The sequence below is a fragment of the Burkholderia stabilis genome, assembly GCF_001742165.1.
Lineage (GTDB): Bacteria > Pseudomonadota > Gammaproteobacteria > Burkholderiales > Burkholderiaceae > Burkholderia > Burkholderia stabilis.
In genome coordinates this window covers 2941728-3172413 of sequence record NZ_CP016442.1, presented here as the reverse complement: position 1 = coordinate 3172413, position 230686 = coordinate 2941728, and the positions used below count along the sequence as shown (strand labels likewise).

The window sequence follows — 230686 nt, the reverse complement described above, 5'->3', positions numbered from 1 at the left end:
CGAACGATGCGATCGCCGCGGCCGTCGAGCGGCCGATACCCGGCAGTTCGGCCAGCGCGTCGGGCGTCGACGGAAACGCGCCGCCATGCTCGGCGACGACGACCTGCGCGCAGCGGTGCAGGTTGCGTGCACGGGAGTAGTAGCCGAGCCCTGCCCACAGCGCCATGACGTCGTCATTCGGCGCAGCCGCGAGCGCGGCGACGTCAGGGAAGCGTTCGAGAAAGCGCGCGTAATACGGGATGACGGTCGATACCTGCGTCTGTTGCAGCATGATTTCCGACAGCCAGATCCGGTAAGGATCGCGGGTGTTCTGCCACGGCAGGTCGTGGCGACCGTGCTCGCGCTGCCACGCGATCAGGCGCGTGGCGAACGTGCGGTGCAGCGGTGTGACGGGGAATGGAGCGGGAGCGGTGCGGGGCGGCTTCAAGTTTTCTGATCTTGGAAAAGAGGTTCAACGCTGGCAGGTCGGGCAGAAATAGGTCGACCGCTGGCCCTGCACGATCTGGCGGATCGGCGTGCCACATACGCGGCAAGGCTCGCCCGCGCGGTCGTAGACGAAGCAGTCGAGCTGGAAGTAGCCGCTTTCGCCGTTGCTGCCGACAAAATCGCGCAAGGTGCTGCCGCCGCGCTCGATCGCGTCGGCGAGCGTCGCGCGCACTGCTTCGGCCAGCCGCTCGTAGCGCGGCAGCGAGACCTTGCCGGCGGCCGTCGTCGGACGGATGCCGGCGCGAAACAGGCTCTCCGACGCATAGATGTTGCCGACGCCGACGACCATGTCGCCCGCGAGCAGCGCCTGCTTGACCGATACCGTGCGGCCGCGCGTGCGCGCATGCAGCAGCGCGCCGGTGAACGCGGGCGAGAACGGCTCGACGCCGAGGCTCGCGAGGAGCGGGTGCGCATGCACGTCGCCCGCTTCGCGCGGGTGCCACAGAACCGCGCCGAAGCGGCGCGGATCGCGGAACCGCAGCACGAACTCGTCGAAGATCCAGTCGATGTGGTCGTGCTTCGCGGCGACGGGCACGCCGGCCGCGGGCAGCACGCGCAGCGTGCCCGTCATGCCGAGATGCACGATGAACCAGCCCGCGTCGACCTCGAACAGCAGGTACTTGCCGCGACGCTCGACGGCGAGCACTTCGCGCGCGCGCAACTGCTCGGCGAGCCCCGCCGGCACGGGCCAACGCAGCATCGCGGTACGGACGTCGACACGCTCGACGCGGCGGCCTGCGACAAAGGGCTCGATACCCCGCCGCGTGACTTCGACTTCTGGCAACTCTGGCATGTTTTGCAGGTCTGAGACTGGATTCACGATCGTGCGTGTATTGTAGCGAGCGCGTTACAATCGGTTGAAACATCGAACGGATTTCCATGACTCTGCCCTCGAAGCTGCTTCAGAAGCGCCCCGCCGCCGTGCGCGGCGCGCGCGTCTTCCCGGTCCGCCGTGCACTTGGCGCCGCGCTGTTTGCCGCCTGGACCCTCACCGCCTTCCCGGCTCACGCGCAGGATCCGGCATCGGACGACGCGGAGTCGCAGGGCGCGTTCGAGCATGTGATGCCGGACGAGCAGAAGAATCTCCCGGGCGTCCCGCTGACGAGCCAGATCGTCTACCAGGTGCTCGCTGCCGAAGTTGCGCTCCAGCGCAACCAGCCCGCGCCGGCCTACCAGACCTACCTCGCGCTCGCCCGCGACACGCGCGATCCGCGCATGGCGCAGCGCGCGACCGAGATCGCGCTCGGCGCGCAGAGCCCGGCCGACGCGCTGTCCGCCGCGAACCTGTGGCGCCAGTACGCGCCGGACTCGAACCGGGCCTCGCAAGTCGACGCCGCGCTGCTGGTGCTCGCCGGCAAGCCGGCCGACGCGCAGCCGATGCTCGCGCGCGAGCTGGTCCGGGCGACCGGCGAGACGCGCGGCCCCGCGATCCTCGCGCTGCAGGCGCTGCTCGTGCGCGGCCCTGACCGCGTCGGCGGCCTCGCGGTGCTGAAGGACATGCTGAAGAACGACATGAACCGGCCCGAGGCGCAGCTCGCGATCGCGCGGCAGCAGCTCGCGGTCGACGACAAGGACGGCGCCGCGCAGTCGCTGAAGCAGGCGCTGCAGCTGCGCCCCGACTACCTGCCGGCGGCCCTGATGCTGTCGCAGATGGGGCCGGCGGAACGCGCGGCCGGCATCGCGTCGTTCGAGAAATATGTTCAGCAGAATCCGAAGTCGCGCGACGCGCGGCTCGCGCTGTCGCAGCTTTATCTCGCCGACGATCGCCTCGACGATGCGCAAAAGCAGTTCGAGACGATGCGCAAGCTCGACTCGAAGGATCCGACGCCGCTGATGGCGCTCGCGTTGATCAAGATCCAGCAGAAGAAGCTCGACGAAGCGACCGCCTACCTGAAGCAGTACGTGCAGCTCGGCGACAAGCAGCCGAACCTCGACGTCGGCCAAGGCTACATCTACCTCGCGCAGATCGCGATCGACCAGGACAACGACGCACAGGCGTCGCAATGGCTCGACAAGGTCGACCAGGCGAGCCAGCACTACCTCCCCGCGCAGATCACGCGCGCGCAGCTGCTGCAGAAACAGGGCAAGACCGACGAGGCACGCAAGGTGCTCGACGACCTGCCCATCTCGGATCCGCGCGACGCGGCCGTGGTCGCTCGCACCGACGCGTCGATCCTGTTCACCGCGAAACGCTATCCGGAAGCCGAGGCCCGGCTCGGACAGGCGGTCCAGGACTTCCCCGACGATCCCGACCTGCGCTACGACTACGCGATGGCGGCCGAAAAGACCGGCCACTACACGACGATGGAAAAGCAGTTGCGCGAGCTGATCCGCACGCAGCCCGACAACCCGCAGGCGTACAACGCGCTCGGCTATTCGCTCGCCGACCGCAACCAGCGCCTGCCCGAAGCCAGCAAGCTGATCGACAAGGCGATGTCGCTCGCGCCGAACGACGCCTACATCATGGACAGCCTCGGCTGGGTGAAGTACCGGATGGGCGACACGGCCGGCGCGGCGAAGGTGCTGCGGCGCGCGTACGACCTGCAGCCGAACGCCGAGATCGGCGCGCATCTGGGCGAAGTGCTGTGGAAGAGCGGCGCGCAGGACGACGCGCGTTCCGCGCTGCGTGCCGCGCAGAAGCTCGAACCCGACAACGAAACGCTCGTGCAGACGCTCAAACGCCTGCAGATCAACGGCCTTTGATGCAGATGTTCCCGAAGCTTTCCCTGTCCTCCCGCGCGCAGCGCACGCTGGCCGCAGCCGGCGCGGCGCTCGCGCTCGCCGGCTGCGCGAGCACGCCGCCATCGGCAAGCGCGCCGACCGGCACGGCCCTGCAGACCGCCTCGACACACGCTTACCACGGCCGCTTCGCGGTGCAGTACGACGACCGTCTCGGCAAGCAGCAGAACGTGTACGGCAACTTCGACTGGCAGGAGCATGGCGACGACGTGTCGCTCGAGCTGCGCAGCCCGCTCGGCCAGACGCTCGCCGTCGTGAAATCGACGCCGAGTGCGGCATCGCTCGAGTTGCCGAACCGTCCGACGCAATATGCGGCGGACGTCGGCGATCTGATGCAGAAAACGCTCGGCTTCGAGCTGCCGCTCGCGGGCCTGCGCTACTGGCTGCAGCCGACACCCGCGCCCGCGACGCCCGCGGAAACGGTACGCGATCCGGCTGACGGCACGCGCGTGAAGCAGATCCGCCAGGACGGCTGGACGATCGATTACCTTGCCTACGCGGATGCCCCGGCCACGGGCGTCAAGCGCGTCAACCTCGTGCGCGCGACGCCGCCGCTCGACATCAAGCTCGTGCTCGATCAGTGAGCACGCGCGCCTAGCCACGATACAAGCATGACCGATTCGACCCGCTCGCTGCGCAACTGCCTCGCGCCCGCGAAACTCAACCTGTTCCTGCACATCACCGGCCGCCGCCCGAACGGCTATCACGATCTGCAGAGCGTGTTCCAGCTGCTGAACTGGGGCGATACGCTGCACTTCACGCTGCGCGACGACGGCCGCGTCGCGCGCGTCACCGACGTGCCCGGCGTGCCCGAGGAAAGCGATCTCGTCGTACGCGCGGCCAACCTGCTGAAAGCGCACACGGGCACCCCGTCCGGCGTCGACATCGAGATCGACAAGTGTCTGCCGATGGGCGCCGGCCTCGGCGGCGGCAGTTCCGACGCAGCGACGACGCTGCTCGCACTGAACCGCCTGTGGGGACTCGACCTGCCGCGCGCAGAGCTCCAGTCGCTCGCGGTCAAACTCGGCGCAGACGTCCCGTTTTTTATTTTTGGAAAAAATGCGTTCGCAGAGGGTATCGGAGAAGAATTAGCTGAGGTAGAATTGCCGACTCGCTGGTTCTTGGTTGTGACGCCACGTGTTCATGTCCCGACCGCTGAAATTTTTTCAGATGAGTTGTTGACAAGAGATTCGAAGCCAGTCACAATTGCTGACTTTCTTGCACAGCAAAACAGCGATGCGGGATGGCCAGACAGCTTCGGCCGGAACGATATGCAGCAAGTTGTGACAAGTAAGTACGCGGAAGTTGCGCAGGTGGTCAAATGGTTGTATGATGTGACCCCCGCGAGGATGACCGGCTCCGGAGCAAGTGTGTTTGCAGCGTTTCGTAGCAAGCATGAGGCAGAAACGGCGAAAGCCAAGCTGCCCACCGGTTGGAACGGTGCAGTTGCCGAGAGCCTGAACGAGCATCCGCTCTTCGCTTTCGCGTCATGAAGTTTTACTTTGCCGGATGGCCTACACAAGTCCGGTGAAGTTATCAGTTAAGTGTAGGGGAGTCGCCAAGTTGGTCAAGGCACCGGATTTTGATTCCGGCATGCGAGGGTTCGAGTCCTTCCTCCCCTGCCAAAAATTTTCCCGCATTTCCCGCCTAAGCCTGAAGCAGGTGCACGATGAGCAGCCATGACGGCCTGATGGTTTTTACTGGCAACGCGAATCCCGCGCTCGCCCAGGAAGTCGTCAACATTCTTGGAATCCCCCTCGGCAAAGCAATGGTCAGCCGTTTCTCCGACGGCGAGATCCAGGTCGAGATCCAGGAAAACGTGCGCGGCAAGGACGTCTTCGTCCTGCAATCCACGTGCGCGCCGACGAACGACAACCTGATGGAACTGATGATCATGGTCGATGCGCTCAAGCGCGCATCCGCCGGCCGGATCACCGCTGCCATCCCCTACTTCGGCTACGCCCGTCAGGATCGCCGCCCGCGCTCGGCGCGCGTCGCGATCTCGGCGAAGGTCGTCGCGAACATGCTGGAAATCGCCGGCGTCGAGCGGATCATCACGATGGATCTGCACGCCGACCAGATTCAAGGCTTCTTCGACATCCCGGTCGACAACATCTACGCAACGCCGATCCTGCTGGGTGACCTGCGCAAGCAGAACTACTCGGATCTGCTCGTCGTGTCGCCGGACGTCGGCGGCGTGGTGCGTGCCCGGGCACTCGCGAAGCAGCTCAACTGCGATCTCGCGATCATCGACAAGCGTCGTCCGAAGGCGAACATCGCCGAAGTGATGAACATCATCGGTGAAGTCGAAGGCCGCACCTGCGTGATCATGGACGACATGGTCGATACGGCCGGCACGCTCTGCAAGGCCGCGCAAGTGCTGAAGGATCGCGGTGCGAAGCAGGTGTTCGCCTACGCGACGCACCCGGTGCTGTCGGGCGGCGCCGCTGACCGCATCGCCGCATCGGCACTCGACGAGCTGGTCGTCACTGATACGATCCCGCTGTCGGCCGAATCGCTGGCATGCTCGAAGATCCGCTCGCTGACGAGCGCGAGCCTGCTGGCAGAAACGTTCTCGCGGATCCGCCGCGGCGATTCGGTGATGTCGCTGTTCGCGGAATCCTGATCGCGAATCGACGAATCAAAAGTATGCGCAGAAAGCGAAGCGGCGACGCTTCGCTTTTTGCACAATCGGACGGGATAGACGAAACCCCGGCCGTTTCATCAGGGGCCGCCGTTTGACGGCCCCGTTTTACTGCCTGGTCGCGGGCAGCACATGGAGAATCACATGAAAGTCGTCGCTTTCGAGCGCCAACAGCAAGGTACGGGTGCGAGCCGCCGCCTGCGCAACGCCGGTAAGACCACGGGTATCGTTTACGGTGGCGAAGCAGCCCCGCAAAAGATCGAACTCGATCACAACGCTCTGTGGCACGCCCTGAAGAAGGAAGCTTTCCACTCGTCGATCCTCGACCTCGAAGTGGCCGGCCAGTCGCAACAGGTTCTGCTGCGCGACGTGCAATACCACCCGTTCAAGCAACTGGTGCTGCACGTTGACTTCCAGCGCGTTGACGCATCGAAGAAGCTGCACACGAAGGTGCCGCTGCACTTCCTGAACGCTGAAGCCAGCCCGGCAGTGAAGCTGTCGAGCGCGATCGTCTCGCACGTCGCGACGGAAATCGAAATCGAGTGCCTGCCGGCTGCCCTGCCGGAGTTCCTCGAAGTTGATCTGTCGAAGATCGAAGCCGGTCAATCGCTGCACGCGAAGGACATCACGCTGCCGAACGGTGTCGCGCTGGTCGCACACATCGACGCGGAAAACCCGGTTGTCGCATCGGCGACGGTCCCGGCTGGCGCCGTGTCGGACGCAGCAGGCGAAACGCCGGCTGCCTAAGCGGCTGCCTACGCGCCCAATCGATCCGTTTCACGAAACGGTCGACGCAACCCGCCGCGGCTTGCCCGGCGGGTTTTTCTTTTTCTGCGCCCAGGCGGCAGTCGCCGCCTTCGAAACGTCATGATCAAACTGATCGTCGGCCTCGGCAATCCCGGGGCGGAATACACCGCGACGCGCCACAATGCCGGCTTCTGGCTGATCGACCAGCTCGCCCGCGAAGCAGGCACGACGCTGCGCGACGAGCGTCGCTTCCACGGCTTCTACGCGAAAGCGCGCCTGCACGGCGAGGAAGTCCATCTGCTCGAGCCGCAGACCTACATGAACCGCTCCGGCCAGTCGGTCGTCGCGCTCGCGCAATTCTTCAAGATCCTGCCCGACCAGATCCTCGTCGCGCACGACGAGCTCGACCTGCCGCCCGGCACCGTGAAGCTGAAGCTCGGCGGCGGCAGTGGCGGCCACAACGGCCTCAAGGACATCTCCGCGCACCTGTCGTCGCAGCAGTACTGGCGGCTGCGGATCGGCATCGGCCATCCGCGCGACCTGATTCCGGAAAGCGCGCGCGCCGGCGCGAAACCCGACGTCGCGAACTTCGTGCTGAAGCCGCCGCGCCGCGAGGAGCAGGACGTGATCGACGCGTCGATCGAACGCGCACTGGCCGTGATGCCGATGGTCGTCAAGGGCGAACTCGACCGTGCGACGATGCAGTTGCATCGCAACTGACCGCATTGCACCGGGTTGTCCGGCCTCGCCGGACGGCCCCGCCCTCCCCACCGTCACGCGCACATGCTGTAATCTCGTCGTTTTGCCCGACAGGAGCCATGCGGTGAGCCGTTACTGGAGCGACGTCATTCAGCAACTCGTGCCTTACGTGCCGGGCGAGCAGCCCGCGCTCGCGCACCCGGTCAAGCTGAACACCAACGAGAATCCCTATCCGCCGTCGCCGCGCGTCGTCGCGGCGATCGCACGTGAACTCGGGGAGACCGGCGACACGCTGCGCCGTTATCCAGACCCGGTCGCACGCGCGCTGCGCGAGACGGTCGCGGCCCATCACCGCATCAGGCCCGAGCAGGTGTTCGTCGGCAACGGCTCCGACGAGGTGCTCGCGCACGCATTCCAGGCACTGCTCAAGCACGACCGGCCGCTGCGCTTTCCCGACATCACGTACAGCTTCTATCCGACCTATGCGCGCCTGTACGGCGTCGAGACCACGATCGTGCCGCTCGCGGACGACTTCTCGATCCGAGTCGACGATTATCTCGACGACGCCGGCGGCGTGCTGTTCCCGAACCCGAATGCACCGACCGGGCGCGCGCTGCCGCTCGAGGACGTCGAACGGATCGCAGCTGCGAATCCGTCGTCGGTCGTCGTGATCGACGAAGCGTACGTCGATTTCGGCGCGCAGTCCGCGATTATGCTGATCGACCGCCATCCGAACCTGCTGGTCGTGCACACGACGTCGAAAGCGCGCTCGCTCGCGGGCATGCGCGTCGGCTTCGCGTTCGGCGATGCGGCACTGATCGACGCGCTGAACCGCGTGAAGGACAGCTTCAACTCCTATCCGCTCGACCGGCTCGCGCAGGCTGCCGCGCAGGCCGCGTACGAGGACACCGACTATTTCGACGCGACCTGCCGACGCGTAATCGACAGCCGCACGCGGCTCACGCAGGCGCTCGACGCGCTCGGCTTCGACGTCGTGCCGTCGGCCGCGAATTTCGTGTTCGCACGTCATCCCGCGCACGATGCGGGCGCGATCGCAGCGAAGCTGAAGGAACGGGAGATTTTCGTGCGGCACTTCCGGCTGCCGCGGATCGACCAGCATCTGCGCATCACCGTCGGCACCGACGCCGAATGCGATGCGCTCGTCGCAGCGCTGCGCGAATTGCTGGGCTGAAGCGGATGAAGCGGCGCCAGGCGGCGCCGCTCGGGGGAGTCGTGGCGCAATGCCGCCTGACGGCCGCACGCGTCACCCCATGGTCACGACGCGTCGTCGCCCTTGTCGGCGACCAACGCGTGATACTTCTCCATCAATTGCGCGTGCGATTCGTCATGTTGCGGATCGCGCGGAATGCATTCGACCGGACACACCTGCTGGCACTGCGGCTCGTCGAAATGGCCGACACACTCGGTGCACTTCTTCGGGTCGATCACGTAGATGTCCGGGCCCATCGAAATCGCGCCGTTCGGGCACTCGGGCTCGCACACGTCGCAATTGATGCACTCGTCGGTAATCATCAAAGCCATACTGATCTCACTTCTTCAGGCCAGCGGCCGGCTTCTCGACGAAACCGGCCGGCGCCGCGTTACGCGGCAGGGCCTCCCATCGCGGCGACCTTCTCGGTCAGCCATTTCTCGACGGACGGGAACACGAACTTGCTGACATCGCCGCCCAACTGTGCGATTTCCCGCACGATCGTGCCCGAGATGAACTGGTACTGGTCCGACGGCGTCATGAACATCGTCTCGACGTCGGGCAGCAGGTAGCGGTTCATCCCCGCCATCTGGAACTCATATTCGAAATCGGACACGGCGCGCAGGCCGCGCACGATCACGCGTGCGTTGTTGGTGCGGACAAAGTCCTTCAGGAGGCCGGTGAAACTCATCACCTTCACGTTCGGATAATGGCCGAGCACCTCGTTCGCAATCGTCAGACGTTCTTCCAGCGAGAAGAACGGCTTTTTCGCGCGGCTGTCGGCAACTCCAACCACCAGCGTATCAAAAATGCTCGACGCACGCCGCACGAGGTCTTCGTGCCCGCGCGTCAGCGGATCGAACGTACCGGGATACACGGCGACTACCATGTCGCTCCTCCTGTCATCACGCAAACGGGATGGCAGCCGTGCCATGCGCACGCCACTGCCGAGATGGGCATGCGTCGCCTTTGCGGCGCGCCGCCTCGTATGGAACGCGCATTATTCATCATTTTCGCGCCGCAGCAAATGATAGTGAACCGCACCGGCCTTGCCGTGCTTCACGACCTGCCAGCCTGCGAGCGCGTCGTGCGCGGCCGGATCGAGTTCCTCGCCCGTCTCGACGTACAGCGCGCCGCCCGCCGCGACGAGCGGCGCCGACAGCGTGATCGCGCGCTCGAGCGCGGCCGTATCGCCGAAAGGCGGATCGAGAAACACGACGTCGAACGCACCCGGCGTGAGCCCGGCCGCGAGCCGCAGCGCATCGGCCTCCGCGACCTCGACCATGCGGGCGCCGAGTTTGTCCTTGATCGCGCGCAGCTGCTGCGCGGCACGCGGATGGCGCTCGACCATCACGACGCTCGACGCGCCGCGCGAAGCGGCCTCGAAGCCGAGCGCGCCGGTACCGGCGAACAGGTCGAGGCAGCGCCGGCCTTCGAGATCCTGGCCGAGCCAGTTGAACAGCGTCTCGCGCACGCGATCGGGTGTCGGCCGCAGGCCGTCGAGGTCGAGCACCGCGAGCGGCGTGCGTTTCCAGTCGCCGCCGATGATGCGGATCGTGTGCGGCTTGCCGCGGCTGGGCGGGGCCGCCGGGCGGCCGGAAGAGGAACGGGACATACGGAATAGTGACAACGGAGGGACCGGGCGCGCGCCAGGGCGCACCGCCAAACAGGCGCACGTTACCACAGCGGCGGCGCACACTGACGCGAGCGCCACGCCGCACTGATAAAATGCTCGGTTTCGGCCGCCGTGCGCCGCGCCCGCGCGAACGCAGAACGGCCCCTCCGGCGCCCCGCTCCTCGCGGCGGCCCGCCCTCTTCCCGACGTCAGACCATGTTCAGCTTCTTCAAACGATTCAAGAAAACGCAGGAGCCCGATCCGGCGGAATCGCAATCGGCCGACACACCGCAAACGGACGAGCCGTCCGACGCGCCCGCGGTCGAAGCCCCGCCGGTGGCCGACGTGCCGCAGGCGCCCGCCCAACCGGCCGCGCCGGCCGTCGTGATGACGGTCACGCCGACCAACGACGGCCGAGACGAAGTCGTCGAGACGGTCGAAATCGTCCCGCCGCCGACGCAGGACGCCTCCGCGAAGAAGTCGTGGCTGGCGCGCCTGAAAACGGGGCTCGCGAAGACTGGCTCGAACATCACCGGCGTCTTCGTCAACACCAAGATCGACGAGGATCTGTACGAGGAGCTCGAAACCGCGCTGCTGATGTCCGACGCAGGCGTCGACGCAACCGAGTACCTGCTCGGCGCGCTGCGCGAAAAGGTGCGCACGGGCCGGCTGACCGACCCGCAGCAGGTGAAGGCCGCGCTGCACGATTTGCTCGTCGAGCTGCTGACGCCGCTCGAGAAATCGCTGATGCTCGGCCGTGCGCAGCCGCTCGTGATGATGATCACCGGCGTAAACGGCGCGGGCAAGACGACCAGCATCGGCAAGCTCGCAAAACATCTGCAGAGCTTCGACCAGTCGGTGCTGCTGGCCGCAGGCGACACGTTCCGCGCGGCCGCGCGCGAACAGCTGGCGGTCTGGGGCGAGCGCAACAACGTGACGGTCGTGCAACAGGAAAGCGGCGATCCGGCCGCGGTGATCTTCGACGCGGTCAGCGCCGCGCGCGCGCGCAAGATCGACGTGATGATGGCCGACACGGCCGGCCGCCTGCCGACGCAGCTCCACCTGATGGAAGAGCTGAAGAAGGTGAAGCGCGTGATCTCGAAGGCGCACGACGGCTCGCCGCACGAGGTGCTGCTGGTGATCGACGCGAACACCGGCCAGAACGCGCTCACGCAGGTGAAGGCATTCGACGACGCGCTCGGCCTCACCGGGCTCATCGTCACGAAGCTCGACGGCACCGCGAAGGGCGGGATTCTCGCCGCGATCGCGCGGCAACGCCCGGTGCCCGTCTACTTCATCGGCGTCGGCGAGAAGGTCGAAGATTTGCAGCCGTTCAGCGCCGTGGAATTCGCGGACGCGCTGCTCGGCTGAACACCGCCGGCACGCATCACGCAGGGCGCCTTCGGGCGCCCTTTTTCATGCGCGCCCGAAACCGGGGCGCGCCGCGCTCATTCGGCGTCGGGCTGCGCGCCGGGCTCGGCGGCCTTGAAGGCATCGAGCGTCGACGCATGATCGACGATCCGCTGGATCGTCGGATAGCGCGAGGTGTCGATCGAGAAGCGGTTCGCGTTGAACACCTGCGGCACGAGGCACACGTCGGCGAGCGTCGGCGTATCGCCGAAGCACAGCTTGCCGGTGCGCGGATCGCTGGCGAGACGCGTCTCGAGCGTTTCGAAGCCCGCCTCGATCCAGTGCCGGTACCACGCGTTCTTCGCTTCCTCGGGCACCTGCAGCGTGTGCTTCAGGTACTTCAGCACGCGCAGGTTGTTGAGCGGATGGATTTCGCACGCGATCTGCAACGCGACCGCGCGCACATACGCGCGATCGACCGGCAGCTTCGGCAACAGCGCGGGTTCGGGATGGGTTTCCTCGAGATATTCGATGATCGCGAGCGACTGCTGCAGCGTCGCGTCGCCGTCGATCAGCGTCGGCACGACCGCATCCGGATTCAGCGTGCGGTACGCGTCCTTCAGCTGCTCGCCGCCGTCGCGCAGCATGTGCACGGGAACGTAGTCGAACGGCAGCTGCTTCAGGTTCAGGGCGATCCGCACGCGGTACGACGCGGAACTGCGGAAATAGCTGTAGAGCTTCATGGGATGTCTCTCGTAGTCGTATTCGGCCGGCGACGGCACCTGCGCGGCGCAGCCGGCGCGCGCACCGCCGGGAACCAGAGTGTAGCGCGCCGCGATGCGCGGCCGCGCCCGTGCGATACTCGGGGCATTCCTCACCCCGCCGCGCGGCCCGATGCCGGCCGAGCGCCCCACGCCCCGATGACCGCTTCCCACGATCCCGCAGCCGCTCCGTTCCCTTGCGCCCGCTTCATCAAGGAGATCGGCCGCGGCCCGCACGGCGCACGCGCGCTGTCCGCCGAGGACACGTTCGAACTCTATCGCGCGATGCTCGATGCGCGCGTGTCGGACGTCGAACTCGGCGCGATCCTGATCGCCTATCGGCTGAAAGGCGAAACCGCCGACGAACTGGCCGCGATGCTCGCCGCCGCGCAGGCGTCGTTCGAGCCCGTGCGCGTGCAGGATGGCGCGTTCCGCCCCGTGTCGATCCCGAGCTACAACGGCGCGCGCAAGCAGCCGAATCTCGTGCCGCTGCTCGCGCTGCTGCTCGCGCGCGAAGGCGTGCCGGTGCTCGTGCACGGTGTCGAGCGCGACCCCGGCCGCGTGACGAGCGCGGAAATCTTCTCGGCGCTGTCGCTCGCGCCGTCGACGTCGCACGATGCGATCGAAGACACGCTCGCCGAACGTCGTGTCGCATTCGCGCCGATCGAGGCACTGGCGCCGAGCATCGCGCGCCTGCTGTCGATGCGCAGCGTGCTCGGCGTGCGCAACTCGACGCATACGCTCGTGAAGATCCTGCAGCCGTTCGCGCCGGCCGGCCTGCGGCTCGTCAACTACACGCATCCGCCGTACCGCGACAGCCTCGCGCAGTTGTTCCGCGACCATCCGGACGCCGCGCTCGGCGGCGCGCTGCTCGCGCGCGGCACCGAAGGCGAAGCCGTCGCCGATACGCGGCGGCAGGTGCAGGTCGACTGGCTGCACGACGGCGTGTGCGACACGCTGATCGAGGCCGAACGCTCGTCGGCCGATGCGCCGCCCGTCACGCTGCCCGAATCGCGCGACGCGGCGACGACCGCCGCGTGGACGGACACCGTGTTGCGCGGCGAAATGCCGGTGCCCGACACGGTCGCGCGACAGGTCGCGACGATCGTGCAGATCGCCCGCATCGCGCGCTGATCGCACGGCGGCACCGCGCCCCCGCGCGCCGACCATTTGACAGGCGCCCGCATCCTGGCATAGAGTTGTCGCCATGCGTTCCTTTCCGAACACCCTCCGAATTACCTCCGGCCGCCTAGCGCGGCCGCTATCGCTACGACTAGCCTAAGGCTGTCGTAGCGCCGTGTGCTGTCCGCACGGTCCCTCCCAGCAGTTCCTCGCAGTACCCCTCTCGCAGTTTTTACAACCCGAAGTCGTCAGCATTCGTCCGTCTATCCGTCGGTCGATTCGCGAAGATCATCCGCATCCGCAGCGCGATCGCGCGCCGTGGTGCGAGGCAGCGCCAACCGTCGCCCATGCCGCCCGTCTTCGCTCGCGACTTGAGACCCGAGGTCCAGAAGATGAAGCGCAATCCGCAAGACAAGTACCGCCCGTTCGAGCCCGTCCGCATCAATGGCCGCCGCTGGCCGACCCGCACCATCGAGCGCGCGCCCGTGTGGATGAGCACCGACCTGCGCGACGGCAACCAGTCGCTGATCGAACCGATGAGCATCGAGCAGAAGCTCGAGTTCTTCGAGATGCTGGTCGCAATCGGTTTCAAGGAGATCGAAGTCGGTTTTCCGTCGGCGTCGCAAACCGACTTCGATTTCGTGCGCAAGCTGATCGACGAGCAACGCATTCCCGACGACGTGACGATCGAGGTGCTCGTGCAGTCGCGCGAAGACCTGATCGCCCGCACGTTCGACGCGCTCGAAGGCGTGCCGCGCGCGATCGTGCACCTGTACAACGCGGTCTGCCCGTCGTTCCGCCGCATCGTGTTCGGGATGTCGAAGCACGACGTGAAGGCGCTTGCGGTCGACGGCACGCGCATCATCAAGGAGCACGCCGCCGCGCGCCCCGACACGCACTGGACCTTCCAGTACTCGCCGGAAACCTTCAGCATGACCGAGCTGACGTTCGCCCGCGAGATCTGCGACGCGGTCGCGCAGACCTGGCGGCCGACCCGCGATCACAAGATGATCGTCAACCTGCCGGCCACCGTCGAAGCCGCGAGCCCGAACGTGTTCGCCGACCAGATCGAATGGATGGACCGCAACCTCGCGTATCGCGACAGCATCGTGCTGTCCGTGCATCCGCACAACGATCGCGGCACCGCGGTCGCGGCGGCCGAGCTCGCACTGCTCGCGGGCGCCGACCGCATCGAGGGCTGCCTGTTCGGCAACGGCGAGCGCACCGGCAACGTCGATCTCGTCACGCTCGCGCTGAACCTCTACACGCAGGGCATCGATCCGGGCCTCGATTTCTCCGACATCGACGCGGTGCGCCGCGTCGTCGAGCGCTGCAACCAGATTCCCGTGCATCCGCGCCATCCGTACGCGGGCGACCTCGTGTTCACCGCATTCTCGGGCTCGCACCAGGACGCGATCCGCAAGGGCTTCGCGCAGCAGCGCCCTGACGCAATCTGGGAAGTGCCGTACCTGCCGATCGACCCGGCCGACCTCGGCCGCAGCTATGACGCGGTGATTCGTGTGAACAGTCAGTCCGGCAAGGGCGGCGCGACGTTCCTGCTCGAACGCGGGATGGGCTTCACGCCGACGCGCCGTGTGCAGATCGAATTCAGCCACGCGGTGCAGACGCTTGCCGACGCATCCGGCGAAGAAGTGACCGGCGACGCGATCTGCACGCTGTTCGCGCGCGAATTCTTCGAAACCGACGGCCCGGCCGCGCGCCAGGGCAGCGGCGCGCGCTGGCGGAACCGCGAGATCGCGGGCGTGCCCGCGGCCGACGCGACGCCGGAGGACGCCGTGCGACGTTTGGCCGCGGTATTCGCGGCGGCGGCCGGCGCCGCGATCGACGTCGCGTCGTGCGAGCACACGCGCACGACGGACGGACGGATCGCGGTATCGGTCGGCTGCCGGGTCGGCGATGCGCCGCTGCGGCATGGCGTCGGCCTGCACGCCGATGCGGCGAGCGCCGCGCTCGACGCAATCGTCAGCGCGATCAACCGCTCCGCATGGCACTGCGCAGACCGCCGCGCGGCAGCCTGACGCTCAGAGTTCGACAGTCAGCGAGCGGGGCGTGACCGCCCGTGCTGCGCGCGATCCGCGCCGCACGAGGCAACAAAAAGCGGCCCAGAAGGCCGCTTCGTCGGGACATGAAAAGGAGCGCCACGCGTGCTCATGTCTCGGTCGCGCACCGCGTCGCCTGCCACGCGAGCAGGCACCAGCGGCCCTGCTCCTGGGTGTGGACGGATGTATAGGCAATCGGGAAGACCAGGCCGCCGTTGTTCGTTTCCATCTCGATCAGCGCGCGCCCGGTGACGACGCAGGTTTCGCTGCCGACGGGCAGCACGTCCTGCGACTGGATTTCGATCTGACGATAACGGCGGCGGCCGGCGACGATGGCGTCGATGAACTGCTGCTTGGTTTCACGTTTGCCGTTGGTGTGCACGAAAAATACCGTGTCCGACAGCAGCGCGCCGAGCGCCTCGCCGTCCCCGTCCACCATCGCCCGGAACCGATCGCGCTCGAGCGCGCGGATCGCATCGATCACCTTCGCCATCGCCAGACTCCTCGGCAACGCGCACACCGTGCGCGGGCATGCGGATCAGAAGTTGTACTGCACGTAGAACTGGTGGAAATTTATACCAGGATTCGGCTCTTTGATACCCGCGTTAGACACATGTTCAAAACGGTAGCCGACCTGATACTGTTGCCGTTGGCCGAACTGCACGCCGACACCCGCAGTCGGCGCGAACTGGAACGCGGTCCCCATCGAGAAACGATCCGAGATCGTCGGGTGCGTCAGCAGCCGAAGGCCGCCGCCGGCCTCGATGAACGGGCGGATCTCCCCGGCGCTCTTGATGAAGCGGAACATCGGCGTCACGCCGAATTCGCCGATGCTGCTGTGAACGTTGCCGCCCGTGTGCCAGTAGCCGGCATGCCCTTCCACGACGAACGCGAAGTGCCAGCCACCGATTTCCCACCAGTTCCAGCCCGGATCCCACACCACGCCGAGATCGGCCTTGTCGACCCCGTGGCGATCCGAAAAACCGCCGCCCGCCTGAATCCCCCATCGATCCGCGCATGCCGCACCCGATCCGCCCAGAAGTGACGCCGCGAGCATCGCATGCAGCGCAAGCCGGCTGCGGGGCCGGCGATTCTTCTTATTGTTCATCTGACACTCCAACTTTGTGGGTTGAATGGGGCCGGCCATCCCAGCCGTGCCCGAGCGAACTGAATGGTATGGTAAAGGACTTTTCGGATCGGCATCACGAAACGAAATGGCTTGCTTCCAAAACGACAAAAATCGAAATCGTCTACTGATTACCATCAGAAACAACAGCTTACGGAACTTCGATCCGCCGCTTTGGTCGCAGATTAGACTATCGACTCGACTATTTCGATAGAAAAACCGGGAACTCAGATGTCCACGCCCGCTCTAAGGAATTAGCACTCGGATTACGGGAGTGCTAAGATTGGCTCCGGTTTCTCATCCGAGACCCGGGGTTTGTCCCTGATTCCAAAGGAGTTTTTAGTGAGCCACGCCCTGACCCTCCCGAACACCCTGAGCCCGACGCCGGCCAAGGCCGAATCGGCAGGCTCGCTGGCGCTCGCAGCTCAATCGATGTTGCCGGGCCAGCTTGGCAACATCGATTCGTATATCCAGGCCGTCAATCGCATTCCGCTGCTGACCGCCGAAGAAGAACGCCAGTACGCAACCGAATTCCGCGAAGACAACAACCTCGACTCGGCACGCCGCCTCGTGCTGTCGCACCTGCGGCTCGTCGTGTCGATCGCGCGCAACTATCTCGGCTACGGCCTGCCGCACGGCGACCTGATCCAGGAAGGCAACATCGGCCTGATGAAGGCCGTGAAGCGCTTCGATCCGGCCCAGAACGTGCGTCTCGTGTCGTACGCGATCCACTGGATCAAGGCCGAGATCCACGAATACATCCTGCGCAACTGGCGCATGGTGAAGGTCGCGACCACGAAGGCGCAGCGCAAGCTGTTCTTCAACCTGCGCAGCCACAAGAAGAGCATGCAGGCGATGACGCCCGAGGAAATCGACGGCCTCGCGCAGGAGCTCAACGTCAAGCGCGAGGACGTGACCGAGATGGAAACGCGCCTGTCGGGCGGCGACATCGCGCTCGAAGGGCAGGTGGAGGACGGCGAGGAGTCGTACGCGCCGATCGCCTATCTGGCCGACTCGCACAACGAGCCGACCGCCGTGCTCGCCGCGCGTCAGCGCGACACGCTGCAGACGGACGGCATCGCGCAGGCACTCGACGCACTCGACGCGCGCAGCCGCCGCATCATCGAGGCGCGCTGGCTGCACGTCGACGACGACGGTTCGGGCGGCTCGACGCTGCACGATCTCGCCGCCGAGTTCGGCGTATCGGCGGAACGCATCCGCCAGATCGAAGCGAGCGCGATGAAAAAGATGCGCACCGCCCTCGCCGAATACGCGTAAATCCCTGCGATTTAGAGCGCCTCGTCGAAAACCGCTGCCCGACCGGCAGCGGTTTTTTTTCGCCTGTCTTTTTCACCGGTTTTTCGCCGGTTTTTCACCCGCCGCCCCGCCCGCTTCTCCGTCCGTTTCTGCGCCGATTAATTGACCTGTTTCATCGGGTATTGGGCGGTTTTCGGCCCCCTTCCGCATAACCTTGATCTGCCTCAATTTTTAGCCGCCGGTTCGCGACGGTCTGCCGCAGCGCAGCACTCGGCATCGGAAAGCCGTCCTTTTAAAATTGGCATGTCCGGCGCAAAAGGATTAAAACAGCTTCACGGCCGTCATAAATCCGACGTAAAGTCGCCCCAAAAACCGACCTAAATCGATTCAGGATAATCGCCTTGATCTCGATCAATAAAGAGCCTGCGCCGCCGCCCCCGCGGCCGGCCGGCACGATCGGCTGGCGCGCGCGCATCGTCGCGTGGGCACGCGGACCGACCCTCGCCCGCGACATCACCCTGGTGCTGATCGTCAAGCTGATCCTCCTGATGTCGCTCAAATACGCATTCTTCAATCATCCGCAGGCCGAGCACATGTCGCTGCCGCCTGCCGCCGTCGCCGAGAGGCTGCTTTCGGTGCCGGCGCCTGCATCTACCGAGGGAGACCACCATGATAAGTAGTGAAGTCGTCGATCTGTCACGTCTGCAGTTCGGCATCACGGCGCTCTACCACTTCCTGTTCGTGCCGCTGACGCTCGGCCTGTCCTGGCTGCTCGTCATCATGGAAGCCGTGTACGTGATGACCGGCAAGCAGGTCTACAAGGACATGACCCAGTTCTGGGGCAAGCTGTTCGGGATCAACTTCGCGATGGGCGTGACGACCGGCATCACGCTCGAATTCCAGTTCGGTACGAACTGGTCGTACTACTCGCACTATGTCGGCGACATCTTCGGCGTGCCGCTCGCGGTCGAAGGCCTGATGGCGTTCTTCCTCGAATCGACGTTCGTCGGCCTGTTCTTCTTCGGCTGGAACCGCCTGTCGAAGGTCAAGCACCTGATGGTCACGTTCCTCGTCGCGCTGGGCTCGAACCTGTCCGCGCTGTGGATCCTCGTCGCGAACGGCTGGATGAACAACCCGGTCGGCGCCGAGTTCAACTACCAGACGATGCGCATGGAGATGACCAGCCTGTTCGACGTGCTGTTCAACCCGGTCGCGCAGGTGAAGTTCGTGCACACGGTATCGGCCGGCTACGTGTCGGCGGCGATGTTCGTGCTCGGCGTGTCGTCGTGGTACCTGCTGAAGAAGCGCGACGTCGATTTCGCGCTGCGCTCGTTCGCGGTCGCGGCCGGCTTCGGCCTCGCGGCGACGCTCTGCGTGATCGTGCTCGGCGACGAATCGGGTTATACGACCGGCGAAGTGCAGAAGATGAAGCTCGCCGCGATCGAATCCGAATGGGAAACGCAGCCGGCGCCCGCAGCGTTCACGCTGATCGGCATTCCAAACCAGGAAGAACAGCGCACCGACTACGCGATCAAGATCCCGTACGCGCTCGGCCTGATCGCGACGCGCTCGCTCGACGAACCGGTGATCGGCCTGCGCGACCTCGCGAAGCACAGCGAAGAGCACATCCAGAGCGGGATGATCGCGTACGGCGCGCTGCAGAAGCTCAAGCAGGGCGACACGAGCGCGGCGACGCACGAGCTGTTCGACCAGCACAAGCAGTATCTCGGCTACGGGCTGATGCTCAAGCAGTTCACGCCGAACGTGGTCGATGCGACGCCCGAGCAGATCAAGGCCGCCGCGAAGAAGACGATCCCGCCGGTCGCGCCCGTGTTCTTCTCGTTCCGGATCATGGTGTTCCTCGGCTTCCTGTTCGTCGCGACGTTCGTTGCCGCGTTCTGGTTCTGCGCGCGCCGCGAACTGCTGCAGGACAACCGCCGCTGGTTCCTGCGCTACGCGGTGTGGGCGATCCCGCTGCCGTGGATCGCGATCGAATTCGGCTGGATCGTCGCCGAGCTCGGCCGCCAGCCGTGGACGATCGCCGGCGTGCTGCCGACGCACCTGTCCGCGTCGAGCCTCACGCCGACCGACCTGTACCTGAGTCTCGCGGGCTTCATCCTGTTCTATACCGCGCTGTTCGTCATCGAGATCAAGCTGATGTTCAAGTACGCGCGCCTCGGCCCGTCGTCGCTGCATACCGGCCGCTATCACCACGAACTCGCGGCCGCCAGCGAGCGCGCCCCGGCCTGAGCACGCACCTGAAACGGAACAAGGAATCGCTATGGACTATGCAACTCTCAAGCTGATCTGGTGGCTGCTCGTCGGCGTGCTGCTGATCGGCTTCGCCGTCACCGACGGCTTCGACATGGGCGCGACCGCGCTGCTGCCGTTCCTCGGCAAGACCGACGAGGAGCGCCGCATCATCGTCAACACGGTCGGCGCGACGTGGGAAGGCAACCAGGTGTGGCTGATCACGGCCGGCGGCGCGATGTTCGCCGCCTGGCCGCTCGTCTACGCGGCGTCGTTCTCTGGCTTCTACTTCGCGATGCTGCTCGTGCTGTTCGCGTTGTTCTTCCGGCCGGTGGGCTTCGACTACCGCAGCAAGCGGCCGGACCCGCGCTGGCGCGCTGGCTGGGACTGGGGCCTGTTCGTCGGCGGCTTCGTGCCGGCGCTGGTGTTCGGCGTCGCGTTCGGCAACCTGCTGCAGGGCGTGCCGTTCAAGTTCGACAGCGATCTGCGCGTGACCTACTACGGCAGCTTCTGGGCGCTGCTGAACCCGTTCGCGCTGCTGTGCGGGCTCGTCAGCCTCACGATGCTCGTCGCGCACGGCGCCGCGTTCATCAAGATGAAGACCGACGGCGCGATCGCGCGCCGCGCATCGATCGCACTGCGCGCGTCGGCGTTCCTCGCGGTCGTGCTGTTCGTGCTGGCCGGCGTGCTGGTCGCCTCCTATATCGGCGGCTTCCACATCACGAACGCCGCGCCGACCGACACGGTCGCGAACCCGCTGCTCAAGGAAGTCGCCGCCGGCTCGGGCCTGTGGCTCGCGAACTACGGCGAGTATCCGTGGATGATCGCGGCGCCCGTCGTCGGGATCGCGGGCGGCGTGCTCGCGCTGCTGCTCGCCGGCTCGAAGCAGGAAAAGACGGCGTTCTTCTGCACGGGCCTGATGATCGTCGGCGTGATCCTGACCGCGGGCTTCTCGATGTTCCCGTTCATCATGCCGTCGTCGCTCGACCCGCGCAGCAGCCTGACCGTGTGGGATTCGACGTCCAGCCACATGACGCTGCAGGTGATGCTGTTCGCGGTGATCGTGTTCCTGCCGATCATCCTGCTCTATACGAGCTGGGTGTATCGCGTGATGCGCGGCAAGGTCACGCACCAGACGCTCGAAGAGAACAAGCACTCGATGTATTGAACCGGGCCGGGGCGCGCAAGCGCCCTCGCCTACCGTTTCGCAAGGAGTCGGATCATGTGGTATTTCAGCTGGATTCTCGGTATCGGCGTCGCGCTGTCGTTCGGCATCGTCAACGCGATGTGGCTCGAAGCGCGGCAGAAGGCGCAGGAAGCGCCGGTACGCGCGCGGCGCGACTGACATCGCGCGCGGTGCAGCGCCGCGCCGCCGCCGTTCGGAAAGAACCTCGCCTCGCGCGAGGTTTTTTTTCGTCCCGGCCGCCCGGACAAGCCCGGCGCATCGATGCCAATTTAGCGCCAGATTGATACCACTTGAATACCAATAAAAGGTTTCATAAGATCTTTGGACACGGCCGCTGACAGGCCGATTCCATCTGGGTGGGGGAGACATGCGAATCCCGTATGTGGCGCGCGCATGCGCGCCGTATCGCCGTGCGCTTCTTGCGGCGGTGACCGGTTGCCGTCTGGAGGCGCCGGCCGTCGCCATCGCGCGCGGTCGGCCGAACGCAATCGGCCGCGGCCGCGATGCCGCCGCGGTCGTTGCTGCGCGCCACCGATGAGCACGCGTACGCCGCCCCGCCGATCCGATCGGCACGCCTGCCCGCCTCCCGTCCCGTAACGCACGCGCCCGCGTGCCGAATGTGCGCGGTGCAGCCACATCGCCCCGCGCGCAGGTATCTCCCGCAGCTCCGTTGAAAGACCCGATCGCAGCGACGTCACCCACGACGCCGCCACGCCCCCTTTTTTCTCAGGAGTTCGAATGACACGTACCTTGTCATCCCTGTTTGCCGGCCTGCTGATCGCGACGCTGCCGCCGGCCGCGATCGGCGCCCAGCCGGCGTCGACCGCCAGCATCGCGACCGCCGGCGCCACACCGGCGGCCGTGCAGCCGGCCAGTCTCGCAGCGGCGCTGTCGAACGGCCTCGCGTTGCGCGTCGCCGTCGACAACAACCACGCGGCCGCGGCCGGCGTGCCGTGCGCCGATCTCGGCGCCGACGGCGCGGCCTGCGCGACCGGCCGCCTGATCCTGCAGAACCGCGGCCACCAGGTGATCGCCGACGGCGGCTGGAAGCTCTATCTGCACAGCATCCGCCGCCTGCTGCGAATCGACCGCCCGGGCTTCGCGCTGCGGCGGCTCACGGGCGACCTGTACGAACTGACGCCGCAGCCGGGCTCGGTGCGGCTTGCGCCCGGCGAGCGCATCGAACTGCCGTTCGTCGCCGAATACTGGCTGCGGCGCTACAGCGACGTGATTCCGCGCCCGTATGTCGTCGTCGATGGCGCGCCGCCGGCCGTGCTCCGCTACAACGACACCGACAACGAGCTGCGCTACGTCGAATCGCTGCCGGCCGACGCGCAGAACAACTCGACCGGCAATGCGCCGCCGGTGGCCGCACGGCCCGACGCGAGCCGCGCGCTGCCGAGCGTGAAGCGCGAGCAGCCGCTGCCCGGCACGCTCGACCTGCGCGGTGTCGAACTCGCGCTGCCGGACCTGCCCGACGCGCAGGTCGCGGCGCTGCGCGAGCGCGCGACGACGCTCGGGCTCGACGGCGCACGCGTGCCGGTGTGGGGCGCGGTCACGCCGCGCCGGCTGCCGGCCGACATCGCGACGCCGGGCGGCTACCGGCTCGCGATCGGGCCGCGCGGCGTGCTCGTCGAGGGCTACGATCGCGCGGGCCTCTACTACGGCGTACAGACGCTCTTCTCGCTCGCGCCGGCCGGCGGCGGCCCGATCCCGGCGATGCTCGTCGAGGATGCGCCGCGCTTCACGCATCGCGGCATGCACGTCGATCTCGCGCGCAACTTCAAGCACCCGGCGACGCTGCGCCGCCTGATCGACCAGATGAGCGCGTACAAGCTCAACCGCCTGCATCTGCACCTGTCCGACGACGAAGGCTGGCGCATCGAGATTCCCGGCCTGCCCGAGCTGACCGAAATCGGCGGACGTCGCTGCCACGACCCGAGCGAGACGCGCTGCCTGCTGCCGCAGCTCGGCTCCGGCCCGGACAACCGCTCAGGCGGCGGCTACCTGACGCGCGACGACTACGTGGCGCTCGTGCGCTACGCGGCCACGCGTTTCGTCGAGATCATCCCCGAGATCGACATGCCCGCGCACGCGCGCGCGGCCGTCGTGACGATGGAAGCGCGTTACCGGCGGCTCCATGCGGCGGGCCGCGAGCAGGAAGCGAACGCGTACCGGCTGCTCGATCCGCAGGACACGTCGAATCTGCTGACCGTGCAGTTCTACGACCGGCGCAGCGACCTGAACCCGTGCGTGCCGGGCGCGCTCAACTTCGCGTCGAAGGTGATCCGCGAGATCGCGGCGATGCATGCCGACGCGCAGGCGCCGCTGCACACCTGGCACTACGGCGGCGACGAGGCGAAGAACATCCTGCTCGGCGCGGGCTTCCAGCCGCTGAACGGCACCGACCCGAACAAGGGGCGCATCGACCTCGCCGCGCAGGACAAGCCGTGGGCGCGTTCGCCCGCATGCACGGCGCTGCTCCAGCGCGGCGAGATCAAGTCGATCGACGAGCTGCCGACGCGTTTCGCGAAACAGGTGAGCGCGGCGGTGGGCGCGAACGGGATCGACACGATGGCCGCGTGGCAGGACGGCATCAAGCACGCGAACGGGCCGCAGGACTTCAGCACGCGCCACGTGATGGTGTCGCTGTGGGACACGATCTTCTGGGGCGCGTCGGACAGCGCGCGCGACCTGAGCAGCAAGGGCTACCTGACGGTGCTGGCGCTGCCCGACTACCTGTACTTCGACTTCCCGTACACGCTGAACCCGCGCGAGCGCGGCTACTACTGGGGTTCGCAGGCGACGGACGAGTACAAGGTGTTCTCACTCGCGCCCGAGAACCTGCCGCAGAACGCCGAAGTGATGGGCGACCGCGACGGCAACGCGTTCGAGGTGACGGGCACGGGCCCCGCGCCGCGCATCGAAGGCATGCAGGGGCAGGCCTGGGGCGAGGTGATGCGCAACGACACCTTCCTTGAATACATGGCCTATCCGCGACTGCTCGCGCTCGCCGAGCGCGCGTGGCACCGGGCCGACTGGGAGCTGCCGTATGCGGCCGGCGTGCGCTACAAGCGCGGCGACACGCATCACGTCGACACGGCCGCGCTGCAGCGCGACTGGGCCGGCTTCGCGACGCTGCTCACGCAACGCGAACTGCCGAAGCTCGAGCGGGCCGGCATCGGCTACCGGAAGCCGACCTTCACGCTGACGAACCCGTGAACGGTTGAACGGTTGCACGGTTGCACGGTTGAGCGGTTGAGCGGTTGAGCGGTTGAGCGGTTGAGCGGTTCTGCGGTTCTGCGGTTCTGCGGTTCTGCGGTTCTGCGGTTCTGCGGTTCTGCGGTTCTGCGGTTCTGCGGTTCTGCGGTTCTGCGGTTCTGCGGTTCTGCGGCAAGCATTGCGCGATGCGGGCAAACGCATCGCGCATCGCGTCATCACCCGCCCCAAAGAAAAACGGCTTGCGATGCACACATCGCAAGCCGTTTTCATTTTCCCCGCCGGCCCGGACCCACATCGCGGATCAGGCCGGCTTCGTCACCGCATCAGGCCGGCTGCGCAGCCGCCCCGCTGCCCGACGGCGGCAGGCGCGCGCCGAGCTGTTCGGCATAACGTGCCGCCGCGTTGCCGCAGACGATGTGGAACGTGTCGAGCGACACCCATGCAACGTCGAGCGCGCCGAGACGATCGCGGTCGACCGCCAACGGGTCGCGCACGACGACGCGCAGGCGCGTGGTCGCGACCGCAGCGAGCGACGCGACGTTGGTCGCCCCGCCGAACACCGCGAGCCAGCGGGCCGGTTCCGGATCGAGCGGGCCGGCGGCCGCGCCCGTGACGGGCTGCGCCGCGGCGGCCGTTGCCGTCGCTGCCGCGCCGGTCGCGCCGCTGCCGATCGCCGCACGCATTTCGTCGGCGATGATGTCGGCCTCCGGCCCGATGATCACCTGCACGCTGTTGCCGCCGCGCTTGAGCACGCCACGCGCGCCGATCGACTTCAGTTCCGGCTCCGACACCTTCTCCGCATCGACGACGGTCAGGCGCAGGCGCGTCGTGCATGCGTCGACGACCGTCAGGTTGCCCGCTCCGCCGAGTGCGGCGATGTAGCGCTGCGCACGCGGCGCAGCTGCAGCGGCGCCCGCAGCCGGCGCAACGAAGCCGCCCGATGCGTACGAATCGGCTGCCGCATCGGCCGATGCCGGCTCACGGCCCGGCGTCGCCATGTTGAACTTGCGGATGAAGAAGCGGAACAGCCCGTAGTACGCGGCGCCGTATGCGATGCCGAGCGGAATCGCGATCCAGCCCTTCGTCGACAGCCCGTAGTTCAGCACGTAGTCGATCGCGCCGGCCGAGAACGTGAAGCCGAGCTTCACGTCGAGGATCTGGCAGATCGCGAGCGACAGCCCCGTCAGCACCGCGTGGATCACGTACAGCACCGGCGCGAGGAACATGAAGCTGAATTCGATCGGCTCGGTCACGCCGGTCAGGAACGACGTGAGCGCCATCGAGAACAGCAGGCCGCCGACCATCGCGCGGCGCTCCTTCGGCGCTTCGTGCAGCATCGCCAGACACGCGGCCGGCAGGCCGAACATCATGATCGGGAAGAAGCCGGCCATGAAGGTGCCCGCGGTCGGGTCGCCCGCGAAGAAGCGGTGCAGGTCGCCGTGCACGATTTCGCCGCCGGCGGGCGGCGTGAAGTTGCCGAACACGAACCACGCGAGCGAGTTGATGATGTGGTGCAGGCCCGTCACGAGCAGCAGGCGGTTCAGGAAGCCGAATACGAACGCACCGATCGCGCCCGCCGTCGTCAGCCACTGGCCGGCCGCGTCGATCACGTGCTGGACCGGCTGCCAGACGTACCCGAACACGATGCCGAGTATCACGCACACCAGCCCCGTGATGATCGGCACGAACCGTTTGCCGCCGAAGAACGCAAGGTAGTCCGGCAGCTTGATGTCCTTGTAGCGGTTGTACAGCAGCCCCGCGACCACGCCCGCGATGATCCCGGACAGCACGCCCATGTTCAGCTTGGGATCGATGTCCTTCATGATCGCGGTTTCGATCAGGTAGCCGATCGCGCCCGCGAGCGCGGCGACGCCGTTATTGTCCTTCGCGAAGCCGACCGCCACGCCGATCGCGAACAGCAGCGGCAGGTTGTCGAAGATCGCACCGCCGGCGTCGGCGATCATCTTGATGTTGAACACGTCCGGCTGGCCGAGTCGCAGCAGGATGCCGGCAACCGGCAATACCGCGATCGGCAGCATTAGCGCCCGGCCCAGGCCCTGTATTTTCAGAAACGGATTCCCGTTCATTCAGTCCTCCAATCCTTGTCTCGTCGTTAATCGTCGTTGACCTAATTGCTCTCGTAGTGAAACGGGTCGCGAGCCCGCCGCCGACGTTCAGTCGAGCGGCCAGACCTCGCGGCTTGCTGCCCTTACCGCCTGTGCCGAATCGAGCGCGAGCAGATCCTGCGCGCGCTGACGACACAACTGGTAATCGAGACGGCGCACACGCGCCTTGATGCCCGGCACCGATACCGGGTCGACCGACAACTCGGTCACGCCAAGGCCGACGAGGATCGGCACCGCGAGCGGATCGCCGCCGAGCGCACCGCACACGCCGACCCACTTGCCGTGCGTTTCGGCGCCGCGCACCGCGATGTCGATCAGGCGCAGCACGGCCGGATGCAGGCCGTCGGACTGCGCGGCCAGATCGGCCTGGCAGCGGTCCATCGCGAGCGTGTACTGCGTCAGGTCGTTGGTGCCGATCGACAGGAAATCCGCGTGCTGCGCGAGCTGGTCGGCCAGCAGCGCCGCCGACGGCACCTCGATCATCACGCCGACCTCGATCGGCTCGGTGCGGCCCTGCGCGCGCGCGAATTCGTCGATGCGCTTCCTGAGCCGCACGAGCTCGCCCGCGTCGGTGACCATCGGCAGCAGGATGCGCACCGCGCCGAGCGGCTTCACCGCGAGCAGGCCCTGCAACTGATCGTCGAGCAGGTCGGGGCGCACCTGCGCGAGGCGGATGCCGCGCAGGCCGAGCGCCGGGTTCGGTTCGGGCGGCAGCGTCAGGTAGTCGACTTCCTTGTCGGCGCCGACGTCGAGCGTGCGGATGATCGCCGTGCGGCCTTGCAGTGCGTCGACGATCGACTGGTAGCTCTGCTGGTGTTCGACGACCGTCGGCGCGGCCTGGCGATGGATGAACATCAGCTCGGTGCGCAGCAGGCCGACCGCGTCAGCGCCGTTGTCGACCGCGGTGTTCGCGTCGTCGAGCGTCGCGATGTTCGCGGCAACCTCGATCGCGCGGCCGTCGGCCGTCTCGGCGGCAACGCCAGCCAACTGCCGGTTCGCTTCGCGCACGCCGTCCAGGCGCTGGCGCTCGTGCCGCGCGCGCTCGACGTCGAGTGCGGTCGGCGCGTGTTCGAGACGGCCCGCGCTCGCATCGACGACGACCTGCGTGCCGTCCGGAATCGCATACAGCGCATCGCCGACCGCGACCAGCGCCGGGATGCCGAGCTGCCGCGCGATGATCGCCGCGTGCGACGTCGCGCCGCCGCGCGCCATCACGAGCGCGGTTACGCGCTGGCGATCGAGCGACGACAGATCCGACGGCGTGAATTCCTCGGCGGCCAGCACGGCCTCGTCGGGCAGCGCGCGCGCCGCGCCGTTCGTGTGGCCGAGCGCGCGCAGCACGCGTTTCTCGATGTCGCGCAGATCGGCCGCGCGTTCGGCGAGCAGCGCATCGTCGAGCTTCGACAGCGTGTCGATCTGCGTGCGGATCGTCGCGCGCCACGCGAAGCCCGCGCTCTTGCCGAGGCTGATCAGGTCGCGCGCCGCGTCGATCAGCGTCGGGTCTTCCAGCAGCACGCGATGCACCGCGAAGATGCCCGCTTCGCCGACCGCGCCGCGCGCCGATGCGTTGCGCACCGTTTCGTCGAGTTCGGCGTCGACGGCCTTCAGCGCCTGGTCGAGCTGGCGGCTTTCCGCGGCGGGCGTGCCGGCTGCCTGCTCCGGCGGCACGATTTCCGCATCGTCGAGACGCACCAGCGTGCCGACCGCGATGCCGGGCGCCGCGCACACGCCCGCGAGCGTGTTCGGGTCCAGCGGTACGCCGGTGTTGCGCGCGACCATCTGCGGCGCGGGCGACTTCAGCCGCGCCGGCTTTTCCTCCACCTCGCCGTGCGCTTCGCGCAGCAGCTCGTGCTCGACCGCATCGACGGCCTGCTGCGCGTGCGCGCCGCGACCGACCAGCTCGACCGTCGCGCCTTCGCCGGCGCCGAGGCCGAGCAGGCCGACGACGCTCGCGATCGACGCCTTGCGGCCGTCGAACAGCACGTCGACGCTCGCGTCGAACCCGCGCACGGCTTCACGCGCACGCGCGGCCGGCCGCGCATGCAGGCCGCCCGGCTGCGCCAGCACGATCTCGCGGCGCACTTCGTTCATCGCCGATGCGCCGGCCTGCGCAGCCTGTGCGGCGGCTGCGCCCTTGCCGCGCAGCGCGAGCAACGGCGTCTCGCCGGCCGTCGCGAAACCGCTCGCGCGGTCGACGACTTCGAACGCATCGGAGTTCGCGATCGCGATCACCGACACGAGCGAATGCGCACTGCGCGCGACCGCGTCCTGGTCAAACTCGATCAGCAGATCGCCCGCTTCGACGCGTGCGCCGGCCTCGACGTGCGCGGCGAAGCCCTGCCCGTTCAGCTCGACGGTGTCGATGCCGATGTGCAGCAACACTTCCGCGCCTTGCGGCGTCGTGATCGTCAGCGCGTGGCCCGTGCGCGCGAGATGCGACACGATGCCCGCGCACGGCGCGACGAGTTTGCCCGCGAGCGGGTCGATGCCGATGCCGTCGCCAAACATCCCGCCGGAGAACACCGGATCGGGCACGTCGGCCAACGCGACGATCGGCCCCGTCAAGGGGCTAAGCAGGACGATCTGATCATGGGTGGGGCTCTTCAACTGGGACTCCTCGGCGCGTCTCATCGGCTTTCTCGGCTATCAGTGCGTTTCGGTGACTTTGTTCAGGTGGCGCGGCGTGTCGGGATTGCGGCCGCGCGCGACGGCGAGATCCGCCGCCATCACGTAGAACGAAAGAATGGCGGCGATCGGGTCGAGCGCCGAATGGGCGGACTGCGCAAGCGGCAGCACCGTGCCTGGCAGGCCGGGCGTGCTGGCGGGCGCCGCGAGCAGCACGGCGGCGCCGCGTGCGCGCATGTCTTCGGCGAGCTGCAGCAGGCCGGCCTGCTCGGGCCCCGGCGGTGCGAACACGAGCAGCGGGTAATCGCGGTCGATCAGCTCCATCGGGCCGTGACGCACTTCGGCGCTCGAGAACGCCTCGGCCTGGATGCCGGACGTTTCCTTCAGCTTCAGCGCGGCTTCCTGCGCGATGGCGAGGCCGAGGCCGCGGCCGATCACGATCATCCGCTCGACGCCCGTGAGCGCGGCCACGGCCGGCGACCAGTCGAGTTGGCCAGCTTGCGCGAGCACGTCGGGCAGGCCGCGCAACGCGCTCACCAGCGCGGCGTCGCGCTGCCAGTAGGCAACGATCTGCGCGGACAACGACAGCATCGCGATATAGCTCTTCGTCGCGGCGACCGACAGTTCGGGACCGGCGAGCAGCGGCAACTGGTGCTCGCATGCGTCGGCGAGCGGCGACGGCAGCACGTTCACGGCGGCGACGGTGCGCGCGCCGGCTTCGCGCAGCGCGGCCATCGTGTTGACGAGATCGGGGCTCTTGCCCGACTGGGAGAACGCGATCGCGAGTTGATCCTGCACCTTCAGCGGCGCCTGCTGCAGCGTTGCGACCGACATCGGCAGCGATGCGACCGGCACGCCGAGGCGGCTCATCGTCAGGCTCGCGAAATAGCTCGCGGCGTGATCCGAGCTGCCGCGCGCGACCGTCAGCGCGACGGCCGGCGGGTGATCGAGCAATTGGCCGGCGAGCGCTTCGACGCGCGTGGTATCGGCGATCTGCGCGGCGACGACCTGGGCGGACTCGCGCGCTTCCTTAAGCATATTCGACAATCGATTCTCCTTCGACGTAGGTCGCGGTGAGGTTCAGGTCGCGATCGAACACCGCGAGATCGGCCCATGCGCCGCGCTCGAGGCGGCCGCGATCGGCGATGCCGAGGTAGTCGGCCGCATAACGCGACATCCGGTTCGACACGTCGGCGATCGGCAGGCCGAGCGACACGAGGTTGCGCAGTGCCTGGTCCATCGTCAGCGTGCTGCCGGCGAGCGTGCCGTCGGCAAGGCGCACGCCACCGAGGCACTTCGTCACGTGCTGGCTGCCGAGCCGGTATTCGCCGTCGGGCATGCCGGTTGCGGACGTGCTGTCGGTCACGACGTACAGGCGCGGGATCGCGCGCAATGCAGCACGAATCGCACCCGGGTGCACGTGCAGCAGGTCGGGAATGATTTCCGCGTATTCGGCATGCGCAAGCGCCGCGCCCACCAGGCCCGGGTTGCGGTGATGCAGCGGCGACATCGCGTTGAACAGGTGCGTGAAGCCGCAGGCGCCGTGCTTGAGCGCGGCGACGGCATCGTCGTAGGTCGCGAGCGAGTGGCCGAGCTGCACGCGCACGCCGCGCGCGGCCATCTCGCCGATGATCTCGATGTGGCCGGCGATTTCCGGCGCGAGCGTGACAACGCGGATCGGCGCGATCGACAGGTACTTCAGCACTTCGTCGAGCACGGCCGACACGGCCGCGTCGGGCTGCGCGCCGAGCTTGCCGGGGTTGATGTACGGGCCTTCGAGGTGCACGCCGAGCACGCGCGCGCCGCCCGGCGTGCGGGTGCGCGCAACGCTGCCGAGGTTGCCGACGACTTTCATCAGTTCGTCGCGCGGCGCGGTCATCGTCGTCGCGAGCAGGCTCGTCGTGCCGAATTGCGCGTGCGTGCGGGCGATCGTCTCGATCGCGTCGCCGCCTTCCATCACGTCGGCGCCGCCGCCGCCATGCACGTGCAGGTCGATGAAGCCGGGCAGGATGTACGGCGCGTCGTTCTTCGCGGGATCGGCGGGCGTGCCGTCGAGCGTGGTGATGCGGCCGTTCTCGCTATCGAGCGAACCGTGAATCCAGCCGTCGGGGGTGAGGATGTTTCCAGTCAGCATGACGTTCTCTTGATGATCTGGTGACGCGGGCATCCGCGTCGTGATTTGCAAAATCCGTGTCGTTGCTTCACGCATGTCGCGCGCGGGCAGTCTCGCGCGTCAGCGTTTCAGTTCGGCGACGAAGTCGTAGTAGTCGTCGCGGCAATACGTTTCGGACACTTCGATCGCGCGCTGGTCGGCGCCGTAGCCGATGCGCGTGATCACGAGCAGCGCCGAGCCCGGTTTCACCGCCATCCATTTCGCGATCGCGTGCGTCGCGTTCGCCGCGCGAAAGTGCTGCAACGCGCGTACGACGGTCATCCCGCGCGCTTCGAGGTATTCGTACAACGACGCGCCGAGCGCCTGCGGATCGGGCACCACCGCGGCCGGCAGCGTCGAATGCTCGACCGCCATCACGATGCCGTCCGCGCGGCGCAGCCGTTCGAGCCGCGCCACCGTCGCGCCGGGCGCGAGACCGAGATGCGTGATCTCGTCGCGGGTGGCGGCGCGCAGCGTGCGCGACAGCCACACCGAATCGGGCACGAAGCCGCGCTGCTTCATCTTCGCGGTGAAACCGACCAGACGCGACAGCGGATCGGCGACACGCGGCGTGATGAAACTGCCCGCGCCGCGCGCCCGCTTGATCAGCCCCTGCTCGACCAGCAGCGCGAGTGCGCGACGGGCCGTGATCCGCGATACGCCGACCGACACCGACAGCAGCCGCTCCGACGGCAACGCCTCGCCGGCCTGCCACGCGCCGCCGTGTATCGCGCTTGCCAGATTGCGGGCGAGCTGCAGATAGAGCGGCGTGTCGTTGAGGGGATCGGGCGCCAGTGCGGACCAGCTGGTTTCCATGTGTCTCCGGGTGTCGGACGACGACCTCAGGCCGTCGAAAGTGAACGCATTATATAACCACCATAATACCAGTCAACGAACTGGTATTAGCGTCTTGAAAATCGCTGGAAGCCTTGCTGCACAAGCGTTTTAGTAGCGGTAAAGCCTTTGTTTACAACGAAGTACGGGATAGGGATTTACCCGGATTGGTATGCAAGGGGACAGTTCCAGTGTGCGTCCCGGCCGGGTTTTGGGTGCGAATATGAGACCGAAATAGAACCAGTTGAGCCAACTGGTATGCATCACGCAAGCCAGCACGACGCCGGCGCGTCAGTGGAATTCGCGGCTCGACGTGCGCAGGCCGCCGAGCAGCGGCGTCAGATCCTCGAAATGCTGCGCAATGAGGTGCCTCACGTCGCTCACGACCTGCCACACGCCGGACGCGGCGAGCAACCGCGAATCGAGTGTTTCCCGGCGCTGCCGCACGAGCAGCTCGGGCCGCACGATCACGTTCACGCAGCCCGTTTCGTCCTCGAGCGTCATGAACATCACGCCTTTCGCGGTGCCCGGCATCTGCCGTGCGGTCACGATTCCGCACGCGCGGGCGAGCCGGTCGTCCGGACGATCGCGCAGTTCGGCCGCGGACGACAGCCGCTTCGCGCGCAGCGCGAGCCGCAGCAGTGCAACGGGATGGCGGTTCAGCGTGAGGCCGGTGGTGTCGTAATCGGCGAGGATGTCGTCGGCTTCCGACGGCGCGCCGAGTGCGGGCTTCTCCGGCTCGTCGATCGGCGCGGCGGCGAGCAGGTCGCGCTCCGGCGCCGCGGCGACGGCCTGCCACAACGCATCGCGGCGATGGCCGGCGAGCGTCGCGAGCGCGTTCGCGGCGGCGAGCGCTTCGAGATCACGGCGTTCGAGCTGCGCGCGGCGCGCGAGTGCGTCGACGTTCTCGAACGGGCCGGCCGCGCGCGCGGTTTCGATCCGGCGGACGGCGGCTTCGCCCAGCCCGCTCACGAGCGACAACCCGAGCCGAACGGCCGGCTGGCCATGCGGAGGCGACTGGCCGGGCAGCGCTTCGAGCGATGCTTCCCAGTCGCTTTGCGTGACGTCGATCGGCAAAACCTGCACGCCGTGCCGCTTCGCGTCCTGCACGAGTTGCGACGGCGGATAGAAACCCATCGGCTGGCTGTTCAGCAACGCGGCGAGGAAGATCGCCGGTTCGTGGCATTTGAGCCAACTGCTGGCGTAGGCGAGTTTGGCGAAGCTGGCCGCGTGGCTTTCGGGGAAGCCGTAATCGCCGAAGCCCTTGATCTGCTCGAAGATCTGTTCGGCGAATTCGGGCGGATAGTCGCGCTCGCGCATCCCGTCGACGATCTTGCGGTGATATTGCTCCAGGTTGCCCTTGCGCTTCCACGCGGCCATTGCGCGACGCAGTTCATCAGCCTCGCCGGGCGTGAAGCCTGCCGCGATCATCGCGATCTGCATCACCTGCTCCTGGAAGATCGGCACGCCGTACGTCCGTTCGAGTGCAGGTTTCAGATCTTCCTTCGGGTAACTGACCTTTTCGATCCCCTGCCGACGCTTCAGATAGGGATGCACCGCGCCGCCCTGGATCGGCCCCGGCCGCACGATCGCGACCTCGATCACCAGATCGTAATAAGTACGCGGGCGCAAACGCGGCAGCATCGACATCTGCGCACGCGATTCGATCTGGAACACGCCGACCGTGTCGGCGCGGCAGATCATGTCGTAGGTCGCTACGTCATCCTGTGGAATGTGTTTCAGCGTGAACGGCTTGCCGTCCTGCTCCGACGGCCCGCGCCATGCAGTGCGCATGTCGAACGCGCGATGCAGTGCTGACAGCATCCCGAGCGCAAGCACGTCGACCTTCATCAGCTTGAGCGATTCGAGATCGTCCTTGTCCCACTGGATCACGCGCCGCCCGTCCATCGCCGCGTTTTCGACCGGCACGAGCCGCGTGAGCTTGCCGCGGCTGATCACGAAGCCGCCGGAGTGCTGCGACAGGTGACGCGGAAAATTGAGCAGCCGCGCGGCGAGTTCGGCCCATGCCTGGATCAGCGGCGTCTTAGGATCAAGCCCTACCGTCGCAAATTTCTGAAGCAGGTCGCGGCTGCCGTCGAACCAGCGATGCCCTTTCGCGACGCGATCGACCAGCATCGGATCGACGCCGAGCGCCTTGCCGGTTTCGCGCAGCACGCCGCGCGGGCGGTAAGTCGATACGGCGGCCGCGAGCGCGGCGCGGTCCTTGCCGTATTTTGTGTAGATATGCTGGATCACCTCCTCACGACGCTGATGTTCGAAGTCCACGTCGATATGGTACCCATGGTTACTCTACCGAAGAGCGATTGATTACCCGCAGCTTCGATTCATACGATTCGGCACCATTTCACGAACCTGCAGATCAGGCTAAAGAGCCTCGGCAGCAGCGTTTGGCATGCGTGGTGCGTTAGACGAGATACATTGCGCTGAGCACGTTCCGGATACTCGGCTGCAGGTATTCGTACCTGTACTCGACCGTTACCCCCTGGACATCTAATCTTTCTACAAATGATCTTCCAAGAGATCCAGTGTTTCCTTCAGTATTGATTCGCTGAGCGATATGAACTTCTGAAGTTGCGGCGAGGGCGGCGGAATCGTCGGTTTGATGCGAAGCGAGTGAAACACGACATCATGCTCGAAACGTCGAAAGACGATGTCTTGCGACGACAGGAAGTCATATGCAACAACAGGATGGACGAGACCGATGCCGACGTTTTCTTTGGCCATCGTGCAAATGTTCACTGCATACCTAACTTCCGCTACAACCTGTCGATTCAAATCCGCGTTGAGGAAAAAGCTGTCGATGCCCCATCGAACCATTGCGGCGGGTTCGTATGCGATCAGCGGTTGATCACGAAGGCTCGCTATTGTTACGACTTTCTTTTTGGCCAGCGGGTGGCACGCAGGAATGGCGCAGATTGCGGGCGTGCTGCAAAACAGCTCCGCATCGAGGTCCGATACGTCAACCCCGCCATTCACAAACCCTAACGACAATGTTCGTGAGGCAACCTGATCGCGAATGGTTTCCGACGGCGCAACGGACAGCGCAATCTTGGTCGAAGGCTCCTCTTTTCGAAATGCCGCGACGGTTCTCGCAAAAAGGCCAAGGCTGTAGGTCGTAACACTGCCTACGCGGATCACCGAGGATTCGGGATTGCGCAAGCCGACGGCGAACTCACGCAAACTCTCCAGGCCCGCATAGCGGCGTTCCACCTCTTCAAAAAACGATTGCGCTTCCGTCGTTGGTTCTAGTCTGCCGCGCTCTCTGTTGAACAAGGTCAGCCCCGTAGACCGCTCCAACTCCGCGATCAACCGGCTGATCCCTGGCTGAGAGGTACCGACCAGCGCAGCAGCTTTTGTCGCAGTGCGGGTAAGCATTAGCGCTCTGAAAGCGTCGATGTGACGGAAGTCCATTCGGAGAATTTCGAGTGTTGACATCGCCGATGCACCTGCCTGCGTGCTGCAGGATGGGCGATTGCAGGTGGATGATGCTAGCACAAAGGCTGTCCGCTCCAGGTCGCCCGAAACGCTCGATAGCCTTGCCTCACCACGAACATAGCCGCCGACAGGGCAAATGTCGGCAGCTAGGTCTGCTGTCAGAACTGGTGACGTATACCGACACGCCCGACAAACTGACTCGAGCCGCTTGCCGCCGTGATGTTGTTACTTGCCGCAACGGCGGTATGACCGGTCGAGTCGATGCCGCTCGCATGCAACCAGTCGCTGGCAAAATACAGGTAGGTTCTCTTGGACAGGAAGTACTTCGCTCCGACGTTGACTTGCTGGTAGCGTGCGCTCTCTGCCTTCGTAAACGTGTACCCGGCTGCGACATAGACAGTCGGACTGATCATCCAGCTCGCGTTTGCCTCGTAGTTATTGAAGATGAATGTCCCGGCCTTCGGCGTGCTGCTGGTCGCAACAACGTTCTTGAACTCCGTGTTCGAGTAGACGGCCGCAAGCACGACGCTCCCGATCGTATAGCTGGCTCCGGCCGTTGCGATCTGCAGGGCACCGGCCGACGCGTAGCCGCTGTAGATGGGCGAAGTCACCGGATTGGCGAACGTCTGCCCACTGACTGGCGAAGACGCTGCATTCCAGATCGTGATCGCCGGATCGTTCACCTTGAGATAGCCGACGGCGCCCGAAAAGTTGCCGTTCGAATACGACGCAACAAAGTTCGTCGTCTGCGATCGCGTGAAATCGCCGGCAGTATTGCCGAACCCATATAGCGCACCAAACGAAAAGCCGAAGAATGTCGGAGACGTGTACTTTACGGCATTCGAAATGTTGAAGTCCCCCCACAGATTGTCGACGTCTCCGGGGTGCGCGCCCAACCCACCGTCGAAGCGATTCGGAGCAGCATAGGCGCCGAGCGTCTCATAAGAGAGATCGTACTGTCGCCCGATGCGGACCGTACCGTAAGGGCTGCTCACCCCGACGAACGCCTTGCGCCCGAAGAGCGCGCCGTTGTTCCCGAACTTCCCCGTGTTTGGATCGAATCCGTTCTCGAGGTTGAAGACGGCTTTGTAACCGCCCCCCAAATCCTCCGTTCCCAACATCCCCCACTTACTGCTGCCGAGCCCCCCTTGCTGGAGGATGTAGGAGCGGTCTCCTTTCTGGTTGCTCGTAAACTGGAACCCATTGTCGATCGTGCCGTACAGCGTGACGGAGGACTGCGCGTGCGCCATGACGGACAACCCCAAACCCGCGAAGAAGACAATTCGATTCTTCATTTATTATGTATTCCTATTAATTATACGTATAAGTATCCAGCGACTCGTCAAGAGCCGATCTAGTTCTGCGAGATGATTTTTTGCAGCGGTGCGATAGCCAACCCTGCGAACACGTCGATTGCGGGCAAGTCTGCCTCGCTGTACCAATTTTCTTGATGAAGGAGATTCAACGTCCCGACCGTCTTTCCATCCCAACGAATGGGATAGTTGACCGCGCTCTCGCAGCCGAGAGAGCGAATGAGTTCATGGTCGAAGAAAGCCTTCTTCATGTCCTCGTAGTTCCGGCATATCCGCGGTTTTCCACCCACCACGACATCTCGGAAAAAGTCGTTGCTTCGAACGATCGGCTTGCTGCCCCCGACCGGATACGCTCCCGGCTGATTCGAGTAGTACCGTTGGTTCTTGTCGTGTGAAAGGTCAACCATCAGAACGGTGAACAGCTTGTGTCCGACCGTATTGGCCAGTCCCCGATCGATTGCCGCCAATCCTGGGTCTGGCTGATTAGGAAGTGCGAGCGCGGAAATCGTCGCTGCCTCATTCTTCTCGATGTTTCGGGGCGATATGTCCTTGTCAACGGAGCGCCGGGTATCACCGACAGTGATGCCTCCGGTGCAGCTTGCCAGGATGGTCGATCCCATGACAAGTAACATCTTTCTCTTACTCAGCTTGCTGTCCATCAAGAGCTCCCGTGAAATTGCTTTGATAAAGACGTCTGGCACTCGGAGGATCTTGCTTGTTGTTTTGATATAACGTCGAGCACGGCACGTGCGCAGGCCTTGAGGCATGCTCGAAGTCATTGATTACGAAATGAGTTCGGCGCGAAAAATCGACATCGGGACCATCTTGAACCGGCGCAGAAGAGGTCGCGACATCGCCGGGTGAGTCATCTCATAGACGACTCAGAACCGACTCATACGCGATGTCCGATGTTCGACCGACCGCCCGACGGTATTCCACCAATTTGGTAATAATCGTCCCGCAATCACGCATCATTGATCAATAAATTAGTTATCCATAATTAATGGAATGATATGTGATGTATTTTTTTGACGATAAGCGGTCGGTTCGCTGAAACCCCGTTACATCAGACGATAGTTGCGTAGTCGATCGTTCGCGGCGTGGTCGTCATAATCTCGGGCGTCGATCCGACGACGACCGAGTCGTCAAGACGGAAGCCTCCGAGACCAAACACATAGATGCCCGGTTCAGCGGAGTACACTTCGCCTGCCAGCAGCGGCCGATGGTTGAAGGCCATGTCGTCCGGGTACTCATGCCCCATGATCCCCATTCCGTGCCCGGTGCGATGTCGAATGTATTGCGCACAGCCAGCCTTCTCGATGACGGCCTGCGCAGCAGCATCGATTCCGGATACCGGGCGGCCGGTCACCGCCGCATCAGTCGCTGCTTCGTTCGCTGCTCGGGCCGCCTCAAAAAACCGCTGTTGGTCGGCATTCGGCCTGCCGCAGAACCAGGTTCGTTCATTCTCGATGACGAGACCGTTCAGTCGCGGAATCACGATATTCACGAGACCATCGCCGGCCTGGATCCTCGCGCCGCACGACGCGCCGTCACCATGCGGCGAAGCCGACGCCGGACCAGAAAGTGTCCAGCAACGCAGAACCTCGAGATTCTCCCCCGGGAAGCGACGTGCCCCTTCTTCGACCATGAGCGACGCCATCTGGAAGTCCAGCTCCTGAACGAGACGTCCCGGCCGAATGTTTTCCCGATAACGCTCCTGCACCCAATCCGACAGCGAAGACGCAGCGCGCATCACCTCCAGTTCCTCAGCGCCCTTAACCCACCGCAGTGAGCGCAGATCGCTGAGCATCGGAACGAAGCGAACGCCAGGGATGATCTGCCCCGCCTTCGACAGCACGGCCGGCGTTGCATCGACGCCAATCCGGCTCGATCCGAGGCCGGCCGAACGCAGCCGTTCGGCGATCATTTCCGACAGCGCGGGCAGCCGCGGCCTGTTGTCGACTGCACAGTGATGCTCGAGGTAATAGCTAATGTCGTTGACCCAGACCGTTTCGCGCTCCGTTGCGAATCGCATGTGGCTGGTCGACAGCTCGTTCATGATCGCGAAGGGCTCGCCGCTCGCGGGAATCACAACGAAGATGGGGCGCTCCCACGTCTGTACATCGACGTGGAAATTCGTTGCCCACTGAAAGAAGTCCGCCGTCGAGAACATCAGTGCGTCTACCTGGTGCTCCTTCATCATCGATCGCATCGAGATCAAACGCTGATCGTAAGTTTTTCTTGAGAGTTTCGGCATGTTCGGATTTTCCTGAGAAGAAACTGGTTGATGCGTTCCGTCAGGACTGCATAGTCTTGACGTGGTTACGCTGGATCACCAGATTTGAGAGGACTGCAGTCCCCAACGTGACAACCATCAGAATGAGCGCGAGAGCCGAACCAAACGGCCAGTTCGAGGCTTTCGAAATCTGTTCGTAGACGGTCGGTGCCATCATCGTCAGCCCTGTTCCGCCCAGGAGAACAGGAGTCGCGTAGGCGTTCATGCACAGAATCAGCACTAGCATCGTGCCGGCCGCGATCCCGGGGGTTGCCATCGGCAACACGATCCGGAAGAACGAGACAGCCGGGGAAGCGCCCAGGTTCCGCGCAGCTTCCTCCACGGACAGGTCGATCCCTTCGAGCACACTCTGCAACGTCAGGATCATGTACGGCAGCACAACTCCCGTCGTCCCGAGGACCACCGCAAGCGGCGTGTACATGAGGCGGATCGGACTGGAAACAATCCCGAAATGAATGAGCAGCGCGTTGACGAACCCTGCGTTTCCGAGGATGACCATCCACCCGGCTGCTCTGACCACGCTTCCGACCAGGAGCGGAAACACGATGAGAATGATCAGCAAGCTCTTGCGTTTCGACTGAGACTTGGCGAGCGAGTAAGCGACCGGGAAACCGAGCACCAGCGAAAGAACCGTGCATAAAATCGAGATCTTCAGCGTGCTCCAGAGAACCGACTGGTAGTACGGGTCGGTGAAGAACCGCCTGTAGTTTTCCGTGGTCAGCGCCGTCTGCATCAGATCGACAGGATCGAAATGATTCAAGCTGTAACGAACAAGCTGCAAGGCAGGAACAAGCACGATGAGCGCTACGATGGCGGTAGCGGGCGTGGCAAGCAGGTAACCCGTCTTTACATTCGACGAGCCTGATCCATGGGCTGTCTGGGTATTCGCGCTCATCACAGTCCAGCCTTGAATTCCTTCGTCCAGTAATCGAGGAACGCGGCGCGCTGATTCAGCATCGCTTCATAGTTCGGCTTGACGAAGAGACCGAGCTCGGCGTCCGTGAAGCCGACTTGTTGCTGAAGAGTTGAGGGCAGCGCCGCATTACGCACGGTCGGCGCATAGCCCATCTTTTCCGCGAATGCCTGTTGCGCTTTCGGGTCGAGCATTGCGTTCAGAAACTGGAATCCGCACGTATCACCTGGTGCATTCTTGGGAACGGCGGCCTCGAAGAATGCGGGTATCGCCCCTTCGCGCGGCACCGTAAAATCGATCGGCAATCCGGCCTTCTTCCATTGAATGGCGCGTGCCTTCCACATCCATGTCATCTCGATCTCGCCGCTCTTCAACGCGGCGGCGACCGCTTCATTTGACGGATAGACTTTCGGGCGATTTGCCTTGAGCTTGTTGAGAAAGTCCCGGCCGGCCATCATGCCACCCGACCGATCACCGGCGGCCAAACCAGCAGACGCACCGATCAGGCCGTAGAGGAGATCGGAAAAACCTACCTTGCCGCTGTATTTCGGGTTCAGCACATCCGAGAAGCTTTTCGGAGCCGTCCCCTTGCCGGAAGTGAAGACAAGCACGAATGCACTGAACATTTGCGCGACCGCGTAAGGCTTCTTGAACTGATCGATCGTGTTACCGAGATTCGGTACGAGCGCGGGTTGAATCGGCTGCAAGAGACCCGCGCGATTCATCTCGTACATGTCGATATCAGACAGGCACGTAACGTCGAGGGAGCCACGCCGTGACATTTTTTCCGCCCGCATTTTTGTCATGCGAGACGTCTGATCCGCGGTCGCGAAGACGACGCTGCCGCCCTGAGGCTTGATCAATGCAGCCGCGATATTGGTATCCAGAAGATTCTGGTAATCACCGCCCCAAGTCCCGACAATCGTGCTCGGACAAGTGGTGGATGCCCATCCTCTGGGTGAGAAGGCCGCGACAGCAGGTGCCAACGCGGCGCTTGCTGTCAGCTTGAGAAAGGTCCGGCGGTCAGTGGTGTTCATCGTTGTTACCTGCCTAGTCGAAGAAATGGCAATCACTTTCGGCAAAACTGAGGTTGCAGCGTTCGTCGGGGCCAAGTCGCAATCCGCTCGCCGCGATCGTGTTCGGCAAGTGCGACATGAAGACATCTCCAGACGGAGAAACGGCGCGCACCTCCAGCAACGAACCTTTGTAGATCGTCGCAGTCACCCGGACCGGGACGTTGATGAGACCGGAGACGGGGCGTTCGTTGATGGAGACGCGTTCGGGTCTGATTCCCAGTGTCCGGGTCCCCGGGCCGCCGTCGAAAATGGGAAGGCTCAGGCCTTTGCTGGTCAGGAAGCCATCCTTGCCGCCCGTACCGCTGAGAAAATTCATCACGCCCAGGAAGTCGGCGACGAACTTGTTGGACGGTCGTTCGTACAGGTCAGATGACGTACCGACCTGCTGCACACGTCCGTCGTGCATGATCGCGAGGCGGTCGGCAATCGTCAGGGCCTCCTCTTGATCGTGGGTAACGAAGATGGTCGTCAGGCCCAGCTCGCGTTGCAGCGCGCGAATCTCTTCACGCACTTCGACGCGAAGCTTCGCATCGAGATTCGACAGCGGCTCGTCGAGGAGAAAAACGTCCGGCTGAATGGCCAGCGCGCGGGCAATGGCGACGCGCTGCTGCTGGCCGCCTGACATCTGCCGGGGATATCGATCCTTTAGCGTGCTGAGGCGCACCATGTCCAAAGCGGCACGCACCCGCTCCTCGCGCTCGGTCCGAGACACCTTGCGCATTTCCAGGCCGAATGCCACGTTCTGGGCAACCGTCATGTGCGGAAAAAGCGCGTAGCGCTGGAACACCATCCCCGTATTGCGGGCATGGGGTGGCATGAACGTGATGTCGCGTCCGTTGACGACGATCTCACCGGAAGTCGGCTCAACGAAACCGGCGACCATGCGCAGTGTCGTCGTTTTTCCGCATCCGCTCGGGCCGAGGAACGCAACGAGTTCGCCCTCGGCGATTTCAAGCGAGAAATCTGCGACAGCGGTGTGGTCACCATACCGCTTGCAAAGATTTCGAATGGAGACGTGACTCATTTTTCACACCACCTGACTGAGTTTGACAAAGCGATCCGTCACGAGCATGACCACCCCTAGAACCACGATTTGAACCGCCGAGACGGCAGCGATCGTGGGATCGAGACTGAACTCGAGGTACTGCATGATCGCGATAGGGAGGGTTGTATGACCTGCGCCGACGAGCGGCAACGTGATCTCGAGATTCTCGAACGAAACAATGAAGCTGAAGAGCGCAGACGCAACGATCGAGGGACGAAGCAAGGGCAAAGTCACGCGCGTGAAAACTGTCCACGGACGCGCCCCGAGATTGCGAGCGGCCTCTTCGATCAGCGGATCGACACCGGTCAGCGATGCGGACACGAGACGCAAGGTCCAGGGAATAGTTAGGCATACGTGAGCCGCGACTAGCGCCGGAAACGTACCGACGATCCCGATATTCATTGCGTTTTCAGCCCGCAACATGAACAGATAAATGGCAATCCCGGCGACGATCCCAGGGATTACCAGAGGGCTTAGCAAAACGAACCGGACTGCCGACTTCCCTCGGAAGTCGAACCGATGGATGGCCAGTGCTGCAGCAACCGCGACGCTGACGCCGATCGCCACGGCGCAAAGTGCGAGTTCGACACTCAGGACGAAACCGCTTGAAAACGCCTCGTTGCTCCAGGCCGCCCGATACCAGTGGAGGCTGTAACCGGTAGGCGGAAACGTCGGGATCGAATCGGAGAAAAAGCTGAGCCACACGACAAACAGCAGCGGGCTGAGCATGAAGACGTAGACGGAGCAAACCAGCACACGTCTGAGGTATGTCGCGAGTCGGGCCGCGCTCGGGCGGCGGCTGGCTCGACTCCGGATTTCGTATCGCTCGCCTTGGGTTGCTGACATTGCGGTCACTTTCTCACCATTCGTATGTGAATACCGATGCATTTACATATTCATAGTAGCATCGCTAAAAAGTTGGCCTATAGGCGTAAACGCGGGTTGGGGTTGCAACCTGGTTGCTCCACAAGCCAACGAAGGTTCAACCCCGGAGTTCTGCCCTGCGCCTCAAAATTTGTAGCGGAGTTCCGGCAAGAATCTGAAGCTGGTTGGCGCCGGCCCTGACTGCGCCTGCGGCCACTGGAGTGCGCAAGAGATCGCTCAGATTGGCCGCACCGGCGGCGGACACACCAGCAACCGTCGGAAAGCTGACGGCGGCATTCGGCGTATTTCGCGCGAATGCGACCGCTACGTAGGTGTCCACCTGCTTTGAGAGGAAGTAGTCGAGTTGGGCGCCAGCAGCGTCGGATGCGTTGTCGTGTCCCGCATCAGGAGCTTGTAGTACCCGCCACGCAAATTCAGTGCTGGGGTCAGCAAGTAACTTGCACCCGCCCAAAAGAGCTGTGAACGATAGGTCTTGCTCAGAACGCCGCCGACTTCATCGATTGTGCCGGCGTAGCCCGCATACAGCGTCGCCGCCTTGTACGAATACGTCGTGCCGATCGTCCACGTCTTCAGGTTCCAGTTGTCGAGGTAGGCCGATCCGGCTGACGCCGATGGCGGCTGAAGAGAGCGAACGGCATTGACCAGTGCTCCCGCGGGATCCCAGGGGTTCGCTTGACGGTTGGATACCGCTTCTGAACGTTAGTCGCGCATGTGCTGAGCTTGATCCGCGAACGACGCGGCAATCGCAATGCTTGTACAGACAACCACCTGACCGAGACTAATGTGTGCCCGGCCGCTACCGCACCGCGACCGATCCGCATGCGCGCGCCAGTTGTCCGTTTCGCAGCGACGCCATCTGATTGGCCGACTGCAGGTGATCGAGCGTCAGGCGCGGACACAGCAGCGCCCGCGGGTCGACGAAGCGTGAAGCCCATCGTGCGGTAGTCCGTCACGATCTCCGGCACTGCGGCTGCGCCGGCGCCGTGTAATCGCGCTCGGTATCGCGCTGTAGGTCCAGATCATGCACCGCTGCGGCTACGAGCCAAGGCGCGGGGCGTCGGTTGGGGCCGGCAAGCGAACACAGCGCATTGGCGCGGCCGAGTATCCGGCTTGCGTTGATTTTGACGCCAAGTTGGCATGGTGGGTCACGGAGGTCGCAATAGTCCAGGCTCAGATTCGCCGAGCCGATCCAGACGCAACCGAGCTCCCCCGAGTACCTCGGTCCCATCGACGAGCTTGCGCGCAATCAGGTACCACACCTTGCCGTCGGCCTGCCACATATAGTAGACGGCCAACAAGGCAGCGCCGAGCGCAACCTTTCGATAGTTCTCCAGCAAGTTGAGCCACTGGATCACGTCCACCTGCCCCGTCTCGCCCTGGAGCATCACGGCACAGCGCCCTAGCATCGCAAAACGACGATGGCCATTTGCACCGCACTCCTCGACGCAGCAATGGCTTTGGGAAGCTCGCCCCTCGAATCGAGCGGTAGCCGCGCTGACCTGCTCCCCGTAAACCGGGCCAGTCGGAATCTAGTAAAGTCCGTTTTCGGAGAGGAAGACGGACATGAAGAAGCGCTTTTCGGAAGAACAGATCATCGGCTTCCTGAAGGAAGCGGAGGCGGGCCTGCCGGTGAAGGAGCTGTGCAGGAAGCATGGGTTCAGTGACGCCTCGTTCTACACGTGGCGCGCGAAGTTCGGCGGCATGGAGGTGTCGGAAGCCCGTCGGCTCAAGGAGCTGGAAGCCGAGAACGCGAGGCTGAAGAAGCTGCTGGCCGAGGCGATGCTCGATATGGAAGCCCTGAAGGTGGTCGTGAAGGGAAAGCCCTGAGCCCGCAGGCCAGGCGCGAGGCGGTCGCGGCGATTCGGCAGAAGGTCAATGTCTCCGAGCGCCGTGCCTGCCGGCTTGTCGGGCTTTCGCGCAGCGTGCTGCATTATGAAGCGCAGCCGGACCACGAGAATGAGGCGCTCAAGGCGCGCCTCATCGAGCTGGGGCACCAGAGGCGGCGTTTCGGCTATCGGCGGCTACACGCGCTGCTGGCGCGCGAAGGAAGGCACGTAAACCACAAGCGCGTGCACCGGCTGTATCGCGAGGCCGGACTGGCCGTGCGGCGCCGGCGACGGCGCCACGGCGTGATGGTCGAGCGCGAGCAGCTGGCTTTGCCGAGTACGCCGAACGAGGTGTGGTCCCTCGATTTCGTGATGGACGCATTGTCCAACGGGCGTCGCCTGAAGTGCCTGACCATTGTCGACGACTTCACCAAGGAAGCGGTCGAGATCGTGGTGGACCACGGCATCTCGGGTCGGTATGTGACGCGCGTGCTGGACCGGGTGGCGCGCTTCAGGGGCTACCCGAAAGCGTTGCGCACGGACCAGGGACCCGAATTCACGAGCCGCGCGCTGGACCAGTGGGCCTACGCCAACGGCGTGACGTTGAAATTGATTCAGGCGGGCAAGCCGACGCAGAATGCGTACATCGAGTCGTTCAATGGCAAGTTTCGTGACGAGTGTCTGAACGAGCACTGGTTCACGACGCTCGCCCACGCCCGGGCCGTGGTGTCGGCATGGCGCCGGGACTACAACGAGGCACGGCCGCACAGCGCATTGAACTACCAGTCGCCGGCCGAATTCGCGGCGAAGCATCCGGCACCAGTAGGCGCTCCTGTCTTGCAGGAGCATGTTTGAACAGGACTTTACTAGAAGCTCCGTGGCCCTATCGAAGGGGCAGGTCAGCGCGAAGCCAGAGTAATCAACGCCTGGTGTCGCAGAATTGCTTCCAGCGCGGGGCGTGCAGCACCTCGAGCCATACAAGCAACGCCGACTGCATCGCCAGATTTTGTGGAATGTCGTTACATTATCGAGGTCGGTTCGATACGGTAAACGACGAGGTAATGTGAGCAGCAATAATATTGATGATCTGACTGCGGCGAAAGCGATCTCTAGCCAAGCCTGGAACGACCCAGCGTCGTATCACCACCTTCTTCGGGAGTCTCAAACACGGCTTGAGGCTGTACTTCAACGCGAACCCGACGATGTGTCGGTCCTAACTTGCCTGGGAGCGGTATTGTGCGATTTGCATTTGCACGGGCAAGCACACAACCATATGAAGCGCGCGATCTCATTAGGATCGACCGACTGGAACACATACTTCAATGCTTTCGTTGCCATGCTCGTGTGCGCAACGATCGACGATGCCCGAGCAATGCTCACCCGGGGCGCGGGACTAGAAGCCGATCCTGTGACGTGGCAGGCCTACTTTGACGTTCATGCGATGTAAACGGATCACCTCCAGCTTTTGCTCGCAGCTCGAACCAGGAACAGGACGGTCGCCGTAGTTGATCATGCATCAGCAATGTGAACTCCCCATCGCTTCACCTTCATCCGGTTCAGCGGCGACTGCCGCCCAACAACTGTGAGTGCCCCAACGACGTTCAGGCGGACTCGCTCACGATCCTCCATCCCCACCGGCAAATTGAGCATTCCGGAGATGAGTTTCGGCAAGTTCTCACCTTGGTTGACCATGAGTAGCTCGACCAGTTGCTCCGACTCTGCTCGAACGAACGCCGGTACAACCCGGTCGTCCCAATGTTCATTTGCGACGATGATGTCAGCCGCTTCCTGCAAAGTCAGCGCGTCGCCAGAATTATTGAAAATCTCCAGAAACCGTGCACGCGTCCGTGGGTCATCGACCTCGCCGAGTCGTGAGTGGTGGTCGACATCAAAAATTCTTGGAGTGTCCCTTCGTTTCCCGATGTAGATCTCAATGATTTCGTCCGCCTTCTCGTCAAGTCCGAGCTCACGAAGCACCTTCACCGTACTGTTCAGATTGACCGGCGAAATCACACGTGCGGCTGCAGTTACCGACCCGACAAACGCGTCGGCAAGTTCGTCCGCAGTCACGTCGAGTCTGTTATGAAACAGATTCCATGCGTCCGTGAAGATTCCGTCGAGCCTTGCGCGATCAACCCCTTCGTCCAGACTTGCAGCATGCTCGCTGATCGCAGCCCCTTGAACGTACCCGCAGCTCATCGCATCGAGGAGAGCAGCATCGAACTCGTCCGCACTTGTAAAGCCGCACGCTTCCAGTTTTTCGACCCACGCTTCTTTATCCGCATCTCGCCCCGCCTCGGCTAGCTTCCGTCGGTAGGTGAACGCGTTGTATTTCAGAATCACCGCCGGCTCCGGAAACTCTCGACCTCTCTCATACAAGGCGCACGCAAATACGGCAACCGAAATCGCTGCCTGTTGCTGGACGGCAGGAGAGCAATTCTCAATGACCGGATAGATCATCCGCAACGCGCCTGCAATCTTCTGAATCACCCGGATATTCGCGATCTCGAGATGTTGGATCGGTTGCGTCACGAAGCTCCGCAACGGCACATCATCCGGCAGGCCCAGCTCAACCGCGTCTTGCGGCGACATAATAAACTGCAGCTTTTGATCGACGACCTTCTCTGCGTAGAGTGCATAGCTCTTTTTGGCATCGTCGCTCAAACCATCTTCATTGAAGACCATAATGACCTTGCATCCGGCTTGCTCTCTGAGCTCCGACACAAGCCCCATTAGGTCCTCCATCTTCACCTTTTCATTGAGACGCTCAAAATCGTCGAGTACAACGAGCGTATCCCTTAGAAGTGACCCGGCCATCGTCTCCAGCGCTATCACCAAGTGCTTGCCGCCAAACGGGATCATCTCCTTCAACTGATCAACGGTCTCGCGGAATCTTATTCGCCCCGCCTGGCGTTCAACTTTTGCGCGAACGCCAGCATCAGCGTCCCCGGTCAAGGGAAATGCCCTCGTTCTAGCCAAGAGCAAAGTACGTACCTCCGCAATGGACTGGGCACCAAACACGGATGCGTACGAGTACCGCTTGAGCGATCCTGAACCCGTATAGGATTCGATTATCTTTTTGAGCGTGAACGTCTTTCCTACTCCCCAGAGCCCCGTCACGGCGAGGACCTGAGGCGTTACATTACCGACGAAATTCTCAACGACCGACTGAATCTGCTGTCGCGACATGGTCACCTCACCAAGCTCTTGTTCCGGATATCATCCTAGCCGGTGCAGGCAAACTCGAATAGTCGTGGACGACCTGTGTGTATGGTTGAACGAGACGATCGCCCCTAGCACGACCATCCGGCGTCAATAGGTCGGGGGCAATGGCACCTCATCGATGCCCACGCTCAAGTCTCGCGCTTCACCGACCGAACTTATCCCGCCTGCTTCGCAAAGTATGCAGCGGCCTTCTCGAGCATATCCCGCTCCTCCGTTACACGAAGCAGTTCCGCCCGAAGCCACTGAATTTCCGACGAGTGCTCGGGGCTGGTGTCCACCGCAGGATGCGACGCATGCCGCTCCCTGACCCAGCGATGCAGGCTCCACGTTGACACACCCAACCTAGTCGCGACCTGCTTTACGGAAGCGCCACGTTCCAATACTTGCCGCACCGCTTCAGCTTTGAACTCCCTTGTGTATCGCTTACCGGTCGGGAGCTTTCTGCGTGTCTCGTCACGAGACCGCTCCGGGCTCGCCGCACGCAGAAGATCGAGATCACGCTCTCCCTGGTGCTTGGAGAGCACGCGCTCAATGGCTATCAACACTTTCGAGGATTCCGAAGCACGACCATGTCGACTCGGAGATGACGCGCTACCGCGCACCAGATGTGCGGTGTCTTTCATAAAGCTACAAACAAGATGGAGAGGCGGATCTAGTCGAGCAACGGCAGATTCTGAGACCGCCTGACGATCGAAGCCACGCGAAAATGGGTCGTAAATGCCGTGGCCAACATTGGATGATAACCGGACGATACCCGAATGGAAAGGGTATCGGGACGAAACGACGCAGACGCGCACCTCAAAGCGTTGGGGCGCTCTATTCGAGCTCGTCGAGAAATCCTAGAGATCTCACAAGAGTCACTCGCACACCTCGCGCAAATTGACCGAAGTCACATGGGAAAGATTGAGCGGGGCGAGCGAAACGTCACGCTCCTGAATCTCGTCAAGATTGCCGGGGCACTCGCGTGCAAACCTTCTGACCTGCTTCAATCCGCCGGCCTGTAGGCCACGGCGTCACTATCTCCGCGTCATAAGTCACTCTCGGTGCACTCCACCTGAATTCGGTAGCACCGCACTCAGTCACATTTCTGCCTTGTAAGCCATCAATACTTCGTCGGCGTGACACTCTGAGTGAGGAGTGAGCGATGCACGCTAGGCACTTCTGGTCGATCAAGTACGTCTTCGTTCGCGAATTTCCGCATCGCCGCTTTCCGCTCGTGTTCCTGAACGGCGACCCGGGATACGTGATCAACGAGTGGATCGCCCACATGCTCGACGGTGGCATCGAGCAGTCATTACTTGAAGAACGCATCCGCGCAGTCCTGCATCTCCACGATTTTTGCTGGGCGCGTCACGGCCAGAACCAGCTGTCCGAACAGGCTGCCCACTCACTCGTCGGTGAATTTTTGACAGCCAAGAAGGTGGGCACGGATAGACCTGACGGAACGTATCCGCTAGGTTTGTTCTGGCGTCCCGTGCGACGTGCAACGTTATTGAAATATCTCGCGGGCCTAAACGCGTTCGATACATGGCAGGCTGCCTTCCATCGCTCCAAACGACTAAATCCATCTGAGCAGCGGCTGATGACCGCTTGGGAGTTGTACTCCGAGTTCCGTCGTCGAGAGCGGTGGGATCCAATGCTCCACTTATTTCCCTCTCAGCGAAAAGAGAAAACGGTTCATCTCCATCGCGCTCCACACTGGCATCAACGTCTGCAGCGAGCACCACATTCGAGCCCCAAGTGCTTCCCGTTAGCGGCTTTTGTCGACCTGGTGGAACAATGCAGCAATCCGCGCGACAAGATGTTGTACCTGCAGATGTTTGGTTTAGCTCTTCGAACCTCCGAGCTACTTCATCTCTACACGGAGGACGTTTTCGGGATCGGTCGATATGGCGAGGCTCGCGTTCGCCTCGATGACCCGGAAACTGGTTTGTGGAACTGGCGAGACTCGCAAGGTAAGCATCGATCGACCACCCGCACAAGCTATCTCGAATCCAACTGGTCCAATGAGGAGTTCAGGGATGCATACCCTGTGCTTTATCGGTTGGTTCCGCGGACTCGCTATGGCCGCCGCGGTGGTATGTACGCGGGATTCAAGGGAATGACGTTCCACCTGGGCTCGGGGCTCGATGCTACGTCCTTTGGCAACGAAGCGATATGGATCGACCCGCGCATCGGTGTGTATTTCTTGAAATGCTTCAAAGCGTACATGGAGGAGCATTTCCACGGGAGACCGAAGCGATGGCCATTTCACCCATGGCTGTACATCCATTTAGACAGAGAGAGGTTCGGCTTGCCGATGTCGCTTCCCGCGGTGAAAAAGACGTGGAGCAGGAGCATGAAGCGCCTCGGGCTCGAAAGCCTGCATCTGGGCCCCCATTCACTGCGCCATCTCGCCGGCTTCTATTGCGCGAACGTCCTCCGGCACCCTATCGAGACAACCCAAGTGCTCCTGCGTCACGCTCGTGTCGAAAGCACGCAGATCTACTACCACCTGACGAACGATACGGTTCGGCACGCGGTGGTCGAATCTGTAACGCAACAGCACGATATTCCACCGAGCGATATGCCTTATCGGGGGGAGCGCACCTCGCTGGATTTGCCCTCCCATTGGACCAGTATCACCTAGTGTCGATGAGCCATCATGAGACTCCCGAAGGCCTTCTCTGCTCCGACCGTGTCGAGAGATCAATCCTCGCTCCGGGTCACGCAAGGATTCTGGTCTCGCAAGGAAATACGATTCAATGCCGGAGACCAGGTCGTCATTCTCGACTCGTCGCTTACGGTCGCACAAATCCGCAAGCTCTGTCTCCAGCTTTATAGAAAGCACCTTCGTGACGAGATCACCGCGCGATTTGACCGCTGCGTTGAACTGTCGGATGGCTCCTTATCGCGAGCTTTTGACTCACCGACCTCGAGTTTCCGTCTGTGGTTTCCGCTCACGCTGTTCAGAACATTCCACCAACAGCTTCCCTCTGGAAAAAAACTTGATGCCTTCACGTGGCAAGAGTTCACCGCGTGGTTCAAAGAAAGTTATCCGAGTGGCATTGAGCAGCAGCGAGCCTTTGTGATCGACGAGGTCACTCAGTCGCTCAAGCACTCCTCCGACGGGATGCCCAGATTGAATGGTTCTTCCACCTCTTGGCTACACCTTGGAAAGTCAGAGTTTCTCCAACTGCTCGAAGCGTTGTCACAAGAGTCACTTGATGCTGCAATTGCAATTCTCTGCGTTGCTCAGCAATTTAGCTGGAACAAACACCGCAATGGATATGATCTCAGCTGGGCACGAAAGCACAATCGTCAAGTGCTATCGCGTCTTAAAGCGTTCGCCGTTCCGTGCGCAACGCTATCCAGCATTCCCGACGGGATGTCATTGCTGAACATCGCGAATGCCGCAGAGCTCACATTGGTCAACCTTGTCCAACGTGGCTCAATACTTCTCCCGTCATCCCAAATGGTGTACCCAGAAGTCTGTCGAATCGCTGCGCCTCATTGGCCATGGAGCACGATAAAGCCACACCACCGACCGTTACTGCAACTGCTGATTTCATCGACTGATGTCCGTAACGTCAATGATGTCCCAGCACAACTGAGGGGTTGGCTTTCCGGCTTCAAGGAGAGCCACTATGCCTACAGTTTGACCAAGCATCTCGTGGAGCCAGTGCAGCGTGACAATACCAAACTCAGTCCATGGCCCCTCAGCGGTCTTCACGGGGGCCGTCGACAAGGAGCAAAGGCGCAGAACGAGGTGTGGACACCCACCGCTATCGGTGACAAGAGCGGCTTCGCATGGAGTCGATTTGCGGAGCTCGTTGTCCAAACGAGTGAATCTGGAAAAGCACACACTCGAGCTTCGCTACGCAGCATTGTTCAATGGGCGACACAGAGAGAAATCCAATCTCCCGCGGACATTACCATTCGTGACCTGATCGATCCGGCTGCTCCGACGAGCAAGATCACGTTCAAGTACTATCTCGCGAGCCGCATTCAGCAAGGGAAAATTTCAACCGGAACGGCGTGGGGATACTGGCATTCAACCGCGCATGCCTTTCGTGGCGTTGTCAACGCCCTAAAGCTGGCGCCAGACGCGCTGCTGCCTATCGACGAAAGTCCGTTCGAAGCCATCGAGAACCCGTTCAACATAAGCCAACAGCACAAGTCTTCTCGACGCCGACTACCCAACAGCGTGCACGATGCAATGATCGATGTACTGCTGGAGGCAGACGACACGGGAACACCAACATTTCGCTGGGCAAAGACCATTTGCCACACAGATTGGTTCGAATGGCGATCTCACGTAGGTGGGCAAAGTGAGACAGTATGGTGCCCGTCAAGATGTGCACTTCTTGCTCTGCTGCTTCTTCTACCGATCCGAGCAAAGCAGGCTCGGTGGCTGGATCGCGGCCTTCTAGACGAGCATATCTGGGACGTCGGCCAACACCGATACGTTGTGAACAAGCACCCCCTTCGAAAGTGGCGGTACCCTGATGGGAGCACGCACCGGCAGCGTTATGGGCGACCGAGCGGGGTACTTCAGCCACTCGTAGATCCAATGCTTGAGGAAGAAGAACTCGGTATCTTCATCAATACCAACAAGACCCAAATGTGGGATCCATCTAGTCGACGTGGATATGAACTTCCATGGCCGAACATTCGGGAGGATCACGATTCCAGCATAGCGTCGCAAACCGCGCAGTGGTTAAACCGTCCGTACACGTTGATTGCGAAGCAGATCGACTGGATGAACCAGTACCACCCCAATCCAATACCAATCTCCTTCGGCGACTCAATTTCCGACAGGCTACAGGTCAATGACAAGTATCTTGACTTGTTGCCGGCATTCACACCACTCTTCGCGGACTTGAGCAACGAGTACTACAGGGGCGACAACAAGCAAACGCGTTACTACCAACCTGTATCACACAACAAGCTTTATAAGTTGTTCAATGCGCTGTCGATCGAAACCGAAAAGAGGCTCGCCGCCGAAGGACGGAATGTAAGACTCACTCAGACGAGTACATCAAGCTCCAGCCATGAGGGCCGGACCAGCATATACGAGATCCATGGGCTTCGGTGACCTGCCCCCTTCGATAGGGCCACGGAGCTTCTAGTAAAGTCCTGTTCAAACATGCTCCTGCAAGACAGGAGCGCCTACTGGTGCCGGATGCTTCGCCGCGAATTCGGCCGGCGACTGGTAGTTCAATGCGCTGTGCGGCCGTGCCTCGTTGTAGTCCCGGCGCCATGCCGACACCACGGCCCGGGCGTGGGCGAGCGTCGTGAACCAGTGCTCGTTCAGACACTCGTCACGAAACTTGCCATTGAACGACTCGATGTACGCATTCTGCGTCGGCTTGCCCGCCTGAATCAATTTCAACGTCACGCCGTTGGCGTAGGCCCACTGGTCCAGCGCGCGGCTCGTGAATTCGGGTCCCTGGTCCGTGCGCAACGCTTTCGGGTAGCCCCTGAAGCGCGCCACCCGGTCCAGCACGCGCGTCACATACCGACCCGAGATGCCGTGGTCCACCACGATCTCGACCGCTTCCTTGGTGAAGTCGTCGACAATGGTCAGGCACTTCAGGCGACGCCCGTTGGACAATGCGTCCATCACGAAATCGAGGGACCACACCTCGTTCGGCGTACTCGGCAAAGCCAGCTGCTCGCGCTCGACCATCACGCCGTGGCGCCGTCGCCGGCGCCGCACGGCCAGTCCGGCCTCGCGATACAGCCGGTGCACGCGCTTGTGGTTTACGTGCCTTCCTTCGCGCGCCAGCAGCGCGTGTAGCCGCCGATAGCCGAAACGCCGCCTCTGGTGCCCCAGCTCGATGAGGCGCGCCTTGAGCGCCTCATTCTCGTGGTCCGGCTGCGCTTCATAATGCAGCACGCTGCGCGAAAGCCCGACAAGCCGGCAGGCACGGCGCTCGGAGACATTGACCTTCTGCCGAATCGCCGCGACCGCCTCGCGCCTGGCCTGCGGGCTCAGGGCTTTCCCTTCACGACCACCTTCAGGGCTTCCATATCGAGCATCGCCTCGGCCAGCAGCTTCTTCAGCCTCGCGTTCTCGGCTTCCAGCTCCTTGAGCCGACGGGCTTCCGACACCTCCATGCCGCCGAACTTCGCGCGCCACGTGTAGAACGAGGCGTCACTGAACCCATGCTTCCTGCACAGCTCCTTCACCGGCAGGCCCGCCTCCGCTTCCTTCAGGAAGCCGATGATCTGTTCTTCCGAAAAGCGCTTCTTCATGTCCGTCTTCCTCTCCGAAAACGGACTTTACTAGATTCCGACTGGCCCGGTTTACGGGGAGCAGGTCATCGGGTCGCTGGAATTTCCCGCCTGATCGAGATGGGCGTTCCCGTGAGCATAGTCCAGGAGTTCATCGCGGGCCACGCTACCGCAGTGATGACGATGTATTACAGCAAGGCGGAGCCAGGCGCCTTCAAAGCGAGACTGTTGGAGGCACTTCAGAACAGCGGGACGGCCGACGAGTGGGACTGGTACCGCGAGCCGTTGAGTGCTCAACGAGCGCTGTGGACATTCAATCGACGATACGCTCGCCACCGCGCCGATGACATTCTGGAGCAGCCATCGAGCTGGAAGACCGTACCGGGCGGAATCTGCCCAGTGGGTGGTAGCGGATGCCATATCGGCATCCCGTCCGAGGAGGAAGATCCTGACAAGATCGTCCGACACTACTCACCCGTGGAAGGCGGATGTGGTAACTGCCGCTTCTTCAGTACCGGGCCAGCGTTCCTCATTCATCAGGGCCTTGCGATGAATGAACTCATGCTTGAGCTCCGTCTCCTCGGCCGCGAGCGTAAAGCCCTGTACGACGCGTTGTCTGAGCTGGCATGGAAGGACGTTCCCGATCTCACTGAGGCCGAGCGGCATAAATTGGTGTTTGACAAGCAACTGATCAAAGAGAAGATCGCCGACTTCGATCGAAAGAGCGAGCCCTTGATCCTTGAGTGGATCAATCGCTACCGCATGTATACCGAGTCGGCCCGACTGACGAAGGAATGGAAGGGGTTCAAACAGAAGCGCTCGCCAACGCCCGGGCATTTTTTGCTGGTAGCGGGCGAGAGCGACGACAAGTTGAGGCGTGAAGTCGAAGTGCGGTTTGAGAAGTCCGGCGACTTCGGGCTGGTCAGGAATATCCTCGACGCGGCGATCATCCAAGGGGGTCTTGAGAAAGCGTCCAGTCTGTCGAAGGATGCATGTTCGCAATTCATGGACAGGATTCTTCGGACCGAAGACAGTCGCCATTTGCTGATGGATATTCGGGATGATCGACTGCGCCATCGAGCAGCCTATCTTATGGCCTCCATGGTGGAGCATCTTGTCGGGTATGAAAGCGCCCAGGAAGCGATCGACGCGCGCACACCGCTTCCCCTCTCGGTAGAAAAGCGTGATGAGTTTCATCGATGGGTCGCATCAACGCTTGCAGAGGCGATGCCGCCAAGTCAAAAGGCCCTGCCGAATCAGTCGAAGCAATACGATAGGAAAATACGCCGTGGCTGATCAATTCGATGGAACAGCAGAACAGGTACTAGCGCAATTGATGGATCTGGTGGGTGCGAAAGCCCGAGTTAGCCTAGAACGCATCAAGGCCGCGTGCGACAGAATCGAAGCAATGCGGGGTCTCATGAACTACAGCCGCGTCGCCGCAGTGACAGTTGAACTGTTCGGCAGCCCTCGTGCTCAAACGATCCAGAACAATCCGCACCTGAAAGCGTACATTGCAACTCGAATCGCCGAATACCACCAGACGAGACCGAGAGAGACGCGATCTCCACAGATGCAAGCGGTAAGTGCGACGCGACACTACCCAACAGATGACCTGGATTCAAAAACGAAGCTGTACCTCGATCTCCTGAAGCAAGATAACGAACGCCTGCGCAAGGAGAACGGGCGACTAGCGCAACTCCTCGAACAAAATTCACTACGGCATCCATACTCGCTGGCCGAAGCTTTCGGCCGCGGCCCCGCAGACGACTTGACGCTCGACCTCCGTCCACAACACTCAAACGCACTCATTCCGAAGTGTGTGCTTGATGCATTGGCAGCCATTCTTCATAAGCAACCTGCGTTGGTGCACATACAACGTCGCGGACACTCGGTCAGGCTCGCATTTGAAAGCGACGGAATCATCCAGACACTTCTCTCGCCGGCACAGTGGAATGAAGCTGTTCGGTGGATAGATGCTCAACGCCAAGAGTGACGTCAAACCTCGCTGCCAGTCTGGCCTTGGGGACTGGCTTCACGCGCAATGTTTGTCAGGCAAAAAATGAGATCATGTGGTAACTGGAGATGCCAATGACGTGCTGCCAATAACGCGATCCATGGCATACCGTATTTCGACGCACGCAAATCTGCCAGCTTCGGCACCCCATCAGGCATCCTTTGCAGTGTCGAAGAAAGTTCGCCCATGCGAGCTGGTAGCCTAACGACCTCAGCAAACCCGCTTGCCATGAGCTTGTATGGGTCCACCATATCACTCTCGAATTCGGTGCCACAAAACCATACGTTGAGCGTCGTTTTGTCGTACAACGGTGCGACCTGTTGCACGAGACCGTCGTACTCAGCCTGCATACCGAGCCTTTCGCACCACAGCGCCAACGCCGGAATCAGTGTCGACACCTGCGTAAGCTCATCGCTCATCTCCAGATGCTCGTATCGGATCGCAACCAAATCATCGTAAGAGTCAGTGCTCAGGGGCACGTAACGCCCTAGTCGCTTCGCGTCTCGCAGGCGAAAAATCAGGTTATGCAACCAGACTCCAGCATCGTCGTGTCGATCGTTCATGATCAATGCTGCGATGGCACAGGAAATGTCGACCGTCTGCTTGTCGTAGCACGGCGACCCGGATACCGTGTGCGTCTCTATCAGATCACTGAGGTGGCCGCAGAGGTCACGAGCCATGTTGTTCGCATCGGAGTTTTGATAAGCCCTTGCTATATAAAATAGAACACAAGCTGTCGTACCTAGGCGACCGATTTCCTCAAAGACTCGCTCGACGACAAGTGTGTTTTCACGAAGTGCGGAAGCGAACGACGCCTCCACATGATAGTAGGGGGCGACCTTCGTATGGTATTGATGCGCGACGCCAATATAGTGATCGACATATCCGGCATATATTCTTTGCACATCATCACGTTCGATCCACTCACTACCATGCAGATGCGACCAACCAGCTAGCAACGTGAACTCCGCGCACAGGTACGCACTCTCTAAGTTGTCTGCCTGCCTTGCCCATGCCAAAAGGACCGCATTGAAGAGGGTGACGGCGCGCATCAAAGCAAGAACCTTTCTTGAGCGTGCACGTGTACTGCTGCCAAGCTTCGCAACTGCCTCGAATGTATCGGTGACAAGCTGACGAGCGTGGCTAATAGAGTGTTCCGGAGTCTCCACGTTGGCAAGAGCCCGTCGCACCAAGCTCTGCCTTTCCGCACCGAGCACGTACTCGTCCAGCATGAATGCTTCTGTCCATTTGGCAAGGGTGCTCCCATTGACCTGCATGGTTTCTACACTGTGCTTCGCCTCGTACTCGACGAGGTAACCACTGATTTGTTGCAGCACCTCCTGTTTGAAGTGCCCGTTCGTCGTGATCATCACCTTTTTCGGCAGGCGCTTGTGTGAAGGGGCGAGATTCGCTTTGACGAACACATCGACTATCTCTTCCAACGACGGACGTATAGCCTGAGGGCCGCTTGACCATGCGCTTCGGTCAACATCTCCGCACTTGACGAGCCACAGAAAGACTTTCCGGACGCCATCTAGATCCTTTCCGACCGTTACGATGTCGACACCACTCTGACGTACACCACGCTGCGGCTTCGATGCTGTTTCGTGACCCATAGCGGTGGTAAGTAACGGGAGAAACGCGTCGAGCTCACCCTCCTCACGCATTGTTGCGAGGTACTCTTCCAGGAGCAGATCGAGACTCATAGTCAATCAGATAAGTAGCGGAGACGTCGAAGTTGTCCCAACAGCGGATCGGAGGCTTCGGAACCAGGGACCTCGAATGTTACTGAATGCGGTCTGAGCGGGGTGATAGTACTGGTGCCGTCTGGCATCTTCGTCACCACGCCTTGCCCCTGTTTAATGCAGACTTGGTTGGCAAGCATCGAAAAGATCGATCTCTGACGGACGTCACGACCGATCTCACGATTACGCTTTCGATCGGCAAGATTTAGGGTGACCAGCTGTTCTTGACGAGGCTGAAGCTCCCTGAGGTTGGGCAAGCTACGCAAGACCTTGTCCCATTCTCGAATGAGCTTCAGTCCTCTGGCTATCTCGCGGTGAAGTTTGCTGCGCGCTGGCGTTTGCTCGAGTCGTGTTTCCAGGAACGTCCGCGTTTCTGCGGGATACTCGATTCGAAGATAGTTTTCCAGAACGTCTGAAAAGGCCCTCAAAGCCCAGCTTTCTGTCGAATCATGGATCGCGAGCTCGCACAAAAATCCAGCGATCGCCGCGCCGTTATAGCAAAGTCCAAGCAACCGTCGAACAGCTCTCACGCGCTCTCGTTCGTCTGCTCGGGAGAAGCTCAGAACATCTGGCAATAGTCGGTGTGGCGCCGTTTGCGCGAACGCCAGGACAGACCTTAGCGCTGCAATCGATATGTCGGACATCAGCAGCCAACGCGAAACGACTTGAACATATCTATCGTTATCCGAAATTATTGCGTTGTAGAGTTGGCGAAATTCGTCCTCGAGAGACCTCCCCGGCAGAAGGCACCCAATATGGTCGATTGCCGATAAGCCAACTGCTCGTGTCTCACGGTGAAACATGAGGCTAATGATGGACGCCTCCACCACATCTCGGATATCGCGGTTCTCCAAAGATGCAGGCACGAGTATTTCGAGCACGCGAGCAACATACCCAGGATCGCGATCGCGCGCCGTAAACCTGAGCCACTGCACCGTTTCGACCTGAGCCGTTTCGTTACCGGCACCCATGGCATCGAGCAGCAGTTGATCGACTCGCTTATCAACAAGGGAGATGTGATTGAGTAATCGGTATCCCAGATACTGGATGCCTTCCTCACTGATGGCCTTCGTTGCAACCGCCATCACCCGGTCGATATACACGCTAGCTTCTGGCCACCTATCAGCGTCAACTGCGCAAAGCCCTGCCAAGCCAGCATGCGCATGTGCGGCATCCCGGGACTCCGCCAAGTCCAGTAGATACGGAATTGCAGCGAGGCCCTCGGATGCTGCTGTGGCCACTGCTAGTGTTGGCGCAATTTTTGAGAGCGATCCGGTGCCTCCTAATGCCATGTCGGTGCAGGCATACGAAAGCGTGGGGATGTTCGAGAATACTTTCGAGACGACATGTACTGAGTCGACTGGAGACGCGCCCCACGTTTCCGCGAAGGCGACAAGCATATCTACAACGGCCGGGGGATCACCGTGCTGACAGAGCGCAACCGCTGGAAACATGAATGTTGTGATTTCATGCTTCGGAAGTCCTTGTCTAGCGGCGCGAGCCACTGCCCGGAAAAACGAGGACTCTTCAGCATTCAGTTCGGCAGCTGCGTCATACACCGGCGCATGGAGAATATCTCTAGATTCCAGTGCATGCACCTTCAGCCTCGTAAGAAGCGCCGAAGGATCGTCGATAACGTCGCGGAGCGCTTGAACCAACATCGCGTGATCTAGATTGTCTTCCATTGTCGTCAGAAGTAAGTGCCGGCAACACGAATGGTCTGAGACGTATGTTCCCGAGTTCTTGCCATGTGAGCTCAAGCTGCTCGTCATTTTTATGCGGTGGTTCACGGCGGAGCAGAGGTGCACTGCCTCACGGGGCTAGTCATCGTACTCCCAGATCCCCACATCCCGCGGCGCTAAGCACCCGGATTCATCAAGATAGTATGAGGCGCGTGCTCGCAGACATGCTATCTCAAGAAATACCTTAGTGAAAATTTCCATTCTCCGTAGGCAAGCCTAACCGGACAGTACGTGGTTGCCGCCGAGTGACGAAGGTGTGATTGGATACTTTCGCATGTATTCCGTTAGGCTGTATTGCTCAATGAGATGGGCACCATAGTCGACGGTGAATATCACTGGCAGATCAATTGGCGGGTGAGGTAGGCCGTGGGCGAGAGGCACAACTCCCACCTGGGATCCATACAACCGTGTTGCCAATCCGATACCACATGTTTGTTCGTGCCATGGGTGAGCCGAGAGCATGAAGCCATGGTGTGTGTCGGGCAGCCCAGAAAATAACATTCGAAACGGGGCCTTCGCTTCGTCCGTGTAGGGAGGAATGGATGGCCTACCGGTCGTAATCGATTCCTTAATGCTCTGGAAGGCCGGGTGCCCAACATAGTTCACTCCCAGGAGATGTCCGAGAATATTGAGTCCCGTCTTGGCGAGTACTCGGCCGGTCACTTCCGGTTGAAACGAGAAGCCAATGTTGACAAGTGGATTCTTGAGTTCGCCTTCGACAAGCGTCGATAGATCGAGGCTCTCACCAACTTTTCGGAATGCGGCCAGCGCACTGCCGAGCTGTAGGTCTCTTCTGAGACGCAATACTATTTGTCCGTTCGGACGTCGGAAAAGTCTGCTGTTGGACGTGAATTTTCCGTGCTCATTTGGAGCGATGGGAAGGTACAGCAAACAAGAAGCAGGTAGCTTGTCTGCGTCCACTTGATGGTGCTCGATGTAGCGCCCGTCTTCCCATACAAATGTTGCGATTTGGAACTTGTGTGTTGCCGTCTCGTCGAGCTTGGACGCACATGTGATTGATGACCCGAACCCTTCTTGAACCTGCGAAATGAACCGGTCGAACTCCTCTTTGTTTGATCCCGTCACACTGCACTGATGCTCATCGACGAGAATCATCTGCGGAAGAATCGTCGCCTTACCTTGGTAGCCGATTTCTGCTTCGGCAGTGTAACCCTCAGGGGTAACAAGGATCTGCGTTGCCGCGCCTAGTTTCGGAGGGTTTTTCTTGTTACCCCGCTTTCTCCCCTTTGCCTGCATAAAAATTCGGCCAATCGCCGTCGGCGAGTTCCGCAACCACTCGAGTTCGAGTGGCGAGAAAACGGTTGTGTTGCACGTCTCGCACACCATGTCGCGAAGTAGATACCGGTTGTCGTCGGCACCTAGCCCCGCAGGAATCATATGCTCGTCACTGAATGGCCCGAGGCTCGAACAGTAGATGCATCTGCTCTCAACGCTTTGTATCGACATCGTGTACGCCTCCTCCTTGATTTCTCTCTAGTGAAAGTTACGACTGACCGTCGGCAACTCGCCTAGAAGATGGGAGAGATCCACCAGACGCTTGGCAACCAGATGTTGCACCCCGTCAACACTTTGCCAAACGCCCAACGCCGCTAGCAGCCGAGCACCAAGGACTTCCTTACGCTGCATCTCCATCAACTTCGGCCAGATAATAACGTTCACGTTTCCGGTTTCGTCCTCAAGCGTGACGAAGATTACGCCTTTCGCAGTTCCCGGCCGCTGTCGTACGGTGACCAACCCACATGCACGCGCGAGCCTTCCGTTTGGGTAGGTGTTTAACGTAGCGGCCGGCATGAGCTTCCTCGCATGTAGCATCGGACGCAGCAACGCTAGGGGGTGTCGTCGCAGCGTCAGCCCCATAGACTGGTAGTCACTCTGTATCTCGTCCCCTTCGGATGCCCATCCGAGATCAGGTGTTTCATCAACCACATTTGCTGAAGCAAGCAGATCCTTGTCCGGAGCAGCGACAACGGATTCCCACAGCGCACTTCGACGACCGCCAGCCAGCGACACAAGTGCATCGGATCGAGCCAGAACATGCAAATCGTGTCGATCCAGCTGAGCCCGCCGAGCCAGATCAATCGTTGACGAAAAAGGCTCAACAGCTCGGGCCATTTCAATGCGATCAGCCGCCTCCGCTCGCATCCCATGCAGAAGAGAGAGGCCAAGCCGAACAACTGGACGCCCATCCACCTCTGGATATTCCAGAGACGACTCCCAGTTGCTGATCGCGACATCTGCAGGCAAGACCGTAACCCCATGACGTTTCGCGTCCTGGATAAGCTGTGAGGGCGAGTAGAACCCCATTGGCTGGCTATTCAGTAACGATACAAGAAACGCCTCTGGCTCGTGACATTTCAACCAGCTGCTGACATAGACAAGCAACGCAAAGCTTGCCGCATGGCTTTCCGGGAAGCCATAGTCGGCAAACCCCTTTATCTGAGCAAAGATCGCTTCTGCAAATTCTCTTTCGTAGCCTCGTATCAACATGCCACTCACTAGGCGATCGTGATAGGGCTCCAGCCCGCCTTTGCGCTTCCAGGCTGCCATCGCGCGCCGTAGTCCGTCGGCCTCACCGGGAGAAAAACCGGCCGCGAGAATTGCGACCTGCATCACTTGTTCCTGGAAAATCGGCACGCCGAGCGTTCGAGCTAGTGCTGTTTCCAGATCCTTGCTCGGATAGCTAACCGGATCTATTCCTTGACGTCGCTTCAAATACGGATGGACAGCACCACCTTGAATCGGACCAGGACGCACGATCGCCACCTCAATCACGAGGTCGTAGAACGTCCGTGGCTTCAATCGTGGCAACATCGACTGTTGCGCTCTCGACTCGATCTGAAATACGCCAATCGTATCCGCGTTAGAGATCATGTCATACGTCTCCGGATCCTCTGACGGGATATCCTGCATCTCAAACGGTTCACCACGGTGCAGGGATATGAGGTCAAGCGCACGGCGAATGACGCTCAGCATTCCCAACGCCAACACATCCACTTTGAGCAACCCGAGCGACTCAAGGTCATCCTTATCCCACTGAATCACGCTACGGTCCTGCATTGCCGCGTTCTCGATCGGTACAAGGCGTGACAACTTGCCTCGACTGATCACAAAGCCACCGGAGTGCTGGGAAAGATGTCGAGGAAAACCATGCAGCTGCGCGGCCAGCGATGCCCAAGTTTGAATGATGGGTGCCGATGGATCCAGCCCTGACTCTGAAAATCGCTCGAGCAAATCTGCCGTGCCGTCGAACCAGTGGTGCGCCTTGGCAACTCGATCGACAATCTGAGCATCAACACCGACTGCTTTCCCTACGTCCCGCAGCACACCTCGCGCACGGTATGTCGATACAGCAGCAGCGATAGCTGCGCGGTCACGTCCATACTTTCGATAGATGTATTGCATAACGATTTCTCTTTTTTGATGCTCGAAATCGACATCTATGTCGGGTGGACTATTGCGTTCCCGGCTGATAAATCGTTCAAACAGCATCGTCGATCGCGCAGGGTCCACCTCCGTTATGCCAAGGCAATAACAGACCGCAGAATTGGCTGCTGACCCACGTCCCTGACAAAGAATTCCTTCGCTGCGCGCAAATTTGACGATGTCGTACACCGTCAAAAAATATGGCTCATAGCTCAAATCCGTGATGAGTTCGAGCTCATGTTCGAGCTGCGTCTGCACGTTGAGAGGGATGCCGCTCGAGAAGCGACGATGCGCTCCAATGTATGTTTCCTGCCGCAGATATTCAGTTGGTGTGAGCCCAGCCGGCACTAGTTCATCGGGGTACTCGTAACGCAACTCATCGAGCGAGAACCCGCAACGTGAAAGAATCGCGACCGTCTCGTTTAACGCGTTTGGATGATGGAGATGCGCCAAGCGCATCCGCGACCGCAGATGCTGCTCGGCATTCGGTGCAAGCTCATAGCCGCATTCTGCGACGGGCTTGCCTATACGGATCGCCGTCATTGTGTCCTGCAGCGGCTTCCTGGAACGGACATGCATGGTTACATGCCCGACCGCAACTACTGGGACACCGTTGCCATACGCTATGTGCTCGACAACACCAGCATGGGGATTGTCCATTGCGCGCTGATGCAGACATAGGCCGACCCATGCACGCCCTGGGAACGTCTCCAACAGCCACTCAACTTGAGCGTCCAGCGCTTCCGGCTTCGCGGGGAACTTGGGGATCAAGATCGCGAGGCATCCTGGCATGCCTCTCAGATGGGCATGCGCCTTCTCCGGTTTCGAGAGGTCCTGTGGCGTGAGGCGATATCCACCTTTGGGTGATCGCATGAGTGCCAGCGTGATGAGCTCGGACAGATTGCCGTACCCTTCGCGGTTCTGGGCAAGCAAGATCAGGTCAAGGGCAGGCGACGAATCGGCTTGAGTCAACTTGAAGTATGACCCGATGACCAACGGAAAATTTAGATCCTTGGCAGCTACATGCGCCCGGACAACCCCCGCCAAAGAGCATTCGTCTGTGATGGCAATCCCAGAGTAACCCAGTTGAGCGGCTCGCTTGACCAGCTCCTCCGCATGCGAAGCCCCTTCCAAGAAAGTGAAGTTCGATAAGCAGAAGAGCTCGGCATATGCCGGCAACGAGAGAGGCAATGTGGCCATGAGATGTACAACCGATGCAGAACATTTCCATCGAACAGGGCATCCCTCAGACATCCGAGCGCACTGTGTGCGCCAACGCCCTGGAAAACGATGCTCTTTCGCGCTATCCCGATTGATTCCGTATATCTACCGATTCATCTAAGGTGGTGAAGTACCAAGGCAAAAGGCTAACAGGCAAGCATTCGGCTCATCGGTAGAAAAAAGGGGGCTATATACGTCGATGTCGGGCGGCTCACCGCGCTCCTCGCTGATGAAACGCTCGAACAGCATCGTGCTCTGCTCGGGATTCACCTCGGTGATGCCCAGGCAATAACAGACGACCGAGTTCGCCGCCGAGCCTCGACCCTGACACAGGATGTTCCGGCTGCGCGCATATTTGACGATGTCGTAGACGGTCAGGAAGAACGGTTCGTAATGTAGTTTCTCGATCAGCCTTAGCTCGTAGTCGATCCGCTCCTGCACGTGCTCGGGCACCTTTCCGGAGTAACGTCGCAGTGCGCCGTCCTGAGTCTCCTGCTTGAGGTAGCTCGTCGGCGTGAGCCCCTTCGGCACGATCTCGTCGGGATACTCGTAGCGCAGCGAATCGAGTGCGAAATGACACGCGTCGAGAATCGCACACGTCTCCGCAATCTCCTCCGACGAAAAAAGCTTCGCGATCCGCCCGCGCGAACGCAGATGCTGCTCCGCATTCGGCGCAAGCGCATACCCGCACTCCGACACCGGCATCCCGACGCGAATCGCCGTCATCACGTCCTGCAGCCCCTTGCACGAACGCTTGTGCATCGTCACGTCGCCGAGCGCAACAACACGCACGCCGCGCCGCTCGCCCGCCTCGCGAATCTCCTCGCGCTGCACGCCATCCAGCGCGCGCTGCAATTGCACGAGCCCGAGCCGAGCCCGCTCGCCGAACGTCGCACGAAACCACGCGACCTGCGCATCGAGTACATCGGCGCGCACCGGATACGCGGGCACGAGAATCGCGAAGCAGTCGGGCATGCCGCGCAGGTGCGCGAACGCTTCGGGCGGCCTCGACAGCATGTGCGACGTCAGCGTGTAAGTCCCCTTCGGCGCTTCCATCCGCCGCCACGAAATCAGCTCGGACAGGTTGCCGTAGCCCTCGCGGTTCTGCGCGAGCAGCACGAGCCCGAACGCACCGGGGCCCGGATCATGGCCGGGCGGAACATCGTCCGGCGTCACCTCGAAGTACGAACCGATGATGAGCGGCAGCCCTTTCGCCTTCGCCGCGACATGCATGCGCGGCGCGCCTGCGAGCGAGCATTCGTCGGTAATCGCGATCCCGCGGTAGTGAAGTTCCACCGCGCGCGCGACCAACTCCTCCGCGTGCGACGCACCATGCAGGAACGAGAAATTCGAGCGGCAGAACAACTCCGCGTAATCGGGCAGCAAACTGAATTCCGAAACCATCGCGGCTCACCCGAACAGACCGTGCAAAAACCAGTGCGGGTCAGCCTGGCTGCTCGTCCGCTCCCTGAACACCCAGTAGCACGCGCCCTCTTCGTCCTGCGCCACGTAGTAATCGCGCTCGGCAAGCTGACCGTCAAACCACCCGGCCTCGATCCGCTCCGGCGACGACATCATCCTCAGCGGCGTATGAAACACCGGCCGGTTCTCACGCATCAACAGCGGCAGCGGCTCGGCCAGCAGCCACGCGGGACGCGGCGGCGTGGCCGGCGGACCACCGGCCTGCTTGCCGGCCTGCGCATCGAGCGGCAGCCAGCGGTTCGCGGCCTCGGGCCGGTAATCGGCGACGGGCGCCGCGCGCAGCACGTTCTCCGCGCCAAGCCGCGCGACCAGCAGCTCGAACAGCCGCGCACGCGTCTCGCGCGTACCGCCCGGCTCGGGAAAGAGATCGTCGGCCGGCGGTGCGACCGATTCGACACGCGTGGCCTTCAGGCGCACCGCGATCACCGCGGCCGGCAGTTCGACACGCGCGAGCCGCTCGCCGAGCAGCCGCATGAAGTGCGCCTCGTCGCGCACGGGTGCGGCGAATGCGAGTTCGAGCGGCGTCGGCGGCACGGCCTGGCGGCCGCGCTCGTGCTCGAGATCGAACGTCATCGCGGCCAGCGAGAGTTGCCGCGCGGCCAGCCAGCCGCACAGCTGCACGACGAGCCGCCGCGCGGCGAACAGCACGGCTTCCGCGTATTCGACACGCTCCGGCAATTCCAGCCGCACGTCGAACACGGGCGGCACCGCCATCCACGCAAGCGGCTCGACCGCATCGCCGTACGCGCGATCGAGCGCGGCCAGCAGCGCGGGGCCGCAGCGGCGCTGCAGCCCCGCACGCGGCAAGTTGCGCAGATCGGCGAGCGTGCGGCAACCCAGGCCGTCGAACCAGCCCGCATACGGACGCGCATCGGGCAACAACACGCAGGGCAGCCTGTCGAGCGAGCGGACGAGCGCCGCGTGGCCGGCCACGCGGCGCCGGACGTGCGCGCGCGCCGACATGCGTGCGAGCAGCCACGCACCGTGCCCGGTCGGCGCGGCGGACAGGCGCGCCGCATAACCAAGCGCCGCGAGCGTCGTGCGCACCTGCCGGCACAGCGACGGCAGCCCGCCGAACAGACGCAGGCTCGGGCCGACGTCGACGATCAGCGTGGCTTCGTCGTCGAGCGCGACACACGGCGAGAAGCGCAGCAACGCGAGCGCGACCGCGCGCAGCGCATCGGCCTCGCGCGCGGGATCGCGTTCGACGAGCTGCGTCTCGGGCGCGAGCGTCAGCACGCCGCCGCGCTTCATGCCCGCGCGCACGCCGTGCCGGCGCGCGGCCGCATCGGCGATCAGCACGATGCCTTGCTCGAGCACCGCGCAGCCTGCGTCGTCTGCGTCGTCCGCCGCGCCGTCAGACGGCGGCGGGGCGCACACGTCGAGCGGCAGGCGCGGCAGATGGATGCCGAGCAAGACGCGCATAGCGGCTCTCCACGATGGGCGACGGCAGGTCGAGCACGAGCGGCTCGCCGCGCGCGGGCCCGCGACGCTTGACGATATCGAGCGACACGCCGCCCGGCACGGGATACAGCGCAACGCGCAGCACGGCCGGCGACGGCTGCCGTGCGGCCGACAGCGGGCGCAGCATCACGAACAGCGTGTCGCCCGTGCGCGCGGCCGCGAGATGCAAGCGCCGCAGTGCGTCGGGCCGCGCGTCCTGCCAGAGCAGCAGCGCGCCGCAACAGCCGGTCTTGAGCGCCTGCTCGGCGGCCCACAACGCATCGGTGCGGCTACCGGCGCGCAGCCACAGCAGCGCATCGGCCGGCACGCCGAGACTGGCGAGCGCGGTCGCATGCGGCGATTGCGGCGGCGCGACGAGCGCGAGCGGGCGCCGCGCGCTGACGGTGCGTGCGAGCGCAGGCGCGAGCAGCCGCATCTCGCCGCAGCCAGGCTGCGCGGCCAGCAGTTCGACGAGCCCGCCGATCGGCCAGCCGCCGCCCGGCAGCTCGGTAGACAGCGGCGCAAAGCCGGTCTCGACCGTGCGCGGGCCGCCGCGCGCGAGCTGGGAGCCGCGCCAAAGGGACGGATGAAGGGATTCGGGAGAAATGGAGGATGCGAGCATGACGCCACCCACAACTGTATGGATATACAGTATATGGCAATGCGCTCGCGTCGCACAGCACCGGTGCGAAACCGGTTTTTGTCAGAGGAAAACAGGAGGAAAGCCGGCCCGCCGGACGGAGCGCGGCCGGATCATGCCGCCCCAACGCCCGTCACGACCATCCGGCCCGATGCGACGCACACGAACCGAATCGCCTGGCCGGACCGTCACGCAAACCGGCGCGATGCGACACCCCGCACCGCGCCGGCCCGCGCGCCGTCCGTCAACCGAGCAGCAACGCGTCGTCGTCGAGCTGCTCGTGACGCACCTTCTCGAACATCTGCAGCAGATCCGGCACGTCGAGCCCGCGGCGCGCGTCGCCCGACACGTCGAGCACGACCTGCCCCTGGTGCAGCATCACCGTGCGGTCGCCGTAGTCGAGCGCCTGCCGCATGCTGTGCGTGACCATCATCGTCGTCAGCTTGCTCTCGGCGACGATGCGTGCGGTCAGCTCCAGCACGAACGCGGCCGTCTTCGGGTCGAGCGCGGCCGTGTGCTCGTCGAGCAGCAGGATCCGCGACGGCCGCAGCGACGCCATCAGCAGGCTCACGGCCTGCCGCTGGCCGCCCGACAGCAGCCCGATCCGGTCGGTCAGCCGGTTTTCCAGGCCGAGGTTCAGGAGCCGCAGCTTGTCGCGGAACAGCTCGCGCGACGGCCGGTCGAGTGCGGCCCGGAAGCCGCGCCGCACGCCGCGCGCCGTCGCGAGCGCCATGTTCTCCTCGATCGTCAGCGCCTCGCAGGTGCCGGCCATCGGATCCTGGAACACGCGCGCAACGAGGTGCGCGCGGTCCCACGCCGGCTGACGCGTGACGTCCGCGCCGTCGATCGAGATCCGCCCCGAATCGACGCGCTGGTCGCCGCTGACCGCATTCAGGAAAGTCGACTTGCCGGCGCCGTTCGAGCCGATCACCGCGACGAACTGGCCGTCGGGAATCTCGAGCGACAGCCCGCGCAGTGCGCGCGTCTCGATCGGCGTGCCGGGATTGAACGTGAGTTTCAGGTCTTGTGCGGACAGCATGTCATGCCCCTCCGTTCTTGCGCGCGAACAGCTTCTTGCGCGTCGCCGGCAGCACCAGCGCGATCGTGACGAGCGCGGCCGTCACGAGGTTCAGATCCTGCGCCTTCAGGCCGATGAATTCGCTGTTCAGCGCGAGCGCGATGAAGAAGCGGTAGACGATCGCACCGAGCACGACGGCGAGCGTCGTCAGCACGAGCCGGCGCGCGGGCAGCAGCGTCTCGCCGATGATCACGGCGGCCAGCCCGATCACGATCGTGCCGATCCCCATCGAGATGTCCGCGCCGCCCTGCGTCTGCGCGAACAAGGCGCCTGCGAGCGCAACGAGCGCGTTCGACAGCGCCATCCCGGCGAGCGTCGCGCGGCCGGTCGCGATGCCTTGCGCACGCGCCATCCGCGGGTTCGCGCCGGTCGCGCGCATCGCGAGGCCGAGCTGCGACGAGAAGAACCAGTCGAGGCCGAGCTTCGCGACCACGACGACGATCGCGAGCAGCGCCGGGCGCAGCATGTAGTCGGGCATCCAGTCGGGCTGCAGCACGGTGAAGATCGTCGGCTCGGTGATGAGCGGCACGTTCGGCCGCCCCATGATCCGCAGGTTCACCGAATACAGCGCGATCATCATCAGGATGCTGGCGAGCAGATCCATGATCTTCAGGCGTACGTTGAGCCAGCCCGTGATGAAGCCGGCCACCGCGCCCGCGACGATCGCGATGCAGGTCGAGCTGAACGGGTCGTAGCCGGCCGAGATCAGCGTCGCGGCAACGGCGCCGCCGAGCGGAAAACTGCCGTCGACGGTGAGGTCGGGGAAGTTGAGGATGCGAAACGAGATCAGCACCCCGAGGGCGACGAGACTGAAGATCAGTCCGATCTCCAGGGCGCCCATAAACGAGAACAGAGACATGATGGGGAAATCCTGTTGCTTCCCGGCCGGACGTGTACGGCCGGGTGAAGCGAACGGGCGGCCCCGGGTGGGAGCCGCCCGTCCGGCGGTTTCGTTCAGGCCCGGTTCGGGCCTGCAAGCGCGGCGTCGGGCCGGCCGCGGCTTACTTGATGACCGTCTTCGCTTCCTTCACGAGATCCGGCGACAGCGTCGTGCCCTGCTTCGCGGCCGCGCCCGTGTTCACGAACAGCTCGAGGTTGCTGCTCGTCTCCGACGCGATCGCGCCCGGCTTCTCGCCCTTCAGGATGCGCGCGACGACCTTGCCCGTCTGGCGGCCGAGGTCGCCGTAGTTGATGCCGAGCGCCGCGATGCCGCCGCGCTTCACGCTGTCGGTGTCGCCGGCGACGAGCGGAATCTTCGCTTCGTTCGCGACCTTCACGAGCGCTTCGTACGCGGACACGACGTTGTTGTCGGTGTTCGTGTAGATCACGTCGACCTTGCCGATCAGGCTCTTCGCGGCCGGGCCGATGTCGACGGTGCGCGGCGCGGCCGCTTCCTTCAGCGTCATCCCCTGCTTCGCGAGGATCTCCTTGAGCTCCTTCACGACGACGACCGAGTTCGCCTCGCCCGGGTTGTAGACCATGCCGACCGTCTTCGCATTCGGCACGACGCGCTTGATCAGCGCGACCTGGCGATCGAGCGGCAGCTTGTCGGACACGCCCGTCACGTTGGTGCCCGACGGGCCCCAGCCCTTCACGAGCTGCGCGGCGACCGGATCGGTGACGCCCGAATAGACGACCGGCACGCTCTTCGTCGACGCGACGACCGCCTGAGCGGCCGGCGTCGCGATCGCGACGATCACGTCGGGCTGGTCGCCGATGAACTTGCGCGCGATCTGCGCGGCCGTGCCCGTATTGCCCTGCGCGCTCTGGTATTCCCACTTGAGCTTGTCGTCGCCGTAACCTTCCGCCTTCAGCTCGGCGCGTACGCCGTCGCGGATCGCATCGAGCGCAGGATGGTCGACGATCGACAGCACCTTGACGGTCTGCGCGTGCGCGGCGCCTGCCAGCACGAGTGCGGCCACGCCGGCCGTGATCGAACGGATCGCGAAAGTCTTGAACTTCATGGGTGAGTCTCCCCCGTATTGTGTCGGTTCTGGATGATGGATTCCCGCCGCCGTCATGCGGGCGCCGCCGCGCATGACGGCGGCGATCGGCCCGCGCGCGCCCCGGGAAGGCGTGCAGCGGCGAACGCACGAGGATACCATTTCCGCAGACCACCGCCTGACTCCGCGCTTTCGCGCAACGCACCGGATCGCCGCGCCTGCCGGTGCCGTTCAATCGCGCGCGAAGCCCGGCCGGCGGCGGCTCCTGCCGGCATCGGCGCAACGCGTCAGCCGCGGTCGAGGCTTTACGTTATGCTGTCGGCCGACCCAATCCACTCCTTCGGAGGGCACATGAAACGGGGGCTCCGTGCAATCGCATTCGCGTCCGCTGCGCTGACGATGCCGGGTGCGGCGTTCGCGCTGACCGACGGCAGCGCGCAATACGACGACTGCATGCTCAACGCGCTGCGCGAAAGCCGCAACGGCGCGGCGGCACAACTGATCCAGCGGTCCTGCGACGCGCTGTACCGCAACAACGCGATGCTGCTGCCGCGCGAGCGGCGCTTTCATGAATGCGTCGTGCAGTCGCTGCCCGGCGTGCGGGACAACTACGCGATCCAGCAGATCATGTCGATCTGCTCGCGGCGCGGCGAGATGTGAGCCGGCGCTGAACACCAAGCGTCGCGCGGCCGTCCGCCGGCCGCGCCAATGAAAAAGGGCCTGCGCGATGCAGGCCCTTTGCGTTCAGCGGTAAGACGGGTGCGGCGCTCAGAACGACGCGACCATCGAGCCCTTGAACTGCTTCTTGATGAATTCCTTCACTTCCGGCGACTGGTACGCCTTGACCAGCTTCTTCACCCACGGCTGATCCTTGTCCTTCGAGCGCACGGCGATCAGGTTCGCGTACGGGCTCGTCAGCGATTCGAGCGCGATTGCGTCCTTGGTCGGCTGCAGGTTCGCGGCGATCGCGTAGTTCGTGTTGATCACGGCCGCGTCGACGTCCGACAGCACGCGCGGCAATTGCGCGGCGTCGAGCTCGGAGATCTTCAGCTTCTTCGGGTTCTCGGCGATGTCGAGCACCGTCGCGTTGTTGCCGCCCGTGCCGGCGCCCGACTTCAGCTTGATCACGCCTTGCGTCTGCAGCAGCAGCAGCGCGCGGTTCTCGTTCGACGGATCGTTCGGCACCGCGAGCTTCGCGCCTTGCGGCAGGTCCTTCAGCGACTTGAACTTCTTCGAGTACACGCCCATCGGCGAGATGTAGGTCAGGCCGGCGCTGACGAGCTTGTAGCCGCGCTGCTTCACCTGGCTGTCCAGGTAGGGCTGGTGCTGGAAGCTGTTCGCGTCGAGGTCGCCCGAATCGAGCGCCGCGTTCGGCTGCACGTAGTCGTTGAACTCGATGACCTTCACGTTCAGGCCTTCCTTCTCCTTCGCGACCTTCTGCACGAGTTGCCACACTTCCGAATCCGGGCCGGCGACCGTGCCGACCTTGATGACCTTGTCCTCGGCGTGCGCGCCCGCCGACAGCGTCAGCGCTGCGCCGGTGGCCAGCACGGAAAATACCTTCAGGAGACTGCGACGCTTCATCTGTTTCTCGCTTTCTTGCTTACTTGAAATGGGGCGCGATACGGGTATGCCCCGACTCGCAGGAAGGGGCAAATGGTGTCACAGGATCCGCGGGAAGTGAAATACATCCCGCTCATATGGGTATGCACCGCAGCGGTGCTGGCGGAAGCGGCGAGACTTGGCCGTTAGTTGCGTTGTGCGTCGTTATACGCGTTTGCCGCCCCGTGTCAGCCGCCCCGTGTCACGCCACCGCCGCTTCGTCGGCCGCCTTCGCGCCGAACGCGGGTTCGACCGCCCGTCCGCCGGCCCGGCGCGACGGCTGGCCGCCGGCATCGCCGACCCGGAACGCGCCGATCGCATCGCGCAGCCGCGCGGCCTGCTCCTGCAGCGACGCGGCGGCTGCGGCGGCTTCCTCGACGAGCGCCGCGTTCTGCTGGGTCACCTGGTCCATCTGCGTGACCGCGCGCCCGACCTGCGTAATGCCGCTCGCCTGCTCCTCGGATGCCGCCGCGATCTCGCCCATGATGTCGGTCACGCGCGCGACGGCCTGCAGGATCTCGCCCATCGTCGTGCCGGCCTGGCCGACCAGCGTCGACCCGTTGCGCACGCGCTCGACCGAGTCGACGATCAGCTCGCGGATCTCCTTCGCGGCCGTCGCGCTGCGCTGCGCGAGCGAGCGCACTTCGCCCGCGACCACCGCGAAGCCGCGGCCCTGCTCGCCCGCGCGGGCGGCCTCGACCGCCGCGTTCAACGCGAGGATGTTGGTCTGGAACGCGATGCCCTCGATCACGCCGATGATGTCGGCGATCTTGCGCGAGCTGTCGTCGATCTCGCCCATCGTGCCGATCACGCGGTTCACGACGTCGCTCCCGGTACGCGCGATGTCCGACGCGCTGTTCGCGAGCCCGCTCGCCTGCCGCGCGTTGTCCGCGTTCTGCTTCACCGTCGCGGTCAGCTGCTCCATGCTCGCGGCCGTTTCTTCCAGCGACGCGGCCTGCTCCTCGGTGCGCTGCGACAGGTCGTCGTTGCCGGCCGAGATCTCGCGGCTCGCCGACGCGATCGATTCGGCCGACTGGCGAATCCCGCCGATCGTCGCCTGCAGCCGCGCCTGCATGTCGCGCATCGCCGCCATCATGCTCGTGCGGTCGCCCGCGCGCACCGGCACCGGCTGCGTCAGGTCGCCCTGCGCGATGCGCGTCGCGAGCGCGGCCGCTTCGTCGGGCTCGCCGCCGAGGCTGCCGCGCACGTTGCGGATGATCACCAGCATCGCCGCGCTGATCACGAAGCCGATCACGAACACGACCGCGAGGTGGCCGAGCAGCGTCCGGTAGTAGATGGTGTCGATGTCCTTCAGGAAGACGCCGCTCGAGATGTTCCAGTCCCACGGCGTGAAACGCGTGACATAGCTGATCTTCGGCACGGCGGTCTCGCTGTGCGGCAGCCGCCCGCGATACTCGGCGAAACCGCTGCCGGTCGCCTTCGCCGCGTTCAGGATCGTGACGAACAGCGGCTTGCCGTCCGGATCGAGATAGTCGCCGACCTGCGTGCCGACCAGCTTCGGCAGCGTCGGGTGCATCAGCACGACCGGCTTCGAGTCCATCACGAACACGTAGCCCGAATCGCCGTAGCGCATCGCCGCGAGGCTCGCGAGCGCATCGCGCTTCGCGTCGGCCTCGGGCAGCGTGCCGCTCTGCGCGAGCGCGTGATACGCCTTCACGATGCCGGCCGCCGAGTCGACGAGATTCGCGATGCCGGCCTTGCGTTCGGCGAGCATCGTCGCGCGCGTCTCGTAGGCGCTCCATGCGCCGACGCCCAGGAGACCGATCCATACCAGCGCAAGCGCGAGCCACAGCTTGCGGTTCAAACTCATTCTGCTCATCTGCGTGCCTTGTTGTCGATGTCGATGCGCACGAACGGCCGGCCGCGCGCAAACGGTTGCCCTTTTATTTACGGCAACGAGGCTTACAACTTGAATACGCGGCGGCCAGGAACGCGCGCCGCCGGCGCGACAGCCCGCAGCCGCTGTGCTAAAACGACCGGCTGGCCGGCGCGCGAAGCGCCGGCGACATTCCAGGGCCATCCATGTACGTCATCGACATCCACTACACCGCGTCGCTCGAGCGCATCGACGACGCGCTCGAACGCCACCGCGCGTATCTGCAGCCGCTGCTCGACAAGGGCGTCTTCATCGCGGCAGGGCCGAAGGTGCCGCGCGAAGGCGGCGTGATCCTCGCGGCGCGCATCGATCGCGACGAGCTGGACGCGATCCTGAAGACCGACCCGTTCGTCACCGAAGGGCTCGCCACGTATCGCGTGACGGAATTCCGGATCACGCGCGCCGCATCCGGCTTCAACGTGCCCGCGCTGCCGTAACGTAGCGCACACGCATGCCGACGCACCGTCCGACGGGCGGTGAATGCAAACGACGAAGGGAAAGGGAGACTGCGTGACGGCGTGCGGTGGCCGTCACGCGAAACGCCGGGCCGTGCGCCCGGCGCCTGCCGGTCAGTCGACCAGCAGCTTCAGGTCGTGGACCCACGGGCCGGGGCCCTGGCCGTCGCGCACGAACAGGCGCAGCTTGCCGTCGCGGTCGAACACGTAGCTCGCGGCCGTGTGATCCATCGTGTAGCTGCCGGGCGTCTTGCCGGGCACCTTCGCGTAGTACACGCGGAAATCCTTCGTGACCTTCTTCAGCGCGGCTTCGTCGGCCGGCCGCAGGCCGATGAACGACGGATCGAACGCCGGCACGTACTGGCCGAGCAACGCCGGCGTGTCGCGCTCCGGATCGACGGTGACGAACAGCACCTGCACGCGCTTCGCGGCATCGGGCCCGAGCTGTTTCAGCGCCTCGGACAGCTCGGCCATCGTCGTCGGACACACGTCCGGGCAGTGCGTATAGCCGAAGAACATCACGACTGCACGGCCCTTGAAGTCGGCGAGCGTGCGCACCTTGCCGGTCGTATCGGGCAGCGAGAAGTCGCTGCCGAATTGCGTGTTGCCGGTGATGTCGAGATTCTGGAATTTCGGCGCGTTGTCGCATCCGGCGAGCAGCAGCGCTGCCGTGAATGCGCACGCGAGCATCCAGCCTTGGCGCGCGCGGCGCCCGAACCGTGAATGGAGCATTGCGTTCAAACCGTGCGGTTACACGCCGAGCAGCGGGCGTGCGTAGTGATCGACGAGCAGCGCGGCGAACAGCAGCGACAGGTAGACGATCGAGTAGCGGAAGGCCTTGCGGGCGAGTTCGTCCGAATAGTCGCGGTAGATCTTCCACGCATACGCGAGGAACACCGCGCCGAGCAGCACCGCGCTCGTCAGGTAGACAACCCCGCTCATCCCGGAGATGAACGGCATCAGCGTGACGGCGAACAGGATCACCGTGTACAGCAGGATATGCAGCCGCGTGAATTTCTCGCCGTGCGTGACGGGCAGCATCGGCAGCCCCGCGGTTTCGTAATCCTTGCGGCGATAGAGCGCGAGCACCCAGAAATGCGGCGGCGTCCACACGAAGATGATCAGCACGAGGATCCACGCATCGCCCGGCACCGCGCCGGTGACCGCGGCCCACCCGAGCGCCGGCGGCATCGCGCCCGACGCACCGCCGATCACGATGTTCTGCGGCGTCATCGGCTTGAGCAGCAGCGTATAGATCACCGCGTAGCCGACGAACGTCGCGATCGTCAGCCACATCGTCAGCGGGTTCGTGAACGTATAGAGGGTCCAGGCACCCGCGCCGCCGAGCACGGCCGAGAACACCAGGATCTGCGGCGTCGTGATCTCGCCGCGCGCGGACGGGCGCCATGCGGTACGACGCATCATCGCGTCGATCTTCTGTTCGACGAGGCAGTTGATCGCGAACGCGGCGCCGGCCAGCAGCCAGATGCCGACCGTGCCGCCGATCAGCACGTGCCACGGCACCATGCCCGGCGTCGCGAGGAACATGCCGATCACCGCGCAGAACACCGCGAGCTGCGTGACACGCGGCTTCGTCAGCGCCATGTACTGGGAAAACCGGCTACCGGGCGATTGGGAGAGGGTGCTTTGCATGGGGGCGGTCACGCCGGGGCGGCGTCGCGCGCGGGCTGCGCGACACGGCCGGGGCGGCTTGAAAGGATGCGAAAGTTTAACATGACGACGAGCAGCAGCAGGATCGCGGCGCCGCCGTTGTGGGCGACGGCGACCGGCAGCGGCCACTGCAGCACGATGTTGGTCAGGCCCGTCACGAACTGCAGCAGCACGACCAGCAGCACGCCGTTCGCGGGCCGCCGCAGCGATTCGAAGCGGCGCATCTTCAGCGCGAACGCGACCAGGTACGCGACCACGACGAACGCGAACGTGCGGTGCGTCCAGTGGATCGCGACCAGCGCATCCTGCGTGATCGCGTCGCCGTCCTTCGTCATCCCGAGCGCGCGCCACAGGTGGAAGCCGTGCTGGAAGTCCATCGGCGGAATCCACTGGCCGTTGCAGGTCGGGAAGTCGGTGCATGCGAGCACCGCGTAGTTGGTGCTCACCCAGCCGCCGAGCGCGATCTGGACGACGAGCAGCACGAGCGCCGCAAGCGCGGCCGCGCGGTAGCGGCCGGCCTCCGGGTCATGCGACGGCAGCGGCGTCTGCCGCGCCGCGAGCCAGCCGAGCGTGCCGAGCAGCGTGAGGCCGAGCAGCAGGTGAATCGTGACGATCACCGGCTGCAGCTTCATCGTGACCGTCCACGCGCCGAACGCGCCCTGCACGAGAATCAGCACCAGCAGGCTCGTCGGCCACCACGGCGACACGTGCAGCGGGCGGCGGCGCAGCCGCGCGGTCCATGCGATCACGACCTGCGCGATGATCAGCACGCCGATCGCCATCGCGAAATAGCGGTGAATCATCTCGATCCACGCCTTCGTCATGCTGACGGGCCCCGTCGGCATCGCCTGGTGCGCGGCCGTGATCGCGGCATGCGCGATGAACGGCGACGACGTGCCGTAGCAGCCGGGCCAGTCGGGACACCCGAGCCCCGAATCGGTCAGCCGCGTAAAGCCGCCGAACATCACGAGGTCGAGGGTCAGGAACGTGGTGATCCACACCAGCTTGCGGAACTTGTTGTCGTCGGCCTTCACCCACACGTACGACAGCGGCAGCAGCGCGATGCAGGCGCCGATCAGGCCGAGTTGCAGTAGATACGACATCGGAATGGTGCCTCGCTCTCTTGCCTTAACCGATGCTCGACCACTTCAGCAGCTTCGTCACGTCCGACTTGATCTTGCTGGGATTCGGGTCTTTCGGGAAACGCATCATCAGGTTGCCGTTCGGGTCGACCATGTAGATGTGGTCGCTGTCCTGCGTGCCGGCGTCGGCCGGCAGCCATGCGGCAACCGCGGCCGGATCGGCGACGAGCCGGCGCGTGTCCGGATAGGCGTCCAGCACCTTCTGCGGCATCGCACCCGCATCGCTGCGCAGCCACACCATCGTGATGCGGTGCCGCTCGCCCGCCTGCGTGACGCGGATCTGGCGCATGAAATAGAGTTTCTTCGCGCATGCTTCATCGCACGCGCTGCGGTCCGTCATCACGAACAGCCACACGCCGCGCAGCGACGACAGCGGCACGGTCTTGCCGGTTTCGTCGGTCACCTGCAGATTCGCCGGGATCGGGCGCTGCGGCTCGATCAGCGTGCCGTAGTTCGTCGACCCGCCCTTCGGCTTGATCACGTAATAGGTGAAGTACGACGCGAGCATCGGTGCGGCGCACACGAGCCCCAGCAGCACGAGCATCCAGCGGCCGCGCTTGCGGGCCGCGGGCGAGATCGGCGCAGCGGCCGGACCTTGACGGGAAGATTGCATGGACAAATCAGACCTCTCGAAACGAACCCGCGGCGCCTGTGCCGCGTCCTGGCATGGTGCTCACGCGCCGGCCGACTTCCTGCCCGCACGCCGCGCGGCGTACAGGCCGAAACCGAGCGCGGCCGCCGCCATGGCCCACCACTGAAACATGTAACCGTAATTGCGCTCGACGCCGGTCGTCGCCGCCGGCCAGTCGCGCACGAGCTTGTCGCTGTCGTCGCTCGTCTGCTGGATCACGAACGGCTGCAGCGGCAGCCCGGTTTCCTTCGCGTACGCGGCGACGTCCAGGTTCTGGCGGATTTTCTGGTGCGCCGCCGAACCGCCTTCGCCGAGCTCGAACGCGCGCGACGCGTCGGCGCGCGCAATGCCCACGATCTCGACGTCGCCCTCGGGCGTCGTGAACGACTCGATTGCCGTGCGATCGGCGATATTGCGCGGCAGCCAGCCGCGGTTGACGAGCACGACGCCGCCGCCCGTGAGTTTAAACGGCATCACGACGTAAAAACCCGGCTGGTCGTTATACGGCCGATTGTCGAGATATACGGCTTGCTCGGGCATGAAGCGGCCCTTCGCACGCACCCGATGAAACTCGATCGAAGCCAGCGGAATCGGCTGCGCGCCGATATCGACGGGCGTTGCATGCTCGTAGCGCACGATGCTCGCCTGCAGCGCTTCCTTCTGGTGCGCGCGGTCGAGTTGCCAGAAACCGAGACGGATCGTGACGGCGACGACGGCGAGAATCAGCAGCGCAGGCAGCCAGCGAATCTTCATCGTGCGGCCCGCCCGGCACATTCGCGAAAGCGAAGTGCGATAATTATCCTCTTCCTTCCGAATTGCCGTCGTCCGGTTCGTGTCATGCACATACTCGTTCCCATCGCCTTCGTCCTCATCATTGCCAGCATGGGCTCGGCGCTCTACTTCATGATGCACGACCGCGGCCACACGAAGCGCATGGTCTGGTCGCTCGCCACCCGCGTCGGGCTATCGGTTTCGCTGTTCCTGCTCATCCTGTTCGCGAACTGGATGGGCTGGATCCATTCGACCGGCCTGCCGATCGGGCGTTGACGCATTTGCCGCCACGGTCCGCTGTGACATATCGCCGCACGGCCGCGCCACCAAGTAAAAGCGCCGCCTGACTGAGTCGCGGCGGCGCCAGGGTGGTGTGGCCGGCAGCCAGCCGCTGCCCGGTCAACACCAATGAAAACGGCCCGCGCATTGCTGCGCGGGCCGTTTTTCCATTTACAGCCAGTAGACGACGACGTACAGGCCGAGCCAGACGACGTCGACGAAGTGCCAGTACCACGCGGCGCCTTCGAATGCGAAGTGATGTTCGGGCGTGAAGTGGCCACGGATCATCCGCACCAGCACCACCGCGAGCATCGTGCCGCCGAGGAACACGTGGAAGCCGTGGAAGCCGGTCAGCAGGAAGAACGTCGAACCGTACACACCCGAATTCAGCGTCAGGTTCAGTTCGTTGTACGCGTGGTAGTACTCGAAACCCTGCAGGAACAGGAAGCAGATACCGAACGCGAGCGTCGCGGCCATCCATGCGATCGCCTTCTTGCGATGATCGTCACGCAGTGCGTGGTGCGAGATCGTCAGCGTCACGCCCGACGACAGCAGGAATGCCGTGTTCAGCGTCGGGATCGGCCACGGGCCCATCGTCTTGAAGTGACCGGCAAGTGCGGCCGGACCTTCGTTCGGCCACACGGCGGAGAAATCCGGCCAGATCAGCTTGTAGTCGAGGCTGCCGAGCTGGTGCAGCGCGATTTCACGCGCATAGAACAGCGCGCCGAAGAATGCGCCGAAGAACATGACTTCGGAGAAGATGAACCAGCTCATGCTCCAGCGGTACGACTTGTCGACGTTCTTGCCGTAATGACCGCCTTCCGACTCGGCGATCGCGTCGCCGAACCAGTGATACAGCGTGAAGAGCAACCACAGCAGGCCGAGCAGCGCCGTAAACGGCGCCCAGTCGTGACCGTTGATCCACAACGCCGCCGACCCGAGCATGACCAGCAGCCCGATGGCCGCACTGATCGGATGGTGCGACGGATGCGGCACGAAATAGTACGGGGTCTGGTTTTGACCGCTCATGCTTGATTCTCCACTTCAGTCCAATTTGTGTACCGGAAACCGCTCCGGCTTTATTTCTTGCGCGGCGTGACCGCCACCGCTCTTTCCTGCACACAGCGCCGTGGCGCTGCGCACTGCATTCTTTCGTGCCCGCGGGCTTCAGCCCACGACGGCACGCACGATCAGGATCAGCACGCCGATGAACACACCGGCTGCGATCAACGCGACGATCAGCACGTGCAGCGGATTGAGCTGCGTCGCGTCGGCCTCCAGGTCGCGCCGCTTGCGCACCCCGAAGAACGACCACAGTACGGCTTTCAGCGCCTGGCCGAACGACCCGCCACGCTTCACCTCCGTCATCGCCCCGCCTCCGTCGTCATGCATCCGGTTTCGCCGCGCCCTGCGCCGCCGTGCTGCGCGTCGCCGGCGCCGGCGCGGCCGGCGTATTCAGCTCGAAGAACGTGTACGACAGCGTGATCGTCTTCACGTCCTTCGGCAGTTTCGGATCGATCACGAACACCACCGGCATCTTGCGCGACTCGTTCGCGGCCAATGTTTGCTGCGTGAAGCAAAAGCACTCGATCTTCTTGAAGAACTCCGTCGCCTGCTTCGGCGCGTAGCTCGGAATCGCCTGCGCGACGACCGGCCGGCCCTGCCCGTTCGTCACGTCGTACACGATCGTCGTCAGCTCGCCCGGATGCACGTCGAGACTGTTGTGCTCCGGCTTGAAACCGAGCGGACCACGCGCGTTCGCATCGAACTCGACCGACACCTTGCGGCTGTAGTCGACCTGCGAGTTCTTCACCTCGCGCTCGCTGACGTCGCGCTGCACCAGGTTGTTGATGCCGGTGATCTGGCAGATCGCCCGATACATCGGAATCAGCGCGAAGCCGAAGCCGAACATCAGCCCGGCCACGACGAAGAGCTTCACCAGCATCGAACGATTGAACGCGCGATCGACGGCGCCCTCTTCCGGCTTCGACATACGACAACTTCCTCGCTACTGCGTCAGTTACTGCTTCAGTGAGTGGACAGCCACCACTGCTTGATCACGACACCCACAAAAAAAACGGCGGCGATGACGAGCAGGGTGAGGCCGAGCCGCTTGTTGCCCGCACGGATCTGCTCGGGCGTTCGTCTTTCTTGTGGATTCCGGGTCATCTGAAACTTCGGTTCGGCGCCCGCCGCTGCCTGCCAGGCAGGCAGCAGCGAAGCGCACTGTGAAACTTACTCGACGTGCGGCGGTTGCTCGAACGTGTGGAAGGGAGCCGGGCTCGGCACCGTCCACTCGAGGCCCGTCGCGCCATCCCACGGCTTGTCCGACGCCTTTTCCAGCTCGCCGCCGCCACGGTAGGCCGGCAGCGCGACCGCGAACAGGAAGTACACCTGCGCGAGGCCGAAGCCGAATGCGCCGATCGTCGCAACCTGGTTGAAGTCCGTGAACTGCGCCGGGTAGTCCGCGTAGCGACGCGGCATGCCTGCGAGACCGACGAAGTGCATCGGGAAGAACGTCAGGTTGAAGAAGATCATCGACGCCCAGAAGTGGATCTTGCCGCGCGTCTCGTTGTACATCCAGCCCGTCCACTTCGGCGCCCAGTAGTACCAGCCCGAGAACAGCGCGAACAATGAACCGGCCACCAGCACGTAGTGGAAGTGCGCCACCACGAAGTAGGTCCCGTGATACTGGATGTCGAGCGGCGCCATCGCGAGCATCAGGCCCGTCAGGCCGCCGAACGTGAACACGAACAGGAAGCCGATCGCGAACAGCATCGGGGTTTCGAACGTCATCGAGCCGCGCCACATCGTCGCGAGCCAGTTGAACACCTTCACGCCCGTCGGCACCGCGATCAGCATCGTCGCGTACATGAAGAACAGCTGACCGGTGACCGGCATGCCCGTGGCGAACATGTGGTGCGCCCAGACCATGAACGACAGGATCGCGATCGAAGCCGTCGCGTACACCATCGAGCTATAGCCGAACAGCGTCTTGCGTGCGAACGCCGGGATCACCTGCGACACGATCCCGAACGCCGGCAGAATCATGATGTACACCTCGGGGTGGCCGAAGAACCAGAAGATGTGCTGGTACATCACCGGGTCGCCGCCGCCTGCCGCGTTGAAGAACGACGTGCCGAAGTGGCGGTCGAACAGCACCATCGTGATCGCGCCTGCCAGAACCGGCATCACGGCGATCAGCAGGTAAGCCGTGATCAGCCACGTCCATGCGAACATCGGCATCTTCATCAGCGTCATGCCCGGCGCGCGCATGTTCAGGATCGTCACGACGATGTTGATCCCGCCCATGATCGACGACGCGCCCATGATGTGCACCGCGAAGATCGCGAAGTCCATGCCCGGGCCCATCTGCGTCGACAGCGGCGCATACAGCGTCCAGCCGGCGGCCGTCGCGCCGCCCGGCGCGAAGAACGAGCCGACCAGCAGCACTGCCGCGACCGGCAGCAGCCAGAAGCTGAAGTTGTTCATCCGCGCGAACGCCATGTCGGACGCGCCGATCTGCAGCGGAATCATCCAGTTCGCGAAGCCGACGAACGCCGGCATGATCGCGCCGAACACCATGATCAGGCCGTGCATCGTCGTGAGTTCGTTGAAGAACTCCGGACGCATGATCTGCAGGCCCGGCTCGAACAGTTCGGCACGGATGCCGAGCGCCATCACGCCGCCCGACAGGAACATGATGAACGAGAACAGCAGGTACAGCGTACCGATGTCCTTGTGGTTGGTGGCGAACAGCCAGCGCCGCCAGCCGTGCGGCATTTCGTGCGCGTGGTCGTCGTGCGCGTGGTCCGCGGCTACGTCGTGCCCGATGCTAGACATGAGAATCTCCTAATGCGAATACGTCGACTAACTCAGCGACACGTCAAGCCGCCGGCCCGATCTCGACACGCCGGGCTTCCTTAGCGTCAGCCCCGCCCGTGATCGTTTCCGGCTTTTTGAGAATAATGTGGTCTTCCGCCACGCCTGCTGCCTTCAGCGCATCGCGCACGGCTTGCGCACGATGCTTGGCCAGTTCGGCGTTTGCGTCGGCCGAGCCCGTCTTGTCGGTGAAGCCCGACAGCGCGAGCTTCGCGTCCGGATGTGCCTTCGCATAGTCGGCCGCGGCGGCGATCGCCGCTTTCGCGTCGGCCGGCAGCACGCTCTTGCCCGTCTCGAAGTAGATCGTCGACAGCGCGGCCGATGCCGCTGCCGCCGGCTGCTCGGCCGCACCCGACGCAGCTTGCGCCGGAGCCGCTTCGGCCGGTGCCGCTGCTGCGCCTGCCGTGTCTTCCGGCATCTTGCCGTTGCGCGCGTCAGCCACTTGCTTCGGCTGCAGCAGGTCGTTCTTGTGGTTGCCCCACGAATTGCGCTCGTAGGTGATGACCGATGCGATGTCGAGGTCCGACAGCGATGCCCACGACGGCATCGCGCCCTTGCCGTGCAGCACGCGCTCGACGTGGCCGGCGATCGGGCCGTTCACGATCGGGCTGCCGTCCATCGCCGGGAAGGCGCCGAGGCCCTTGCCGCTCACCTGGTGGCAGGCCGCGCAGTTCGCCTTGTAGACTTCCTCGCCGTGCGCGACGAGTTCGGCCATCGTGTAGACCTTGTTCGGATCGACCGCCGCGCTGGCCAGCTTGGCCTTCTGCGCAGTCACCCACTTCGCGTAGTCGTCATCCGACAGCACTTCGACGACGACCGGCATGTACGCGTGTTCCTTGCCGCACAGCTCGGTACAGAAACCGCGGAACGTGCCGACCTTGTCGGCCTTGAACCACGTGTCGCGCACGAAGCCGGGGATCGCATCCTGCTTCACGCCGAACGCGGGCACGTACCACGAGTGGACGACGTCGTTCGCGGTCGTGATGATGCGGATCTTCTTGTTGACCGGCACGACGAGCGGGTTGTCGACTTCCTGCAGATAGGTGTCGGTGATCGGCTTCTTGCCCATCACTTCGTCACGCGGGGTGGCCAGCGTCGACAGGAAGCCGATGCCCTCGCCCGGACCCTTCACGTAGTCGTAGCCCCACTTCCACTGGTAGCCGGTGACCTTGATCGTGAGATCGGCGTTCGTCGTGTCCTTCATCGCGACGACGGCCTTCGTCGCCGGCAGCGCCATCAGCACGACGATGACGAACGGCACGATCGTCCAGACGATCTCGACGGTCGTGCTTTCATGGAAATTGGCGGCCTTGTAGCCCTTGGATTTGCGGTGCGCGAAGATCGAATAGAACATCACGCCGAACACGCCGACGAAGATCACCGTACACAGGATCAGCATCATCGTGTGGAGATCGTAGAGCTCCTCGGCGATTTTCGTGACCGGCGGCTGAAAGTTGATCTCGTTGACGCGGGGGCCGCCCGGGCTATCACCGACCGCCAGGGCGGCACCGGCAAAGAGCAATCCGCTGCATGCCAGCACGCCCGTGAGGGCTCGCTTGATTGTTTTCATAGCATCCTTACCCAAAATTTCCATTCAAACCCTCCCCCGTCGCAAGCCGCCGGCCTGTATCCGGCCGGTGCCCGCGCCTCGTCAGCCGCAGCGCCTGAGCGACACGCGCAGTTCGTCTGCGAACTGCGCACGCTTGTACTGCGCGAGATGCTGCCCGATTACGACGGTCTGCCCGCGCGATACCAGCCGAATCGGATCGCGTGGCGTCGCACCCGGCTCGACCCGCACCCAGCGCGGGTTGAATTCGATCTGCGTGAGCCGCTCCGCATCCATCCGCTCGATCACGAGCCGATGCGGAAACAGCCTGATGCGCTCGTAATCGACCGCATGGCGGGCATAGATCGCAAACGCGACACCTACCGCCAGCAACTCGATTCCGGTGAAGGGCATGACGAGCCAGGCCCCTCTCCACATCAGCAACGTCGCGATCACCAGCGAGAAGCCCGCGAGCGACGCGTAAAACAGCACGAACTGGCGTGGCGACACCGAACAGTTGCGTTTCATCAGCCAGTCTTCGAGGACCGGTTCGCCGTTCGCCGTCTCCGCCACAACGCTCGCTGCTTCCATCGCCGCCTCACGCGAATGGCATGCGATGCATGCCTGCATCGGACTCGTCGCCCCGTATTGCGGGGACCCCGGGACGACAAGCTGACGCATTATAGGCGGGTTCAATGGCATCCACAAGCAAGCGCCTATCGCCCGCCAAGCCAAGCGCGACAAGCTTTCCGGCCATTTTTGACGCCAATTCGACCCCGCTTTGCGCCGCTAATCTCAGACATAACAAAACCCCTCTTTACCGCTTTACCGATTCTTCGGACGCCCCTTGCCGATGTCCTCGATGCGCACGATCCCGTGCCCCTCGGCGGTCGTGCGCGGCACGGCCTTCCAGGCGTGGCCATAAATCACCTCGAAGGTCAGCGGAATCGTGCCGTCCGCGCGCCGGCGCGCTTCCAGCGCGTCGCCGAGCGCCGCGCGAAAGCGCCGCGTCGTGCGCTGCGGCGTCGCGCGCTCGAACGGATAGGCGCCCCAGCGGCGCACGTCGTCCAGCAGGGAGTCGGGGGATTTGTAGGTGACGGTCAGCACCTCCTGATCCATCACGGGAATCTCGAAGCCGCTCTCGACGAGCATGTCGCCGAGGTCGTGCATGTCGACGAAATCGATCACGCGCGCGGCGGGCGGCGCGATGCCGAGCGCCGCTTCGGCGTCCGCGCAGGCCGCGCGCAGCTCGCGCAGCGTGTCGGGGCCGAGCGTGCTGAACATCAGCAGCCCGTTCACGCGCAGCACGCGCTGCCATTCGGGCAGCACCGCGTCGGGGCGCGAATGCCAGTGGAGTGCGAGATTCGACCAGATCAGGTCGAACGCGCCGCCCGGGAACGGCAGCGCGGCGAAGTCGGCCTGCGCGACGCGCGGGCCGCGCGGGCCGAGCGCACGGCCCAGCGAGGCCGGCAGCCAGCGGCGCCAGCTCGTCTGCTCGACTTCGCGCTGACCGGCCCGCGCGAGCATCGCGCCGGACAGATCGACGCCGAAGACGGGTGCTTCAGGAAAACGCGCACGCAGCGCCGGCAGGTCGTCGCCCGGGCCGCAGCCCGCATCGAGCACGGCCGCGGGGCTCACCTTGATGTATTCGAGGCGCTCGTTCATCCGCTGCGCGATCTCGCGCGGCAGGAACGCGACCGCGTCGAACGTGGCGGCACGGCGGTCGAAGATCCGCCGCAAGCGCCTGGCGTCATTGGCCGGACGGCCGGTTGAAGTCGAAGCTGGGGACATGTCGGGCACACTGGCGAAGAGCCCGAAGTATACTCGCTCGCCCCGAACGCTTCATTGAGACGGGGCCGCCAGGAGTGTTCGCGATGATCCGCCGTTCCGCCCCTCGCACGATGCGCGTCGTTTTGTCGCAGTTTCGCGTGCTGGCGGTGCGCGTCGCCGCGGTCGCGCTGCCGAATCGCTGCGCACTGTGCGGCAATTTGTCACACACCGCGATTTGCGGCGCTTGCGACGCCGCGTACTGGAATGAAGCGCGGCTGCGCTGCGAGGTTTGCGCGCTGCCGCTGGGCATCGGGCAGCCGCGCTCGCGCCGCGGCGGCCCGGCCGGCGCCGGCCGTGCGGCCGTGTACCGGTGCGACGCGTGCCGCGCGGCACCGCCGCCGTTCGATGCGACGCTCGCGCTCGCCGATTACCGCCCGCCGCTCGACGGGCTCGCACGCGGCCTGAAGTTTCACGCGCGGCTCGCGATCGGCGCCGAATTCGCGGCCCGGCTCGCCCGGTTGATCGACGATGCGCGCGGCGCAAGCGGCTTCGACGTGGTCGCGCCCGTGCCGCTGTCGCACCGGCGGCTCGTCGCGCGCGGCTACAACCAGGCGTGGGCGATCGCGCGTCCGCTCGCGCGCCGGCTCGGCGTGCATGCGGATGCAACGTTGCTCGCCCGTGTCGCCGACACCGCGCCGCAGTCGCGGCTCGACCGGCAGGCACGGCGCGACAACGTGATGGCGGCGTTCGCGGTGGCGGGTGGCGTCGCTGGCCGTCACGTCGCACTCGTCGACGACGTGATGACGTCCGGCGCGACGCTCGCGGCCGCCGCGCACGCACTGAAGGCGGCGGGCGCCGCGCGCGTGACGAATCTGGTTGCGCTGCGCACCGCCAGGGATTAATTAGATAGAGAGGCCGGCCGCCTGGACGCGGCCGTCACGAACCGGCCGGCCGGGAACGAGCGCGCATTGCTCCGCCCCGGCCGGCCCAGCCAAACCGAAACATGTTCAACGTCGTCCTCGTCGCCCCCGAAATTCCGCCGAACACCGGCAACGTGATCCGCCTGTGCGCCAACACCGGCGCGCGCCTGCACCTGATCGAGCCGCTCGGCTTTCCGCTCGACGACGCGCGCATGCGCCGCGCGGGCCTCGACTATCACGAATATGCGCAAATGCGCGTGCACCGCGACTGGGATGCGTTCATCGCGTCCGAATCGCCCGATCCCGCGCGAATGTTCGCGTTCACGACACGCGGCTCGGGCCGCTTCCACGATCACGCGTTCCTGCCGGGCGACTGGTTCGTATTCGGCTCCGAGACGCGCGGCCTGCCGGCCGAGTTGCTCGAGCGCTTCCCGAACGAACAGCGCGTGCGCCTGCCGATGCGGCCGGACAACCGCAGCCTGAACCTGTCGAACACGGTCGCCGTGGTCGTGTTCGAGGCGTGGCGCCAGGCCGGCTTCGAAGGCGGCGCCTGACGCACGCGCTCCGCGGGATGCGTCAGGTCCGCGCGAGCCGCGCGCGATACAGGTCGTAAATGTCGGGAGAAAAGCACGCGAACACCACGCGTGCGAGGCTCGGCGCCTGCGGCAGCATTTCGGCGACGGTGCCGACCGCGATGTCGACGGCCTCGTCGGCCGGATAACGGTAGATCCCGCAACTGATCGCCGGAAAGGCGATCGACGTCGCGGCCACCTCTTCGGCCAGCTCGATCGCACGCTGGTAACACGACGCGAGCAGGTCGGGCTCGCCGCGCCCGCCGCCGTGCCACACGGGCCCGACCGCATGGATCACGTAGCGCGCCGGCAGCCCATGGCCGCGCGTCAGTTTCGCGTCGCCGGTGTCGCAGCCGCCGAGCGTACGGCATTCGGCGAGCAGGCCGGGGCCGGCCGCGCGGTGAATCGCGCCGTCGACGCCGCCCCCGCCGAGCAGCGAGCCGTTCGCGGCGTTGACGATCGCATCGACGTCGAGTGTCGTGATGTCGACGAGTTGCGCGTCGAGCGTGGTGGAACCGATCTGCAGCATGACAACCTCCCGAAATACCGGAGACTGTTCAAGCGTAGTGCGCTTTGGCGCCGCGCGCCTTGCGCGTTTCGCACCGCCCGGTGCGAAACCGCGCTACTCGGCGCGCGCGTCGCGCCGCAGCAGGCCGCTGACGGCGTCGCGCGGCGCAATGCCGTCGAACAGCACGCCGCACACGGCTTCGGTGATCGGCATTTCGATCGATTGCGCGCGCGCGATCGCCAGCACGGCCTGCGCGCAGCGCACGCCTTCGGCCACGTGGCCGAGCGCGCCGAGGATGTCGTTCAGCGTGCGGCCGGCCGCCAGTTGCAGGCCGACCGTGCGGTTGCGCGACAGGTCGCCCGTCGCGGTGAGGATCAGGTCGCCGAGGCCCGTGAGGCCCGTGAAGGTTTCCGCGCGGCCGCCGAGCGCGACGCCGAGCCGCGACATTTCGGCCAGGCCGCGCGTGACCAGCGCGGCGCGTGCGTTCAGCCCGAGGCCGAGGCCGTCGGCGATGCCGGTCGCGATCGCCAGCACGTTCTTCACCGCGCCGCCCACCTCGACGCCGACCACGTCGTCGCCCGTGTAGATGCGCATCGCGCCGTGATGGAACGCGGCGAGCGTGCGCTCGCGGCATTCGGCGGAGGTACTCGCCACCGTCAGCGCGACGGGCAGCGACTGCCCGACCTCGCGGGCGAAGCTCGGCCCCGACAGCACGCCGTTGCTGTGCTGTCCGGGCAGCTCGGCCGCGATCACCTGATGCGGCAGCAGATGCGTGTCGGCCTCGAAGCCCTTGCAGACCCAGACGACGTGCGCGGGCACGCAGCCTGCATCGCGCATCGCGTGATACAGCGTACGCAGCCCGGCCACGGGCGCGGCGATCACGCACAGCGCGTCGTCCGCGGCGCCGTGCGCGAGCGCGACGCCGAGATCGGCGTCGTAGCGCAACGCGTCGGGCAGCGCGATGCCGTCCAGATAGCGGGAATTTTCGTGCCGGGCCTGCAGCCCGGCGATGAGCGCGGCGTCGCGCGCCCACAGAAGCGTATCGTGCCGCGCGGCCAGATGGCCCGCGAGCGCGGTGCCCCAGGCACCGGCGCCGAGAACGGCTACTTTCATACCCAGCACCGGTCCGCGTTCAACGTCAGTTCAGCGTCGTGCCGTTCGGCGCGCCTGCGGCGGCGCCTTGCTGCTGCTGAAGCTGCGCGAGACGCTGCTCGTACAGCGCCTGGAAGTTGATTTCCGCCAGATGGATCGGCGGGAAGCCCGCACGCGTGATCGCGTCGGCGATGTTCGAGCGCAGGTACGGGAACAGGATCGTCGGGCAAGCGATGCCGACGAGCGGGTCGAGCTGTTCGTCGGGAATGTTGCGAATGTCGAAAATGCCGGCCTGCTTCGCTTCGATCAGGAACGCGACCTTGTCCTTCACCTTCGCGGTGACGGTACCCGATACGACGACTTCGAACACGCTTTCCGCCAGACGATCGGCCTTGACGTCGACTTCGACCTCAACCGACGGCATGTCCTGCTCGAGGAAGATCGCCGGCGAATTCGGCTGCTCGAGCGACATATCCTTCAGGTAGACGCGCTGGATGTTGAAGAACGGTTGGTTTTCGACGTCGGACATGGTGTTTCCCTAAAAGTGGTGACGGAGCGGCCCGGCTTCTCGCCGGCCGCCACGGATGAATCCTGCGCGCTCAAGCCGCAGCGCGGCCGGCGGCCATTCTGCCCTAATCAGGCCGCTTGCAGAAGCGGGGCGAGGCCGCCTTCGCGATCGAGCTTCGACAGATCGTCGTAGCCGCCGACGTGCGTATCGCCGATATAGATCTGCGGCACCGTGCGGCGCCCCGTGCGCGTCATCATTTCCTCGCGGCGCGCCGGATCGCGATCGATCAGCACCTTTTCGATCTGCTCGACGCCGCGCAGCTTCAGCAGGCGCTCGGCCTGAATGCAATACGGACACACCTGCGTGCTGTACATCAAAACCTTGTTCACTTCGCCACTCCTTGTTTGACGACCGGCATCCCGGCCTGCTGCCAGGCGGCGACGCCGCCCTCGAGCACGTGCACCTCGGCATAGCCCGCCGCCTCGACCTCGCGCGCCGCCTTCTGCGACTGCTGGCCGTTCTGGCAGACGAGCAGCACGGGCGTGCTCTTGTTCTTCGCGACCTGCGCGATCTTCGCGCCGATCTCGCCCGCCGCGACCTGACGTGCCGACGGCAGATGGCCGGCGGCGAAATCGGACGCGGCGCGCACGTCGATCACGACCGCGTTGCGGCGGTTGATGAGTTGCGTGGCCTCCGCGGCCGACAGGCCGCCGCGGCCGCGGCGCAGCGCCGGCCATGCCAGCAGGCCGCCGGATACCAGCAGGATCGCGATAAGGGCCAGGTTCGTGTAATCGGTAAAGAACGTCACGGAATTCCGCCGGAAAAAGAGAAATCGGATGAGGACAATCCCGCCATTATAAAATAACCGTCTTGCGCGATGGCGGCCCCGGGTCGGGCGCCGCGCGACGCGCCACCGCTTCCTTCACTACCGACCGCAAGATCCATGTACAAACTCGTTCTCATCCGCCACGGCGAATCGACGTGGAACAAGGAAAACCGCTTCACCGGCTGGGTCGACGTCGACCTGACCGAACAGGGCCGCAACGAGGCCTACCAGGCCGGCGAATTGCTCAAGGAGGCCGGCTACACGTTCGACATCGCGTACACGTCGGTGCTCAAGCGCGCGATCCGCACGCTGTGGCACGTGCAGGACCGGATGGACCTGATGTACCTGCCGGTCGTCCACTCGTGGCGCCTGAACGAGCGCCACTACGGCGCGCTGTCCGGCCTGAACAAGGCGGAAACGGCCGCGAAGTTCGGCGACGAGCAGGTGCTCGTGTGGCGCCGCAGCTACGACACGCCGCCGCCCGCGCTCGAGCCGACCGACGAGCGCGCGCCGTTCAACGACCCGCGCTACGCGAAAGTGCCGCGTGAGCAGCTGCCGCTCACCGAGTGCCTGAAGGACACGGTCGCGCGCGTGCTGCCGCTGTGGAACGAGTCGATCGCGCCGGCAGTCCGCGCCGGCAAGCAGGTGCTGATCGCCGCGCACGGCAACTCGCTGCGCGCGCTGATCAAGTACCTCGACGGCATTTCGGACAGCGACATCGTCGGCCTGAACATCCCGAACGGCGTGCCGCTCGTGTATGAACTCGACGAGAACCTGAAGCCGATCAAGCACTATTACCTCGGCGACCAGGAAGCGATCGCACAGGCGCAGGCCGCCGTCGCGAAGCAGGGCAAGGCGGGCTGACGCCCGTCGCACCGGGCCGGCCGCGTCCGGCGCGGCGTGCCCGGCCCCGGCCCGGCGCGCCGCGCGAACCTTCGCGGCCCCGGTGCTGTCGAATCCGCTTCGAACCCGCAGCGCGTCCGGCAGTGCCCCGCCGGGCCTTCTCCGGACCCTTTTCGCGCCGTTCCACTGAGTAATCGGACGAACAGTTATACTTGTCCGCTACATCCCCGCTACCGCCACGCGCTTCCCGACCGCACCAGACTCTCTATGCGAATGAAATTGAAGAACATCGGCCTGATTGCCGCGGGCCTCGCCACGGGCGTGTTCGCCACGCTGCAGATTTCCGCGTCGGCCGAGCAGACCGTTACGGCGCCGCTTCCCCTCGACCAGCTCCGCCTGTTCGCGGAAGTATTCGGACAGATCAAGCGCGAGTACGTCGAACCGGTCGACGACAAGAAGCTGCTGACGGCGGCGATCAAGGGCATGGTGTCGAGCCTCGACCCGCACTCGTCGTTCCTCGACAAGACCGACTATGACGAGCTGCAGGAGCAGACGAAGGGCCGCTTCGCGGGTCTCGGCATCGAGATCTCGCAGGAAGACGGCCTCGTCAAGGTCATCTCGCCTATCGAAGATACCCCCGCGTTCCGCGCCGGCATCCGTCCGGGCGACCTGATCACCCGCATCAACGACAAGCCGGTGCGCGGCATGACGCTCGACAAGGCCGTCAAGCAGATGCGCGGCGAGCCGGGCACCAAGGTCACGCTGACGATCTTCCGCAAGAGCGACGACCGCACGTTCCCGGTCACGGTCACGCGCGCGATCATCAAGGTCCAGAGCGTGAAGATGAAGATCCTCGATCCGGGCTACGCGTATATCCGCATCACGAGCTTCCAGGAACGCACGACGCCCGATCTCGCCGCGAAGCTGCAGGACATCGCGCGCCAGCAGCCGAACCTGAAGGGCCTCGTCCTCGACCTGCGCAACAACGGCGGCGGCCTGCTGCAGAGCGCGGTCGGCGTGGCCGGCGCGTTCCTGCCGCCCGACTCCGTCGTCGTGTCGACCAACGGCCAGATCCCCGATTCGAAGCAGGTCTATCGCGATACGTACGACAACTATCGCCTGCCGTCCTTCGACGGCGATCCGCTGAAGAACCTGCCGCCGGTCTTCAAGACCGTGCCGATGATCGTGCTGACGAACGCCTATTCGGCGTCCGCGTCGGAAATCGTCGCCGGTGCGCTGCAGGATTCGAAGCGCGCGCAGATCATGGGCAAGACGACGTTCGGCAAGGGTTCGGTGCAGACGGTCCGCCCGATGACGGCCGACACCGCGCTGCGCCTGACGACCGCCTATTACTACACGCCGAGCGGCCGCTCGATCCAGAACAAGGGCATCACGCCCGACGTGCCGGTCGATCAGTTCGCGGACGGCGATCCGGACGACGTGCTCGTGACGCGCGAGGTCGACTACTCGAACCACCTGGCGAACACGCAGGACCCGAACGAGAAGAAGGAACAGGAAGATCGCGAGCAGCGCCGGATGGATCAACTGCGCATCCTCGAAGAGCAGAACGACAAGAAGACGCCGGAGCAGCGCCAGAAGGATCGCGATCGCAAGCCGATCGAGTTCGGCAGCGCCGACGACTTCATGATGCAGCAGGCGCTCAACAAGCTCGAAGGCAAGCCTGTCCAGGAATCGAAGTCGCTGCTCGCCGACAGCACGACGAAGAGCCCGGCAGGCAAGGCCGCTGCGGCGACGAAGGCATCGGGCGCAAGCGCGAAGCCGGCAGCCGCACCGAAGCCCGCGTCGGCGCCGAAGTAAGCGCCGGCCGGCATCCGACGGGCCATCGCGGGAAGACCGCGATGGCCCGTTTTTCATGTGCGCCTAGAATAGACCGATACGCCCGGCCGGCCCCGGCGGCCGGCATCGCCCACGACTTCCCATGAACGACGATCAACTCCTTCGCTACTCCCGTCACATCCTCGTCGACGAAATCGGTATCGAGGCGCAGCAGCGCTTTCTCGATGCGCATGCGATCGTCGTCGGCGCGGGCGGCCTCGGCTCACCCGCTGCGATGTACCTCGCGGCATCAGGGGTCGGCACGATCACGCTCGTCGACGCCGATACGGTCGACCTCACGAACCTGCAGCGGCAGATCCTGCACGTGACGGCGTCGGTCGGGCGCAGCAAGGTCGAATCGGGGCGCGACGCGCTCGCGCAACTGAACCCGAGGTGAATGTGAACGCGGTCGCGGAGCGCGTCGACGACGCGTGGCTCGACGCCCACGTGCCGCACGCGAGCGTCGTGCTCGACTGCACCGACACCTTCGCGACGCGGCACGCGATCAACCGCGCATGCGTCGCGCACGGCGTGCCGCTCGTGTCGGGCGCCGCGCTGCGTTTCGACGGCCAGATCAGCACGTTCGACTTCCGCGACCCGGCCGCGCCCTGCTATGCGTGCGTGTTCCCGGAAGACCAGCCGTTCGAGGAGGTTGCGTGCTCGACGATGGGCGTGTTCGCGCCGACGGTCGGGATCATCGGCGCAATGCAGGCCGCCGAAGCGCTGCGCGTGATCGGCGCGATCGGCACGACGCTCAACGGGCGCCTGATGATGCTCGATTCGCTGCGAATGGAATGGACGACGATGAAGATCGCGCGCCAGGCCGACTGCCCCGTGTGCGGGGGCCGGCACTGACGCGCGTCGGATGCATGCGCCGAATGGCGCATGCGTGACACTCGGCAACGATGATGGCGCTTATGCGGCGGCGTCCGCGCGCGGCTCGGCGACCGACAGGCGCTTCAGCGCCGCCTGCACTTCCTCCGGCTCGAACGCGGCCAGCACGTCGGCCGTCGGTTTCTCGAGCGCCTTCAGGTGCGCGCGCAGGATTTCCTGCTTCACGACGAGCAACTGGCTCGGGTGCATCGAGAACTCGGTGAGCCCCATCCCGAGCAACAGGCGCGTGAGCGCCGGATCACCGGCCATTTCCCCGCACACCGACACCGACACGCCCGCGCGTTTCGCTTCGCGCAACGTGTACGAGATCAGGTGCAGCACGGCCGGATGCAGCGGGTCGTACAAATGCGCGACCGCGTTGTCCGCGCGGTCGATCGCGAGCGTGTACTGGATCAGGTCGTTCGTGCCGATCGACAGGAAATCGAACCGCTTCAGGAACAGCGGCAGCGCGATCGCCGCGGCCGGAATCTCGATCATCGCGCCGATGCGCACGTTCGGGTCGTACGCGAGCCCCGCATCGTCGAGCTGGCGCTTCGCCTCGCGGATCAGGTCGAGCGTCTGGTCGATCTCCTGCGCGTGCGCGAGCATCGGGATCAGGATCTTCACCTGGCCGAACGCCGACGCGCGCAGGATCGCGCGCAACTGCGTGAGGAACATCTGCGGCTCGGACAGGCTCCAGCGAATCGCGCGCAGGCCGAGCGCCGGGTTCGGCGCCGTCTCGTAGCCTTCGTCGAGCGCCTCGAGCGGCTTGTCCGCGCCGACGTCGATCGTGCGGATCGTCACCGGCATGCCCTTCATCCACTCGACGGCCCGCTTGTACGCGGCGAACTGCTCCTCCTCCTCCGGCATCTCCTTCTGATGCATGAACAGGAACTCGGAGCGGAACAGGCCGACGCCGACCGCGCCGGCCTCGACGGCCGCCTTCGCGTCGTCGGGCAGCTCGATGTTCGCGTACAGCTCGATCTTGGTACCGCACAACGTTTGCGTCGGCGAGAACTTCAAACGCTGCAGCTTGCGTTGCTCCAGCAGCTTTTCGGACTGGCGGTACGAATACTCCTCGAGGACGATCGGCGCCGGATCGACGATCACGATGCCCTGGTCGCCGTCGACGATGATCAGGTCGTCCTGACGGATCAGCGCGCTCGCGTGCTGCACGCCGACCGCGGCCGGAATGCCGAGGCTGCGCGCAACGATCGCCGTGTGCGACGTGCGCCCGCCGAGATCGGTGACGAACGCCTGGAACGACTGCGTCTTGAACTGCATCATGTCGGCCGGCGCGATGTCGTGCGCGACGACGATCATCTCGTTCGTGCCGTTCGCGGCCGCGCGATCGAGCGCCTGCGACGCGGATGGCGCGCCGGCGAGCGCCTTCAGCACGCGCTCGACCACCTGCTCGATGTCGGCCTTGCGCTCGCGCAGGTATTCGTCCTCGATGTCGTCGAAGTGGCGCGTGAGCAATTCGAGCTGCTCGGTCAGCGCCCACTCGACGTTGTAGCGGCGCGTGCGGATCAGGTCGATGGTTTCCTGCACGAGCATCGCGTCGTTGAGGATCATCATGTGGACGTCGATGAACGCGCCCACTTCGCTCGGGGTGTCGTCGGTCAGGTCGGCGCGCAGCGCTTCGAGTTCGTGATGCACGACGTCGAGCGCCGTGCGGAATCGCTCGACCTCGGCGTCGATCTGGGTCGCCTCGACCAGGTAATGAGCGACGTCGAGCGCCGCCGGCGCGATCAGATACGCTCGCCCGATCGCGATACCACGTGAGACGGGAATGCCATGCAGCGTGAAGGACACGCGCACCTCCTCTGTACAAGTAAAGCCGCGGCACACTGCTGCGATGCGCTTATGACCCCGGTTACCGATTATAAATTCCGCGACTCCCTGCTGACTGCATGCAGCGCAGCATTGCGCATTCCGCATCAATGCTTCCGATGAAAAAAATGCCGCGAAATCCGCGGCATTCTGACTGGAAACGGCAATGATTCCGCGCGGGGATCACTGGCCTTCGCCGAACTTGTCCGCGATCAGCTTCAGCAACGCATCCATCGCTTCCCGCTCGTCAGACCCTTCGGTCTCGATCGTCACGGTGCTGCCGATGCCCGCCGCCAGCATCATCACGCCCATGATGCTCTTTGCATTGATCTTGCGCCCGTTGCGCGTCATCCAGACTTCCGACTGGAAGTTGCCGGCCAGTTGCGTAAGCTTGGCCGATGCGCGCGCATGGAGCCCCAATTTATTGACGATGGTGGTTTCTTGTTGAAGCATGATTCTCGGTCGGGTCGGTCGGGACCGCCGGCGGCGCGCGTCGGCGGGTCGTTCTAAAACGGAAAACGGGGTGGTCAGTGCGATTCGGTGCGCGGTTGCGGTTCCGGCGGAATCGGCGCGCACTGGCCGCAGCCGGTTTCCGTCGGCGGCGGCGGCGTGCCGGCCGATACTTCATGGACGCCCTTCGCACCGCCGGACAGCGTCTTGTCGACGAGCTTGTCGAGCGGCACGGTGCGATAGCAGACGGCCCGTACGAGCATCGGCAGGTTCACGCCCGCCAGCACGCGCACGTTGTCGATCTTCGCGAGCTGGCCCGCGATGTTCGCGGGCGTCGCGCCGTACATGTCCGTCAGCACGACCACGCCGTTGTCTTCCTTGAGCCGCGCGAGCTCCGCGTGCGCGAACGCCATCACCTGGGTCGGATCGCTGTCCGCCATCACGTCGATACAGCCGATGCGTGCGGGCACGCCGCCGTAGATGTGCGCGATGCAGTCCCGCAGCGCGGTGGCGAGCGGGGCGTGCGCGATGATCAGAATCCCGGCCATGTCAGTTCGCTCCCGGCCGCCCCTGGCGGGCCGACACCCCGCGGCGGGGCAAAGAGCGTAGCGAGTGTGGGAGACGTTTCATGTTCAGCCTTGCAACAGTTTCGGCCCGACCGCCGGGCCTTCGGCGCGCCGATCACGGCGCCTGGCAAGCGGGCATTGTAGCAGGCCGGTCAAGCTGCTCCGGCGACGGGGGACCTGCGCGGCCGCCGCCGGGGTTGCGCGGGAAGCGGCCTACGCGGCCGCACACTCCAGCGCGTCGATGAACATCGCGGCGACGTCGAAGCCCGTCTGCTCCATGATCTCGCGGAAGCACGTCGGGCTCGTGACGTTCACCTCGGTCAGCCAGTCGCCGATCGCATCGAGGCCGACCAGCAGCAGCCCGCGCGATGCCAGCACGGGGCCGAGCGTTGCGGCGATCTCGCGATCGCGCGCGGTCAGCGGCTGTGCGACGCCGAGCCCGCCCGCGGCGAGATTGCCGCGCACCTCGCTGCCCTGCGGAATCCGCGCGAGCGAATACGGCACGGGCTCGCCGCCGATCAGCAGGATGCGCTTGTCGCCGGCCTTGATCTCGGGGATGAACTTCTGTGCCATCACCGAACGCGTGCCGTCGTGACTCAGCATTTCGACGATCGAGCCGAGGTTCATGCCGTCCGGCTTCACGCGGAACACGCCCATCCCGCCCATGCCGTCGAGCGGCTTCAGGATCACGTCGCCGTGCTCGGCGTGGAATGCGCGCAGCCGCTTCGCGTCGCGCGTGACGAGCGTCGGCGCGACGAACTGCGGAAACTCGCCGATCGCGAGTTTCTCGGAATGGTCGCGGATCGACTGCGCCTTGTTGAACACGCGCGCACCCGCGCGCTCGGCCAGCTCGAGCAGCCACGTCGACGTCACGTACTCCATGTCGAACGGCGGATCCTTGCGCATCAGCACCGCGCCGAACGATTCGAGGCGGCGTGCGTCGGACGGACCGGCTTCGAACCAGGTCTCGCGATGGAGATCGTCGAGCTCACCGACGAACGTGATGCGCCGCACGTCGGCCTCGACCGCGGAACCCGTCCACGCGAGGTGACGCGGCTCGCATGCGTACACCGCATGCCCGCGCCGCGCGGCCTCAGCCATCATCGCGTAGGTCGAATCCTTGTAGATCTTGAAGTGCTCGAGCGGGTCGGCGATAAAGAGAATGTCCATGAGGTCCTGTACGTAGCGAAGGTCCGTTACACCTGGATGGCTTCGGGATCGGTCTTTTCCAGTTCGATCGACGACGCGATCAGCGCCAGTCGCGCGACGACGCCGTACATGTAGAAACGGTTCGGCGGCGCGGCGCCCGGCTTGGCGCCGGCATCCGGCAGCGCGGTGTGCTCGAAGCCGAGCGGCACGTAGTGCATGCCGGGCGCGTTCAGGTTCTGGTCGCGCTCGCGGCCGCCGTGCGTGCGGTAGAAACCGCCGACCACGTAGCGGTCGATCATGTACACGACGGGCTCCGCGACTTCGTCGCCGACGCGCTCGAACGTATAGACGCCTTCCTGCACGATCACGTCCCGCACCGCGAGGCCGGCCTTCGATTCGGCCATCTGCGCGCGCTCGGCCTTCGACAGGCGGCCGATCTCGGCCGCGTCGTGCACGGTCATCACGCCGCGCCCCGCCGTGCCCGCGTCGGCCTTCACGACGACGTACGGCTTTTCGCTGATCCCGTATTCGCGGTACTTGCGCGCGATCTTCTTCAGCACGCCGTCGATCGCGTCGGCGAGCGCCTGCTCGCCTTCATGCGCCTGCCAGTCGACGCCTTCCACGTGCGCGAAATACGGATTCACCATCCACGGATCGACGCCGACCATCTTCGCGAATTTCTTCGCGACGTCGTCGTAGCACGAGAAGTGCGTCGACTTGCGGCGCACGGCCCAGCCCGCGTGCAGCGGCGGCAGCAGGTATTGCTCGTGCAGGTTTTCCAGCACGCCCGGGATGCCGGCCGACAGGTCGTTGTTCAGCAGGATCGAGCACGGGTCGAAATTCTTCAGGCCGAGGCGGCGCTGCGAACGCTCGAGCGGTTCGAGCACGATCTTCTGGCCGTCGGCCAGCGTGATCGGCGTCATGTCGGTGATGCTCGGGTCGAGCGAGCCGAAGCGCACGTTCAGGCCGGCCTGGCGCATGATCGTCGCGAGGCGCGCGACGTTTTCGAGGTAGAACGCGTTGCGGGTCGGCAGCTCGGGAATCACGAGCAGGTTCTTCGCGTCAGGGCAGATCTTTTCGATCGCGGCCATCGCGGCCTGCACGGCGAGCGGCAGCACTTCGGACGGCAGATTGTTGAACGCGCCGGGAAACAGGTTCGCGTCGACGGGCGCCAGCTTGAAGCCGGCATTGCGCAGGTCCACCGAACAATAGAACGGCGGGGTATGTTCCTGCCATTCGAGCCTGAACCAGCGTTCGATCGCAGGCGTCGCGTCGAGGATCTTCTGCTCGAGTTCGAGCAGCGGACCATTCAACGCGGTAACGAGGTGGGGAACCATGAATCACTCGCGAGCGGGAGAATGAAGATTGTAGAGCAATTGCCCTGCCCATTTGGGGATTGTTCCCGGCTTCGCAAGGGTTTGGAGGAAGTTTTCGGCTATTGACCCGATAGCGCGCAGGGTTATGCGCTACGGCAGCAGGCGGCAGGAGAAAAAAAGCCCGCCGGGTGGGGCGGGCCGAAGTCGCTGCGCTCATTCGTGACGGGCGCCGTCGTCGCGGCGGCCCGCCGTCCATCCTTATGACTTATTCGACATGCTCGCCGTGCAGGATCACGTCGAGGCCTTCGCGCTCTTCCTCTTCGGACACGCGCAAGCCCATCGTCAGGTCGATCAGCTTCAGCAGCACGAAGCTCAGCACGCCGCTGTAGACCAGCGTGATCAGCACGCCCTTGGCCTGCAGCAGCAGGCTGCCGTCGGCGCCGCCGATGTCCTTGACCGCGAACACGCCGGTCAGCAGCGCGCCGAGAATCCCGCCCACACCGTGCACGCCGAACGCATCGAGCGAATCGTCGTAGCCGAGCTTCGACTTGAGCCACGTGGCCGACCAGAAGCACACGACGCCCGCCGCGATACCGATCACGAGTGCGCCCGTCACGCCGACGAAGCCGGCGGCCGGCGTGATCGCGACGAGACCCGCGACCGCGCCCGACACGATGCCGAGCACCGACGGCTTGCCCTTCGCGATCCACTCGGCAAACATCCAGCCGAGCGCCGCGCAGGCGGTCGCCACTTGCGTGGTCAGCATCGCGAAGCCGGCACGGCCGTCGGCCGCGACTGCGGAGCCCGCGTTGAAGCCGAACCAGCCGACCCACAGCATCGAGCCGCCGATCATCGTCAGCACGAGGTTGTGCGGCGCCATCGATTCACGGCCGTAACCGACGCGCTTGCCGAGCACCAGGCACGACACGAGGCCTGCGATACCGGCGTTGATGTGCACGACGGTGCCACCCGCGAAGTCGAGCACGCCGTCCGACGACAGCCAGCCGGTCGGTTCCCACACCATGTGCGCGATCGGCACATAGACGATCAGCGACCAGAGCGTCATGAACACGAGCATCGCCGAGAACTTCATGCGATCGGCGAACGCGCCGCAGATCAGCGCCGGCGTGATGATCGCGAACGTCATCTGGTAGACGAAGTAGACCGATTCCGGAATCGTCGGCGCGAGGTGGCTGACGGTCAGCGTCGTCGCCTTGTCGCCGTGGATGTAATTCATTCCGTGCAGGAACGCGCGCGACAGGCCGCCGATGAAGCCGTTGCCCGGCGTGAACGCGAGGCTGTAGCCGACCACCGTCCACAGCACCGTGATCACCGCGGTGATCGCGAAGCTCTGCATCACGGTCGCGAGCACGTTCTTCTTGCGGACCATGCCGGCGTAGAACAGCGCGAGGCCGGGGATCGTCATGAACAGCACGAGCGCGGTGGAGGTCAGCATCCACGCGGTGTCGCCCGCACTGATCTTCGACGAATCGACGGAGAACGGCGCGGTCGGCGCGGCGGGTGCGGCCGGTGCCGATGCGGCGGCAGCGGCCGATGCGTCGGCGGCGCCCGAAGCCGGGGCGGCTGCCGCGGCGGCGGAGGCATCCGTTGCGGCCGGCGCCGATGCGGCGGGCGCAGCGGCGGACGATGCATCGGAAGCCGTTGCGGCGGGTGCGGACGCAGCCGCGGCGGACGCCGCGTCGTCGGCGAGCGCGGGGCCGACGCCGGCCGCGATCAGCGAGCCGGCCATCAGCAGGGACATCAGAAGTTTGCGCATCTTGGGTTTCCTCTTGTCGCTTGTCTTGTCTGTTCTGTTACAGCGCGTCAGCGCCGGTCTCCCCGGTGCGAATCCGGATCACCTGTTCGATCGGCGTGACGAAGATCTTGCCGTCGCCGATCTTGCCGGTACGCGCGGCCCGCTCGATCGCCTCGACCGCCTGGTCGACGAGATCGTCGGACACGGCCGCCTCGATCTTCATCTTCGGCAGGAAATCGACCACGTATTCGGCGCCGCGGTACAGCTCGGTGTGCCCCTTCTGGCGCCCGAACCCTTTCACCTCCGTCACCGTGATGCCCGAGACTCCGAGCGCCGACAGCGCTTCGCGTGTCTCATCGAGCTTGAACGGCTTGATGATTGCGGTAATGAGTTTCATGAAGTCCTCTCGCTGGGTTGTCCCGTCGAATTGGTTGGAATGTTGTAACGGACTCTTCTCAGCAACTCGCATGCCATGTTCGTCCGAGCGCCGTCTCGAAGGGCTCTGGAACGGGGTCGCATCCCGTGGTGTAAGGCGCGGAAGCCCGGCCGAATGGCCAACATGGCCCGGTTTGCTGGCGCGGCGAAAGGAACGTTGCTAGAGTGCACGCACGTCCCGGATCGCAGGGACATTCACCCATGCGGGCGCCATGCCCGGAATTCGCGCTCCCGGCGCACCATTTCCGGTCATGCGTGCATCATGGGCACGTACGCAACTGAAGATGCACAATTTTTGTGCAAGGAAGGAAATCACATGAAGCAACCCAGCGACGTTTTCAACGATCTGCAGTCGCGCGTCAGCGACCTGCTGAAAAACTCGCCGGCCAAGGACGTCGAGCGCAACGTGAAGGCCATGCTGTCGCAAGGCTTCTCGAAACTCGATCTCGTCACGCGCGAGGAATTCGACACGCAGGCACAGGTGCTCGCCCGCACCCGCGTGCGCCTCGAGGAACTCGAAAAGCGCGTCGCGGAACTCGAGCAGAAGCTCGCAGCGCCGCAGGCCTGACGGCCCCGTAACCGACCGCAAGGTCCGGGCGCGGGCCGCCTCGCGCGACCCGCGCCCACCGCCGAAACCGTTTCGCCGTTCTTCGTCGTCCGTCGTTCCTCGCAGTCCATCGCTCTTCGCAGTTCCCCGCTCTTCGTAGTCCTCCGCTCTTCGCAGTCTGTCGTTCAGCAGTGCCTCGTTCTTTCCCCCGCGCCACGCCGGCAAGCGCGCACCGATTTCTCCGCTTTCCGCGGCATGCGGCCCCGAACGGCCGTCGCCCGCCTCGTTTACAGGAGCCTCCATGTCGCTCGCCGTGGTGCGCAGTCGCGCGCCCGCGTCCGGCCGTGCGCCGGACGTCACCGTCGAAGTCCACCTTGCCAACGGGTTGCCGTCGTTCTCGATCGTCGGCCTGCCCGATCTCGAAGTCCGCGAGAGTCGCGAGCGCGTACGCGCCGCGCTGCAGAACTGCGGATTCGAATTTCCGGTGCGCCGCATCACCGTCAACCTCGCGCCGGCCGACCTGCCGAAGGAATCGGGCCGGTTCGACCTGCCGATCGCGCTCGGCATCCTTGCCGCGAACGGCCAGATCCCGGCCGACGCGCTGGCCGGCCGCGAATTCGCGGGCGAACTGTCGCTGACCGGCGCGCTGCGGCCGATGCGCGGCGCGTTCGCGATGGCGTGCGGCGCAGCGCGGGACTGGCAGGCGGGCACCGTCGGCTCAACTTCAGGGATGGATTCTGGCCCCGATTCCGCCGAAGCGACCTGCCCGGCGGCAACGTTGCGCGCACCCGAGCTGTACCTGCCGCTCGACAGCGCGGCTGAAGCCGCGCTCGTGCCGGGCGTCACCGTGTTCGGCGCGCGCGACCTGCCCGCGCTGTGCGCGCACCTCGCCGGTACACCGGACGGGCGCCTCGAGCCGGTCGCGGCGCCGTGCCTCGACGGGCTGCCGGCGCCGGCCGCGCCCGATCTCGCGGACGTGATCGGCCAGCGCGGCGCCCGGCGCGCGCTGGAAGTCGCCGCGGCGGGCGGCCATCACATGCTGATGGTCGGGCCGCCAGGGGCCGGCAAGTCGATGCTGGCCGCGCGGCTGGCCGGCCTCCTGCCGCCGCTGACCGACGACGAGGCGCTGACGTCCGCCGCCCTCCTTTCCGCGAGCCGTCTCGGCTTTTCGCCCGCGCAGTGGCGCCGGCGGCCATTCCGCGCGCCGCATCACTCGTCGAGCGCCGCCGCGCTGGTCGGCGGCCGCAATCCGCCGCAGCCGGGCGAGATCACGCTCGCGCACCTCGGCGTGCTGTTCCTCGACGAGTTGCCGGAGTTCGACCGCCACGTGCTCGAGATGCTGCGCGAGCCGCTGGAAGCCGGCCGCATCACGATCTCGCGCGCGGCCCAGCAAGCCGACTTTCCGGCCGCGTGCCAGCTGATCGCCGCGATGAACCCGTGCCCGTGCGGCTGGCATGGCGATCCGTCCGGGCGCTGCCGCTGTTCGCCGGACGTCGCCGCACGCTACCTGCGCAAGCTGTCGGGGCCGCTCCTCGACCGCATCGACATCCAGATCGACCTGCCCGCGCTGTCGCCGGCCGAACTCTCGACCCGCGCGACCGCGCCCGGCGAGTCGAGCGCCACGGTGGCCGCGCGGGTCGCGCAGGCGCGCGCACTGCAGCTCGGCCGGCAGGGCAAGACGAATCACATGCTGAGCGGCCGCGAGACCGACGACCTGTGCCGGCCGACGGATGAAGGCGAGCGGCTGTTGCGCGAGGCTGGCGAGCGCTTCGGCTGGTCGGCGCGCGCGTATTTCCGCGTGCTGAAGGTCGCGCGGACGATCGCCGACCTGGCCGGCGACCCGCTGCCGACGGCCGCGCAGATCGCCGAAGCGATCCGCTACCGGCGCGCCTTGACGGCGCTCTGATCGCCCTCGGAGGACAAAATCCGGCTGTCAAGACTTGACTTATGCACAATTTCACGAATCCGGCCCCGGATTGCGACTCGCCGGCACCCATTCATCCCGAAATCCGTATCTCGTTGTTTTTATTGATTTTTCACAAGATGCAAGCGAACGGTCAAACGGGCCGGAAGGCCGTCCGGCGCGGCTTGGCGGGAAATGTGGCCTACTTTTCAACAAAGTTATCCACATGCGCTGTGGATAGTCGAAAAACCCCCGCAAAATCCGGCGATTAGCGTCGAAAGCTGCGAACGAACTTTCAGTTGTCACACAGTGTCGGAGCGCCCTCGCCGGCCGTCGTCAGTCGAGTTTGAACGAGCCGAAAAACTGGTCGAGCTGCTCCTGGGCAAGCGGCCCGTCGGCGATCGCGACCGCCTGGTACGCGTGCCGGCCACGCGCGACGAGCCGCGCGACGATCGTCTTGCGCGAGCGATCGCCGCCGGCGGCGGCGCCCGCGATGCGCAGCTCGAGCCCGTTCACCGCGCCGCCGGCCGCGAGCGGCACCGGCACCGAAGCCGTTTGCGGCGTGCCGTCGAGGTTGCGGGACAGCCCCGCGCGCAAAAAATCGAGCGCTGCGCGGCGCGTTTCGTCGCGGTCATCGGGCAGCGTCAACGTGCCGACCGCGAACACCGCGCCATCGACGTGGGCGGCCTGCATCCGCATCGGCATCGACGCGCCGCCGATCGCAACCGGCTGCTCCTCGACGGTCGGCTTGGCCGGCAGGTCGATCGTATAGCCGGCGTCGTTGTGCAGCGTGCGCCAGTCGTACGACGGCGAACACGCGACCAGCGCGACGCTCGCGCAGGCGAGCGCGGCGAAGTGTCGCAGCGAACGAAAAAGGGGGCGCAACGGATCGATGACTTCCTTCGGCATGGCGTGGGTCGGGCTGGCAAAAACGGGCATTATCCGCCGAACGTGAAAACCGGGATGTGTAACCGCCGCCGGTGCGCACGCCGCATTCGCGCTAAAATGAGCGCCGAATTTCGACGTCCTTTGCATTGATCCGCGTCATCGACCGACTCCGAGAGCACCGAAGATGAACACCACGCCTCCCGCCCGCCGCAGCGCCGGCCCCACCCGCTACATCGTCGCCGCCGTCGTCGTCGCGGCCATCGCCGTAGCCGGCTTCTTCGCGTTCAACGGCAAGTCCAGCGTGCCGGACGCAACGTTCACGCTGCTGTCGGGCCAGAAGGTCTCGACCGCAGGCGACCTGAAAGGCAAGGTTTATCTCGTGAACTTCTGGGCGACGAGCTGCGCGACCTGCATGCAGGAAATGCCGCAGATGGTCGATACCTATAACCGCTTCAAGGGTCAGGGGCTGGAATTCGTCGCGGTCGCGATGAACTACGATCCGCCGATGTACGTCGCCAACTACGCGCAAACCCGCCAGCTGCCGTTCAAGGTCGCACTCGACGACGGCAGCGTCGCGAAGCAGTTCGGCAACGTGCAGCTCACGCCGACCACGTTCGTCGTCGACAAGAACGGCAAGATCCTGAAGCGCTATGTCGGCGCGCCGCAATTCGCGGAACTCGACGCGCTGCTCAAGAAGGCGCTCGACAGCAACGCGGCCTGAGCGCCGCGCGATACCGGACCGAAGGGCCCCGCACACCGCCCTTCCCCGACAACGGACCGCACGACCGGCCAGCCCGGTTCCGCGGTCCGTTTGCTTTTCAGCGCTCGGTTTCGCCTTTCGCCGACAACCCGTAGCGCTTCATCTTCTCGTACAGCGTCGCCTTGCCCACATGCAGGCGGTCGGCCGTCGCGGCGACCGCGCCGCCCGTCTGGTTCAGCGCCTCGGCGATCACCGCGCGCTCGAATTGCTCGATGCGCTCCTTCAGCGTCTGCTCGTTGTCGGCCTCGTCGGCGCTCGCGCCCGTTTCCTGCGGCATGTCGGCCACGCCGAGCACGAAGCGGTCGGCCGCGTTGTGCAGCTCGCGCACGTTGCCCGGCCAGTCGCGCTGCATCAGGCTCGCGCGCTGCCGGTCGGTCAGCACCGGCGCGGGCCGCCCGTAGCGCACGGCCGCGTCGAGCATGAAATGCTCGAACAGCGGCACGATGTCCTCGCGGCGCTCGGCCAGCGGCGGCAGCGCGATCGTCACGACGTTGAGCCGGTACAGCAGGTCGCGCCGGAATGTGCCGGCCGCGACGAGCTCGCTCATGTCGCCCTTCGCCGCCGCGACGACGCGGCAGTTCACGCGGATCGGCTGGTTCGAGCCGAGCCGCTCCAGCACGCCGTCCTGCAGCACGCGCAGCAGTTTCACCTGCAGCGCGAGCGGCATGCTTTCGATCTCGTCGAGAAACAGCGTGCCGCCGGATGCGTATTCGAGCTTGCCGACCCGGCGCTTCGCGGCGCCGGTAAACGCGCCGGGCTCGTAGCCGAACATCTCCGACTCGAACATCGGCTCGGGCAACGCGCCGCAATTCACCGCGATGAACGGCTTGTCGCGGCGCGGCGACAGCTCGTGCAGGCTGCGCGCGATCAGTTCCTTGCCCGCGCCCGTGTCGCCGTTGATCAGCACCGACGCGTCGGTCGGCGCGACGTTCGCGATCAGCTTGCGCACCTGCTCGATCGCCGGGCTGCGGCCGATGATGCGGGGCGCGACGACGTTCTGCCCGGCCAGCTCGCGCCGCAGCGCGTGGTTCTCGAGCACGAGCTCGCGCCGTTCGAGCGCGCGGCGCACCGTCTCGATCAGGCGCTCGGCCGCGAACGGTTTTTCGATGAAGTCGTATGCGCCGTCGCGCATCGCCTGCACGGCCATCGAGATGTCGCCGTGCCCGGTGACGAGGATCACCGGCACGTCGGGCACGCGCTCGCGGCATTGCGCGAGCAGGTCGAGTCCGCTCGCGCCGGGCAGCCGGATGTCGCTGACGATCACCCCGGCCGGTTCGGCGACGATCGCCTTCTCGGCCGCTTCGGCCGACTCGAAACCGACGACGTCGAACCCCGCGAGCTGCAGGCTCTGCACGCTCGCCCGGCGAACGAGCGCGTCGTCTTCGATATAGATCACTTGCAGCCGGTTGGCCATCGTATTCACTTGCTCCTGACGGGCCGCGCGGCGGCAGCGCACGCGGCGTCGTTGATGCCGGTCGACCGGGCGGCGGGCTAGCGCGAGCCCGCCGGCTCGGACACGGAGTCCGGATGATGCGTGCGCGCGCGCCGCAGCGTCAAGACGAACAGCGCGCCACCCGACGGCGCGTTGCGCGCGGTGAGCGCACCGCCCGCGTCGCTTGCGATCGACGACGAGATCGCGAGGCCGAGCCCGAGCCCGCGCCCCATTTCCTTCGTCGTGAAGAACGGTTCGAACAGGCGCGGCAGCAGCTCGGGCGCGATGCCGGCGCCGTTGTCGCGCACCTCGATCGCGAGCGTCGCGGCCGACACCGCGATCGTCACCTCGATCGCGGGCGCGGCCACGCCCGCGACCGCGTCGAGCGCGTTGCCGAGCAGGTTGATCAGCACCTGTTCGAGGCGCAGATCCTCGCAGCGGGCGACGAGTTCGGGATAGTCGCGCGCCAGATCGAGCGGCGCGTCCTGCGCGGGCGACACGGTCGAATCCTGCAGCGTCAGCGTGAGCGCGACGCCGCGCAGGCGGTCGCCGAGCAGCGACAGGACGCTGCGCAGCGCGCGCACGACGAGCGCCCGCTCGTTGCGCGGCTTCGCACGGCCGACGAACAGCTTCAGCTGGTTCGTGATCTTGCCCATCCGCTCGGTGAGCGCGGCGATCGCTTCGAGGTTCTCGCGCGCGGCCGCCTGCTCGCCGCGATCGAGCAGCACGCGCGTGTTGTCCGAGAAGCTGCGCAGCGCCGCGAGCGGCTGGTTCAGTTCGTGAGTGATGCCGGCCGCCATCTGGCCGAGCGCGGCGAGCTTGCTCGCCTGGATCAGTTCGTCGTGCGCGGCGCGCAGCTCCTGCTCCGCGCGAATCCGGTCGCCGACTTCCTTCTGTAATTGCTCGTTCGCCTCCGACAGGTCGGCCGTGCGTTCTTCGACGCGCCGGTTCAGCTCCGCGTACGCCTGCTGCAGCAGCGCGCGGCCGCGGATCATCTCGCGCACGCGCGCGCGCCGCATCCGCCAGTAGAACGCGAGCAGCGCGACCGACACGAAGCCGAAACCCGTGACGATCGTCGCGTTGCGCGCATCGGCGTCGACGGGCGCGATCGGCGCGAGCGTGACGAGCAGCCAGTCGGGCTCGCCGATCCGGCGCTTGCTGGCCAGGAAGCGCGGCGCGCGCCGGCCGGGCCCGAGGCGCACGATCTCGGCATCGGCACCGAGCACCTGCTCGACGCGCAGCGGCACTGGCGTGACCGGCTGCTGCGCGTACTGGCGCGTCTCGTAGATCGATGCGGCAACCGGCCCCGTCAACGGGCGCAGCGTGTGGTACTTCCACGCGGGCACCGACGACAGGAACACGACGCCGTGATCGTCCGCGACGACGAGCGGCTCGGACGCATCGGCGCCCTGGAACCATTCGAGGTTGAGCTTCACGACGACCACGCCCGCGATCTTGCCGTCGCGCCACACGGGCTGCGAGATGTAGTAGCCGGGATCGCGCGAGATCGTGCCGATCCCGAAGAAGCGGCCGACCTGGCCGCCCATCGCGTCGATGAAGTAAGGACGGAAGCGGTATTCGATCCCGACGAAGCTCTCGGGCGTGCGCCAGTTGCTGGCGGCGACGCACAGGCCGTCCGCGCCGATCACGTAGGTGACGGTCGCGTGCGCGTGTTCGTTGAGATCTTCGAGATAGCGGTTCGCGCGGGCGGTGTAGTCGCCGCGCTTCGGCTCGGCGAGCAGGTCCTGCACGTACGGATGGCTGCCGAGCAGATAGGGCAGCGACTCGTAGCGGTCGAGCGTGCTCTTGAGCGCGTTGGTGGTGCGGTCGACGCGCACCGCGGCGTTGCGCTGCAGTTCGGCGACGCCGCGCCGCCAGGTGATCGTCCACGTGAGCGTGCATGCCGCGGCGAGCGCGGCGGCAAGCACGACGAGGATGAGCAGGCGGCGCGTCACGGTCGGGGCTTCCTGGCGATGCGGATCGCCTATTGTGTCATAGGCCCCCGCATCCCCGCCGCGCGCCGTACCGCCGGCGGGCGGTGCCGCCGCCTGCTCCTTCATGACGTCAGACGCCGGCCGTCTCGGTCGCCGCGACCTCGCCGCCGCCCTTCAGCGCCTGGCGCAGCTTGTTGCGGTCGAGCTCCTTCTCCCACGCCGACACGACGACCGTCGCGACGCCGTTGCCGACGATGTTCGTCAGCGCGCGGCATTCGCTCATGAAGCGGTCGATGCCGAGGATCAGCACCATGCCCGACAGCGGGATCGTCGGCACGACGGCCAGCGTCGCCGCGAGCGTGATGAAGCCCGCGCCCGTGACGCCGCTCGCGCCCTTCGACGTCAGCATCGCGACCGCGAGCAGCGTGAGCTGCTGCATCCACGTCAGTTCGATGTTGGTCGCCTGCGCGATGAACAGCACGGCCATCGTCATGTAGATGTTGGTGCCGTCGAGGTTGAACGAATAGCCGGTCGGCACGACGAGGCCGACGACCGAGCGCGAGCAGCCTGCCTTCTCGAGCTTTTCCATCAGCTGCGGCAGCGCGGCTTCCGACGAGCTCGTGCCGAGCACGATCAGCAGCTCTTCCTTGATGTAGGACACGAAGCGGATGATCGAGAAGCCCGTGAAGCGCGCGATGGTGCCGAGCACGACCAGCACGAACACGACCGACGTCAGGTAGAACGTGCCGATCAGCTTGAGCAGCGGCACCAGCGAGCCGACGCCGTACTTGCCGATCGTGAACGCCATCGCGCCGAACGCGCCGATCGGCGCCAGCTTCGTGACGATGTGCACGATACCGAACAGCACGCGCGTGAGCCCGTCGATGAAGTCGGTGACGACCTTGCCGCGCTCGCCGAGGTGCGCGAGCACGCTGCCGAACAGCAGCGCGATCAGCAGGATCTGCAGGATTTCGCCCTGCGCGAACGCGTCGACCATCGTGTTCGGGATGATGTGCATCAGGAAGTCGACCGTCGACTGCCCGTGCGCCTTCGCCGCGTACGACGCGACGGCCTTGCCGTCGAGCGTCGCCGGATCGATGTTGAAGCCGACGCCCGGACGCAGGATGTGCGTGGCCGCGAGGCCGAGCACCAGCGCGAAGGTCGACACGATCTCGAAGTACAGCAGCGCCTTGCCGCCGACGCGGCCGACCTTCTTCATGTCCTCCATGCCGGCGATGCCGGTGACGACGGTACAGAAGATGATCGGGCCGATCACCATCTTGATCAGCTTGATGAAGCCGTCGCCGAGCGGCTTCATGTCGGTGGCGATCGACGGGTAGTAGTGGCCGAGGATCACGCCGACGATGATGGCGAAGATCACCTGCACATAGAGCACTTTGTAGAAGGGTTTCTTCTTCACGATGGTTCCTGCTGAAGGTAGATGAGCCGATGGAAACGGCGTCACGCGCGCAGGCGAATGTCAGGGGAAACGCCATTCGCCTGCGCGGCTGCCGTGCCGCAACAAGCGATGCCTCAAGACGTCCGGAGGGGGAGGAAGGCAGTGGTCATCGATTGTCTCCTTGCTGTAGTAGTTGAGGCCGGGGGACGGCCGTGCCATTTATATTGCAAGGTCGATGCCAGGTTCCGGACACCCCTCAAGCCGTTGTTTTCATTGTATTTCTCATAATGCGGCAGGCAAGGAAATCCGGGATTCCGGATTTCCGGAAAATATCCGTCCGGCGATCCGGACGGATCGGCGCTTTCATCAGATGAATCAGTGCTGCACGGCCTTGCCGGCGAGCAGGCCCGTCTGCGCGTAGAACTCCTGCTGCGCGAACGCGTCGCGCTCGCGCCGCGCGCGCTCGCCGCGATCCGCGAGCGAGCCGACGACGATCCCGATGAACGCGAGCGGCACCGACACGAGCGCCGGGTTGTCGAGGAACACCGGCGCGTGCGCGTGGTGCAGCACGTCGACCCACACCGACTTCGACAGCACCGTGAGCGTCACCGCCGACACGAGGCCGAGGCCGCCGCCGAGCACCGCGCCGCGCGTCGTCATCCCGCGCCAGAAGATCGACATCGCGAGCACCGGGAAATTCGCGCTCGCGGCCACCGCCGCGACGAGCCCGACCATGAACGCGACGTTCACGTGCTCGAACAGGATCGACAGCCCGATCGCGACGGCCGACAGCGCGATCGTCGCCGCGCGCGAGATCCGCATCTCCAGACGCTCGTCGGGCTTGCCGCGCGCCCACATCTGCGCGTAAAGGTCGTGCGAGATCGTCGTCGCGCCGGCGAGCGTCAGGCCCGCGACCACCGCGAGGATCGTCGCGAACGTGACGGCCGCGATGAAGCCGTAGAACCAGTTCCCGCCGACCGCCTGCGCGAGTTTCACCGCGACCATGTTCGAGCCGCCGAGCAGGTCGTGCGTCAGGTTGAACGTGCCGTTCGCGGCGAGCCGGAAGAATTCCGGATGCTGCGCGAGCAGCACGATCGCCGAGAAGCCGATCACGAAGGTCAGCAGGTAGAAGTAGCCGATGAAGCCGGTCGCGTAGAGCACCGACTTGCGCGCCTCCTTCGCGTTCGGCACCGTGAAGAAGCGCATCAGGATGTGCGGGAAGCCGGCCGTGCCGAACATCAGCGCGATGCCGAGCGACAGCGCGTTGGCCGGATCGCGGATCAGCTTGCCGGGCCCCATGATGCCGAGCGCGCCCGGATGCACGGCCACCGCGCGGCGGAACATCTCGTCGACGCTGAAGCCGAATTCGCCGAGCGCGAGCAACGCGAGCAGCGTCGCACCGCACAGCAGCAGCACAGCCTTGATCACCTGCACCCAGGTGGTCGCGGTCATTCCGCCGAAGAACACGTAGACGACCATCAGCACGCCGACGATCAGCTCGGCCGTGCCGTACGACAGCCCGAACAGCAGCTGGATCAGCTTGCCCGCGCCGACCATCTGCACGACGAGGTACAGCACGACGATCGTCAGCGCGTTCGCGGAGGTCAGCAGCCGGATCGGCCGCTGCGCGAAGCGGTATGCGACGACGTCGACGAACGTGAACTTGCCGAGGTTGCGCAGCGGCTCGGCGATCAGGAACATCACGAACGGCCAGCCGACCAGGAAGCCGATCGAGTAGATGAGCCCGTCGAAGCCGAACATGAACACCATCCCCGACAGCCCGAGGAACGACGCGGCCGACATGTAGTCGCCCGCGATCGCGAGCCCGTTCTGCAGCCCGGTGATGCCGCCGCCGGCCGTATAGAAGTCGCGCGTCGAGCGCGTGCGGCGCGCGGCCCAGCGCGTGAGCGCGAGCGTCGCGAACACAAACGCGAAGAACATCCCGATCGCGACCGGGTTCAGCTCGACCTTGTCGGGCATCGGGCCCGCGACGGATACCGCATGCGCGGCGGAGGAAACGAGAGCAACGGGAACGGCAAGCGCGCCGGGCGCGAGGAATGTGCGTCGCATGTCGGCCTCCGTCACGACGTTTCGAGGATCGCGTCGATCCGGCGATCGAACGCGCGGTTCGCACGCAGCACGTAGCTCGCGGTCAGGCCGATCGCGACCAGGATGATCGCGACGCCCGCGGCGATCCCGACGGTCGTCGTCGCGCCGCGATACAGCGGCGCCGCGAGCACGTGCGGCGCGAGCGCGACGAGCAGGATGAAGCCGTAATAAGTCGCGATCATCAGCGCCGTCAGCGTGAAGCTGAAGCGGCGCTGCGCGCGCACGAGCTGCTGGTAGTCGCGGCGCGCCGTGACCGATTCGATGACGGAAAGCTCCATGGTGTCTCCTGAGTTGACCGGGGTTGGCGCTTCAGCGCGTACTCGGGTCCCATGCTTCGCGGTCGACCGGAGTTGACGCTTCAGCGCCTTACTCTGGTCCCCGCAGGGCACCTCGTCGTTTCGCGAGGCTTGTCTTGTCAATGGCCGGCGCGTCAACCGTTCCGCCCGCGCCGCGGCGGCGAAACCGCGTTACACGATGCGATCCGCGCGCAGCCGCGCGACAGCGTCGGCCGACAGCCCGAGCCAGCCGCCGAGCACCGCGTCCGTATCCGCGCCGAGCACCGGCGGCGCGCCGCGCACCGGCAGCCGCGCGCCGTCGAAGCGATACGGCGGCGCGAGCACGTCGACGCCGCCCGCGACCGGATGCGGCTGCCGCGTGACGAGCCCCGCGCGCGTCGCGCGCTCCGACGTCAGCGCCTCGTGCAGACCGAGCACTTCGCCGCACGGAATGCCCGCGTCGGCGAGCGCCGTGAGCAGCGTCGCGCGCGAACGGCGTGCGAGTTCGCGGCGAATCTCGGGCAGCAGTTCGGCACGGTTCTCGGAGCGGCCGAGGTTGGTCTTGTAACGTGCATCGGCCGCAAGATCGGGGCGCTCGATCGCGTCGCAGAAGCGCGCGAACTGCGTGTTGTTGCCGACCGTGATCACGAGCGGACCATCGGCCGCGTCGAACACGCCGTACGGCACGATCGACGGATGCGCGTTGCCGTAGCGCGGCGGGTCCTCGCCCATCAGCAGCGCATCGAGCCCGTAGTACGCGGTGATCATCAGCCCGCAGTCGAACAGCGCCATCTCGATGCGCCGCCCGCGCCCGGTCGCATGCCGCTCGTACAGCGCGGCCAGGATCGCCTGCGCCGAATACATGCCGGTGAACAGGTCGACTGCCGCGACGCCGAACTTCAGCGGCGGCTGGCCGGCCTCGCCGTTCAGCGCCATCAGCCCGGCCTCGCCCTGCACGACGAGGTCGTAGCCGGGCCGCGCGGCCTCGGCGCCCGAGCGGTCATAGCCGGAGATCGCGCAGTGCACGAGGCGCGGATTCAGTTCGGCCAGCGCGTCGTAGCCGAGGCCGAGCTTTTCCGCACCGCCGAACTTGAAGTTGTGGAGCACCACGTCGGCCTGCGCGGCCAGCTCGCGCGCGAGGCGCTGGCCGTCCTCGGTCTGCAGGTCCAGGCAGATCGACCGCTTGCTGCGGTTCACGCTGTTGAAGTAGGTCGTCTCGGTATCGCCGATCCGCAGCCCCCAGTCGCGCGTGTCGTCGCCGCGCGCCGGATGCTCGACCTTGATCACCTCCGCGCCGAAATCGGCGAGCACCATCGCATACCACGGGCCCGCGAGCACGCGCGAGAAATCGAGCACCTTCACGCCGGCGAGCGGCAGCGCGCGCGATTCGTTCGTCATCCTTGTCTCCTCCATTCGCGCTTTGCGCTTTTACTGTTTCGACAACGCGATGTAGCGCGCGAGATGGTGATCCTCGTCGCCGAGCTGGTGATCGATCATCACGAGGCGCTTCGCGTAATGCGACAGCGGCAGCTCCCACGTCATCCCGATCCCGCCGTGCAGCTGGATGCTCTCCTCGGCGACGAGCGTGCCGATGCGGCCGATGCTGTACTTGGCCGCGGCGAGCGCGCGTTCGCGCACCGCGTGCGGCGCATCGAGCTGCGCGGCCGCGTTGATCACGGCCGAGCGCGCCTGCTCGACTTCGAGCAGCAGGTCGGCCATCCGGTGCTGCAGCGCCTGGAAGCTGCCGATCGGCAAGCCGAACTGCTTGCGCGTGCGCAGGTATTCGAGCGTGTGTTCCTTCGCGACGTCCATCGCGCCGAGCGCTTCCGCCGACAGCGCGAGCAGCCCGTAACCGAGCACGCGTTCGAGCAGCGCCGCGCCCGCTTCGCCGTCAGGCGCGCCGAGCGCCGCGTCGGCCGGCAGCGCGACGCCGTCGAAACGCACCTCGGCCGCACGGCCGCCGTCGATCTTCCGGTAGTCGCGCAGCGACACGCCCGGCGCATCGGCCGGCACGACGAACAGGCCGATGCCGGCCGCATCGTCGTCATGGCCCGACACGCGCGCGCTGACGACGAAGAACGCCGCCTGCGCGGCCTGGTCGACGACGCCCTTCGCGCCCGTCAGCACCCAGCCGTCGCCCGCGCGTTCGGCGCGCGTGCGCACGGTCGTCAGTTCGTAATGCGAGCCCGGCTCGTCGTGCGCGAACGCGGCGCTCGCGCTGCCGTCGATCAGCGCCGCGAGCTTCTCGCGATGCGCGTCGCCGCCCGCGAGCGACAGCGCGCGGCCGGCCAGCAGCGCGCCGAGGAACGGCTCGACGACGAGCCCGCGCCCGAGGCATTCGAACACCACGGCGATGTCGAAGCCCGCGCCGCCGAAGCCGCCGTCGGCCTCCGCGAACAGCGCGCCGACCGTGCCGAGTTCGGCAAAGCGCTGCCACATCGCGCGATCGAAGCCTTCGGCCGACTGCGCGATGCGATCGCGCACCGGGAACGGGTACTGTTCGGCGATGAAGCGGTTCAAGGTGTCCGCCAGCATCCGGCGGTCTTCTGTGTGCTGGAAATCCATCGTCGCGTTCCTCGTTACAGCCCGAGCATCATCTTCGCGATGATGTTCTTCTGGATCTCGTTCGAGCCGCCGAAGATCGACAGCTTGCGGTTGTTGAAGTACTGCTGCGCGGCGCTCGCGGCGTCGTCCGGGCCAACCGGCTCGACGTCGTGATCCGCGTCGAGCGCTTCGTCGACGAACGGCTGCGCGTACGGCCCCATCGCGCGCCGCATCAGCGACGTGATCTCCTGACGGATCTGCGTGCCGCGAATCTTCAGCATCGAGCTTTCCGCGCCCGGCGCGCCGCCGCCCGCGACTGCGGCCAGCACGCGCAGGTTGGTCGTGCGCATGTTCTCGAGCTCGATCTCGACGCGCGCGATGCGCGCCGCGAAGAACGGATCGTCCGCGAGCGGCTTGCCGTTCTTGGTCACCTTCGCGGCGACCGCGCGCAGCCGGTCGAGCGCGGCCGTCGAGAAGCCGATCCCGGCGATGTTGGTGCGCTCGTACGTGAGCAGGAATTTCGCGTAGGTCCAGCCGCGGTTCTCTTCGCCGACGAGGTTTTCCGCCGGCACGCGCACGTCGGTGAAGAACACCTCGTTCACCTCGTGTTCGCCGTCGAGCGTGATGATCGGGCGCACGTCGACGCCCGGCGTGTTCATGTCGATCAGCAGGAAGCTGATGCCTTCCTGCTTGCGCACGTCGGTCGCGGTGCGCACGAGGCAGAAGATCATGTTCGCGTAGTGGCCGAGCGTGGTCCACGTCTTCTGGCCGTTCACGATGTAGTGCTCGCCCTGCGCGTCGAGGCCGCGCACCGCGCTCGTCTTCACCGACGCGAGATCGGAACCGGCGCCCGGCTCCGAGTAACCCTGGCACCACCAGTCGGTGCCGTCGAGAATGCGCGGCAACCAGTGGCGTTTCTGCGCTTCGTTGCCGTACTTGATCAGTACGGGGCCGAGCATGTTCACGCCGAACGGCACGATGCGCGGCGCGCCCGCGAGCGCGCATTCGTTGTCGAACAGGAACTTCTGCGCGACGCTCCAGCCGGGGCCGCCGTACTCGCGCGGCCAGTGGCTCGCGAGCCAGCCGCGCGCGTTGAGGATTGCGTGCCATTCGCGCATGTCGTCGCGCGTGAGATGCAGGCCGCCCTTCACCTTGCGCGCGATGCGCTCGGGAAGTTCGGCTTGCAGGAAGCGCTGCACGTCGGCGCGAAACGCTTCCTCTTCGGGAGTGAAATTGAGGTCCATCTTCGGTCCGTTGCGTAGGCGGTTGGCGTTCAGTCGATGCGGTTCAGGCTCGCGAAATCGGCGCCGCGCGCGACGAGATCGACGAGCAGCGGCGAAGGCTTCCAGAACAGCGGGTCTTCCTTCGCGAACGCGCGGATATCGGCGAGCACATTGGCGAGGCCGAGCGTGTCCGCGTAGTGCATCGGGCCGCCGCGATAGCGCGGAAAGCCGTAGCCGTACAGGAACACCGCGTCGACGTCGAGCGGGCGCAGCGCGATCTTCTCGTGCACGACGTTCGCGCCTTCGTTGATCATCGCGGCGAGGTAGCGGCGCATGATCTCGTCGTCGGTGAACGTGCGCGGCGTGATGCCCTTCTTCGCGCGCTCCGCGGCGACGATCGCGTCGACTTCCGGGTCCGGCGTGCCGATGCGCGCGCCGTCCGGATACAGGTAGTAGCCGCGCGCGGTCTTCTGCCCGAACCAGCCGCGCTCGCACAGCCGGTCCGAAATTTCGACGTAACGCGCGCGCGGGTCGCGCGTCGCCGCACGGCGCTTGCGGGTCGCCCAGCCGATGTCGCCGCCGGCGAGATCGACCACCTGGAACGGCCCCATCGGGAAGCCGAATTCGCGCACCGCGCGATCGATCTGGTACGGCGACGCGCCGTCTTCCATCAGGGTGTCGGCCGCCGTGCGATAGACGGCGAGAATCCGGTTACCGATGAAGCCATCGCACACGCCCGCGCGCACCGGCGTCTTCTTCAGTTGCTTCGCGAGCGCGAACGCGGTCGCGACGACGTCGGCTGTGACATGCGCCGGCACGACGATCTCGAGCAGCTTCATCACGTTGGCCGGCGAGAAGAAATGCAGGCCGATCACGTCGGCCGGCCGGTCGATGCTCGCGGCGATCTCGTCGATGTCGAGATACGACGTGTTGGTCGCGAGCACCGCGCCCGGCTTGCACACGCGTGCGAGTTCGGCGAATACGGCCTGCTTCACGGCCATGTCCTCGAACACGGCCTCGATCACGACGTCGGCCTGCGCAAGCGCGTCGTACGACGTGCTGCCCTTGAAGCGCGCGAGCCGCGCCGCGTGCGCGGCCGGCGTCATCCGCCCTTTCGCGACGAGGCCGTCGTACACCTTCTCGACGTGCGCGCGGCCGCGCGCGAGCGACGCTTCGTCGCGTTCGATCATCGTCACCGGCAGCCCGGCATCGAGCGCCGCAACCGCGATGCCCGCCCCCATCGTGCCGCCGCCGACCACGCCGATCCGCTCGACCGGGCGCGCGCTCGCGCGCCGCGCCTCGGGCGCCTTCGCCGCTTCACGTTCCGCGAAGAACGCATGCACGAGGCCCGCGCGCTGCGGGCTGTCGATGCACTGCAGGAACAGGCTGCGTTCGAGCTTCATCCCCGCGTCGAACGACAGCGCGAGCGTGGCTTCGACCGCGTCGACGATCTTCGCCGGCGAGAACAGCCCGCGCGACTTCTTCGGCAGTTCCGCGCGCGCCGCATCGATCGCGGCCTGCGCGGCTGCGCGATCGGCAAGCCCCTGCGCATCGCGCGTGCGGCGCGCCGGCGCGCCGAGCGACACGAGTTCCTGCGCATAGGCGAGCCCTTCGGCGAGCGTGTCGTCGCTGTGCGCGACGCGGTCGACGAGGCCGAGCGCGAGCGCTTCGTCGGCGCTCGCGTGACGGCCCGTCAGCATCAGGTCGAGCGCGGCCTTCGCGCCGATCAGGCGCGGCGCGCGCTGCGTGCCGCCCGCACCGGGCAACAGGCCGAGCGTGACTTCGGGCAGCCCGAGCTTCGTGCCGGGCACCGCGAGCCGGTAATGCGCGGCGAGCGCGACTTCGAGGCCGCCGCCGAGCGTCGCGCCGTGCAGCGCGACCACGACCGGCTTCGCGCTCGACTCGATCCGCTCGCACACGTCGGGCAGCGACGGCGGCACCGGCGGCTTGCCGAATTCGCGGATATCGGCGCCCGCGATGAAATTGCGGCCGGCGCCGACGATCAACACCGCGCGGATCGCGTCGTCGGCCTGTGCGGCATCGAGCGCGTCGGCGAGGCCGCGCCGCACGTCGGCGGACAGCGCGTTGACGGGCGGGTGGTCGATCGTGACGACGAGCACCTTGTCGCGGCGCTCGCGTGTGACGGTGCCGAATCCGGGGGTGTCGGGGGAAGCAGTCGAATTCATCGTGTCTCCAGATGCTGTACGCCGGGCGGGAGCCGCGGAACCGGCCGGCGGCGGGCTCCCGATCCGGTCCCGCGCGACGCGGGAAACGATCCGGCGCATTCGCCGGGCATGACCCGATTCTCGATTGATCCAGATTCATTGACAATTCCCGCACGCTTTTACAAGCTGTCAAGTCTGACTTGACACTGGATGCTTTCCGACCGTTAAACGGGACGGATCAGGAGACACGGGATGGACATGAACGCGCTGACGCTGCTCGTCGAGATCCTCGACGCCGGCAATCTCAGCAAGGCCGCGCAGCGGCTCAAGATGAGCCGCGCGAACGTCAGCTACCGGCTGAATCAGCTCGAGCGCTCGATCGGCCAGCAGCTCGTGCGGCGTACGACGCGACGCATCGAGCCGACCGAGATCGGGCTGAAGCTGTACGAGCACGGCCGGCGCATCCGCAACGAGTTGCTCGCCGCGCAGGAATCGGTGACGACGCTCGGCCAGGACCTGCAGGGCCGCGTGCGGCTGTCGGTGCCGAGCGGCTACGGGCAGATGGTGATGTCCGAATGGCTGCTCGCGTTCAAGCGGCTGCATCCGGGCATCGTGCTCGACGTCGTGTTCGAGAACCGCGTGGAAGACCTGATGCGCGACGAGATCGACATCGCGGTGCGCGTGATGCCCGAACCGCCGCAGAACCTCGTCGCGCGCGACATGGGCGCGGTGCGCTACGTCGCCTGCGCATCGGCCGCGTTCGCATCCGCGCACGGGATGCCCGCGAGCCTCGGCGCGCTGGCCGCCGCGCCGGTCGTCACCGCGACGGTGATGGGCCGCCAGCTCAGGATCGCCGCGTATCTCGGCGACGAACGGCACGAAGTGCTGCTCGAGCCGGCGCTGATTTCGGAGAACTTCCTGTTCCTGCGCCAAGCGATCCTCGCGGGGATCGGCGTCGGCATCGTGCCCGACTACGTGATGCAGGACGACATCCGGCGCGGCACCGTCGTCACGTCGCTCGACGCGTACCGGCTCAGCATCTTCGGCACGCACATGTACATGCTCTACATGCCGAACCGGCACCACACGCGCGCGACCTCGACCTTCATAGAGTTCATCCTCGAACAGGCCGGAAAGACCGGCCGGGGCGGGCCCGGCGGGATGCGTCAGGGTTTCCTGTCGGATGACAATCCGCCGGCCGCGCGGCGACAATAGCGCGCCGGGGCCGGCACGGAGCGCGGCCGCCGCCTTCGAATTCACTGCTGCCGAGGGTTCAATGTTCGACCGGATTCGTCCGCATTCGCGTCCCTGGACGCTGCTCGCCGCCGTCGCGCTCGTCGCGTTCAACGCCGGCTGCACGTCCCCGTCCGCGCCGTCGGGCGCCGTCGTCCCGGTCGCCGCCGCATCGGGCGCCGCCGCGCCGCTGCCCGGCATGCACGCGCCCGAGCAGTCGTCCGGCTGGACCGACAAGCCGGGCTGGACCTCGCAGCACTTCATGATCGCGGCCGCGAACCCGCTCGCGACGCAAGCCGGCTACGAGATGCTGAAGGCCGGCGGCACCGCGATCGACGCCGCGATCGCAACGCAGATGGTGCTCGCGCTCGTCGAGCCGCAATCGTCGGGGATCGGCGGCGGCGCGTTCATGCTGTACTTCGACGGCAAGGCGACGCAGGCGTACGACGGCCGCGAAACCGCGCCGGCCGCCGCGACCGACCGCCTGTTCTACGGCCCGACCGGCCAGCCGATGAACTTCTACGAAGGCGTCGTCGGCGGGCGCTCGGTCGGCACGCCGGGCGTGCTGCGCATGCTCGACGCCGCGCACCGCGCGCACGGCAAGCTGCCGTGGCGACGGCTGTTCCAGCCCGCGATCCGGCTCGCCGAACACGGCTTCACGATCAGCCCGCGGCTCGCGACGCTGATCGCGAACGACCGATACCTGAAGAACGACCCGGCCGCGCGCGCGTACTTCTACAACGCGGACGGCACGCCGAAGGCGGCCGGCACGGTGCTGAAGAACCCTGCGCTCGCGACCGTGCTGCGCCAGGTCGCCGAGCGCGGCGCGAACGCGTTCTACACCGGCGCGATCGCACGCGACATCGTCACGAAGGTGCGCAAGCACCCGACCAACCCGGGCCTGCTGTCGCTTCAGGATCTCGCACGCTACAAGGCGAAGGTGCGCGCGCCGCTGTGCGCCGACTACCGGCGCTCGGTCGTCTGCGGGATGCCGCCGCCGTCGTCGGGCGGCCTCGCGATCGCGCAGATGTTGGGCATCCTCGAAGCGATGCCCGACTGGCAGCAGATCGGCGCGCAGAAGCCGGTGCGCAACGACGTCGGCTATGAGCCAACGCCGTTCGCCGCGCACCTGTTCAGCGAAGCCGGGCGCCTCGCGTACGCGGACCGCGCGCGCTATGTCGCCGATCCCGATTTCGCGCCGCTGCCGGGCGGCAACTGGGCGAGCCTCACCGACAAGACTTACCTCGCGCAGCGCGCACGCCTGATCGGCGACAGCAGCATGGGCGTCGCGCAGGCCGGCACGCCGCAGGGCGCGACGCTCGCGATGGCCGACGACCGCAGCCCCGAATTGCCGTCGACGTCCGACATCGCGATCGTCGACCGTTACGGCCAGGCGCTGTCGATGACGACCAGCATCGAGGATGCGTTCGGCTCGCGGCTGATGGTGCGCGGCTTCATGCTGAACAACCAGCTCACCGATTTCTCGTTCGTGTCGAACGACAACGGCAAACCGGTCGCGAACCGCGTGCAGGCCGGCAAGCGGCCGCGCTCGGCGATGTCGCCGGAGCTCGTGTTCGACAAGAAGACGAAGCAGGTGACGATGATCGTCGGCTCGGCCGGCGGCCCCGCGATCATCAATCACGTCGCGAAGACGCTGGTCGGCGTGCTCGACTGGGGCATGACGATGCAGCAGGCGATCGCGCTGCCGAACTTCGGGTCGATGAACGGGCCGACGCAGCTCGAGCGCGGCCGCGTGTCGGAGGCGCTCGCCGACGGGTTGAAGGGCCGCGGGCACGACGTGCAGGTGGTCGAGATGAACTCGGGGCTGCAGGGCATCCAGCGGCTGAACGTGCAGGGGCAGACGGTGTGGCTCGGCGGCGCGGACCCGCGGCGCGAAGGGATCGTGATGGGCGAGTGAGCGCGGCACGCCCGCGTCACGCGCCCCGCCTCAACCGCGCCCCTTCCACGGCACGATCCGCCGCTCGACCCAGCGCATCGCGAGATCGAACAGCCACGCGATCGCGCCGATGATCAGGATGCCCATCACGACGATGTCCGTGCGCAGGAAGCTCGATGCGTTGAGCACCATCTGCCCGAGCCCGGCCGTCGCGGCGACCATCTCGGCCGCGACCAGCGTCGTCCAGCCGAAGCCGATCGCGATCCGCAGCCCGGTGAGAATTTCCGGCAGCGCGGCCGGCAGCACGACATGGCGCACGATCTGCGCGAAGCTGCCGCCGAGCGAATACGCGGCGTTGATCTGCTCGACCGTCGCCGCGCGCACGCCGGCGCGCGCGGCCATCGCGATCGGCGCGAAGCATGCGAGGAAGATCACGACGAGCTTCGCGGTTTCGTCGATGCCGAACCAGATCACGACGAGCGGCAGGTACGCGAGCGGCGGCAGCGGCCGGTAGAACTCCAGCAGCGGATCGAGCACGCCGCGCGCAATGCGGCTCACGCCCATCAGGATGCCGGCCGGCACGCCGATCGCGGTCGCGAGCAGGAATGCGCCGAACACGCGCGCGGCGCTCCACAGCAGATGCTCGGACAGCGGCAGGCCGCCCTGGATGCGGCCGTGCCATGCGTCGACGAACGCCGCCCACACGGCTTCCGGCGCGGGCAGGAACAGCGGCGGCAGCCACTGACGATAGGTCGCGACCCACCACAGCGCGGCCAGCACGGCGATCGTCGCCGCGCTCAGCCCGGCCGTTTTCCCCTGCCCCGGCAACCGGTAACGGTGCGACGCGCGCGGCTGCCGCGCGGGACGCGCCGCTGCGCGTGACTGCGCCGTGCGTTCGTCCTGCTCGAAACCCGCGGCCGTACGATCGGCCGCCCACGAATCCTGCGTGCTCATGCTGTCCCGCCTGGTCAAAGTGCTGTTACGGCCGCGCCCGACGGCCACGCCCTGCCGCGCCAGTTCGCGCATCACGCGGGCTCCGCGACCGCCTCGTCGCGATGCAGGTACGCGATCAGCCGCTCGCGCCACGCGATGAAATCCGGTGAGGATTTCACCGCGCGCGCATCGCGCGATTCGACGTAGCGGCGCGCGAACGGCAGTTCGAAGGTTTCCGCGATCCGGCCGGGGCCCGGCGTCATCACGACGAGACGCGTCGCGAGGAACAGCGCCTCCTCGACGTCGTGCGTGATGAAGAACACCGTCTTGCCGGTGCGCGCCCACACGTCGAGCACGAGCGCCTGCATCGTGCCGCGCGTCATCGCGTCGAGCGCGCCCATCGGCTCGTCCATCAGCAGCACGCGCGGGTCGCTCGCGAGCGCGCGCGCAATGCCCACGCGCTGCTGCATCCCGCCCGACAGCTCGTACACGCGCGCATGCGCATGGCGTTCGAGCCCGACCAGCGCGAGCATGCCGCGCGCACGCGCTTCGCGTTCGGCCTTCGACACGCTGGCGAAACGCAGCCCGAGCGCGACGTTGTCGAGCACGTCGAGCCACGGCAGCAGCGCGTATTTCTGGAACACGACGCCGCGATCGGCGCCGGGGCCCGTGACCGGCACGCCGTCGACGCGCACGTCGCCCGTCGTCGGCGCGACGAAGCCGGCCATGCAGTTCAGCAGCGTCGTCTTTCCGCACCCGGACGCGCCGAGCGCGACGACGAATTCACCGGCATCGATGCGCAGGTCGACGCGCGCGAGCGCCTGCGTCGTCGGCCGGCCGCGCTCGCCCGGATAGTCGACCGATACCTGACGGACTTCCAGCGTGCTCATGATCGAAGGCTCCGCGATGGGTCGCCGCGCTCAGTGCGCGGCCTTCTGCACGAACTGCGGATCGACGCCGACCGAATAGTCGGACAGCACCGTCTGGATCGTGCCTTGCGATTTGAGGAAGGTGGCCGTGGCCGCGAGCGACTTCGCCGCGCCCGATTGCGCACCGCCGCCGAGCCACGTCGGCGACGCCTGCTCGGCCGGCGTCGGGAACGCATAAAGCGCGAGGCTGGCCGGCACGTCCTGCGCGTTCGCGCCCGACACCTTCGCCACCGCCGCGACCTGCGGCGAGCCGTTCTTCCACGCGGCGGCATGCGCGCGATAGTCGGCGTCGGCGGCTGCGAGCACCTTCACGAAACGCGTGACGAACTCGGGGTTCTCGCGCGCGAACTTGCGGCTCACGACGAAGCCGTCGAAGGTCGCCTTGCCACTTTCTTTCGCAACCCGACCCGACGTCGTCAGCACCGTGCCCGACTGCTTGACCTTCGCGAGCACCGGGTCCCAGATGTAGGTCGCGTCGATGTCGCCGCGCGCCCAGGCGGCCGCGACTTCGGGCGGACGCAGGTTGACGATCTTCACGTCGTTCGGGTTCACGCCCGCGGCCTGCAACGCGACGAGCGTATGGAAATGCGACGTCGACACGAACGGCACGCCGATCTTCTTGCCCTTGAGTGCCGCGACGCTGGTCACGCCCGAGCCGTTGCGCGCGACGAGCGCCTCGGCGTCGTTGATGTTGTCGAGCACCCAGAACAGCGAGATGTCGAGCCCTTGCGACAGGCCCGCCGCGATCGGGCTCGAGCCGGCTTCGCCGAGCTGCACGGAGCCCGACGCGAGTGCGCGGATCACGTCCGCGCCGCTGTCGAGCTTGCGGAACGTGACCTTGTAGCCGGTCGCCTTTTCGACTTCACCGCTCGCCTGCGCGTAGCGCCACGGCACGACCATGTCCTGGTACGCGATCACGACTTCGCGCGATTCGGCGTGCGCCGCGCCGAGCGCGGCAAAGGCGGTCAGCGCGACGACGGCGCGGCGGATGAAGCTGAAGCGGGACATGCGGCTCTCCTTCGGAATGCGGGCATTGCTGCGGGAGAGCCGACTATAGGAGGTTTGTTCGCGGCGGGAGCCAACTTATCCTGCGAAGCTATCGATGCCGTTTCAGCTTTGCTTTCCACGCTGAATTGGATCGCGCGTCCGGTTGGGTGGCGATTGTCGTGCGCATGCGAGGATGGCGGCCGCACCAACAAAAAAGCCCGCATCGCTGCGGGCTTTTTCGACTGCGTGAGGCTGTTGCTGCGCGAACGCGACGCTCAGACCACGCCGGCCCCATGCGCCTGCAGATCGGCGTGATAGCTCGAACGCACCATCGCGCCGACTGCCGCGTGCGTGAAGCCCATCTTGTACGCCTCTTCCTCGTACATCTTGAAGGTATCCGGATGCACGTACGCGCGCACCGGCAGGTGGTGCTCGGACGGCTGCAGGTACTGGCCGATCGTCAGCATGTCGACGTCGTGCGCGCGCAGGTCGCGCATCACCTGCAGGATTTCCTCTTCCGTCTCGCCGAGGCCGACCATCAGGCCCGACTTCGTCGCGACGTCCGGATGCAGCGCCTTGAAGTCCTTCAGCAGCTTCAGCGAGTGCGCGTAATCCGAACCCGGGCGCGCTTCCTTGTACAGGCGCGGCACCGTTTCGAGGTTGTGGTTCATCACGTCGGGCGGCGCGGCGTTCAGGATCGAGATCGCGCGGTCGAGACGGCCGCGGAAGTCCGGCGTCAGGATCTCGATGCGCGTTTCCGGCGACTGCTCGCGCACTTCGCGGATGCACTCGACGAAGTGGGCAGCGCCGCCGTCGCGCAGGTCGTCGCGGTCGACGCTCGTGATCACCACGTACTTGAGCTTCAGCGCGGCGATCGTGCGCGCGAGGTTCTTCGGCTCATCGGCGTCGAGCGGATCGGGACGGCCGTGGCCGACGTCGCAGAACGGGCAGCGGCGCGTGCACTTGTCGCCCATGATCATGAAGGTCGCGGTGCCCTTGCCGAAGCATTCGCCGATGTTCGGGCAGCTCGCTTCCTCGCACACCGTATGCAGGTTGTGCTCGCGCAGGATCGTCTTGATCTCGTTGAAACGCGAGCTGCCGGTGGCCGCCTTCACGCGGATCCACTCGGGCTTCTTCAGCTTCTCGATCGGAATGACCTTGATCGGGATGCGCGCCGTCTTCGCCTGCGCCTTCTGCTTGGCGGTCGGATCGTAGGCAGGGGTCGCGGCCGAATCGGCCGGTGCGGGAGAAGCGGTAACGTCAGTCATTCGAATGTTCCAGTGCCTGCGGCTTGTCGGCGGCCGCGGATGCGCCGTCGAGGTTGGCGATCAGACGCCGCACCAGCGTGTGGGCGACGTCGTTCCAGTCGGCGGCAACCTCGAGGCTCGCCATGTCGACAGTTTCCAGTCCGGCATAGCCGCACGGGTTGATCGCAAGAAACGGGCGCAGATCCATCTTCACGTTCAGGCTCAGCCCGTGATAGCTGCAGCCGTTGCGGATCTTCAGGCCGAGGGCCGCGATTTTCGCGCCTTCGTGCACGCCGGATGCCACGTAGATCCCCGGCGCGCCCGCCTTGCGGACCGAAGCGAGATTATACGCCGCGAGGGTTTCGATCACGGCCTCCTCGATCTTCGTGACCAGCGTGCGCACCATCAGCTTGCGCCGGCGCAGGTCCAGCAGCAGGTAGACGACGATCTGGCCGGGGCCGTGATAAGTGATTTGCCCGCCGCGGTCGACCTTCACGAGCGGCACGCCGCTGTCGGCCACCAGCAGGTGGGCCGGGTCGCCGGCCTGGCCGAGCGTGTAGACGGGCGGATGCTCGACCACCCAGATCTCGTCGCCGGTGTCGGCCGTGCGCGTGTCGGTGAACGCGCGCATCGCGTCGAAGCTCGTTTCGTAGGCCTCGAGGCCCCGCCAGCGCACGGTGACCGGCTGGGCCGGTGATTCGGCGGGCGATGCGGAAACGGCGACAGGCGTGGACACGATGGAAACCGGCGAGACGGACATGGGCGGTAGTTTACCGAAAACCCATGGGTCTCGCCGGCTCTGGAAAGGGACGGATTGTCAGTATCCGTCGGAGGAAATGATGGTCAGACCGTGCGCCATCCGTCGTGGAGCAGCGCGCTCACGCGTTCGCGCAGCCGCGCAAGCCCGCCGAGCGCGACTTCCCGGGTCGGCCGCGACACCGAGAACGCGACGCACGCGCCCTCGCGGCCTTCCGCGCTGAGCCACAGCCGCTCGCCGCGGCGCAGCTTCAGCGTCTCGCCGTCGACCAGGAAGTAATCGTCGACATCGTTGCTGCGCGTGGCCCATACCGGCCCGCACTGGACGATCAGCCGCGTGCTGCGTTGTACCTTCATCGGCACGGTTTCGCCCGCCGGGATTTCGAACGTGATGCTTGAAGAGATTTCTTGCATGATCGACTCCGCCAATAAGTGCTTCGATGGCTACAATCGTAGTCACTTCAAGGCGTCCGACAAAACGACCAATTTTCACGTCGATGTGAGGAAAATTAGCAAATGGACCTCCGCCAGCTGCCTGCGCTGAACGCGATTCGCGCGTTCGAAGCCGCCGCCCGTCACGAGAATTTCTCGCGCGCCGCCGACGAGCTGTTCGTCACGCACGGCGCGGTCAGTCACCAGGTGCGCGCGCTCGAGGAAGAGCTCGGCGTGCAGCTTTTCACGCGCAACGGCAAGCGGCTGTGCCTGACCGACGCCGGCATGCGCTACGCGCAGCAGGTGCGCACCGCGCTGATGGTGATCGCCGACGCGACGCGCGACGTGCGCGCGAGCGACCGCGACCGGCGGCTCGTGGTATCGATGCTGTCGTCGTTCGCCGCGCGCTTCATCACGCCGCGCATCGGCACGTTCATCGAGCGGCATCCGGAAATCGACGTCGAACTGCAGTCGACCAACTCGCTCACCGATTTCGCACGCGACGACGTCGATCTCGCGATCCGCTTCGGTTTCGGCACCTATCCGGGGCTGCACGTCGAGCCGCTGTTCGAAGAGGTGTTCTTTCCGGCGTGCGCGCCGACGCTGAACGGCGGCAAGCTGCCGCAGACGCCCGCCGATCTCGTGCACTACAACCTGCTGCGTTCGGACGACGAGCTGTGGCGGCCGTGGTTCGACGCGGCGGGGCTCGATACGCTGACCGAGCCGAAGCGGGGGATTCTGTACCAGGATTCGTCGAACCTGCTGCTCGCCGCGATCGACGGCCAGGGCATCGCGCTGGTGCGCCGCTCGCTCGCGGTGCACGACCTGCTCGACGGGCGCATCGTGCGCCTGTTCGACATCGACGGGCCGAGCCCGTGGCACTATTTTTTCGTGTGTCCGCCGCCGCTGCTGAACACGCCGCGCGTGCAGGCGTTCAGGACCTGGCTGTTCGAGGAAGTCGCCGAATACAAGCGGCTGTGCGACGAGCTGGACGCGCGGCGCGCGGCGGGGAAGACCCCCGCCGAGTGCGCGCAGGAAGGTGGGTGGAAGGCGCTTAGAGTACGACCTTGACCATCGGATGGCCGGTCAGTGCGCGGTAGATGTTGTCGAGCTGTTCCTGGCTCGTCGCGCGCACGGTGATCGTGAGGCCCGTGTAATTGCCGCCGCTCGATGCGCGCTCCTCGATCTTCTCGACATCGATCTCGTTGTCGTGAACGGCGACGACCTTGAAGATCGTGTCCTTGAATTCGGGGTGCGCCTTGCCCATGATCTTGATCGGGAAATCGCACGGAAACTCCAGCAGCGACTCCTTCCGGGTCTCGATCGCGCCGGTGACCTCGACGGTTTTGGTCGGTTCGCTCATCATTTTCTCCGGGTTAGGTCAAACTGTTCAAACTCGCGTGCCTTCGCACGCTGGTACGCGTCGTACAACGCCGCGAACACGGGGCCCGGCTTGCCGCCCTGCACGGGCAGATCGTCGAGCGACGTGACGGGCAGCACTTCCTTCGTGGCCGACGTGATCATGATCTCGTCCGCCGCGCGCAGCTCGACCTCGCTGATCTCGCGCGCGACGAACCGGATGCCGCATTCGTCGGCCAGCTGCTCGATCAGCGCGTAGCGGATCCCTTCGAGGATCTTGTTGCTGCGCGGCGGCGCGAGCAGCTCGCCGTTCTTAACAATCCACACGTTCGACGACGAGCCTTCGGTCAGGTAACCGTCGCGCAGCTGCAGCGTCTCGAACGCATCGTGTTCCGCCGCATGCTGCGCCATCAGCACGTTGCCGAGCAGCGAGATCGACTTGATGTCGCAATGCAGCCAGCGGCGATCTTCGGCCGTCACGCAGCGCACGCCCTTCGCGCGCTCCTCTTCCGGCGGCAGGTGCAGCGGGCTCGTCATCGCGAACACCGTCGGCACCGTGTTCGGCGGGAACGCGTGGCCGCGCTTCGCGACGCCGCGCGTCACCTGCAGGTAGACGAGCGCGTTGCCGTCGCCGAGGCCTTCGGCATTCGCCGCGACGACGCGCTCGATCAGCGCGCGCCAGCCGGCCGCGTCGTGCGGGTTCTCGATGCCGATCTTCTTCAGGCTGCGCGCGAGCCGTTCGAGATGCTGCTCGATCCGGAACGGCACGTGCGCGCCTTCGTGCGCATAGACGGGCACGACTTCATACACGCCGTCGCCGAAAATGAACCCGCGGTCGAGCACCGGGACACGGGCTTGCGACAGCGGCACCAGTTCCTCCTGCGACGAGACGCTGAGGTAGACGATCGGTTCGAATTCGGCTTGGCTCATAGCTATGACAGATGGGGATGAAGTCGTAAAAACAAAGGCCCGTCGTGCTGGCTGCGCACTTACTTCTTCTTGCTGAACATCAGCAGGATCGAGTCCCAGATACGCCCGAAGATACCCGCTTCCGGCACCGCCTGCAGGGCGACGATCGGGAATTCGGACAGCGTCTTGCCGTCGGCGACGATCTTCACGGTGCCGACCTGCTGGCCTTCCGTGAGCGGCGCGATCAGCGGCGCGTTGACGTCGACTTCCGTCTTGACCTTGTCACCGAGGCCGCGCGGCATGGTGGCCCACTGGTCCATCTTCACACCGACCTGCACGGTGTTTTCCTTGCCCTTGTAGATGCGCGGCGTCGAGATCGCCTGGCCGCCCTTGAACAGGCGCACCGAATCGAACGCGCTGTAGCCGTAGTTCAGCATCTTCATGCTGTCCTGCGTGCGCTCGCTTTCCTTCTGCTCGCCCATCATCACCGACACGAGGCGGCGCTGGCCGTCGACGCCCGGAATCGCGCGCTTGGCCGACGCGATCAGGCAGTAGCCGGCCGCTTGCGTATGGCCCGTCTTCAGGCCGTCGACCGTCGGGTCGAGCCACAGCAGACGGTTGCGGTTGCCCTGGCGGATGTTGTTGTACTTGAATTCCTTCTCCGAGAAGATGCTGTAGTACTGCGGAAAATCACGGATCAGGTGCGCGGACAGCTTCGCGAGGTCGCCGGCCGTCGTGTAGTGGTTCGGGTCGGGCATGCCGTTCACGTCGGCGAAGTGCGTGCCCTTCATGCCGAGGCGCTGCGCCTCGTCGTTCATCATCGTGACGAACTGCCCTTCGCTGCCGCCGACGAGTTCGGCCAGCGCGATCGCGGCGTCGTTGCCCGACTGGATGATCATCCCGTACACGAGGTCGTGCACGGACACCGGCTTGTTCGCCTCGATGAACATGCGCGACTCGTCGCGGCCGACGCGGCGCACCGCATCGCTCGGCGTGACGATCTGCTCCATCGAGATCTTCTTCTTGTCGAGCGCCTCGAACACGAGGTAGGCCGTCATCAGCTTCGTCAGCGACGCGGGCTCGACGCGTTCATCTGCATTGCCCGATGCGAGCACCGTGTTGCTCGTCGCATCGACGAGCACCCACGAGCGCGCGTTCACGCCCGGCGGCGGCACCGCGCCCGGCATGTAGACCGCGGGCGCACCGGTGAACTGCTCGGTGGCGGCCGGCGCCGCATGCGCGGCCTTGGCCTTGGCGGCCGGCTTCGCCTCGGCGACGACGATCGTCGACGCGAGCGCGACGGGCAGCATCACGCCGAGCGCGACGTTGCGCGCGGCGGTGCCAAAGGCAATGGAGGAAGCGAGGGACTTGAGGCCTTGGGGAGACAGACGCATGATCGATTCAGGCTGATGGCAGAAAGTGCGGTGCGAAACGCGCAGGGTTGAACGGCAAGGCGGCGGGCGTTTCGGGCACTCGCCCGAAATCGTCGGGCGACGCGAAACGCGCCGGTTGGACTCGTGCGGACGCGTTCGGTTCGCGGCCGTCGCGAGCGGGCGGACAGGCGGCGAAACGAGCGCCGCATGGGCCCAGCCGGGCCGCGGGCGACGCGGAATGCGGCCATTATACGTGGCCGCGAAGGGCGTTTTTGCGAACCTTGTGTCGCGTTCGGTGCTGAACGGTGCCGATGTGTCGGCGAATCCGGGTTCGCGGCCACGCGCAAACCACCGCGCCACCCGGCTGCATCGCGATGATTTGCAACGCCGCTACGGGTACGAAGGCGCAGCGCATCGGTAGCGATTGGCGGCCGGACACGGCACGATCACCGGACGGCGCACGGGCTTCAGGAGGATAACGCGAGCAGATCGTGTGCGATCACGCTCGAAGCCGCGCGAAAGGCGCGTGCAGGCGGGGTGCAAGTCGGGGTGCGCGGCGCGATGCCGCGCTTCCGGCGGGTGCCGGCTCGTGCCGAATACGCGCGGCGGGCCTTGGGCCGTTCCAGCCGCGCGCGTACGCCGGTCAACGCCAGGCGTCGACGATGATGCGTTTCAGCACGTGCAGCTTGCGATGCAGGAAATGCTCGGCGCCGGGGATCACGACGACTGGCAGTTCCTGCGGCCGCGCCCAGTCGTACACCGATGCGATCGGCACCGTGTCGTCGGTTTCGCCGTGGATCACGAGCGTGTTCTCGGGCACGTCGGCCACCTGCCAGCGGCTCGCGGCCGTGCCGACGAACACCATCCGCTCGATCGTTTCGCCCGCGTCGCGCAGCCGCTTCGCGACGTGCGACAGCACGAAGGTGCCGAACGAGAAGCCCGCGAGCACCAGCGGCAGGTCCGCATACGCGGGCTGCGCGCGCATGTGCGCGAGCACCGCGAGCAGGTCGTCGGCTTCGCCGGTGCCGTTGTCGTGCACGCCTTCGGTCGCACCGACGCCGCGGAAGTTCGACCGGTAGACCACGTAGTCGAGCTGCACGAGCGTGCGCGCGAGGGTTTGCGCGACCTTGTTGTCCATCGTGCCGCCGAACAGCGGATGCGGATGCGCGACGAGCGCGATGCCGCGCGGCGCGGCGCCGCCTTCGCGCACGGCATCAGGCAGGTCGACCGCGATTTCGATCTGCCCGACCGGGCCCGCGATCAGCGACTTCTGCGTATGAACGTTCATTCGGCCGGCCCGCTCAGATCTTCAGGCGGTCGACGACCTTGCCGTCGCGCAGGTGCGACTCGACGATCTCGTCGATGTCGGCCTGGTCGACGTACGTGTACCACGTGCCTTCCGGATACACGACCATCACGGGCCCTTCCTCGCAGCGGTCGAGGCAGCCGGCCTTGTTGATGCGAACCTTGCCGGGCCCGGCGAGGCCGAGTTCCTTCACGCGCTTTTTCGCGTATTCCTGCATGGTCTGCGCGTCGCATTGCGCGCAGCTCGGCCGTTCGGCGCCCGGTTCGCGCTGGTTCAGGCAGAAAAAGACGTGGTGCTGGTAGTAGGAATCCATGATGGTGGCGAGCGGCCCGGCGCGACGCCAGGCGGAAAGAGGGGCGATTGCCGTTGCAGGGCGCAACGGATGATGCGGTCGATTATAGCGACCGGCGCGCACGGCTGCCCGCGATGCGGCCGCGGCCGCCCTGCCCGGACGACCGCGTCAGCGGCGCACCGCGGCCGGCAGCCACGCGTGCTCGACGCGCTGGCCGAGCCAGATCAGCGCCGCGTAGGGCCAGATCCACGCGAGCCAGCGCGCGATGCTGTTGAAGTGCACGTAGCGGCCCTGCCGCCAGCCCGACAGCGTGAAGTCGAAGAACGGATTGACGGGCAGCAGGTTCACGAGCGCCACGCCGGCCAGCAGCGCCAGCGCCGCGAGCGTCGCGCGCCAGGTCTCGGGCACGCGCAGCGCGACGAGCGCGGCCGCGAAACCGAGCTCGATCCCGAGCCGCGCGCCGGGCGTGGCCCACACGACGACCAGGCCGGTGGCCGACTGCATGAACGTCGCGGCCGCCTTCAGCACGAGCGTCGCGGCGACGAACGCGATCAGCAGCCGGATGCGCGGTGCGCGCGGGCGCATCGCGAGCGACGCGATCGTCAGCGCGGCGAACAGCATCAGCCCGCCGAGCGCGGCCTCCCACGCGGAATCGGACAGCCAGCCGTCGACGCGTTCGGGCCATTCGCTCACGCGCCACGCGGCCGGCAGCCACGCGAGCAGCGCGTCCTGCATCGACGCGTCGGCGCGCTCCCACAGCGCGGCCGGCCAGTCGCCGATGCCGAACAGGAACGGCGACGGAAACAGGATTGCGAACGGCCACAGCGCGGCGAGCAGCAGCGGTGTCGCGCCGTCGGCCTCGAACCACGCGAAGCGCAGCCGGCGCAACGCGCCGCGATCGAGCAGCGCGCCCGTGGCCGGCGCGACGAGCGCCGCGCCCAGCAGCGCGCCGAGCGCGTTGGCCGCGAGATCGAGATTCGACGCGACGCGCGTCGGCAGATAGGTCTGCAGCGCCTCCATCGAGCTCGACAGCAGCACGCCGAGCCCGCCCGCGATCAGCGTCGCGGCGACGCCGCGCCAGCGCGGGTGCAGCGCGAGCACACCAAGCGCGCCGAACGGCAAATAGCCGAGCACGTTCGTGACCACGTCGAACGCGGTCACGTAGCGCTGCATCGGCGCGAACAGGTAGTCGAACGGCCCGATGCCGAGCGACACCCAGCCCGAGAACGGATACAGCGACGCGTAGACGATGAGCGCCGCATAAGCGGCGAACGCCTGTCGCGCGAGCGACGATGCGCGGGGCGCGCCGGTCGCGTTCATCGCTGCGCTGCGCGCGTCACGGCGTGCCCGCGTACGCCTGCATGCCGACCCATGCGGCGATCTGCGACACGAGCTGGTCACTTGCCGTCGCAAGCGCACGGGCGCCGCCAGCCGCATCGGGCGTGCTCGACGGCGCGCGCGCGACAAACGTGCGCTGGCCGAGCACCTTGCCGTCCAGCATCAGCGTCGCGCGCGCGGTGACCGCGCCGTGGCTCTGCGACTGTCCGTCGAACACCTGCTCGAATTCGTTCAGGTCGACCTTCAGGGTCGGCGCGCGCACGCCGTCCGAGCCTTCGAGCACCGTGCCGCGCGACGACAGCGCGCCGCGCAGCCGCTGCGTGAGCAGTTGCGCGGGCGGCGCGGTCCAGCGGCTGTCGCGATAGACGGCCACGTGCTGCGCATCCGCGTACGCGAGGCGGTAGGTGAATTTGTCCGAATCGAGCGCATCGGGCGCGCCGACGTCGAGCACCTTCAGCGCGGGGCCCGAACCGGCCGTCGCGACCGATGCGGCCGGCCCGAGGTCGTAGCGGATGTTCGACAGCGCCGCGCCGTGGCCGGCGCAGCCGGCTGCAAGCGAGAGCGTCAGCACGGCAAGCGCGGCCGCGGCGGGACGCAGCGCGCGGTCAAGGATTCGTGGCATGGCGTGTTCCTGCATGATGTTTCCGGTTTCGATGGGCGTCATTGCGTGGCCGTTTCCGGCCGGGCGACCGACGGGTTTCCGGTCGGCCTCACTTCCCGGCCGTCGCACCCGGCCAGACGAAACCCGCTTCGCCGGGGCCCGGCTGCGGGCCGGGCGAACCGAACAACAGACTGCGCGGGTTGCGGCCGAGTTCACCGGCAACGTCCTTCAATTGCCGCGACGCATCGCCGACGCTGCCGGCGAGCGCATTGAAGCGCGGCAGCGTGTCGTACTGCACGCGCGCGTTGAGGTCGTTCAGCGCGACGCCGACCTGCTCCGCGGCCGTGCCGGCCTTGTTCAGGTTCGACACGAGCGGCCCGTTCGGCTGCAGCAGCGTGTTCGCCGACGCCATCGTGCGGTCCACCTGGTGCATCGTTTCCGGCAGCGCGGCGACCGCCGGGCCGAGCTGTTTCGTCAGCACCGCCGCGCCGTCGGCCGCGTGCTGCAGGCTTTCGGCCGTCGCGCGCAGCTGCTCGCGCATCTCGGGCGACATCAGCGCGTTCGCGCTTTTCGCGGCCAGTTCGAGCTGCCGCAGCAGCACGTCGCCGCGCTCCTGGATCTGGTCGAACAGGCTCGGCCGCATCGGAATCTGCGCGATCGACTTCGCCGACGACGGCAGCGGCGCCAGGTCGCGGCCCGTATCTTCGAGCTGCACGAACGCGATGCCCGTCACGCCCTGGAAGCCGAGGCTGCCGTAGGTCGACTGCGTGATCGGCGCGTCGTGGTCGACCAGAATCCGGATCCGGATCTGCCCCGGGTGCGTACGATCGAAGCCGATCGACTGTACCTTGCCCACGTCGAGGCCGCGAAAACGCACGGCCGCGTCCGGGAACAGCCCCGTCACGTTGGTGCGTGCGAGCAGGTCGTACGGCACGCGCACGGTGCGGTCGACGTTGAACCAGAACACGGTGCCCGCGATCGCGAGCGTCAGCGCGATCGTGAACAGGCCGGCCCAGAACGCATGTGATTTGTTTTCCATCGGAAGGGTTCCTTGTCCTTGCTTGCCTGCCTGCTACAGCTCGACGCTCGACAGCGCCGGTTCGAGGGCCGCCTTCGGCAGCTTCGCGCGCCGCTCGGGCGGCAGCGCCTGCAGTGCGCGGCGCCCGCGCAGCCCCAGGAAATATTCGTGGATGAAAGGATGATCGACGTTCGCGGCCTCCTCGACCGGCGCGGCGACCAGCACCTTGCGGTCGGCCAGCACCGCGACGCGCGTCGACAGCGCGACCATCGTGTCGAGATCGTGCGTCACCATCACGACGGTCAGCCCGAGCGTGCGGTGCAGCGTCGCGATCAGCTCGACGAATTCGTCCGAGGCCTGCGGATCGAGGCCGGCCGTCGGCTCGTCGAGGAACAGCAGCTCGGGCTCGAGCGCGATCGCGCGCGCGATGCCGACCCGCTTGACCATCCCGCCCGACAGCGCGGCCGGCATCTTCGACGCGTGCTTGCGCGGCAGCCCGACCATCTCGAGCTTCAGCATCACGATGTCGTGCAGCAGGTCCGGCGGCACGCGACCGAGCTCGCGCAGCGGCTGCGCGACGTTGTCGAACACCGTCATCGACGAGAACAGCGCGCCCTGCTGGAACAGCATCCCGGAGCGCGTGCGCATCATCCGCGCGCTTGCATCGTCGATCGTCGCCGTATCTTCGCCGAACACCTTGATCGTGCCCGACGTCGGCCGCTCGAGGCCGAGGATCTGCCGCACGAGCGTCGTCTTGCCGGAGCCCGAGCCGCCGACGATCGCCACGATCTCGCCGCGCCGCACGTCGAAGTCGAGCTTCTGGTGAATGATGTTGCGCCCGTAGCGCTTGGTCAGGTTGCGCACCTCGATCACGAGGTCCGCCTCCGCGGCGGCGGGCGGCGTGCCGGCCGGTGCGGCGTGGGCCGCCGATTCGTTCGATGCGTTCATCCGAGCCCCACGTTCTGGAACAGGATCGCGAACACCGCGTCGGCGAGGATCACGACCGTGATCGACGACACGACCGACGTGGTCGTCCCTTCGCCGAGGCTCTGCGAGTTCGCCTTGATCCGGAAACCGAAATGGCAGGCGACCAGCGCGATCAGCATGCCGAACACGACGCCCTTGCCGACGCCGATGTACAGGTTCGCGATCGGCACGACGCCCGGCAGCGAGCGCACGAAATAGTTGACGTCGATGCCGAGCACGAGCTTTGCGGCAAGCGCGCCGCCCGTCAGCGCGATGATGTTGGTCCACATCACGAGCAGCGGCATCGCGATGCCGAGCGCGAGCACGCGCGGCAGGATCAGCCGCAGCCCGTGCGGGATGCCCATCACGCGCATCGCGTCGAGCTCCTCGGTCACGCGCATCACGCCGATCTGCGCGGTGATCGCCGAGCCCGAGCGGCCCGCGACGAGAATCGCCGACAGCACGGGGCCGAGCTCGCGGATCACCGACAGCCCGAGGATGTTCACGATGTAGCGGTTCGCGCCGAACATCTGCAACTGCTGCGCGGACAGGTAGCTGAGCACGATGCCGATCAGGAACGCGACGAGCGCGGTGATCGGCAGCGCCTGCGCGCCGGCGCTGTAGATGTTCGCCGAGGTTTCCTTCCACGGCATCGTCTTCGGGCGGCGCAGCACCGACAGCGCATCGAGGATCACGAGGCCGAACATCGCGATGCCGCCCTGCAGGTGTTCGCCGAACGCGAAGATCCCCTGGCCGAGCCGCGTGACGGGATCGACGCGCACGACGCGCTCGGGCGCCTCGCGCCCGCTGTCGAGCCGCTCGATGCGCTCGAAGATCGTGCGCTGCGTGACGCTCAGCGCGACGCCGGCCGGCAGCTTGCGGCCCCACACGCGCCACAGCGCCTGGCCGCCGACGTGGTCGAGCCGCTCGATGCCGGACAGGTCCCATTCGCTCACGCGCCCGGACGCGATGCTCGCGACCCGGCGCGCGATCGCACCACGATTGCGCGCAAGCGCGAGCGCGGTCCACTGGCCGGTCAGGCGCACCGTCTGGCCCTGGCCGCCGGCGTCGACCGACAGGCCGGGAGGAGTCTCGAAGTCCAAGGGCAGGTTGTTTGCAAAAGGATGACAGCGGCCATTGTAGCGAACCGCCCGGCGCCGCGACGTGAGGATTTCCGTGGGGACGCGTGGCCGGGGGCACCCGGCCGGGGACGGTCGACCGGGGCCGCCTGCCCGGCGAAGCCTGGCCGACGAAGCCCGATCGTGGGCGGCCCGGAAGCCGCCGCCCGCCCCGGCGCGCGGCCCGCGTCATCACCTTTCATTCTTCCGTCACGTTTCCTTTCGATACTCTCACGCGCCGCACATCAGGCCGTCGGCGCCCCGCGCCGCCATTTCGTTGCGCACCTCGCCAAATCAGAACAGAACACCGAACAGGACAACCGATGCGTCTCACCCCGCTTTCCAGCCACCGCGTGGCGACTGCCGCCGCGCTCGCCAGCCTTGCCTTCACCCTCGCCGCCTGCGGCGGCGACGACGTCACCGCCCCGCCGCCGTCGCAGCCCGCGGCCCAGGCGCCCGTCGGCACGACGGCCACGCTCGCGCTGCTCGAGACGACCGACCTGCACACCAACGTGCTGTCGTACGACTATTTCAAGCTCGCCGCCGACAACTCGCTCGGCTTCGAGCGCGTGTCGACGTTGATCGCACAGGCGCGCGCGCAGTACCCGAACACGCTGCTGCTCGACAACGGCGACACGATCCAGGGCACCGCGCTGTCCGACTACCAGGCGCTCGTGAAGCCGATCGGCTGCGACCAGACGCTCGCGATCTACAAGGTGATGAACGCCGCGAAATTCGACGGCGGCGGGATCGGCAACCACGAATTCAACTACGGGCTGCCGTACCTGTCGCAGGTGACCGGCAACACGTTCGAGGTCGACGGCCTGCCGGCGCCGGCCCAGCAGAAAAAGTGCGCGGGCCCGAGCTTCCCGCAGGTGCTCGCGAACGTCATCAGCGCGAAGACCAACGCGCCGCTGTTCACGCCATACACGATCCTGACCCGCACCGTGACGGCGACCACGCCGGACGGCAAGACGGTCAGCGCGCCCGTGAAGATCGGCATCATCGGCTTCACGCCGCCCGCGATCATGAACTGGGACAAGCGCTGGCTCGACGGCAAGGTCTACACGACCGGCCTGAAGGAAGCCGCCGAGAAGTACGTTCCGGAGATGCGCGCGAAGGGCGCCGATCTCGTCGTCGCGATCTCGCACGGCGGCCTCGACAATTCCGCGTATTCGCCGACGATGGAGAACGGCAGCTGGTGGCTGTCGAAGGTGACCGGCATCGACGCGATGCTGATCGGCCACTCGCACCAGGTGTTCCCGGACGCGAACAGCACCGTGTCGCAGTTCAACCTGCCGGGCGTCGACAAGGTCAAGGGCACCGTCAACGGCGTGCCGACCGTGATGGCCAACTACTGGGGCAAGCACCTCGGTGTGATCAAACTCGGCCTGAAGTTCGACGGCAAGGCGTGGAGCGTCGACAAGTCGCAGACGACCGTCGAGGCGCGGCCGATCCAGAATGCCGACAAGAGCTACGTCGCGGCCGACCCGTCCGTGTCCGCCGCGATCGCCGCCGAGCACCAGGCGACGATCGACTACGTGAAGACGCCGATCGGCTCGACCGACTATCGAATGAACTCGTACTTCGCGGATGTCGGCGATCCGGGCGCGATCCAGATCGTCAACGAGGCGCAGGCCGACTACGTAAAGACCTACGTGCAGGCGAACCTGCCGCAATACGCGTCGCTGCCGGTGCTGTCGGTCAGCGCGCCGTTCAAGAGCGGCTTCGGCGGCGGCAGCGACTACACCGACGTCGCGCCGGGCGCGCTCGCGATCAACAACGCGGCCGACCTGTACCTGTATCCGAACACCGTGTACGCCGTGAAGGTGAGCGGCGCCGACGTGAAGAACTGGCTCGAGACGGCCGCGAAGCGCTTCAACCGGATCGACCCGACCAAGGCGACCGTACAGCCGCTCGTCAGCACCTTCCCCGGCTACAACTTCGACATGTTCACGTCGGCCGATCTCGCGTATGAAATCGACGTCACGCAGCCGCTCGGCAGCCGGATCAAGAACCTGACGTACAAGGGCGCGCCGATCGACCCGAACGCGCAGTTCATCGTCGCGACCAACAACTACCGCGCGAGCGGCGGCGGCAACTTCCCGGGCCTCGACGGCAGCAAGACGATCTTCGCGTCGCCCGATGCGAACCGCGACGTGCTGATCGCGTTCGTGAAGCAGCGCGGCAAGATCACGCGCACGGCGGACGGCGCGCAGCGCAGCTGGCGCTTCACGAAGCTCGCGAGCTCGGTCGCGCACGTGCAGTTCGCGTCCGCGCCGAACCGTCTGGGCGACGCAGCGGCGGCCGGCCTGACCGGCATCACGCAGGTCGCGGCCGACGACGGCTCGGGCAAGAACCTCGCCATCTACGAGATCGACCTCACGCAATGAGACACGCGATGCAACCGATCCGGACGATGCGGCCGGCCGAAACCGGCTTCGCCGCCGCCGCGCGGCGCCTGCTGCGCGCGAAACTCCCGCCGGCCGCGCTGCTCGCGGCGGCGGCCGTGACCGTCGCGGCCGTCGTCGCGGCGGCCGGCCTGCGCGGCGCCGGCCCCGCGCCGAGCGCCGCGCAGCTCGACGAGTGGCAGGCGATGGTCACGCAGGCCACCGAGCCGCACGCGCTCGCGCAGTTGCGCACCCTCGCGCGCCGCGGCTCGGGCGCCGCGCAGGCGGCGCTCGGCATCGCGCTCGTCGACGCGCGCGAACCGGGGCTGCGCGACGAAGGGCGCGGCTGGCTGGAAACCGCCGCGCAGGCGGACGGCCACGCCGACGCGCCCGCCGCGCGGCGCGCGCAGCTCGCGCTCGGCAAGGCACTGCTGCTCGGCAGCGGCGACATCCCGAAGGACTACGTGCGTGCCCGCGCGCTGCTCGGCGAAGCGGCCGAACAGGGCGACCCGGCCGCCGCGTATTACCTCGGGCTGATCTACCGCAGCGGCTACGGCATCGCCGCCGATCCGGTGCAGGCCGCGCACTGGTTCGACGTCGCGTCGCGCGCGGACATTCCGGCCGCGGACTTCATGCTCGCGAACGCGTACCGCGACGGCAGCGGCGTGCCGCGCGACGAGACGCGCGCGCTCGCGCTGTATCGCCGGGCCGCCGAACACGAGTTGCCGGAAGCCGTGCAGACGCTTGCGATGGCCTATCGCAACGGCGAGCTGGGGTTGCGGCCCGACGCGGACGAGTTCCACGCGCAGTGGATCGAGACCGCGCATGCGCTGAAGCATCCGGTCGTCGCGCCGTGACGGTTTTCCGGCACGCGCGGGCCGGCGGGATCGCGGCGACGCGGCACGCATGACTCGACGCCCCGCGCATCGATCGCCTCCCGGCGACGTCGATCGCGGGGCGCGGGCGAGCGTGCCGGATGCCGGATGCCGGGTGCGGTGCCGCCATCCGGTCGATCCGTGCCGGTCGATCGGCGCGCGTCGATGTCTTGACATGCAGCCTCACAACAAAACCTGAGAGAACTGCATCCATGTCCGATCGCCTGTCCGCGCTTCGCGCCGCCCTTGGCGCCATCGCCGCCGCGCCATTCGTCGCGCTCGCCGCACCGCCCGCCCATCCCGACCTCTTCAACGCCGCGCTCTGCAAGCCGCCGTTCACGTCGGACCTGATGGACTCGATCTACAACACCGCGAAAGCGGCCGATCCGAAGCCGGACGAGTCGATGCTGGGCGCGGCGGTCTTTCGTCTGCCGGAACCGATCCGCCGGGACGGCTTCACGACGCAGAACGTCGTGTTCACCCGTTCGGGGATCGGCGTGCTCGTGGAAGGCGAAGTCGCCGGCCAGCTCGCGCAGCGCTACCCGCTCACCCGCGAGAAGGGCCATCTGCTGGGGGCTGCGTCCATCGGCTACGCGCGCCGGCTGACCGCCCGCGGTCCGGTCGGCGCGCTGATCCTCGTGTCGGCCCGCCAGGGCCCGGCGCTCAAGGGCAAGACGCTGCTCGCCTGCGAAATGACGTCCGAGGAAGAGATCAAGGCGCTGGAGCAGATGGAAAAGAAATAAGCGGCGCGGCGCCGGCCTGACACAGTTCGCGTGCGGGCCGGCATGCCCCGCCTGTCGCGTGCGCCGCCCAACGCGCGCCCCTTCCCCTGTCGCTACAATAGGCGCCATGAACGCCCCCACCTCCTCCGACACGCCCGATTCCGGCGACGCGCACATCGCGCGCAACCGGCTCGAGGCGCACCTGGACGCCGCGCCACGTGCGTGGCCGCTCGACATCGTCGCCGCCACCGGCTCGACCAACGCCGACGTCGCGACCCGGCTCAAGGCGCTGCCGCGCAGCGCGAACGCGCTGCCCGCGCCGCTCGTGCGCGTTGCGTTCGAGCAGACAGCCGGCCGCGGCCGGCAGGGCCGACCGTGGTTCGCGCAGCCCGGCAACGCGCTGCTGTGCTCGGTCGGCTGCATCGTGCCGCGCTCCGTCGATGCGCTCGGCGGCTTGAGCATCGCGATCGGCGTCGCGCTCGCCGAAGGGCTTGCCACGCTGCCGCTCGACGCCGGCACGCGCGTCGCGCTCAAATGGCCGAACGACCTGCTGCTGACCGCCACCGACGACGGCACGCCGCGCGTCGTCGGCAAGCTCGCCGGGATCCTGATCGAAACCGTCTGGACCACCGCCGACGCGACCGCCGTCGTGATCGGCTTCGGCATCAACGTGCGCGGCGCGGAAGCCGTCGCCGCGCAGGTCGACGCGCTGCGCGCGCGCGAAGCGACGCTCGCGAGCGGGCTGCCGCCGGCCGCGCTGTCGATTGCGTGCGCTTCGGCCAACCTCACCGATACGCTCGCCGCATCGCTGAACGCGCTCACACCCGCGCTCGCGCAGTTCGGGACCGACGGGCTCGCGCCGTTCCTGCCGCGCTGGCACGCGTTGCACGCCTACGCGGGGCGCGAAGTCGTGCTGCTCGAACAGGGCGTCGAACGTGCGCGCGGCATCGCGACGGGCATCGACGCGACCGGCCAGTTGCTGCTCGACACGCCGAACGGCGTGCAGGCGATCGCGGCCGGCGACGTGTCGCTGCGCGAAGCGCAATGAGCGAGCCGCACCTGCTGATCGACGCCGGCAACAGCCGGATCAAGTGGGCGCTCGCCGACGCGCAGCGCACGCTCGTCGAAACGGGCGCATTCGGCCACGCGCGCGACGGCGGCGCCGATCCCGACTGGTCGAACCTGCCGCGTCCGCGCGGCGCATGGATCTCGAATGTCGCCGGTGCCGACGTGGCCGCGCGGCTCGACGCGTTGCTCGATGCGCGCTGGCCCGGCTTGCCGCGCACGACGATCCGCTCGCGGAACACGCAATGCGGCGTGACGAACGGCTATACGACACCCGAGCAGCTCGGCAGCGACCGCTGGGCCGGCCTGATCGGCGCGCACGCGGCCTTTCCGGGCGAACATCTGCTGATCGCGACGTTCGGCACCGCGACGACGCTTGAGGCGCTGCGTTCGGACGGCCGCTTCACGGGCGGGCTGATCGCGCCGGGCTGGGCGCTGATGATGCGCGCACTCGGCACGCACACCGCGCAGTTGCCGACGCTGACCACCGACGTCGCGAGCGGGCTGCTCGCGGGTGCGCGAGCCGAGCCGTTCCAGGTCGATACGCCGCGCTCGCTGTCGGCCGGCTGCCTGTACGCGCAGGCCGGGCTGATCGAGCGCGCGTGGCGCGATCTCGCCGACGCGTGGCAGGCGCCCGTGCGGCTCGTGCTGGCAGGCGGCGCAGCGGACGACGTCGCGCGCGCGCTGACCGCCCCGCATACGCGGCATGATGCGCTGATCCTGTCCGGGCTCGCGCTGATTGCCGCGGAAGCAGCGGCACGGGATTGACGGAAATGCGCCGGCATCGCGCCGGCGCGCGGCGATGAACCCCGTGCGGGGATGCGTCACGGTGACGATGAAATGCGTGGCACCGCGGCGGCGGCCCGCGCGAACGATCGCCGAAAGGCATGCAAGAGCCGGCCATGCTGCCGGCCCGACCGAATGACGTGAACGACGTCGATGACGACGAGGAGTTTCGACGATGCTGCGCTGGCTGATCGCTGTTCTCTTTCTCGCCAACATGCTCGCGTTCGTGGTGGCGCGCGGCGTGTTCGGGCCGCTGCCGGCAGCCGGCCCGCGCGAGCCCGGCGTGCTGTCGCGGCAGGTGCGGCCCGACGCGCTGCGCGTGACGCCGCTTGCGCAGGCGGCCGATCAGCCCGTCGTCGGCGGCCCGATCGCGCCGCCGGCCGTCACGGCCGCGCCGCTCGCGGCGTCGGCGCCCTGACGGCGCCAGACCGCGCTCAGGACTGCTGCGCGCGCACCTTCTTCAGCAACGCGGTAGTCGAGCGATCGTGCTCGAACGGAATCGCCAGCGCGCGGCCGCCCCAGCCGCGCACGAGCGCCGATTCCGGCAACGCATCCATGTCGTAATCGCCGCCCTTCACGAGGATGTCCGGACGGACGGCCTCGATCAGCGACACGGGTGTCTTTTCCTCGAACGTCACGACCCAGTCGACGCTTTCCAGCGCCGCGAGCAGCGCCGCGCGATCGTCCTCGCGGTTGATCGGCCGGTCGTCGCCCTTGCCGAGCATGCGCACCGACGCGTCGCTGTTCACGCCGACGATCAGGCATGCGCCGAGCGCTTTCGCGTCGGCGAGATACGTGACGTGGCCGCGATGCAGGATGTCGAACACGCCGTTGGTGAACACGACGGGCGACGACAGCGATGCGCGCAGGGCGACCAGCGCGTCACGGGTGATCAGCTTGCGTTCGAAGGTAGCGGACATGATGAAGATCGGGGAGATGAACGAAACGGCGGCGCGCGGCGATGGCAACACGGCGCCATGCGGCGGCACCAGATAAAAAGCCCGCCGGACTGGCCGGGCGGGCTTCATGCGTCAAACGCGAAACGGCGCAATGCGGCCGGCGGACTCCCGCCGGCTGCGGCGCCTGCCGGCCTCAGGCCGGTTGCGCCGCCGACGACGGACCGCTTTCGGCTTGCAGGCGGCCGGTGACTTCCTTGCGGTAGCGGTTCAGTTCCTGCGCGGTCGCGAACGTGCGCTCGAACAGGATCGACAGGTTGTGCAGGATGCGCTCGACGACCTTCTTTTCCCACTCGCCGTCGAAACGGATCTGCTCGTCGAGCCAGCGCTCGAGCCATTCCGGATCGGGCAGGCGCGACTGGACGGTGTCGCGCGGGAACAGCGCCTGATTCACGTGCAGGTTGGTCGGATGCAGCGGCTTCTCGGTGCGGCGCGCCGACGCCATCAGCACGCCGATCTTCGCGAACGCGGCACGCGCGACGTCGCCGCAATTGTTCAGCGCCTTCTTCATGTAGCGCAGGTACGCACCGCCATGACGCGCTTCATCGCGCGAGATCGTTTCGTAGATCTGCTTGATGACCGGCTCGGTGTGCCAGTCGGCCGCGCAGCGATACCAGTGGTTCAGGCGGATTTCGCCGCAGAAGTGCAGCATCAGCGTCTCGAGCGGCGGCGCCGGATCGAACTGGAAACGCACCGCGTGCAGTTCCTCTTCGGTCGGCACCATGTCCGGCTTGAAGCGGCGCAGGTATTCCATCAGCACGAGCGAATGCTTCTGCTCCTCGAAGAACCACACGCTCATGAATGCCGAAAAGTCGCTGTCGTGCTGGTTGTCGCGCAGGAACATTTCCGTCGCGGGCAGCGCCGACCATTCGGTGATCGCGTTCATCTTGATCGTCTTCGCCTGCTCGTCGGTGAGCAGCGAAGCGTCGAACTTGTCCCACGGAATGTCCTTCTCCATGTCCCAGCGGACAGCCTCGAGCGACCTGTAAAGTTCCGGATAAAGCATCGTGTTCATGATGGTCCCACCCCTGTTCTGCGCAATGCGACTTCTCTAAACGTGACTGTTGCCGCGCAAGCGCGCCACGCGCGCTTTTTGCAGCCAAGACTCTAATTTTACGCGGGAAACCGACCCGCCGGACGCTGATTCCACGTCCGGCAGCCGGGCGGCCGCGTCGCCGCCGTTGGGCACGCCGCAGCCACGCTCCGTTCGAACGGAGCCGGCCGCGCTTGCCTGAGTTGGGGGCCGGCGCTGGCCGGCTCGGTGGCGAGCCCGTCCCCTGCCCCAGGCGGGTTCCCCGAAGGTTCCCGTGCGGATGCCGGATCGGCGGGCTGCTCGATGTGGTGTATACGGCGGCGGCCATGATATCACGCGTGTATGACGCTTCCGAGACGCCTGCCTGGTCGCACCCCGCCCATTGCGGTGCGGCGATCGGTCGCGGCCGACCGTCGCAAAAACGCAACTGCGCGTAATTTCCCGCAACCGCGTGCATCAGACCCGTATTTCGCCCGTCGCGAGTCCGCCCTCCGGCGGCGTGCCGGCAGCCGGCGCGCTGCCGCCGTCCGCCTGCGCGATCCAGCCGGCGAGCGTGTCGCGCTGCGCGCGCCCGTCGCCGTAGCCGAGCTCGATCAGTTCGCGCGTGAACGCCTCCTCGAACAGCAGGTAGCTCGCGAACGACGCGCCGGCCGGCTGGCTGCCGCCGACCGCGCCGAGCAGCCCGCGCATCGCCGCCGGCATCTGCTTCAGGTGCTTCGCGGCGATCAGCTCGATGCGCTCGGACGGCGCGATCGCGAGCACGTCGACGTGCCGCCAGCCGCTGTCGATTTCGATCTGGTGCGGCAAGTGCTCGATCATCCGGTTGATGTGCTCGATCCGTTCGATGTCCGAGCCGATCGAGTCGAGGAACACGCTCGCGAGTACTTGCTGGCCGATCTGCGCGAGCGTCGGGTAGCCGCGCACGAGGCCGGCGCCGTTCGCGGCCGGGATCTCGGGCCGCGGATCGGCCGCGCCGACCACGACGATCCGGTCCGCGCCGAAATGGATCGCCGGCGACAGCGGCGCGATCTGCCGGATCGACCCGTCGCCGAAGTATTCGATCTGCCCGTCGAGCACGAGCGGCACGGCCGGAAACACGAACGGAATGGCCGACGACGCGAGCAGGTGCGACGCGGAAAGATCGACGAGCCGCGCGGTGCGCTGCGCGCGCCGCCACGCCTGGATCGGCTCGGCGGCCTGGTAGAACGTGAGGTGCCGGCCGCTCGAATAGCTGAGCGCCGTCACCGCGAGCGCGTGCAGCAGCCGCGCCTCGAGCATCTGCTCGATCCGGTGGAAACTCAGCTCGCGCTGCAGCAGGTGCGCGAGCGGCGCGTTGTCGAGCAGCCCGCGCGGCGAACGGCGCGCCGCCCAGCCGAAGGTCATCGCCGCGAGCCAGCGCGCGCCGGCGGCCGCGATGCCGAGCCAGTCGGAGCGATACACGTAGTCGGCGCGCAACGGCTCCCAGAACTCGAGCAGGCGCCGCACGCCGTGGGAAAAGTCGTCCGCGTGGCTCGCGATCGACGTCGCATTGATCGCGCCGGCCGACGAGCCGCACACGACCGTGAACGGCAACGTGTGCCGCTGCGGATCGGCCTCGCGCGCGATCTCGGCCAGCGCTTTCAGCACGCCGACCTGGTAAGCGGCGCGTGCGCCGCCTCCCATCAGAACGAGCGCGAGCCGCATGATCGACCTGCTACCTGCGCCGCGTCACGTCGAACGCTTCGGCGGACGGGTTTCGGGCGACGAAGCGGCGGCGGCGCGCTCCGCAGCCGAACCGGCCGGCTTCGCGCGTTTCGCGGCAGGCTTGCGCGGCGCGGCGGCCGCCGCTGCCGGCTTCGCGGCCTTCTCCGGCGGTGCGGCCGCGTCGGGCGGCACGTCGCCCGGCGCCGCGGGCTGCATGCCCGGTTGCGCCATCGCGAGGCCCGCGAGCTGGTTGAACTGCGACTGCAGCAGGTTCCACCAACCGGCCGGATCGAAAGCCTGCTGCGCGGCATCGCCAGCCGGCGGCGCATCCGCGGCGTCCGGTGCCGGCGCCGCATCGCCCGGCGCCGACGCGGCCTTTGCCGCCTGCGCAGCCGCGACGGCCGCTTCCTCGGCCGCCGACATCGAGCTTTGCGCGAACGCGCCGAACGCGCGCAGCGTCGCGAGCGTCGCGCGCTGCACTTCGAGCGCCTGGATCGCCGACTGCAGCATCCCGAGATTGAGCTTCAGCCACTGCTCGACCGCGCGCAGATCGGTGATCCGCTTGTCGAGTTCCTCGACGCTCGTGAGCGGCGCCATCATGTCGGACATGCTCGACAGCGACGGCGGCAGCCCGTGCGCGGCGCCCGGAAACGACGCCATCCCGCCGAACGGCGACATCCGCATCATGTCCCACATCCGGTCCATCATGTCGGCGGGCTTGAAGCCGGCAAAGCCGGCGAAAGGGTTGGAGCCGGAGGCATCGGTCGTCATACGGGCGTCCTGGTTGACTGGTGGAGCGAGGCGGCCGCCCTGCGGCGCGCAGCCGCGCGTGGTTCGATCATAGCGCGCGTCAGAACGGCGCGTCGCCGGGGAACTGGGGCGGGCGCCGCTCGCGCAGCGAACGGATGCCCTCCTGCACGTCGGGCCCGGAGAAACCCATGAATTCGAGCGCGAGCGACGCGTCGAAGGTCGGCCCGGCCGAGCGCAGCCAGTTGTTCAGCGCGTACTTGGTCCAGCGGATCGCCGACTGCGAACCGTGCGCGAGCCGCTCGGCCACTTCATACGCCTTCGGCAGCAGGTCGGCCGGCTCGACCGCGAGCGATACCAGGCCGATCCGCTCGGCCTCCTCGCCGCTCACGGGCTCGCACAGCAGCAGGTAGTACTTCGCCTTCGCCATCCCGCACAGCAGCGGCCACACGATCGCCGCGTGGTCGCCGGCCGCGACGCCGAGCCGCGTATGGCCGTCGATGATGCGCGCATCCTTCGCGGCGATCGAGATGTCGGCGAGCAGCCCGGCGACGAGCCCCGCGCCGACGGCCGGCCCGTGCATCGCCGACACGATCGGCTTGCTGCAGTTGATCACGTTGTAGACGAGGTCGCGCGCCTCGCGCCACACGCGGGCGCGCACGTCGAAGTCGTTCGCCATGTCCTCGACGAGCGCGAGATCGCCGCCCGCCGAAAAGCCCTTGCCTTCGCCGCGGATCACCGCGACGCGCGTGTCGGGATCGCGATCGACGTCGCGCCAGATGTCGGCGAGCTCGCGGTGCATGTGCGCGTTCGCGGTGGCGAGGCCGCTGCGGTTCGCGCCCTCACCGCTCATCACGATGTCGAGCACGCCGTGGTCGCGGCGCGTCACCTTCAGTGCTTCGTAACCGCTGTATGCGGAGAGATCGGACATGGGCTGCTCCTGGCGCTTGATCGAGTGTAGCCAAGCCCGCGCGGGCAAACATCAGGCGAAACCCGGCGCGCGGACCAAAGCCGGGTTTCGCGCAAGCGATGCGGGCGCCGCGCGCCTTACGCGGCGCCGTCGGGCGGGGCGACCGATTGCTCGATCGCGCCGAAGATCGACTTGCCGGCCGTATCGAGCATCTCGATGCGCACGGTATCGCCGTAGCGCATGAATTCCGTCTGCGGCGCGCCGTGCTCGATCGTCTCGAGGCAGCGCTTCTCGGCGATGCAGCAGTAACCGCGCTTCGCGTCCTTGTTCGACACCGTGCCCGATCCGACGATCGAGCCGGCGCGCAGGTTGCGCGTCTTCGCCGCGTGCGCGATCAGCTGGCCGAAATGGAACACCATGTCGGTGCCCGCGTCGGGCTGGCCGACCTTCTTGCCGTTCCAGTGGACGATCATCGGCCGGTGCACGCGGCCTTCGCGCCATTCTTCGCCGAGCTCGTCGGGCGTCACGGCGACCGGCGCGAACGCGGTGGCCGGCTTGCTCTGGAAGAAGCCGAAGCCCTTCGCGAGCTCGGCCGGAATCAGGTTGCGCAACGACACGTCGTTCACGAGCGTGACGAGCCGCACGGCCTTCAGCGCTTCGTCGGGCGACGCGCTCATCGGCACGTCGCCGGTGATCACCGCGACTTCCGCCTCGAAATCGATGCCCCACTCCTCCGACGGGCACACGACGTCGTCGCGCGCACCGAGAAAATCGTCGCTGCCGCCCTGGTACATCAGCGGATCGGTCCAGAACTCGGGCGGCATCTCCGCGCCGCGCGCGCGGCGCACGAGCTCGACGTGGTTCACGTACGCGGAGCCGTCGGCCCACTGGAATGCGCGCGGCAGCGGCGCCATGCAGTTCGCCGGATCGAACGCGAACGTATTGCGCGCGCGGCCGTGGTTCAGCGCGTCGTAGAGGTCGCGCAGTTGCGGCGCGTAGAACGCCCAGTCGTCGAGGACACGCTGCAGCGTCGGCGCGATCGTGTCGGCAATCGCCGCGGTGTGCAGGTCGCGCGACACGACGATCAGCTGGCCGTCGCGCGTGCCGTCCTTCAGCGAAGCAAGTTTCATAGGGAGTTCTGCCGTTGTAGTGACGATGGAGGGAATCTATTTTACGATGGTGAATCCGTACGGCGCGCCGCGATCGCGCACGCCGCTTCCGCCCTGATCCTTGCCGCATTTTCGCGCACCCGTTGCCCATGCCCGCCAGCCCGCTTCCCGACGACGATCTCGCCGACTCCGACACCGATGACGCCGCCTCCGGCGAGCACGGCGAGAAGGTCCGTTCCGGCATCCAGTCGATCGAGGTCGGCTTTCGCCTGCTCGACGTGCTGACGAGCGAGCCGCGCGCGATGATGCTGCGCGACCTCGCGCAGCGCGCCGGCATGAGCCCGGCGAAGGCGCACCGTTATCTGGTCAGCTTCTCGCGGCTCGGCGTCGTGTCGCAGGACCCGGTCTCGGGCCGCTACGAACTCGGCGGCTTCGCGCTGCAGATGGGGCTCGCGCGGCTTGCGCGCGTCGACGGCGTGAAGCTCGCGCGGATCGCGCTGACCGAATTCCGCGACCGCCTCGACCAGACGGTCGGCATCGCGGTGTGGGGCAACCAGGGGCCGACGATCGTGCACTGGATGGAGTCGAGCCATCCGGCGAAAGCGTCGCTGAAGCTCGGCGACGTGATGCCGCTGCTCGGCTCCGCCACCGGGCTGCTGTTCGCCGCGTACCTGCCGCGCGGCAAGACCGCCGCGATGCTCGAGCGCGAACTCGCCGACACGCGCCGCTCGCCGCACCACGGCGGCCCGCGCACGCTCGACGAGGTCGACGCGGTGCTCGCCGACGTGCGCCAGCACGAGGCCGCGCGCGTCGAGGGGATGCTGCTGCCGACGATCCACGCGTTCTGCATGCCCGTGTTCGACGCAGTCGGCGAACTCGCGCTCGCGATCGTCGCGCTCGGCCAGGAAGGCTCGTTCGACATCGCGTGGGGCGGCGAGATCGACACGGCGCTGCGCGCATGCGCGCAGAAACTGTCTTACGAACTCGGCTATAGTCCGGACGCGCGCGACGCCTGACGCGCGCGGTACGCCGGGATACACGCGCCGCGAACGCGCGGCGTATCCGACTGTCCGATTCCTGTGACGCGCGCTGCGCGCCCGGCGTCACGCGACCGCCCTCGACCCCGTTTCGATGCCCATGCAGCCTGCCGACACCCGCACGAGTCACGCCCTGCCCCGCCGCTGGCTGCGCGTGGCCGTCGCACTCGTCGTCGTGCTGGTGCTGCACACGCTCGCCGCGATCTGGCTGATGCGCAACCGCGATTCGTTCACGCCACCCGCACCCGCCGAGATTCCCGTCCAGATCGAATTGCTGAAGCCGCAACCGATCGAGCGCCAACCCGCGCCTCCCGCGCCGAAGCCGGTCGAACATCCGGCCGCGCCCGCACCGGCCGAGCCGAAAGCCGCTGCACCGAAGCCCGCGCTCGCGCCGGTCCTCACGTCGACGGAAACGGCCGAGCACGGCGAGCCGCCGGCAGCAGCCGCGTCCGCGGCGAGCGGCGTGCCGGGCGCCTCGGGCGTGCACGCCGCGTCGGCCGCCGGCGCCAGCAGCGCCGCGACACCGGGCCCCGCGACGAGCGGCGTGAAGTTCGCTGCGCCGCCGTCCGGCGACCTGCAGTACGACACGTTCTACAACGGGATGCAGAACATGATCGGCACGATCCACTGGCGCACCGACGGACGCACCTACGACCTGTCGGTGTCGATGCCCGTGCCGTTCGTCGGCCCGTTCACGTATCGCAGCGAAGGCCGTATCGACGCATTCGGCGTCGCGCCCGACCGTTACGTCGAGAAGCGCGGCAAGCGGCCGGAAGACATCGCGATCTTCAACCGCGAGATCCGGCAGGTCGTGTTCACGCGCACGCCGAACAACGCGCCGTTGCCCGACGGCGTGCAGGACCGCTTCAGCATGCTGATGCAGCTGTCGGGGCTCGTGCGCGGCAACCCTGCCGCATACAAGCCCGGCGTCACGCAGCAGTTCTTCGTGATCGACAACAACAGCGGCGAGACCTGGCCGATCACGGTGATCGGCGACGAGCAGGTGCAGACGCAGGCCGGCACCATCGGCGCGCGGCACTTCATGCGCCTGCCGCGCCGCGACGGCGACACGCGCCGCATCGACATGTGGCTCGCGCCGTCGCTCGGCTGGTTGCCCGCGCGGCTCGTGCAAAGTGAGCCGAACGGCGCGCAGATCGAATTGCTCTGGCATGGCAGGCTCGCTGCACCAGGCGTACCATCTAACGCATCACCGGAAAACGGCGCAACGAATACCCCTGCAGAAGCAGCGACACCCGATGCATCGACCGCACCGGCCGCGGAACCGACCCAACCCGCGCCGCCGGCCTCCGTGCAACCGCCCGCGCAACCGGCTGCACCCTCACCTGTCACACAGTGAACGCGCATGGATCGGCAATTTCGACCGATTACAGATTTCCTCGAAATGGCCGATGACACTCTTTAACAACTATTTCAGTCCACCGGCAGACAATAAGAAACGTTTCATAGACATCGGCTTCTAACCGATACACCCCACGCAACGGGAACGGGGTGTGCAGCGCAAGCCCCTTGAAACCGGCAAGGCTTGCCCCACCTAGGGGATAACAAGGCCAGATGCCACTGCGAAGAGGAGTGCCGCCATGCAAATGATCTACAACAGCCCCAACTACTGCGTCGTCGAATTCGCGCCGCAGGCCGGCCATCATCTGATGAATGCCGGCGGATACGAAATCGTCGACAAGAACGCGCAGCGCGAAATCTTCATCGACGGCGAACTCGCCGAACGATTCCGCGCCCACGTGAAGCAATTGATCGAGGATGAACCGTCGCTCGACGAAGTCGACGAATTCCTCGGGCAATTCGACAGCCTGATGATGATGCCCGTCGTGCTGCACTGACGACCCGCGGCCCGGCGCCTCGCGCGGCCGGGCCATTCGCCGCGCAACGACGCGGCGCCGCGAGCACTCCGATTACGCCCCCGTCCGGTTCGCCGGGCGGGGGCTTTCGTTTGGCGGCCCCCGCAGCACGGCGCGAGGCCGGGCGGCGGCAAGGCGCACCGGCTACAATGACGGTTTTCCCGTCTTCGCCGGTCTTTCGCCCATGTCTGCGACACCTCTCGCCGCTTCCGCCGCCCCGCTCGACGCGCCCTACACGCGCGGCGCCGCCCTGCCCGCGCTGCTGAAATCGCGCATCCTGATCCTCGACGGCGCGATGGGCACGATGATCCAGCGCTACAAGCTCGACGAAGCCGCGTATCGCGGCGAGCGCTTCAAGGATTTCCCGCGCGACATCAAGGGCAACAACGAGCTGCTGTCGATCACGCAGCCGCAGATCATCCGCGAGATCCACGACCAGTACTTCGCCGCCGGCGCCGACATCGTCGAGACCAACACGTTCGGTGCGACGACAGTCGCGCAGGCCGACTACGAGATGGAAGATCTCGTCGTCGAGATGAACGTCGAATCGGCGAAGCTCGCGCGCGAATCGGCCGCGAAATACGCAACGCCCGACAAACCGCGCTTCGTCGCGGGCGCGATCGGGCCGACGCCGAAGACGGCCAGCATCTCGCCGGACGTCAACGATCCGGGCGCGCGCAACGTCACGTTCGACGAGCTGCGCGACGCGTACTACGCGCAGGCGAAGGCGCTGCTCGACGGTGGCGTCGACCTGTTCCTCGTCGAAACGATCTTCGACACCCTGAACGCGAAGGCCGCGCTGTTCGCGCTCGACGCGCTGTTCGAGGACACCGGCGAGCGCCTGCCGATCATGATCTCCGGCACCGTCACCGACGCCTCCGGCCGCATCCTGTCGGGCCAGACGGTCGAGGCGTTCTGGAATTCGCTGCGCCACGCGAAGCCGCTCACGTTCGGCCTGAACTGCGCGCTCGGCGCGGCGCTGATGCGCCCGTACATCGCCGAGCTCGCGAAGCTGTGCGACACCTACGTGTCGTGCTACCCGAACGCGGGCCTGCCGAACCCGATGGCCGAGACGGGCTTCGACGAGACGCCGGACGTCACGTCGGGCCTCCTGAAGGAATTCGCGCAGGCCGGGCTCGTGAACCTCGCGGGTGGCTGCTGCGGCACGACGCCCGAGCACATCGCCGAGATCGCGAAGGCGCTCGCCGACGTGAAGCCGCGCCGCTGGCCGAACCAGTACAGCGACAACGCCTGACCGACCGCCCCACGCCCTTCATCACCAGAATTCGCACCGCCATGACCGATCACATGATGCGCCTTGCCGGCCTCGAGCCGTTCAACGTCACGCCCGGAACGCTGTTCATCAACGTCGGCGAACGGACCAACGTCACCGGCTCGAAAGCGTTCGCACGGATGATCCTCAACGGCCAGTTCGACGAGGCGCTCGCCGTTGCGCGCCAGCAGGTCGAGAACGGCGCGCAGGTGATCGACATCAACATGGACGAGGCGATGCTCGATTCGAAGGCGGCGATGGTGCGCTTCCTGAACCTGATCGCGTCGGAGCCGGACATCGCGCGCGTGCCGATCATGATCGACTCGTCGAAGTGGGAAGTGATCGAGGCCGGCCTCAAGTGCGTGCAGGGCAAGGCGATCGTGAACTCGATCTCGCTGAAGGAAGGCGAGGAAGCGTTCCGCCACCACGCGAACCTGATCCGCCGCTACGGCGCGGCAGCCGTCGTGATGGCGTTCGACGAGACGGGCCAGGCCGATACCTACGCGCGCAAGACCGAGATCTGCAAGCGCTCGTACGACTTCCTCGTGAACGAAGTCGGCTTCCCGCCGGAAGACATCATCTTCGACCCGAACATCTTCGCGGTCGCGACCGGCATCGAGGAGCACAACAACTACGCGGTCGACTTCATCGAGGCGACCCGCTGGATCAAGCAGAACCTGCCGTACGCGAAGGTGAGCGGCGGCGTGTCGAACGTGTCCTTCTCGTTCCGCGGCAACGACGCCGTGCGCGAGGCGATCCACACCGTGTTCCTGTACCACGCGATCCAGGCGGGGATGGACATGGGCATCGTGAACGCGGGCCAGCTCGGCGTGTACGCCGATCTCGACGCCGAGCTGCGCGAGCGGGTCGAGGACGTGATCCTGAACCGCCGCGCCGATTCCACCGATCGCCTGCTCGAGATCGCCGACAAGTTCAAGGCCGGCGGCGCGAAGAAGGAAGAGAACCTCGAGTGGCGCAACCAGCCGGTCGAGAAGCGGCTCTCGCATGCGCTCGTGCACGGCATCACGAACTTCATCGTCGAGGATACCGAGGAAGTCCGCGCGAAGATCCACGCGGCGGGCGGGCGCCCGATCAACGTGATCGAAGGCCCGCTGATGGACGGGATGAACATCGTCGGCGACCTGTTCGGCCAGGGCAAGATGTTCCTGCCTCAGGTCGTGAAATCGGCGCGCGTGATGAAGCAGGCCGTCGCGCACCTGATCCCGTTCATCGAGGAAGAAAAGCGCCTGCTCGCGGAAGCGGGCGGCGACGTGCGCGCGAAGGGCAAGATCGTCATCGCGACCGTGAAGGGCGACGTGCACGACATCGGCAAGAACATCGTGTCGGTCGTGCTCCAGTGCAACAACTTCGAAGTGGTCAACATGGGCGTGATGGTCCCGTGCAACGAGATCCTCGCGAAGGCGAAGGTCGAAGGCGCGGACATCATCGGGCTGTCGGGCCTCATCACGCCGAGCCTCGAGGAAATGGCGTACGTCGCCTCCGAAATGCAGCGCGACGACTACTTCCGCGTGAAGAAGATCCCGCTGCTGATCGGCGGCGCGACCACCTCGCGCGTGCACACGGCCGTGAAGATCGCGCCGCACTACGAAGGCCCGGTCGTCTACGTGCCCGATGCATCGCGCTCGGTATCGGTCGCGTCGAGCCTGCTGTCGGACGAAGGCGCGACGAAGTACCTCGACGAGCTGAAGTCCGATTACGAGCGCATCCGCGACCAGCACGCGAACCGCAAGGCGCAGCCGATGGTCACGCTCGCCGAAGCGCGCGCAAACCGCACGACGGTCGACTGGGCCGGCTACACGCCGGTGAAGCCGAAGTTCATCGGCCGCCGCGTATTCAAGAACTACGACCTGAACGAGCTCGCGAACTACATCGACTGGGGGCCGTTCTTCCAGACCTGGGATCTCGCGGGCCCGTACCCGGCGATCCTGAACGACGAGATCGTCGGCGAATCGGCGCGGCGCGTGTTCTCCGACGCGAAGTCGATGCTCGCGCGCCTGATCCAGGGCCGCTGGCTGAGCGCGAACGGCGTGATCGCGCTGCTGCCGGCGAACACCGTCAACGACGACGACATCGAGATCTACAGCGACGAATCGCGTTCGGAAGTGCTGCTCACGTGGCGCAACCTGCGCCAGCAGAGCGTGCGCCCGGTGGTCGACGGCGTGATGCGGCCGAACCGCTCGCTCGCCGACTTCATCGCGCCGAAGGATTCGGGCGTCGCCGACTACATCGGGATGTTCGCGGTGACGGCCGGCCTCGGTGTCGACGTGAAGGAAAAGCAGTTCGAAGCCGACCACGACGACTACAGCGCGATCATGCTGAAGGCGCTCGCCGACCGCTTCGCCGAAGCGTTCGCCGAGGCGATGCACGCGCGCGTGCGACGCGAGCTGTGGGGTTACGCGAGCGGCGAAACGCTCGACAACGATGCGCTGATCGCGGAAAAGTACGCGGGCATCCGCCCGGCGCCCGGCTACCCGGCCTGCCCCGACCACCTCGTGAAGCGCGACATGTTCGACGTGCTGCATGCGAACGAGATCGGCATGAGCGTGACCGACTCGCTGGCGATGCTGCCGGCCGCGAGCGTGTCGGGCTTCTACCTCGCGCATCCGGACAGCCGGTATTTCTCCGTCGGCAAAATCGGGCAGGATCAGCTCGAGGACTACGCGCAGCGCATGGCGCTGTCGCTCGACGACGCGCGGCGCGCGCTCGCGCCGCAGCTCTGATCCGCATGGGCAGCCGACCGCCCGTTTGGTCAGACAAAAAGAAAAAGCCCGCTGCGAGAGCGGGCTTTTTTCTGCCTTTCTAACCTTTCATGCTGCCGGGCAAGGAAGCTCAGAAGCCCCAGTGCACGTCGGCTTCGCCGGCTTTCGCCTCGCGCAGCATCGTGAGGAACGGCGCGACGCGCTGTGCCAGGCTCGGCGGCACTTCGTGGTGCGCGTGGTCGGCGTCGTCTTCATGAAAGTGGCCGGCGTGCTCGGCGCGCTCCTGCTTCGCCTGCGCAACCGCGCCTTCCAGCTTCGAGATCGCGTGGTCCAGCTCGTCGTGCGTAATCACACCGCGCTCGCCCAGCTGCTTGCCGACGAGGCCCAGCACATACACGGCGAAATCCTTCAGCACGTCGAGATCCTGTGCCGCCTTGCTCTTGAACGTAATCATGACAAATCCCTTTTCATCTTGTTGTGCCTGCGCGGCGTGGTTGGGGAACGCCGCGAGACCGGCGTCCAGCCTTGCGGACGCGGCACGCCTGAGCGGCATATTAGCACCTGTTAAAATTCTGCGATCCCTGAAACGCGCGCTTAAAAAGCGCGCCGGCGGGCCGGCATTTCCGGCCGCCACCAACGAAGCCTTCTACCAGCATGCTGCCAGCACACAAACAGACCCTCGAAGCCCTGCTCGCGGATAGCGTCAAGCAGGTCGCACACGCGCTGAAAGGCGCCGACGCGGCGTTCGTCGCCCCGACCATCACGCTGGAGCGCCCGAAGGTCGCCGCGCACGGCGACGTCGCGTGCAACGTCGCGATGCAGCTCGCCAAGCCGCTCGGCACGAACCCGCGCCAGCTCGCCGAGCAGATCGTCGCCGCGCTCAACGCGCAGCCGTCCGCGCAAGGGCTCGTCGAAGCCGCCGAAATCGCCGGCCCCGGCTTCATCAACCTGCGCCTGTCGGCCGCCGCGAAGCAGGCGGTGATCGCCGCGGTGTTCGACCAGGGCCGCGCGTTCGGCACGTCGGATCGCGAAAAAGGCAAGCAAGTGTTGCTCGAGTTCGTATCGGCGAACCCGACCGGCCCGCTGCACGTCGGCCACGGCCGCCAGGCCGCGCTCGGCGACGTGCTCGCGAACGTGATCGCGAGCCAGGGCTACGCGGTGCACCGCGAGTTCTACTACAACGACGCGGGCGTGCAGATCGGCAACCTCGCGATCTCGACGCAGGCGCGCGCGCGCGGCCTGAAGCCGGGCGACGCGGGCTGGCCGGAAGCCGCGTACAACGGCGAATACATCGCCGACATCGCGCGCGACTACCTGAACGGCGAAACGGTCGCTGCATCGGACGGCGAGCCGGTCAAGGGCACGGGCGACGTCGAGGATCTCGACGCGATCCGCAAGTTCGCGGTCACGTACCTGCGTCGCGAGCAGGACATGGACCTGCAGGCGTTCGGCGTGAAGTTCGACCAGTACTACCTCGAGTCGTCGCTGTACAGCGAAGGCCGCGTCGAGAAGACGGTCGACGCGCTGATCAAGGCCGGCATGACCTACGAGCAGGACGGCGCGCTGTGGCTGCGCACGACCGACGAAGGCGACGACAAGGATCGCGTGATGCGCAAGTCGGACGGCACGTACACGTACTTCGTGCCGGACGTCGCGTACCACGTGACGAAGTGGGAGCGCGGCTTCACGAAGGTCATCAACATCCAGGGCTCGGACCACCACGGCACGATCGCGCGCGTGCGCGCGGGCCTGCAGGGGCTGCACGTCGGGATCCCGAAGGGCTATCCCGACTACGTGCTGCACAAGATGGTCACCGTGATGCGCGACGGCCAGGAAGTGAAGATCTCGAAGCGCGCGGGCAGCTACGTGACGGTGCGCGACCTGATCGAATGGTCGGGCGGCGCGGCGGCGGGCCAGGAAGCGGCGCCCGACCTGATCGACGAGGCAACCATCACGCGCGGCCGCGACGCGGTGCGGTTCTTCCTGATCTCGCGCAAGGCCGATACCGAGTTCGTGTTCGACATCGACCTCGCGCTGAAACAGAACGACGAAAACCCGGTCTATTACGTGCAATACGCGCATGCACGGATCTGCTCGGTGCTCAATGAACTGAAATCGCGCTACAACGTCGACGCGGCGCAGCTGCCGGGCGCCGACCTGTCGCAGTTGACGAGCGCGCAGGCGACGTCGCTGATGCAGAAGCTCGCCGAGTATCCGGACATGCTCACGCACGCGGCGAACGAGCTGGCGCCGCACGCGGTCGCGTTCTACCTGCGCGATCTCGCTGGCGAATTCCACTCGTTCTACAATGCGGAGCGCGTGCTGGTCGACGACGAAGCGCCGCGCAATGCGCGCGCCGCGCTCCTCGCCGCGACCCGGCAGGTGCTCGAGAACGGTCTGGCGGTGCTCGGCGTGTCCGCGCCCGCCAAGATGTAAGCGGCCCGAACCGGGCAGCGAATGGCCGAGGCAGCGCCCGCCTCGGCCTTTTCACGATTCTTTTTGCAGGTGACTCAAGCAATGGCACAACCACGCCGAACTTCGAAACAATCGAAACAAGCCGGAGGGACATTTCTTGGAATCGTGCTGGGGCTGATCGTCGGCCTCGCGATCGCGGTGGTGGTGGCGCTCTACATCACGCGTTCGCCGTCGCCGTTCGTGTCGAAGGTCGCGCCGCCGCCGGCCGACAACGGCGCGAGCCAGCCGCAGCAGTTCGATCCGAACCGCGCGCTGCAGGGCAAGACGCCCGGCCAGCCGGTGCCGCAGGCCGCGCAGCCCGCGCCGCCCAACACCGCGCCCGGCCAGGCCGCGAATCAGACCCAGGGCGGCCTGCTGCCCGAGCCGCAGATCGTCGAAGTGCCGCCGTCGGCCAACGGCTCGAGCGGCTCGAACAACACCGGCAGCTCGAACGGCACGACCGCGTTGAACAATACGTCGTCGGGCAACGGCGTCGCCGTCGCGCCGAAGCCGGCCGACAACCCGCCGCCGAAGAAGACGCAGCAGGCGCAGCAACCGCAGCAAGGCGGCGAGGATGACCTCGCGCGCTTCGCCGCGCAGAAGCAGGCGCAGCAGGCCGCCGCGCAAAAGCAGCAACAGCAGCAGGCCGCGAACACGCCGAAGCCGACGTCGTCCGCCACGGCCGCAGCAGCAGCGAAGCCGCCGACCGCGAACGACGCGAATACCGGCTACTTCCTGCAGGTCGGCGCATACAAGACCGAAGGCGACGCCGAGCAGCAGCGCGCGCGCCTCGGCTTCCAGGGCTTCGAGTCGAAGGTGTCGAAGCGCGACGTCAGCGGCGTGACCTATTTCCGCGTGCGCGTCGGCCCGTTCTCGAAGTTCGAGGATATGAACTCGGCCCGTCAGCGCCTGTCCGATGCAGGTGTCGACACGGCGGTGATCCGTTTCACGAAGCAGTAAGCGCCGGCCGAGCCCACGCAGAACCCGTTACGTTCCGTAACCCGAGCAACTGATTCGACGTTCACAACATGAAAAAACTGCTTAGCACGCTCCTTCTGTCCCTGGGCCTGGCTGCCGGCCTCGCCCAGGCATCGCCCGCCGCACCGGTCGCCGGCAAGGACTTCGAGGTGATGAAGTCGCCGCAGCCGGTGTCCGCGCCGGCCGGCAAGGTCGAGGTGATCGAGTTCTTCTGGTACGGCTGCCCGCACTGCTACGAATTCGAGCCGACGGTCGAGGCCTGGGTGAAGAAGCAGGGCAACAACATCGACTTCAAGCGCGTGCCGGTCGCCTTCCGCGACGATTTCGTCCCGCACTCGAAGCTGTACTACGCGGTGTCCGCGCTCGGCATCTCCGAGAAGGTCACGCCGGCGATCTTCAACGCGATCCACAAGCAGAAGAACTACCTGCTGACGCCGCAGGCGCAGGCCGACTTCCTGGCCACGCAGGGCGTCGACAAGAAGCAGTTCATGGACGCATACAACTCGTTCAGCGTGCAGGGCGAGGTGAACCAGTCGGCCAAGCTGCTGAAGGACTACGCGATCGACGGCGTGCCGACGATCGTCGTCAATGGCAAGTACAAGACGGGCCCCGCTTACACGAACAGCATCCCGGGTACCGCCCAGGTGCTCGACTTCCTCGTGAAGCAGGTTCAGGACAAGAAGCTCTGATCCCCGCCCGCGCGCCGGCATGACTACTCCGCTGAAGGTCTTCATCACCGGCGCGTCGAGCGGCCTCGGCCTCGCGATGGCCGAGGAATACGCCCGCCAGGGCGCCACGCTCGCCCTCGTCGCGCGGCGCACCGATGCGCTCGATGCGTTCGCGCGGCGTTTCCCCAAGCTGTCCATCTCCGTCTATTCCGCCGACGTGCGCGATGCCGACGCGCTCGCGACGGCCGCCGCGTCGTTCATCGCGACGCACGGCTGCCCCGACGTCGTGATCGCGAACGCGGGCATCAGCCAGGGCGCCGTCACGGGCCAGGGCGATCTCGCGACGTTCCGCGACGTGATGGACATCAATTACTACGGGATGGTCGCGACGTTCGAGCCGTTCGTCGGCCCGATGACGGCCGCGCGCCACGGCACGCTGGTCGGCGTCGCGAGCGTCGCCGGCGTGCGCGGCCTGCCCGGCTCCGGCGCGTACAGCGCGTCGAAATCGGCCGCGATCAAGTATCTCGAAGCGCTGCGCGTCGAGCTGCGCCCGGCCGGCGTCGGCGTCGTGACGATCGCGCCCGGCTACATCCGCACGCCGATGACCGCGCACAACCCGTACCGGATGCCGTTCCTGATGGACGCCGACCGCTTCGCCGCGCGCGCGGCGCGCGCGATCGCACGGCAGCACGCGTTCCGCGTGATTCCGTGGCAAATGGGCGTCGTCGCGAAGGTGCTGCACGTGCTGCCGCGCTGGCTCTACGACCGCCTGTTCGAGAAGGCGCCGCGCAAGCCGAAGGCCGGCGCGCACTGACACGCGCGGCGCGGCGCGGGCGACGTGCGCCGGGCCGCATCTCCGCATCTCCGCATCTCCGCATCTCCGCATCTCCGCATCTCCGCATCTCCGCATCTCCGCATCTCCGCATCTCCGCATCGAAGCTTCGGCTTGACGGCACCTTCCTGCGCGTCCGCGCCGCTCCCGCTGCCGCGCCAACCTCCCCATCGCACTGCCCAGATCTTCCAATCCCACTGTCACCGCCGCCCCGCTTTCCCGCTTTCCCGCTTTCCCGCTTTCCCGCTCTCCCGCTCTCCCGCTCTCCCGCTCTCCCGCTCTCCCGCTCTCCCGCTCCCCCGCTCTCCCGCTCCCCCGCTCTCCCGCTCTCCCGCTCTCCCGCTCTCCCGCTCTCCCGCTCTCCCGCTCTCCCGCTCTCCCCCGTCCCCGCAACGCCATTCGCCGCCCCAACACCCGTTCCGTCGCGAACGCAGCCGTTTTTCGGTCAATTCGCCGCGTTCCGGCGCCTTTTTTCACGCGTCGCGCGCTTTGACGGTATGCTATTCGCCAGCCACGCCGGCCCCGCCCGCTTCCGGGCCGCGCCCGCATTCCGTCATCAAGCAAAAAGCACACGCCACGTGGGAGATCCTATGCAGGTCAAGCTGTTCGCCGCGGCCGCGATCGCCGCCGCACTCGCCGCCCCCGGCCTCGCCGCCGCAAAGCCGCTCACCGTCTGCACGGAATCGAGCCCGGACGGCTTCGACGTCGTGCAGTACAACTCGCTCGTCACGACCAACGCATCGGCCGACGTGATCTTCAACACGCTCGTGTCGTACGACGAAGCCGCGAAGAAGGTCGTGCCCGCGCTCGCCGACAAATGGGAAGCGAGCGCCGACGGCCTCACCTACACGTTCCACCTGCGCCCGAACGTCGCGTTCCAGACCACCGACTATTTCAAGCCGGGCCGCACGCTCGACGCGGACGACGTCGTGTTCACGTTCACGCGGATGCTCGACGATTCGAACCCGTGGCACAAGGTGGCCGGTGCGAGCGGCTTCCCGCACGCGCAGTCGATGGGCCTCGTGAAGCTCGTGAAGTCGGTCACGAAGGTCGACGACAGCACGGTGAAGTTCGTGCTGAACGAGCCGAACGCGACGTTCGTGCCGATCCTGACGATGGGTTTCGCATCGATCTACTCGGCCGAATACGCGGACCAGTTGCTGAAGGCCGGCAAGCAGGCCGACCTGAACGCGAAGCCGATCGGCACGGGCCCGTTCGTGCTGAAGAGCTACACGAAAGACGCGCTGATCCGCTACGACGTGAACCCGACGTACTGGGGCACGAAGCCGAAGGTCGACCGGCTGATCTACGCGATCACGCCCGACGCGTCGGTGCGCCTGCAGAAGGTGAAGGCCGGCGAATGCCAGATCGCGCTGTCGCCGAAGCCGCAGGACGTGCTCGCCGCGAAGGGCGAAAGCGCGCTGAAGGTCGTGCAGACGCCCGCGTTCATGACCGCGTTCGTCGCGCTGAACACGCAGAAAAAACCGCTCGACAACGACAAGGTGCGCGAAGCGCTGAACCTCGCGTTCGACCGCGCGACCTACCTGAAGGTCGTGTTCGACAACACCGCGACGGCCGCGAACAACCCGTATCCGCCGAACACGTGGAGCTACGCGAAGGACGTCGCGCCATACACGTACGATCCCGCGAAGGCGAAGCAGCTGCTCGCGCAGGCCGGCTTCCCGAACGGCTTCTCGACGACGATCTGGACGCGCCCGACCGGCAGCGTGCTGAACCCGAACCCGAAGGTCGGTGCCGAACTGCTGCAGGCCGACCTCGCGAAGATCGGCGTGAAGGCCGAAGTGAAGGTGATCGAATGGGGCGAGCTGATCAAGCAGGCGAAGCTCGGCCAGCATGACATGCTGTTCATGGGCTGGGCCGGCGACAACGGCGATCCGGACAACTACCTGTCGCCGCTGTTCAGCTGCAACGCGGTGAAGTCGGGCATCAACTTCGCGCGCTTCTGCGACGCGCAGCTCGACAAGCTGATCGCCGACGGCAAGTCGACCGCCGACCAGGCAAAGCGCGCGAAGCTGTACGAATCCGCGCAGAAGATCATCCACGACCAGGCGCTGTGGATCCCGCTCGGCTACCCGACCGCGGCCGCGCTCACGCGCACGAACGTGAGCGGCTATCACGTGAGCCCGTTCGGACGGCAGAACTTCACGACGGTCGCCGTGCAGTAACCGCGCGTGGCGCGCAAGCGACGGCGTTCGCGCCGCTCGCTTGCGGCCCGCGCGCCGCGCTTGCTACACTCCGCTCCTATTCCTCATACCGGACGCCAGCCAAAGTGAACAACTAAGCCTTCCCAAAATGTTTTCGCCGCCGTGCCACGCACGCCGCGCGAAGGTCTTCACGCATTTTCGGAGGTGCTTATGGCTGCTGCCACGCCCACCGGCGCGCTCGTCGCGCTTCATCACGTTTCCTATCGCTTCGACGACGGCTTCACGCTGTTCGATTCGCTCGACCTGTCCATCGACCGCACACCGACCGGTATCGTCGGCCGCAACGGCGTCGGCAAGAGCCTGCTCGCGCAGTTGATCGCCGGCCGACGCACGCCCGGCGCCGGCACGATCGACCGGCATACGGCGGTCGTCTACGTCGCGCAGCAGCACCACGACGCATCGACAGGCTCGCGCAGCGTCGCGGCAATCGCCGCGCTCGACGCACCGCTCGGCGCGCTGGCGCGTCTCGCGGACGGCCGCGCGGAGCCGCACGACTTCGACCTGATCGGCGATCGCTGGGATCTCGCCGAACGGCTGCGCACCGCGCTCGACGCGGCCGGCCTGCACGACGTGCAGCCCGACACGCCCGCACACGCACTGAGCGGCGGCCAGCTCGCGCGCGTCGCGCTGATCGGCGCGCTGCTGTCCGGCGCCGGGCTGCTCGTGCTCGACGAGCCGACCAACCACCTCGACGCGCCGGGCCGCGCATGGTTGCGCGCGGCGCTCGACGGCTGGCGCGGCGGCCTCGTCATCGTGAGCCACGACCGCGCGCTGCTCGCCGGCGTGCAGCGCATCGTCGAACTGACGCCGCAAGGCGTGCGCTCGTATGGCGGCAACTACGCGCTGTACCGCGCGCAGCGCGATGCGGAACAGGACGCCGCGCAAGCGGCGCTCGACCATGCGCGCAGCGAACGCGGGCGCGTAAGGCGCAGGCTCGAACAGGAGCACGACACGATCCAGCGCCACGCGGCCGGCTCGCTGCGCGAAGCGAAGACGGCCAACCTGTCGTCGATGGCGAAACAGAGCCGCAAGGGCTCGGCGCGCAACATCATGGGGCAGGTCCGGCGCCATCAGGACGAATTCAAGGCGACACTCGACGAGCGCGTGCAGCAGGCGGCCGCGCGCGTCGAAACCGATTCGCCCGTGCTGGTGTCGCTGCCGGGCACCGAGGTCAGCGCGCGCCGCCAGTTGTTCACGCTCGAAGGCGCGCAACTGCCGTGGCGCGTCGCCGGCGCGGCCGATGCGATCACGTGGTCGGCCAGCGGCGCCGTGCGCATCGCGCTGACGGGCCCGAACGGCTGCGGCAAATCGACGTTGCTGCGGATGCTCGCGGGCGAACTCGCGCCGCGCTCGGGGCAATGCACGACGCACGTGAGCGCCGCGTATCTCGATCAACGGCTCGCGCTGCTCCATCCCGGGCGTTCGATCGTCGAGCAACTGGGGCTGCTCGATACGCCGCTCGCCGAAGGCGACCTGCGCAGCCGTCTCGCGCTGCTGCAACTCGACGCGACGCGCGCAACGCAGCCTGCGCGGCAGCTGAGCGGCGGCGAACGGCTGAAGGCCGCGCTCGCCTGCGCGTTGTGGCGCGGCACGCCCGCGCAGTTGCTGCTGCTCGACGAGCCGACCAATCACCTCGATCTCGAATCGGTGCGCGCGATCGAAGCGGCGCTGGCGGGGTTCCCTGGCGCGATCGTGGTCGCGTCGCACGACACCGCGTTTCTCGCGGCGCTCGAACCGACGCACACGATGCAATGGCATCACGACGGGTGGCGTTACGAACCCGTCGTGTGAGGAGAAAACGGCGGTATCAGCCGGCGGTGCGGAACCGCAGCACGCCGTCGTCGCCCTGCTCGCGCGCGAGCTCGCCCGCGAGCCACAGCAGGTTCAGGTGCGCGATCGCCTCGCCGAGCGCGAACGTCATCTGGTGGATGTCGAGCTCGCGGCGGCGGAACATGATCGGCACGATGTCGGCCGCGCTCGCCGGTTTTTCGGCGCACGCGACGCGCACTTCGTCGAGCCGCGCGTCGTGGTGCGCGCGCAGTTGCGCGATGCGCGTGCGCACGCCGCGGAACGGCTTGCCGTGCGACGGCAGCACGAGCGTGTCGGGCGCCATCGTCTCGTAGCGGCCGAGCGACTGCAGATACAGCGCGAGCGGGTTCCCTTCCGGCTCGAGGTCGAACACGGACACGTTCGTCGAGATGCGTGGCAGCACCATGTCGCCGGAGATCAGCACGCCGTCCGCTTCGCTGTGCAGCGCGCAATGTTCAGGCGAATGCCCGTAGCCGGTGACGACGCGCCACGTGCGCGCGCCGATCGTCACCGTATCGCCTTCGCGCAGGCGGCGGTAGCGCGGCGGCACGGCCGGCACGAGATCCGAGTAGTAGTTGCGGCGGTTGCGCAGCTTGTCGAGCGCGGCGGGATCGGTCAGGCCGTGGCGCGCGAAATGATCGGCGGCCGCCGCGCCGCCCGCGTTCGAGCCATTGCCGGCCGCCATCAGGCAGCCGAACATGTATTCGCCGAGCGTCATCCACAGCCGCACGTTCCAGCGGCCCTTGTCGCCGCCTTCGCACAGCCAGTTCGCGAGGCCGAAGTGATCGGGATGGCAGTGCGTGACCAGCACGCGCAGCACCGGCAGGCCGTCGAGATGCGTGTCGAAGATCCGTTCCCAGTGCGTACGAATCGCCTCCGACGAGATCCCGCAATCGACGACCGTCCAGCCGGCCTGCCCGTCGATCTCGTCGCGCAGCAGCCAGAGGTTGATGTGGTCGAGCGAGAACGGCAGCGGCATGCGCAGCCAGCGCACGCCGGGCGCGACCTCGAACGTGTCGCCCGCGGCAGGCAGCGTGTCGGCGAAGGGGTAGTCGAGTTGGTGTTCCAGTGCGTTCATCGGTGGGGCGTCTCGTCGTTATCTGTGCGAATGCGCGCCGGCGGCAGGCCGCGGCGGGCGATGCGTCGATTCTATCGCCGTCGTGCGAAACGCGCGCCCGGCGGCCGCCTGCCCGCCAAAAAAAGTTCGTGTCAGAATCGGTTCCGTACCCGTATCTTTACGCGAAGATGCGCCGAACGGCACCCAACGGTGGATAACCCACCGATTGACGGCCCTGGGCGCGTCGCCCCGAAAGTCATTGAAACGCCGACTTGGGCGCTAAAATGGCGAGTGCTTACAGCCCTTCCCGAACGAGCCTGCACGCGATGAATCACTTCCCCAAACTGCTGTCGTCGCAGATCGGTTTCGACGTCGCGCAGACGATGCTCGAATACTTCGATCGCCACTACCGGATCTTCCGCGAAGCGGCCGTCGAGGCGAAGGCACTGTACGAGCGCACCGACTGGCACGGGCTGCAGCGGCTCGGGCGCGAGCGGATCACGTCGTACGACGATCGCGTGCAGGAATGCGTCGAGGTGCTGGAAGACGAATACGACGCGGAGAACATCGACGACGAAGTCTGGCAGCAGATCAAGCTGCACTACATCGGCCTGCTCACGTCGCACCGCCAGCCCGAGTGCGCGGAAACCTTCTTCAATTCGGTGTGCTGCAAGATCCTGCACCGCTCGTACTTCAGCAACGATTTCATCTTCGTGCGCCCGGCGATCTCGACCGAGTACCTCGAAAACGACGAGCCGGCCGGCAAGCCGACCTATCGCGCGTATTACCCGGGCACCGACGGGCTCGCGGCGACGCTCGAGCGCATCGTCACGAACTTCCAGCTCGACCCGCCGTTCGAGGATCTCGAGCGCGACATCGGCTGCGTGATGCAGGCGATCCACGACGAATTCGGCCACTTCGACGCCGCGCCGAATTTCCAGATCCACGTGCTGTCGTCGCTGTTCTTCCGCAACAAGAGCGCGTACATCATCGGCCGCATCATCAATGCCGACCGCCTGCTGCCGTTCGCGGTGCCGATCCGCCACGTGCGCCCGGGCCTGCTCGCGCTCGACACGGTGCTGCTGCGGCGCGACCTGCTGCAGATCATCTTCAGCTTCTCGCACTCGTACTTCCTCGTCGACATGAACGTGCCGTCGGCGTACGTCGAGTTCCTGTGCACGATCATGCCGGGCAAGCCGAAGGCCGAGATCTATACGTCGGTCGGCCTGCAGAAGCAGGGCAAGAACCTGTTCTACCGCGACCTGCTGCATCACCTGTCGCATTCGAGCGACCGCTTCATCATCGCGCCCGGGATCAAGGGCCTCGTGATGCTCGTGTTCACGCTGCCGTCGTTCCCGTACGTGTTCAAGATCATCAAGGATCACTTCCCGCCGCCGAAGGAAACGACGCGCGCGCAGATCATGGAGAAGTACCAGCTCGTGAAGCGCCACGACCGCCTCGGTCGGATGGCCGACACGCTCGAGTATTCGAGCGTCGCGCTGCCGCTCGCGCGGCTCGACCACGCGCTCGTGCGCGAGCTGGAGAAGGAAGTGCCGTCGCTGCTCGAATACGAGGGCGACAACCTCGTGATCAAGCACCTGTACATCGAGCGCCGGATGACGCCGCTCAACCTGTACCTGCAGAACGGCAGCGACGCGGACGTCGAGCACGGCGTGAAGGAGTACGGCAACGCGGTGAAGGAGCTGATGAAGGCGAACATCTTCCCCGGCGACATGCTGTACAAGAACTTCGGCGTCACGCGCCACGGCCGCGTCGTGTTCTACGACTACGACGAAATCGAGTACCTGACCGACTGCAACGTGCGCCGCGTGCCGCCGCCGCGCAACGAGGAAGACGAGCTGTTCGGCGAACCGTGGTATACCGTCGGCCCGCACGACATCTTTCCGGAGACCTACGGACCGTTCCTGCTCGGCGACCCGCGCGTGCGTGACGTCTTCATGAGGCATCACGCGGATTTCTTCGATCCCGCGCTGTGGCAGGCGAGCAAGGACAAGCTGCTGCAGGGCGAGTTGCCCGATTTTTACCCGTATGACGCATCGCTGCGCTTCAGCGTGCGCTACCCCGCGCGCTTCGGCGCGACGGACCAGAACGACGGCGCAGGCGACGCACAGCGCGCCGCCTGACGCCGGTTATACCCAACCCGATATCGACCTGATTTCCGCCAACGGAATCCACACCGATGAACACCCAAGACAATCCGCTTTCGCACCTGTTCGACAACAACGACGCGTGGGTCAAACGCAAGCTCGAAGACGATCCGCAATTCTTCGCGCGCCTCGCCGACCAGCAGGCGCCGGAATATCTGTGGATCGGCTGCTCGGATTCGCGCGTGCCCGCGAACCAGATCATCGGCCTGCCGCCGGGCGAAGTGTTCGTCCACCGCAACATCGCGAACGTCGTCGTACACAGCGACCTGAACTGCCTGTCGGTGATCCAGTTCGCGGTCGACATCCTGCGCGTGAAGCACATCATGGTCGTCGGCCACTACGGCTGCTCGGGCGTGAACGCGGCGCTGCTCAACCGCCGCGTCGGTCTCGCCGACAACTGGCTGCATCACGTGCAGGACGTGCGCGAGCGCCACGCGGCGCTGCTCGACGAATGGCCGGTGGGCGAAGCGCGCTATCGCCGCCTGATCGAGCTGAACGCGATCGAGCAGGTCGTCAACGTGTGCCGCACGACGATCGTCAACGACGCGTGGGCGCGCGGCCAGTCGCTCACCGTGCACGGGCTCGTGTACGGCGTGCACGACGGCCGGATGCGCAACCTCGGGATGGCCGTGTCGAACTTCGAAACGCTCGACGAAACCTACAAGCGCTGCGTGGCCGCGCTCACCGCGGGCGGCGAGCACGCGCCCGACAACGACATGATCGCGGCGGACGCCGCGCGGCTCGAAGGCGTCGCGCAGGCCGTCGCCGACACGCTGAAGCCGTGCGACGACGCGAAGTAATGCCTGGCCGCCCAGGCGGCAGCGGCGAAGCAGCCACAATCGGCATCGAACGGATCTGACGCCGCCCCCGCGGCGACGCAAAGCAAAGGAGCGGCGCACATGAAAACCGTACTGATCGTCGGCGCATCGCGCGGCCTCGGCCGCGAATTCGTCCGGCAATACCGTCGCGACGGCTGGAACGTGATCGCCACCGCGCGCGACGAAGCGTCGCTCACGGCGCTGCGCTCGCTCGGCGCAACCGCCCATGCGCTCGACATCGCGCAGCCCGAGCAGATCGCGGCGCTCGGCTGGAAGCTCGACGGCGAGCGGCTCGATGCGGCCGTGCTCGTGTCGGGCGTCTACGGGCCACGCACCGAAGGCGTCGAGACGATCACCGCCGAGGATTTCGACGCGGTGATGCACACGAACGTGCGCGGGCCGATGCAGTTGCTGCCGATCCTGCTGCCGCTCGTCGAGGACGCGCGCGGCGTGCTGGCCGTCGTGTCGAGCCGGATGGGCAGCATCGCCGAGGCGACCGGCACGACCGGCTGGCTGTACCGCGCGAGCAAGGCCGCACTGAACGACGCGCTGCGCATCGCGTCGCTGCAGACGCGCCACGCCGCGTGCATCTCGCTTCACCCCGGCTGGGTGCGCACCGACATGGGCGGCGCGCAGGCCGCGATCGATCCGGAAACCAGCGTGACCGGCATGCGCCGCGTGATCGCCGAAGCCGGCGCGGACGTATCGCAGGCAAACGGCCGCTTCTTCCAGTACGACGGCATCGAGCTGAGCTGGTAATCCACGGTAACAACCGAGCGTCGTTAATTCACGTTTCGCATGATTTTGACCCGACCTGACGCGTGCCCGTGCGGCGGCGCATCCCCCGCTCCCGCCGGCAAAGCGCCGGCCCCGCGTTATGCGGCCTGCTGCGGCCGCTTCATCGACGGCGGCGAGACCGCACCGACCGCGCTCGAGTTGATGCGCTCGCGGTACAGCGCGTACGTACTCGGCGCGACCGACTACCTGCGCGCGACGTGGGCGGCGCGCACCTGCCCGCCCGATCTCGACACCGACCCCGAAGCCCCCGACGCGCCGCGCTGGCTCGGCCTCGCGGTGAAACGCCACGCGCCGCTCGACGAACGGCACGCGGAGGTCGAATTCGTGGCCCGCTACAAGGTGGGCGGACGCGCCTACCGGCTTCACGAAACGAGCCGCTTCGAGCGCGACGAACACGGTTTCTGGCGCTACGTCGACGGCGAAGTAAGCGAACGCTGACAAATAGTTGCTGTGTCAGACGCCGGGTAATTCCCGCATTGCACAACCCGAATTTGTCGGGCTACGATGACCTCGAATTGGTCATGTTGCATGGCAGGGCTTACGAATGGCGTTCAGCAAGGTATTGGTGGGATGGATGGCGGCCTGTGCGCTGTCGGCCGCTCAGGCCGATACGTTGCCGAGCGCGAACACGGCCACGGCGAGCGGCTCGCTCGCTCACGCCGAGCGCTTCGATTACGGCGATTCGCGCCTGCCCCAGGTCGCGGCCAGCCTCAACGAACAGATCATTCGCATTCCGGCCGACGCGTCGGGCTCCGTCACGCTCGAGGCGACGCTCTTCAAGCCGGACGGTCCCGGCCCCTTCCCGCTCGTCGTGTTCAACCACGGCAAGAACACCGGTGATCTCCATCTGCAGCCGCGCAGCCGGCCGCTCGCGTTCGCGCGGGAATTCGTGCGTCGCGGCTATGCGGTGATCGCGCCGAACCGCCAGGGCTTCGCGGGCTCGGACGGCACGTACCAGCAGGAAGGCTGCAACGTCGGCAAGAACGGCCTCGCGCAGGCCGCCGACGTCAACGCCACGGTTCGCTACATGTCGCGCCAGTCGTACGTCGATGCGTCGCGCATCGTCGTCGCGGGCACGTCGCACGGCGGCCTCGTCTCGGTCGCGTACGGCACCGAAGCCGCACCGGGCGTGCGCGGCATCATCAACTTCTCCGGCGGGCTGCGCCAGGATCTGTGCGACGGCTGGCAGCGCAACCTCGTCGACGCATTCGACCAGTACGGCGCGCACACGGCCGTGCGCTCGCTCTGGCTGTACGGCGACAACGATTCGGTGTGGACGCCCGCGCTCGTCGCGCAAATGCACGACGCGTACGTGTCGCACGGCACGCAGGCCCAGTTCATCGATTTCGGCCGCTACAAGGACGACGCGCACCGGCTGATCGTCGATCGCGACGGCGTGCCGGTCTGGTGGCCGGCCGTCAACGCGTTCCTCGACAAGCTGAACCTGCCGACCACGGTGCGCTATGCGGTCGCGAACCCGCACGAGCCGAAGGCGACCGGCTACGCGTCGATCGATGCGGTCAACGCGGTGCCGTACGTCGACGAAGCCGGCCGCGAAGGGTATCGCCGCTTCCTGAACCAGCATCCGAGCCGCGCGTTCGCGGTGTCGTCGGAAGGCGCGTGGTCGTGGGCCGAAGGCGGCGACGATCCGATGGCGCTCGCGCTCGACAACTGCGCAAAGCAAGGTGCGGGCGCGTGCCGGCTGTATGCGGTGAACGATCGTGTCGTGTGGAACGCGAACACGCAGACGGCCGACAACGGCGACGCCGATACGCGCGACACGGATACGCACTCGCTGGCTTCGCGCTGACGCGCGGCGGTTTGCCCGCCGCGGTTCTGCGGTTCTGCGGTTCTGCGCTTTTCCGCCTCTCCACCTCTCCGCTTCTGCGCCTCTCCACTTCTGCGCCTCTCCGCTGCCTCTCTGCGTCCGCGCTTCCCCGTTTTCCTCCATTCGCAACCGCATCACGCGCCGTCTCACACCATTCTCGCCACCCATTCCCTCGCCGAATTCCCCATACGATTCGACCGCCGCCTTCCGCCCCGGCATCGCTCCGCTTCACCGCCCCCTCCTTCGATCCCCGATTTTTCCCGGTCGCACCACGCCTGCGCCCCGCGATTTTTTTCTGTCGGGGGGTATCACTCGAACGTCGTCAACTGCGCGCATTTCGGGACATTTGCCGCGTACCGTTCCGAGCACCCCCGATCTGCGCCGAACTCCCGCTCAGCAAGGCTTTGCGGTGTTTGTAACCACTAGTGCAACGCGTCGCGGAACACGCTAATCTCAGCGCGTTTTCGAATTTGCCGCGCGGCATCCCGTCGATGCCGCGCCATCCCGGAGTTGCCTTGAGTACGCGAGCCACCGACGACTGGGTCGCGCGCAGCCTGCGCGCGGTCTGGCACCCCTGCACCCAGATGAAGCACCACGAGCGCCTGCCGCTCATCCCCGTCGCGCGCGGCGCGGGTCTGTGGCTGTACGACCGTGACGGCCGCCGCTACTTCGACGCGATCAGCTCGTGGTGGGTCAACCTGTTCGGCCATGCGAACCCGGACATCAACGCGGCGCTGAAGGACCAGCTCGACACGCTCGAGCACGCAATGCTCGCCGGCTGCACGCACGAGCCCGCGATCGAGCTCGCCGAACGGCTGCACGCGCTCACCGGCCGCACGCTCGGCCATGCGTTCTTCGCGTCGGACGGCGCGTCGGCCGTCGAGATCGCGCTGAAGATGAGCTTCCACGCGTGGCGCAACCGCGGCCGCGCGGGCAAGCAGGAATTCGTGTGCGTCGCGAACAGCTATCACGGCGAGACGATCGGCGCGCTCGGCGTGACCGACGTCGCGCTGTTCAAGGATGCGTACGACCCGCTGATTCGCCACGCGCACGTCGTCGCGTCGCCCGATGCGCGCGGCGCGCTGCCGGGCGAAACGGCCGCCGACGTCGCGGGCCGCGCGCTCGCGGACGTGCGGCGCCTGTTCGTCGAACGCGGCGACCGGATCGCCGCGCTGATCGTCGAGCCGCTCGTGCAATGCGCGGCCGGCATGGCGATGCACGATCCGTCGTACGTGCGCGGGCTGCGCGCGCTGTGCGACGAATTCGACGTGCACCTGATCGCCGACGAGATCGCGGTCGGCTGCGGCCGCACCGGCACCTTCTTCGCGTGCGAACAGGCCGGCGTCTGGCCCGATTTCCTGTGCCTGTCGAAAGGCATCAGCGGCGGCTACCTGCCGCTGTCGCTCGTGCTCACGCGCGACGACGTGTTCGCGGCGTTCTACGACGACGACACGACGCGCGGCTTCCTGCATTCGCATTCGTACACGGGCAACCCGCTCGCGTGCCGCGCGGCGGTCGCGACGCTCGACCTGTTCGCGCGCGACGACGTGCTCGCGAGCAACGCGCGCAAATCCGCGACGCTGCACGCCGCGCTTGGCTCCCTCGACGCACACCCGCAGGTGCGCCATCTGCGCGAGCGCGGCACGCTGTTCGCGTTCGACGTCGCGCTCGACGGCGATGCGGCGCGCGGCTTCTCACGGCGCTTCTTCGAACGCGCGCTCGAACGCGAGCTGCTGCTGCGCCCGATCGGCACGACCGTGTACCTGATGCCGCCGTACGTGATGAGCGACGACGATATCGCGTGGCTCGCGCAGCGCACGCGCGACACGCTCGATGCGACGCTCGAGGAGATTGCACGATGACGTCCCTGCTCGACACCCTGCAACGCGGCCTCGCCGATCTCGACGCACAAGGGCTGCGCCGCGTGCGCCGCATCGCCGACACCGCGTGCGACGCGCGCATGACCGTCGACGGCCGCGAGATCGTCGGCTTCGCGAGCAACGACTACCTCGGCCTCGCCGCGCACCCGGCGCTCGTCGCCGCATTCGGCGAAGGCGCGCAGCGCTACGGCTCCGGCAGCGGCGGCTCGCACCTGCTCGGCGGCCATTCGCGCGCACACGCGAAGCTCGAGGACGAACTCGCGGCCTTCTCCGGTGGCTTCTCCGACGCGCCGCGCGCGCTGTACTTCAGCACCGGCTACATGGCGAACCTCGCCGCGATGACGGCACTCACCGGCAAGGGCGCGACGATCTTCTCCGACGCGCTGAACCACGCATCGCTGATCGACGGCATCCGACTGTCGCGCGCGAACGTGCAGGTCTATCCGCATGCGGATACGGCCGCGCTCGCCGCGCTGCTCGACGCATCGGATGCCGAAACGAAACTGATCGTCAGCGACACCGTGTTCAGCATGGACGGCGACCTCGCGCCGCTCGCCGAACTCGTCGCGCTGGCCGAACGCCACGGCGCATGGCTCGTCGTCGACGACGCGCACGGCTTCGGCGTGCTCGGCCCGCAGGGTCGCGGCGCGCTCGCGGCCGCCGCGCTGCGTTCGCCGCATCTCGTGTACGTCGGCACGCTCGGCAAGGCGGCCGGCGTCGCGGGCGCGTTCGTGATCGCGCACGAGACGGTGATCGAATGGCTGATCCAGCGCGCGCGCAGCTACATCTTCACGACGGCCGCGCCGCCGGCCGTCGCGCATGCGGTATCCGTCAGCCTGACGGTGATCGCGGGCGACGAAGGCGACGCGCGCCGCGCGCACCTCGCCGCGCTGATCGAGCGCACGCGCGCGCTGCTGCGCCGCACGCGCTGGCAGCCGGTCGATTCGCACACGGCCGTGCAGCCGCTCGTGATCGGCAGCAACGACGCGACGCTCGCCGCGATGCGCGCGCTCGACGCGCACGGCCTGTGGGTGCCCGCGATCCGGCCGCCGACGGTGCCGGCCGGCACGTCGCGGCTGCGCGTGTCGCTGTCGGCCGCGCATTCGTTCGACGATCTCGCGCGGCTCGAAACCGCGCTGGTCGAGGCCAGCGAGGAAGCGGCCCCGCTCCGCGCCGACGCTCGCCCGCTGCCCGCCGAGGGGGCTGCCGCATGACGGCCGCGCTCTCCCTTTTCGTCACCGGCACCGACACCGAAATCGGCAAGACCTTCGTCTCGGCCGCGATGCTGCACGGCTTCGCGCGGCTCGGCCTGCGGGCCGCCGCACTGAAACCCGTCGCGGCAGGCGCGTACGAACGCGACGGCGTGTGGCACAACGAGGACGCCGACCAGCTCGACGCGGCCGCGAACGTCGTGCTCCCGCCCGAACTGCGCACGCCGTTCCTGCTGAAAGCGCCGGCCGCGCCGCACATCGTCGCCGCGCAGGAAGGCGTGACGCTCGACATCGACACGATCGTCGCGTGCCATCGCGAGGCGCTGACGCGCGCGGACATGGTCGTCGTCGAAGGCGCCGGCGGCTTTCGCGTGCCGCTCACCGATACGCACGACATGGCCGATCTCGCCGTCGCGCTCGGCGTGCCCGTCGTGATGGTGGTCGGCGTGCGGCTCGGCTGCATCAGCCACGCGCTGCTGACGGCCGACGCGATTGCCGCGCGCGGCCTCACGCTCGCGGGCTGGGTCGCGAATCACGTCGACCCGGCGATGTCGTTCCCGGACGAGAACGTCGCGACGCTGCGCGACTGGCTCGCACGCGAGCACCGCGCACCGCTCATCGGCCGCATTCCGTACATGGCGCCGGCCGCGCCCGAATCCGCCGCGGCGATGCTCGACATCGCCGCGCTCGTCGAGTCGCTGCGCACCGCGCAGCATTGACCCAACCGAATCCCCACTCCCGCCCAGGACAGGAAAACGAAATGACCCAAGCCCAGACCGCCGCCGTGCAACCCGACGCGATTCCCGTGGCCGCACCGGCCTCGCAACGCTGGCGCGTCGCCGACGTCGTCGCGCTGTTCGCGCTGCCGTTCAACGACCTGATCTTCCGCGCGCAGCAGGTGCATCGCGAGCACTTCGACGCGAACGCGGTGCAGCTGTCGACGCTGCTGTCGATCAAGACGGGCGGCTGCGAGGAAGATTGCGGCTACTGCTCGCAGTCGTCGCATCACGACACGGGCCTGAAGGCCGAGAAGCTGATGGACGTCGACACGGTGCTCGACGCCGCGCGCGCGGCGAAGGCGAACGGCGCGAGCCGCTTCTGCATGGGCGCCGCGTGGCGCAACCCGAAGGAGCGCCACATGCCGGCGCTGACCGAGATGGTGCGCGGCGTGAAGGAACTCGGCCTCGAAACCTGCATGACGCTCGGCATGCTCGAGGACGAACAGGCGCAGCAGCTCGCCAATGCTGGCCTCGACTACTACAACCACAACCTCGACACGTCGCCGGAGTTCTACGGCCAGGTGATCTCGACGCGCACGTACCAGGACCGTCTCGACACGCTCGACCGCGTGCGCGACGCGGGCATCAACGTGTGCTGCGGCGGCATCATCGGGATGGGCGAGTCGCGCCGCGAACGCGCAGGCCTGATCTCGCAGCTCGCGAACCTGAACCCGTATCCGGAATCGGTGCCGATCAACAACCTCGTCGCGATCGAAGGCACGCCGCTCGAAGGCACCGCGCCGCTCGATCCGTTCGAGTTCGTGCGCACGATCGCGGTCGCGCGCATCACGATGCCGAAGGCGGTCGTGCGCCTGTCGGCCGGCCGCGAGCAGCTCGACGACGCGATGCAGGCGATGTGCTTCCTCGCGGGCGCGAACTCGATGTTCTACGGCGACCAGCTGCTGACGACGAGCAACCCGCAGACGCAGCGCGACCGCGCGCTGTTCGAGCGTCTCGGCATCCGCGCGAGCCAGGCAGACGCGCTGTCGGAAAACGCGTAAGCGGCAACGTCACGCACGCGCTGCAAACGAAAAAGCCGGGGCATGCCCCGGCTTTTTTTCATCCGCACGCGCCGCTCAGGCGGCGCCGCCGAGCGCCCGCGGCTCCATGAACGTGTGGCGGAAATAGTCGCGCACCGCGTGCATCGCGGGGCTCAGCTCGATGTTCTTGCGCCACGCGAGCCCCACGCTCATCGGCGGCACCGGGTCGCGCAGCACGATCGTCTCGATGCGGCGCCCCTCGAGCGACCACGGGCGATACACCATGTCGGACAGGATCGCGACGCCGCTGCCGTTCGCGACCATGCTGCGCACCGCCTCGACCGACGACGTGCGCAGGATCACGTTCGGCCGGTACGGCGTCTCGTTCCAGTAGCGCAGCGCCGTCTGCCCGGCTTCGTCCACGGTCAGCATCACGAACGGCTCGCGCGCGACCTCGGCGAACGTGACGCTCTCGCGCTTGAGCAGCGGATGATGCGCGCCGACCCACAGCCTGCGCACCGAATGGATCACGGGCTCCAGCACGAGCTCGGGGTTCGACACGTTCGACGTCAGCAGCACGGCCATGTCGTACCGGCCCGCGATCAGCCCCTCCTCGATCGACTCGCGGTTCAGCTCGTGCAGGTGGATCGTCAGCCGCGGATAGAGCGTGTTCAGCCGCAGCACGTGATGCGGCAGGAAGTAGCCGAGCACCGTGTAGCTCGCAGCGATCGCGAGCGTGCCGGTGAGCGTGCTTTCCAGGTTCGGAATCCGCATCGCCTCGTCGACCGACGACAGGATCGTGTACGCGTGATTGAGAAAGCGCCGCCCGGTGTCGGTGAGCGTCACGCCCGCCGGCAGGCGCAGGAACAGTTGCGTGCCGAGACTGTCCTCCAGCTCCCTGATCGCACTCGTCACGGCCGACTGCGAGATGGTGAGCTGGATCGCCGCCTGCGAAATCTGTCCGAGCTCGGCGGTCGCGACGAAGTACTTGAGCTGTCTGAGGGTCAGGGCCATGTGGGATCGAAAACCGGTTGGAGGCGCGACAAACATCATATCAACCGTTCCGCCGGCCACCATCCGGTGCCGGCGAAATCGGCTACGCCCAGGCCCGGCGGCTCTGTGCGGCCGATCCGGGTGATATCTGAAAAATCGATACCTCGGCATCCAAAAATAGAACTTTTTTGACGCACCCCACGCGACTAACCTCGGTTCAACACGGATTCGCCCTGCGCCGCCGCGCACGCGAACCGGAGAACCTGGAGGAACGAACCGTATGAGGAAGCACAGCGTCGACCTGAATTCCGACATGGGCGAAGGCTTCGGCCCGTGGACGATCGGCGATGGCGTCGACGAGCAGATCATGCCGCTCATCAGCTCGGCGAACATCGCCACCGGCTTTCATGCCGGCGATCCGAACATCATGGCGCGCACGGTACAACTCGCGCGCGACGCCGGCGTCGGCATCGGCGCGCACCCCGGCTTTCGCGACCTCGTCGGCTTCGGCCGACGCACGATCGCCGAAACGCCGCAGGCGCTCGTCAACGACATCCTGTACCAGCTCGGCGCGCTGCGCGAGTTCGCGCGCCTGAACGGCGTGAGCCTGCAGCACGTGAAGCCGCACGGCGCGCTCTACATGCACGCGGCGGCCAGCGAGGCGTTCTCGCGGCTGCTGATCGAGACGCTGCAGCGCGTCGATCCCGGCCTGTGGCTCTACTGCATGGAGGCGTCCGTCACCTACCGCGTCGCCGCCGAGTACGGCCAGCCGGTGATCCGCGAGTTCTACGCGGATCGCGACTACGACCGCAGCGGCTCGATCGTGTTCACGCGCCGCGTCGGGCGTCTCGACCCGCACCAGGTCGCCGACAAGGTGCTGCGCGCCTGCATCGACGGCAAGGTGCGCACGGTCGACGGCGACGACATCGACATCGACTTCGATTCGGTCTGCATCCATAGCGACACGCCGGGCGCGCTCGATCTCGTGCGCGAGACGCGCGACGCGCTGGTTCGCGAGGGTATCCGGACCGCCGGCCCGCAGCCGCTCGCCGCGCATCACTGAACCCGATTCAAGGAGACACACGATGGCATTGCACGATATCGTCAGCCCGCTGCCGGGCACCTTCTACCGGCGCCCGTCGCCCGACGCGGACTACTACGTCGCGGTCGATGCCGCGGTCGCCGCCGGCGCCGTCGTCGGCCTCGTCGAAGTGATGAAGCAGTTCACGGAGATCGAAGCCGACGTGGGCGGCCGCGTCGCCGAGCTGCTCGTCGAGGACGGCGAGCCGGTCGACGCGGGCCAGGTGCTGATGCGGATCGAGGGGTGACGCGATGAATCCGGCAACCTCCTCCGGCACCTTCTATCGCCCGTCGCGGATTCGCACCGTGCTGATCGCGAACCGCGGCGAGATCGCGGTGCGCGTGATTCGCGCGGCGCGCGAACTCGGCATGCGCGCGGTCGCGGTGGTCAGCGACGCGGACCGCGACAGCCTCGCCGCGCGCATGGCCGACGAAGCGATCCACATCGGCTCGTCGCATGCGGCGAAGAGCTACCTGAATCCCGCCGCGATCCTCGACGCCGCGCGGCAATGCGGCGCGGACGCGATCCATCCCGGTTACGGTTTCCTGTCCGAGAACGCCGCGTTCGCCGCGCAGGTCGAGGCGGCCGGGCTGATCTTCGTCGGCCCCGACTCGCAGGTGATCGCGACGATGGGCGACAAGGCGCGCGCCCGCGACACCGCGCGGCGCGCGAACGTGCCGACGGTGCCGGGCAGCGACGGCGTCGTGCAGTCGCTCGACGAGGCACGGGAAGTCGCCGCGCGCATCGGCTATCCGATCATGATCAAGGCGGCCGCGGGCGGCGGCGGGCGCGGCATCCGCGTCGCACACGATGCGGCGCAGCTCGACGCCGAACTGCCGCTCGCGCAGCGCGAGGCGCAGGCCGCGTTCGGCGACGGCGGCGTCTATCTCGAACGCTTCATCGCACGCGCGCGGCACATCGAGGTGCAGGTGCTCGGCGACGGGCGCGACGTCGTCCACCTGTTCGAACGCGAATGCTCGCTGCAGCGCCGCCGCCAGAAGATCCTCGAGGAAGCCCCGTCGCCGTCGCTCACGCCCGCGCAGCGCGACGCGCTGTGCGCTTCGGCGACGCGCCTCGCGCGCGAAGTCGGCTATCGCAGCGCGGGCACGCTCGAATACCTGTTCGACGACACGCGCGGCGAGTTCTACTTCATCGAGATGAACACGCGCATTCAGGTCGAGCATCCGGTGACCGAAGCGATCACCGGCATCGATCTCGTGCGCGAGACGCTGCGCATCGCCGACGGCGAACCGCTGCGCTTCGCGCAGCAGGACATCGCGATGCGCGGCGCGGCGCTCGAATGCCGGATCAACGCGGAAGATCCGCTGCAGGATTTCCGGCCGAATCCCGGCCGGATCGACACCCTCGTCTGGCCGACCGGCCCCGGCGTGCGCGTCGACTCGCTGCTCTATCCGGGCTACGTCGTGCCGCCGTTCTACGATTCGCTGCTCGCGAAGCTGATCGTGCACGACGAGAGCCGCGCGGCCGCGCTGCAGCGGCTCGCGCGCGCGCTCGGCGAACTGCAGGTCGGCGGCGTCAAGACCACCGCGCCGCTGCACGTCGCGCTGCTTGCCGACGACGACGTGCGCGCCGGGCGCTATCACACGAATTTTCTCGAGGCATGGATGCCGCAGTGGCGCGAAGCCGCGACGGCGGCCGCGCGCGAGCCCGCAGCCGAGGACGCCGCGCGCGTCGGGGAGGCCCTGTGACGACCCGTTATACATTCGGCGGCGACGAGTTCGTGTTCGTCGAAATCGGCGAAGCCATGTCGCTGGACGCGTTCTTCAAGGGCACGGCGATCACGCGCGAGCTGCAGCGCCGCGCGGTGCCTGGCATCACGGAGATCTGTCCGGCGAACGCGTCCTACCAGGTGCGCTACGACCCCGACGTCATCGATCCGGACGCGCTCGTCGCGCTGCTGAAGACGGTCGAGGCCGAGGTCGGCGATGCGCCGCTCGAACTCGACACGCGCATCGTCGAGATACCCGTGCTCTACAACGACCCGTGGACGCATGAAACGCTGATGCGGTTTCGCGAGCGCCATCAGGACCCGTCGTCGACCGATCTCGAATACGCGGCGCGCATCAACGGCAAGCAGGACGTCGACGCATTCATCGCCGCGCACGCCGGCTCGCCGTGGTTCGTGTCGATGGTCGGCTTCGTCGCGGGCCTGCCGTTCATGTACCAGATGGTCGAGCGCGCGCGCCAGCTCGAAGTGCCGAAATACCTGCGCCCGCGCACCGACACGCCGAAGCTCACCGTCGGCCACGGCGGCTGCTTCGGCTGCATCTATTCGGTGCGCGGCGCGGGCGGCTACCAGATGTTCGGCGTGACGCCGGCGCCGATCTTCGATCCCGAACAGCGGCTCGACTATCTGCGCGACTTCATGGTGTTCTTCCGGCCCGGCGACATCGTGAAGTTCACGCCGATCGACCGCGATGCATACGACGCCGCCGTCGCGGCCGTCGAAGCCGGCACGTTCTCGCTGCGCGTGCGCCCCGTCAAATTCTCGCTCGACGCGTTCCTGCGCGATCCCGATGCGTACAACCGTTCTCTCGTCGAGGTGCTGCATGCAAGCTGACGCGCACAACGTGATCGAGGTCGTGAAACCCGGCCTCGCGACATCGGTCCAGGACACGGGCCGGCAAGGCTACTACCACGTCGGCATTCCGCCGTCGGGCTCGCTCGACCAGTACGCATCGCGCGCGGCGAACCTGCTCGTCGGCAACCCCGAACAGACGGCCGTGCTCGAATGCACGCTGCTTGGCCCCGAGCTGATGTTCCATGTCGACGCGCTCGTCGCCGTCACGGGCGCCGAGATGACGCCGAAGATCGACGGCGTCGGGCAACGCTGCAACGTCGCGCTGCGCATCCGCGCCGGCAGCGTGCTGTCGTTCAACTACGTGAAGGGCGGCGCGCGCGCGTACCTGGCCGTCGCGGGCGGCATCGACGTGCCGGTCGTGCTCGGCAGCCGCTCGACGTATGCGCTCGGCGCGATCGGCGGCCATGCGGGCCGGCGCCTGCAGAAGGGCGACCGGCTGCCGATCGGCGCCGTGCCCGGCACGCCCCGCGAAGGGCGCGAGCTGCCGGCGTCGGTCAGCCGGCCGCTCGAGAGCCAGGTCGAGCTGCGCGTGCTGACGGGCCTGTACCACTACCGGCTCACCGACGCCTCGGCGCAGACGTTCTTCGACGACGAATGGACGGTCGCGCCCGAGGCGGATCGCATCGGCTACCGCTACAAGAACGGCCGTCCGCTGCAGTTCCGGCCGCGCGAGCAGCCGTTCGGCGCGGGCGCCGATCCGTCGAACATCGTCGACGCGTGCTACCCGATCGGCTCGATCCAGGTGCCGGCCGGGCTCGAGCCGATCATCCTGCATCGCGACGCGGTGTCGGGCGGCGGCTACGCGACGATCGGCACGGTCATCAGCGCCGACATGGACCTGATCGGCCAGATGCAGCCCAACCACCGCGCGCGCTTCGTGCGCGTGACGATGGCCGATGCGCTCGCCGCACGCCGCGAGTACCAGCGGCGCCTCGCGCTGCTGCGCGCCGTGCTGCGGGACTGAGCGCCGCACGCCCGGCCGCCGCGCCGGGCATCGTTCGCGGCCGCACGCCGCCGCCTCGCGCTTTCCGCATTTCGTTGACCGTTGTTCGTTTCCCGCCCGCGCGACCGCGCGTCGCGCGGCGGGGACGCTTGCGCGCTTTTCCTGCCGGACCGGTTGCCCGCCCGACGTCGGGGCAGCCCTGCGGATCGCATGTGCCGCGGCCGAGACGTCATTCGCAGTTTTTGCTCATCGAGGAGCACGATCATGGCCAACCTGGCTCAGGCACGCACCGGCGAGGATCTCGATCTGTCGACGGTCGCCATTCCCGATCACGCGCGCATGCCGCCCTTTTCGCTGACGATGGCGTGGTGGGCCGTGTGCAGCGCCGTGTTCTACATCGTCGTCGGCGCGACGCTCGCGCTCACCTACGGCGCGCGCAACGCGCTGATCGGGATGGCGCTGTCGGTCGTCTCGTACGGCGTCGTCAATTCGATCATCAGCCGCTATGCGATCCGCACCGGCCTGTCGGTCGCGCTGTTCTCGCGCGTGCTGTTCGGCAGCGCGGGCGCCGCGCTCGCGACGCTGATCTTCTTCGCGACGGCGATCTACTACGCGGTGTTCGAAGGCTCGGTGATCGCGGTCGCCGCGCACCACCAGTTCCCGGCGCTCGACTACAAGTGGGCGGCGCTGATCGTCGTCTGCTACAGCGTGCCGCTCGTGTTCGGCAGCGTGCAGCACTGGCTCGACAAGTTCAACGGCGTGCTGCTGCCGTTCTACCTGTTCGGGCTGCTCGCGGCGGTCGGGCTCGCGACGGCCGAGTACGGCTACAACGCGGCATGGCTCGATTTCGGCCCGGCTAGCGCCGCGCCGGCCGGCGGCTGGTGGCACTGCTTCGTCTACTACATGGGCGTGTGGGTACTGATGATGTTCACGTTCGACTATGCGCGTTTCGGGCGCAAGGAAGACGCGGGTTATCACGGCCGCTTCAACTTCGGGATGCCGTTCTATCTCGTCACGTTCCTCGTCAACGGCGCCGCGGGCATCTATCTCGTCAGCACGATTCCGGGGCTCGGTACGCTCTCCGAAGTATCGGTCGTACTCGCGTTGCTGAAGCTGATGGGCGTATGGGGGTTGCTGTTCGTGTGGGTCACGCAATCGCGCATCAACACCGCGAACTACTATCTCGCGGCGGTCAACATGCAGGCGTTCTTCCTGAAAACGGCCGGCCTGCGCGCACCGAAATTCGTGTGGGCGCTCGTGGTCGGCGCGGTCGTCTATGCGCTGATGATGGCCGACATCTTCTCGCGGATCCTGCAGGCGCTCGCCTACCAGGGCATCTTCGTCGTCGCGTGGGTCGGCGTCGCGCTCGCGCACATCCTGTCGGCGCGTTACGGCCAGCTCGTCGGCGACGACGTCGAATGCCGCGACGCGCATGTGCCGACGTTCAACCCGGGCGGGCTGACCGCGTGGTTCGCCGGCGCGTTCGCGGGACTCGCGCTGAACCAGGCGACGGGGTTCGCCGCGTCGCTGTCCGCGCCCGCGACGTTCGTCGTGTCGTGGGCGGTGTATCGCGCGCTGCTGGGCACCGCGAAACGCACCTGGTTCGTACGCAATACGTAACCGTGCACGCGCCGCCGCGCATCACCCGATCGTCTGCACCGCGTTGCCCTGCGCGTCGCGGATCACGGTCTTCTCGACGCGCCAGCGCACGCCGTCGAGCCCGTCGACCGCATATTCGCCGGCGCGCGGCTGCAGCGTGCGCGCGAAGGCCTGCACCGTCGCGTCGGTGAGCTGCAGCGTCAGCGTGCCGTCCGCGTCGGTCACGCCGTTCGCGTCGCCGCGCACGAAGCGCACCGCGCCGTCGTGGCCGACGAGGCCGAACGGCCGGTCGAACGGCAACCGCAACGGCAGCAACGTGACGAGTTCGTCGACCTGCCGCGCGCCGACGGTGATCTCGACGACCGGCGCGCGCAGCAGCCGCTTGCGCGTTTCCCAGCCCAGCACGTCGGTGAACAGGTAACCGCTCGACGAACCGTCGCGCCGCGTGCCTTCGTCCACTTGCGCGCGCACGTCCGCGCGCTCGAGCAGCGACGCGCGATCGAGATCGGTCACCCACAGCGGCAGGTGCGGCAGCAGCGTGTCGAGCAGCGCGCGCGTGCGCCAGCGCTTCGCGGCGCGCTCCTCGTCGAGCGTCAGCCCGACGATCTGCAGGAACGCGAGGCGGCCGTGCGGCGTGTCGATCGCCGGCAGCTCCGGATCGAATGCGAAGCCCATCGAACAGAGCGCCGTGCCGGTGTCGAGCGCGATCGGGCCGTTGGCCGTCATCCAGTGGCCGTCGTCGAATGCGTTGCCGCTCTGGAACACGTAGCGCGCAAGGTTCTGCAGGAAGCTGAACGCCCAGTTCGGCGGCGCTTCGTCGCCCGCATCGCAGGCGACGCGCAACGTCAGCTCGAACCCGAAGCCGCTGACGGCCGGATCGTCCGACTCCTTCGCATACAGCTCGCTCAGCCCGTACGTGACGAAATGCCAGTGCGGCACGGGCGCCGCACGCTTCCACACGCTGATCCCGTCGAGCGGATCGGGGCCGCCGAGCCGCCACTTGATCAGCGTGCCGTAATGCTTCGGCTCCTGGCCCGGGTAAAGCCGCGCGAGCGCGCCGTCGATCGCGTCCCAGCCCGGCGCGGCGTCGTCGCCCGCGCCGCCCTGCGTGTCTTGCGTGGCGTCCGTCATGCGGCCCTCTCTCGTCGGTCGTGCTTCGTTGTTCTGTCGTCGTTGCAGGACATCGCACGCGTCACACGTGCGAGGCGGCCCCGTCGATGGTCGCGCGCACCTTCGCGACGAGCACTTCGTCGACGGGCGCCAGCACCTCGCCGCGCGGCCGCACGCCCGAGCCGAAATGCACCGCGCGCACACCGGTGGCGCGAACGAAATCGCCGACCGCATCGACCGTGAGCCCCGAGCCGGCGAGCACCGTGCACGTCGCGCCTTCGGCCTGCCGCACCATCCGCGTGATCGTCGCGGCCGCGTCGAGCACCGACGGATGGCCGCCCGACGTCAGCACCGACGTGACGGCCGGCACGCGCAGCAGCGCGTCGAACGCGGCGTTGAGATCGCGCGATACGTCGAAGGCGCGGTGGAACGTCAGCGCGCGGCCGTTCGCGGCGGCCGCGATGCGCGCCAGCGCATCGAGATCGACATCGCCGCGCGCGTCGAGCGCGCCGAACACGACGCCATTCGCGCCGGCCGCGACGGCCGCGCGCACGTCGCGTTCGATCACGCGCAGGTCGTCGGCGTCATAGACGAACGACCGGCTGTGCGGACGCACGATCACGTTGACGGGAATCGGCACGGCGGCCACGACGGCTTCGATCAGGCCGATGCTCGGCGTCAGCCCGCCTTCGCTGATCGCGGTCACGAGTTCGAGGCGGTCGGCGCCCGCGCGGGCGGCGGCCTTCGCATCGCCGACGGTCGTGGCGATCACTTCGAGGAGAACGGAGGAAGCGGCGTTTCGGTTCATGGGCGGCCCGCGAATCGTCAGGACAATTCGCGCATCCTAGCCGAGCCGCGTGACGGGCGCCAGCGTGCCGGGCGCCGCGTGCGTCAGCCGCGCCGCACCAGCCACATGCCGACGAGCGCGGACACGGCCATCACCGTGATGCCGGGCGCGAACCGGAACATCCGGATGCCGACGTGCACGCCCTGCTGCTCCAGCACGTCGACGATCCCGGGCGACAGCGCGACCGACGCCATGCCCGTCATCCCGAGCGCCGTCACGGCGGTCGCGGCGAGCAGCGCGATACCCGCGCTCCGCGCGCGCGGCCGGAACGCGCCGGCGAACGCGCCCGCAACGAGAAACACGGCCGAGAGCGCGAACTGCATGCCGACGTACACGACCATCACGGCTTCATGGCCGACCTTCACGAACACGACCATTTGCGCGGCGATCACGCATAGCCCCGCGATCGCGAACAACACGATCGCCAGCGCATTGCGCGCGAAGCTCATGCGCTCGCCTGACGGAAATACGCGGTCGCGGGGCGCCGGAACAGCAGGTAGACGAACAGCGCGAACAGCAGGAAGCCGGGGATCAGCACCGCGAACATCGACGGCGGCATGTTGACGAACGAGAACGCGAAGCCGAGCACGGACGTCGCGACGTAAGCCTTGCGCGACCACTCGCGGCCCTTGAGGATCGCGATGCCGATCACGACGTTCGCGGCTTCGATGATCACGCTGATGCCGAGCGTCGCCCACACGGGCAGCAGGTAGTGCGACAGCAGCGCCTGGGTGGTCGGCATGCCGATCGAGAACGGCGTATAGACGCACGTGATCGCGTTGGTCACGATGATGACCCAGGCGAGGATGGTCAGCGAAATCGGTCTTTTCATTGTGTTGTCCTTTTATTCGCCGCCATGGTGGCCCCCGGGACGGCGCGACCGCGGTCACGACGGCCGCGATCGGGCCATTGTCGGGGAAGCCCACGGGGAACGCAACGACCGGCCCGCGCGGGCGCGCGCCGGTCGTCCGGACCATCGCCTGCGGTGCGCGCGGCGCTAGCCGGCGGCCGCTTCGTCGTCGCTCCAGTCGATATCGCCGCACAGCACGCGCTGCGCATCGCCGACGCGCACGGCCACCGACAGCGTCACGCACGGCTGCGCCTCGTTGATCGACAGGTACGGCCGCGTGACCTGCACACGCCCCGGTTCGGCGATCGCCGTGCGGAAATACGGCCGGCGCAGCCAGTTCGCGCCCTGCGCGTCGGCCAGCGGCGAGAAGCGCGCCTCGCTCAGCGCGCGATCCGCGCGCAGCACGACGTTGCGCCCCGACTGCCGGCCATGCGCGTCGAGCAGGAAGCAGCGCGCGGCGGCGTCGAGCGCGAGGAAGTTCCAGCACACCTCGTCGAGCGGCTCGCCGGCCGCGAGGCGCTCGGCCGCACGCTCGAACGCGCGCAGGTACGGCGCGAGCCGCTGCGCATCGCGCCGCTCGCGCGCCTCGGTCTGCTGACGGAAGCGCTCGGTCAGCTCGCCGATGCAGCCCGTCGCGGCCGCGCTGTCGGGCAGCCCCGGCGCCGGGCGGCCGAAGTAGTAGCCCTGCACGAAATCGGCCTCGCACGACAGCGCGATCTGCGCTTCGTGCTCGGTCTCGATCCCCTCGACGAGCACGAGCTTGCCGGCCTCGTGCAGGAGCGTCACGAGCCCGTGCAGGATCGCGGTGAGCCCCGTGCGGTGCGCCGCGTGCGACAGCATGATCCGGTCGAGCTTCACGATGTCCGGGTTCAGCTGCCAGATCCGCTCGATATTCGAGTGGCCCGCGCCGAAATCGTCGAGCGCGATCAGGAAGCCGTGCGTGCGGAATTCGCGCACGGCCTCGGCGAGCCGCTCGACGTCGTCCGCGCGCTGCTCGAGCACTTCGAGCACGATGCGGCGCGCCGGCATGCCGAGCCGCTTCAAGTTCGCGAGCAGCGCGGCCGCCTGGAACGGGTCGGTGAGCACGCCCGGATGGACGTTGAGAAACAGCCACTCGCGCTCCGCGCCGAGCAGCGCGAAGTTCTCGAGATGCAGCGCCTGCGCGAGCCGGTCGAGCTGCAGCAGCTCGCCCTGCCGCGCCGCTTCGCCGAACACGTCGAGCGGCGACACGGCGCGGTCGAGCGCATCGTGCGCGCGCAGCAGCGCCTCGTAGCCGACCGCACGCTGGTGCGACAGGCTGAATATCGGCTGAAACACGGTCGTGAGCGTCAGGTCGCGATGCTGCGTCGCCAGACGTTCGAGGCCGGAGCTCATCTCCCGCTCGAAACGGTACGGCGACGCGGCGGCCGGACGCTCCTGTTGCACGATCGTCATACCTTCCTCCTGGTGATGCTCCCGAACGCGGCGGCTGACGAAACGGACGGCGCGTGCATTGTCATGATGGACCCTCGGTTGCCCGGTCGATGCCGGACGGCTGCTCAGCATCAAGCAAGCTCCGTGCAAGGTGCGAACAACCCATGCGCCGCGCGGGCGCGCCGGGCCGACGCACCACCGTGGCACGCGCCGATGCACCATTTTCGTGCGCACGCACCGGCCGCTCGAGCGCAGTCGTCACGCTGGCACGCTACACTCCGTACGATCGTTTCATTCCCCGCATTCGCCGTATCGATGGAAATCGTCTTCACAGTCCTGATCCTGCTGCTCACCGTCGCGCTGTCCGGCGCCGTCACGCGCATCCTGCCGTTGCAACTGCCGCTGCCGCTGATGCAGATCGCGTTCGGCGCGCTTCTGGCGTGGCCGAAGTTCAACCTGCACGTCACGTTCGATCCCGAAATCTTCATGCTGCTGTTCATCCCGCCGCTGCTGTTCGCGGACGGCTGGCGGATTCCGAAACGCGAGCTGTACCTGCAGCGCCGCGCGATCCTGATGCTCGCATTCGGGCTCGTGTTCATGACGGTACTCGCAGTGGGCTACTTCGCGCATTGGCTGATTCCCGAGTTGCCGCTGCCGATCGCGTTCGCGCTCGCGGCCGTGCTGTCGCCGACCGATGCCGTCGCGCTGTCGGGCATCGCCGGGAAGGGCCGGATCCCGCCCCAACTGATGCACATCCTCGAAGGCGAGGCGCTGATGAACGACGCGTCGGGCCTCGTCGCGCTGAAGTTCGCGATCGCGGCCGCGCTCACCGGCGTGTTCTCGCTGCGCGCCGCGTCGGTCACGTTCGTGATCGTCGCCGCCGGCGGGCTCGCGACGGGCGCGATCGTGTCGTGGGTGTTCAGCGCGCTGTCGACGCGTTTCCTGAACGCCGAGCAGGAAGGCGATCCGGCCCCCGGTATCGTGATGACGCTGCTCGTCCCGTTCGCGGCCTATCTGTTCGCCGAGCATCTCGACCTGTCGGGCGTGCTCGCGGCCGTGTCGGCCGGGATGATGATGAACTACACGAGTTTCTCGCGCAAAAGCACCGTCGCGTCGCGCGTGCGCGCCGAAAGCACGTGGGCGATGATCGAGTTCGTGTTCAACGGCATGGTGTTCATCATGCTCGGGCTGCAGTTGCCGCACATCATCGGCCGCGCGCTCGTCGACGCGCATCACACGAGCGACGCGCTCGTCGGCCGGATGATCTTCAACGTGTGCGCGATGATGCTCGCACTGTATGCGATCCGCTTCCTGTGGGTCTGGCTGCTGCGCTGGATTGCGAGCCGCCGCGCGGCGCGCCAGGGCCTCGCGGGCACGATGGCCGGCGTGCGGACGATCGCGGTGATGACGGTCGGCGGCGTGCGCGGCGCGGTCACGCTCGCCGGCGTGCTGTCGATTCCCGTCGCATTGTCGGACGGCTCACCGCTGCCGGGGCGCGACACGGCGATCTTCGTCGCGTCGGCCGTGATCCTCGGCTCGCTCGTCGTCGCGGTGATCGGCCTGCCGCTGCTGCTGCGCGGCGTGCGCTCGTCGCGCAACCCGCTCGGCGACGAGGAGCGCATCGCACGCTCGGCCGCCGCGCAGGCCGCGATCCGTGCGATCGATTCGTCGCACGACGCGATCTCGGCCGATCTCGACGAATCGGGCTCCGCGCGCTGCGCGGACATCTCCGCACGCGTGATGGACCAGTATCGCCGCCGGCTCTCCGTACTGGCCGAGGACAGCCCCACGCCGCGCGCGGAAGCGAAGCAGGCCGAAACGATGGAGCTGCAGATGCGGATTGCGGCCGTGCGCGCGGAACGCTCCGCGCTGTACCGGCTGCGCAGCGAGAGCAAGATTTCCGACGAGACGCTGACGAAGCTGATCCGCGAGATCGACCTGTCGGAGACGGCGCTGTCCACGCGCAAGAAAGGCATCATCTGACGCGGCGGCCGATGGCCGTGCGCCCCCGCCGCCTATAAAAAAAACGGCGACGCTCCAGGCGTCGCCGTTTTCACTTCCGCGCGCGTTCGCGTTACTTCGCGACGACGACCGGAATCCCCTTCAACATCCCCGCGCCCTTCATCTCGTCGAGCGCGTGCTGCACGGCCACGCTCGTCGCCGCGTCGATGCCGAGCTGCAGCGCGAGCTCGCGCTCCGCACGCTTCACGCCGGCCAGGTTGCGCACCTTCACGTGGCCGAAGCCGCGCACGCGTGCGTGCAGGTCGGCCAGCTGCGTGACCTGCGCCGCGTTGGCGGCCGTCGTCGCGGCGAGCGCGCGCGTGAGCGTCGTCTCGTAGTCGTCGGCGAGCGCACGCTCCATCCGGCGCTCGACGGTGCGGCCGAACGGATCGAGCCACGTGCCGCGCAGGCTGCGCACGCGCGCCAGCATGCCGAACACCGGCCACATCCACTGGCCGAACACGCGCTTCTTCGGCGCGCTGCCGTCGCTGCCGGCCTTCGCGACCGTCGGCGGCGCAAGGTTGAACTTCACGCGGTACGCCTGCCCCGGCACGCCTTCGAACTGCGCTTCGAGCGCGGTACGGAACGCGTCGTCTGTGTAGAGCCGCGCGACCTCGTATTCGTCCTTCACCGCGAGCAGCCGGTAGAACGTCGTCGCGACCGCGCGCGCCAGCGCGTCGTCGCCCTTCGCGCGCGCCGCATTCACGAGCGCACGGTAGCGCTCGACGTAGCGCGCGCCGCCGTATGCGTCGAGACGCGCTTCGCGATCGGCGACCAGTTCGGCCAGCGTTTCCGGCGCGGCGTGCACGGCCACCGCATGACGCGCATTCCACAACGCGTCGAGGCCCGCCGCGTCGCCGGCCGCCATCCGGCCGATCGAGAACGCAAGCTTGTTCATCGGCACCGCGACGTTGTTCAGCTCGATCGCGCGCATCATCGCGGCGAGCGACACCGGCACGAGGCCGAGCTGCCATGCGTAGCCGAGCATCAGGATGTTCGCGCCGATGGAATCGCCGAGGAACTTCGCGGCGAGCGCCTGCGCGTCGCAGCTCGACAGGTAGCCTTCGCCGGCCGCGTGATGCATCTTCTCGAGCAGCGCGTCCGCATGCAGGTTCGCGTCCGGGTTCTGCACGAACGACGCGTTCGGAATCCGGTGCGTGTTGACGACGATGCGCGAACGCTCGTGGCGCACCGTCTGCAATGCTTCGGCGCTCGCGCCGACGACCATGTCGCACGCGAGCAGCACGTCGGCCTGCTGCGTGTCGATGCGCACCTGGTTCAGCCATTGGTCGCTCGACGCGATCCGCACGAACGACAGCACCGAGCCGCCCTTCTGCGCGAAGCCCATGAAGTCGAGCACCGACGCGCTCTTGCCTTCGAGGTGCGCGGCCATGCTGATCAGCGCGCCGACCGTGACGACGCCCGTGCCGCCGACGCCCGTCACGAGCATGTCGAACGGCGCGGCATCGAGATGCGTCGCCGGCACCGGCAGCGCGTCGACGCGCGCGGCGAGCGCCGCTTCGTCGAATGCGGCGCCCGCGGCCTTCTTCAGCGCCGCGCCTTCGACCGTCACGAAGCTCGGGCAGAAGCCGTTCACGCACGAATAATCCTTGTTGCACGACGACTGGTCGATGCGGCGCTTGCGGCCGAGCGGCGTCTCCAGCGGTTCGACCGACAGGCAGTTCGACTGCACGCCGCAATCGCCGCAGCCTTCGCACACCGCGTCGTTGATGAACAGGCGCTTGTCCGGGTCGGGGAACTCGCCTTTCTTGCGGCGGCGGCGCTTCTCGGCCGCGCAGGTCTGGTCGTAGATCAGCACGGTAACGCCCGGCGTCTCGCGCAGTTCGCGCTGCACCGCATCCATCTCGCTGCGGTGATGGAACGTCGTGCCTTTCGGGAACAGCCCGTGATGGCCGTCGTACTTCTCCGGTTCGTCGGACACGACGACGAAGCGCGACACGCCTTCCGCCTCGACCTGCCGCGCGATCTGCGGCACCGAGATGCTGCCGTCGACCGGCTGGCCGCCCGTCATCGCGACCGCGTCGTTATAGAGGATCTTGTACGTGATGTTCGCTTTCGCGGCGACCGCCTGGCGGATCGCGAGGATGCCCGAGTGGAAGTAGGTGCCGTCGCCGAGGTTCTGGAACACGTGCTTGGTGTTCGTGAACATCGCGTGCGCGGCCCAGTCGACGCCTTCGCCGCCCATCTGGATCAGCCCGGTCGTGTCGCGCTCCATCCACGACGCCATGAAGTGGCAGCCGATGCCGGCCTGCGCGATCGAGCCTTCCGGCACCTTCGTCGACGTGTTGTGCGGGCAGCCCGAGCAGAAGTACGGCGTGCGTTTCACCGCGTCGGCCTCGTTCGACAGGATCTGCGGCGCGACGAGATCGACCACGCGTTCGCGGCGGTCGAGCGCCGGCTTGTGGCGCGCGAGCCATTCGGCGAACACCGGCAGGATGCGCGACGGGCGCAGCTCGCCCAGCTCGGACAGCAGGCAAGCGCCGGCCGCGTCGTGCTTGCCGAGCACGCGCGGGCGCGCGCCTTCCGTGCGGTTGTACAGGGTGTCCTTGATCTGCTGCTCGATGACCGGGCCTTTCTCCTCGATCACGAGCACTTCCGACAGCCCGTCGACGAAGGTTTCGATGCGCGTCATTTCGAGCGGATACGACAGGCCGACCTTGTAGATCCGCACGCCGGCCGCGTCGAGATCGGCGACCGTCAGGTCGAGACGGCGCAGCGCTTCCATCAGGTCGAGGTGCGCCTTGCCGCAGGTCACGATGCCGACGTTCGCCTGCGCGCTCGGCGCGATCCACTTGTCGATGCTGTTGGTGCGCGCGAAATGGCGCACCGCGTCGAGCTTCGCGGCGAGGCGCGCCTCGATCGTCAGGCTCGGCAGGTCGGGCCAGCGGTTGTGCAGGCCGCCCGACGGCGGCGTGAAGCCTTGCGGCGCCGGCCATTGCGTCTGCAGCGCGTCGAGATCGACGGTCGAGCCCGACTCGACCGTTTCGGAGATCGCCTTGAAGCCGACCCACGCGCCCGAGTAGCGCGACAGCGCCCAGCCGTACAGGCCGAATTCGAGCATGTCCGCGATGTTCGCCGGATTCACGACCGGCATGTGCCACGCGATCATCGCGAAGTCGCTCTGGTGCGGCATCGACGACGACACGCAGCCGTGATCGTCGCCCGCGACGACGAGCACGCCGCCATGCGGCGACGAACCGTACGCGTTGCCGTGCTTCAGCGCGTCGCCGGCACGGTCGACGCCCGGGCCCTTGCCGTACCACATTGCATACACGCCCTCGACCGTCCGCTCCGGATCGGCCTCGACGCGCTGCGTGCCGAGCACGGCGGTGCCGCCGAGTTCCTCGTTGATCGCGGGCAGGAAGCGCACGCCGCTGCCGTCGAGCAGTTTCTTCGCCTTCCACAGTTGCTGGTCGACCATGCCGAGCGGCGAGCCGCGATAGCCGCTGACGAAGCCGGCCGTGTCGAGCCCCTGCTCGGTGTCCACGGTGCGCTGCATCAGCAGCAGGCGGACCAGCGCCTGCGTGCCGGTCAGGAAGATCCGGCCGCGCGTCGCGGTCAGGTTGTCGGTCAGGCGGTAGTCGGACAGGGCGGGCGTGCCATCCACGGGCAGGCGGGCGGTCATGGGGGATGTCTCCTGATTTGTGCTGTTCTGGGCTGCGCGGCGGGGGCGTCGGGCGACGCGTGGACGCCGGCAGCGAATGGCTCTATTTTTTCGCGCTCGCACGAGAATGTTTTTTCTCATCTTGCTCGGACGGGCCCGTAGCGAGAAAAACTGCGCAGGTTTTTGTCGGGATTTGAGAGAGTTTTCGCGCGCGGTGGTGGGGTGGGTTTCGCGAGGGGCGGATGCGGGAGAGTGGATCGGGGGAACAATCGTGGCTTGCCGGAGCATGGCCGGCTGGCGCGGCGGAAGGCTTCCGGGCCTTGTCCGGCAAGGGTTTCGGGGGATGTGGCGGCCAGCCTCACCGTTGAAATGCACAGCGTTCGGATTGGTCGGGCATGCAGGATGTCCACAATGCGCCGGGCTCGCCGCCAACCGGGCTCGCACGCTCACCGTTCGAATGCACAGCGTTTCGACTGGCGTCGGAGCGGGGATGTCCACATCCGGAATCGGTCTGCGGGTCGCTCGGGCGTCGACACTCACCTTTGAAATTCACAGCGTGGCGAGTGGATTTCGATGGCGGATATCCACATCGTGGCCAGCGCATTTCGTCGGTCCGTTGTTCGCGCTCACCGTTCGAATACACAGGTGCGCGAGTGGGTTCGCCCGGAGGCTCTCCAGGTCGGAGCGCGTATGCCGGGCAGTCACCGGTTCGCACTCACCGATGAAAAACACAGGGCTTCGAGTTGATGCGGCGACAGATTTCCACGACCGAACCGGGGCTGCCGTCGGGCCGCGTGCGCGCCTTCACCGTTGAAATCCACAACGCTTCGAGTGGACGCGGTGACGGTGATCCACGTCTGAACCGGCGCCGCTGCCCGGCCATGCACGCACCCTCACCATTCGAACCCGCAGCAGCGCTTCAAACGGATACGGTGATGGTTATCGACGTCGGAACCCACACCACCGCCTAGCCACGCACGCACCCTCACCGTCGAAAACCACAGCGCTTCGAGTGGCCTGGAGAGGCGGATATCCACATGCGTGCAATTCCGTTGGTCCCCATGAACGCGCATGATCTGGGGTCACGACGACCGGGAGTCCACGCCGGTGTCGGCACGCGGTCCGATCGGGCATCGACACTCACCCTCGAAATACACAGTGCCGCGAGTCGTTTCGTTGGCCGGATATCCACACTGAAATCCGCGCTGCCTTCGATCGCGCGCCTTCACCCGAGCGGGAAATAGACGGTGCCTGGGACGGCGTTGTCGGCCGAACGATCACGTTGTGACCGACAGCCCACCACGGGCGCGCCAACGCTCACCATTGAATGACACGGCGCGTCGAGTCGCTTGAGAAGGCCAGGATACGTAGCGAAAACTGCCGATTTCGGACCACGCATCTGCAGTCACCGTTAGAATGCACGCCCCTTCGGGTGGATTCCGGTACCGGACATCCGCATCGCGGCGCACTCGCAATTCAGCCACGCATCCGCGCGGTTCGGCTAGAATGCGCGGCGCTCTGAACTACGCCAAAGGTCTGGACGGCCCGCCGGCACTGGCGCAACGCACGATCGGGCGCCGACGCTCACCGTTGAATTTCACAGAATTTCGCGTCGTTCTCGGGTCGGTTATCCACAACCCGATTCATACGCGGCGCGGCATCCGGTCATCCTCACCTGTGAAATGCACAGCGCGCCGAGTCGTTTCGGTGCGAGGATATCCACAACGCATCGCGCGAAGCGGCCTTCGTCCGCGCATCGGCAAAACCCGTTCGTCGCAGCGGCCCGCTACAGTCGGGCAATCACCGGAAACCCCTGTCCGGACAGCCTTCGGCGGCACACTCACCATTCAAAAGCACAGCGTTTCGAGTCGCCTTGGTCGTGGGTTATCCACATCCGTCCCATTGCGCCTCTCTCGACAGACACGCGTTCGCGAACGGCTCACTCGGCGATCGAACGGATGACCTTCGCCGGATTGCCGCCAACCAGCGTATTCGCCGGAACGTCCTTCGTAACGACAGCCCCGGCAGCGACCACCGAGTTTTCACCCACCGTCACGCCGCCGATAATCGTCGCGCCGGCGCCGATCCACACGTTCCGTTCGATCGCGATCGGCTTCGCGACGACGCCGTCGCGGCGCCGCGAAGGTTCGACGGGATGGCCGGACGTGATGAGGCTGACGTTCGGCCCGATCATCACGTCGTCGCCGATCTCGAGGCCGCCCAGGTCGTAAAACGTGCAGTTCTGGTTGACGAACACATTGCGCCCGATCGTCATGCCCGCACCGCCCGTCGCATGGAACGGCGGGATCAGCTGGAAGCCGTCGTTCACCCGCGTGCCGATGAGTTCGCTGAACAACGCGCGCACTTCGTCCGCATCGTCGAACGTCAGGCGGTTGAGTTTCGCGGTGATCGCCATCGCCCGCTTGACCTCGGCCACCATGGCCGCCGATTCCGGCGTTCTTCGCGGAATCATCGTGGTGCGATCGTCGTTTGCCATTCGTGACTTGTCTCCATGCAGGGGCGAACCGGCCGTTGTTCTGCGCGTCGCAACGCACGGACGATCGCAATCGGACGCCTGCGATGCTACGCGCGGGGATGCTGCGCAATCGACGCGGCGCATTGCAGCCATGCCGATTTACATCAGGATTTTTCGCCAATATTCTTGACTAGTTTCAATATAACTAGTCAATCAATGACCTCATTTGGCAGCACGCTTTGCGGGGCTTTTTGCCCGATTGACGCCCGTCACAACCCATCGAACCAAGCACGCCAACCTCGCCGCGCGCCCCTGTCCGAACCTCCCACGCTCGGGTACGCTTGAGCATCCACCGGACCGACACCTGCACCCAAACGCGGAGGCATGATGAAGCTCTACTACTGGCCGAAGACCCGGGCATTCCGGGCGTTGTGGATGCTCGAGGAAATCGGCGTGGTGTACGAACTCGTGCCGATCGACCTGCGCTCGCACGAACAGGGAAGCGACGCGTTCGTCCAGGTCAACCCGATGGCCAAGCTGCCCGCGCTCGACGATGCCGGCGTGCCGTTCGCCGAATCGGGCGCCGTGCTGCTCTATCTCGCCGACCGTTGCCCCGGCGCCGGGCTCGGCATCGCACCGGACGATCCGCTGCGCGGCCGTTTCCTCCAATGGCTGTTCTTCACGCCGACCTGCCTCGAACCCGCGATGGCCGAAAAATTCACCGGCGCATCGGGCAATCCGGTCGCATTCGGCTGGGGCAACATCACACGCGTGCAGCGCGCGCTCGCGCAGGCGCTCGCCCATAGCGCGTGGCTCGTCGGCGATCGCTTCACCGCAGCCGACCTGCTGCTCGCCAGCACACTGAAGATCGCATTCGACGCGCATCTGCTGCCGCACGAAGGCGTGCTCGGCGACTATGTCGCGCGCGCGGAGGACCGCGACGCGTTTCGTCGCGCGGTCGCGATCGAACAGCGCGAAGCGGCGCGCCTGCTGCACGCGTGAGGCGCGAGCGGCAGCGCTGCCGCCCCGCCCCGAGCCCCCGCCTATGCAGCCGGCCCCGGCGTCGGGGCGCCGGCTTCGACCACCACACCCGGCGAGCCGCGCTCGTCGGCGTCGACATCGACCGGCACGACCTCGTGGAAATGCGTGTAGTCGATGTGCGTGATGCCGTCTTCGTCGTGCATCAGGTCGACATAGCGGTGACGCCAGCGGATCTCCCCATGCGCCCATGAGTGACGCGCCTGCATGACCTGCGCGGTCGTCTCGTCCGAACCCTCGATCGTGATCAGCAACGACGCGTCGCGCGCGGCGAGCGATTCGGGCGTCTCGCCGAACAGCGCGCTCGACTCGTCGATCACGTGCATCAGGTTCCAGCCAAGCAGGAAGATCGGATGCTCGCTGCGCACGAGCGGCAGATCGTGGATCTTGCGCAGCGAGTAGCCTTCGTGCGTGCCTTCGACGCGCATCAGCCGCAATTTCGCCTGCGCCTCGGCAATCACGTTCTGACGCGCATTCGCGGCGCGCACCATCAGCGTCATCCGGCCGTTCAGCGGCCGCACGATCGCGTAGCGCGCGAACAGGATCTTCGCCTGCGGCCGGGAAAACCGTGCGAACACGAGCCCCGTGGCCAGCGCGATGCTCGACATCCCGACGAAGATCTCGAAGGTCGCGACCAGGTGCGCGTACAGGGTCTGCGGATGCATGTCGCCGTAGCCGACGGTCGCGAGCGTCTCGACGCTGAAGAAGAACGCACCGCCGAACCCGGCCGGCGACTGGTTCGCGATCGGCGCCTGCCCGAGCAGGTAGAGCGTCGCGAAGCCGCCGTTGAGCAGCAGGAACAGCACCGCGAGCGACAGGAAGAACACGGGCCAGCTCACGGTCAACGCGCGGTGATAGAAGTCGCGCCAGCCGAGCGGCGGCATCCCGTACGCGATCACCGGGCGGGTGCCCGACCAGATCTTGCGGCCACGGCCGCGGGAGGCTGGGGAGGACGAATCGACGTTCATCGCGCGGTGCCGGTTGCAGGGAGGCGATGAGCGTAGCACGCGCGGCGGCGGTCGGGAATGCGTGCCGATTCGGGATGAAAATGCGCGGCGCCGTCGGCATGTGCGGCCGCGTCGCGCAAAAAAAACCGGCCGCTCAGGCGGCCGGCTGCATCGTCATCGTGCGGGGACGCGCGCAACGCGCACCGCGCTCACTTCCGGTCGACGATCACCTGGTCGAACGTGCCGCCATCGGCGAAATGGGTTTTCTGCGCGTTCGCCCAACTGCCGAAGACCTGCTCGACGCTGAACGTCTTCAGCGGCTTGAACTCGGCCGCATGCTTCTTCAGTACGTTCGCATCGCGCGGGCGCAGATGGTGCTGCGCGATGATCTCCTGCGCTTCCGGCGTGTACAGGAAGTCGAGATACGCCTGCGCGACCTTGCGCGTGCCTTTCTTGTCGACGACCTTGTCGACGACGGCGACGGGCGGCTCCGCGAGGATGCTCGCCGACGGATACACGGCGTCGAACTGCGCGCCCGATGCGCCGGTGTCCATCAGCGCGACTTCGTTCTCGAACGTGACCAGCACGTCGCCGATGCCGCGCTGCGTGAATGTCGTCGTGGCGCCCCGGCCGCCCGAGTCGAGCACCGGCACGTTGCGGAAGATCGCCTTCTCGAAGTCGATCGCCTGCTGGTCGGTCGCGCCCTTCTGCTTCTGGAAGCCCCATGCGGCGAGATACGCGTAGCGGCCGTTGCCCGACGTCTTCGGGTTCGCGATGATCACCTGGACGCCCGGCTTCGCGAGATCGCTCCAGTCCTTGATCGCCTTCGGGTTGCCCTTGCGCACGAGGAACACCATCGTCGTGGAGTACGGCGAGCTGTTGTCCGGGAAGCGCGCGCGCCAGTCCTTCGACAGCAGCTGGCCGCGCTCGGCGAGCAGGTCGATGTCGTTCGGCTGGTTCATCGTCACGACGTCGGCCTGCAACCCCTGCAGCACCGACAGCGCCTGCGCGCTCGACGCGCCGTGCGACTGCTTGAGCGCGACGGTCTCGCCGGTCTTCTGCTTGTACGCGGCGGCGAAGCTCGTGTTGATGTCCTTGTACAGCTCGCGCGTCACGTCGTACGACACGTTCAGGATCGACGTGTCCGCGTAAGCGGCGCCCGCCGCCACGACCAGCGCCGCCGCCGCGCCCGTGTGCAGCCAGCGGCCGATCCCCTTCATGCTTGCCATCGTGATATGCCCCGTTTCCAGTGGTGGTGAATGTGCGTGACGGCACGCGTACGCGCTGTCATCGAAACGTAAGCGGGCATTCTAGCGGCCGGGCGCGGCGGCCCTTCCAATCAGTCGTGGAAAGCAAATCTCGAATCCTGCTAAACGGCGGCGGACGCTCCCGCGTGCGCCTGATCCGGTGTTAAGATCGCCGCTCAGCCCACTTCACGGTTCATCCATGTCCGCTGCCCTGCGCTCGCTCTCGATCCTCGCCGCCGTTGCGGCAGGTACGCGCGCGGCCGGGCTGAAACTGAAAAAACGACTCCTCGACTGACGGGGACGTCGCGTCCCGTCAGGCGAATGCCGGACGGGATGCCCGCAGGTCGTTTCTTTCTCCTCGCTCGCATGCCTCGTTCCGGCACTCCGCCGGCGGAACGGTTCCTTCCCACTCCGTTTCCACCATGAGGTTTTGCATGCACACACGTTTCGAAGGTATCTGGCTGCCGATCATCACGCCGTTCCACCACGGCGAAGTCGACCATGCGGCACTCGCGCGGCTCGCGCGCCACTACGCGGCCGCGGGCATCGCGGGATTCGTCGCGGGCGCGACGACCGGTGAAGGCGTCCTGCTCGACGCACGCGAACAGGACGCCGTGTTCGCGACGCTGCGTGACGCGGCGCCCGGCCGGCCGATCGTCGTCGGGCTGACCGCGAGCGCAACGCATTTCGCGGCCGCCCGCGCGCGCGAACTCGCGGCGCTGCGGCCCGACGGGCTGCTCGTCACGCCGCCCGTCTACGTGCGGCCGACGCAGGACGGTATCCGCCGCCATGTCGAGGCGATCGTCGACGCAGCCGACCTGCCGGTACTCGTCTACAACATCCCGTACCGCACCGGCGTGACCGTCGAACTGGATACGTTGCAGGCGCTCGCGCGCGATTCGCGCGTCGCGGGCATCAAGGAATGCGGCGGCACGCTCGACCGGATGAGCCGGCTCGTGCACAACACGCCGCTCGCGATCCTCTCCGGCGACGACAACCAGAACTTCGCGGCGCTGTGCGCCGGTGCGCACGGCGCGATCGCGAGCAGCGCGCACGTGCTGCCCGAATGGCACGTGCGCATCCATGCGCTGCTGCGCGACGGACGGCTCGCCGATGCGCGGCGCCTGTCGGTCGCGCTGCAGCCGCTCGTCGCGGCGCTGTTCGCGGAGCCGAACCCGGCGCCGGTGAAGGCCGTGCTGGCCGCTCAAGGATGGTGCGAGGACGGGTTGAGGCTGCCGTTCGTGCCGGCGAGCGACGGGTTGCGGGAGCGGCTGGCGGCCATCCTTGCCACGCTCGACGAAATCGAGCCGGACGCCGCGGCGGCATAGGCCACTCCGCTACGCACTTGCGCGCCGATGAATCCGGACCCGGCAGACTTTTTCAGACTGTCAGAACCAGAGACAGCCCGTACCGCGCAAGATGGGCATCGGCAGTCACGAGCTGAAGCGGTTCATGCCGGGCCTGCGCAACCAGCAGACGATCGAACGGATCGCGATGGTGGTGCGGCAAATCGCGGACTGCCGCACCATGCACGGCGCGAACAGGCAGCTCGCGAATCCCGCTTGAGCCGATCGCGCGGATCAGCTTGCCCACATCGATGTCGAGTTTCCCAAGGCCGGCCTTGATGGCGGCCTCCCAGATACTCGCGCTGCTGACGAAACGTTCGTCGGCAACCGAGATCAGCTTGCGCGCCCGTGCGCTGAGCCTGGGGTCATTCGTCACGATCCACAGGAAGATGTGCGTATCGAGCAATAGCCGCATCAGCGCCCTTCGAACGCATCCAGCAGGTAATCGGGCAGCGGAGCGTCGAAATCGTCCGCGATCCAGACCTGCCCTTGCAGGACGCCGAACCGGATGGGCAGTTTGGCAGGCACGAGTAGGTCGACGGATACGCCGTCGGCCGGGGCTGAGCCGTCAGCCCGCAGCGGCGGCTCGATCGCGGTGGCGCCGGGTATGTTCGCGTTTTGCATGATGACCTCCGTTTCAGGTAGCCACCACTGTAGTCGCGTTCTCCTGATCGATCCATTCGGCCGATCGGCAGAGGAGCCGCCGAACTGCAGCCCACGGTGGTCCGCTGCGGACCCCGGGGCGTCGTATCACGCCGCCAGCGCCACCTCACCCGCCGTCGCGTCCCGCACCGCCTGCGTCACGATCCGCGCGAGCCGGTCGACGGTCGGCGTCGCCGACGACGTGCGCCGCAGCAGGATCAGCGGCAGGCTCGGCAGCTCCGGCAACCCGAGCGACGCCGCGCCGAGCACGCGCACCGACGCAGGCAGCCCGTAGTGCGAGCGCACGGTCAACCCGAGGCCGGCCGCCGCCGCGGCCCACAGCCCGGCGAGGCTCGGCGTCGTGAACGCGACACGCCACGGCACGCCCGCGCGGTCGAGCGCATCGGTCGCCGCGCCGAAGAACCGGCATGGCCGGTCGAACACAACGAGCGGCAGCAGCTCGCCCGGTGTACGCATGGCGCGGCCATCACCCGCTTCGCCATGCACGGCAACCGCACTGCCTTCCCCGCCCTCCTCGCCCCCACCCGGCATCCCGAACCCGCCCGCGCCCGCCGCGCCGATCCATTGCATCGGCACCTGCGCGATCGCTTCGCTGTCGATCCCCGCCCGCGACACGAGCGCCGCCGACGCCGGATCGCCCCACACGAGCGCGAGATCGAGCTGGTTCGCGTCGAGCCGGTCGAGCAGATCGGCGTTGCGCGCCACGCGCGCTTCGATCTTCACCTTCGGATGCGCGCGCGCGAATCGCCCGAGCACGTCGGGCAGGATCGCCTCGCCGAAATCCTCCTGCAGCCCGACGCGCACCCAGCCGTCGAGATTCACGCCGCGCACGGCCGCGGCCGCCTCGTCGTTCAGCTCGATCATCCGCCGCGCGTAGCGCAGCATCGCGTCGCCGGCGTCGGTCAGCGCGAGCCCGCGCCCCGCTTTCACGAACAACGGCGTGCCGGCCTGCTCCTCGAGCTTGCGGATCTGCGCGCTCACCGCCGACGACGAACGCGCGACGCGGTCGGCCGCCTTCGCAAAACTGCCGAGATCCACGCCCGCGACCAGGCTGCGCAGCGCCGCCACGTCGAAGTTGGGCCGCGCCAGCGCGGCATCGGCGAGCGCGAGCGACTCGCCGCCGCCGCGCGGAATGTCTTGTCCGGACATATCAACCATCCCGTTTTATCGAACGATTCATCAAAAACTTTCCGATTTTCAGGATGAATGTAGGCGGCCAGACTGTCGATGTCAATTTCCAACCCGGGCCGCCCGTCATGGATACCTCCTGCATTGCTCCCCCCACCTCACCCGCCCGCGACACGCGCGGCCCGGCCCATCGCTGGTGCGTGCTGGCCGCCGGCGTCGCCGCGAACATGAGCTTTTCGGCCGCCGCGGCCGGCATTCCGACCACGGCCGTGTGGATGCGCGCGGCCTATCACCTCGACAACGGCGCGCTCGGCCTCGTGCTCGGCGCGCTCGGCTTCGGCGTCGCGCTGTCCGAGTTGCCGTGGGGAATCGCCGCCGACCGTTTCGGCGATCGCCGCGTGCTGCTCTCCGGGCTCGTCGCGACGGCCGCGATGCTCGCGCTGATGGTGTGCACGATCGTCCCGAGCGCGCACGCGGTGCCGCCGCTCGCGCGCGTCGTCGCGGCGATGTGCTGCGTCGGCCTGCTCGGCGGCAGCGTGAACGGGTCGAGCGGGCGCGCGGTGATGCGCTGGTTCGGCGAGCGCGAACGCGGGCTCGCGATGAGCATCCGCCAGACGGCCGTGCCGCTCGGCGGCGGCGGCGGCGCGGCGCTCTTGCCGTCGCTCGCGTCGCATCTCGGTTTCGCCGCGGTATTCGGCGCGCTGATGCTGTTGTGCGCCGGATCGGCCGCGCTGACCTGGCGCTGGCTGCACGAGCCGCCCGCCGTGTCCGCTGCCGCACACGTCGCCGTGCATCGCCCGGCCGAACGGCCGCAGCCCGCCCGGCTCGCGCACGGCCCGCTCGCGAGCGGCGCGGTGTGGCGCATCGTGCTCGGCATCGGCCTGCTGTGCGCGCCGCAGTTCGCGGTGCTCACGTTCGCGACGGTGTTCCTGCACGACTTCGGCCGGCTCGGCCTCGCCGGCATCAGCGCGGCGATGGTCGTACTGCAGCTCGGCGCGATGGTGATGCGCGTATGGAGCGGCCGCCATACCGACCGGCACGGCAACCGGCGCGCGTACCTGCGCGGCTCGGTGCTCGTCGCGGCCGGGTCGTTCACGCTGCTCGCGGCTGCGACGGCCGGCAGCCCGCACGTGCCACTCGCCGCGATCATCGCGATTCTCGTGTTCGCCGGCATCTGCGTATCGGCGTGGCATGGCGTCGCGTACACGGAGCTCGCGACGCTCGCGGGCGCGAACCACGCGGGCACCGCGCTCGGGATGGCGAACACGGTCGTCTACCTCGGGCTGTTCGCGACGCCGCTCGCGATTCCGCCGCTGCTCGCCGCCAGTTCGTGGAGCGTGGTCTGGCTCGCGGCCGCGCTGGTCGCGGGCGCCACCTACCCGCTGTTCGCCGCGCGCTAGCGGCTGCGCATTACACCCGGGCGCCGCGGCGTACCCCACGAACGCCCGCGCCTTCGTCAGGCCGCCTCGCGCGCCAGCGCACGCCGCGCAGCCGGCCGCTCGGCCTCGCGCTGCGCATGGGCGGTCCACGCGGGATGCCGCGTCATGTCGAATCCGATCGCGACACCCCAGCGATACAGCACGAGCAGGAACGGATCGACGATCGAATGCGCGCCCGGCTCGGCCCACGTGCGGCCGTCGGCGAATGCGGCTTCGATCGCCACGTTCGCGGCATCGATCACGCCGCGCCCGTGCGTGCTGATCGCATCGTGCAGCGCCGGATCGCCGATGAAGCGGCCCGGGCGCCACAGCGCGCCGTAGCCGACGCCATGCACCCAGCCGACCAGCCAGGCGAGCCATTCGTGGCACCGCGCCTCGCGCAGCGGATCGCCGAGCGGCAGCAGTTGCGCGTCCGGATGACGGCGCGCGAGGTACGTGAGGATCGCGGGTGTTTCCGTCAGCGCGCGCGGCTCGCCCGGAATCGCGAGCGCGGGCACGCGCGCCTTCGCGTTGATCACGAGATAACGCGCCTCGAGGTTCTGCTGCTTGTGCACGGAGACGATCTCGACGTCGAACGGCGCGCCGGTTTCCTCCAGCGCGATGTGAGCCGCAAGCGAGCAGGCGCCCGGCGAAAGATAGAGACGATATGCGTTCATGATGGTGTGGCCCGGCGGTGCTGTGGATGACGGAACCGAGTGTAGGAACGCGCGGCCGGGCGCCGCAAACGATGAATTGTCGTGCTCGGACATTAGTGTTACTAATACCCGCATGAGACGCATCCACCTCCCTCCGCTACAGACGCTGCGCGCGTTCGAAACCGCCGTGCGGCTGCAGAGCTTCACGCGCGCGGCCGACGCGCTCGCGCTCACGCAAGGCGCGGTCAGCCAGCACATCCGCGCGCTCGAGGCGCAGCTCGGCTATCCGCTCTTCACGCGCGAACGCAACGGCGCAACGCCGACGCAGGCCGCGCACGCGCTCGCGCTGCAGGTACGCCAGGGCCTGAGCGTGCTCGAACGCGCGTTCGAACCGGCGCTCGCGACACGCAGCCGCCCGCGCACCTGCGATGTCACGCTCAACGTCAGCGTGCTGCCGAGCGTCGCCGAGCGCTGGCTCGCGCCGCGCCTGCCGCGCTTCTCGGCCGCGCATCCGCACATCGCGATCGCGCTGCACCCGGACGTGGCGCTCGCGCCGCTGCGCAAGCGCGACCGCATCGACGTCGCGCTGCGTTACGGGCCCGGCACGTGGCCGGGCGTCGTCGCCGAGAAGCTGATGAACGAGACGATCTTCCCGGTCGCGAGCCCCGCATACCGCAATCGCGACGGCATTGCGCCGCGTGCGCCGGCCGATCTCGTGCGCGCGACGCTGCTGCGCCATCCCGCGCAGCCGTGGGAACCGTGGTTGCAGGCCGCGCGGCTCGACCTCACCGAATCCGCGCGCGCGCCGCGCTTCACCGATGCGAACGCGCTGATCGACGCGACGCTGAAAGGGCGCGGCGTCGCACTCGCGCGCCGCTCGCTGATCGAACCCGAACTCGCAAACGGCACGCTCGTGCGCGTGTCGACGGTGCGCGTGACCGACGTGTACGCGCACTACGTCGTATGGCGCCCCGGCCATCCGCACGAAGCGGCGATCCGCACGTGGCTCGACTGGCTGCGCAGCGAGGTGCGGCGACGCACACCGCGGCGCTGACGCAACGCAACGGACCGCATGCGTCCATCATGAACGGTCAGGCCGCCGTGGATGCGCTTACGCATCGTTTCGCGCGCCCGGGTAAAAGTGCCCGACTCGCATCGTCCGCCGGGAAATATTGCGCTTCCGCCACGCCGCGCAAGTGCATGGTCAGGATATCGAAAGCACTCTGCAATCACGCACCGGTCGCAAACGATTCACCGAAACGTCGCATCGCATCGGCATACTCGAAAACGTTTCCCGATCAGCCCGCCAGGAGAGCAGTCATGCGTCGTGTTTCCGTCGTCGTCGTTCTTTGTGCCGCCGCGTTCGTTGCCGCTTGCAGCGATGACGCGCCGCACGACGCGAATACGGCCGACACGTCGCAGCAGGCCGGCGCATCGGCCGGCTCCGCGAGCGCATTCAACAGCGAGGCGAGCGCGAACGCCGCCGCGTCCGATGCCGCACCGCTCGCGCCGCCCGTCGTGCACTACCCGCCCGATGACGACGACGACGCGAAGCCCGCGATGAACGCGGCCGCTTCATCGGCCGCCGCATCGTCGCCGAGCGGAGGCTGATCCCGCCGTTTCCGTCCCCCGACGCAGAACCGAGGTGAACAACATGCCGTCATCGAGCCGCCGCCGTTTCCTGCATACCGTCGCACAATCCGCGGGCGCCGCCGTCGCGCTCAACGCATTCCCCGAATCGATCCGCCGCGCACTCGCGATTCCCGCCGCGCGCGGCACCGGCACGATCCGCGATGTCGAGCACATCGTCGTGTTCATGCAGGAAAACCGTTCGTTCGATCATTACTTCGGACACCTGCGCGGCGTGCGCGGCTACAACGACCGCTTCCCGATCCCGCTGCCGAACGGCAAACCGGTGTGGTACCAGCCGTCGAAGGCCGATCCGGCGAAGCCCGTGCTGCCGTTCCGGCTGAATACGCTGACGACGAGCGCGCAGTGCGTCGGCGACCTCGACCACTCGTGGTACAAGACGCACGCGGCGATCGACGGCGGCCGCTACGACCAGTGGCCCGCGAACAAGACCGACATGACGATGGGCTATCACGTGCGCGAGGACATCCCGTTCCACTACGCGCTCGCCGATGCGTTCACCGTGTGCGACAACTATTTCTGCTCGCTGCCGGGGCCGACGCACCCGAACCGCTCGTACCTGATGACGGGCACGATCGACCCGACCGGCAAGTTCGGCGGCCCGCTGCTCGACAACAGCGACTATGTCGACGGCGACGGGCCGCCCGCGTACCAGTTGCTGTCGTGGACGACCTTTCCCGAACGTCTCGAAGCGCGCGGCGTGTCGTGGCAGATCTACCAGCAGGGCACGACGGGCAATGATCCGTACAACGGCAACTACGGCACGAACGTGCTGCAGAACTTCGCGAACTTCATCAACGCGAAGCCCGGTTCGTCGCTGTACCAGCGCGCGCAGACGGTGCGCACGCTCGACGACCTGAAGAACGACGTGATCAACGACCGGCTGCCGCAGGTGTCGTGGCTGTGCCCGCCCGCCGCGTTCTCCGAGCATCCGAAATACACGCCCGCGTACGGCGCGAACTACACGTCGCAGATCCTCGATGCGCTCACCGCGAATCCGGACGTGTGGCGCAAGACCGCGCTGTTCATCATGTACGACGAGAACGACGGCTTCTTCGATCACATCGTGCCGCCGCAGCCGCCGACGTCGGCCGCGCAGGGCGCGTCGACCGTGACGACCGACGGCGAGCTGCACACGGTCGTGAACCCGGGGCGCGGCGGCAGCTACACGGCCGACGGCCTGCCCTACGGCCTCGGGCCGCGCGTGCCGATGACGGTCGTGTCGCCGTGGACCAAGGGCGGCTTCGTCTGCTCGCAGGTGTTCGACCACACGTCGGTGATCCGCTTCATCGGCGAGCGGTTCGGCATCGACGAACCGAACATCACGCCGTGGCGCCGCACGGTCTGCGGCGACCTCACCGCCGCGTTCGACTTCCGCTCGTCCGATGCGTCGTTCCCGCCGCTGCCCGACACGAGCCAGTACCGCTCGATCGCGGACCAGCAGTGCACGTCGCAGCCCGCGCCGACCGTGCCCGCGACGCCGTCGCCGGTTGCCCCGCAGGAGCCCGGCGTGCGGCCGGCGCGCGCGCTGCCGTACGAGCTGCATGTGAACGCGAGCGTGTACGGCGGGACCAAACTGCGCATCGAGTTTGCGAACCGCGGCAACCAGGGCGCGCACTTCCACGTGTATTCGACGAACCGCACCGACGGCCCGTGGCGCTACACGGTCGGCGCGCGCCGCCTGCTGCATGCGGACTTCGACCTGACGGTGACGAACGGCGTGTATGCGTTCTCGGTGTACGGGCCGAACGGCTTCGTGCGCGTGTTCTCGGGCAACGTGTCGGCCCCGGCCGCGCCGCACCGCAACCCGGCGCAGCCGGAGGTGAAGGCCGGCTACGACGTCGCGAACGGAAACCTGTACCTGAAGCTGCGCAACCATGGCGGCGCCCACGTCACGCTGACGCTGACCGACAACGCGTACGGCGCGCCGTCGCGGCAGGTGACGCTGCACGGCGGCGACGAGCATGTCGAGCAGTGGGCGCTCGCGTCGAGCCACCAGTGGTATGACGTGACGGTGAGCGACGGCGCGAACGGCACGTTCTCGCGCCGCTTCGCGGGCCACGTCGAAAACGGCCGGCCGAGCTATTCGGACCCGGCCGCGGTGCAGCCCGTTTCCGCGTCGTAAGCGCGACGGTGCGGCATTGTGCGGCGCCTGCCGCGCAATGCCGCCCGGCGGTCAGACCGCGTGTGCGAGCGCGCGGTCGACGAGTTCGGCCTCGAAGCCGTCGTCCGCGTCCCGAAAGCGCAGCGGCGCCGCGCAATGGACCAGCGTGTCGACGAAATACTTCGCGCGCGGCCACGGCCCGAAGCCGGCCGCGGTGTTGATGTGCCCGGCGTCGCCGAGGTTCACGAACGCGCTGCCCAGGCGCTGCGCGAGCGTGCGCGCATCGGCGAGCGGCATCCACGGATCGGTTTCGCTGCCGATCACGATCGACGGCACCGCGAGCCGGCGCGCATCGAACGGGCCGGCGAACGTGAATTTCTTCGGGCTGGCGGGCGCGACGAGCAGCACGCCCGCGACATCGCCCGCGTGCGGCCCCTGCGTCAGCGCATGCGCGGCCGCGAGGCAGCCGAAGCTGTGCGCGGCGAGCACGAACGGGCCGCGCTCGCGCTCGAGCAGCACGCGCACCGATTGCGCCCAGCGCGCGAGATCGGGCGCGTCCCAGTCATCCTGCTCGACGCGCAGCGAGCGCGGAAACTGCCGTTCGAGCCAGGTCTGCCAGTGAGCGCCTTCGCTGCCGTGCAGGCCCGGAACGGTGACGAGCCGCGGCGGCCACGCCGATTTGCTGCATGCGCGCATGATTGCCCTCGCTTGCTTGAAGACGAGCCTCGATTGTGTCGCGCCGCGCACGGCGGCCGAACCAATATTTTGTGCTTTGCTTTTACGCGGGCCGGCCGCCGTGCGCCAGCCGGCGACGCAACGGCGCGAAACGCGCCGCGAAACCGTAGAATGTGGGCTTCCCGTCAGCTTCACGCGAAACAGGGCCGGGCGCCGACGCGCCGGGCGCCGTCGTCAGGAGATGCCCGATGTCCGCTGTGCCCGCCGGCGCATTGCGCCCGTTCCACCCCGCTTTTCCCGCGACGCGCCCTGCCGGCGCGTGCCACGGTAGCCTGCCCGGCTACCCCGAGGGTCGCGGCATGGTCGCGAACTGACGCGATGAAAATCCTGTTCTACTCCCCGCACCAGGAAGCCGCCGCGTGGCGCGCCGAGATCGCGCACGCGCTGCCGGAAGCGGAACTGCGCGCGTGGCAGCCGGGCGACACGGCCGCCACCGATTACGCGCTCGTCTGGCGCGCGCCCCGCGAGTTCTTCGCACCGCGCGACGGCCTGCGCGCGATCTTCAACCTCGGCGCGGGTGTCGATGCGCTGCTCGCGCTCGACCGCGCGCACCCCGGCACGCTGCCGCCGCACGTGCCGCTCGTGCGGCTCGAGGATTCGGGCATGGCGCAGCAGATGGTCGAATACGTGACGCACGCGGTGCTGCGCTACCTGCGCCGCTTCGACGAATACGACATCCAGCAGCGCGAGCGCCGCTGGCGCCCGCTCGACCCGCATCCGCGCACGCGCTTCACCGTCGCCGTACTCGGCCTCGGCGTGCTCGGCGCGCAGGTCGCGCTCGCGCTCGCCGCACTCGGCCTGCCGGTGCGCGGCTACAGCCGCAGCGCGAAGCAGCTCGACGGCGTCGAAACCTTCGCCGGCGACGGCGCATTCGACGCGTGCATCGACGGCGCGAGGGTGCTCGTCAACCTGCTGCCGAGCACGCCCGACACCGACGGCATCCTGTCGGCGCGCACGTTCGCGCGGCTCGCGCCGGGCGCGTACGTCGTCAACGTCGCGCGCGGCGCGCATCTCGTCGACGCCGACCTGCTCGACGCGCTCGCGAGCGGCCACGTCGCCGCCGCGACGCTCGACGTGTTCCATCACGAGCCGCTGCCCGAGGATCACCCGTTCTGGCGCGCGCCGCGCATCACGATCACGCCGCACAGCTCGGCCGAGACGCTGCGCGCGGAGGCCGTCGAGCAAATCGCCGGCAAGATCCGCGCGTTCGAGCGCGGCGAGCGCGTCGGCGGCATCGTCGACTACGCGCGCGGCTACTGAATTCCGACTGACAAAGAAACCAGGAGACAACCATGACCTTCCCCACCGCCGTCAAGATCGTCGAAGTCGGCCCGCGCGACGGGCTGCAGAACGAAAAGACCTTCGTGCCGACCGACGTGAAGATCGCGCTCATCGACCGCCTGTCGCGCGCCGGCTTCCGCAACGTCGAAGCCGCGTCGTTCGTATCGCCGAAATGGGTGCCGCAGATGGCCGACGGCGCCGAGGTGATGGCGGGCATCGAGCGCCGCGCGGGCACCGTGTACTCGGTGCTCACGCCGAACCTGAAAGGCTTCGAGAATGCGCTCGCCGCACGTGCCGACGAAGTCGTGATCTTCGGCGCGGCGAGCGAGGCGTTCTCGCAGCGGAACATCAATTGCAGCATCGCCGAGAGCATCGCGCGCTTCGAGCCGGTCGCGAAGGCCGCGAAGGACGCCGGCCTGCGGCTGCGCGGCAGCGTGTCGTGCACGCTCGGCTGCCCGTACCAGGGCGAAGTGCCGGTCGCATCGGTCGTCGACGTCGTCGAACGCTTCGCGGCGCTCGGCTGCGACGAGATCGACATCGCCGACACGATCGGCGTCGGCACGCCCAAGCGCACGCGCGAGGTGCTGTCGGCCGTCACGCGCGTGTTCCCGCGCGAACGCCTGTCGGGCCACTTCCACGACACCTACGGCCAGGCGCTCGCGAACATCTACGCGGCGCTGTTCGAAGGGATCGAGATCTTCCACGCGTCGGTCGCGGGCCTCGGCGGCTGCCCGTACGCGAAGGGCGCAACCGGCAACGTCGCGACCGAGGACGTGCTGTACCTGATGCAGGGCCTCGGCATCGACACCGGCGTCGATCTCGCGCAGGTCGTCGCCGCCGGCGACTTCATCTCGAACGCAATCGGCCGCGCGAACGTGTCGCGCGCCGGTCGTGCGTTGCTCGCGAAGGCGCAGAACGCGGCCGACGCCGCGAACTGCGTCTGACCCCGGCATTCCATGGATTCCTCAACATGACGACACCTGCTTCATTCGATTCCCTCCCCGATTCCGCGCGACGCGTCGCGCTGCTGCTGCGCGAGCGCGGCCACGCGAAAGGCATCGTGATGCTCGCCGAAACCGGCAAGACCTCGGCCGAGGCGGCAGCCGGGCTCGGCTGCTCGGTTGCGCAGATCGCGAAGTCGATCCTGTTTCGCCGGCAGTCGGACGGCGCGCCCGTGCTCGTGGTCGCGAGCGGCGTCAACCGCGTCGACGAGAAGAAGGTCGCCGCGCAGGTCGGCCCGGTCGGCCGCGCGGACGCGAAGTTCGTGCGCGACAACACCGGCTATGCGATCGGCGGCGTCTGCCCGATCGGCCATCTCGTCGAACCCGTCACGCTGATCGACGCCGACCTGCTCGAGCTCGACAGCCTGTGGGCAGCCGCCGGCCATCCGCATGCGGTGTTCAACCTGTCGCCGCACGAACTCGTGTCGCTGACGGGCGCGCCGGTAGCGGACGTCGTGTTACGGGACGAAGCATGAGCGATGTGCCGGTGATGATCGGCACGGTTGCATCGCCGTGCACCGACGTCTGCAGGATCGATCCGCGCACCGACTGGTGCGCGGGTTGCCTGCGCACGCGCGACGAGATCAAGGGATGGCGCGCGTCGGACGACGACGCGCGGCGCGCGCTGCTCGCGCGGCTCGATGCAAGACGGCGGTTGCTCGCAGGAAGCGAAGCATAAAGATCTTCGGACGCGCGTGTTCCACCAGGAAGCGGGAACAACTCGGGTATCGTGAAATTCTCGGGCGCGCCCGCGACATGTTCGGGGAAGTCAATGACCAACGTTCAGGAACAGATCACCCAGCACCTCGCCGTTCTCGAAGGTCTCGACATCGGCGGCATCAATCGTGCAGCCGACATGCTAACGATGCAGTTCGGCCCGATGCGGCAAACCACCACGCGAAAGGGCACGCTGAAATGGGTGGGAGCATGGGCGCTGCATATTCAATGCAATTGGCAACTCCGGCGAGAAAACGACATCGTCGCGACCCAAGACGATCTTCGCGGCTCCGACGATGAAGCACGCACAACTGTGGCGCGTCTAGACGTGTTATTGATCAAGCATGGCCAGACGACCGTCGAACGCGCGCTTGGCGGCGAATCGGGGCAAGCATGGATAACGCTGTCTGCGGGTATGAGCCTCGTCATCATGCCCAACGGCATGGCTGACGAAGAAGACTGGCGACTCTTTGAACCCAGCGTCGACAGTCCGCATTTTGTGATCGAAGGCGGCCGGATCGCTCCCGATTCACTCGCATGAAGCAATCCGGCCAAGGCCGCTGCTAGGATCGAGCAAAAAAAAGCCGTTCAGCCTCACGGGCGAACGGCGTCGAGATCGGAATCCTGTGAACGTGATCAACGTCACAGCCCGCATCATACGAGCGACGCGAGCGCATCGCATCGGGTGTTTCCCTACAACTTCTTTCAGTATCTTTCACGCGTGCGTGCGGGCCCCGCACGCGCCCGTTTCACGTCCGTTTCGCGCGCAATCCGCGTTCCCGCCACGCGCAGGCGGCGAGTCCCGCGCCCCTTCGCGACTGCCCGTGACGGCATGCCGAATCGTACGATCGTTTCAGGGGTTGCCGACCGCCGCGCGACGTGCGGGCACGATGCGCCAGCCGAGATTCACGCCGGCCGCCGCGAGCAGGATCAGCAGCGCGCCGAGCACCTGTGTCCACGCGAGCGTCTGCCCGAACGCGAAGTGATCGACGACGATCGCGACGACCGGGTAGACGAACGACAGCGCGCCGGTCATCGCGGTCGGCAACTTCTGGATCGCGCCGTACAGCAGCACATACATCAGGCCCGTGTTCACGACGCCGAGTACGACGAGGTCGAACCACTGGCCGGCGGTCGCGGGCAGCGTGTCGAAGTGCGCGAACGGTGCGAGCAGCAGGATGCCGAGGCCGGCCTGCAGCAGCGCGAGCAGATGCGGCGGCGTGCCCTTCAGGTGCTTCGTGACGATCGACGAGATCGCGTACAGGAACGCCGCGCCGAGCGACAGCGCGACGCCTTCCAGGTATTCGCCCGGCACCGCGAGCACGGCCGGCTCGACGCGCACCACGCAGACGAGCCCGACGAAGGCGAGCGCGAGCCACGCAACCGTCGACGCGGTGATCCGTTCACGGAACACGATCGCGCCGAGCGCGACGAGCATGAACGGCTGCGTGTTGTAGACGGCGGTGGCCATCGAGATCGACGCGCGCGAATAGGCGGCGAACAGCAGCAGCCAGTTCGCGACGATCGCGACGCTGCCGAGCGTCGCCAGCGCGAGCATCCGCGGTGAGAACAGCGCGCGGCGCAGGAAGCCGAACGCCGCGCAGACGATCGCGAGCGTTGCGGCGCCGAACAGGCAGCGGAAAAATACGACGTTGGTGAGCGGTTGCTGCGACGACATCACGAGCCAGCCGATCGTGCCGGACATCATCATCGCGACGACCATCTCGGCAGCGCCGCGGCGGATTTCATTCGAGGCCATCAGGTACTCCGTTCAAGAGAGTGGATGACTTCGATTCTAGAAACTTGCTTTCGCCGCAACCACGGCTAAACTGAAGCGAATCGACCAATTTACCTTCGAAAGCAAAGCGATCATGCCGAAACGCCTTTCCCCGCCTGCCGTCGCATCGCTCGACGCGACCGACCGCGCGATCCTCGCGGCGCTGGCCGACGACGCGCGCATCGCAACCAGCGAACTCGCGCGGCAGATCGGGCTGTCGGCGCCCGCGACCGCCGACCGCGTGCGGCGGCTCGAGGCGCAAGGCGTGATCGCCGCGTTCACCGTCGAGCTCGACCCGCGCGCGCTCGGCTACACGCTGCAGGCGATCGTGCGCGTGAAGCCGCTGCCGGGCCAGCTTCATCTCGTCGAGGAATTGCTGCGCCGGATTCCCGAATTCGTCGAATGCGACAAGGTGACCGGCGAAGACTGCTTCATCTGCCGGCTCTACCTGCGCACGATCGAGCACCTCGACGACATCCTGTCGAAGGTGACGGAACGCGCGGAAACGAGCACCGCGATCGTCAAATCGACGCCCGTGCCGCGCCGGCTGCCGCCGCTCGCCGAGGACGATCAAGCGCACCGCTGAACGAGCGGCACGCGCCGTCGAACCGCCGCTTACGCTGTCGGGTCGCGCGCCTCGAAGAACGCGAGCAGTTCGTCGATCAGCGCGACGGGCGCCTCTTCCGGAATGTAGTGTCCGCAATCGAGCGCGCGGCCGCTGACGTCGCGCGCGACGCGCCGCCATTCGTCGAGCGGATCGAAGCAGCGCCCGACGATTCCGTTCGCGCCCCACAGCACGCGCAACGGGCACGCAACCTTGTTGCCGCGTTCGAGATCCGCACGGTCGTGCTCGAGGTCGATCGTCGCCGATGCGCGGTAGTCCTCGCACATCGCGTGCACGGCGCCCGGCTGCGCGAGCGCCGCGCGGTACGCGTCGAGCGCCTCGGGCGCGAACCCGGCGGACCGGTTGCCCATCACGCGCTCGATGTACGCATCGGTATGCGCGCCGATCAGCGTCTCGGGCAGCGGCTCGGGCTGGATCAGGAAGAACCAGTGGAAATACGCGGTCGCGAATGCGCGATCGGTTTTCTCGTACATCGCGAGCGTCGGTGCAATGTCGAGCAGCATCATCCGCTCGACGGCGTCCGCGTGGTCGAGCGCGAGCCGGTGCGCGACACGCGCGCCGCGATCGTGCGCACACACGTGGAAGTGCTCGAAACCGAAATGCCGCATCACGGCGACCTGGTCGGCCGCCATCGCACGTTTCGAATACGGCGCGTGCTGCGCGTCGCTCGGCGGCCGGCCCGATGCGCCGTATCCGCGCAGGTCGGTGGCGATCACCGTGAAGTGATTCGCGAGCGTCGCGGCAACGCGATGCCAGATCATGTGGGTTTGCGGATGCCCGTGCAGCAACAGGAGCGGCGGGCCCGCGCCTCCTTTGACACCGAAGATGTCGGTGTCCTGCACCGTCACGCGAAACGGTGCAAACGCCTCAAACGACATGGTTTGTTTCTCGTTGGTTTGTTATGGCGGCTATTTTAGGAGCGCTTGCGCGTCGGCACAGCGGGGCAACAGCCAGAATCCGTAGAAAGAGAACACTCACTCGATTGCCACCACACCGCGCGTTTTGTTAAGCTCGCGTAGAATCGCACGATCGTTCGTATTAATATAAACAGCCTGTTCCGCAGCTACACTCGAATCACCGTTCGACCGCAAAGCATGGTTTGAGCATCGGCGCGATCGCGCGGGCTCCGACCGCCCCTGGAGACTGGAGACATCACATGGCATTGCCCACCGTCCTGCAGAACCTGACGCTGCCCGTCATCGCGTCGCCGATGTTCATCGTCAGCTACCCCGAACTCGTGCTCGCGCAATGCAAGGCGGGCATCGTCGGTTCGTTCCCCGCGCTCAACGCCCGCCCGGCCGAACTGCTCGACGAGTGGCTCACGCAGATCCAGGCGGAGCTCGCCGACCACAAGGCGAAACACCCCGACGCGGTGATCGGCCCGATCGCGGTCAACCAGATCGTCCACCAGTCGAACGCGCGGCTCGAGCACGACGTGCGCGTGTGCGTCGACCACAAGGTGCCGATCTTCATCACGAGCCTGCGCGCACCGGCGCGCGAGATCGTCGACGCGGTGCACAGCTACGGCGGCATCGTGCTGCACGACGTGATCAACCTGCGCCACGCGCAGAAGGCGCTCGAAGCCGGCGTCGACGGGCTGATCCTCGTCGCGGCCGGCGCGGGCGGCCATGCGGGCACGACGTCACCGTTCGCGCTCGTCGGCGAAGTCCGCAAGATCTTCGACGGTCCGATCGTGCTGTCCGGCTCGATCGCGAACGGCGGCTCGATCCTCGCCGCGCAGGCGATGGGCGCCGATTTCGCGTACATGGGCACGCGCTTCATCGCGACGCAGGAAGCGCACGCGGTCGAGGACTACAAGCGCGCGATCGTCAACGCGAAATCGTCCGACATCATCTACACGAACCTCTTCACGGGCGTACACGGCAACTACATCCGCGAGAGCATCGAGAAAGCCGGCCTCGATCCGGAAGCGCTGCCGGAATCCGACAAGACGAAGATGAATTTCGGCAGCGACAAGACGAAGGCGTGGAAGGACATCTGGGGCGCAGGCCAGGGCGTCGGCCTGATGGACGACCTGCCGAGCGTCGGCGCGCTCGTCGAGCGCCTGAAGCGCGAGTACGACGACGCGAAGGCGCGGCTCGGCATTCCGCGCTGACGCATGCGACGACGGCGGCGCTCTCCGCCGTGCATGACGTCATGCCAAACAAAAAAGCGCGAACCGCATGAACTGCACCCCAAAAGTTGGACATCGATCCAACCTTTGGGGTGTTTTTTCATGACGAAGTACAACGAGCAGTTCAAGCGGCAAATCGTAGACGAGTACCTTGCCGGCAACGCTGGAGTGAAGGCGTTGGGCAAGCGATACGGCCTGAGCTATACGCTAGTGCACCGGTGGGTCGCCCGGTATCGTGAGCACGGCGTTGCCGGACTGAGTAAGAAATACAGCCACTATGATGAGCAGTTCAAGCTTTCGGTTTTACAGCGTATGTGGCGCGATGAGCTTTCGTATCGCGAGGTCGCGACACTATTCAACATTCGTGGTGACCGAACCGTGGCAACTTGGGTGCGCTTGTATCATGACGGCGGTATAGATGCTCTGAAGCCTCGCCGACGAGGACGCCCGCCCAGCATGAAGCCTGAACCAGACATGAAACCGGAGTTCCCGCTGCAGCCCGATGAGGCACGCACGCCGGACACGCTCTCACGCGACGACCTGCTCAAAGAGAACGAATATCTGCGTGCGGAGGTGGCGTACCTAAAAAAGCTCGATGCGCTGCTGCGATCAAAGGAGCAAGCAGCGCCAAAGAAAAAGCGCAAATAGTGCGCGAGCTCAGGCAATGCCATCCGATAGCAGCCCTTCTGAAAGCAGCAGATCTGGCGCGCAGCACGTTCTACTATCAGTTGAAGGTGCTGGATGCCGGTGATCGACATGCCGATCTCAAAGCCAGGATCCGGACCGTGTACGAGCATCACCAAGGTCGTTACGGCTATCGGCGAATCACCGCCACAATCCGGCAGGCAGGACACGCGATCAACCATAAGACCGTGCAACGACTGATGGGACAATTGCGACTGAAGTCCTTGGTGCGCCCAAAGAAATACCGCTCCTGGCGAGGCGAAGTTGGTCGTGTCGCGCCTAATCTGCTGCAGCGCAAGTTCGATGTCGAGCGCCCGAATCAGAAATGGGTAACCGACGTGACTGAGTTCAACGTCGGTGGCCAGAAGCTGTACCTGTCGCCAGTGATGGATCTGTACAACGGGGAGATCGTCGCCTATCAGATGGATCGACGGCCAAGCTTCGAGATGGTCAGCCGTATGCTGAAGAAGGCGCTGACCAAGCTTGGACGCAAGGATCGACCGCTGCTGCATTCGGATCAGGGCTGGCAGTATCAGATGCCAGCGTATCGTCGGCTGCTTGGCCAGCACGCGTTGACGCAGAGCATGTCACGCAAAGGCAACTGCTTGGACAACGCCGCGATGGAGAGCTTCTTCGGTACGCTCAAGTCAGAGTGCTACAGGCTGCAACGCTTTGCTAGCGTCGAACAGTTACGCGATGCGTTGGATCGCTACATCCATTACTACAACCACGATCGCATCAAGCTCAAACTAAAAGGGCTGAGTCCCGTTCAATACAGAACTCAGCCCTTGGGCGCCTAGCCTTCTTAAACTGTCCAACTTTGTGGGGTCAGTTCAGCAGCGGTTCGCGCTTTTTTCATGGCCCCGCCGTCGAGCGGGAAATACGGGTTCAGACCACGCGCTTCATCCGCGTGATCGGCAGCACGCGCAGGCGCGACTCGATCGACGGGCACAGCGACTGTCCTTCGAAACGCGCCGCCAGGAAATCGACGAACGAACGCACCTTCGCGGACACGTGACGACGGCTCGCGTAGACCGCATAGATCGGCGCCTCGTGCGGCGGTACCGCGTCGAGCAGCACCGGTATGAGCCGGCCGGATTCGATGTCGTCGCCGACCACCTCGGTGCCGAGCAACGCGATGCCCGCGCCCGCGAGCACGGCCGCACGCAGCCCTTCGAGGTGATTCACGATCAGGTTGCCGTTCAGGTTCACGCGCGACGCGGCAGCCGCGTCGATCACCAGCGAATCGAGCATCGTCGAATTCGAGTCGCGCCGCAGGTAATTGTGCTGCGCGAGATCGGCGATCGTCTCGGGCGTGCCGTGCTTGTCGAGATACTCGGGCGACGCGACGAGCAGGATGTGCGCGGTCGCGATCTGCCGCGCGACCAGCGACGACGATTTCAAACCGTTCGGCGCCGCGCGCACCGCGACGTCGTAGCCTTCCTCGATCAGGTCGACCACACGATCGGACAGCGTCATGTCGACGGTCACGTCGGGGAAACGGCCCGCGTATTCGGTGACGGCCTGCATCACGTGCCGCAAGCCGAACGCGGACAGCGACGTCACGCGCAGCCTGCCCTGCGGCACCACGCTCGCGGCGCCGACTGCCTGCCCGGCTTCGTCGAGTTCAGACAGCGCCTGCACCAGGCGCTCGTAATATTCGCGTCCTGCCTCGGTGGGCGCGACGCGTCGTGTCGTGCGATGCAGCAGCCGCGCGCCGAGCTGTTGCTCGAGATGCATCACGTGCTTGCTCGCCATCGCAGCCGACATCTGCATGCGCTCCGCCGCGCCGACGAAGCTGCCCACTTCGACGACGTAGCGAAACACATTCATGCTGACGAGGGTATCCATCGAACTAGCTCGTAATGACGGGGGAATGGTCCAATTACGAGATAGGGTAACAAAGGCTAGGAAACAGAAAGGTCAAGAAAGGCAAAACGGCGCCGCGAGTGGCGGCGCCGTTTCGGGCGGGAAAACATGCAGCCGGAACGCGCGATTTTCGCGCGCGTGCTGCGCGCCGATCGCGCGTGCGCGTCAGAACTTCGCGCGGATACCTGCGCCGAACGTGTTGCCGCTCGACAGGCCGCTGATGTGATCGTTCATGTACGCAGCGTAGACGTCCGTGCGCTTGGACAGCGGATAGTCGTAGCCGACGGCCCAGGTCTGGCGCGTCTGGTCGAGGCCGCCCGCGTCGCGCGAGTATGCGTACGACGCCATCGCGTTGCCCACGCCGAGCGGCACCGACACGCCGCCCTGCGCGGTGTTCACGTGCCAGCTGCCCGCGACCTGGTCATTCTTCGTATACATGTACTGGCCGAACAGCTTCACGAGCTTCAGGTCGTAGGTCGCGCCGACGAGCGCGATGCCCTGGCTCTTCATGCCGGTGACGAGCGCGCTCAGGTCCTGCGGGCCGTTGTTGAAGTTCACGTACTGATACATGGCGGTCGCCGCGAACGGGCCGTTCGCATAGTTGAACTGCGCGCTCCACTTCTTCGAACGGTTGTCGCCGGCCTGGTTGCCGAGCGCGTACATCGCGCCGAAATTCAGGCCACCGAACGACGGCGACGTGTACGACAGCGCGTTGTTCCAGCCCGAATCGCCGACCGCACCCTGGTCGCTCGGATAGGTCGGGAACGTGCCGAGGCCGAGGAACACGTGGTACACCATCGGCGAGAAGGTGTACGAGTCGTAGAACGGGTTGAACAGGATCGTCGACAGGAACAGGTGCGTCGTCAGGCGGCCTGCCGTCACCGTGCCGTACGGCGAGCTGATGCCGACGTACGCGTTGCGCGCGAAGAAGGTGTCGCCCTGGAAGCGGCCGAACTGACCGTTCTGCGCACGGAAGAAGCTTTCCAGCGTGAAGATCGCCTTGTACCCGCTGCCGAGATCCTCGGCGCCGTGCAGGCCCCAGTACGACGTCGACATCCCGCCGCCCGACACGTTCCATGCGCGATTGCCGCCGGGGAACTTGGTGGCGCCGACCCATTCGTCGACCTGACCGTAGAGCGACACGCTCGATTGCGCATAAACGGGTGCGGCAGCGGCCACGCAGGCGGCGGCTGTGATCAGCTTGACGGACGTGCGCGACGCACGGCGAGCAAATGCTTTCATGGGATCTCCAGGTTTTGTCGAATTGTCGATAAGTGGCGCGAGCGTTGTTTTTGGAGCCGATAGCTTGCGTCGTGTGGGGCGCAGCCATCTTTACGGATCATTCGTCCGGTCAAAAATGCGCACACTTATTGCTGGTATAGCGCCAGCATTAACTTCGCGGAATCGATACATGGCCGGATACACACGGCGGCCCCGCGCGGAGGCGACAGCGCGACGGGACGGCGGCGTGGCACACGCGAGCCGGGCGCGAAAGATAGCGCAATGCGGCGGGAAAATCAGCGGAATTATGTGGCCAACTGTTGCGAATTCGCATCAGCAGCAGAGGGGACGAACGCGCGGGCGCTCAGTTTCGGTAGAACGGGGAGAAAAACGGCGAGTGCGCAGGCTCTTCCTGCGAGCGGGGCGGCGGCATCGGACGGCCACCGCGCTCCTCGTTGTAGCGCGCGACGTCGGCGCGGATCGAACCGGCGCGCAACGGCACGTTGCCGCCGCCGCCCGGCGGGCGCGGCATCTGGCGCGCGTCGGCGCTGATCGGGCGATACGGGTTTTGCGCGGCGTAGTGGCCGTAGGACGGCGTCGGCCGCAGCCCCCAGCGCGAGCCGTAGCCGCTCACGCCTCCGGCACGCGCGCCTGCCGGAGGCGGAACGCGGCGCCAGACGGGCGCGCCGCCGGCCGGCTGGCCGTACGCGCGCATGTCGCCGCCACCGAAACCGTGGCCGCCGAAACCGTGACCGCCGTGTGGCGGCTGGGCGAGCGCGAGCGGCATCAGCAGCGCGCCGAGCACGCCCGCCACCCATCGTCCGATCTTCCGTTTCACCCGTTCCGTCATCGTTTCGTGCCTGTTCACGCCTGTCGGCGGCCGCTTTCGACCGACGCAAGGCTTTCAGCAGTAATTTATGAGCGGCCCGAAAGTGTGTCGAGCCAAAAAGTGTTAGGTCGCCGGCATCGGTGTAACACCATGTTACTGCTAGGTTTTTTCACTTCAGGGTGCAATCGAGGCAGAACATTCTTCTGCCGTTTTGCGCATTGCCGGGCGCCGATGACGATCGTTGTTGCATGCAATCAATTCATCAATCGATTCCCACAATGAATTTGTGTAGTGAATAGCCAACCGGGACAATGTCGCGATCCGCGCGCGCGACGCGCGCCTCCGTCGTTTCCGAATCGAGTTCCCGATGGCCCGTCCCCGTTTTCTTCCCGACAACTTCACGCTCGCGCTCGTCGGCACCGTTGTGCTCGCGAGCTTCCTGCCGTGCCGCGGCCCGGCCGCCCACGCGTTCAACTGGGCGACCAACATCGCCGTCGGCCTGCTGTTCTTCCTGCACGGCGCGAAGCTGTCGCGCGAAGCCGTGGTCGCAGGTGCGACCCACTGGCGGCTGCACGCGGTCGTGCTGCTCAGCACGTTCGCGCTGTTTCCGCTGCTCGGCCTCGCGCTGAAACCCGTGCTGCAGCCGCTCGTCACGCCGACGCTGTATGCGGGCGTGCTGTTCCTGTGCACGCTGCCGTCGACGGTCCAGTCGTCGATCGCCTTCACGTCGATCGCGAAGGGCAACGTGCCGGCCGCCGTGTGCGCGGCATCCGCGTCGAGCCTGCTCGGGATCTTCGTCACGCCGGCGCTCGTCGGGCTGATGATCACGTCGCAGTCGGCCGCTGCCGCGTCGCCGTGGAGCACCGTCGGCAGCATCGTGATGCAGCTGCTCGTGCCGTTCGTCGCCGGCCAGTTGCTGCGGCCCGTGATCGGCGGCTGGATCGAACGCAATCGCGGCGTGCTGCGCTTCGTCGACCAGGGTTCGATCCTGCTCGTCGTCTACGTCGCGTTCAGCGAGGCCGTCAACGAGGGCCTCTGGCACCAGATCCCGGCGCGCGCGCTCGGCGGCCTGCTCGTCGTCAACCTCGTGCTGCTCGCGATCGCGCTGCTGCTGACCGCGTTCGTCAGCAAGCGGCTCGGCTTCAACCGCGCCGACCAGATCACGATCATCTTCTGCGGGTCGAAGAAGAGCCTCGCGGCCGGCGTGCCGATGGCGAAGGTGATCTTCTCGGCGAACGCGGTGGGCGCGATCGTGCTGCCGCTGATGCTGTTCCACCAGATCCAGCTGATGGCGTGTGCAGCGCTCGCCCAGCGCTGGGGGGCGCGCGACATGAGCGGCGAGGGTGACGAAGGCAGCGCGACAGCGGCGCCCGGCGCGCTGAGCGCGGGCAAGCGCTGACGAACGAGGGGCGTGGCGGACGCCGGGTGGCGGCTTTCCGCCACTCCGCCTTTCGCCTCCCGCCTTCCGCCTTCCGCCTTCCGCCTTCCGCCTTCCGCCTTCCGCCTTCCGCCTTCCGCCTTCCCGCCTTCCCGCCTTCCCGCCTTCCCGCCTTCCCGCCTTCCCGCCTTCCCGCCTTCCCGCCCCCTCCGAACGGCGCACCAATGCGCCCACCGGCGCGATGCACCACCAACGCCCATCGCGTCACCAAATCTTCATTGAATTCTCCGCGAGCGGTGCCGTTAAGCCGGACGTCCCGTCGATTCGGCTGCCCTCGCCCATGCCCGCGCCTCACTCCGATTCCGCTGTCGCCAGCACCACGCGCCTGATCGCGGATCGCGCGCTCGCCGCCGTCTTCCAGCCGATCGTCGATCTGGGGTCGGGAACGGTCGTCGGTTACGAGGGGTTGATCCGCGGCCCGCGCGGCACCGACCTCGAGCCGCCCGCCGCGCTGTTCGCGCAGGCCGCGCGCGAAGGCGAAACCATCGCGCTCGAACAGGCCGCAGCGCTCACCTGCCTCGATGCGTTCGCGGCACTCGGCTGCGACGGCAAGCTGTTCCTCAATTTCAGCGCCGGCACGATCCTGCAGCTCGCACGCGAACGCGACCGCGCGCGCCAGTTGCTCGGCCGCGCGCAAGTCGGCGCCGAGCGCATCGTGATCGAGCTGACCGAGCAGAACACGATGCCGGACGTCGCGCACATCGGGCCGGCGGTCGCGTCGCTGCGCGATGCCGGCATCCAGTTCGCGCTCGACGACTACGGCACCGCGAACGCGAGCATGAACCTGTGGCTGCGCCTGCACCCCGACGTCGTGAAGATCGACCGCTTCTTCATCCACGACATCGCGCGCGACCCGCTGAAGTTCGAGGCCGTGAAGGCGATGCAGCACTTCGCGCAGGCGAGCGGCGCGCAGCTGATCGCGGAAGGCATCGAGAACGAATGCGACCTGATCGTCGTGCGCGACATGGGCATCTGCTGCGTGCAGGGCTTCCTGCTCGGCCGGCCGAATGCGCAGCCGTCGCGAGTCGTCGCGCCGGCCGCGCGCGATGCGATCCGCGCGCCGCACATCGCGGTGTTTCCCGGCGCGACGCGCACCGTGCGGCCGGCCGGCACGATCGCCGCGAAGATGCTCGTCGCCGCGCCGGCGCTACCGCGCGACGCGACCAGCAACGACGTGCTCGACCTGTTCAACCGGATGCCGGACCTGCATGCGGTCGCGCTCGTCGAACGCGGGCGGCCCGTCGCGCTCGTGAATCGCCGCGGCTTCATCGACCGCTTCGCGCTGCCGTATCACCGCGAGGTGTTCGGCAAGAAGCCGTGCCTGCAGTTCGCGAACGACGCGCCGCTGATGATCGACAACGCGACGACGTTCGAGCAGCTCGCGATGCTGCTCGCGAGCCACGACCAGCGCTATCTCGCGGACGGCTTCGTGATCACCGAACACGGCCGCTATCTCGGGCTCGGCACCGGCGAAAGCCTCGTGCGCGCGGTGACGGAGATGCGCATCGAAGCCGCGCGCTACGCGAATCCGCTGACGTTCCTGCCCGGCAACATCCCGATCAGCGCGCACATCGACCGCCTGCTCCAGCGCGACGCCGGCTTTCACGCGTGCTACGTCGACCTGAACCAGTTCAAGCCGTTCAACGACCAGTACGGCTACTGGCAGGGCGACGAGGTGCTGAAGTTCGCCGCGACGGTGCTGGCCGGCGTGTGCGATCCGCAGCGCGATTTTCTGGGGCACGTCGGCGGCGACGATTTCCTCGTGCTGTTCCAGCGCGACGACTGGCACGCGCGTGCGACCGACGCGATCGCGCGCTTCAACGACGGCGCGCAGCACTTCTACACGCAGGCCGACCGGGAGGCCGGCGGGCTGCACGGCGAGGACCGCCACGGCAACCCGGCGTTCTTCGGCTTCGTGACGATGGCGATCGGCGCGGTCGGCGTGCCGGCCGGCGCGCACGGCGCGCAACGCTACGGCAGCGACGAGATCGCGTCGGTCGCGGCGCTCGCGAAGCGGCGCGCGAAACAGCAGCCGGACGGGCTCGCGGTCGTCGATCTCGACGCAGGCCGCGCGGCGCTGCGCAATCGCGGCGAACCGCCGACCGTCGCGGCAGGCTGAACGGCACACGGCGAGCGTTCGCGGATACCGCCACACGCCGCGCGACGACTGCGAACGCCCGCCAGCCGCCCGCCCGGATCACGGCACACCGGCTTCCGGCCTGCCCGTGCAGGCTGCCGGACACCTCGCGTGAACGCGCGAAACCGGGCGGCGTTCGGTCCATTTCCCGTCGGCAGCACGCGCCGCCCGACACCTGCACGGCCACCTTGCCTTTTTCGCGTTTTGTTTAGTATTTTTAGTAACGTCGTTTTCGCAGATTAGCGCTTAAAAACCGGTAATTTCCGGGTATTCCCCGGCTATCCGGCCCGAATTCCACGATGTGTTTTACTATACAATCGCTTTCACCCTAAACAAACCGGACCCCGAACGATGGGCACCACCATTCGCGATGTGGCGCGGGCGGCAGAGGTCTCGATCGGCACCGTCTCCCGCGCGCTGAAAAACCAGCCGGGCCTGTCGGAAGCAACGCGTGCGCGCATCGTCGAGATCGCGCAGCGGCTCGGCTACGATCCCGCGCAGTTGCGGCCGCGCATCCGCCGGCTCACCTTCCTGCTGCACCGCCAGCACAACCGCTTTCCCGCGAGCCCGTTCTTCTCGCACGTGCTGCACGGCGTCGAGGACGCATGCCGCGAGCGCGGCATCGTGCCGACGCTGCTCACGGTCGGCCCGAACGACGACGTGCTGCGCCAGATGCGCCCGCACGCGCCCGACGCGATCGCGGTCGCCGGCTTCATCGAGCCGGAGACGATCGAAGCGCTCGCCGCGACCGGCCGGCCGCTCGTGCTGATCGACCTGTGGGCGCCGGGGCTGCGCTCGGTCAACATCGACAACGCGACGGGCGCGGCACTCGCGATGCGCCACCTGCTCGCCACCGGCCGCTCGCGGATCGCATTCATCGGCGGCTCGCCCGCGCACTACAGCATCGCGCAGCGCGCGATCGGCTACCGGCGCGCGTTCTTCGAGGCGGGGCGGCTGTTCGATCCCGCATACGAAGTGACGATCGACGCCGGGCTCGACCCCGACACGGGCGCCTCGCGCGCGATGGAGCAACTGCTCGACGCGCCGGGCCCGCGCCCCGAGGCCGTCTTCGCGTACAACGACGCCGCCGCACTGGCCGCGCAGCGCGTGTGCACCGCGCGCGGCCTGCGGATTCCTGACGACATCGCGATCGTCGGCTTCGACAACATCCCGGCCGCCGCGCACGCGAGCCCGCCGCTCACGACGCTCGCGGTCGACAAGGAAGCGCTCGGCCGCCGCGGCGTCGAGCTGCTGCTCGCCGAAGCGCCCGAGCGCACCGAGATCTCCCTGCCCGTCGAGCTGATCGTGCGGGCCAGCAGCCAGCCCGCCGGCTCCCCGGCACTCGATACCGCCACGGTCACCGAATCATGAACATGCCCCCGGTCCAACCCTGCACGGCCGCGCCGGCCGCCCATGCGCCAGCCACGCCGTTCGTCGCGAGTTTCCGCGATCCGTCGTTCCTGCTGTCGCACATCGAAGACACGCTGCGCTTCTACGCGACGAACGCGTTCGATCCCACCGGCGGCTTCTATCACTACTTCCGCGACGACGGCAGCATCTACAACCGCACGTCGCGGCACCTCGTCAGCACCTGCCGGTTCGTCTTCAACTATTCGATGGCGTACCGGCATTTCGGCGACCCGCGTCACCTGGAGTACGCGCGCCACGGGCTGCGCTTCCTGCGCGACGCGCACTGGGACGACGCACTGCAGGGCTACGACTGGGAACTCGACTGGCGCGATGGCGCGAAACGCGAAACGCTCGACGGCACGCGCCACTGCTACGGGCTCGCGTTCGTGCTGCTCGCGGCCGCGCACGCGACGATGGCCGGCATCGACGAGGCGCGCCCGCTGATCGCGGCCACCTACGAGCTGGCCGAGCACCGCTTCTGGGACGCGGCCGCAGGCCTTTACGCGGACGACGCGACTCCGAACTGGATCGTGTCGTCGTACCGCGGCCAGAACGCGAACATGCACATGACGGAGGCGCTGCTCGCGGCCTACGAGGCGACCGGCCACCTCACGTACCTCGATCGCGCAGAGAAAGTCGCGACCCACGTCACGCAGCGCCAGGCCGCGCTGTCGGGCGGGCTCGTCTGGGAGCACTACCACGCGGACTGGTCGGTCGACTGGGACTACAACAAGGAAGACAGCTCGAACATCTTCCGTCCGTGGGGCTTCCAGCCCGGGCACCAGACCGAATGGGCGAAGCTGCTGCTGATCCTCGAACGGCACCGCCCGCTCGACTGGCTCGTGCCGCGCGCAGCCGAGCTGTTCGACGCGGCGCTCACGCACGCGTGGGACGCCGATCACGGCGGCCTGTACTACGGCTTCGGCCCCGATTTCACGATCTGCGACCACAACAAGTATTTCTGGGTGCAGGCGGAAACCTTCGCGGCGGCCGCGATGCTCGGCGCGCGCACCGGCAGCGAACGCTTCTGGGACTGGTACGACGAGATCTGGCGCTACAGCTGGGCGCATTTCGTCGATCACCGCTACGGCGCGTGGTACCGGATCCTCACCTGCGACAACCGCAAGTACAGCGACGAGAAGAGCCCGGCCGGCAAGACCGACTATCACACGATGGGCGCGTGCTACGACGTGCTGGCAACCCTTGCGCGCACGTCGCGCAGCGAGCCGACCCAATGAGCGGCGGTTCGTTTCCGGCTTTCGTCTCGGCGGGCGACATCCTGACCGACATGGTGCGCGCGGGCGACGCGCAGTGGACGTCGGTGCCGGGCGGCGCCGGCTGGAACGTCGCGCGCGCGGTCGCGCGGCTCGGCGTGCCGAGCGCGCTCGCGGGTTCGATCGGCGAGGACTGCTTCTCCGACGTGCTGTGGCGCACGAGCGAGGCGGCCGGGCTCGACCTGCGCTTCCTGCAGCGCGTCGCGCGGCCGCCGCTGCTCGCGATCGTCCACGAGACGCGCCCGCCCGCGTATTTCTTCATCGGCGAAGCGAGCGCCGATCTCGCGTTCGATCCCGCGCGGCTGCCGGCCGGCTGGGCCGACCACGTGAAATGGGCGCATTTCGGCTGCATCAGCCTCGTGCGCGAACCGCTCGCGGGCACGCTGGTCGCGCTCGCAGCGGACCTGCACGCGCGCGGCGTGAAGATCAGCTTCGATCCGAACGTCCGGAACCTGATGACGGCCGCGTTCCGGCCGACGCTTGAGAAAATGGCCGGCCTCGCCGATCTGATCAAGGTGTCCGACGAGGATCTGCGGCACCTGTTCGGCGGCGACGGCCCCGACGCGATCGCGGCGGTGCGCGCGCTGAACCCGCGCGCGGCCGTGTTCGTCACGCGCGGCGCGCAGGCCGCGACGCTCTATGCGGACGACGACGTATACGAAGCCAGCCCGCCACGCATCGAGGTCGCCGACACCGTCGGCGCGGGCGACGCGTCGATCGGCGGCATGCTGTTCAGCCTGATGGCTGCACCGCAGCGATCGTGGCGCGAACATCTCGCGTTCGCGCTCGCGGCGGGCGCCGCCGCGTGCCGCCACACGGGCGCGCACGCGCCGACGCTCGACGAGGTCGTTGCGTTGATCGAGGGGTGATCGAGGCGTGATCGAGGGGTGATCGAGGCGTGATCGAGGCGTGATCGAAGGTTGATCGCTCGCCGGCCAGGCGCCGTTCCGTCACCGATAAGCCGCGCTGTACATGCTGCGCCGCAGTGCTACGATGGGATGTCCTATTGCGGGAGAGGCACGATGGACACCAACACCTTCACGAAAGGCATCTACACGGCCAAGGCGCATACCCAGCATGCGGCCAACGGGCAGTATCAGGGTTACGTGATCCTCGCGCGCGACGACGGCGACGAAACCGAAAACATCCGCTACGACGTGCACGCGACGAGCCCCAGCGAGGAAGAAGCGTTCGACGAGGCGAAGGCGCTCGCGCACCGGATCCTCGGCGAGATCGAGCTGTAACGCGCGCCCCTTTCCGGCGCGGCTCAGAGCAGCCGCGCCACCATCGATACCAGCATCGTCAGCACCAGCGTCGACATGAACGGGAACGGGTAGCGCCGCCCGCCGAGCGTCAGCGTGACGTCGCCCGGCATCCGCCCGATGCCGAGCTTGCCGAGCCACGGCCAGCAACGCGTCAGGATCATCACCGCGACGAACGACGCCATCAGCCAGCGCAGCATCTCAGGCTCCGATCAGAGTGCGTGCGAGCGGTCGCCGCGGGCGAACGCGTCGAGCGTGCCGTCGATCCCGCGCGAGAACGCGATCACCTTGAACAGCTCGCCCATCTCGGCCTCGGAGATCAGCTTCTGCACCGCATTCGCGGCCGGCAGGAACGCGCGGATATCGGACGGATCGATCGCGGCCAGCGCATCGGTGATGCCCGCGTTCAGCAGGAAGCGCGCCTGCGACGTGTAGCCGAGCAGGTCGGCGCCGGTGGCGACGGCCGCGTCGTAGATGCCGGTGAATTCGACGTGCGCGGTGATGTCCTGCAGGCCCGGGTACAGAAACGGATCGTCGTGCGCGTGGTGGCGGTAGTGGCACATCAGCGTGCCGCGGTCGCGCTGCGGATGGTAGTACTCGTGCGCGGGGAAACCGTAGTCGACCAGCAGCACCGCGCCGCGCGCGAGCATCGTGCAGACGGTGCGCGT

The 230686-nt window shown here is 66.4% G+C and carries 207 protein-coding genes, 1 tRNA gene and 3 pseudogenes (2 of these 211 only partly in view); 92 read left to right on the top strand and 119 right to left on the bottom strand.

The annotated features are described in order from the left end of the window. Both mutY and mutM read right to left on the bottom strand, forming a co-directional pair. Positions 1–427, bottom strand: the 5' end (the start) of a protein-coding gene (gene mutY, locus BBJ41_RS14780) for an A/G-specific adenine glycosylase (RefSeq protein ID WP_069747010.1). 680 nt of this gene lie to the left of the window's left edge; 427 of the gene's 1107 nt are visible here — the first part of the coding sequence; it begins with the start codon at positions 425–427; the stop codon falls past the left edge of the window. Between the two features lie 24 nt (positions 428–451). After that, positions 452–1279: a bifunctional DNA-formamidopyrimidine glycosylase/DNA-(apurinic or apyrimidinic site) lyase gene (gene mutM / locus BBJ41_RS14775; protein ID WP_069747009.1), complete on the bottom strand. Its 828-nt coding sequence runs from the start codon at positions 1277–1279 to the stop codon at positions 452–454. Positions 1280–1365: 86 nt separating this feature from the next. Here mutM and BBJ41_RS14770 point away from each other — a divergent pair, with 86 nt between their 5' ends. The 8 genes from BBJ41_RS14770 to hisC all read left to right on the top strand — a co-directional run bounded on the left by BBJ41_RS14770 (position 1366) and on the right by hisC (position 8507). Next, positions 1366–3189, top strand: a complete 1824-nt coding sequence (locus BBJ41_RS14770; protein ID WP_069747008.1) for a tetratricopeptide repeat protein — start codon at positions 1366–1368, stop codon at positions 3187–3189. Continuing rightward, positions 3189–3809 (top strand): lipoprotein insertase outer membrane protein LolB, encoded by a 621-nt coding sequence (gene lolB / locus BBJ41_RS14765; RefSeq protein WP_069747007.1) that lies wholly within the window; start codon positions 3189–3191, stop codon positions 3807–3809. Before BBJ41_RS14770 ends, lolB begins: the two co-directional genes overlap by 1 nt. Before the next feature lie 27 nt (positions 3810–3836). After that, positions 3837–4718 (top strand): 4-(cytidine 5'-diphospho)-2-C-methyl-D-erythritol kinase, encoded by an 882-nt coding sequence (gene ispE, locus BBJ41_RS14760; protein WP_069747006.1) that lies wholly within the window; start codon positions 3837–3839, stop codon positions 4716–4718. A 55-nt stretch (positions 4719–4773) separates the two neighbouring features. After that, positions 4774–4850 (top strand) — tRNA-Gln (locus tag BBJ41_RS14755). 44 nt (positions 4851–4894) lie between these two features. Beyond that, positions 4895–5851 carry a ribose-phosphate pyrophosphokinase gene (locus BBJ41_RS14750; RefSeq protein ID WP_069747005.1) on the top strand — a complete coding sequence of 319 codons (957 nt, stop codon included), beginning with the start codon at positions 4895–4897 and terminating at the stop codon, positions 5849–5851. A 162-nt stretch (positions 5852–6013) separates the two neighbouring features. Beyond that, positions 6014–6616: a 50S ribosomal protein L25/general stress protein Ctc gene (locus BBJ41_RS14745; protein WP_069747719.1), complete on the top strand. Its 603-nt coding sequence runs from the start codon at positions 6014–6016 to the stop codon at positions 6614–6616. A 120-nt stretch (positions 6617–6736) separates the two neighbouring features. After that, positions 6737–7336, top strand: coding sequence for an aminoacyl-tRNA hydrolase (pth, locus tag BBJ41_RS14740; RefSeq protein WP_048246979.1), 600 nt, complete (start codon positions 6737–6739; stop codon positions 7334–7336). 103 nt (positions 7337–7439) lie between these two features. Further along, a complete protein-coding gene (gene hisC, locus BBJ41_RS14735) occupies positions 7440–8507 on the top strand; it encodes a histidinol-phosphate transaminase (RefSeq protein WP_069747004.1) in 1068 nt (355 codons plus the stop codon). An 83-nt stretch (positions 8508–8590) separates the two neighbouring features. Here hisC and BBJ41_RS14730 read toward each other — a convergent pair whose 3' ends face one another. From BBJ41_RS14730 to rsmD, 3 genes are all read right to left on the bottom strand, one after another. Next, positions 8591–8857 (bottom strand): YfhL family 4Fe-4S dicluster ferredoxin, encoded by a 267-nt coding sequence (locus BBJ41_RS14730; protein WP_069747003.1) that lies wholly within the window; start codon positions 8855–8857, stop codon positions 8591–8593. Between the two features lie 59 nt (positions 8858–8916). Next, positions 8917–9414 carry a pantetheine-phosphate adenylyltransferase gene (gene coaD, locus BBJ41_RS14725; RefSeq protein WP_031403077.1) on the bottom strand — a complete coding sequence of 166 codons (498 nt, stop codon included), beginning with the start codon at positions 9412–9414 and terminating at the stop codon, positions 8917–8919. Positions 9415–9525: 111 nt separating this feature from the next. Beyond that, positions 9526–10140, bottom strand: coding sequence for a 16S rRNA (guanine(966)-N(2))-methyltransferase RsmD (rsmD, locus tag BBJ41_RS14720; RefSeq protein ID WP_069747002.1), 615 nt, complete (start codon positions 10138–10140; stop codon positions 9526–9528). Positions 10141–10356: 216 nt separating this feature from the next. On the opposite strand from rsmD, the gene ftsY reads away from it, so the two are divergent. Then, positions 10357–11511, top strand: a complete 1155-nt coding sequence (gene ftsY, locus BBJ41_RS14715; RefSeq protein WP_069747001.1) for a signal recognition particle-docking protein FtsY — start codon at positions 10357–10359, stop codon at positions 11509–11511. Positions 11512–11588: 77 nt separating this feature from the next. Here the strand turns inward: ftsY and maiA are convergent, their stop codons facing one another. After that, positions 11589–12233: a maleylacetoacetate isomerase gene (maiA, locus tag BBJ41_RS14710; RefSeq protein WP_069747718.1), complete on the bottom strand. Its 645-nt coding sequence runs from the start codon at positions 12231–12233 to the stop codon at positions 11589–11591. Positions 12234–12410: 177 nt separating this feature from the next. On the opposite strand from maiA, the gene ybiB reads away from it, so the two are divergent. Together ybiB and leuA are read left to right on the top strand one after the other, a co-directional pair. Continuing rightward, positions 12411–13385: a DNA-binding protein YbiB gene (ybiB, locus tag BBJ41_RS14705; protein ID WP_069747000.1), complete on the top strand. Its 975-nt coding sequence runs from the start codon at positions 12411–12413 to the stop codon at positions 13383–13385. A 380-nt stretch (positions 13386–13765) separates the two neighbouring features. Further along, positions 13766–15412 (top strand): 2-isopropylmalate synthase, encoded by a 1647-nt coding sequence (gene leuA / locus BBJ41_RS14700; RefSeq protein WP_069746999.1) that lies wholly within the window; start codon positions 13766–13768, stop codon positions 15410–15412. Positions 15413–15542: 130 nt separating this feature from the next. On the opposite strand, the gene BBJ41_RS14695 is transcribed toward leuA, so the two are convergent. Continuing rightward, positions 15543–15926: a nuclear transport factor 2 family protein gene (locus tag BBJ41_RS14695; protein WP_069746998.1), complete on the bottom strand. Its 384-nt coding sequence runs from the start codon at positions 15924–15926 to the stop codon at positions 15543–15545. Between the two features lie 45 nt (positions 15927–15971). Next, positions 15972–16541: an acyloxyacyl hydrolase gene (locus BBJ41_RS14690; protein WP_069746997.1), complete on the bottom strand. Its 570-nt coding sequence runs from the start codon at positions 16539–16541 to the stop codon at positions 15972–15974. Positions 16542–16901: 360 nt separating this feature from the next. On the opposite strand from BBJ41_RS14690, the gene rpoH reads away from it, so the two are divergent. The 6 genes from rpoH to BBJ41_RS14660 all read left to right on the top strand — a co-directional run bounded on the left by rpoH (position 16902) and on the right by BBJ41_RS14660 (position 24474). After that, positions 16902–17837 carry an RNA polymerase sigma factor RpoH gene (gene rpoH, locus BBJ41_RS14685; protein WP_069746996.1) on the top strand — a complete coding sequence of 312 codons (936 nt, stop codon included), beginning with the start codon at positions 16902–16904 and terminating at the stop codon, positions 17835–17837. 380 nt (positions 17838–18217) lie between these two features. Continuing rightward, the gene (gene cydP / locus BBJ41_RS14680; RefSeq protein ID WP_069746995.1) at positions 18218–18496 is read left to right on the top strand and encodes a cytochrome oxidase putative small subunit CydP; all 279 of its coding nucleotides are present in this window, start codon (positions 18218–18220) and stop codon (positions 18494–18496) included. Continuing rightward, positions 18486–20066 (top strand): cytochrome ubiquinol oxidase subunit I, encoded by a 1581-nt coding sequence (locus BBJ41_RS14675; RefSeq protein ID WP_069746994.1) that lies wholly within the window; start codon positions 18486–18488, stop codon positions 20064–20066. The genes cydP and BBJ41_RS14675 overlap by 11 nt, the downstream gene beginning before the upstream one ends. Positions 20067–20097: 31 nt before the next feature. After that, positions 20098–21234: a cytochrome d ubiquinol oxidase subunit II gene (gene cydB, locus BBJ41_RS14670; RefSeq protein WP_069746993.1), complete on the top strand. Its 1137-nt coding sequence runs from the start codon at positions 20098–20100 to the stop codon at positions 21232–21234. Positions 21235–21288: 54 nt separating this feature from the next. Then, entirely contained in the window at positions 21289–21411 is a 123-nt protein-coding gene (cydX, locus tag BBJ41_RS14665) for a cytochrome bd-I oxidase subunit CydX (RefSeq protein ID WP_059233151.1), read from the top strand. 579 nt (positions 21412–21990) lie between these two features. Beyond that, the gene (locus tag BBJ41_RS14660) at positions 21991–24474 is read left to right on the top strand and encodes a family 20 glycosylhydrolase (protein ID WP_069746992.1); all 2484 of its coding nucleotides are present in this window, start codon (positions 21991–21993) and stop codon (positions 24472–24474) included. A gap of 323 nt (positions 24475–24797) precedes the next feature. On the opposite strand, the gene nagE is transcribed toward BBJ41_RS14660, so the two are convergent. From nagE to BBJ41_RS14585, 15 genes and pseudogenes are all read right to left on the bottom strand, one after another. After that, positions 24798–26561: an N-acetylglucosamine-specific PTS transporter subunit IIBC gene (gene nagE, locus BBJ41_RS14655; protein ID WP_069746991.1), complete on the bottom strand. Its 1764-nt coding sequence runs from the start codon at positions 26559–26561 to the stop codon at positions 24798–24800. Positions 26562–26648: 87 nt separating this feature from the next. Next, complete coding sequence (gene ptsP, locus BBJ41_RS14650) at positions 26649–29231, bottom strand: phosphoenolpyruvate--protein phosphotransferase (protein WP_069746990.1); 2583 nt, start codon at positions 29229–29231, stop codon at positions 26649–26651. A gap of 15 nt (positions 29232–29246) precedes the next feature. Beyond that, positions 29247–30263, bottom strand: coding sequence for an SIS domain-containing protein (locus BBJ41_RS14645; protein WP_069746989.1), 1017 nt, complete (start codon positions 30261–30263; stop codon positions 29247–29249). Next, a complete protein-coding gene (nagA, locus tag BBJ41_RS14640; protein ID WP_069746988.1) occupies positions 30256–31359 on the bottom strand; it encodes an N-acetylglucosamine-6-phosphate deacetylase in 1104 nt (367 codons plus the stop codon). The genes BBJ41_RS14645 and nagA overlap by 8 nt, the downstream gene beginning before the upstream one ends. Positions 31360–31458: 99 nt before the next feature. Continuing rightward, the gene (locus BBJ41_RS14635; protein WP_069746987.1) at positions 31459–32193 is read right to left on the bottom strand and encodes a GntR family transcriptional regulator; all 735 of its coding nucleotides are present in this window, start codon (positions 32191–32193) and stop codon (positions 31459–31461) included. Between the two features lie 309 nt (positions 32194–32502). Continuing rightward, positions 32503–34503: pseudogene (locus BBJ41_RS14630) on the bottom strand (error-prone DNA polymerase); the annotation flags it as partial. Positions 34504–34731: 228 nt separating this feature from the next. Beyond that, positions 34732–35667: a LysR substrate-binding domain-containing protein gene (locus BBJ41_RS14625; RefSeq protein WP_226147272.1), complete on the bottom strand. Its 936-nt coding sequence runs from the start codon at positions 35665–35667 to the stop codon at positions 34732–34734. Positions 35668–35825: 158 nt separating this feature from the next. Then, a complete protein-coding gene (locus tag BBJ41_RS14620) occupies positions 35826–36962 on the bottom strand; it encodes a porin (protein WP_069746986.1) in 1137 nt (378 codons plus the stop codon). Positions 36963–37021: 59 nt separating this feature from the next. Continuing rightward, positions 37022–37639: a GAF domain-containing protein gene (locus BBJ41_RS14615; RefSeq protein WP_226147273.1), complete on the bottom strand. Its 618-nt coding sequence runs from the start codon at positions 37637–37639 to the stop codon at positions 37022–37024. Positions 37640–38046: 407 nt separating this feature from the next. Continuing rightward, entirely contained in the window at positions 38047–39237 is a 1191-nt protein-coding gene (locus tag BBJ41_RS14610) for a M24 family metallopeptidase (RefSeq protein WP_069746985.1), read from the bottom strand. Positions 39238–39277: 40 nt separating this feature from the next. Further along, the gene (locus BBJ41_RS14605) at positions 39278–40171 is read right to left on the bottom strand and encodes an ABC transporter permease (protein ID WP_069746984.1); all 894 of its coding nucleotides are present in this window, start codon (positions 40169–40171) and stop codon (positions 39278–39280) included. After that, positions 40171–41226, bottom strand: a complete 1056-nt coding sequence (locus BBJ41_RS14600) for an extracellular solute-binding protein (protein WP_069746983.1) — start codon at positions 41224–41226, stop codon at positions 40171–40173. The genes BBJ41_RS14605 and BBJ41_RS14600 overlap by 1 nt, the downstream gene beginning before the upstream one ends. A gap of 13 nt (positions 41227–41239) precedes the next feature. Beyond that, complete coding sequence (locus tag BBJ41_RS14595) at positions 41240–42289, bottom strand: ABC transporter ATP-binding protein (protein WP_069746982.1); 1050 nt, start codon at positions 42287–42289, stop codon at positions 41240–41242. A 3-nt stretch (positions 42290–42292) separates the two neighbouring features. Continuing rightward, positions 42293–43156 (bottom strand): ABC transporter permease, encoded by an 864-nt coding sequence (locus BBJ41_RS14590; RefSeq protein WP_069746981.1) that lies wholly within the window; start codon positions 43154–43156, stop codon positions 42293–42295. Positions 43157–44340: 1184 nt separating this feature from the next. Further along, entirely contained in the window at positions 44341–44556 is a 216-nt protein-coding gene (locus BBJ41_RS14585) for a hypothetical protein (protein WP_135370783.1), read from the bottom strand. Positions 44557–44758: 202 nt separating this feature from the next. Between BBJ41_RS14585 and BBJ41_RS14575 the strand changes: the two genes are divergently transcribed. Both BBJ41_RS14575 and BBJ41_RS40430 read left to right on the top strand, forming a co-directional pair. Then, positions 44759–45876, top strand: a protein-coding gene (locus BBJ41_RS14575; protein WP_370512851.1) for an IS3 family transposase whose coding sequence is annotated in 2 segments (ribosomal slippage) — positions 44759–45017 and positions 45017–45876 — 1119 coding nt in all. Because the reading frame shifts where the segments join, the coding sequence is not laid out codon by codon here. A 208-nt stretch (positions 45877–46084) separates the two neighbouring features. Further along, on the top strand, positions 46085–46468 hold the full coding sequence (locus BBJ41_RS40430) for a hypothetical protein (protein WP_069746979.1): 384 nt from the start codon (positions 46085–46087) through the stop codon (positions 46466–46468). Between the two features lie 62 nt (positions 46469–46530). Here the strand turns inward: BBJ41_RS40430 and BBJ41_RS14565 are convergent, their stop codons facing one another. Continuing rightward, a complete protein-coding gene (locus BBJ41_RS14565; RefSeq protein WP_069746978.1) occupies positions 46531–48210 on the bottom strand; it encodes a P-loop NTPase family protein in 1680 nt (559 codons plus the stop codon). A gap of 191 nt (positions 48211–48401) precedes the next feature. After that, positions 48402–48638 carry a transposase gene (locus BBJ41_RS42095; protein WP_416053548.1) on the bottom strand — a complete coding sequence of 79 codons (237 nt, stop codon included), beginning with the start codon at positions 48636–48638 and terminating at the stop codon, positions 48402–48404. Positions 48639–49004: 366 nt separating this feature from the next. Between BBJ41_RS42095 and BBJ41_RS14555 the strand changes: the two genes are divergently transcribed. From BBJ41_RS14555 to BBJ41_RS41395, 3 genes are all read left to right on the top strand, one after another. Next, positions 49005–49250 (top strand): helix-turn-helix domain-containing protein, encoded by a 246-nt coding sequence (locus BBJ41_RS14555; RefSeq protein WP_069746977.1) that lies wholly within the window; start codon positions 49005–49007, stop codon positions 49248–49250. Between the two features lie 140 nt (positions 49251–49390). Continuing rightward, on the top strand, positions 49391–50875 hold the full coding sequence (locus BBJ41_RS14550) for a tyrosine-type recombinase/integrase (RefSeq protein WP_069746976.1): 1485 nt from the start codon (positions 49391–49393) through the stop codon (positions 50873–50875). Between the two features lie 15 nt (positions 50876–50890). Continuing rightward, a complete protein-coding gene (locus BBJ41_RS41395) occupies positions 50891–53323 on the top strand; it encodes a VPA1269 family protein (protein WP_197680888.1) in 2433 nt (810 codons plus the stop codon). Positions 53324–53368: 45 nt separating this feature from the next. On the opposite strand, the gene BBJ41_RS14535 is transcribed toward BBJ41_RS41395, so the two are convergent. Then, positions 53369–54486 (bottom strand): IS3 family transposase gene (locus tag BBJ41_RS14535; protein WP_370512851.1). Its coding sequence is split into 2 segments (ribosomal slippage): positions 53369–54228 and positions 54228–54486, totalling 1119 coding nucleotides; the frame shifts between segments, so codons are not numbered across the junction. Positions 54487–54597: 111 nt separating this feature from the next. Here BBJ41_RS14535 and BBJ41_RS41390 point away from each other — a divergent pair. Beyond that, positions 54598–55761, top strand: a complete 1164-nt coding sequence (locus BBJ41_RS41390; protein WP_197680887.1) for a hypothetical protein — start codon at positions 54598–54600, stop codon at positions 55759–55761. Beyond that, a complete protein-coding gene (locus BBJ41_RS40420; RefSeq protein WP_156814790.1) occupies positions 55754–56461 on the top strand; it encodes a hypothetical protein in 708 nt (235 codons plus the stop codon). Before BBJ41_RS41390 ends, BBJ41_RS40420 begins: the two co-directional genes overlap by 8 nt. A gap of 2 nt (positions 56462–56463) precedes the next feature. Here the strand turns inward: BBJ41_RS40420 and BBJ41_RS14520 are convergent, their stop codons facing one another. The 10 genes and pseudogenes from BBJ41_RS14520 to BBJ41_RS14480 all read right to left on the bottom strand — a co-directional run bounded on the left by BBJ41_RS14520 (position 56464) and on the right by BBJ41_RS14480 (position 71241). Next, positions 56464–58188, bottom strand: a complete 1725-nt coding sequence (locus BBJ41_RS14520; protein ID WP_069746972.1) for a hypothetical protein — start codon at positions 58186–58188, stop codon at positions 56464–56466. Between the two features lie 2 nt (positions 58189–58190). Next, positions 58191–59912: a hypothetical protein gene (locus BBJ41_RS14515; RefSeq protein ID WP_135370786.1), complete on the bottom strand. Its 1722-nt coding sequence runs from the start codon at positions 59910–59912 to the stop codon at positions 58191–58193. Between the two features lie 273 nt (positions 59913–60185). Continuing rightward, positions 60186–61436 carry a hypothetical protein gene (locus BBJ41_RS40415; RefSeq protein WP_143272868.1) on the bottom strand — a complete coding sequence of 417 codons (1251 nt, stop codon included), beginning with the start codon at positions 61434–61436 and terminating at the stop codon, positions 60186–60188. A 27-nt stretch (positions 61437–61463) separates the two neighbouring features. Beyond that, the gene (locus tag BBJ41_RS14510; protein WP_069746970.1) at positions 61464–64613 is read right to left on the bottom strand and encodes an error-prone DNA polymerase; all 3150 of its coding nucleotides are present in this window, start codon (positions 64611–64613) and stop codon (positions 61464–61466) included. A 213-nt stretch (positions 64614–64826) separates the two neighbouring features. Further along, a pseudogene (locus tag BBJ41_RS14505) lies at positions 64827–66038 on the bottom strand (PHP domain-containing protein); the annotation flags it as partial. A 6-nt stretch (positions 66039–66044) separates the two neighbouring features. Then, positions 66045–67541, bottom strand: coding sequence for a Y-family DNA polymerase (locus BBJ41_RS14500; protein WP_069746968.1), 1497 nt, complete (start codon positions 67539–67541; stop codon positions 66045–66047). Continuing rightward, complete coding sequence (gene imuA, locus BBJ41_RS14495; RefSeq protein ID WP_069746967.1) at positions 67474–68181, bottom strand: translesion DNA synthesis-associated protein ImuA; 708 nt, start codon at positions 68179–68181, stop codon at positions 67474–67476. Before imuA ends, BBJ41_RS14500 begins: the two co-directional genes overlap by 68 nt. A 262-nt stretch (positions 68182–68443) precedes the next feature. Next, a complete protein-coding gene (locus BBJ41_RS14490) occupies positions 68444–69238 on the bottom strand; it encodes an ABC transporter ATP-binding protein (protein ID WP_069746966.1) in 795 nt (264 codons plus the stop codon). 1 nt (position 69239) lies between these two features. Further along, the gene (locus BBJ41_RS14485) at positions 69240–70136 is read right to left on the bottom strand and encodes an ABC transporter permease (protein WP_069746965.1); all 897 of its coding nucleotides are present in this window, start codon (positions 70134–70136) and stop codon (positions 69240–69242) included. Between the two features lie 142 nt (positions 70137–70278). Then, positions 70279–71241 (bottom strand): ABC transporter substrate-binding protein, encoded by a 963-nt coding sequence (locus BBJ41_RS14480; RefSeq protein ID WP_069746964.1) that lies wholly within the window; start codon positions 71239–71241, stop codon positions 70279–70281. Between the two features lie 330 nt (positions 71242–71571). Between BBJ41_RS14480 and BBJ41_RS14475 the strand changes: the two genes are divergently transcribed. Next, the gene (locus tag BBJ41_RS14475; RefSeq protein ID WP_069746963.1) at positions 71572–71880 is read left to right on the top strand and encodes a VF_A0006 family four-cysteine protein; all 309 of its coding nucleotides are present in this window, start codon (positions 71572–71574) and stop codon (positions 71878–71880) included. A 108-nt stretch (positions 71881–71988) separates the two neighbouring features. Here the strand turns inward: BBJ41_RS14475 and BBJ41_RS14470 are convergent, their stop codons facing one another. After that, entirely contained in the window at positions 71989–72804 is an 816-nt protein-coding gene (locus tag BBJ41_RS14470; protein WP_069746962.1) for a MetQ/NlpA family ABC transporter substrate-binding protein, read from the bottom strand. Between the two features lie 220 nt (positions 72805–73024). After that, positions 73025–74662, bottom strand: coding sequence for a methyl-accepting chemotaxis protein (locus tag BBJ41_RS14465; protein WP_069746961.1), 1638 nt, complete (start codon positions 74660–74662; stop codon positions 73025–73027). 203 nt (positions 74663–74865) lie between these two features. On the opposite strand from BBJ41_RS14465, the gene BBJ41_RS14460 reads away from it, so the two are divergent. After that, complete coding sequence (locus BBJ41_RS14460; RefSeq protein WP_069746960.1) at positions 74866–75156, top strand: YciI family protein; 291 nt, start codon at positions 74866–74868, stop codon at positions 75154–75156. A 132-nt stretch (positions 75157–75288) separates the two neighbouring features. Here BBJ41_RS14460 and BBJ41_RS14455 read toward each other — a convergent pair whose 3' ends face one another. Genes BBJ41_RS14455 through BBJ41_RS14435 form a run of 5 tightly spaced genes read right to left on the bottom strand, consistent with a single transcriptional unit; the run spans position 75289 to position 79371 of the window. Further along, positions 75289–75906, bottom strand: coding sequence for an SCO family protein (locus BBJ41_RS14455; RefSeq protein ID WP_069746959.1), 618 nt, complete (start codon positions 75904–75906; stop codon positions 75289–75291). Between the two features lie 18 nt (positions 75907–75924). Then, the gene (gene cyoE / locus BBJ41_RS14450) at positions 75925–76827 is read right to left on the bottom strand and encodes a heme o synthase (protein WP_069746958.1); all 903 of its coding nucleotides are present in this window, start codon (positions 76825–76827) and stop codon (positions 75925–75927) included. 8 nt (positions 76828–76835) lie between these two features. Beyond that, on the bottom strand, positions 76836–77948 hold the full coding sequence (locus BBJ41_RS14445) for a COX15/CtaA family protein (RefSeq protein WP_069746957.1): 1113 nt from the start codon (positions 77946–77948) through the stop codon (positions 76836–76838). A gap of 25 nt (positions 77949–77973) precedes the next feature. Further along, on the bottom strand, positions 77974–78600 hold the full coding sequence (locus BBJ41_RS14440) for an SCO family protein (protein WP_069746956.1): 627 nt from the start codon (positions 78598–78600) through the stop codon (positions 77974–77976). A gap of 60 nt (positions 78601–78660) precedes the next feature. Next, a complete protein-coding gene (locus BBJ41_RS14435) occupies positions 78661–79371 on the bottom strand; it encodes an SURF1 family protein (protein WP_069747714.1) in 711 nt (236 codons plus the stop codon). Between the two features lie 84 nt (positions 79372–79455). On the opposite strand from BBJ41_RS14435, the gene BBJ41_RS14430 reads away from it, so the two are divergent. Next, complete coding sequence (locus BBJ41_RS14430) at positions 79456–79665, top strand: twin transmembrane helix small protein (protein WP_006477735.1); 210 nt, start codon at positions 79456–79458, stop codon at positions 79663–79665. A 174-nt stretch (positions 79666–79839) separates the two neighbouring features. Here the strand turns inward: BBJ41_RS14430 and BBJ41_RS14425 are convergent, their stop codons facing one another. From BBJ41_RS14425 to BBJ41_RS14395, 8 genes are all read right to left on the bottom strand, one after another. Next, complete coding sequence (locus BBJ41_RS14425; RefSeq protein ID WP_069746955.1) at positions 79840–80697, bottom strand: cytochrome c oxidase subunit 3; 858 nt, start codon at positions 80695–80697, stop codon at positions 79840–79842. A gap of 138 nt (positions 80698–80835) precedes the next feature. Then, positions 80836–81036: a DUF2970 domain-containing protein gene (locus tag BBJ41_RS14420; RefSeq protein WP_083281873.1), complete on the bottom strand. Its 201-nt coding sequence runs from the start codon at positions 81034–81036 to the stop codon at positions 80836–80838. A gap of 16 nt (positions 81037–81052) precedes the next feature. Continuing rightward, positions 81053–81661 (bottom strand): cytochrome c oxidase assembly protein, encoded by a 609-nt coding sequence (locus BBJ41_RS14415; RefSeq protein WP_069746953.1) that lies wholly within the window; start codon positions 81659–81661, stop codon positions 81053–81055. A 35-nt stretch (positions 81662–81696) separates the two neighbouring features. Next, positions 81697–81837, bottom strand: coding sequence for a cytochrome oxidase small assembly protein (locus BBJ41_RS41165; protein WP_006486385.1), 141 nt, complete (start codon positions 81835–81837; stop codon positions 81697–81699). A gap of 66 nt (positions 81838–81903) precedes the next feature. Then, on the bottom strand, positions 81904–83511 hold the full coding sequence (gene ctaD / locus BBJ41_RS14410) for a cytochrome c oxidase subunit I (RefSeq protein ID WP_021163746.1): 1608 nt from the start codon (positions 83509–83511) through the stop codon (positions 81904–81906). Between the two features lie 43 nt (positions 83512–83554). After that, positions 83555–85144 (bottom strand): cytochrome c oxidase subunit II, encoded by a 1590-nt coding sequence (coxB, locus tag BBJ41_RS14405; protein ID WP_069746952.1) that lies wholly within the window; start codon positions 85142–85144, stop codon positions 83555–83557. Positions 85145–85201: 57 nt separating this feature from the next. After that, entirely contained in the window at positions 85202–85726 is a 525-nt protein-coding gene (locus BBJ41_RS14400) for a DUF2244 domain-containing protein (protein ID WP_069746951.1), read from the bottom strand. A 195-nt stretch (positions 85727–85921) separates the two neighbouring features. After that, positions 85922–86887: a methyltransferase domain-containing protein gene (locus BBJ41_RS14395; protein ID WP_069746950.1), complete on the bottom strand. Its 966-nt coding sequence runs from the start codon at positions 86885–86887 to the stop codon at positions 85922–85924. Positions 86888–86970: 83 nt separating this feature from the next. Here BBJ41_RS14395 and BBJ41_RS14390 point away from each other — a divergent pair, with 83 nt between their 5' ends. Both BBJ41_RS14390 and trmL read left to right on the top strand, forming a co-directional pair. Next, on the top strand, positions 86971–87768 hold the full coding sequence (locus tag BBJ41_RS14390) for a ComF family protein (RefSeq protein ID WP_069747713.1): 798 nt from the start codon (positions 86971–86973) through the stop codon (positions 87766–87768). 101 nt (positions 87769–87869) lie between these two features. Further along, entirely contained in the window at positions 87870–88340 is a 471-nt protein-coding gene (gene trmL / locus BBJ41_RS14385) for a tRNA (uridine(34)/cytosine(34)/5-carboxymethylaminomethyluridine(34)-2'-O)-methyltransferase TrmL (protein ID WP_069746949.1), read from the top strand. A gap of 22 nt (positions 88341–88362) precedes the next feature. On the opposite strand, the gene BBJ41_RS14380 is transcribed toward trmL, so the two are convergent. The 5 genes from BBJ41_RS14380 to BBJ41_RS14360 form a co-directional block, all read right to left on the bottom strand. After that, the gene (locus BBJ41_RS14380) at positions 88363–88887 is read right to left on the bottom strand and encodes an O-acetyl-ADP-ribose deacetylase (protein ID WP_069746948.1); all 525 of its coding nucleotides are present in this window, start codon (positions 88885–88887) and stop codon (positions 88363–88365) included. Positions 88888–88980: 93 nt separating this feature from the next. Next, positions 88981–89979, bottom strand: a complete 999-nt coding sequence (locus BBJ41_RS14375; RefSeq protein ID WP_069746947.1) for an NAD(P)H-dependent glycerol-3-phosphate dehydrogenase — start codon at positions 89977–89979, stop codon at positions 88981–88983. Between the two features lie 25 nt (positions 89980–90004). Beyond that, a complete protein-coding gene (gene secB, locus BBJ41_RS14370) occupies positions 90005–90487 on the bottom strand; it encodes a protein-export chaperone SecB (protein ID WP_069746946.1) in 483 nt (160 codons plus the stop codon). Positions 90488–90594: 107 nt separating this feature from the next. Further along, on the bottom strand, positions 90595–90855 hold the full coding sequence (gene grxC, locus BBJ41_RS14365; protein WP_069746945.1) for a glutaredoxin 3: 261 nt from the start codon (positions 90853–90855) through the stop codon (positions 90595–90597). Further along, positions 90852–91274 carry a rhodanese-like domain-containing protein gene (locus tag BBJ41_RS14360; RefSeq protein WP_034179117.1) on the bottom strand — a complete coding sequence of 141 codons (423 nt, stop codon included), beginning with the start codon at positions 91272–91274 and terminating at the stop codon, positions 90852–90854. Before BBJ41_RS14360 ends, grxC begins: the two co-directional genes overlap by 4 nt. 135 nt (positions 91275–91409) lie before the next feature. Between BBJ41_RS14360 and gpmA the strand changes: the two genes are divergently transcribed. The 3 genes and pseudogenes from gpmA to BBJ41_RS14345 all read left to right on the top strand — a co-directional run bounded on the left by gpmA (position 91410) and on the right by BBJ41_RS14345 (position 94826). After that, positions 91410–92156, top strand: a complete 747-nt coding sequence (gpmA, locus tag BBJ41_RS14355; RefSeq protein ID WP_069746944.1) for a 2,3-diphosphoglycerate-dependent phosphoglycerate mutase — start codon at positions 91410–91412, stop codon at positions 92154–92156. Between the two features lie 246 nt (positions 92157–92402). Next, positions 92403–93953, top strand: a complete 1551-nt coding sequence (locus BBJ41_RS14350; RefSeq protein ID WP_069746943.1) for a S41 family peptidase — start codon at positions 92403–92405, stop codon at positions 93951–93953. A gap of 121 nt (positions 93954–94074) precedes the next feature. Then, positions 94075–94826 (top strand): annotated as a pseudogene (locus tag BBJ41_RS14345) (HesA/MoeB/ThiF family protein). A 60-nt stretch (positions 94827–94886) separates the two neighbouring features. Here the strand turns inward: BBJ41_RS14345 and ptsP (BBJ41_RS14340) are convergent. From ptsP (BBJ41_RS14340) to BBJ41_RS14310, 7 genes are all read right to left on the bottom strand, one after another. Then, entirely contained in the window at positions 94887–96659 is a 1773-nt protein-coding gene (gene ptsP / locus BBJ41_RS14340) for a phosphoenolpyruvate--protein phosphotransferase (RefSeq protein ID WP_069747712.1), read from the bottom strand. 201 nt (positions 96660–96860) lie between these two features. Then, positions 96861–97130 (bottom strand): HPr family phosphocarrier protein, encoded by a 270-nt coding sequence (locus BBJ41_RS14335; protein WP_031401331.1) that lies wholly within the window; start codon positions 97128–97130, stop codon positions 96861–96863. A gap of 74 nt (positions 97131–97204) precedes the next feature. Continuing rightward, positions 97205–97675 (bottom strand): PTS sugar transporter subunit IIA, encoded by a 471-nt coding sequence (locus BBJ41_RS14330; RefSeq protein ID WP_069746942.1) that lies wholly within the window; start codon positions 97673–97675, stop codon positions 97205–97207. Between the two features lie 231 nt (positions 97676–97906). Beyond that, positions 97907–98863, bottom strand: coding sequence for a glutathione synthase (gene gshB, locus BBJ41_RS14325; protein WP_069746941.1), 957 nt, complete (start codon positions 98861–98863; stop codon positions 97907–97909). Positions 98864–98889: 26 nt separating this feature from the next. Further along, positions 98890–100179, bottom strand: coding sequence for a glutamate--cysteine ligase (gene gshA, locus BBJ41_RS14320; RefSeq protein WP_069746940.1), 1290 nt, complete (start codon positions 100177–100179; stop codon positions 98890–98892). Between the two features lie 244 nt (positions 100180–100423). Continuing rightward, positions 100424–101935 carry an ammonium transporter gene (locus tag BBJ41_RS14315; protein WP_069746939.1) on the bottom strand — a complete coding sequence of 504 codons (1512 nt, stop codon included), beginning with the start codon at positions 101933–101935 and terminating at the stop codon, positions 100424–100426. A 37-nt stretch (positions 101936–101972) separates the two neighbouring features. After that, positions 101973–102311 carry a P-II family nitrogen regulator gene (locus BBJ41_RS14310; protein WP_006398175.1) on the bottom strand — a complete coding sequence of 113 codons (339 nt, stop codon included), beginning with the start codon at positions 102309–102311 and terminating at the stop codon, positions 101973–101975. Positions 102312–102665: 354 nt separating this feature from the next. Here BBJ41_RS14310 and BBJ41_RS14305 point away from each other — a divergent pair, with 354 nt between their 5' ends. Both BBJ41_RS14305 and BBJ41_RS14300 read left to right on the top strand, forming a co-directional pair. Then, complete coding sequence (locus BBJ41_RS14305) at positions 102666–102917, top strand: accessory factor UbiK family protein (protein ID WP_006489451.1); 252 nt, start codon at positions 102666–102668, stop codon at positions 102915–102917. A gap of 280 nt (positions 102918–103197) precedes the next feature. Next, the gene (locus BBJ41_RS14300; protein WP_069746938.1) at positions 103198–104802 is read left to right on the top strand and encodes a YifB family Mg chelatase-like AAA ATPase; all 1605 of its coding nucleotides are present in this window, start codon (positions 103198–103200) and stop codon (positions 104800–104802) included. Between the two features lie 333 nt (positions 104803–105135). Here the strand turns inward: BBJ41_RS14300 and BBJ41_RS14295 are convergent, their stop codons facing one another. Continuing rightward, a complete protein-coding gene (locus BBJ41_RS14295; protein ID WP_069746937.1) occupies positions 105136–105708 on the bottom strand; it encodes a hypothetical protein in 573 nt (190 codons plus the stop codon). Positions 105709–105871: 163 nt separating this feature from the next. Here BBJ41_RS14295 and BBJ41_RS14290 point away from each other — a divergent pair, with 163 nt between their 5' ends. Then, on the top strand, positions 105872–106408 hold the full coding sequence (locus BBJ41_RS14290; RefSeq protein WP_069746936.1) for a TlpA disulfide reductase family protein: 537 nt from the start codon (positions 105872–105874) through the stop codon (positions 106406–106408). Positions 106409–106505: 97 nt separating this feature from the next. On the opposite strand, the gene BBJ41_RS14285 is transcribed toward BBJ41_RS14290, so the two are convergent. From BBJ41_RS14285 to BBJ41_RS14245, 9 genes are all read right to left on the bottom strand, one after another. Continuing rightward, on the bottom strand, positions 106506–107861 hold the full coding sequence (locus BBJ41_RS14285) for a sigma-54-dependent transcriptional regulator (protein ID WP_069747711.1): 1356 nt from the start codon (positions 107859–107861) through the stop codon (positions 106506–106508). Between the two features lie 77 nt (positions 107862–107938). Then, positions 107939–109939, bottom strand: coding sequence for a sensor histidine kinase (locus BBJ41_RS14280; RefSeq protein WP_069746935.1), 2001 nt, complete (start codon positions 109937–109939; stop codon positions 107939–107941). Positions 109940–109943: 4 nt separating this feature from the next. Further along, entirely contained in the window at positions 109944–111233 is a 1290-nt protein-coding gene (locus BBJ41_RS14275) for a dicarboxylate/amino acid:cation symporter (protein ID WP_069746934.1), read from the bottom strand. A gap of 354 nt (positions 111234–111587) precedes the next feature. After that, entirely contained in the window at positions 111588–113282 is a 1695-nt protein-coding gene (locus BBJ41_RS14270; protein WP_069747710.1) for a cation acetate symporter, read from the bottom strand. An 11-nt stretch (positions 113283–113293) separates the two neighbouring features. After that, positions 113294–113599, bottom strand: coding sequence for a DUF485 domain-containing protein (locus BBJ41_RS14265; RefSeq protein ID WP_069746933.1), 306 nt, complete (start codon positions 113597–113599; stop codon positions 113294–113296). A 189-nt stretch (positions 113600–113788) separates the two neighbouring features. After that, complete coding sequence (locus tag BBJ41_RS14260) at positions 113789–114994, bottom strand: CaiB/BaiF CoA transferase family protein (RefSeq protein WP_069747709.1); 1206 nt, start codon at positions 114992–114994, stop codon at positions 113789–113791. Between the two features lie 30 nt (positions 114995–115024). Continuing rightward, the gene (locus BBJ41_RS14255) at positions 115025–116161 is read right to left on the bottom strand and encodes an acyl-CoA dehydrogenase family protein (RefSeq protein WP_069746932.1); all 1137 of its coding nucleotides are present in this window, start codon (positions 116159–116161) and stop codon (positions 115025–115027) included. Positions 116162–116175: 14 nt separating this feature from the next. Then, complete coding sequence (locus BBJ41_RS14250) at positions 116176–117384, bottom strand: acyl-CoA dehydrogenase family protein (protein WP_069746931.1); 1209 nt, start codon at positions 117382–117384, stop codon at positions 116176–116178. A gap of 29 nt (positions 117385–117413) precedes the next feature. Next, the gene (locus BBJ41_RS14245) at positions 117414–119549 is read right to left on the bottom strand and encodes a 3-hydroxyacyl-CoA dehydrogenase NAD-binding domain-containing protein (RefSeq protein WP_069746930.1); all 2136 of its coding nucleotides are present in this window, start codon (positions 119547–119549) and stop codon (positions 117414–117416) included. A gap of 231 nt (positions 119550–119780) precedes the next feature. Here BBJ41_RS14245 and BBJ41_RS14240 point away from each other — a divergent pair, with 231 nt between their 5' ends. Continuing rightward, positions 119781–120743 (top strand): LysR family transcriptional regulator, encoded by a 963-nt coding sequence (locus BBJ41_RS14240; protein ID WP_069746929.1) that lies wholly within the window; start codon positions 119781–119783, stop codon positions 120741–120743. 61 nt (positions 120744–120804) lie between these two features. After that, positions 120805–122679 carry a gamma-glutamyltransferase gene (gene ggt, locus BBJ41_RS14235; RefSeq protein WP_069746928.1) on the top strand — a complete coding sequence of 625 codons (1875 nt, stop codon included), beginning with the start codon at positions 120805–120807 and terminating at the stop codon, positions 122677–122679. A gap of 30 nt (positions 122680–122709) precedes the next feature. Here ggt and BBJ41_RS14230 read toward each other — a convergent pair whose 3' ends face one another. From BBJ41_RS14230 to BBJ41_RS14205, 6 genes are all read right to left on the bottom strand, one after another. Further along, on the bottom strand, positions 122710–123684 hold the full coding sequence (locus BBJ41_RS14230) for an ABC transporter permease subunit (protein ID WP_069746927.1): 975 nt from the start codon (positions 123682–123684) through the stop codon (positions 122710–122712). Next, a complete protein-coding gene (locus tag BBJ41_RS14225) occupies positions 123684–124481 on the bottom strand; it encodes a taurine ABC transporter ATP-binding protein (RefSeq protein ID WP_069746926.1) in 798 nt (265 codons plus the stop codon). The genes BBJ41_RS14230 and BBJ41_RS14225 overlap by 1 nt, the downstream gene beginning before the upstream one ends. 30 nt (positions 124482–124511) lie before the next feature. Further along, complete coding sequence (tauA, locus tag BBJ41_RS14220) at positions 124512–125528, bottom strand: taurine ABC transporter substrate-binding protein (RefSeq protein WP_069746925.1); 1017 nt, start codon at positions 125526–125528, stop codon at positions 124512–124514. Positions 125529–125782: 254 nt separating this feature from the next. Then, complete coding sequence (lipA, locus tag BBJ41_RS14215; protein ID WP_059451537.1) at positions 125783–126775, bottom strand: lipoyl synthase; 993 nt, start codon at positions 126773–126775, stop codon at positions 125783–125785. Next, entirely contained in the window at positions 126768–127514 is a 747-nt protein-coding gene (gene lipB / locus BBJ41_RS14210) for a lipoyl(octanoyl) transferase LipB (RefSeq protein WP_069746924.1), read from the bottom strand. Before lipB ends, lipA begins: the two co-directional genes overlap by 8 nt. Before the next feature lie 83 nt (positions 127515–127597). Then, the gene (locus tag BBJ41_RS14205) at positions 127598–127924 is read right to left on the bottom strand and encodes a DUF2917 domain-containing protein (RefSeq protein ID WP_069747708.1); all 327 of its coding nucleotides are present in this window, start codon (positions 127922–127924) and stop codon (positions 127598–127600) included. A gap of 102 nt (positions 127925–128026) precedes the next feature. Between BBJ41_RS14205 and BBJ41_RS14200 the strand changes: the two genes are divergently transcribed. Continuing rightward, positions 128027–129013, top strand: coding sequence for a transcriptional regulator GcvA (locus BBJ41_RS14200; RefSeq protein ID WP_069746923.1), 987 nt, complete (start codon positions 128027–128029; stop codon positions 129011–129013). Here BBJ41_RS14200 and BBJ41_RS14195 read toward each other — a convergent pair. The 10 genes from BBJ41_RS14195 to BBJ41_RS14150 form a co-directional block, all read right to left on the bottom strand. Continuing rightward, positions 128997–129305, bottom strand: a complete 309-nt coding sequence (locus tag BBJ41_RS14195) for an HP0495 family protein (RefSeq protein ID WP_011546305.1) — start codon at positions 129303–129305, stop codon at positions 128997–128999. The two genes, BBJ41_RS14200 and BBJ41_RS14195, sit on opposite strands and share 17 nt — an antisense overlap. Next, a complete protein-coding gene (locus BBJ41_RS14190; RefSeq protein WP_069746922.1) occupies positions 129305–130231 on the bottom strand; it encodes a D-amino acid aminotransferase in 927 nt (308 codons plus the stop codon). Before BBJ41_RS14190 ends, BBJ41_RS14195 begins: the two co-directional genes overlap by 1 nt. A 59-nt stretch (positions 130232–130290) precedes the next feature. Further along, complete coding sequence (locus tag BBJ41_RS14185; RefSeq protein ID WP_069746921.1) at positions 130291–131604, bottom strand: D-alanyl-D-alanine carboxypeptidase family protein; 1314 nt, start codon at positions 131602–131604, stop codon at positions 130291–130293. A 622-nt stretch (positions 131605–132226) separates the two neighbouring features. Further along, positions 132227–132871 (bottom strand): alpha/beta hydrolase, encoded by a 645-nt coding sequence (locus BBJ41_RS14180; protein ID WP_048247130.1) that lies wholly within the window; start codon positions 132869–132871, stop codon positions 132227–132229. A gap of 13 nt (positions 132872–132884) precedes the next feature. After that, positions 132885–133202 carry a (2Fe-2S) ferredoxin domain-containing protein gene (locus tag BBJ41_RS14175; protein WP_011694422.1) on the bottom strand — a complete coding sequence of 106 codons (318 nt, stop codon included), beginning with the start codon at positions 133200–133202 and terminating at the stop codon, positions 132885–132887. Between the two features lie 147 nt (positions 133203–133349). After that, positions 133350–134501, bottom strand: coding sequence for a VanZ family protein (locus BBJ41_RS14170; RefSeq protein ID WP_069746920.1), 1152 nt, complete (start codon positions 134499–134501; stop codon positions 133350–133352). Between the two features lie 16 nt (positions 134502–134517). Continuing rightward, on the bottom strand, positions 134518–135141 hold the full coding sequence (locus tag BBJ41_RS14165; protein WP_069747707.1) for an ABC-type transport auxiliary lipoprotein family protein: 624 nt from the start codon (positions 135139–135141) through the stop codon (positions 134518–134520). An 88-nt stretch (positions 135142–135229) separates the two neighbouring features. Further along, positions 135230–136159 (bottom strand): MlaD family protein, encoded by a 930-nt coding sequence (locus BBJ41_RS14160; protein WP_069746919.1) that lies wholly within the window; start codon positions 136157–136159, stop codon positions 135230–135232. Positions 136160–136192: 33 nt separating this feature from the next. Further along, positions 136193–137086 carry an ABC transporter ATP-binding protein gene (locus BBJ41_RS14155; protein WP_069746918.1) on the bottom strand — a complete coding sequence of 298 codons (894 nt, stop codon included), beginning with the start codon at positions 137084–137086 and terminating at the stop codon, positions 136193–136195. Continuing rightward, positions 137083–138207: an MlaE family ABC transporter permease gene (locus BBJ41_RS14150; protein ID WP_069746917.1), complete on the bottom strand. Its 1125-nt coding sequence runs from the start codon at positions 138205–138207 to the stop codon at positions 137083–137085. Before BBJ41_RS14150 ends, BBJ41_RS14155 begins: the two co-directional genes overlap by 4 nt. 338 nt (positions 138208–138545) lie before the next feature. Here BBJ41_RS14150 and BBJ41_RS14145 point away from each other — a divergent pair, with 338 nt between their 5' ends. The 6 genes from BBJ41_RS14145 to BBJ41_RS14120 all read left to right on the top strand — a co-directional run bounded on the left by BBJ41_RS14145 (position 138546) and on the right by BBJ41_RS14120 (position 144478). Beyond that, the gene (locus tag BBJ41_RS14145) at positions 138546–140615 is read left to right on the top strand and encodes a bifunctional 2',3'-cyclic-nucleotide 2'-phosphodiesterase/3'-nucleotidase (protein ID WP_069746916.1); all 2070 of its coding nucleotides are present in this window, start codon (positions 138546–138548) and stop codon (positions 140613–140615) included. Positions 140616–140623: 8 nt separating this feature from the next. Then, on the top strand, positions 140624–141469 hold the full coding sequence (locus BBJ41_RS14140; RefSeq protein ID WP_069746915.1) for a tetratricopeptide repeat protein: 846 nt from the start codon (positions 140624–140626) through the stop codon (positions 141467–141469). Between the two features lie 230 nt (positions 141470–141699). Next, a complete protein-coding gene (locus BBJ41_RS14135; RefSeq protein WP_069746914.1) occupies positions 141700–142230 on the top strand; it encodes a hypothetical protein in 531 nt (176 codons plus the stop codon). 106 nt (positions 142231–142336) lie between these two features. Next, complete coding sequence (locus BBJ41_RS14130; protein WP_069746913.1) at positions 142337–143257, top strand: biotin--[acetyl-CoA-carboxylase] ligase; 921 nt, start codon at positions 142337–142339, stop codon at positions 143255–143257. Further along, positions 143254–144042: a type III pantothenate kinase gene (locus BBJ41_RS14125; protein ID WP_069746912.1), complete on the top strand. Its 789-nt coding sequence runs from the start codon at positions 143254–143256 to the stop codon at positions 144040–144042. The genes BBJ41_RS14130 and BBJ41_RS14125 overlap by 4 nt, the downstream gene beginning before the upstream one ends. 193 nt (positions 144043–144235) lie before the next feature. Continuing rightward, entirely contained in the window at positions 144236–144478 is a 243-nt protein-coding gene (locus BBJ41_RS14120; RefSeq protein WP_069746911.1) for a hypothetical protein, read from the top strand. A 16-nt stretch (positions 144479–144494) separates the two neighbouring features. On the opposite strand, the gene rfaE2 is transcribed toward BBJ41_RS14120, so the two are convergent. The 6 genes from rfaE2 to BBJ41_RS14090 form a co-directional block, all read right to left on the bottom strand. Then, positions 144495–144980 (bottom strand): D-glycero-beta-D-manno-heptose 1-phosphate adenylyltransferase, encoded by a 486-nt coding sequence (rfaE2, locus tag BBJ41_RS14115; protein ID WP_069747706.1) that lies wholly within the window; start codon positions 144978–144980, stop codon positions 144495–144497. A gap of 172 nt (positions 144981–145152) precedes the next feature. After that, positions 145153–146031: a ferritin family protein gene (locus BBJ41_RS14110; RefSeq protein ID WP_034189181.1), complete on the bottom strand. Its 879-nt coding sequence runs from the start codon at positions 146029–146031 to the stop codon at positions 145153–145155. A 474-nt stretch (positions 146032–146505) separates the two neighbouring features. Beyond that, positions 146506–147732: a patatin-like phospholipase family protein gene (locus BBJ41_RS14105; protein WP_069746910.1), complete on the bottom strand. Its 1227-nt coding sequence runs from the start codon at positions 147730–147732 to the stop codon at positions 146506–146508. A 24-nt stretch (positions 147733–147756) separates the two neighbouring features. Beyond that, positions 147757–148503 (bottom strand): PhaM family polyhydroxyalkanoate granule multifunctional regulatory protein, encoded by a 747-nt coding sequence (locus tag BBJ41_RS14100; protein ID WP_069746909.1) that lies wholly within the window; start codon positions 148501–148503, stop codon positions 147757–147759. Between the two features lie 79 nt (positions 148504–148582). Further along, complete coding sequence (locus BBJ41_RS14095) at positions 148583–149410, bottom strand: enoyl-CoA hydratase/isomerase family protein (protein ID WP_069746908.1); 828 nt, start codon at positions 149408–149410, stop codon at positions 148583–148585. A 116-nt stretch (positions 149411–149526) separates the two neighbouring features. Beyond that, positions 149527–150519, bottom strand: a complete 993-nt coding sequence (locus BBJ41_RS14090; RefSeq protein ID WP_069746907.1) for a fumarylacetoacetate hydrolase family protein — start codon at positions 150517–150519, stop codon at positions 149527–149529. Between the two features lie 128 nt (positions 150520–150647). Between BBJ41_RS14090 and BBJ41_RS14085 the strand changes: the two genes are divergently transcribed. From BBJ41_RS14085 to metH, 5 genes are all read left to right on the top strand, one after another. Continuing rightward, entirely contained in the window at positions 150648–151514 is an 867-nt protein-coding gene (locus BBJ41_RS14085; protein WP_069746906.1) for an IclR family transcriptional regulator, read from the top strand. 115 nt (positions 151515–151629) lie between these two features. Next, positions 151630–152892, top strand: a complete 1263-nt coding sequence (locus BBJ41_RS14080) for a DUF3108 domain-containing protein (protein WP_069746905.1) — start codon at positions 151630–151632, stop codon at positions 152890–152892. Positions 152893–153133: 241 nt separating this feature from the next. Next, positions 153134–153391, top strand: coding sequence for a BTH_I0359 family protein (locus tag BBJ41_RS14075; RefSeq protein WP_006477667.1), 258 nt, complete (start codon positions 153134–153136; stop codon positions 153389–153391). A gap of 202 nt (positions 153392–153593) precedes the next feature. After that, positions 153594–154664, top strand: a complete 1071-nt coding sequence (locus BBJ41_RS14070; RefSeq protein ID WP_069746904.1) for a homocysteine S-methyltransferase family protein — start codon at positions 153594–153596, stop codon at positions 154662–154664. A gap of 41 nt (positions 154665–154705) precedes the next feature. Then, complete coding sequence (gene metH, locus BBJ41_RS14065) at positions 154706–157423, top strand: methionine synthase (protein ID WP_069746903.1); 2718 nt, start codon at positions 154706–154708, stop codon at positions 157421–157423. Positions 157424–157532: 109 nt separating this feature from the next. Here the strand turns inward: metH and BBJ41_RS14060 are convergent, their stop codons facing one another. Continuing rightward, the gene (locus tag BBJ41_RS14060) at positions 157533–157856 is read right to left on the bottom strand and encodes a DUF1840 domain-containing protein (RefSeq protein WP_069746902.1); all 324 of its coding nucleotides are present in this window, start codon (positions 157854–157856) and stop codon (positions 157533–157535) included. 200 nt (positions 157857–158056) lie between these two features. Here BBJ41_RS14060 and argS point away from each other — a divergent pair, with 200 nt between their 5' ends. The 6 genes from argS (at position 158057) to BBJ41_RS14030 (ending at position 166350) form a co-directional block, all read left to right on the top strand. Next, positions 158057–159838, top strand: a complete 1782-nt coding sequence (gene argS, locus BBJ41_RS14055) for an arginine--tRNA ligase (RefSeq protein WP_069746901.1) — start codon at positions 158057–158059, stop codon at positions 159836–159838. A gap of 81 nt (positions 159839–159919) precedes the next feature. Further along, complete coding sequence (locus BBJ41_RS14050; RefSeq protein WP_069746900.1) at positions 159920–160816, top strand: SPOR domain-containing protein; 897 nt, start codon at positions 159920–159922, stop codon at positions 160814–160816. A gap of 68 nt (positions 160817–160884) precedes the next feature. Then, positions 160885–161523 (top strand): thiol:disulfide interchange protein DsbA/DsbL, encoded by a 639-nt coding sequence (locus tag BBJ41_RS14045; RefSeq protein ID WP_069746899.1) that lies wholly within the window; start codon positions 160885–160887, stop codon positions 161521–161523. 19 nt (positions 161524–161542) lie between these two features. Further along, complete coding sequence (locus BBJ41_RS14040) at positions 161543–162316, top strand: SDR family oxidoreductase (RefSeq protein WP_021162605.1); 774 nt, start codon at positions 161543–161545, stop codon at positions 162314–162316. Between the two features lie 608 nt (positions 162317–162924). Continuing rightward, positions 162925–164520: an ABC transporter substrate-binding protein gene (locus tag BBJ41_RS14035; protein ID WP_069746898.1), complete on the top strand. Its 1596-nt coding sequence runs from the start codon at positions 162925–162927 to the stop codon at positions 164518–164520. Positions 164521–164709: 189 nt separating this feature from the next. Then, the gene (locus BBJ41_RS14030) at positions 164710–166350 is read left to right on the top strand and encodes an ABC-F family ATP-binding cassette domain-containing protein (RefSeq protein WP_069746897.1); all 1641 of its coding nucleotides are present in this window, start codon (positions 164710–164712) and stop codon (positions 166348–166350) included. A gap of 16 nt (positions 166351–166366) precedes the next feature. On the opposite strand, the gene BBJ41_RS14025 is transcribed toward BBJ41_RS14030, so the two are convergent. Then, positions 166367–167446: an MBL fold metallo-hydrolase gene (locus BBJ41_RS14025; RefSeq protein WP_069746896.1), complete on the bottom strand. Its 1080-nt coding sequence runs from the start codon at positions 167444–167446 to the stop codon at positions 166367–166369. A 305-nt stretch (positions 167447–167751) separates the two neighbouring features. Between BBJ41_RS14025 and aceK the strand changes: the two genes are divergently transcribed. The 9 genes from aceK to bioB all read left to right on the top strand — a co-directional run bounded on the left by aceK (position 167752) and on the right by bioB (position 177908). Beyond that, entirely contained in the window at positions 167752–169569 is a 1818-nt protein-coding gene (aceK, locus tag BBJ41_RS14020; protein WP_069746895.1) for a bifunctional isocitrate dehydrogenase kinase/phosphatase, read from the top strand. Positions 169570–169625: 56 nt separating this feature from the next. Continuing rightward, the gene (gene can, locus BBJ41_RS14015) at positions 169626–170393 is read left to right on the top strand and encodes a carbonate dehydratase (RefSeq protein ID WP_069746894.1); all 768 of its coding nucleotides are present in this window, start codon (positions 169626–169628) and stop codon (positions 170391–170393) included. Positions 170394–170492: 99 nt separating this feature from the next. Then, positions 170493–171170, top strand: coding sequence for an SDR family oxidoreductase (locus BBJ41_RS14010; protein ID WP_069746893.1), 678 nt, complete (start codon positions 170493–170495; stop codon positions 171168–171170). Positions 171171–171209: 39 nt separating this feature from the next. After that, entirely contained in the window at positions 171210–171647 is a 438-nt protein-coding gene (locus tag BBJ41_RS14005) for a YchJ family protein (protein ID WP_069746892.1), read from the top strand. Between the two features lie 106 nt (positions 171648–171753). Further along, entirely contained in the window at positions 171754–173019 is a 1266-nt protein-coding gene (locus tag BBJ41_RS14000) for a dienelactone hydrolase family protein (protein WP_069746891.1), read from the top strand. Positions 173020–173552: 533 nt separating this feature from the next. After that, positions 173553–174899, top strand: a complete 1347-nt coding sequence (bioA, locus tag BBJ41_RS13995; RefSeq protein ID WP_175972713.1) for an adenosylmethionine--8-amino-7-oxononanoate transaminase — start codon at positions 173553–173555, stop codon at positions 174897–174899. Beyond that, on the top strand, positions 174896–176131 hold the full coding sequence (gene bioF, locus BBJ41_RS13990; protein ID WP_069746890.1) for an 8-amino-7-oxononanoate synthase: 1236 nt from the start codon (positions 174896–174898) through the stop codon (positions 176129–176131). The genes bioA and bioF overlap by 4 nt, the downstream gene beginning before the upstream one ends. After that, positions 176128–176847 (top strand): dethiobiotin synthase, encoded by a 720-nt coding sequence (gene bioD, locus BBJ41_RS13985; protein WP_069746889.1) that lies wholly within the window; start codon positions 176128–176130, stop codon positions 176845–176847. Before bioF ends, bioD begins: the two co-directional genes overlap by 4 nt. A 41-nt stretch (positions 176848–176888) precedes the next feature. After that, positions 176889–177908: a biotin synthase BioB gene (gene bioB / locus BBJ41_RS13980; protein WP_069746888.1), complete on the top strand. Its 1020-nt coding sequence runs from the start codon at positions 176889–176891 to the stop codon at positions 177906–177908. Between the two features lie 75 nt (positions 177909–177983). Here bioB and BBJ41_RS13975 read toward each other — a convergent pair whose 3' ends face one another. Then, positions 177984–178901 carry a LysR family transcriptional regulator gene (locus BBJ41_RS13975; RefSeq protein ID WP_069746887.1) on the bottom strand — a complete coding sequence of 306 codons (918 nt, stop codon included), beginning with the start codon at positions 178899–178901 and terminating at the stop codon, positions 177984–177986. A 259-nt stretch (positions 178902–179160) separates the two neighbouring features. Between BBJ41_RS13975 and BBJ41_RS13970 the strand changes: the two genes are divergently transcribed. The 6 genes from BBJ41_RS13970 to BBJ41_RS13945 all read left to right on the top strand — a co-directional run bounded on the left by BBJ41_RS13970 (position 179161) and on the right by BBJ41_RS13945 (position 185126). Next, entirely contained in the window at positions 179161–179943 is a 783-nt protein-coding gene (locus tag BBJ41_RS13970; protein WP_069746886.1) for a 5-oxoprolinase subunit PxpA, read from the top strand. Between the two features lie 22 nt (positions 179944–179965). Next, positions 179966–180208 carry an acetyl-CoA carboxylase gene (locus tag BBJ41_RS13965; protein ID WP_069746885.1) on the top strand — a complete coding sequence of 81 codons (243 nt, stop codon included), beginning with the start codon at positions 179966–179968 and terminating at the stop codon, positions 180206–180208. A gap of 4 nt (positions 180209–180212) precedes the next feature. After that, positions 180213–181670 carry an acetyl-CoA carboxylase biotin carboxylase subunit gene (locus tag BBJ41_RS13960; protein WP_069746884.1) on the top strand — a complete coding sequence of 486 codons (1458 nt, stop codon included), beginning with the start codon at positions 180213–180215 and terminating at the stop codon, positions 181668–181670. Next, the gene (locus BBJ41_RS13955) at positions 181667–182542 is read left to right on the top strand and encodes a 5-oxoprolinase subunit B family protein (protein WP_069746883.1); all 876 of its coding nucleotides are present in this window, start codon (positions 181667–181669) and stop codon (positions 182540–182542) included. The genes BBJ41_RS13960 and BBJ41_RS13955 overlap by 4 nt, the downstream gene beginning before the upstream one ends. Then, positions 182532–183527, top strand: coding sequence for a 5-oxoprolinase subunit C family protein (locus BBJ41_RS13950; protein ID WP_069746882.1), 996 nt, complete (start codon positions 182532–182534; stop codon positions 183525–183527). The genes BBJ41_RS13955 and BBJ41_RS13950 overlap by 11 nt, the downstream gene beginning before the upstream one ends. A gap of 243 nt (positions 183528–183770) precedes the next feature. Continuing rightward, complete coding sequence (locus BBJ41_RS13945) at positions 183771–185126, top strand: purine-cytosine permease family protein (RefSeq protein WP_069746881.1); 1356 nt, start codon at positions 183771–183773, stop codon at positions 185124–185126. Positions 185127–185147: 21 nt separating this feature from the next. On the opposite strand, the gene BBJ41_RS13940 is transcribed toward BBJ41_RS13945, so the two are convergent. From BBJ41_RS13940 to BBJ41_RS13920, 5 genes are all read right to left on the bottom strand, one after another. Next, complete coding sequence (locus tag BBJ41_RS13940; RefSeq protein WP_069746880.1) at positions 185148–186236, bottom strand: suppressor of fused domain protein; 1089 nt, start codon at positions 186234–186236, stop codon at positions 185148–185150. A 61-nt stretch (positions 186237–186297) separates the two neighbouring features. Then, positions 186298–187023 (bottom strand): copper homeostasis protein CutC, encoded by a 726-nt coding sequence (locus BBJ41_RS13935; protein ID WP_069746879.1) that lies wholly within the window; start codon positions 187021–187023, stop codon positions 186298–186300. A gap of 83 nt (positions 187024–187106) precedes the next feature. Beyond that, positions 187107–187511: a hypothetical protein gene (locus tag BBJ41_RS13930; RefSeq protein ID WP_069746878.1), complete on the bottom strand. Its 405-nt coding sequence runs from the start codon at positions 187509–187511 to the stop codon at positions 187107–187109. Next, on the bottom strand, positions 187508–187894 hold the full coding sequence (locus BBJ41_RS13925) for a hypothetical protein (RefSeq protein WP_069746877.1): 387 nt from the start codon (positions 187892–187894) through the stop codon (positions 187508–187510). The genes BBJ41_RS13930 and BBJ41_RS13925 overlap by 4 nt, the downstream gene beginning before the upstream one ends. Positions 187895–188059: 165 nt before the next feature. Next, entirely contained in the window at positions 188060–189346 is a 1287-nt protein-coding gene (locus BBJ41_RS13920) for a sensor domain-containing phosphodiesterase (RefSeq protein ID WP_069746876.1), read from the bottom strand. Between the two features lie 294 nt (positions 189347–189640). Here BBJ41_RS13920 and BBJ41_RS13915 point away from each other — a divergent pair, with 294 nt between their 5' ends. Beyond that, entirely contained in the window at positions 189641–191308 is a 1668-nt protein-coding gene (locus BBJ41_RS13915; protein ID WP_069746875.1) for a Na+/H+ antiporter, read from the top strand. Positions 191309–191399: 91 nt separating this feature from the next. Here the strand turns inward: BBJ41_RS13915 and BBJ41_RS13910 are convergent, their stop codons facing one another. Together BBJ41_RS13910 and BBJ41_RS13905 are read right to left on the bottom strand one after the other, a co-directional pair. Further along, complete coding sequence (locus tag BBJ41_RS13910) at positions 191400–194972, bottom strand: indolepyruvate ferredoxin oxidoreductase family protein (RefSeq protein WP_069746874.1); 3573 nt, start codon at positions 194970–194972, stop codon at positions 191400–191402. Positions 194973–196890: 1918 nt separating this feature from the next. Then, positions 196891–197448 (bottom strand): sugar O-acetyltransferase, encoded by a 558-nt coding sequence (locus BBJ41_RS13905; RefSeq protein WP_069746873.1) that lies wholly within the window; start codon positions 197446–197448, stop codon positions 196891–196893. Positions 197449–197814: 366 nt separating this feature from the next. Between BBJ41_RS13905 and BBJ41_RS13900 the strand changes: the two genes are divergently transcribed. Beyond that, a complete protein-coding gene (locus BBJ41_RS13900; RefSeq protein ID WP_069747704.1) occupies positions 197815–198429 on the top strand; it encodes a glutathione S-transferase family protein in 615 nt (204 codons plus the stop codon). A gap of 41 nt (positions 198430–198470) precedes the next feature. On the opposite strand, the gene BBJ41_RS13895 is transcribed toward BBJ41_RS13900, so the two are convergent. Continuing rightward, on the bottom strand, positions 198471–199433 hold the full coding sequence (locus BBJ41_RS13895; RefSeq protein ID WP_069746872.1) for an ion channel: 963 nt from the start codon (positions 199431–199433) through the stop codon (positions 198471–198473). A gap of 188 nt (positions 199434–199621) precedes the next feature. Next, positions 199622–200641, bottom strand: coding sequence for a sulfate ABC transporter substrate-binding protein (locus BBJ41_RS13885; protein WP_069746870.1), 1020 nt, complete (start codon positions 200639–200641; stop codon positions 199622–199624). Positions 200642–201093: 452 nt separating this feature from the next. Between BBJ41_RS13885 and dapA the strand changes: the two genes are divergently transcribed. After that, entirely contained in the window at positions 201094–201987 is an 894-nt protein-coding gene (gene dapA / locus BBJ41_RS13875; RefSeq protein WP_069746869.1) for a 4-hydroxy-tetrahydrodipicolinate synthase, read from the top strand. A gap of 52 nt (positions 201988–202039) precedes the next feature. On the opposite strand, the gene BBJ41_RS13870 is transcribed toward dapA, so the two are convergent. From BBJ41_RS13870 to BBJ41_RS13860, 3 genes are all read right to left on the bottom strand, one after another. Beyond that, a complete protein-coding gene (locus BBJ41_RS13870; protein WP_069746868.1) occupies positions 202040–202420 on the bottom strand; it encodes a type II toxin-antitoxin system VapC family toxin in 381 nt (126 codons plus the stop codon). Further along, positions 202420–202629, bottom strand: a complete 210-nt coding sequence (locus BBJ41_RS13865) for a hypothetical protein (protein ID WP_069746867.1) — start codon at positions 202627–202629, stop codon at positions 202420–202422. The genes BBJ41_RS13870 and BBJ41_RS13865 overlap by 1 nt, the downstream gene beginning before the upstream one ends. Positions 202630–202755: 126 nt before the next feature. Next, a complete protein-coding gene (locus BBJ41_RS13860) occupies positions 202756–203817 on the bottom strand; it encodes a LysR substrate-binding domain-containing protein (RefSeq protein WP_069746866.1) in 1062 nt (353 codons plus the stop codon). A gap of 107 nt (positions 203818–203924) precedes the next feature. Between BBJ41_RS13860 and BBJ41_RS13855 the strand changes: the two genes are divergently transcribed. Beyond that, a complete protein-coding gene (locus BBJ41_RS13855) occupies positions 203925–205196 on the top strand; it encodes an MFS transporter (RefSeq protein WP_069746865.1) in 1272 nt (423 codons plus the stop codon). Positions 205197–205252: 56 nt separating this feature from the next. Here BBJ41_RS13855 and BBJ41_RS13850 read toward each other — a convergent pair whose 3' ends face one another. Continuing rightward, the gene (locus BBJ41_RS13850; RefSeq protein WP_069746864.1) at positions 205253–205891 is read right to left on the bottom strand and encodes a glutathione S-transferase family protein; all 639 of its coding nucleotides are present in this window, start codon (positions 205889–205891) and stop codon (positions 205253–205255) included. A gap of 112 nt (positions 205892–206003) precedes the next feature. Between BBJ41_RS13850 and BBJ41_RS13845 the strand changes: the two genes are divergently transcribed. From BBJ41_RS13845 to BBJ41_RS13835, 3 genes are all read left to right on the top strand, one after another. Then, on the top strand, positions 206004–206924 hold the full coding sequence (locus BBJ41_RS13845) for a LysR substrate-binding domain-containing protein (RefSeq protein ID WP_069746863.1): 921 nt from the start codon (positions 206004–206006) through the stop codon (positions 206922–206924). Positions 206925–207190: 266 nt separating this feature from the next. Continuing rightward, positions 207191–207481, top strand: coding sequence for a hypothetical protein (locus BBJ41_RS13840; RefSeq protein WP_069746862.1), 291 nt, complete (start codon positions 207191–207193; stop codon positions 207479–207481). Between the two features lie 43 nt (positions 207482–207524). Continuing rightward, the gene (locus BBJ41_RS13835) at positions 207525–209645 is read left to right on the top strand and encodes a phosphocholine-specific phospholipase C (RefSeq protein WP_069747703.1); all 2121 of its coding nucleotides are present in this window, start codon (positions 207525–207527) and stop codon (positions 209643–209645) included. A gap of 51 nt (positions 209646–209696) precedes the next feature. On the opposite strand, the gene BBJ41_RS13830 is transcribed toward BBJ41_RS13835, so the two are convergent. Next, complete coding sequence (locus tag BBJ41_RS13830; RefSeq protein ID WP_069746861.1) at positions 209697–210320, bottom strand: RBBP9/YdeN family alpha/beta hydrolase; 624 nt, start codon at positions 210318–210320, stop codon at positions 209697–209699. A 227-nt stretch (positions 210321–210547) separates the two neighbouring features. On the opposite strand from BBJ41_RS13830, the gene BBJ41_RS41915 reads away from it, so the two are divergent. From BBJ41_RS41915 to BBJ41_RS13805, 6 genes are all read left to right on the top strand, one after another. Continuing rightward, positions 210548–210673 carry a hypothetical protein gene (locus tag BBJ41_RS41915; protein WP_257786447.1) on the top strand — a complete coding sequence of 42 codons (126 nt, stop codon included), beginning with the start codon at positions 210548–210550 and terminating at the stop codon, positions 210671–210673. A 4-nt stretch (positions 210674–210677) separates the two neighbouring features. Beyond that, positions 210678–211619 (top strand): 2-hydroxyacid dehydrogenase, encoded by a 942-nt coding sequence (locus tag BBJ41_RS13825; RefSeq protein WP_069746860.1) that lies wholly within the window; start codon positions 210678–210680, stop codon positions 211617–211619. 32 nt (positions 211620–211651) lie between these two features. Then, positions 211652–212584 carry a hydroxymethylglutaryl-CoA lyase gene (locus BBJ41_RS13820; RefSeq protein WP_069746859.1) on the top strand — a complete coding sequence of 311 codons (933 nt, stop codon included), beginning with the start codon at positions 211652–211654 and terminating at the stop codon, positions 212582–212584. A gap of 26 nt (positions 212585–212610) precedes the next feature. Continuing rightward, positions 212611–213117 (top strand): YbaK/EbsC family protein, encoded by a 507-nt coding sequence (locus tag BBJ41_RS13815; RefSeq protein ID WP_069746858.1) that lies wholly within the window; start codon positions 212611–212613, stop codon positions 213115–213117. Continuing rightward, on the top strand, positions 213114–213320 hold the full coding sequence (locus BBJ41_RS13810; protein ID WP_069746857.1) for a DUF1289 domain-containing protein: 207 nt from the start codon (positions 213114–213116) through the stop codon (positions 213318–213320). Before BBJ41_RS13815 ends, BBJ41_RS13810 begins: the two co-directional genes overlap by 4 nt. A 93-nt stretch (positions 213321–213413) precedes the next feature. Continuing rightward, positions 213414–213899 (top strand): hypothetical protein, encoded by a 486-nt coding sequence (locus BBJ41_RS13805; RefSeq protein ID WP_069746856.1) that lies wholly within the window; start codon positions 213414–213416, stop codon positions 213897–213899. Between the two features lie 312 nt (positions 213900–214211). On the opposite strand, the gene BBJ41_RS13800 is transcribed toward BBJ41_RS13805, so the two are convergent. Further along, positions 214212–215117, bottom strand: coding sequence for a DMT family transporter (locus BBJ41_RS13800; protein WP_069746855.1), 906 nt, complete (start codon positions 215115–215117; stop codon positions 214212–214214). 112 nt (positions 215118–215229) lie between these two features. Between BBJ41_RS13800 and BBJ41_RS13795 the strand changes: the two genes are divergently transcribed. After that, positions 215230–215721: an Lrp/AsnC family transcriptional regulator gene (locus BBJ41_RS13795; protein WP_069746854.1), complete on the top strand. Its 492-nt coding sequence runs from the start codon at positions 215230–215232 to the stop codon at positions 215719–215721. A gap of 29 nt (positions 215722–215750) precedes the next feature. Here the strand turns inward: BBJ41_RS13795 and BBJ41_RS13790 are convergent, their stop codons facing one another. After that, entirely contained in the window at positions 215751–216638 is an 888-nt protein-coding gene (locus BBJ41_RS13790) for an alpha/beta fold hydrolase (RefSeq protein WP_069746853.1), read from the bottom strand. Positions 216639–216916: 278 nt separating this feature from the next. Here BBJ41_RS13790 and BBJ41_RS13785 point away from each other — a divergent pair, with 278 nt between their 5' ends. Together BBJ41_RS13785 and BBJ41_RS40405 are read left to right on the top strand one after the other, a co-directional pair. Next, entirely contained in the window at positions 216917–217876 is a 960-nt protein-coding gene (locus BBJ41_RS13785; RefSeq protein WP_069746852.1) for an NAD(P)H-dependent flavin oxidoreductase, read from the top strand. Between the two features lie 120 nt (positions 217877–217996). Continuing rightward, a protein-coding gene (locus tag BBJ41_RS40405; RefSeq protein ID WP_156814746.1) for an IS3 family transposase occupies positions 217997–219378 on the top strand; the annotation gives its coding sequence in 2 pieces (ribosomal slippage) (positions 217997–218477 and positions 218477–219378; 1383 coding nt in all). A gap of 88 nt (positions 219379–219466) precedes the next feature. Here the strand turns inward: BBJ41_RS40405 and BBJ41_RS13770 are convergent. The 3 genes from BBJ41_RS13770 to BBJ41_RS13760 form a co-directional block, all read right to left on the bottom strand. Beyond that, on the bottom strand, positions 219467–220429 hold the full coding sequence (locus tag BBJ41_RS13770; RefSeq protein ID WP_069746851.1) for a LysR family transcriptional regulator: 963 nt from the start codon (positions 220427–220429) through the stop codon (positions 219467–219469). 183 nt (positions 220430–220612) lie between these two features. Continuing rightward, a complete protein-coding gene (locus tag BBJ41_RS13765) occupies positions 220613–221689 on the bottom strand; it encodes a porin (RefSeq protein WP_069746850.1) in 1077 nt (358 codons plus the stop codon). Between the two features lie 343 nt (positions 221690–222032). Beyond that, positions 222033–222518 carry a peptide-binding protein gene (locus BBJ41_RS13760; protein WP_069747702.1) on the bottom strand — a complete coding sequence of 162 codons (486 nt, stop codon included), beginning with the start codon at positions 222516–222518 and terminating at the stop codon, positions 222033–222035. A gap of 346 nt (positions 222519–222864) precedes the next feature. Here BBJ41_RS13760 and BBJ41_RS13755 point away from each other — a divergent pair, with 346 nt between their 5' ends. From BBJ41_RS13755 to BBJ41_RS13730, 6 genes are all read left to right on the top strand, one after another. Beyond that, positions 222865–223896, top strand: coding sequence for a bile acid:sodium symporter family protein (locus BBJ41_RS13755; protein ID WP_069746849.1), 1032 nt, complete (start codon positions 222865–222867; stop codon positions 223894–223896). Positions 223897–224215: 319 nt separating this feature from the next. Continuing rightward, complete coding sequence (locus BBJ41_RS13750; protein ID WP_069746848.1) at positions 224216–226054, top strand: EAL domain-containing protein; 1839 nt, start codon at positions 224216–224218, stop codon at positions 226052–226054. A 369-nt stretch (positions 226055–226423) separates the two neighbouring features. Beyond that, positions 226424–227443 (top strand): LacI family DNA-binding transcriptional regulator, encoded by a 1020-nt coding sequence (locus tag BBJ41_RS13745; protein WP_069746847.1) that lies wholly within the window; start codon positions 226424–226426, stop codon positions 227441–227443. Beyond that, positions 227440–228720: an AGE family epimerase/isomerase gene (locus BBJ41_RS13740; protein WP_069746846.1), complete on the top strand. Its 1281-nt coding sequence runs from the start codon at positions 227440–227442 to the stop codon at positions 228718–228720. Before BBJ41_RS13745 ends, BBJ41_RS13740 begins: the two co-directional genes overlap by 4 nt. After that, a complete protein-coding gene (locus BBJ41_RS13735; protein ID WP_069746845.1) occupies positions 228717–229625 on the top strand; it encodes a carbohydrate kinase family protein in 909 nt (302 codons plus the stop codon). Before BBJ41_RS13740 ends, BBJ41_RS13735 begins: the two co-directional genes overlap by 4 nt. A 153-nt stretch (positions 229626–229778) precedes the next feature. Beyond that, the gene (locus BBJ41_RS13730; RefSeq protein WP_069746844.1) at positions 229779–230000 is read left to right on the top strand and encodes a hypothetical protein; all 222 of its coding nucleotides are present in this window, start codon (positions 229779–229781) and stop codon (positions 229998–230000) included. Positions 230001–230023: 23 nt separating this feature from the next. On the opposite strand, the gene BBJ41_RS13725 is transcribed toward BBJ41_RS13730, so the two are convergent. Then, positions 230024–230218 (bottom strand): DUF2905 domain-containing protein, encoded by a 195-nt coding sequence (locus BBJ41_RS13725; RefSeq protein WP_006484654.1) that lies wholly within the window; start codon positions 230216–230218, stop codon positions 230024–230026. A 12-nt stretch (positions 230219–230230) separates the two neighbouring features. Then, positions 230231–230686 carry the final stretch of a class I SAM-dependent methyltransferase gene (locus tag BBJ41_RS13720; protein ID WP_069746843.1) on the bottom strand. The gene runs 741 nt beyond the window's last position, so 456 of the gene's 1197 nt are visible here — the last part of the coding sequence; the start codon falls outside the window, past its right edge; its stop codon occupies positions 230231–230233.

Coding starts and splice junctions, on each gene's coding strand:
- BBJ41_RS14695 (WP_069746998.1), bottom strand. CDS start 15,926: ATGGCGAAGGTGATCGATGCGATCCGCGCGCTCGAGCGCGATCGGTTC.
- BBJ41_RS13945 (WP_069746881.1), top strand. CDS start 183,771: ATGGCCAACCTGGCTCAGGCACGCACCGGCGAGGATCTCGATCTGTCG.
- rfaE2 (WP_069747706.1), bottom strand. CDS start 144,980: ATGTCCGCTACCTTCGAACGCAAGCTGATCACCCGTGACGCGCTGGTC.
- dapA (WP_069746869.1), top strand. CDS start 201,094: ATGCACACACGTTTCGAAGGTATCTGGCTGCCGATCATCACGCCGTTC.
- BBJ41_RS13895 (WP_069746872.1), bottom strand. CDS start 199,433: ATGAACGTCGATTCGTCCTCCCCAGCCTCCCGCGGCCGTGGCCGCAAG.
- BBJ41_RS14420 (WP_083281873.1), bottom strand. CDS start 81,036: ATGACGGAGGTGAAGCGTGGCGGGTCGTTCGGCCAGGCGCTGAAAGCC.
- BBJ41_RS14195 (WP_011546305.1), bottom strand. CDS start 129,305: ATGAGCGAACCGACCAAAACCGTCGAGGTCACCGGCGCGATCGAGACC.
- BBJ41_RS13805 (WP_069746856.1), top strand. CDS start 213,414: ATGACCAACGTTCAGGAACAGATCACCCAGCACCTCGCCGTTCTCGAA.
- BBJ41_RS14395 (WP_069746950.1), bottom strand. CDS start 86,887: ATGTCCCCAGCTTCGACTTCAACCGGCCGTCCGGCCAATGACGCCAGG.
- BBJ41_RS14645 (WP_069746989.1), bottom strand. CDS start 30,263: ATGCTTAAGGAAGCGCGCGAGTCCGCCCAGGTCGTCGCCGCGCAGATC.
- BBJ41_RS14335 (WP_031401331.1), bottom strand. CDS start 97,130: ATGCTTCAACAAGAAACCACCATCGTCAATAAATTGGGGCTCCATGCG.
- cydB (WP_069746993.1), top strand. CDS start 20,098: ATGGACTATGCAACTCTCAAGCTGATCTGGTGGCTGCTCGTCGGCGTG.
- cydX (WP_059233151.1), top strand. CDS start 21,289: ATGTGGTATTTCAGCTGGATTCTCGGTATCGGCGTCGCGCTGTCGTTC.
- BBJ41_RS13785 (WP_069746852.1), top strand. CDS start 216,917: ATGGCATTGCCCACCGTCCTGCAGAACCTGACGCTGCCCGTCATCGCG.
- BBJ41_RS14595 (WP_069746982.1), bottom strand. CDS start 42,289: ATGAGTCACGTCTCCATTCGAAATCTTTGCAAGCGGTATGGTGACCAC.
- lipB (WP_069746924.1), bottom strand. CDS start 127,514: ATGTCCGTCTCGCCGGTTTCCATCGTGTCCACGCCTGTCGCCGTTTCC.
- BBJ41_RS14110 (WP_034189181.1), bottom strand. CDS start 146,031: ATGAACACGATGCTTTATCCGGAACTTTACAGGTCGCTCGAGGCTGTC.
- BBJ41_RS14280 (WP_069746935.1), bottom strand. CDS start 109,939: ATGAAGGAGCAGGCGGCGGCACCGCCCGCCGGCGGTACGGCGCGCGGC.
- BBJ41_RS13820 (WP_069746859.1), top strand. CDS start 211,652: ATGACCTTCCCCACCGCCGTCAAGATCGTCGAAGTCGGCCCGCGCGAC.
- lolB (WP_069747007.1), top strand. CDS start 3,189: ATGCAGATGTTCCCGAAGCTTTCCCTGTCCTCCCGCGCGCAGCGCACG.
- nagA (WP_069746988.1), bottom strand. CDS start 31,359: ATGCTGACTGGAAACATCCTCACCCCCGACGGCTGGATTCACGGTTCG.
- BBJ41_RS13865 (WP_069746867.1), bottom strand. CDS start 202,629: ATGCAAAACGCGAACATACCCGGCGCCACCGCGATCGAGCCGCCGCTG.
- BBJ41_RS14455 (WP_069746959.1), bottom strand. CDS start 75,906: ATGCTCCATTCACGGTTCGGGCGCCGCGCGCGCCAAGGCTGGATGCTC.
- BBJ41_RS13725 (WP_006484654.1), bottom strand. CDS start 230,218: ATGCTGCGCTGGCTGATGGCGTCGTTCGTCGCGGTGATGATCCTGACG.
- BBJ41_RS13935 (WP_069746879.1), bottom strand. CDS start 187,023: ATGAACCGAAACGCCGCTTCCTCCGTTCTCCTCGAAGTGATCGCCACG.
- BBJ41_RS14060 (WP_069746902.1), bottom strand. CDS start 157,856: ATGATTACGTTCAAGAGCAAGGCGGCACAGGATCTCGACGTGCTGAAG.
- gshB (WP_069746941.1), bottom strand. CDS start 98,863: ATGGACATTCTCTTTATCGCCGACCCGCTCGAGCACTTCAAGATCTAC.
- BBJ41_RS13950 (WP_069746882.1), top strand. CDS start 182,532: ATGCAAGCTGACGCGCACAACGTGATCGAGGTCGTGAAACCCGGCCTC.
- BBJ41_RS14125 (WP_069746912.1), top strand. CDS start 143,254: ATGAGCGAGCCGCACCTGCTGATCGACGCCGGCAACAGCCGGATCAAG.
- BBJ41_RS41165 (WP_006486385.1), bottom strand. CDS start 81,837: ATGACCCGGAATCCACAAGAAAGACGAACGCCCGAGCAGATCCGTGCG.
- ybiB (WP_069747000.1), top strand. CDS start 12,411: ATGACCGCTTCCCACGATCCCGCAGCCGCTCCGTTCCCTTGCGCCCGC.
- ptsP (WP_069746990.1), bottom strand. CDS start 29,231: ATGAGACGCGCCGAGGAGTCCCAGTTGAAGAGCCCCACCCATGATCAG.
- BBJ41_RS14095 (WP_069746908.1), bottom strand. CDS start 149,410: ATGTCCGATCTCTCCGCATACAGCGGTTACGAAGCACTGAAGGTGACG.
- BBJ41_RS14485 (WP_069746965.1), bottom strand. CDS start 70,136: ATGTCTCTGTTCTCGTTTATGGGCGCCCTGGAGATCGGACTGATCTTC.
- BBJ41_RS14035 (WP_069746898.1), top strand. CDS start 162,925: ATGCAGGTCAAGCTGTTCGCCGCGGCCGCGATCGCCGCCGCACTCGCC.
- BBJ41_RS14310 (WP_006398175.1), bottom strand. CDS start 102,311: ATGAAACTCATTACCGCAATCATCAAGCCGTTCAAGCTCGATGAGACA.
- BBJ41_RS14770 (WP_069747008.1), top strand. CDS start 1,366: ATGACTCTGCCCTCGAAGCTGCTTCAGAAGCGCCCCGCCGCCGTGCGC.
- BBJ41_RS14380 (WP_069746948.1), bottom strand. CDS start 88,887: ATGCTGCAGATCGGTTCCACCACGCTCGACGCGCAACTCGTCGACATC.
- BBJ41_RS14250 (WP_069746931.1), bottom strand. CDS start 117,384: ATGGACCTCAATTTCACTCCCGAAGAGGAAGCGTTTCGCGCCGACGTG.
- coaD (WP_031403077.1), bottom strand. CDS start 9,414: ATGGTAGTCGCCGTGTATCCCGGTACGTTCGATCCGCTGACGCGCGGG.
- BBJ41_RS14690 (WP_069746997.1), bottom strand. CDS start 16,541: ATGAACAATAAGAAGAATCGCCGGCCCCGCAGCCGGCTTGCGCTGCAT.
- BBJ41_RS14520 (WP_069746972.1), bottom strand. CDS start 58,188: ATGAGTCTCGATCTGCTCCTGGAAGAGTACCTCGCAACAATGCGTGAG.
- BBJ41_RS13830 (WP_069746861.1), bottom strand. CDS start 210,320: ATGCGCGCATGCAGCAAATCGGCGTGGCCGCCGCGGCTCGTCACCGTT.
- BBJ41_RS14080 (WP_069746905.1), top strand. CDS start 151,630: ATGCCCATGCAGCCTGCCGACACCCGCACGAGTCACGCCCTGCCCCGC.
- BBJ41_RS14205 (WP_069747708.1), bottom strand. CDS start 127,924: ATGCAAGAAATCTCTTCAAGCATCACGTTCGAAATCCCGGCGGGCGAA.
- BBJ41_RS14330 (WP_069746942.1), bottom strand. CDS start 97,675: ATGGCCGGGATTCTGATCATCGCGCACGCCCCGCTCGCCACCGCGCTG.
- BBJ41_RS14415 (WP_069746953.1), bottom strand. CDS start 81,661: ATGTCGAAGCCGGAAGAGGGCGCCGTCGATCGCGCGTTCAATCGTTCG.
- imuA (WP_069746967.1), bottom strand. CDS start 68,181: ATGCTCGCATCCTCCATTTCTCCCGAATCCCTTCATCCGTCCCTTTGG.
- BBJ41_RS13855 (WP_069746865.1), top strand. CDS start 203,925: ATGGATACCTCCTGCATTGCTCCCCCCACCTCACCCGCCCGCGACACG.
- BBJ41_RS13745 (WP_069746847.1), top strand. CDS start 226,424: ATGGGCACCACCATTCGCGATGTGGCGCGGGCGGCAGAGGTCTCGATC.
- BBJ41_RS13885 (WP_069746870.1), bottom strand. CDS start 200,641: ATGGCAAGCATGAAGGGGATCGGCCGCTGGCTGCACACGGGCGCGGCG.
- BBJ41_RS14620 (WP_069746986.1), bottom strand. CDS start 36,962: ATGAAGAATCGAATTGTCTTCTTCGCGGGTTTGGGGTTGTCCGTCATG.
- BBJ41_RS41395 (WP_197680888.1), top strand. CDS start 50,891: ATGAGACTCCCGAAGGCCTTCTCTGCTCCGACCGTGTCGAGAGATCAA.
- BBJ41_RS13920 (WP_069746876.1), bottom strand. CDS start 189,346: ATGACGATCGTGCAACAGGAGCGTCCGGCCGCCGCGTCGCCGTACCGT.
- BBJ41_RS13835 (WP_069747703.1), top strand. CDS start 207,525: ATGCCGTCATCGAGCCGCCGCCGTTTCCTGCATACCGTCGCACAATCC.
- BBJ41_RS14470 (WP_069746962.1), bottom strand. CDS start 72,804: ATGAAGCGTCGCAGTCTCCTGAAGGTATTTTCCGTGCTGGCCACCGGC.
- rsmD (WP_069747002.1), bottom strand. CDS start 10,140: ATGTCCCGTTCCTCTTCCGGCCGCCCGGCGGCCCCGCCCAGCCGCGGC.
- BBJ41_RS40415 (WP_143272868.1), bottom strand. CDS start 61,436: ATGTCGATACAAAGCGTTGAGAGCAGATGCATCTACTGTTCGAGCCTC.
- BBJ41_RS14240 (WP_069746929.1), top strand. CDS start 119,781: ATGGACATGAACGCGCTGACGCTGCTCGTCGAGATCCTCGACGCCGGC.
- BBJ41_RS14400 (WP_069746951.1), bottom strand. CDS start 85,726: ATGCAGGCATGCATCGCATGCCATTCGCGTGAGGCGGCGATGGAAGCA.
- BBJ41_RS14075 (WP_006477667.1), top strand. CDS start 153,134: ATGCAAATGATCTACAACAGCCCCAACTACTGCGTCGTCGAATTCGCG.
- maiA (WP_069747718.1), bottom strand. CDS start 12,233: ATGAAGCTCTACAGCTATTTCCGCAGTTCCGCGTCGTACCGCGTGCGG.
- nagE (WP_069746991.1), bottom strand. CDS start 26,561: ATGAACGGGAATCCGTTTCTGAAAATACAGGGCCTGGGCCGGGCGCTA.
- metH (WP_069746903.1), top strand. CDS start 154,706: ATGACCGATCACATGATGCGCCTTGCCGGCCTCGAGCCGTTCAACGTC.
- mutM (WP_069747009.1), bottom strand. CDS start 1,279: ATGCCAGAGTTGCCAGAAGTCGAAGTCACGCGGCGGGGTATCGAGCCC.
- BBJ41_RS14590 (WP_069746981.1), bottom strand. CDS start 43,156: ATGTCAGCAACCCAAGGCGAGCGATACGAAATCCGGAGTCGAGCCAGC.
- BBJ41_RS13900 (WP_069747704.1), top strand. CDS start 197,815: ATGAAGCTCTACTACTGGCCGAAGACCCGGGCATTCCGGGCGTTGTGG.
- cyoE (WP_069746958.1), bottom strand. CDS start 76,827: ATGCAAAGCACCCTCTCCCAATCGCCCGGTAGCCGGTTTTCCCAGTAC.
- aceK (WP_069746895.1), top strand. CDS start 167,752: ATGAATCACTTCCCCAAACTGCTGTCGTCGCAGATCGGTTTCGACGTC.
- BBJ41_RS14085 (WP_069746906.1), top strand. CDS start 150,648: ATGCCCGCCAGCCCGCTTCCCGACGACGATCTCGCCGACTCCGACACC.
- BBJ41_RS13825 (WP_069746860.1), top strand. CDS start 210,678: ATGAAAATCCTGTTCTACTCCCCGCACCAGGAAGCCGCCGCGTGGCGC.
- BBJ41_RS14510 (WP_069746970.1), bottom strand. CDS start 64,613: ATGGCCACATTGCCTCTCTCGTTGCCGGCATATGCCGAGCTCTTCTGC.
- BBJ41_RS14100 (WP_069746909.1), bottom strand. CDS start 148,503: ATGACGACCGATGCCTCCGGCTCCAACCCTTTCGCCGGCTTTGCCGGC.
- lipA (WP_059451537.1), bottom strand. CDS start 126,775: ATGACTGACGTTACCGCTTCTCCCGCACCGGCCGATTCGGCCGCGACC.
- secB (WP_069746946.1), bottom strand. CDS start 90,487: ATGTCCGACGTCGAAAACCAACCGTTCTTCAACATCCAGCGCGTCTAC.
- BBJ41_RS14635 (WP_069746987.1), bottom strand. CDS start 32,193: ATGGAAACCAGCTGGTCCGCACTGGCGCCCGATCCCCTCAACGACACG.
- BBJ41_RS14660 (WP_069746992.1), top strand. CDS start 21,991: ATGACACGTACCTTGTCATCCCTGTTTGCCGGCCTGCTGATCGCGACG.
- BBJ41_RS13850 (WP_069746864.1), bottom strand. CDS start 205,891: ATGAACGCATATCGTCTCTATCTTTCGCCGGGCGCCTGCTCGCTTGCG.
- can (WP_069746894.1), top strand. CDS start 169,626: ATGAACACCCAAGACAATCCGCTTTCGCACCTGTTCGACAACAACGAC.
- BBJ41_RS14105 (WP_069746910.1), bottom strand. CDS start 147,732: ATGCGGCTCGCGCTCGTTCTGATGGGAGGCGGCGCACGCGCCGCTTAC.
- BBJ41_RS13735 (WP_069746845.1), top strand. CDS start 228,717: ATGAGCGGCGGTTCGTTTCCGGCTTTCGTCTCGGCGGGCGACATCCTG.
- BBJ41_RS41915 (WP_257786447.1), top strand. CDS start 210,548: ATGTCCGCTGTGCCCGCCGGCGCATTGCGCCCGTTCCACCCCGCTTTT.
- BBJ41_RS14185 (WP_069746921.1), bottom strand. CDS start 131,604: ATGCGTCTGTCTCCCCAAGGCCTCAAGTCCCTCGCTTCCTCCATTGCC.
- BBJ41_RS14120 (WP_069746911.1), top strand. CDS start 144,236: ATGCTGCGCTGGCTGATCGCTGTTCTCTTTCTCGCCAACATGCTCGCG.
- BBJ41_RS14440 (WP_069746956.1), bottom strand. CDS start 78,600: ATGCAATCTTCCCGTCAAGGTCCGGCCGCTGCGCCGATCTCGCCCGCG.
- pth (WP_048246979.1), top strand. CDS start 6,737: ATGATCAAACTGATCGTCGGCCTCGGCAATCCCGGGGCGGAATACACC.
- BBJ41_RS13915 (WP_069746875.1), top strand. CDS start 189,641: ATGGAAATCGTCTTCACAGTCCTGATCCTGCTGCTCACCGTCGCGCTG.
- BBJ41_RS13730 (WP_069746844.1), top strand. CDS start 229,779: ATGGACACCAACACCTTCACGAAAGGCATCTACACGGCCAAGGCGCAT.
- BBJ41_RS13800 (WP_069746855.1), bottom strand. CDS start 215,117: ATGGCCTCGAATGAAATCCGCCGCGGCGCTGCCGAGATGGTCGTCGCG.
- BBJ41_RS14160 (WP_069746919.1), bottom strand. CDS start 136,159: ATGGAAAACAAATCACATGCGTTCTGGGCCGGCCTGTTCACGATCGCG.
- BBJ41_RS13860 (WP_069746866.1), bottom strand. CDS start 203,817: ATGTCCGGACAAGACATTCCGCGCGGCGGCGGCGAGTCGCTCGCGCTC.
- BBJ41_RS14230 (WP_069746927.1), bottom strand. CDS start 123,684: ATGCGCGAACTGGCGCGGCAGGGCGTGGCCGTCGGGCGCGGCCGTAAC.
- argS (WP_069746901.1), top strand. CDS start 158,057: ATGCTGCCAGCACACAAACAGACCCTCGAAGCCCTGCTCGCGGATAGC.
- BBJ41_RS14475 (WP_069746963.1), top strand. CDS start 71,572: ATGAAACGGGGGCTCCGTGCAATCGCATTCGCGTCCGCTGCGCTGACG.
- BBJ41_RS14750 (WP_069747005.1), top strand. CDS start 4,895: ATGAGCAGCCATGACGGCCTGATGGTTTTTACTGGCAACGCGAATCCC.
- BBJ41_RS14070 (WP_069746904.1), top strand. CDS start 153,594: ATGTCTGCGACACCTCTCGCCGCTTCCGCCGCCCCGCTCGACGCGCCC.
- BBJ41_RS14460 (WP_069746960.1), top strand. CDS start 74,866: ATGTACGTCATCGACATCCACTACACCGCGTCGCTCGAGCGCATCGAC.
- BBJ41_RS14025 (WP_069746896.1), bottom strand. CDS start 167,446: ATGAACGCACTGGAACACCAACTCGACTACCCCTTCGCCGACACGCTG.
- BBJ41_RS14170 (WP_069746920.1), bottom strand. CDS start 134,501: ATGAACGCGACCGGCGCGCCCCGCGCATCGTCGCTCGCGCGACAGGCG.
- BBJ41_RS13910 (WP_069746874.1), bottom strand. CDS start 194,972: ATGACCGCCCGCCTGCCCGTGGATGGCACGCCCGCCCTGTCCGACTAC.
- BBJ41_RS14155 (WP_069746918.1), bottom strand. CDS start 137,086: ATGAACGCATCGAACGAATCGGCGGCCCACGCCGCACCGGCCGGCACG.
- BBJ41_RS14555 (WP_069746977.1), top strand. CDS start 49,005: ATGGAAAGGGTATCGGGACGAAACGACGCAGACGCGCACCTCAAAGCG.
- BBJ41_RS13970 (WP_069746886.1), top strand. CDS start 179,161: ATGAGGAAGCACAGCGTCGACCTGAATTCCGACATGGGCGAAGGCTTC.
- BBJ41_RS14675 (WP_069746994.1), top strand. CDS start 18,486: ATGATAAGTAGTGAAGTCGTCGATCTGTCACGTCTGCAGTTCGGCATC.
- BBJ41_RS14145 (WP_069746916.1), top strand. CDS start 138,546: ATGCGTCTCACCCCGCTTTCCAGCCACCGCGTGGCGACTGCCGCCGCG.
- BBJ41_RS14270 (WP_069747710.1), bottom strand. CDS start 113,282: ATGCGACGCACATTCCTCGCGCCCGGCGCGCTTGCCGTTCCCGTTGCT.
- BBJ41_RS13765 (WP_069746850.1), bottom strand. CDS start 221,689: ATGAAAGCATTTGCTCGCCGTGCGTCGCGCACGTCCGTCAAGCTGATC.
- BBJ41_RS14375 (WP_069746947.1), bottom strand. CDS start 89,979: ATGAAAGTAGCCGTTCTCGGCGCCGGTGCCTGGGGCACCGCGCTCGCG.
- BBJ41_RS13795 (WP_069746854.1), top strand. CDS start 215,230: ATGCCGAAACGCCTTTCCCCGCCTGCCGTCGCATCGCTCGACGCGACC.
- BBJ41_RS14615 (WP_226147273.1), bottom strand. CDS start 37,639: ATGGACAGCAAGCTGAGTAAGAGAAAGATGTTACTTGTCATGGGATCG.
- bioF (WP_069746890.1), top strand. CDS start 174,896: ATGACGTCCCTGCTCGACACCCTGCAACGCGGCCTCGCCGATCTCGAC.
- BBJ41_RS14425 (WP_069746955.1), bottom strand. CDS start 80,697: ATGAGCGGTCAAAACCAGACCCCGTACTATTTCGTGCCGCATCCGTCG.
- BBJ41_RS14190 (WP_069746922.1), bottom strand. CDS start 130,231: ATGAGCCAAGCCGAATTCGAACCGATCGTCTACCTCAGCGTCTCGTCG.
- BBJ41_RS14255 (WP_069746932.1), bottom strand. CDS start 116,161: ATGGATTTCCAGCACACAGAAGACCGCCGGATGCTGGCGGACACCTTG.
- BBJ41_RS14200 (WP_069746923.1), top strand. CDS start 128,027: ATGGACCTCCGCCAGCTGCCTGCGCTGAACGCGATTCGCGCGTTCGAA.
- BBJ41_RS13845 (WP_069746863.1), top strand. CDS start 206,004: ATGAGACGCATCCACCTCCCTCCGCTACAGACGCTGCGCGCGTTCGAA.
- BBJ41_RS14480 (WP_069746964.1), bottom strand. CDS start 71,241: ATGAAGTTCAAGACTTTCGCGATCCGTTCGATCACGGCCGGCGTGGCC.
- gpmA (WP_069746944.1), top strand. CDS start 91,410: ATGTACAAACTCGTTCTCATCCGCCACGGCGAATCGACGTGGAACAAG.
- BBJ41_RS14605 (WP_069746984.1), bottom strand. CDS start 40,171: ATGAGCGCGAATACCCAGACAGCCCATGGATCAGGCTCGTCGAATGTA.
- BBJ41_RS14030 (WP_069746897.1), top strand. CDS start 164,710: ATGGCTGCTGCCACGCCCACCGGCGCGCTCGTCGCGCTTCATCACGTT.
- BBJ41_RS13960 (WP_069746884.1), top strand. CDS start 180,213: ATGAATCCGGCAACCTCCTCCGGCACCTTCTATCGCCCGTCGCGGATT.
- BBJ41_RS13840 (WP_069746862.1), top strand. CDS start 207,191: ATGCGTCGTGTTTCCGTCGTCGTCGTTCTTTGTGCCGCCGCGTTCGTT.
- ctaD (WP_021163746.1), bottom strand. CDS start 83,511: ATGTCTAGCATCGGGCACGACGTAGCCGCGGACCACGCGCACGACGAC.
- BBJ41_RS14040 (WP_021162605.1), top strand. CDS start 161,543: ATGACTACTCCGCTGAAGGTCTTCATCACCGGCGCGTCGAGCGGCCTC.
- BBJ41_RS14175 (WP_011694422.1), bottom strand. CDS start 133,202: ATGGATTCCTACTACCAGCACCACGTCTTTTTCTGCCTGAACCAGCGC.
- BBJ41_RS14610 (WP_069746985.1), bottom strand. CDS start 39,237: ATGCCGAAACTCTCAAGAAAAACTTACGATCAGCGTTTGATCTCGATG.
- BBJ41_RS13975 (WP_069746887.1), bottom strand. CDS start 178,901: ATGGCCCTGACCCTCAGACAGCTCAAGTACTTCGTCGCGACCGCCGAG.
- BBJ41_RS14625 (WP_226147272.1), bottom strand. CDS start 35,667: ATGTCAACACTCGAAATTCTCCGAATGGACTTCCGTCACATCGACGCT.
- tauA (WP_069746925.1), bottom strand. CDS start 125,528: ATGTCCCGCTTCAGCTTCATCCGCCGCGCCGTCGTCGCGCTGACCGCC.
- BBJ41_RS13810 (WP_069746857.1), top strand. CDS start 213,114: ATGAGCGATGTGCCGGTGATGATCGGCACGGTTGCATCGCCGTGCACC.
- BBJ41_RS14140 (WP_069746915.1), top strand. CDS start 140,624: ATGCAACCGATCCGGACGATGCGGCCGGCCGAAACCGGCTTCGCCGCC.
- BBJ41_RS14445 (WP_069746957.1), bottom strand. CDS start 77,948: ATGTCGTATCTACTGCAACTCGGCCTGATCGGCGCCTGCATCGCGCTG.
- BBJ41_RS14315 (WP_069746939.1), bottom strand. CDS start 101,935: ATGCGCAAACTTCTGATGTCCCTGCTGATGGCCGGCTCGCTGATCGCG.
- BBJ41_RS14245 (WP_069746930.1), bottom strand. CDS start 119,549: ATGAATTCGACTGCTTCCCCCGACACCCCCGGATTCGGCACCGTCACA.
- BBJ41_RS14550 (WP_069746976.1), top strand. CDS start 49,391: ATGCACGCTAGGCACTTCTGGTCGATCAAGTACGTCTTCGTTCGCGAA.
- BBJ41_RS14135 (WP_069746914.1), top strand. CDS start 141,700: ATGTCCGATCGCCTGTCCGCGCTTCGCGCCGCCCTTGGCGCCATCGCC.
- BBJ41_RS14430 (WP_006477735.1), top strand. CDS start 79,456: ATGCACATACTCGTTCCCATCGCCTTCGTCCTCATCATTGCCAGCATG.
- BBJ41_RS13940 (WP_069746880.1), bottom strand. CDS start 186,236: ATGACGGACGCCACGCAAGACACGCAGGGCGGCGCGGGCGACGACGCC.
- BBJ41_RS14390 (WP_069747713.1), top strand. CDS start 86,971: ATGATCCGCCGTTCCGCCCCTCGCACGATGCGCGTCGTTTTGTCGCAG.
- bioD (WP_069746889.1), top strand. CDS start 176,128: ATGACGGCCGCGCTCTCCCTTTTCGTCACCGGCACCGACACCGAAATC.
- leuA (WP_069746999.1), top strand. CDS start 13,766: ATGAAGCGCAATCCGCAAGACAAGTACCGCCCGTTCGAGCCCGTCCGC.
- BBJ41_RS14180 (WP_048247130.1), bottom strand. CDS start 132,871: ATGAACGTTCATACGCAGAAGTCGCTGATCGCGGGCCCGGTCGGGCAG.
- BBJ41_RS13870 (WP_069746868.1), bottom strand. CDS start 202,420: ATGCGGCTATTGCTCGATACGCACATCTTCCTGTGGATCGTGACGAAT.
- BBJ41_RS14000 (WP_069746891.1), top strand. CDS start 171,754: ATGGCGTTCAGCAAGGTATTGGTGGGATGGATGGCGGCCTGTGCGCTG.
- gshA (WP_069746940.1), bottom strand. CDS start 100,179: ATGGTTCCCCACCTCGTTACCGCGTTGAATGGTCCGCTGCTCGAACTC.
- BBJ41_RS13740 (WP_069746846.1), top strand. CDS start 227,440: ATGAACATGCCCCCGGTCCAACCCTGCACGGCCGCGCCGGCCGCCCAT.
- BBJ41_RS14600 (WP_069746983.1), bottom strand. CDS start 41,226: ATGAACACCACTGACCGCCGGACCTTTCTCAAGCTGACAGCAAGCGCC.
- BBJ41_RS14050 (WP_069746900.1), top strand. CDS start 159,920: ATGGCACAACCACGCCGAACTTCGAAACAATCGAAACAAGCCGGAGGG.
- BBJ41_RS13770 (WP_069746851.1), bottom strand. CDS start 220,429: ATGGATACCCTCGTCAGCATGAATGTGTTTCGCTACGTCGTCGAAGTG.
- coxB (WP_069746952.1), bottom strand. CDS start 85,144: ATGGAAATTTTGGGTAAGGATGCTATGAAAACAATCAAGCGAGCCCTC.
- BBJ41_RS14465 (WP_069746961.1), bottom strand. CDS start 74,662: ATGAGCAGAATGAGTTTGAACCGCAAGCTGTGGCTCGCGCTTGCGCTG.
- BBJ41_RS13930 (WP_069746878.1), bottom strand. CDS start 187,511: ATGAGCTTCGCGCGCAATGCGCTGGCGATCGTGTTGTTCGCGATCGCG.
- BBJ41_RS14265 (WP_069746933.1), bottom strand. CDS start 113,599: ATGGAGCTTTCCGTCATCGAATCGGTCACGGCGCGCCGCGACTACCAG.
- BBJ41_RS14305 (WP_006489451.1), top strand. CDS start 102,666: ATGAAGCAACCCAGCGACGTTTTCAACGATCTGCAGTCGCGCGTCAGC.
- BBJ41_RS14130 (WP_069746913.1), top strand. CDS start 142,337: ATGAACGCCCCCACCTCCTCCGACACGCCCGATTCCGGCGACGCGCAC.
- ggt (WP_069746928.1), top strand. CDS start 120,805: ATGTTCGACCGGATTCGTCCGCATTCGCGTCCCTGGACGCTGCTCGCC.
- BBJ41_RS13790 (WP_069746853.1), bottom strand. CDS start 216,638: ATGTCGTTTGAGGCGTTTGCACCGTTTCGCGTGACGGTGCAGGACACC.
- BBJ41_RS13905 (WP_069746873.1), bottom strand. CDS start 197,448: ATGGCAAACGACGATCGCACCACGATGATTCCGCGAAGAACGCCGGAA.
- BBJ41_RS14515 (WP_135370786.1), bottom strand. CDS start 59,912: ATGGAAGACAATCTAGATCACGCGATGTTGGTTCAAGCGCTCCGCGAC.
- BBJ41_RS13760 (WP_069747702.1), bottom strand. CDS start 222,518: ATGACGGAACGGGTGAAACGGAAGATCGGACGATGGGTGGCGGGCGTG.
- BBJ41_RS14045 (WP_069746899.1), top strand. CDS start 160,885: ATGAAAAAACTGCTTAGCACGCTCCTTCTGTCCCTGGGCCTGGCTGCC.
- ispE (WP_069747006.1), top strand. CDS start 3,837: ATGACCGATTCGACCCGCTCGCTGCGCAACTGCCTCGCGCCCGCGAAA.
- BBJ41_RS14260 (WP_069747709.1), bottom strand. CDS start 114,994: ATGACGAACGAATCGCGCGCGCTGCCGCTCGCCGGCGTGAAGGTGCTC.
- BBJ41_RS14490 (WP_069746966.1), bottom strand. CDS start 69,238: ATGCTGTCCGCACAAGACCTGAAACTCACGTTCAATCCCGGCACGCCG.
- BBJ41_RS13925 (WP_069746877.1), bottom strand. CDS start 187,894: ATGAAAAGACCGATTTCGCTGACCATCCTCGCCTGGGTCATCATCGTG.
- bioB (WP_069746888.1), top strand. CDS start 176,889: ATGACCCAAGCCCAGACCGCCGCCGTGCAACCCGACGCGATTCCCGTG.
- BBJ41_RS14290 (WP_069746936.1), top strand. CDS start 105,872: ATGAACACCACGCCTCCCGCCCGCCGCAGCGCCGGCCCCACCCGCTAC.
- BBJ41_RS14435 (WP_069747714.1), bottom strand. CDS start 79,371: ATGAAGATTCGCTGGCTGCCTGCGCTGCTGATTCTCGCCGTCGTCGCC.
- BBJ41_RS14005 (WP_069746892.1), top strand. CDS start 171,210: ATGATTTTGACCCGACCTGACGCGTGCCCGTGCGGCGGCGCATCCCCC.
- trmL (WP_069746949.1), top strand. CDS start 87,870: ATGTTCAACGTCGTCCTCGTCGCCCCCGAAATTCCGCCGAACACCGGC.
- BBJ41_RS14090 (WP_069746907.1), bottom strand. CDS start 150,519: ATGAAACTTGCTTCGCTGAAGGACGGCACGCGCGACGGCCAGCTGATC.
- BBJ41_RS13815 (WP_069746858.1), top strand. CDS start 212,611: ATGACGACACCTGCTTCATTCGATTCCCTCCCCGATTCCGCGCGACGC.
- BBJ41_RS14225 (WP_069746926.1), bottom strand. CDS start 124,481: ATGAGCACGCTGGAAGTCCGTCAGGTATCGGTCGACTATCCGGGCGAG.
- BBJ41_RS14300 (WP_069746938.1), top strand. CDS start 103,198: ATGTCGCTCGCCGTGGTGCGCAGTCGCGCGCCCGCGTCCGGCCGTGCG.
- BBJ41_RS14500 (WP_069746968.1), bottom strand. CDS start 67,541: ATGCGCGTCTTGCTCGGCATCCATCTGCCGCGCCTGCCGCTCGACGTG.
- BBJ41_RS13750 (WP_069746848.1), top strand. CDS start 224,216: ATGCCCGCGCCTCACTCCGATTCCGCTGTCGCCAGCACCACGCGCCTG.
- BBJ41_RS14165 (WP_069747707.1), bottom strand. CDS start 135,141: ATGCCACGAATCCTTGACCGCGCGCTGCGTCCCGCCGCGGCCGCGCTT.
- BBJ41_RS14745 (WP_069747719.1), top strand. CDS start 6,014: ATGAAAGTCGTCGCTTTCGAGCGCCAACAGCAAGGTACGGGTGCGAGC.
- BBJ41_RS14565 (WP_069746978.1), bottom strand. CDS start 48,210: ATGTCGCGACAGCAGATTCAGTCGGTCGTTGAGAATTTCGTCGGTAAT.
- ftsY (WP_069747001.1), top strand. CDS start 10,357: ATGTTCAGCTTCTTCAAACGATTCAAGAAAACGCAGGAGCCCGATCCG.
- BBJ41_RS14295 (WP_069746937.1), bottom strand. CDS start 105,708: ATGCCGAAGGAAGTCATCGATCCGTTGCGCCCCCTTTTTCGTTCGCTG.
- BBJ41_RS13965 (WP_069746885.1), top strand. CDS start 179,966: ATGGCATTGCACGATATCGTCAGCCCGCTGCCGGGCACCTTCTACCGG.
- BBJ41_RS14350 (WP_069746943.1), top strand. CDS start 92,403: ATGCGAATGAAATTGAAGAACATCGGCCTGATTGCCGCGGGCCTCGCC.
- BBJ41_RS14285 (WP_069747711.1), bottom strand. CDS start 107,861: ATGGCCAACCGGCTGCAAGTGATCTATATCGAAGACGACGCGCTCGTT.
- BBJ41_RS14730 (WP_069747003.1), bottom strand. CDS start 8,857: ATGGCTTTGATGATTACCGACGAGTGCATCAATTGCGACGTGTGCGAG.
- BBJ41_RS13755 (WP_069746849.1), top strand. CDS start 222,865: ATGGCCCGTCCCCGTTTTCTTCCCGACAACTTCACGCTCGCGCTCGTC.
- BBJ41_RS14010 (WP_069746893.1), top strand. CDS start 170,493: ATGAAAACCGTACTGATCGTCGGCGCATCGCGCGGCCTCGGCCGCGAA.